Raw genomic sequence first — 220201 nt, 5'->3', positions numbered from 1 at the left:
TGAGGAGCTGGTCGACGAGAGCGATTGTGCCGTCGATCATCGTGAGCTGAGGTATCCTGACGAGCGAGTCGTAGTTGCCCTCTCCATATTCCGGAATATCCTGTATTTCGGGATAGGCCTTTTCTAGCAGCGCTGCTTTGGAGGACTCGAGCTTTCCTAAATAGGTTCCAAGCCACTCGATTTCATTTCCTGAAATCTCCCTTCCTGAGCCAACGGGGCCGGCTGCTGTGAAATGCGTGAAAAGTGCGGCGGGGATGTGCGCTACTGTTTTTGCATCATTGTAGATGCCTTCTGCCATCTTGAACCTTTTGGGTTCCAGGGTGCCGGGTTTGTAAAATTCGATAGTGCCAAAACGGTTGACGAAAACGGGCGCGGTGCTCAGAAGGTCCTGGCGCTTTGCCTCGGCGGCCGCTTTGTACGAAGTTTTGAATATGTCGTTCAGGTCTCCAAGAGCGTCGGCGCGAGCTGGTCCGGGGGTCCAGAGTCCGACCAGGATTGCGATCACGATAGCAGAGCGGGATATGTGGAACATGATGGGCCCTCCGTCTATGGCTTCTCTATGTTGCCGGCAGGTGGCATCTGGCGTGATCCTAGGCTGGTCCTGAAGTGACGCAATCTCGGCGGTCTATGCGGGCCGGACCGATTATGCGGGCTGGCCGTGGCCACCGGCGGACCGGCCACCGAATTGACCTGGCTGGGGGCCGGCCGTCGCTGTGTACAGCCGAAGGCATGACGCAGCAGCGTCCCATCCGGCCGACGGGCGTCGCCGTCGGCGCACCCCATCTGTCCCATCCGAAATACCGCGCCGATCCTGCAGCGGTATGGCGGCCGGGCGCGGACCGGGCCGATATCCCCCCGGGGCAGGCTTGCAAAAACTGCCGGTTTTGGCCAATGAAGGCGGGTGACTGACCGACCGGCCCGGGGCCGGAAGCTGGGGAAGAAGACCATGACCGCCACTGCGAAAATCCTGCTGCTGGGCTCGGGCGAACTCGGCCGCGAATTCGTCATCTCGGCCAAGCGGCTCGGCGCCCATGTGGTGGCCTGCGACGCTTATGCCGGCGCGCCGGCCATGCAGGTGGCGGATGAATGCGAGGTCTTCTCGATGCTGGACGGTGCCGCGCTCGGCGCCGCCATTGAAAAGCACAAGCCGGATTTCATCGTCCCCGAGGTCGAGGCGATCCGCACCGAGGTGCTGAAGGATTACGAGGATCGCGGCTTCAACGTGGTGCCCTCGGCGCGTGCCACGCAGATGACGATGAACCGCGACCGCATTCGCGAGGTCGCCGCCACCGAACTCGGCCTGCCGACCTCGACATATCTCTACGCGGAATCGCTCGACGAGATGCGCGCCGCCGTGGCCTCGGTCGGCATGCCCTGCGTGGTCAAGCCGGTGATGTCGTCATCCGGCAAGGGCCAGAGCACGGTGAAGGCCGCGGCCGATATCGACAAGGCCTGGGATTACGCCGTGGCCGGCATGCGCGGCGACCGCAAGCGGGTGATCGTCGAGGCCTTCATCGCGTTTGACTACGAGATCACCTTGCTGACCATCCGCACGCGGGACGGCGTCGTCTTCTGCCCGCCGATCGGCCACCGGCAGGAACGCGGCGATTATCAGGAAAGCTGGCAGCCGACGCCGATGACGGCGGCGGCCGTCGCCGAGGCACAGCGCCAGGCAACAGCCGTGGTCGACAATCTCGGCGGCTATGGCCTGTTCGGCGTCGAGTTCTTCGTCAGGGGCGACGATGTGATCTTCTCGGAACTGTCGCCGCGGCCGCATGACACCGGCATGGTGACCCTGATCTCGCAGAACCTGACCGAATTCGACCTGCATGCGCGCGCCATCCTCGGCCTGCCGATCCCCGCGATCACCCAGCATGGCGCGAGCGCGTCCGCCGTGATCCTCGCCGACCGCGACGCCACCGATTTCACCGTCGAGGGCCTGGCCGCGGCGCTGCAGTCGCCGGCGCCGGGCACCGACATCGACCTGCGCATCTTCAACAAGCCGACCACGCGGCCGTATCGTCGCATGGGCGTGGCGCTGGCGCTGGTCAGGGACGGCGATGCCGACCAGGCCCGCGCCGCCGCACGCGCCGCCGCGGCGAAGGTGACGATCCGCTACAAGGGCTGAGGCCCGCTCAGTCGCTATCCCCGTCCTGCGACTTTGCCGCCTTCAGCAGGTTGTTGCGTAACGCCGCGACGGCCTTCTGCAGTTTGGCAAACTCCTCCGGCGGCAGGCCGGATTCCTTCACCAGCGTCATGGTCAGGCCCTTCTCGCGCAGCAGGCGGCCGGCTTCGGTCAGGCTGACCACCACCTGCCGCTCGTCCTGCGGATCACGCTGCCGGCGCAGGTAGCCCATTTCCTCCAGCTTCTTGAGGATCGGGGTCAGCGTGTTCGATTCGAGGAACAGTTTCTCGCCCAGGCCGCGCACGGTCTGATGGTCCTCCTCCCACAGCGCCACGATGGCGATGTACTGGGTGTAGGTGAGGCCGAGCTTGGCGAGGATCGGCTTGTAGGCCCGGCCATAGGCCAGGTTGGCCGAATAGACGGTAAAGCAGAGAAAATCGGCAAGCCGGGGGGCAGCGGCGCTGCGGCTGGTCTTTTTGGCGGCGGGCATGGGGGCGTCCTCGTCGGCACACGGGAAGGTGATCGCGAACACCCAATATAGATCGCATCCGATGAAATCGGAAGCTTGACTCGGTGGGCGCGGCCGGATAAATCACTCGTATCCGATCTAATCGGAACCGAATTAAACCAACTGCCCCAGGAGCCCCCCATGACTCAGCTCGAAAAAGTCCTCTATACCGGCAAGACCCGCACCACCGGCGGCCGCGACGGCGCCGCGCGCAGCAGCGACGGCCGCCTCGATGTCCGGCTGTCGCCGCCGGGCAGCAACGGTGCCGGCACCAACCCCGAGCAGCTTCTTGCCGCCGGCTGGTCGGCCTGCTTCATCGGCGCGATCCGCCGCGCCGCCGGCGACCTGAAGGTCGCGGTGCCGGCCGGCGTTGCCGTCGATGCCGAGGTCGATCTCGGCAACACGGCGGCCGGCGATTTCGGCCTGGCGGCCCGGCTGCATGTCGGCCTGCCCGGTCTCGATCCTGCCACGGCGACGCAACTGGTCGCGGCGGCGCACCGGCTCTGCCCGTATTCACGGGCGCTCACCGGCAACATCGCGGTCGAACTGCGGGCCTTCGATCCCGCCGCAGCGGCCTGAGCCGGGAGAGACCGCGATGACCAGCGCAAAGACACTCCAGATCTCCCGCCGCCATCTGCTCGGCGCCGCCGCCGCGACCCTGGCCGCCAGCCAGCTCGGCGGCCTCGGGGCCGGCACGGCGCGGGCGCAGGGCAGGGCCGCCGGCGCCGGCTTCGGCCCGCTCAAGCAGGTCGCGGCCGGCCGGCTCAGTGTCGGCTATGCCGAGGCCGGGCCGGCCGATGGCCCGGTCGTCATCCTGCTGCATGGCTGGCCCTACGACATCCACAGCTTCACCGAGGTAACACCGCTGCTGGCGGCGGCCGGCTACCGGGTGATCGTGCCTTACCTGGCCGGCTACGGCACCACGCGCTTCCGGTCGGATACCACGGTGCGCAACGGCCAGCAGTCGGCCATCGCCGCCGATATCGTCGCCCTGATGGATGCCCTGGGCATCGCGCAGGCCGCCATCGCCGGCTACGACTGGGGCGCGCGCACCGCCGATATCATTGCGGCGCTGTGGCCGGAGCGCTGCCGCTCGCTGGTCTCGGTCAGCGGCTACCTGATCGGCACCCAGCAGGGCAACCGCATGCCGCTGCCACCGAAAGCCGAGCTGCAATGGTGGTACCAGTTCTATTTCGCCACCGAGCGTGGTCGCGACGGCTATGCGAAGAACCGCTACGACTTCAACAGGCTGATCTGGCAGCTCGCCTCGCCGCAGTGGAAGTTCAGCGACGCCGTCTATGACCGCTCGGCGGCCGCCTTCGACAATCCGGACCACGTCGACATCGTCATCCACAATTACCGCTGGCGGCTCGGCCTCGCCGACGGCGAACGGCAGTATGACGCGCTGGAACGGCGGCTGGCGGCCAGTCCGGTCATCACGGTGCCGACCATCACCATGGAAGGCGATGCCAACGGCGCGCCGCATCCCGATCCGGCCGCCTATGCCAAAAAGTTCACCGGCCGCTACCAGCATCGCCTGATTACCGGCGGCATCGGCCACAACATGCCGCAGGAAGCACCGCGGGCCTTTGCCCAGGCCGTGCTCGACGTCGACCGCGGCTGAAGGAGTTCGCCATGACCCTGTTGATCCTGGCCTATGCGGCGGGGCTGCTGACCATCGCCACGCCCTGCATCCTGCCCGTGCTGCCTTTCGTGCTGGCGCGGGTCGGCCTGCCGTTCCGTCGCGGCGGCCTGCCGATGCTGCTGGGTCTCGCCATCGCCTTCGCGGCGGTGGCGAGCCTCGCCTCCGTCGCCGGCCACTGGGCGGTGGCGGCGAACCATTATGGCCGCGGCATCGCGCTGGCGGTGATGGCGCTGTTCGGCCTGACCCTGCTGGTGCCGGCAGTGGCCGACCGGCTGCTGGCGCCGCTGGCAGCGCTCGGCGGCCGGTTGTCGCAGCAGGCGGAGGGCCGCGCCACCGCCGGCGCCTCGCTGCTGCTCGGCCTGGCGACCGGGCTGGTCTGGGCGCCCTGTGCCGGGCCGGTGCTGGGGCTGATCCTCACCGGCGCCGCCCTGCGCGGCCCCAATGCCGATACCGCACTGCTGCTGCTGACCTATGCCGCCGGTGCGGCGACTGCGCTGGCGGCCGGCCTGCTGTTCGGCGGGCGTCTGCTGGCCATGGCCGGCAGGCTGCGCACGGCGCGCTGGAGCGACGGCCTGCGGCGGCTGTCGGGCGCCACCGTCATCGCCGGCGTGGTGGCGATCTGGAGCGGCCTCGATGTCGGCCTGTTCACCCGGCTGTCCTCGGCCGGCACCACGCAGATCGAAAACTGCCTGCTTGCCCTGATCGGCGACGCACGGGCAGCCGAACCGGGCGAGCCGCGGCCACGGCCATTGACCGGGCCGCAGGCGGCGCTGCTCGGCGCGCAGCAGTGGCTCAATACGGCGCCGCTGCGGCCGCAGGACCTGCAGGGCAAGGTCGTGCTGGTGAATTTCTGGACCTATTCCTGCATCAACTGCCTGCGCGTGCTGCCACATGTGCGGGCCTGGGCCGAGAAATACCGCGACAGCGGCCTGGTGGTGATCGGCGTGCATACGCCGGAATTCGCCTTCGAGAAGGATGCCGGCAATGTGCAGAAGGCACTGGGCCACCTCGGTATCCATTACCCGGTGGCGATCGACAACGACTTCGGCATCTGGCGGGCCTTCGGCAATGTTGCCTGGCCGGGATTGTATTTCATCGACGCCCATGGCCAGGTCCGCCATCGCGTGCTGGGCGAGGGGCGCTACGACGATTCCGAGCGGCTGATCCAGACCCTGTTGTCGGAAGCTCGCGCTGCACCCGTCGCGATGCCGCTTGGCGGAGAGCAGGCGAGCGGTGCCCAGGTGGCGCCGGACGAAAGCGATCTGCACTCGGGCGAAACCTATGTCGGCTATGCCCAGACCCGCGGCTTCGCCTCGCCGGGCGGCCAGACGGAAGACACGGAGGCGTTCTACCGGGCGCCTGCCACGCTGCGGCTCAACCACTGGGGTCTGGGTGGCAGCTGGACGGTGGGCGGGGAGTTCGCCACGCTGAACGGTGAGGCCGGCCGGATCGTCTATCGCTTCCATGCCCGCGACTTGCATCTGGTGATGGGGCCGCCGGCACCGGGCCAGGCCATGCGCTTCCGCGTCACTATCGACGGCGCCGCGCCGGGCGCCGACCATGGCGCCGATGTCGATGCCGAAGGCTGGGGCAGCCTGCAGGACACGCGCCTCTACCAGCTGGTGCGACAATCCGGTGACATCGCCGACCGCACTTTCGCGATCGAATTTGAAGGCGCCGGCGTGCGCGCCTATGCCTTCACTTTCGGATAAACGGGTTGCCTGACGCGTAAGAATGTCCTGGTCACCGCGAGGTGGCTTACCGCCGCCCGGGGTGACCAGGACATCGACCCTGTTCCACCGGTCATGCGCGCCCTATTGTCAGGGGCCCTTCCGTATGATCCGTGGAGTCAATCATGCCTTCCCAGCCTTCCATCACCCTCAATGACGGCCATGCCATCCCGCAGCTCGGGCTCGGCGTCTGGCAGGCCTCGAACGACGAGGCGGCGCTGGCGGTGCGCACCGCCCTGCAGGCCGGCTATCGTCATGTCGATACCGCGGCGATCTACAACAACGAAGAGGGCGTCGGCGCGGGCATCCGTGCCGCCGGCGTGAAACGCGAGGAGATTTTCGTCACCACCAAGCTGTGGAACGACGCGCAGGGCACCGACAGCGTGCTGAAGGCCTGCGAGCAGAGCCTGCAGCGGCTGCAGCTCGACTATGTCGACCTGTACCTGATCCACTGGCCGGCGCCGCGCAAGGGACTCTATGTCGATACCTGGCGGAGCCTGATCCGCCTGCAGAAAGAGGGGCGGGTGCGCTCCATCGGCGTGTCGAATTTCACCGCCGAGCATCTCGACCGCATCGTCACGGAGACCGGTGTTGCCCCGGTGCTCAACCAGATCGAGCTGCATCCGCGCTTCCAGCAAAAGGCCCTGCGCGAGGCCGATGCCGCCCGCAAGGTCGCCACCGAATCCTGGAGCCCGCTCGGCCAGGGCAAGCTGTTGCAGGATCCGGTGATCGGCGCCATCGCGACAAAACACAAGCGGACAGCGGCCCAGGTGATCATCCGCTGGCATCTCGACAGCGGCCTGGTGGTGATCCCGAAATCGGTAACACCCAGCCGCATCAAGGAGAATTTCGACGTCTTCGGCTTCACCCTCGATGCCGAAGACATGGCGAAGATCGCCGCGCTGGATGCCAGGGACGGCCGCATCGGCCCGGACCCGATGACGGCGACGTTCTGAGAATGGCGGCACCGCCCGGCTGAGGCGCCGGGCGGCGGCCGCCCACCCAGCCTTACATCGCCTTGATATAGGCGACCATCTGGGTCACCACGGTGCCCCAGCCATGCTCGAAGCCCATCTCCTCATGCTGCTTGCGGCCGGCTTCGTCGCGATGAATGGCCGTGGCGACATAGCGCGTGCCGCTGCCGTGCGGCGACAGCTCGAGGATGGCGGTGAAGAACGGCTTTTCCGAGGGGCGGAAACCGGGCAGCAGCGCATCGGTGAAGACCAGCCGCTGCTGCGGCACGATCTCGAGATAGCAGCCGATATTGGGAAACTCCTGGCCCTCGGGCGACCGCATGACGGAGCGGAAAACGCCGCCCGGCCGCAGGTCGACCTCGCAGTCGGTGATGGTCCAGGGCTTGGGCACGAACCAGTGCTTGAGATGCTCCGGCGTGGTCCAGACCTTCCACACCAGGGCCGGCGGCACGTCGATAAGGCGCTCCAGCACCAAGTCGCGCTTGGGGTCGACAGTCCAGACAGGCGAGGTCGTCATTTTTCAGTCTCCTTCAAGGCCAAGAGATAATCATCGAGCTGGTCCAGGCGGCGCTCCCACAGGGCGCGCTGCCGGCCCAGCCAGTCTTCCGCCAGCTTCAGGCGCCTGGGCACCAGCTGGTAGGTGCGCACCCGGCCGGTCTTTTTCGACCGCACCAGGCCGCTGCCCTCCAGCACCCGCAGATGCGCGACGAACGAGGGCAGCGCCATGTCGAAGGGCGCCGCCAGCTCGCTGACCGAGGCCGGGCTGCGGCTCAGCCGCTCCAGCACATGGCGGCGGGTCGGGTCGGACAGGGCACGGAAAACGCCGTCGACCGTTTCTGCTGCTGCTTGCAAGGGGGCCTCCTCGGTTGCGCCGCCCATCGGGGCGGGGCGGACCATAGGCCGGATAAATACTTAGTTCAATACCTAAGTATTTCGGATGCAGGTCTTTTGACGCCGTCGGGAATTTGCGGCAAGAAAGGGGTCAGCCCTTCGACCGGACGGACCCGCCATGGCCATCACCATCTACGGCATCAAGAACTGCGACACCATGAAGAAGGCCTTCACCTGGCTGCAGGACCATGACGTCGCCTACAGCTTCCACGACTACAAGGCAGCCGGCATCGACCGCGCCCATCTCGAGGCCTGGTGCAAGGCGCTGGGCTGGGAGACGGTGCTGAACCGCGCCGGCACGACGTTTCGCAAGCTGCCGGAAGCCGACCGCGCGGGGCTGACCGAGAAGAAGGCGATCGCGCTGATGCTGGCGCAGCCCGCGATGATCAAGCGGCCCATTCTCGATACCGGCCGCAGGCTGATGGCCGGATTCAAGCCCGATCAGTATGCCGCGGCGCTGAAAGTCACAGGCTAGGCCGCGCTTCCGGCTTTGCCCGCCGGCCTGACCGGGCTAGGCTCAGGTCCAGCCGGCCCAAGACCGGCGGGAGGAGGGCCGCGATGCCCGGACATCAGCCGGTGCAGGTCGACCTGAAGGATCGGCGTGTGCAATACACGCATCTGCCGCTGGAGATGATCGATTCCGGCGACTTCCGCCAGTTGCTCGACCTGTGGAACCGCAAGCGCGGCAGCCAGCGGATTCCGGCCCGCGCCGATTTCGATCCGCTGGAACTCAAGATGATCCTGCCGCGGCTGATGCTGATCGAGGTGGTCGATGATCCGCCCGATTTCCGCTACCGGCTGGCCGGCACGGCATCGCGCGAACTGACCGGCCTCGACTGGACCGGCCATTCGGTGCTCGACCTCGTGCCGCGGCAGCATGGCCTGCTGCTGTGGAACTGCCTCTGCGACATGCAGCAGGACCTGCAGCCGCAATATGTCAGCCTCAGCGTCATCAGCCGCCTGGGCGAGCCGTTGCGCTACCGGGTGCTGCGCCTGCCGTTGGGCTGCGACGGCGAGACCATGGACAGGGTGCTGGTGGTGCAGGATTTCGGCACCGCCCTGCCGCTGCTGCGCCGGTATTTCGACCGCGTGCGCGAGGCCCAGGTGCTGGAGGCCGTGCGGGACACCCTGCAGGGCAGCCCGCGCGGCCCGTAGACGTTTCTGCAATGGACTTCCTGCCCATGGACTTCTGGCTGGCCCGCGATAGATGACGCGGCCTCTATCCCCCGATGCCGGGCCGCAGGGGCGGGCCGGTCCATGCTGCAGGAGCAGAATGTCCATGTCGCTGTCGATGTATGATGCCTCGGTGCCGGTTTTCGCCAAGGCACTCACCGTGCTGTCCACCCTGCTGGACAAGGGCGAAGCCCATGCCGCCGCCCACAGCCTGGCGCCGACGGAGCTGCTGGAGGCACGGCTGGCGCCCGATATGTATGCGCTGACCCGCCAGGTGCAGGCCGCCTGCGATGCCGCCAAGTTCGGTTCGGCGCGGCCGGCCGGCGTGACGCCGCCGAGCAATCCGGATACCGAGGCGACCTTTGCCGAACTGCATGGGCGCATCCAGGCGACGCTCGACTTCATCACCGGCATCGACAAGGCCGCCTTCAACGAGGCCGCCGCACGTCCGGTGACGGTCAAGACCGGCGGTGGCGAGCTGAACTTCACCGGCCAGAATTACCTGCTCGGCTTCGCACTGCCGAACTTCTTTTTCCACATCGTCACGGCCTACGACATCCTGCGCCACAAGGGCGTGGAGATCGGCAAGCGGGATTTCCTCGCGCTGGGCTGATCGGGGGCCGGTTACCTGCCGTCGAGGCGGCGGCTGAACACCAGCCGCTCCTCGATGGCATAGCCCAGCGCGTCGTAGAAGGCGCGCACCTTGTCGTTTTCCGGCCGCACCATCAGCATCACCTTGGGCACGCCGCGCGCGGCAAGCCAGGCCTCGGCCGCCGCCACCATGGCGCGGCCATGGCCGGATTTCTGCAGGGTGGGATCGACGGCGAGGTAATAGAGCCAGCCGCGATGGCCGTCATGGCCGCACATCACGCTGGCAACGATGCGGCCATCGTCCGCCTCGCCGACCAGGATGGTCGATTCCGCCCGGCTGATGCAGAAGCTGATATCGGTATCGGGGTCGTTCCACGACCGCGTCAGGTCACAGGCCTGCCACAGCGCGATGACGGCCGCACGGTCGGCGGCGGCGAAGGGGCGGATCTTCATGGTCGGGACTCTGCCGGTTTAATGTTCGTCCTGGGCGGCGCGGATCGATTCGACGCGGATTTCCTCGGTCAGCCGCGCCTTGAGGTCCGCGAATTCCGGCGTCGTCTTCACGGTGTAATGGCGTGGATGCGGCAGGTCGATGGCGATGTCGCATTTCACCCGGCCGGGCCGCGCGGTCATCACCAGCACGCGGTTGGCCATGAAGATCGCCTCGTCGATGTCGTGGGTGACGAACAGCACGGTCTTGCGCGAGGCCTCCCAGATGCCGAGCAGCAGTTCCTGCATCAGGGCGCGGGTCTGGTTGTCGAGCGCACCGAACGGTTCGTCGAGCAGCAGGATCTTCGGATCGTTGGCGAGTGCGCGGGCGAGTGCCGTGCGCTGCTGCATGCCGCCCGACAGCATCTTGGGGAAATGGTGCTCGAAGCCTTTCAGCCCGACCTGGGCAATGAAATGCGCGGCGATCTCGGCCTGCTGTTTCTCGGGCATGCCCTTTTCGCGCAGGCCGAAGCAGATGTTCTGCTTCACGGTCAGCCAGGGAAACAGCGTGTAGGACTGGAACACCATGCCGCGGTCGGGGCCCGGCCGGCTCACCGGCTGGCCGTCCAGCAGCACCCGGCCGGTGGTAGGTTGGTCGAGGCCGGCGACGATGCGCAGCAGGGTCGACTTGCCGCAGCCCGAGGGCCCGAGGATGGTGATGAAGTCGTTGTCCTCGACCTTGACGCTGGTCGGTTCCAGCGCGCGGGTCGGCGCACCGCCGCGCATGCCGGGAAACACCCGGCTGACAGTCTCGATCTGCAGCTTGCTCACGGGAGGCTCACTTGACGAAATACCACGGGAACAGCGTCTGGTTGGCCTTCTTGAACAGGAAGTCCGAGACCAGGCCGATCATGCCGATCACGAAGATGCCGAAGATCATCTGCCCGGTATCGAGCAGGCGCTGGCTGTCCATGATCATATGGCCGATGCCGCTCTGGGCGCCGATCAGCTCGGCGACGATGACGTAGGTCCAGGCCCAGCCGAGCACCAGCCGCAGCGTCTCGGCGATCTGCGGCGCCGCGCCGGGCAGCAGCACGCGCAGCACGATGCCGTTGTTGCGCGCGCCGAGCGTCTTGGCCGCTTCGACCAGGTCGATGCGGCTGCCGCCGACGATCACCGCGATCATCAGCACGACCTGGAAGAACGAGCCGATCACGATGACGGCCAGCTTCTGTGCCTCGCCGACGCCGGCCCACAGGATCAGCAGCGGGATGAAGGCGGAGGCCGGCAGGTAGCGGGCAAACGAGATGAACGGCTCGAAGAAGGCTTCGACGTTCTTGAAGGCGCCCATCAGGATGCCGAGCGGCACCGCGAAGACGGCGGCGATGATGAAGCCGCCGAGCACGCGCCAGACGGTGACGCCGATATCGCCGAGAAAACCGTATTCGGTGAACAGCGAGACGCCGGCCAGCGCCGCCTTCAGCGGATCGGCCAGGAACAGCGGCGGCACGATGCCGCCGAGCGTCACCCCGGCCCAGGCGGCGATGAACAGTACGAAAAACAGAATCCCCAGGACGGTGCGCCGTCCCGGGGAAACCGGCTTGAGAGGTTCGAACACGAAAAACCCGCGATGCTTACTTGAGGAAGCTGGCGTCAACCATCGGCTTGAGGTCGGGGATCTTCTTGATCACGCCGGACTGCAACTGGATGTCGGCGGCTTCCTTCATGAAGGCCTGCAGGTCGCCCTTGAAATAGGCCTGGTTGGCCGCCTTGTCCTGCCAGGCGATGAACTTGGCCGAGGCCTCGAACTGCTCGCCGGTCTGCTTCACCTTGGCTCCCATGATCTCGTAGGACTTCTTCGGGTCCGACTTGATCATCGCCAGCGCGTCGAAATAGCCGTCGACCACGCCCTGCACGGTCTTGGGGTTCTTCTTGATGTAGTCGGGCTGGAAGGCCAGCATGTCGACCACCACCGGATACTCGATCGTGGTGGCGATGATCTTGCCGGCGCTCGGCGCGTTGCGGATCGAGCTGAGATACGGCTCGTAGGTCGAGGCCGCGTCATACTGGCCGGCGACGAAGGCCTGCGCGGCCGGATTCGGTGCCAGCGTGGCGAACTGCACGTCCTTGGGGCCGAGGCCGTTGCGATGCAGCATCACCATGAGGACGAAATACGGCGTGGTGCCGGCGCCGTCGACGGCGATGGTCTTGCCCTTGAGCTCCTTGATCGAGTTGATGTTGCTGCGCACGGCGACGCCGTCGCCGCCCTTCGACTTGTCGAGCAGCAGCACCTGGGTCAGCGGGATGCCGGCCGAGGTCCAGGCGACATAGGTGTCGACCGTGGTGGCGACCGCCTGGGTGGCGCCGGCGGCAACCGTCAGGTGGCGTTCCTTCTGCGGGATGAACTTGATCTCGACATCGACGCCGTGCTTCTTGAACAGCCCGGCCTCCTCGGCCAGCGACAGCGGCGCGAAGCCGGTCCAGCCGCTCATGCCCAGCACCACCTTCGGCATGTCGGCGGCCCGCGCCGCCGGGCCCGAAGCCAGCAGTGTGGCGGCGCCAGCGATTGCCAATGCACCCATGATTCGACGCGTCGTCATCGTCAGATCCCCCGAAATTGCGTTTGGCCGTCCCGCCACGGGCCGGCCCCTGTGCCCAATTTAGGACCATGGCGCGAAAGCCGGCAAGTCAAATGCTCCTGTATAGACAACCAAAAGCCAAAAAGTTTAGGCTGGCCGGTATCGGCTATCATGGGCTGCCGTCCAATCGCACGGCCGCCGGGAGGCATAAGCATGGTCTACCGCCTGCAGCCGGGCCAGTTGCCGCTGGCCGATCTTCTGGCGCTTTTCCGCGCCGGGCCGATGACGGTCGCCCTGTCCGAGCCGGCGGTGCGTCCGGCCGTCGATGCCGCTGCCGCGCGGGTGGCCGGGGCTGCTGCCGGAGAGGCCGCCGTCTACGGCATCAACACCGGCTTCGGCAAGCTGGCGCGCGAGCGCATTCCGCCCGACCAGGTCACCGAACTGCAGCGCCGCCTGGTGCTGAGCCATGCCGTCGGCACCGGGCCGCTGCTGCCCGATGCCGTGGTGCGGCTGGTGCTGCTGCTCAAGATCAACAGCCTCGCCCAGGGCCTGTCGGGCATCCGCTGGGACACGCTGGCGGCGCTGGTCGCCTTCCTCAATGCCGACCTGCTGCCCTGCGTGCCGGCGCAGGGGTCGGTCGGCGCCTCGGGCGATCTGGCGCCGCTGGCGCATCTGGTGCTGCCGCTGATCGGCGAGGGCCGGGTGCGCTGGCAGGGCCGCGAGATGCCGGCCGCCGAAGGCCTGGCTGCCGCCGGCCTGCAGCCGCTGGTGCTTGGGCCCAAGGAGGGGCTCGCCCTGCTCAACGGCACCCAGGTCTCGACCGCGCTGGCACTGGCCGGCCTGGCCGCCGCCGAAGACTGTTTCGCCGCGGCGCTGGTCACCGGCGCGCTGTCGGTGGATGCGGCGGCCGGCAGCGACACGCCGTTCGATCCGCGCATCCATGCTGCCCGCGGCCAGCCCGGCCAGATCGCGGTGGCCTTCCTGCTGCAGGGCCTGCTCGAAGGCTCAGAGATCCGCGCCTCGCACCGTACCGGCGATCCGCGCGTGCAGGACCCGTATTGCCTGCGCTGCCAGCCGCAGGTGATGGGCGCGGCGCGCGACCTGCTCGACTATGCCGCGCAGACTCTGGGGCGTGAGGCGAATGGCGTCACCGACAATCCGCTGGTCTTCCCCCAGGACAACGGCATGGCGGGGGATATTCTCTCCGGCGGCAACTTCCATGCCGAGCCGGTGGCCTTCGCCGCCGATACCATCGCCATCGCGCTGACCGAGATCGGCAATCTTGCCGAGCGCCGCGTCGCGCTGCTGGTCGATCCGGTGCTGTCGGGCCTGCCGGCTTTCCTGGCGCCCCATCCCGGCATCAATTCCGGCTTCATGATCGCCCAGGTCACGGCGGCGGCGCTGGCGTCCGAGAACAAGCAGCGCGCCCATCCGGCCAGCATCGATACCATCCCGACCTCGGCCAACCAGGAAGACCATGTCTCGATGGCGGCGCATGCCGCATATCGCCTGCTGGCGATGGCGGAGAATCTCGCCGGCATCCTCGGGGTGGAATATCTCTGCGCCGTGCAGGGCATCGACCTGCGTGCGCCGCTGGCGACCAGCGCGCGGCTCGGCGCCGCCTGTGCGCTGCTGCGCGGCGAGGTTGCCATGATGGCCGAAGACCGCTGGCTGGCGCCCGATCTCGCCATTGCCAGGGCGCGGGTGCTCGACGGTGACTTGCGCCGCCTGCTGCCCGAGGCGGCGCTGGCTCGTTAAGGGGGCCCGCTGAGCGAGGCGCCCAGCCGGGCTAGGATGAGGTCAGGCTGCCGTAGAGCAGCGCCCCGGCAAAAGCCACGAAGGCGATGATGCAGCCGGCAAGGTAAAGCTGGTCGACGAGCGGCATGACGGTTTCTCCCCTGCATTTTGTTGTTGCCGTGTTTTTACGGGAAGCAGTTTAGCAGGGACCGCGATGGCCGCATTGACCAAGATCAAACCGATACGGACGATTCGGCGCCGTGTGCGGACGAGTCAGGGCGAGTCGGCCGGGCGGATCGCTTGCACCGGCAAACGATTGTGGTAACTGCAACTACCCGCTGCGGAGCTTCCGATTCCCTGTCGACCGGTTCTGTACCGCGGGTGTACCCCGCAGAACATGAGGAGACTGGAGATGAACAAGGCTGATCTGATCGAAATCGTCCGCGAGAGCGCCGGCTGCTCGAAGGCTGCCGCCGGCGAGTCCGTCGACGCGATTTTCGAGGCCATGGGCAAGGCGATGAAGAAGGAGGGCGGTTTCACCATCGTCGGCTTCGGCACCTTCAAGGTCAGCAAGCGGGCCGCCCGCAAGGGTCGCAACCCGCAGACCGGCGAGGCAATCAAGATCGCCGCCTCCAAGTCGGTCCGCTTCAAGGCCTCGAAGCAGCTCAAGGATCGCCTGTAAGCCGGTCCTCCGCCACTTGCAAAAAGGCCCGCCGGATGGCGGGCCTTTTTTTTACGTCTGCGCCATGGCGGCGGTCAGTCCAGCGTGAAGTCGCAGAACTCGCCGTAGTTGGCGGTGATCTCCTCGCCCTCGGCGATGTCGCGCGCCGCCGTGGTGTCGGCTTGCGTGTTGTCGGTATTCGGCGTTTCGCTGTGGTTGATGAAGCGGGTATTGTCGAGGCTGACCACCCAGCCGCCGGGAATCTGCGGCGTGATATAGCCGTAGCGCTCGATGAAGGCGCGGGCGACCTCGGGCAGGCCGGCGACATCGGCATCCGGGATGATGCGGTCGAACACCGGCTCGAAACGCCAGATCACCGTGCCTCTGGCGATCGGCGCGGCGGCGAACAGGCCGACGCCCTGGATGGCGCTGGCGGCGGCAATGGTGGGAACAAGCAGCATGCAGGCGACTCCGTCAGGGACGGCGCCAGCCTAGCATGCTGCCGGCATCCGTTCAGCCTCAGCCGAGACCATGGCGCTTGAACCAGGCAATGGCCTGCTTCCAGCCGTCCTCGGCCGCCTCCTTGCGATAGCTCGGGCGGTAGTCGGCGAAGAAGGCATGCGGCGCGCCGTCGTAGATCAGGAACTCGGCTTCCTTGCCGGCGTTGCGCAGGGCTGCCTCCATCTGGTGCACGCTGTCTACCGAAATGCCCTGGTCGGCGGCGCCATAGAGGCCGAGCACCGGCGCCTTCACCGCACTCGCCAGGTCGATCGGGTTCTTCGGCGTCAGCTCGCTCTGCTGGCCGAGGATGCGGCCGTACCAGGCGACGGCGGCCTTGAGCGACGGGTTATGTGCGGCGTAGAGCCAGGTGATGCGGCCACCCCAGCAGAAGCCGGTGATGCCGAGCCGCGCCGGATCGCCGCCATTGGTGCGGCACCAGGCGGCGGTGTCGTCGAGGTCGCTCATCACCTGGGCATCGGGTACCTTGCCGGCAATGGCGATGGCGCCCTGAACGTCGGTGATCTTGGTCATGTCGCCCTGGCGCTGGTACAGGTCGGGCGCCACGGCGAGATAGCCGAGCTTGGCGAAGCGGCGGCAGATATCCTGGATGTATTCGTGCACGCCGAAGATTTCCTGCACCACCAGGATGGTCGGGAAGGGGCCGTTGCCCTGCGGCATGGCGCGATAGGCATGCAGGGCGCCGTCGGCTGTCGGAATGCCGACCGGGATGCGCACTGGGCCGGCGGTCAGGCCGGTGCTGTCGGTATGGATGGCGGTCTGCGCCATGACCGGGCCGGCGGCCATGGTGAAGCCGGAGATCAGCGTGGTGGCGACGAAGCCGCGCCGGGTGAAATCCACCTTCGGCAGCAGGCTCAGCAGGTCGTCTGTCATGGAGTCCTCCAGGGGGCGGCCGCAGCGGGCTGCCGGAATGGTTGGAAACGGGGCGCGGAATTGTGGCCCGATCCGTCCGGCTCTGGCGAGGAACATTCCTGTGAACAGGCGCTTACCGGAAGGTGAGCGGGTCCCGGCTAATTTCCGGCCAGCCGCCAGAGCAGGCTGACCACCACGAAGATGGCGAGCCAGGCGGCGACGAACAGCAGGATGCGGCGGTTGCCCCAGGGCAGGCGCAGCGCGGCAGGCAGGATCAGCAGGCCGCACATGGCGAGCGCGGCAAGCTGCAGCCAGTCAATCTGGGTCATGCAATCCGGGTCATGGCGGGAGCCGGCGGCAGACCGGCCGGAGGACGGTGCGGGCCGTCAGTTCTTCTGGGTCAGCCGGGTGCCGCCCGGATGCAGGCACTTGCGATAGAGGTCGTCGGCAGACGGTTCCTTCATCTTCAGGAAGCGCATGTCGAGACCGCTGACCACGCGATAGGACGGGCTGGCGGCGGCATCGGGGCCGCGGAACTTGGCCGGCAGGACGTGCACCACCGACATCATCTTGTTGGCGGCGTTGATCCGCATCTCGATGGTGTTGCCGTCGTAATCGGCCTCGCTGGCGCAGACGCGGCCGAGCTGGCGGTCAAACTCCCGCACGCGGTCGTAGCGCGGATCGAGCATCGATTCAGGCGTGGTCACGCCGCTGGCCACCAGGGCCGGGCGATAGCGGTTGAACTCGGCGGTGGCCACCACCACGGTGCCGAAGGGGAAATAGATCTCGACATCGTCGAGCTTGGCATGCTGGCCCAGGCGGCCATCGACCACCGGCAGCTCAAGGACGCGGAAGCCGGGCAGGCGGGTGATATCCTCGTTCAGGCTGACCAGGGCGCGGTCGCCGCGGTCGGTGGCGCGTTCGTTCTCGAACGGGATCAGCACCATCGTCCGGCGCGGTTCCTTGGCGAGGACGGGTGCAAGCGGGCCGGCGGCAACCAGAGCCACGGTGGCCAAGGCGGCAAGAGACAGGATGCTGCGAACCATGAAGGAAGTTCCCCCCGTTTCGGGTTGCCCGGTAGCGCTCAGGATGGACCCGACGGCTTCAATCTGGCCCGCAGCCTATCGGTTTTTGTCTCATTCGCCAAGACTCTATTAGTTATCAAATGGTTATCGAGAAAACCGGGGTTTTCCGGGGCTTTGCCATCGGATCGTGATCCGGGTAATGTACGCGCCGCTTTCGCGCCGGCCCCACAAGGCCGGCCAGTTTCCGTGTTGCGTATCGCAGGGGCAGGAGTCAGGCGTGGCCGATTTTATCGATGAAGTTGACGAGGAAGTCCGCCGGGAGCGGATGCAGTCCCTGTGGAAGCGCTGGAGCCCCCTGATCATCGCTGCCGTCATCCTGCTGCTCGCCGCGGTCGGCGGCTGGCAGTTCTGGCAGAACTATCGCGCCGACAGGGCGGCGGCTGCCAGCGCGGCTTTCACCGCCGCGCTGAACGAGGCGCAGGCCGGCAAGCCGCTCGATGCGGCGAAGTCCTTCGGCGAACTGGCCGGTACGGCCGGCGGCGGCTATGCCGTGCTGTCGCGTTTCCAGCAGGCCGCCAACCTGATCGAGGGCAAGGACGTTGCCGGCGCCATCAAGGCCTATGACGCGATTGCCGCCGACAGCGCGGTCGATGGCCGGCTGCGCGATCTCGCCCGCTATCTCGCCGTCGCGCATGGCCTCGACACGCTGGCGCCGGCCGATGCGAAGCAGCGGCTGGACGCGGTCTCTGCCGGCAGCCCGTGGGCGGCCAGCGTCACTGAACTGAAGGCGCTGGTGGCACTCAAGGCTGGCGACCGCGATGCTGCGCGCAAGCTGCTGACTGGTCTGGCCGACGATGCCGTGGCGCCGGCCGGCCTGCGCGGTCGTGCGGCCGAAATGCTGGCCGCGCTCGGCGGTCCGGTCCAGCAGTAACGGCGGCGCGCAGGTGAGCAGGAGCGAGGGGCGCATGCGGCGTGTTTTGTTTATGGCGGCCGGGCTGGTGTCGATGCTTGCCCTGTCGGGCTGCGACACGATCCAGGGCTGGTTCTACAGCGACACGAAAGTGAATATCCCCGGCGAGCGGATTTCGGTGCTGGCCTTCGACAGCCAGCTCGATCCCGATCCCCAGCTTGCCGATGTGCCGGTCGAACTGCCCAAGCCCTGGTCCAATGCCGACTGGCCGCAGGGCGGCGGCTATCCCGGCCACGCCATGTATCACCTGGCGCTCGGGCCGACGCTGAAGCGCGTGTGGACTGCCGACCTCGGCAGCTCGGCCGATGACGAACAGCGCATCCTGTCGCAGCCGGTGGTCGCCGAGGGCCGCATCTATGCGATGGATGCCGAGTCCGATGTCAGCGCCTTCGACGCCAAGACCGGCAGGCGGCTGTGGCATGTCGACCTGACCCCGCATGGCGAGGAAGCCGGCGCCATCGGCGGCGGTCTCGCCTATTACGACGGCAAGCTGTTCGTCAGCACCGGTTACGGTGACGTGCTGGCGCTGCAGCCCTCGACCGGCAAGCTGTTCTGGGTCGCGGAACTCAAGCTGCCGATCCGCGGCGCCCCCACCGTCGATGGCGGTCGCGTCTTCGTCATTACGCTGGACAACACGCTGAATGCGCTGAACGCCGATACCGGCGACGTGCAGTGGAGCCATTCTGCCGTCACCGAGCAGGCGGGCTTCCTTGGTGCCGCCAATCCGGCGGTCGACGGCAACACCGTGATCGCGCCGTTCTCGTCCGGCGAGGTGCTGGCCCTGCGCGCCGATACCGGCGTGGTCGCCTGGGGCGAGCAGCTGGTCCGCGCCGCCGCCCGCATCAGCCAGGCCGGCGCGCTCAACGACATCAACGGCCGCCCGGTGATCGACCGCGGCCGCGTCTATGCGGTCAGCCAGTCGGGCCGCTTCGTCTCCATCAACCTGCGCACCGGCGAGCGCGTCTGGGAGCGGGTGATCCCCTCGATCCAGACCCCCTGGGTGGCCGGCGACTATATCTATGCCATCACCATCGACGCCGAGATCCTGTGCCTGACGCGCAAGGACGGCAAGGTGAAGTGGATCCGCCAGCTGCGCCGCTACGAGGACCCGAAGGCCAAGATCGACAAGGGCATCATCACCTGGTACGGCCCGGTGCTGGCCGGCGACCGCCTGCTGGTCGCCTCGACCGACGAGCGCCTGCTGGCGATCTCGCCCTATACCGGCGACCTGCTCGGCGAGGTCAGCCTGCCCGACAAGGCGTCGGTCTCGCCGGTGGTGGCCGGTGATACCGTCTACGTCATCACCGATGACGCGACGCTGAGCGCCTATCGCTGACGAACCGGAAACCATGACCGCCAAGATCGCCATAGTCGGCCGGCCCAACGTCGGCAAGTCGACCCTGTTCAATCGCCTGGTGGGCCGCCGGCTCGCCATCGTCGACGATACGCCGGGCGTGACCCGCGACCGCCGCGAGGGCGCGGCGCGCATCGGCGATCTCGAATTCACCGCGGTGGATACCGCGGGCCTCGAGGATTCCGACGTCGAGAGCATGACCGGCCGCATGCGCCAGCAGACCGAGGCCGCCGTGGCCGAGGCTGCCGCCGTACTGTTCGTTATCGATGCCCGCGCCGGCGTCACGCCGCTGGATGCGCATTTCGCCAACTGGCTGCGCCGGCAGGGCCGGCCGGTGATCCTGCTCGCCAACAAATGCGAGGGCGGTGCCGGTCGCGGCGGCATGGCGGAAGCCTACGGCCTCGGTTTCGGCGATCCGCTGCCGGTCTCGGCCGAACATGGCGAGGGCCTGTACGACCTGGCCGAGGTGCTGGCCGAACATGTCGCCTCCGCCGGCGGACTCGGCGACGAAGGCGACGAACTCGATCCCCGCGAGCTGAGCGACGACGAATTCAACATCGACATCGACCCGGACGCGCCGGCACCGGCCGACGATCCGATGCGCCCGATCCAGCTCGCCGTGGTCGGCCGGCCCAATGCCGGCAAGTCGACCCTGATCAACAAGCTGATCGGCAGCGAGCGCCTGCTGACCGGGCCGGAGCCGGGCCTGACCCGCGACGCCATCAGCATCGAGTGGCAGTACCAGGGCCGCGTGGTCCGCCTGGTCGACACCGCCGGCATGCGCCGCAAGTCGCGTATCGAGCACAAGCTGGAAAAGCTGTCGGTGGCCGACAGCCTGCGCACCATCCGCATGGCGCAGGTCGTCGTGCTGGTGCTCGATGCCGTGCTCGGCATGGACAAGCAGGACCTGACCATCGCCGACCATGTGCTGCAGGAAGGCCGCGCGCTGGTCATCGCGGTCAACAAGTGGGACGCCGTCGAGGATCGTGCGCTGGCCCTGAAGGACATCGAGGAGCGGCTGGAAAAATCGCTGCCGCAGGCGCGCGGCATTCCCGTCGTCACCTTCTCGGCGCTGACCGGCCGCCATCTCGACCGCCTGCTGCCCGCCGTGATGGGCCAGTACGAGCGCTGGAACAAGCGGATTCCGACGGCCCAGGTCAACCGCTGGCTGGAAGAGGCGACCACCCGCAATCCGGCGCCGATGGCCGGCGGCCGCAATGTCCGCATCCGCTATGCCACCCAGATCAAGACCCGGCCGCCGACCATCGCGCTGTTCGCGCCGCGCGCCGAGTTCATTCCCGAAAGCTACCAGCGCTACCTGATCAACAGCCTGCGCGGGGTGTTCGATCTGCAGGGGGTGCCGATCCGCATGTTCCTGCGCAAGGGCAAGAACCCCTACGTCTCCGACGACGAGTAGGGCGCTGCTGACCGATTGACAGCGCGGGCTTTGCTGCCCGATGCTGGTGGTTATGGGCGACCGCTACTTCCATCCCCGCCATCCCAATCTCGAGCTGCTGCTGCGCCGCTCGCCGGATTTCGCCTATGCCGGCATCGGCCATAACGGCGGACCGCCGCTCGACATGTCATTCCGCGGCTGGGCCTGGCGCCGGGCGCTGGGCAAGGTGTGGGAGACGCCGCCGCGCGAGATCGCGCTGCGCCGCCTGGCCCGCGCCGAAAAGCTGGGCTTGGGCTACCGCGACTATACGGCGGCCCTGCTCGATACCGGCTGCCATCTCTCGGCGGCAATCCTGCCGCTGCATTACCTGCTGGCCGGGGCGGGCCTGCAGGCCAACCCGCATGTCGCCGCCCATGTCGCCCGTTTCGGCGGCCGCCTGCTGCTGCTGGTCGACGAGGCCGCCTTCGGTCCGCTCGACCGCGCGGCGCGCAAGGCGCTGGCCAGCCGCATTGCCGCGCTCGGTATCGTGGCCGACCTGCTGGTGCTGCCGTTCCGGCTGGACGAGGGCGACCGTCAGCGTGGCCGGCGCCTGCGCCGCCTGCTTGCCACGAAAGGCGTGCAGCGGCACGAGATCTTCATGCTCGGCAGCACAGCCGCCGATCTCGCGCTCGCCCGTGAAACCAATCTCGGTACCTTCGTGCCGCTGGCCCGCTGGTTCGCCGGCGCCTGAAACAGGCACCCCGGCAGCAGCAGAACAGCGGCAAAGAAAAACGGCGCCCCCCGCGAGAAGGGCGCCGTGATGACGCGGGAAATAATCCGGACGCCGGAGTCAGGCGGCCAGCAGCGGCGTTTCTGCCGCGGCGCCGGCCGTGACCAGCTGGTCGAGGTCGATCAGCGACACCATGCGGGCGTCGCGGGCGACCAGGGCGGCAAGAAAGCGGTCGTCGGACGACACCGCGGTGCTCGGCACCGGCTGCCGCTCGCTGTCGCCCACCGGCAGGATGTCGGAGACGCTGTCGACCAGCAGCCCGAAATCCCCGGCGGCCGCCTGCACCACGATCACCACATTGCTGACCGTGGGGGGCACCGCCGGCGCACCGAGGCGGATGCGCAGGTCGTAGATCGGGATCACCAGGCCCCGCAGGTTGATGACTCCGCGGACATGGGAGGGGCTGTTCGGCAATGGCCGTTCGGCCGTCCAGCCGCGGATTTCGGTCACCGACAGCAGGTCGATGCCGTAATCCTGGCCGTCGACCATGAAGGTCAGGTATTCATGGATCGCGTCGTTGCTGTCGCTGGCCATGGTCGTGCGCTCCTTGCTCATCAGAATTCCGCCCATTCTTCGCCGCCGGCCTTCGGCGCGGCAGCACGGGCCGGACGGACCGGATCGTTGGCCGCCGGCTTTTTCATGACCGGCTTTGCCGCCGGCTTCGTGGCCGGCTGGCGCAGCGGCACGACGGCGGCATTCTGCACCGGACGGGCGGTGCTGCTGATGCGGTAGCGCTGCACGAGGGCCGCCAGTTCGCCGGCCTGGTTGGCCAGCGACTGGGCGGCGGCCGAGGTCTCCTCGACCAGCGCGCCATTGCGCTGGGTCATCTCGTCCATGCTGCCGACCGCGGTGTTGATCTGCTCCAGCCCGGTCGACTGTTCGCGGCTGGCGGCCGCGATCTCGGCGACGATATCGGCCACCTTCTTGACGCCGCTGACGATCTCGGTCAGCGAGCTGCCGGCCTGGTTGACCAGGCCCGCACCGGTCTTCACCTGGGCATTCGAGGCGTTGATCAGCGCCTTGATGTCCTTCGACGCATTGGCCGAGCGCTGCGCCAGCGCACGCACCTCCTGTGCGACGACAGCGAAGCCCTTGCCGGCCTCGCCGGCACGCGCGGCTTCCACGCTGGCATTGAGCGCCAGCAGGTTGGTCTGGAAGGCGATCTCGTCGATCAGCCCGACGATGTCGCTGATCTTGGCGGCGCTTTCCTCGATCTGGGTCACCGCGACGACCGCGTCCTGCACCACCTGGCCGCCTTTCTGGGCGGTATCGCGGGCGGCGACGGCGAGCTGGCTCGCCGCCTGGGCGTTATCGGCATTCTGCTTCACGGTTGTGGTGACCTCGTGCATCGAGGCGGCCGTCTCCTCGATCGAGGCGGCCTGGCTTTCCGTGCGCTGCGCCAGATCCTGGCTGCCGGTGGAGATTTCGCCCGAGGCGGCGGCGATGGTATCTGAAGCCACCTTGATGTCGGCGATGATGCCGCTCATGCCGTCGAGCAGGTCATTGACGCCCGCGCACAGCGTGCGGATATCGCCGGTCTTGCCGTCGAGCGGGATGCGGTGGGTCAGGTCGTCGGCCTTGGCAGCCTCGACCACGCTCTGGGTCTCGGCGACCGCCTGCTGCATCATGTGTGCGGCCTGCACCTGCTTGGTCACGTCGGTGGCGTATTTCACCACCTTGTAGGGCCGGCCGCTGGCATCCATGATCGGGTTGTAGCTGGCCTGGATCCAGACCTCGCGGCCGCCCTTGCCGATGCGCTTGTACTGGGCGGCGTCATACTCGCCGCGGCGCAGCTTGTCCCAGAAGCCCTTGTATTCGGGGCTCTGGACATAGGCCGGCTCGACGAAGATGCTGTGATGCTTGCCCTTCACCTCGGCCAGCGTGTAGCCCAGGGCGTTCAGGAAATTCTCGTTGGCTTCAAGGATGGTGCCGTCGAGATTGAACTGGATCACCGCCTGCGCCTTGTCGATGGCGGCGAGCTGACCCTCGAAATCGGCCATCTGCAGCTTCTGTTCGGTGATGTCGGTGGCGAACTTGACCACCTTCACCGGCTTGCCCTTGCGGTCGAGGATCGGGTTGTAGCTGGCCTGCAGCCAGACTTCCCTGCCGCCCTTGCCGATGCGCTTGTACTGGGCGGCCTCGTATTCGCCGCGGCGCAGCTTGTCCCAGAACGCCTTGTATTCGGCGCTCTGTGCGAAGGCGGGGTCGGCGAAGATGCTGTGATGCTTGCCCTTGATCTCGGCCAGGCTGTAGCCCATGACTTTCAGGAAATTCTCGTTGGCATCGCGGATGGTGCCGTCGAGGGCGAATTCGATGACGGCCTGCGCGCGGTTGATGGCGGTGATCTGGCCCTGCATGTCGCTGCCAGACATCGTGCCGGAAAAGCTGAACATGGCTGAGGTCTCTCATAGGTTCGTGTTTCAAGGCCGGGGCAATCCGCCGGCGCCACGACCCTGCCCGAAGTGGTTTCGGGCCAGTAGTGTTTTTCCGGTAATCCGCCATTACCGTTCGATTACCCCTACCGGGGGAGGGCGGTCGGGAGATTTCTGCCACCATGGCGGATCGGCCGGCATCCGATTGCCTACTTCGGCATCGTGTCGGTCGGCTGGCGGCCCTCGAGAATGTCGTGCATGCGCACCTCGATGGCGCGTTTGATCCGCTCGTGCGGCAGGATGTAGAAGCGGTTGGCGTCGACCGCATCGGCGACCGCCTGGGCGATGTCGGCGGCGCTGAGCCGGCCCGACGTGATCGCCTTCTGCCGTCGTGCGGCGAACACCTCCGCCGTTGGATTGACGCGCGCGAGTTCCGCCGGCCGGTTGCGTGCGGAATCGAGAATGCCGGTCGGCACGAAGGCCGGACACAGCACCGAGACGTTGACTGTCGCAGCCGCGCCGCGCAGCTCATGGTACAGGCATTCCGACAGGGTGACGACGCCATGCTTGCTGACGCAGTAGATGCTGGAGCCGGGCACCGAGACGAGGCCGGCGGCCGAGGCGGTGTTGACCACATGGGCCGGGTCGCCGGCCGCCAGCATGCGCGGCACGAAGGCGCGGATGCCGTGCACCACCCCCATCAGGTTGACGCCGAGCACCCAGCTCCAGTCATCCTCGGTGCTCTGCCACGAGAACCCGCCGGCCGATACGCCGGCGTTGTTGAACAGCAGATGGGCGGCGCCGAAACGCGCGTAGGTCTGCTCCGCCATCGCCATCACCTCGGCCGCCTTCGACACGTCGCAGGGCAGGGCAAGCATCTCGGTGCCCGCCGGCAGCAGGGCGACGGTCGCGTCCAGTGCGGCCGGCTGGATGTCGGCCAGCACCAGCTTCATGCCGCGCGCGGCGCAGAGCAGGGCGAGTTCACGGCCGAAGCCGCTGCCGGCGCCGGTCAGCACGGCAACATTTCCGGCGGCGAGGATGGACGGTGATCCGGTCATGGCGGTTGCGCTCCCGATGGTTTTTTGTCGCGCCAGCTTGGCACGGATCGGCCGCCGCCGCCCAGCCGCCGCAGGCCTTGCATCCGCGCCTGCCGCAGCGTAAGCCACGCTTCGGCCGGAACCGAAGCATCGCGGCGCTCCGCCCTGCCATACCATCCGCTGCGACTGTTTCTTGCCCCGGAGTCTGCCGTGCCCTTCGATGTTCTGACGCTGCTCTGGATCGCCGCCGTCTTCCTGCTCGGCGGCACCGTGAAGGGGGTGATCGGCCTCGGCCTGCCGACCATCGCGCTCGGCCTGTTCGCCGCCACCATGGATATCCGCGCCGCCATGGCGCTGCTGCTGGTGCCGTCGTTCGTCACCAACATCTGGCAGGTGGCGAGCGGCGGGCATTTCCGCGTGCTGCTGCGCCGGCTGTGGCCCTTCCTCGGCTGTGCCGCGGTGGCGATCTGGTTCGGCGGCAGCGCGCTCAAGGGCGCCGATGCCGGCTGGCTGGCGGCTTTGCTCGGTGCGCTGGTCGTCGCCTATGCCGTGCTCGGCCTGACCCGGCCGGCCTTCCGCCTGGCGCCCGGGCGCGAAGCCGTCGCCGGCCCGCTGGTCGGCATCGTCAACGGCGTGCTGACCGGCCTGACCGGCAGCTTCGTGGTGCCCGGCGTGCTCTACCTGCAGGCGCTGGGCCTCAGCCGCGACGCGCTGGTGCAGGCGATGGGCATGCTGTTCATGGCCTCGACCGTCGCGCTGGCGGTGGCGCTCGGCGGTCACGGCCTGCTGCCGACCGCGCTGCTCGGCACATCGACCCTCGCGGTCATCCCGGCGATGCTCGGCATGACCGTCGGCCGCCGCCTGCGCGGCCGGCTGTCGGAGGCCGCTTTCCGCAAGGTCTTCTTCTGGGCCCTGCTGGTGCTCGGCCTCTATATCGTCGGCGAGCATGCGCTGGCCGTGCTGCTGTCAGAGCACTGACTCCAGCAGCCAGCCGGCCCAGGCACCGGCGGCGACCAGCAGCAGGCCCGGCACCACGCGCAGCGCGAAGGCGCGGCCGCCGCCGGCTGCGGCGAAGGCGATCTTGCTGACGGTGTTGCTGCTGAAGGCGGCCAGCACCGGCAGCACCGCGCCCTGCGGCGCCATATGGCCCGAGCCGGCGAGCGCGGCGGCCGAGATCGCCGGGGCATGGGTGTCGGCAAAGCCCGAGAGGAAAGTGGCGAGCAGCAGGCCGGCCTCGCCGAGCCAGGCCTGCAGGGCCGCGGACGCGAACAGGATCGCCGCCAGCATCAGGGCGAAAAGCAGCGCGGTGGCCGGGCGGAACGGCCGGCCCGGCGGTGGCTCGCTCTCGGGCGGGCGGCGCAGGACGGGCAGGGTGAAGGCAGCGCCGTAGCCGATGGCGGCCACCGCCGCGCCGCCGAGCGGCAGCGCCAGCGCCTCGAGCGCGGCCAGGCTGGTGGCGCCGATCAGCAGGGCGAGCTGGATCACGGTTGCCACCGTCGACAGGATCGCCCCGGCGCTGGCCGTCGCCAGCAGCTCCGGTGCCTTCGCCGCCTTGGCGCCCATGGCGCCGATGGTGGCGGTGCTGGAGACGAAGCCGCCGGCGAAACCGGCCAGCGGCAGGCCGAACCGGGCCCCCAGCGCGCGCACCGCGATATGGCCGGTGCCGCCGATCGCCATCACCAGGATCACCACGATCCAGATGCGGCGCGGGTTGAGCACGTCGAACGGCCCGACCGCCTGGTCGGGCAGCAGCGGCAGGATCACCAGCGTGGCGGCGGCAAAGGTCAGGCCGTCGCGCAGCTCGTCCTCGGTCAGCACCTGGCGGACGAAGCGGTGCAGCGGCGTGCGGGCGGCGAGCAGCACGGCGACCGTGACGCCGAGCGCGGCGGCCGGCACCGGGGCCTCGACGGCGAGGCCGCCGAGCAGCGCGGTGAGGATCAGCGTCACCCCGGTGGTCATGCCGGGACGCTCGCGCGGGCCGCGCAGGTAGGCCGCCACCGCCAGCGCGGCGCAGCCACCGGCGACCACCGCCAGCAGCACCATGCCGCCGAGCGCGAAGCCGACCGCGCCGGCCAGGGCCGCGACGCTGAAGCTGCGGATGCCGGCGGTGCCGGGTTCGGTGTTGCGCCGCTCGCGTTCGGCGCCGATCAGCAGGCCGATGCCGAGCGCGACGGCGAAACCGGCCAGCGATGCATAGACCTGGGGGGCATCGAACTGCGGCATGCCGTCAGTCGCGCCGCCCGGGCTTGCGCCGGCCGGGTTTGCGCCGGCCGAGTTTGCACCGAACTGTTGCCATCAGGCCGGCATCGGCAATGGTGCCGCCGGGGCGGCCTGCGGCGGCAGCGGGTGTTCTGGTCATGACGGCAGTATAACGCTGCTTGATCGGCGCCGGTTCCGGAATTTTCGCCGCCGGGGTGCTTTGGCTCAGGCGCCCTCGATGATGATGAAGTCGGCGTCGGCGATGGCGGTGCGGATCGCCTTGGCGGCCTGGTATTCCGGGCTCATGTAGCAGGCCTTCGCCGTGGCGACATCCTTGAACTCGACCACCACGTTGCGCTCGCGGGCGTTGCCTTCCATCGCCTCGTAAGGCCCGCCGCGCACCACGAAATGCGCGCCGTATTTCTCGAAGGCCGGCTTCGCGGCGGCGATGTATTCGGGGTAGCGCGCGGCTTCGCGTGTGCTGACGCGGACGATCCAGTAACCCTTGGGCATGCTTGCTTCCTTCTGTGGTGCGGCGGCACGGCCGGCGGATAGTCATAGCGCCTGCCGGGCCGGCGCGAAACCCCGCCGGCCGCCGGTGACCGGAATCGCTTTTTCGCATCCCGCCGCCGCGTTACGCTGCGCCGCCGCACCGGACGAAATGCCGGAAGGAGATGCCGCCGTGACCGAACCTGTACTGACCGGGCCTGTAGCGACCGGGCCTGCCCTGACCGATGCGCCGCGCGATCTCGCCGGCTCCTGCCTGTGCGGCGCCGTGCGCTATGCCGTGGCCGATGCCTTCGCCTATGCGATGAACTGCCACTGCGCGCAATGCCGGCGCGCCACCGGCGCCGCCTTCAAGCCGTTCGCCGGCATCGCCCGCGACCGGCTGCGCGTCACTGTCGGCGAAGACGACCTGATGTCCTACCGCGCCGGCGCGCCGGCCCACGACGCGGCCCATGACGGCGCCGGTGGCGAGGCCTCCGACGTTGCCCGTGCTGCCCATGATGCCCGCTGCCGCCGCTGCGGCTCGCTGCTGTGGTCGGTGGTGCGCGACGGCGCCTTCGTGCATGTCACCCTGGGCACGCTGACCGACGCGCCATCGATCCGGCCGGGCTGCCACATCTTCACCGGCTCGAAGGCACCGTGGTTCACGATCACCGACGACCTGCCGCAATACGCGGAATTTCCGGAGTAGCAGGGACAGAGAGGCGGGCGGATGGTGGTCGCTGGTGGCCGCCCTGTCGCATCGCGACACGAGGAACGGTGCCGCAGCACAGACCGTCATCCCACCCTCACAGGCCGTTACAGCACAGACCGTCACCCTCGGGCTCGACCCGAGGGTCCACGTTTTCTTTTGGAGAGCCGTTGATGGAGCGTGGATGCCCGGGTCAAGCCCGGGCATGACGATGGGGGAATATGTGGCGCGCTATGGCTCGAACCGCCGCGCCCGTTAATGCCGCCACAGCACTGACCGTCACCCTCACGGACCACCGCACCACAGGCCGTCACCCTCGGGCCTGACCCGAGGGTCCAACGGTCAGCGGGGCGCCTTGCGCATGGCGTCGGTGATGGTGACGGTTTCCACGCTGACTGTCGTCACCCGCTGCAGCAGGTCGATGGTCTTCTCCTTGTGGTCGGCAAAGCGGTAAGTGTTGAATTTCTCCCGGATGGTCGGGTCCTTCGGGGTCTTTTCCTTGTGCTGGTCCAGCACCCAGTCGATGGCGCAGCGGTTGCCGAGCATGTAACGCCAGGCTTCCGCCGGTACGCCGCCCAACTGGGTTTCGGAATCCAGCATGATGACGCCGGTATCATGATCGGATTTCAGGATCGCCTTCGGCGCCTGTCCGGCGGCCCTGGCTTTTTCGTCGGCTGTGTCGGTGCGTTTCAGGCCGAAGGGCGTTGCGGATTCATAGCCGATATGCAGATCGAGCAGTTCCTGCCCCCAGTCGCGCCAGCGCCGGAAATTCTCATAGAAAGGAATGCGGGGGAATTCGCGCTTCAGATTCAGCGCGTATTTTTCACGATAGATCGGGTCGTGCAGGACGGCATAGACATAGGCGAAAATGTCGTCCTTGGTGATCTTCGCCTTGTCGCCGTAATGGGTGGTGAATTGCGTCAGTGCCCAGTCGGTGATGTTGTCGACATGTGCGCCATCGTCAGAAAAATAGACTCTCGGCAAGCACTGGTTTGCATCGAGGGAGAGAACGGTCAGGCTGGGAGTGTGATCTGTGGCAAATGCAGAGAAGTCTAGTCTTCCTCCTACGGTAAAACAGATTGCTTGGGCTTTTTCTTCTGGAGATGGCCATATTAGTGGCGTCTGATATTGAACCTCGTTCCAAGCATAAGAAAAGTACAGATTATGAATTGTGAACGGTCGATACAGCGCAGTTCGATAGTCTGCTCTCATTTTTTCTATTGTCTTTCGGCCTTCCAGTATTTTCTTTAGATGTCGAGTCCACTTAATTGGGGATCCTTCTAACGCCGGAAGAACGTCGGCGCCTTTGGGAAGCGCTTTTACCTTACTCAAGGCGTCGGCATAATGATCAACTTGGAAATCGATTTTGTTCATCAACGCATTTTTATCAATGTCATAGACCCATTCGTCTCTATTGGTCACAACGCCGAGAGAAAATAGTTTGAAGATGGCTCTTTCTTGACTACTTCTTTCGGCGGCCTTTGTCTCCTTATTGGCAATCGGGAGGTATTGGTCGAAGTCGTTGGCTGTGATGTTTAGCCAGTTGTTTTTCGGATCTGGCTGTATCGTTGTATCGACGCCATCTTTAATGGTTGCACCCAGCAAGAATGTTAACTTGTCCTCTGCCGTTTCGAACTCCGGACGCCGTCCATAGAATATTTGGCAGCCATGTGCACCTTTATGCTTGATCAGGAAACTGATCGCCACGCCGGTTTGGATGCCGAAGACATTGTGCTTGGTGCCCGACAATTTTGGGTTGGCGCGCACATCACCACCAAGGTCGAGAACATATATTTCGTTGAACTCTTCTGTGATAACCTTCCGGAACCCATCAAAGGTACGGCTTTCCAAAAAGCTGCGATTGGTTACAAAAGCAACAATGCCGTCGTCTTCGATGCGGTCCGAAGCCCAGCGGAAGAAACGAGAGTACATATCGTAGAGCTTGGTCTTCTGCGCCGTGCTGGCGGCAATATAGGTTGCCTTGATCCGCCGGTCGATTTCCGGATATTCGCGGTTCTTGTTGTTTTCGTTTTCGTTCTGCTGGTTGGCGTTATAGGGCGGGTTGCCAATGATGACGCTGATCTTGCGCTTGTTCTGGCGGCGGATGCGCTCGACATTCTCCTCGCTCATTGCACCGAAAAGATCGCCGGTAACAGCTTTGGAGGCTTTCAGGCCTGCGACATTGTCCAGCGTGTCGACGAAACAGAGATTGGGGAACTCGTTGTAGTCGTTCATGATTGCTGCGTAGGTCGCCTCGATATTCAGGTTGGCGACGTAATAGGGCAGGATCGCCACCTCGTTGGCATGCAGCTCGTTTTCGTATTTGTATTTCAGCTCTTTCGGGCGGCCGCGGAAATGCTCCAGCAGTTCGACAATGAAGGTGCCGGTGCCGACGGCGGGATCGAGGATTTCGACATTCCTGTCGATCAGGGTCTTGCCGAAATGTTTCTCGCAGAGCCAGTCGGCGCCTTCGACCATGAAGCGCACGATCTCATGCGGGGTATAGACCACGCCGAGGCGGTCGGCGGCCTTGGGGTTGTAGACCTTGTAGAAATTCTCGTAGATCGCCTTGAGGAAGCCCTGCTTCTCCGAATGGCTCTGGATCAGCGCGGCGGTGGAGCGGATGGCGGCGTAATAGGGCTCCAGCGCCGCCAGGGTTTTCTGCTTCACGTCGCCGCGGAAGAAATGCTGTTCCAGCTTATATAATGCCTTGGCGACGTTGTTCTCGCGATGGAAGTCGCCGAGGCCGAAGACGCGGGCGAAGATATCCTCGGTCAGGATATGCTGGATCAGCATTTCGCGGATATCGGCGTCGGTGACGGCCGGGTTGATGGTGTCCTGTGCCTGTTTCAGGAAATCCCGCGCCGCGGCAACAAAGGGTTTGTTGCCGGCATAGGCGTCGTCGATGCGGGCACGCAGGGCCTTCAATACCTCCGGCAGGTCCTGTTTGAACTGCTCGATGGCCTTGCGGAAGTCGGCGATCTCCGGCCGCTGGTAGCCGAAGAACAGCTCCAGCAGCTTTTCCAGATTGTCCACATCGGTGACACTGCAGCGCATCACCTCCTGCCGGTTCTGGATCAGCACGGCCTCGGTGGAATCCTCGAAGATGATGTTGGTCTGCGGATAGCCGCGCTTGAACTTCTTGGCGATCTCGTCGTCAAGGTCGTCGTTGCTGTCCTTGGCTTCCCAGTAGCCGAAGGGCACGCGCAGGTCATGCAGCAGGGCGCCATCGATATAGCGCCGCTCTTTCGTGGTGGTAATGTATTCATGCTCGGGAATGAACTGCAGGCCCTGGCTGCGGCCCCAGGCTTTCAGCAGATCCTTGAAGGCCTCGCGGATTACCGACTCCCGCTTGGAGCCAGATGCCTTTTTCAGCCGGTCGAGATCGGCCAGATATGCGTTGATCAGCAGCTGACTCATGAGCCCCCCAGGCCGGCGAATCAGCATACGATTTTTCCGGGGGGCTTGGCGACCCGCTCAGGTTGCTTTTGATGTAAGTGTCCGGCTTTTTCCCGCCCGGGAGTTGTCGTGGATGCCCGGGTCAGGCCCGGGCATGACGATGGGGGGAATGTGCGGTGTGCGCGCTGCGTGCGAACCGCCGCGCCCTCTAATGCCGCTCCAGCGTTGCCTTCAGCCGCTGCAGGTCGGCGGCGACCGCTTCGGCGTCGCGGGCATAGGCGGCATCGTCCATCTCCGGCTGGCGGATCAGGGTCAGCGTCACCAGGGTGGCGTCGTCGCCGGCGGCTGCGGCGCGCAGCGGCACGGTGATGACGGCGCCGCCGTCGGGCGGCGTCACCGTATGGTCGTGGATGCCGGCGGCCGCCTCCGCCGGGGCGAAGTCCACCCGCATGGTGCGGCCGTCCGGGCTCCGGGTGGTCCAGCCCCTGGCCGGGTCGCGGCTGAGCGTGCCGAGCCCTGCCGCCCAGAGCGGCCAGTTGAGCGGATCGGCGAGGAAGCGGTCGACCGCGGCAAAGGGCGCGTCGATGCGGGTGCTGATGTCCTGCGCCGGCTGGCCGGTATTGGATTGGCCGGTGGCAGGCCGGGCCTGCGGCTGGGGGTTCGGCATGGGGCGTCCGGGGTTGAAAGAGCCTCCGTTCGATCTATGTTCACTGGAGCGCAATGTCCAGTGATCATGGCGGGCAAGGGGTTGCGGGAATTCCACATTCATGCCCGTGCAGGATGTATTCCGGGGTCAAAACGGTCTCCAACGGTCCCAAACGGTCACCAGCGGTCCGAAACGGTCCAAAACGGTCACCAGCGGGCCGGAACGGTCACGAATGGGCCGGAACGGGCACCGGCGGGCCGCAGCGGTCACCAGCGGTCCGCACCGGTCGGAAACGGTCACCGCCGGGCCCCGCCGGCTTTTTCTTGTCCCCGCCGGCCTCCGCGTTATAGTCCGCCGCGCCGGGCCGCCCGGCCCTGCAGAGAGCATGATGAGCGATACAGTCAACAGCCTCGGCTTCGCCAAGCCGCCCTCCGAAACCCGCGTGGTGGTCGCCATGTCGGGCGGGGTCGATTCGTCGGTGGTGGCCGGCCTGCTGGCGCGCGAGGGCTACGACGTCATCGGCATCACGCTGCAGCTCTACGACCATGGCGCCGCCATTGCGCGCAAGGGCGCCTGCTGCGCCGGCCAGGATATCCATGATGCGCGCAGCGTGGCGGCGCGGCTCGGCATCCCGCATTACGTGCTCGATTACGAAAGCCGCTTCCGCCAGTCGGTGATCGACGACTTCGCCGAGAGCTATGTGCAGGGCGAGACGCCGATCCCCTGCATCCGCTGCAACCAGCGGGTCAAGTTCCGCGACCTCTTGGAGACCGCGCGCGACCTCGGCGCCGACTGCCTCGCCACCGGCCATTACGTGCAGCGCGCTGTTTCTGCAGATGGCAGCCCCGAATTACACAAGGGCGCCGACCCGCGCCGCGACCAGAGCTATTTCCTCTATACGACCACGCGCGAGCAGCTCGACTACCTGCGCTTTCCGCTGGGCGGTCTGGAAAAGCCCGCCGTGCGCAAGCTGGCGGAAGACTTCGGGCTGGTCGTCGCCGACAAGCCGGACAGCCAGGATATCTGCTTCGTGCCGAACGGCGATTACGCCTCCGTGGTAGCCAAGCTGCGCCCCGAGGCCGCCGAGGCCGGCGAGATCGTCGATGCGCAGGGCAACCTGCTCGGCCGCCATGACGGCGTGATCCATTTCACCGTCGGCCAGCGCAAGGGCATCGGCATCGCCGGGCCTGAGCCGCTCTATGTGCTGCGGCTCGACGCGGCGCGGCGGCGTGTCATTGTCGGCCCCAGGGCGGCGCTGGCCCGCACGGATGTTCTGTTGCGCGAGCTCAACTGGCTCGATGCGCAGCCGATCCCGCCGGAAGGGCGCGCGGTCACCGTCAAGCTGCGCTCGGCGCAGCCGGCGGTCGCCGCGGTGATCCGGCCGGGCCCGGAGACGGATGCGGGGGCCAGCACGGCACGGCTGGACCTGATGACGGCGGAATTCGGCGTGGCGCCGGGCCAGGCCGGCGTGGTCTACGATGGCGACCGCCTGCTCGGCGGCGGCTGGATCGCGCGCGCGTCGCAGGCTGCCGGGACGAGTGCCGCGGCCTGATTTCGCCCAATCGCATCAACATGTTGCCGCAAGCTTGACATTGGCGGCCGGGCTGCGTATTCCATGCGCCGCCCCACGGCACAGTGGCTGGATAGCTCAGTTGGTAGAGCAAGGGACTCATAAGCCCTGGGTCGGCGGTTCAAATCCGCCTCCAGCCACCATTTTTCCCTTCAAAACCAGAGATATATTGGAAGCCTAGAAGCCGGCGATGGCGGCGCGGTCGAGGCGCGGCAGCCGCTCGAAGGCCAGCATGGCATGCACGCCCTTGTTGCCGTCAACGAGCTGGGTGATGCGCATGTCGCAGGCCAGGCTGCACAGCGCGTAGGCATCGTTGGCGGCCAGCCCGGCAATGGCGCCGAGCGCATCGATCATGTCTTCCAGCGCGCGCACCGCCGCATCGTCGAGATCGGGGTCGAAGGCCATGGTGACCAGATGCGTCGCGGTGGTGGCGCGCGGCCGCGGCAGGCGCTTCTTCTTGTGCAGCACCAGGGTGAAGTCGCCCTCCAGCGCGGTTTCCAGTGCGGTCAGGTTGACCTCGCCGTCGCCCTGGCAGGCATGGCCGTCGCCGGTGGAGAACAGCGCGCCCGGCGTGAACACCGGCAGGTACAGCGTGGTGCCGGCGGTCAGTTCGCGATTGTCGATGTTGCCGCCGTATTCACGCGGCTCGATGGTGGAGACGCGGCCGTAATTGGCCGGCGGCGCCACGCCCATGACGCCGAAGAACGGCCGCAGCGGCACCGTCGAACCCCAGGGGCAGGCGGCGGTCATCGCATTGCGGCTGATCGGGATCTGCAGCATGCGGCCTTCCGGGAAGCGATGGGGCAGGGTGCCGCGCAGCGGCCGGTTGACGTTCCAGCCCCAGTCCTGGATCAGGCGGACATCCTCGATGCGCACCTCCAGCACGTCGCCGGGCGCGGCACCGTCGACCGCCACCGGGCCGGTCAGCAGATGGCCCGGCATCACCGGGGTCATGGTGTCGAGGATGGCGCGGTGTTCGGGCAGCACGGCAAGGCCGCTGCCCTCGGCGGGCAGGCATTCCCTGCCGCCGGACACCGTGCGGATGGTGATGCGGTCGCCCGACTGGATGGTGGCGGCGGGCGTGAGCGTGGCGTCGAAAAAGCCCCAGTGAACGGTTTGCGGTGTGGGCTCGAGCCTGTGGTCGGTCATGGCGATATCCGGGGTGGGACAGTGGGAGGTGCCGTCACTCTAGCGACCCGCGCCGGCTATACCAAGATATAGGGCCGCATGCCCTTGGTCTGATTCCAGCCTGCTCGGTCCGGCGGTAGTTTGGCGGTACCGGGCGGATCAGCCGATCCCGACAGAACACGCAGCCAGGAGGGCGGGCATGACCGGACTAGGGTACAATGGCGCAGGGTATCGTGGCGCGGGCCAATCGCGGCGGATGCTGCTGAAGGCCGGTGCCGGTGCGGCGGCGCTCGCGACCCTGCCGGGGCTTGCCCCGGCCCGCACGTCTTCTGCCACGCACAGCCATCCAGCACAGGAGAACCAGACCATGGGCACCATCACCACCACCGACGGCACCACGATCTTCTACAAGGACTGGGGCCTGAAATCCGCGCAGCCGGTCGTCTTCCATCACGGCTGGCCGCTCAGCGCCGACGACTGGGATGCCCAGATGCTGTTCTTCCTCGGCCAGGGCTACCGGGTCATCGCCCATGACCGCCGCGGCCATGGCCGTTCCACCCAGACCGATACCGGCAACGACATGGACACCTACGCCGCCGACATGATCGCGCTGGCGAAGGCGCTGGACCTGAAGCAGGCCATCCATGTCGGCCATTCCACCGGCGGCGGCGAGGTCGCCCGCTATGTCGCGCGCGCCGAGAAAGGCCGTGTCGCCAAGGCCGTGCTGATCGGCGCGGTGCCGCCGGTCATGGTCAGGTCCGAGAAGAATCCGGGCGGCCTGCCGCTCGAGGTCTTCGACGGCTTCCGCGCCGCACTGGCGGCCAACCGGGCGCAGTTCTACCGCGATATCCCGGAAGGGCCGTTCTACGGCTTCAACCGGCCGGGCGCCAAGGTCTATCCCGGCGTGATCGACAACTGGTGGCGCCAGGGCATGATCGGCGGCGCCAAGGCCCATTACGATTGCATCAAGGCCTTCTCGGAGACCGATTTCACCGAGGACCTGAAGGCGATCGACGTGCCGGTGCTGATCCTGCACGGCGAGGACGACCAGATCGTGCCGATCGCCGATTCCGCGCATCTGTCGATCAAGCTGGTCAGACACGGCACGCTGAAGACCTATCCGGGTTTCCCGCATGGCATGGCGACCACCCATGCCGATGTGATCAACGCCGACCTGCTGGCCTTCTTCAAGGCGGCCTGATCCGGGCAACCCGTTCCGCAACACGTTTACCCGGCTGACCTGCCCCCGAGGTCATACCGGTCTGGCCGCCGCCCACAGTCCCCCCGTCTCCCGCGGGCGGCGGCCTTCTTTTTCTCCGGATTCAGGTATCCAGCAGGCGGGCAACGCAGCGAGCGACGCCGGCGTGCCAGTCTGGCAGGCGGATGCCGTAGGCGGCGTCGATGCGGCTGCAATCAAGCACCGAATTGGCCGGGCGCCGTGCCGGGGTCGGGTAATCGGCGGTGGTGATCGGATCGACCGGCCGGTGCGGGCCACCCAACCGGGCCGAGACCGTCATCACCTCGCCGGCCAGGCCGAACCAACTGGTGGCGCCGCTGCCGGCCAGATGGAAAATGCCGCCGAGGGCCGGGTCGTCCGGTGCCGCGACACGGCGCTGCGCCAGCGTCAGGATCGCAGCGGCAAGATCGGGGGCGTAGGTCGGGCAGCCCTGCTGGTCGGCGACGACGCGCAGCCGGTCGCGTTCGCCGGCCAGCCGCAGCATGGTCTTGACGAAGTTGCCGCCGAACGGGCTGTGCACCCAGGCGGTGCGCAGGATCACGGCTGCAGGCAGCGCCGCCTGCACGGCACGTTCGCCTTCAAGTTTGGAGCGGCCGTAGATGCCGGTGGGTGCACAGGCATCGTCTTCGCGCCAGGGCCGGTCGCCACTGCCATCGAACACATAGTCGGTCGAGACATGCACCAGCGGCAGGCCGAGCGCCGCACAGGCCTGCGCCACCGCCGCGGCGCCGTCGCGGTTGATGCGGAAGGCAGCGTCCGGCTCGCTTTCGGCGCGGTCGACGGCGGTATAGGCGGCGGCATTGACGACGATCTGCGGCGCCAGATCGCGCAGCAGGCCGGAAAGCATTTCCGGCAGGCCGGCAGGTTCAGCCAGATCGACCTGCGGCCGGCCGAGCAGGCTGACCATGCAGCCGGCATCTGCGGTCTCGGACAGCGAACGGGCCAGCTGGCCGTTGCTGCCGCCGATCACCGCAACACGCAGCATGGGTTCAGGCCTTGCCGTTCGGCGAGACGATCAGGCCCGGCAGCGGGTAATAGGGCGGCAGCACGTCGGCATCCGCCAGCAGCGGCGCGGCGCGATCCTTGTCCGCGATCACCGGCTCTTTGACCCGCCAGTCGATGCCGATCGCCGGATCGTCCCAGCGGATCGCATGCTCGCATTTCGGATCGTACGGCGCGGTGCACTGGTAGAGGAAGTCGGCGCTGTCGCTGAGCACCGAGAAGCCATGGGCGAAACCCGGTGGAATCCACAGCTGGTGATGGTTGTCGCCGCTGAGCACGGTGCCGGCCCATTGGCCGAAGGTCGGCGAGTTGCGCCGGATGTCGACGGCGACGTCGAACACCTCGCCGGCGGTGACGGTGACCAGCTTGCCCTGGCCGTGCGGCTCCTGGTAATGCAGGCCGCGGACGACGCCGCCGCGCGAGCGCGAGAAATTGGTCTGCACGGAAGGGACGCCGAGGCCGTGGTTGAGATAGCGCGGCGCGTTCCACAGCTCCTTGATGAAGCCGCGGTCGTCGAAAAAGCTCTTCATCTCGATGATGAAGACGTCGGGCAGGTTGGTGGCAATGATGCGCATGGCGATTGTCCCCCGGTCTCCGGCTGTTACAGCCGGTCCTTGCCCTCGCGCAGGATGCGGCTGAGATACTGGCCGTAAGCATTCTTGCCATAGGCGGCGGCGATCTTCGCCACCTGGGCGTCGTCGATATAACCCTGGCGCCAGGCGATCTCTTCCGGCGCGGCGATCTTCAGGCCCTGGCGTTTCTCGACCGTGGCGATGAAGTTGGACGCCTCGAGCAGGCTGTCCGGCGTGCCGGTATCGAGCCAGGCGAAACCGCGACCGAACAGTTCTACTGCCAGCTTGCCGCGCTGCAGGTAGACGTTGTTGAGGTCGGTGATCTCAAGCTCGCCGCGGGCCGACGGCTTCAGGGCGGCGGCGATATCGCAGACCTCGCGATCGTAGAAATACAGTCCGGTGACCGCCCAGTTGCTCGGCGGATTCTGGGGCTTCTCGATGATGGCCACCGGCTTGCGGCCGGGCCCGAGTTCCAGCACGCCGTAGCGTTCCGGATCGGCCACCCAGTAGCCGAACACCACGGCGCCGTCCTGTTTCGCGGCGGCCCGGCGCAGCACCTGTACGAAACCCTCGCCGTAGAAGATGTTGTCGCCCAGCACCAGGGCACAGGGTTCGCCGTTGAGGAAATGCCGGCCGATGATGAAGGCCTCGGCAATACCCTTGGGTTCGAGCTGCACGGCATAGGTGATGCTGAGGCCCCACTGGCTGCCATCGCCGAGCAGGCTGCGGAAAGCGACCTGGTCGCGCGGTGTGGTGATCACCATGATCTCGCGGATGCCGGCCAGCATCAGGGTGGTCAGCGGATAGTAGATCATCGGCTTGTCGTAGACAGTGATCAGCTGCTTGCTGGTCACCGCCGTGGCGGGGTGCAGCCGGGTGCCGGCACCGCCTGCGAGAATGATACCTTTCATGCGGTCTTCACCTTGTTGCTGTCCTGATGTGCGGCCGTGGTCACCGCGGCGATCACCGCGTCAACCTGTTCTGTACTCATGCCGGGCCAGATCGGCAGGCTGAGCGTGGTGCGGGCGATGGCTTCTGCCACCGGGAAGGCGCCGGCGGCGTAGCCCAGCGCGGCATAGGCCGGCTGCAGGTGCGGCGGCGCCGGATAATGGATCAGGGTCTGGATGCCGGCCGCGGCAAGGCTTTGCATCATCGCATCGCGGCGCGGATGGCGGATCGTATAGAGATGCCAGACCGGCGCGTAATCGTCTGGAACGGCCGGCAGCGTGACGTCCGGCAGGCCGGCCAGGCCGGACTGGTAGCGGGTGGCGATCTGGCGGCGCTGGTCGTTGAGACGGTCGAGCTGCCGCAGCTTGATCGACAACAGGGCGGCCTGCAGTTCGTCGAGCCGTGAGTTGTAGCCGGCGACCAGATGCTCGTATTTGCGCTCGGAGCCGTAATTGCGCAGCAGCCGGACCCGGGCGGCCAGTGCGTCGTCACTGGTGACCACAGCGCCGCCGTCGCCCAGCGCGCCGAGGTTTTTGGTCGGATAGAAACTGAAGCCGGCGGCGATGCCGAGGCTGCCGGTCCTGCGGCCCTGGCCGGTGGCGCCATGGGCCTGCGCCGCATCCTCGATCAGATGCAGGCCGTGCGCGGTGCAGAGCTGCTGCAGCGGCGCCATTGCCGCCGGCATGCCATAGAGATGCACGGCGATGACCGCCCGGGTGCGGCCGGTGACGGCGGCGCCGACGGCGGCAGGATCGATGTTGCAGGTGGCGGCCTCGCAGTCGACCGGCACCGGCCGGGCGCCGACCCGCGACACCGCCAGCCAGGTGGCGATGAAGGTATGAGCAGGAACGATCACCTCGTCGCCGGGGCCAATGCCGAGACCATCGAGGATCAGGGTCAGGGCATCAAGGCCATTGGCCACGCCGATGGCATGGGCGGTGTCGCAATAGGCGGCGAACTCGGCCTCGAAAGCGGCCAGCCGCTCGCCCATGATGAAATGGCGGTGATCCAGCACGGCATGCCAGGCGCGATCCATCTCGCCGGCAATCTCGGCATGGGTCGGGCCGATATCGAAAAAGGGGACGGACATCGCCTGGGTCATTCTCGTTCAGGTTATCCGGGGCAGGGTACCGGGTCAGGGTATCCGGAATGCCCCGGCAGCGGGACATGCCGGTCAGATGCTAACCTGCATGGGCACCGGTTATCAAACCGCTAACCGGCCTGTCGCCAGCGCTCGGTCGCCGCCACCCGGAAGGTGTCGTAATCCCGGATATAATCGGCCTCCTCGTAATGGCGGGAGGCCAGCACGAGACAGACGGCGCCGGACGAGAAATTGTTGATCACGCGCCAGACCATGGGGCCCATCAGGACGCCCAGGTGCGAGCGGTTCAGGAAGACGGTTTCCCGGGTCCGGCCGTCATCGAGCAGGACGCTGAAGCTGCCCGAGGCGGCGATCACCAGTTGCTGCAGCTGGCGATGCGCATGGCCGGCGCGTTCGGAGCCCGAGGGCACGTCATACAGATAGTAGACCCGGGCGATATCGAAGGGGACCTGGCGGGTTCCCTCCACGACGGTCAGGTTGCCGCGCAGGTCATGCGCGATCGGCAGGTCGACGACACTCCAGCTTTTCTTTTCCATGACGCAGCCTCTGCTTCCCCGGCGTCGGTCCGAGGCCTGTATACCACGGGCAACTGCTTAATTGCCGGTTAAGAAGGCCGGAAATGGCGGCCGGTCGGATTATGGGGAGGCGCCGGCCCGCCGGAACGCTTCCAGCAACTGCTCGCGCAGCCGCGCTACCGTGTAGTCCCGGCCGACCCGCGCGCGCGCGGTGGCCAGCATCGTCTGTCGCGCCGCGGCATCGTCCAATAGTGCGGGCAGGGCGTCATGCCAGTCGCCATCGCCGACCAGACGGGCGGCGCCGCCGGCGCAGCACTCGCGATAGACCGGATGATCAGAGGCGATCGTCGGGATTCCGGCCGCCGTGTATTCGACCCATTTGGTATAGGTTTTCATCCGCGTGAACGGATTGTTGCACAGCGGACTGAGGCCAAGACTCCAGCCGCGCCGGCGCAGGTCGACGACGTAATCGTCGTAGGGCATGAAGCGCTGCTCGTAGCGGGCGCGGTCGCCGAAGGCGGCGAGCTCCGCCACCGGCGCCACCGAGCCGATCAGTTCGAAACGGGCGGTGGGGAAACGTTCGAGCGCGGCGCGGATGCCGGGCAGGGCGAGTTTCAGATCCTCGCCATGGCCGGCACTGGCGGCATAGCCGAAGACCAGCGGCGCTTGCGCGGCGGCAGGCGCAAGATCAGGCAGCAGATCGACGGCCGCGCAGATCGGTCCGACATAGCTGTTCATGGTGATGCCGAGCTCGACCATGCGGTCGCGCAGGGCCTCCGTGCTGAAGTATGCCAGCGAAGCCTGCTCCATCTGGACCCGCAGGGCACGCAGGCGTGCCGGATGCTGGTAGAAGGCCACCTTGTCTGCGCCCTGGTCAGGCGAGACTTCCATCAGGTTGTCGTCCATGTGGAAGATGAAAGGCAGATTGCGCTGGCGGCAGGCCAGTACCAGCTCTTCGGCGAGGATGTCGTTATAGCGACTGGAGAACACAAGGTCGGGCTTCACCTTGTCGAGCAGGAACGCGGCGACCTGGGAGGCATTGGCGCCAGGCGCGGAGGCTACTAGCTTGGCGATGGCATCCTGGGTCAGCAGCGGCGCTTCGAAGCCGCCAAGGCCCTGCAGCGGACGCAGCAGATGGATCGACAGGGTTGCCGAGAGGTGGCTGGCGATCGCCAGGATCCTCATGGTGCCGGCTCCCGCTTGGCGGTCAGGTCGCGGCAGATTTCCAGCCAGCGGTCGGTGATGGCGGCCGGGGTGTAATGCTGGTCCAGGTAGGCCTGGCCCTGCCGGACACACGCGACCGCCGTGGCCGGGTCGGCGAGTGTCGCGGCAATGGCTGCGGGGATCGATCTGTCGAGGCGGACGAAATCGCCGAGCTTCTGGAAACTGTCGAGCGGGTGCGCCACGACGCAGCGTCCGGCATAGAGCGACTGCAGGACGCGGTTGTTGCTCTTGCCCTTTGCCCCGGCCGCCTCGGTATCGACCGGCAGGACGACCAGGTCGCAGCGGGCGAGGGCTTGGTCCAGTGCCGGAACCGACCATTGCTCGAAATGGATGCCGCGGGCCTCCGGCGACGGGCCGAAATACCTGGCGGCATCCTCGGCGCTCACCGGCTCGCACAGCATGGTCAGCGTCACGGGGCGCGTGCCGGCGATGCGCGGCAGGTCGGTATGGACGAATTTCTGCAGGGCGGCGGCATGAGAAACCAGCTGTCCGAACCACAGCATGTTCAGCGTGTCGCCAGGGGCGAAGCGCGGCTCCCCGCGTGCCACTTCCACCACGTCCTCGATGACATAGACCGGTGCGGGCTGCCGCAGGGCGCCGCGCATCTGGTCTGCGAGATTCTCGGTCGGCGTGGTGATGGCCGTGCAGCGGGCGAACAGCTCGTTCAGGATCATGTGGTACATCGCGGTTCTCGCCTCGCCGATGATCTGGCGAAGCATGGCGCGAAAACTGTCGCCGAACTTGAAATCCGAAACATCGATGACGATGACGCCGCCATTGCGGCGGATCATGTCGAGCCGTTCCAGCAGCACGCCGATCACGTTCTGGGCGGCCACGATATCGTGCTTGGGCTGGTGCAGGACCAGCAGATCGATACCGTCCGTATCGAAGTTCGGCCGCAGCAGATCGAAGACGGTGAACACCTCGGAACGGATCTGCCGGCGGGCCATTTCGCCGGCTGGAATCAGGCCGCGATAGCGCGCACTGGCGAGCGACGCGGCCTGCGTGATCGGCTTACTGGGATCGCCGTTGACGGCAAATACGACACGCATGCGGACTGGCCCGATTCGTTCCTTGCCCGACTATACCGGCATCGCCGCAGGCTGGGTATGCCGCCCCCCGGCGGCGGCATGTCCGAAGATTGCCTGCGGGCCCGTGCAACAAACGTGGCAGCTCCTGCCGGTACGAACTTGCCGGGTGGCAGCCGGGAGAGCGATTTCGAAACATTCCGTAGCAATATTTCATATGTAAATCAATCTGTTGTGATTCAGACCGTCTGGCACGGAGCTTGATGGGATCGATCCGGAGGACGCACGGCATTCGCCGCCGCTGCGCCGCTTCAGCATTGGGCGAGATCCGGATCAGGAGGTCCTATGGTCAGCAGTATCGGCAGCGGTTCCAACCCGCTGCAGCAAACCCTGAGCCAGCTGTTTGCCAAGAAAGACAGCAATGCCGATGGCAAGCTCGACAAGAATGAGATCCAGTCGCTGCTCGACACGTTGCAGAGCAACAGCACGGGCAGCACTTCCAGCAGTCTGACGGCGGACAAGGTTATTTCCGCCTTCGACACCGACGGTGACGGAGAGGTTTCCGGCACCGAGTTCGACGCCAAATTCAAAAAGCTTGCCGAGAATCTGCAAAGCAATCTGATTTCCGCGCAGGAGAATGCCCAGGCCGGGGCGCCGCCGGCCGGCGTGCAGGGGAGCGGCCACCACCATCATCACGGTGGCAAGAAGGTCGACGGCAGCGATGACGACAGCGACAGCGACACATCGCTGCTCGATCTGCTGGACACGACGGATGACGACAGCGACAGCAGCACGTCGACAGCGCAGACCGCCGACAGTTCGGCCGGCGATCTCGTGCAGACCTTTCTCTCGCGGCTGAAGCAGTACAGCCAGACGCAGCAGTATGCCCAGACCCAGGATGCCTTCGGTCTGAACGCGCTGCCCGGGTCTTCGATTTCGGCATCTGCCTGAACGGAGGCGATTGGATGAATGCCCCGCCTGCAGCCGCAGGCGGGGCCTCTTCCGTTGCCAGGAAGATTGGATATGTATTTGATTTATTTCGACAAATAACTTTGTAACCTGAGATTTCGCGCGTGACTTTCTTCTTCTATCCCGCGCCCCGCGTCGTAAACCCTGAGGCAGGCCTGATGAACGAAGGAGGCTTGCCATGGTTTCGGGTGTCTCATCTTCAACGGATGCTTCGGCTTCCAGTTCTGCCGCCAGTTCGGCGGCGACGTCGCTGGCTGGGAATTTCAACACGTTCCTCACGCTGCTGACCACGCAGCTGAAGAATCAGGACCCCACCAGTCCGATGGACAGCAACGAGTTCACGCAGCAGCTGGTGCAGTTCAGCCAGGTTGAACAGCAGATCGACATGAACAAGAACCTGGAGACGATGATCTCCCTGATGCAATCGCAGCAGAACAGTAGCAACCTGAACTATGTCGGCAAGGTGGTCGATGTCGATTCCGCGGATGCCACGCTGACGCAGGGCAATACGACCTACTGGTCATATGAATTGCCGGAGGGAACCACCTCCGTGCAGTACAACATCCTCGACAAGAGCGGCAACGTCGTGCGATCGGTCAGCGCCGCATCCGGCGATCTCAATCTCGACTCTGCCGGCCGGATCGAACTGTCGTGGGACGGCAAGGACAACAACGGCAACCAGCTTGCCGACGGCACCTACACCCTGGAAGTGACCGCCAAGGATTCCAGCGGCAAGTCGCTCGACGGCGTGAATGTGTATACGCGCGGCTATGTCGAAGGCCTCGAGACGGTCGATGGCCAGCAATACCTGATGGTCGCCGGCCAGCGCGTGCTGCCCGAAGACGTGGTCGGCGTCTACAATGCGGGAACCGGCGATTCCTCGGGCTCCAGTGACGGCAGTGATTCATCCGGCGAGGATGACAGCAGTGCGGCGGCCTGAAGCATGAGTCGCCCGCTTGTCGTGGTATCCACCCCCTGCTACGGCGGGCAGGTGCACCAGCTCTATATGCAGTCGGTCATCGCCCTGATGCAGTATGCCAGCGGCAGTTTCTTCGATGTCGGCCTGGCGCTGCTGGGCAATGATTCGCTGATCACGCGCAGCCGCAACACCCTGGTCTCGAATTTTCTCGACATGCCACGGGCAACCCACCTGTTGTTCGTCGATGCCGATATCTCGTTCTCGCCGGACCAGGTGGCGCGCATGCTGCAATTCGGTGAACCGCTGGTCGCCGGCCTGTATCCGCTGAAGGTGCTTGACTGGCAGCAGGCAGCCATGCGCGGCCGTGCGGAACAGGAAGAGGATGCCCTGTACTATTGCGGCCTGCCTTGCTCGGGTGAGGGGCGCGAGGATCGCGATGGCTTTGTCACCGGGCATTATGCGGGGACCGGTTTCATGCTGATTGCCCGTGAAGTGCTGGAAACAATGACTGCGGCCTACGCGGGGCTCGGTTATTCCGGCACGCACGCCTATACGGAGGGACCGCGGTCGAACCGGCAGCATTATGCCCTGTTCGACTGCCTGATCGAACCGGACACGCGGACATATCTCAGCGAGGATTTTGCCTTCTGCTGGCGCTGGCGTCGGCTTGGCGGGAAAGTCTGGCTGGATACGGTCGGACGGCTGACGCACACCGGAAGCCACGATTTCCACGGCAACCCCGAACCGCGATACCGTCAGGCGAGTTAAGCGACGATGACAGCCGAGATTGACAGCGAGATTCGCCAGTTGTTTGCCACGCCGCTGGTGCAGATGCGGCTGGCGGGGTGCGAGGGGCTGCTGCGCGACCTGCGGGAGACCATCGTGCAGCGGTCGCAGGGCGATGCGGGGGTCGGACACAGCAACCGGGGCGGCTGGCAGTCGAAGGACGATCTGCTGAGCTGGGGCGGCGAGGCGGCCACCCAGATCTTCCGGGTGATCCGCGCCGCCATCGACCGGATCACCATGGTCTATACCGCCGACGGGCTGGCGCGGCAGACGCTGCCGTGGAAAGTCAACGCCTGGGCCAACATCAACCGCAGCGGCCACGCCAATGATGTGCATTGCCATCCGGGCAGCTTCTGGTCCGGCTGTTTCTATGTCGACGATGGCGGGATCGGCGGTCGCGAGGGCATGGGCGGCGCCATCGAGTTCTACGATCCGCGCGGGCCTTTGCCGATGGCCTACAATCCGCTGCTCAAGATGGCGATCAAGGGCTGTGTGTCGGCGGGACTCGGCGAACGCGTCCTGCCGGAGACCGGAAAGCTGCTGATCTTCCCCTCATGGTTAACCCATTCTGTACAGAGCTATGACGGAGACGGCATCCGGATCTCCGTCGCATTCAATTTTTCCGTTTGAAAACCGCCGAATAGGTTCCATATCGGATCGCAACACACTGTTACAATCCGGTACTTTTATTGCCGGAAGCGCACTGGCATCATGTTGACAACAAGATTCGATCGGCTTCCCCATGTCACGCTCCCCGCACATTCTGATTGTTGATGACGACCGTGAGATCCGCACCCTGCTGATGCGGTTCCTGGGCGAGCACGGCTGCCGGGTGACGCCGGCCGCCGATGGCAAGGGCATGATGGCGGCCCTGCGGACCGGTCGTTTCGACCTGATCGTCCTCGACCTCATGCTGCCGGGCGAAAGCGGGCTGCAGCTCTGCCGCCGCATCCGCCAGGAAATGACGATTCCGATCCTGATGCTGACGGCATTGTCCAGCGAGGCCGATCGCGTACTCGGGCTTGAGCTTGGTGCCGACGACTACCTGACCAAGCCGTTCAGCCCGCGCGAACTGATGGCGCGCATCAATGCGATCCTGCGCCGCGCGGCTCTGGCCAATGCAGAAGACGCCAACCGGCCGCAGGCCTATGGTTTCGCCGGCTGGGTTCTCGAGATCGGCAAGCGCCAATTGCGCTCGCCGGACGGCACCCTGTTGCCGCTGACCTCGGGCGAATTTGATCTGCTGCTGGCTTTTGTCGAGCATCCGCAGCGCGTGCTCAGCCGTGACCAGTTGCTGGACCTGACCCGCGGGCGGTCCAGCGTGCTGTTCGACCGCAGCATCGACGTCCAGGTCAGCCGGCTGCGCCGCAAGATCGAAGTCGATCCGAACATGCCCGACCTGATCAAGACAGTCCGCAGCGGCGGCTATATATTCACCCCGGACATCCATCAACTGCAGGACGCATGATCCACGGGCTGACCGCGGGGCTGGGGCGCGGGCTGGGCAGGCTGGCCGGTGACCGCCTTGCCTGGCGCATTGCCATTACCATTCTGCTGGGCATTGTCGGCACCCAGATCGGCACGATCCTGCTGATCGACTGGGCGCGGCCGAAAGAACTGCCGCTCTACAGTGCATCTTCCATCGTCCGCGACATTGCCCATTATGCGCAGACCGGCGCGATCGACGCCAAGGCCGAGTTCGAGGAGATTCCCGCGGACGAGGACGAATTGCTGCTGCACCGTGAACCGGCACCCTGGCCGTTCTATCACCTGGAGGCGCGGCTACGGGAGGCCGTGAAGAACAGCCGGATCAGCGAAGTGCGCATCACGCCACGGCGGCTGCATCGGGGCGCCGGGCCGCTGGGACTGCCGCTGCATATCTTTCTTGCGCCCGGCCGGCCGCCGGAGATGAGACCGCCGCCCGGCAACGAAAACGTGGAGAATTTTCTGGTGCCCGGCGTCTTTGCCGTCTGGCTGAAGGATGCTGACGATAACTGGCATGTGCTGGTGCCGAAGGGGCCGGAACCGGGCCTGCCGCACTGGCTGCTGCCGGTGCTGTGGCTGACGCTGATGGCAATCATCATCGGCTGCCTGGCCTTCTGGTCGACCTGGCGGCTGCTGCGGCCGCTCAAGGCGATCGTCAGTTCGGTGCGCAGCTGGCACGCCGAGCAGGATCCGGTCCGCCTCGAAGAGCGCGGGCCCGCGGAATTCCGTGCCATTGCCGCGGCCATCAATGACATGCAGGCCAAGATCAACGAGTTCGTGCAAAGCCGGTCGGAGCTGGTGCTGGCGCTGTCGCATGACCTGCGCACGCCGCTGACCCGCCTGCAGCTGCGCACGGAGTACATGGAGGATGCCGACCAGCGCCAGCGCATGCTGAACGAACTGCATTTCATGGAAATGCTGACCGACCAGCTGCTGGCCTTCGCCTCCTTCGACCCGCGGACCGAAAAGGTCGAACGCGTCGACCTGGCGGTTTTGCTGGGCAGCCTGTGCGACGACCGGAACGATGCCGGCGCCGTGGTGGAATATGCCGGGCCGGCCCATATGATCGTGGCCTGCCGGCCGACGGCGATGCGACGCGCGCTGATGAACGTCATCGATAACGCGGTGAAATACAGCGATTACGCCTATGTCATCCTGGAAGATGATCCGCTCGGCGCGCGGGTGATTATCCGCGACAGCGGGCCGGGCATCCCCGAGGCCGATCTGGAGCAGGTCTTCGAGCCGTTCTATCGCGTCGACGCCTCGCGCAACAGCGAGACCGGCGGCCTTGGCATGGGCCTGAGCGTTGCCCGGACCATCATCATCGAGCATCGCGGCCATATCCGGCTGCGCAACCGCCGGCCGCACGGCCTGGAAGTCGAGATCGCGCTGCCCTGCAGCGCGGCCGCCTGACGCGGCCCCGCCGCGCGGCCGTCAGGTCTTCAGATTGACCGCGGTCTGCAGCATTGCATTCGATATCGTGATGATCTGGCTGTTCATCGAGTAGGCCTGCTGGGTCTGGATCAGCTGGGTCATCTGGTCCGTCGTGTCGGCGGTCGACAGCTCCAGCGCGCTGCCCTTCACCGTACCGACGCCGGCGCTGTTGCCGGCGTCGGCGGCGCTGCCATAGACCACGCCGCCGGATTTGGCGGTCTCGCGGAAGGCGATGCCGTCGACACGGTCGAGCCCATCGGGCTCGGGGAAGTTGGCCAGCAGGATCTGGCCGAGCTTGACGGTACTGTGGTCGGAGAGGTTGGCCACCACCATGCCGCCGTCATTGATGCTGACATCCGACAGGCCGGCGGCGAGGGCGGGGTCGGCGGTATTGATGGTAAAGACCTGCGGTGACCCGCCGCCGCTGACTGTCCCCGTCATCAGGTAATAGCCGGCCGAATTGACCAGGTGGCCGCCGTCATCCAGATGGAAGTCGCCCTGACGGGTGTAATAGGTCGTGGTCTCGAAGCCGGTCGGCTCCCCGGTGACCGGATCGAGCCCGGTGGCCTTGGCAACGGGGAAAAAACCGTTGCCGCTGACCGCGGCCGAACTGCCGCTGTCGTCGGGGACGATCTGTCCCGGGCTGCGGTTGGCGAAAGTGGAGGCGGCGGTAACACCGCCCTGCCGGGTGGCGTTGAGCACCGGGCTGCCCTGAAACCGGGTGGCGACCAGATCGGAGAACTGGGTGTCGACCGTCTTGTAGCCAGTGGTGCTGGCATTGGCGACGTTGTCGGAAATATTGCCGATCTTCACCGAGAAGGCGTTGAGGGCCTCCACTGCCGTATTGATCGATCCGAAGATGGTCATGGGTCTGTCCGTGTGATTGCGTCGTGACAGATAGAGCAAGCCGCGTGCCGGACGGCATGCCGGCGTTTTTGCGATGCCGGCGGCGGCAATCGGCCGCTCCGCGACAGCGGGGCGGGGCGGGGCGGTGGCCATGCGGCCGTCTCTCGTCGCAAGCAGCGATCACGATAAACCCCGGAATTCATTAGAGCATTGATCTATTTTTGTTCTTTTCTCATGTCATTTTACGTATGGAAACAAATCGCAATAATGTTAATAGATGTAACCAGAAATGGACTGGAAAAATTGTGCTTTTTACTGGTAAATAGCTATAAACTAAGCAGAATTTTCCCACCTTGGAAAAAGCTGCCGGGTAGGAATTTTCGCCGATCTGTTAACGGATCAGGGTGTGAAAGTGGAAACCGCCGAAAACGGCGGAAATAGGATGAGAGTCATAAATCGGCACGGTCCTTGCTGATCTCCGGACGAAACAACTTTCACTCGGAGCGAAAGACCATGTCGATCACAGGTGCGATGCAGACGGCGATCTCGGGCCTGAACGGCCAGTCCACCGCCATCGGTTACATCTCGGACAACGTCGCGAATGCCAGCACGACCGGTTACAAGCGCGTGGAATCGCGCTTCCAGACGCTGATCACGCAGTCGAGCGCGCAGTCGAACACCCATTCGCCCGGCGGTGTGCTGAACAACGCCTTCTTCGCCAACAACATCCAGGGCTCGATCACCCAGGTGCCGGGCGCGACCACCTCGGTCGCCATCAGCGGCAACGGCTTCATCCCGGTGTCCAAGGCGAATGGCGTTGATGCGACCACCGGGCTGCCGACCTTCGAGACGACCAGCTATTACACGCGCGTCGGCGACTTCAACCAGAACAACGACGGCTACCTCGTCAACTCGTCGGGCTATTATCTGCAGGCCTGGCCGGTCGATCCGGCGACAGGCGTGATCGATACCTCGCATACCGAGCAGGTGCGGGTGTCGAACCTGCTCGATGCACCGGTCGCCACCAATCTCGTCAACTACTCGGCCAACCTGCCATCCAACGTGCAGGACGCCAGCGGCAACCTGCCGGCCACCCTGCCGGCCAGTTCGATCCAGATTTTCGACTCGCTGGGCAATGCCCAGGATGTCGACCTGATCTGGACCCGCCTCGGCAGCAACCAATGGTCGCTGCAGGTCAATGTGCCGGGCAGCACGCCGTCAAGCTTCGGCCCGGCGGTTGTCGATTTCGGCGGCGCCGTCGGCGGCAGCACCGTCACCCCGGGCACCCTCTCTGGCCTCACCTCGGCGGGCGGCCTGACCGCCTCGGCGGCCGGCGCGGTCGACGACGATGCCTCGTTCAGCTTCAATCTCGATTTCGGTTCGGGTGCGCAGGCGATCACCCTCGACCTCGGGTCATACGGCAATACGTCGGGCACCACGCAATATGCCGGCGATACGCTGACCCTGAACGATTTCAAGCAGGATGGCGTGCCGCAGGGCACCTTCAAGAGCCTGGCGATCGGCTCCGACGGTGCCGTCTCGGTCACCTTCGACAACGGCAATGTGAAAACCTTCTACCAGATTCCCATCGCCAAGTTTAACGATCCCACCGAACTCGACCGCGTCAACGGCAATGCCTTTGTCGCCACGCCGAATTCGGGGGCGGCGGTGCTGGTGCAGTCGGGTGCCAGCGGCGCCGGCGACTTCGTCTCGTCGGCCGTCGAGGAATCGAATGTCGATATCGCCGACGAGTTCTCGAAGCTGATCGTGGCGCAGCGCGCCTATTCGGCGAATGCCAAGATCATGACCACGGCAGACGAGCTGCTGCAGGACACCCTGAACATCATCCGGTGATGTCGCAGCAGCCCGTCATCTAGGCGAGAGGTCGACCGACATGTCGCTTTCATCCGCACTCAATACGGCCGTTACCGGGCTGTCCACCATCAAGTCCCAGATCGGGGTGGTGTCCGGTAACGTGTCGAATGCGCAAACCCCGGGATACAGCCGCAAGGTCGTCAACCTGACCACACCCAGCGCGGGCGGCCAGCCGCAGGCGGCACTGGTCTCCAGCATCACCCGGGCGGTCGCGCCGGAAATCCAGAAGGATTATTACGGCGCCCTAGCCAGTTTCCAGCAGTTGTCGGTGGCGGCCGACAATGCCCAGGGGCTGGCCGACGCGCTCGATGCCAGCAACGGCACCGGCAGCGCGGCGACGCTGTCGACGCTGATGACGAATTACGAGGATGCGGTCAAACAGCTCGAGGCGACGCCGGAAGATACCGCACTCAAGGGCCTGGTGGTGCAGCGCGGCAAGGAACTCTGTTCCGAGATCAACCGGTTGTCCGGCCTGCAATCCAAGCTGCAGACCCAGGCCCAGCAGGACCTGCAGACCAATGTCGGCACGCTCAACGATGCCGCCCAGCAGATCGCCAAACTAAACACGCAGATCGTCAGCCAGAAGGCGGCCGGCAACCCGACTGGCGATCTGGAGGATCTGCGCGACGCCGAGGTTACCAAGATGGCCGGCCTGGTCGGCGTCAACACGATCGTCGACAGCAATGGGTCGATGAGCGTCTATACCCAGACCGGGTCCCAGATCGTCGCCGGTTCGTCGACGCAGACGTTCACCTACAATCCGACCACCAATACCATCACCAACGGGGCCGGCAGCGATGTCACTGACGGGTTTCATACCGGCGCGATTACGGCGGACCTGAATTATCTGGATGGCAGCGCGGCCGCCCTGTCGAGCAACGACCCGAATGTCGGCACGCTGGCCAAGTTCTTCAACCAGCTCGACAGCCTTGCCACCAATGTCGCCACTGTCGTCAACAATGCCTATGACGATCCGGCGACCGCCGGTGTGGAGCAGTTCTTCACCTTCAATGCCGCCGACCCGTCCGGCACGCTTGCGGTCGACCCTGCGCTGGTAACGACACCGGCGAACGTCGATGCGACGCGCATGGGTGCTGTGCAGCAGGCGATGGAGACCACCCAGCTGACCGCGGCGCAGGTCAACCCGGCCGGAGCAGCCAACGGCCTGCAGATTTCCAATGTGACGGTCTTCGGCCTGATGAACGGCGTCCTTGCCTACCACGCGAAGGCGGCCGACGAGAACGAGACCAACCGCGATACGGCGGACAACCTGCAGAACGCCCTGAACCAGAAAATGCTCAATCTCACCGCCGTCGATGTCGATACCGAGATGGCAAATCTGCAAACCCTGCAGAACAATTATGCTGCGCTGGCGCAGATCATGAATGCGGTCAGCCAGATGTTCGACCAGATCATCAGCGTCGGGAGCTAACCATGGTAGCCGTCACCGGAAGCAGCCAGCTCGGCCGCCAGCTCGGCCTGACCCGCAACATCAGCCTGCTGAACGTCATGCTGAATCAACAGACCCAGCAGCTTTCCAGCGGCCTGAAGGCCAATGGCCTGGTCGGCGTTTCGTCGCAGGCACAGCAGCTCGGCGACCTGAAGTCCCAGCTCGGCACCGTGCAGAACTACAGTTCCGGCGTGCAGACGGCGCTCAACCGGGTGAACCTGTATTCCGTGACGATCGAGAATATCATCGACCTGGCCACCAATGCCCAGTCGATGATGATCGAGAATCGCGACCCGTCCTTCGCGGCGACCTCGGCCCCGGCGGTACAGGCAAACAGCCTGCTCGACCAGATCGGCACCCTGCTGCAGGTCAAGGACGGCGATCGTTACCTGTTCTCGGGCACTAATTACTCCAACAATCCGCTTGGCATCGCGCCGCTGTCGTCCATATCGACCACCTATGCCGCCGGCGCGGTGCCCGGCACCAACTACACGACCTTCACGCCGGCGGCCAATGCCGCTGCGGTTCCGCCGGCGCCCTATGCCACCGCTGCGAACTATTACCTGAACACCACCGGCACGGTGCAGGGGTATTTCGACTCCAACCAGGTGCAGCTCTATGTCGACGACGGCGAGCAGGTCTCCTACGGCGTGTCCGGTGCCGCCGACGGTTTCCAGACCCTGATCGACGCCGTCGTCCGTTTCCGCGATGCGTCCGCCGATGTCACCACCGACCCCAATAATTACCAGGCCCGGGTGGACGATGCGCGCAACCAGCTGAACACCGCGATCTCGCAGCTCAAAAGCATCGCCTCGGCAAACGGCTACAATCAGCAGCAGCTCACCGAGATCCAGAGCCAGCAGGCGAATACGGTCGACACGCTGAAGATTCGCATCGGCAAGATCCAGGATGTGGATCCAGCCGTCGTGTCGACCACGATTACCAACCTGCAGACGGCGCTGCAGGCCAGCTACTACGTGACCAACAGCCTGCTCAACCTGTCGCTGATCAATTACCTGAAGTGACGGTTGGCCGGGGCCGGCCGCCTGGGTGCGGCCGGCAGGTCAGGCGAACAGGTCGAGCAGGTAGCTGTTCCCCGAGCTGCCGCTGCTGCCGCTGTCCTTGATGGCGAGATAACGCTCCACCAGTTTCTCGGCGGCGGTCGGGTCCTTTGCCAGATCGGTGACGTTCACCTTCTTCTCGACGGTCGCCACCTGGGCATCGGTGTCCTGGTAGGCCAGTTCCGGCGGAATGTAATTCGCCGTCGTGATGACCTCGCGCAACACGGAATCGCCCAGCACCTGCACGGTCGAAGTGACATCCTTGATGCGTCGCTCGAATTCGATGGCGACGCGCACGCCGGGTGCCTGCTCGTCGAGATTCTGTTCGTAGGACGTCTGCTGGTACTTGTTGACGATGCTGTCGACGGTAGACGAACTGGTCAGTTTGGTGGTGCCGGAATTGAAGAAATCGAAGTCCTTCGCCAGTTGCTGGTAGCGCGGGTCCTGGAAGCGGTTTGCCAAAGAATTCACGTCGGTCAGGTCGCTGTCGAGGATCTGGCGGATCTTGCCCGGATACTGTTCGTCGCTCTCCAGGTCGTAGGCTTTGAGAATGAAGTTCAGCAGCCGGGTATTCTTGAACAGGTCGTCTTCGGTCTTCACCGAGCCGATGTTGTCCTTGAAATACTGCACGTCCGTCTGGACATCGGTGCGCTGGATATAGCGCTGATAATCCTCGCTGTCGTATTCGTAACTCGTATCGGTGCTGTCCGGGGCGGTCTCCTCGGTCAGCAACGTCTTGCTCAGTGCCTTGCTGTAGGCGTTGGCATCGCTGTTTCCGACATTGCCGGCGATCACCAGGTTACCCGAGGGGTCGAGTTGGGCGAAACCGTTTGAATTCACGGTGATGTTGCGCAACTTGGCCAGGCTGGCCGGCAGCGGGGTGACGGCCGTATTATCGTTGACGATATTGCCGCTGGCATCGAGGCCGACGGCATTGCCGTTGGTGTCGGTCAGCGTGCCGGTGGCGCCGAAGTTGTATTTCTTCGCCAATTCGAGATCCTGCACGGACCCCTGACGCGCCACGGAATTGGGGTCGTTGAGATCGCTGGTCAGGATATCGCGCAGGTGCTGCGGGTTGGTGGTATAAGTATCGCCATAGCCGTTGGCATAAGCGATGACTTTGAGAAAGCGGTTGTCGCTGAGCAGCTCGTCGACCGATGTCGCGGTGGCGATGCGGTTCTGAAAATAGGTCTGGTCGCTTTCGACCTGGGCGTTGATCTGCTTGTACTGTGCATTCCGGGTCTGGATGCCGGCATTGTCGATATCGCGCAGCTGCGCGGCGAGCTTCTCGGCGGTCGTGCTGGCGCTGTCGGCGGCCTGGTTCGCCTCGGCCGTGGCCTGCAGCTTCTTGAAGGCGGCCAATGCGGATTGCGTGCCGGTGCTGCTGGTCGTGCTGGCGCTGCCATACAGAACGCTGAGATCGATGGTCATGATGTCACCGCCTTTCTGGCTGCGGTCCGGCAACGCTGGCGGCGGACGAGCCGATCATGCCGGTCACCCCTTCTAATCTAGGGGTTCAATGGCAGGAAAAGGGCGGAAAACGGCCGTTGAAACACAAGTTCACAATATTTCAGACGGAATGCCGCCCGACGGAAACGCGCAATCGAACCTTGCCTGCATGCCGGAAGGCGGGAGGGGTGGCGGCCCCTCCCGGATCCGGACCGCCGGTTAGCGGAACAGGCTGAGCAGCGTGTTGGGCTGCTGGTTGGCGATCGACAGCGCCTGGATGGCAAGCTGCTGGCGCACCTGCAGGGACTGCAACTGGGCGCTTTCGGCCGCGACATCGGCGTCGACCAGGGCGCCGAGGCCCTTGTTGGTCGCGTCGACCAGGTCGTCGACGAAGCCCTTCTGCAGGGTGATCGACTGCGACTGCGCCGCCACCGAAGCGGAAAGCGAGTTCACCAGCGACTCAAGGGTGCCGAGGTCGCTGATCGCCGAACCGTAGTTCGATGCCGCGGTGTAGTTGGTGGTGAACAGGCTCGAGAAGGTCGACACGGCCGAAGCCAGGTCGGAGGTTGTCTGCAGGGTCAGCGTGGTGCCGGTGACGTCGGCCACGAACGACACGGCGGTGCCGGTGGTGCTGGCGCTCAGCAGGTTCTTGCCGTTGTAGGTCGCCTGGCTGACGTAATTCTGGATCTGGCCGATCAGCTGGGTGACATCATTCTGGTACACGGTGCGCTGGTCGGTGGTCAGCGAGCCGTCGGCGAGGTTGGCGAACTTCGCCTTCACGTCGCCGATCAGGTTCGAGACGCCGGTCAGCGCGGCAGCGGTCACCTGGCCGAGGCCTTCACCGGCAGCCAGCGAGGATTGCACCGAGGCATAGGCCTTGATGTTGCCGCGGATGCCCTGGGCAACCGCGAACACCGCGGCGTCGTCGGACGCATCGGCAACCTTGTAACCGGTCTGGACCTGCTTGGAGGTTTTGTCGAGCTCACCATTAACGGAGCGCAGCGACGACAGCGCGACGAGGGCGCCGACGTTGGTATTGACGGAATTCGACATGATCGTCTCCTGTTCTAGGATTGCACCTGGCCGTTCGGGCCGGGGTCAACCTAGGCAGGGGATTGGCGCGGGTACAACGAAAGGCTGACGGCAGACAAGCGCCGTTACAAAGCGACCGGACGCACCGGCGTTGAAACATGTCGTGTCGGTGAGAAGAAATATTCTGAAATCGACGGCGGCCACCGGCGCGGTCGCTAGAGCAGCAGGCCGTCCACCAGGATGCGGGCCTTGCTGTCCTCGATCTCGATCACATAGAGATCCGGGTCGCGTCGGATTGCCTTCTCGATGGCGGCCTCGGCGTCCTGTTCGGAAAGCGGCTGATCGCCGCCGACGCGCAGCCAGCCGGCCCGGCCGTCGGCGTCGCGCGCCTGGCTGAGGATGATGGCACTGTCGCGGCTGATGGCGAGTTTCAGCAGGATGGTGCCTGCATCGGGATCGCCACTGCGCCGGATATAGGCGGGGATCGCCTCCAGATCGTAGCGGCGCAGGATCGCCTGCACGACGATCCGGGCTTTCAGGCGCGGCTCGCTCATGCCGGCCCGTCCATCGCGGCATCGCGTGCCTTCAGCCGTTCGCGGTGCAGGACATAGAGGCCACTGCCCACCACGATGACGATGCCGACGATCGCGAGGCTGTTCGGGATATCGCCCCATACGACGAGGCCGAAGAATAGCGCCCAGACCAGTGCCGTGTAGCGGAACGGACCGACGGTTGCCAGGTCGCCATGACGGAACGCATCGACGATCAGCAGATAGCCGCAGATCAGGAACAGTCCCGAGGCGATCAGCAGGGCGTATTCGCGCGGCCCGATCGTCACCCAGCCCTCCATGGTTGACAGTGCCAGTGCACTGCACAGCACGAAGACCGAATTGGCGAGCGTAACCACCAGCGAGGGGATCGCCGGGTCGAGGCGGCGGGTGGTCAGGTCGCGGGCGACGATGAAGACCACGGCGGCCAGCGCCAGCAGGGAATAGGCGTTGAAGCCGCTGGCGCGCGGCTGGACGATCAGCATCACGCCAACGAAGCCGGCGGCGACGGCGCTCCAGCGGCGCCAGCCGACCGGGGCCCGCAGGAACAGCGCGGCGGCCGCGGTCATCACCAGCGGGGTGGCCATATTGATCGCGGTGATGTTGCCGATCTGCATGTGGAAGAGCGCGATCAGGTAGAGAATGGTGGCGACCACATCGAGGCTGCTGCGCAGCAGGATGACACGATCGGCAACCCGGCGCAGTTCCCGTGCCTGGCCGGTCACGGCAATCAGGCCGAGGATCAGCAGGGTCGCCGTGATGTTGCGGATCGAGACGAGTTGCCCCGTCGGCGTCGACATGCTGGCCAGTTTGGTCAGCATGTCGTTAGTCACGAAGGAGGCCATGCCGAGAATCATCGAGGTCACCCCGCGCCGCGTGCCCTGGCCGAGCAGGCGGGTATAGAAGGCGCCGGACAGGCGGGGGGAGGCAGCAGGATTCATGAGGCGGACTGTTATGTTATCGTTTTATCGTTGTGTCCGGCACCATACCCCGGGCCGGCTGCGGGCGGAATGGCCGCTCACGGAAAGCTGTCTTGACCCGGTCCCCGGGCCACCCAATCTATGTGCACAGCCGCCATCAGGTCCGGCTGCCATCAGATCCTGGAGAGAGCCATGTGGTCCATTGCCCCCCGCCACAAGACCGAACTGCCCGAGCCCAAGCGCGCCCTGCCGGGCCGTGACGCGGTAATGCCGGTGCCGGCGCGCCATTTCGTCAATGGCAATCCGCTGGCGCCGCCGTTTCCGGAGGGGATGGAACTGGCGCTGTTCGGCCTGGGCTGTTTCTGGGGCGCCGAGCGGAAATTCTGGCAGGCCGGCGCCGGGGTATTCAGCACCGCGGTCGGCTATGCCGCCGGCTACACGCCGAATCCGACCTATGAAGAGGTCTGCACCGGCCTGACCGGCCATAACGAGGTGGTCCGGGTGGTGTTCGACCCGAAGGTGATGTCCTACGACGCCCTGCTGCGGGTGTTCTGGGAAAACCATGATCCGACCCAGGGCATGCGCCAGGGTAATGACGTCGGCACCCAGTACCGTTCGGGCATTTACGTCACTTCGCCGGCCCAGCGTCAGGCCGCCGAACGCTCGCGCGACCTGTACCAGACGGCTCTGACGGCGGTCCGGCGGGGCCGGATCACCACGGAAATCCTCGACGCACCGGCCTTTTATTATGCCGAGGAATATCACCAGCAGTATCTGGCCAAGAATCCCGCCGGCTATTGCGGGCTGGGTGGCACCGGCGTCAGTTGCCCGATCGGCCTGGGCGTTCCGGCATGATTTTCCTGTAATTTTCCGATTTACATGTATATTTTGCGGTCATGGATGATTTTGACCGCAAAATCATACAGTTTATCCAGGCAAACGGCCGTGCCGGCTATGCCGAGATCGGCGCCGCCGTCGGCCTGTCGGTCTCCGCCGTCAACGAACGGCTGAAAAAACTCGAACGCCAGGGCGCGATCCGCGGCTGGTCGGCGCTGGTCGACCCGGCCGCGGCCGGCTGTCCGGTGCTGGCGTTTGTCGAGGTGCTGATCGAGCGGCCGGAGCACGAGCCGGCCTTTCTGGCACTGGTGCGGGACGAGCCGGCGATCCTCGAATGCCACCATGTCACCGGCGACTGGTCCTATCTGCTCAAGGTCCGCGCTGCCGACATTGTCGCGCTGGAGGACCTGCTGGCGCGGCGCATCAAGACCCTGCCGGGCGTGCCGCGCAGCCGCAGCGTGGTGGTGCTCTCCTCGGCCAAGGACAGCCCGGTCCTGCCCGTTCCGGTTCCGCCCGGCGCATGATGGCCGCCCCATGATGGACGATGCCGAACTGCTGCTGCGCGGCATCCTGCTCGGGCTGGCGGTGGCGGCGCCGGTCGGGCCGATCGGCGTGCTGTGCATCCAGCGCTGTCTGGCCGGCGGTTTCTGGGCGGGGTTCAGCGGCGGCATCGGCACGGCGGTGGCCGATGCCGTCTACGCGGCGCTGGCGGCAGCGGGGTTTGCCGCCCTGGCCGGGGTGACCGGGCCGGTGCAGGACTGGTTGCGCTGGGGCGGGGCGGCGCTGATCGCCTGGCTCGGCTGGCGGGCGATGACGGCACGGCCTGCCACACAGGGGGCGGCCGCCCAGGCGGCGGTGACGCCGGCGATGGCGCCGCCGTTGCGCCTGCTGGTCGTGACCTTCCTGCTGACCATGAGCAATCCGACGACGATTCTGTCCTTTGCGGCCCTGTTCGCGGCGCTCGGACTGGCCGCCGGTGCGCCGCTGCATGCTTCGGTCGCAGCGGTTGCCGGAGTTTTCGCCGGTTCGCTGCTTTGGTGGGCAATCCTGAGCGGCACCGTCAGCCTCTTGCGGCAGCGCATCAGCGACGAATCACGGCACTGGATCAACCGTATCGCGGGTTTTGCGCTGATCGCCTTCGCGGTTGCACTCATCGTCTAACCAAAACCTTGTCAGCCGCGACGTGAATCGGCAAGCTGCGCCGTCAGATCGGCGTATGCGCCGCAACGGGGAGACTAGTATGACGATGCAATGGAAAACGCTGGCGGCGGCTGCCCTGCTGTCGTGCGGAATGATGTCGCTCGGCGGCGCTTCCGCGCAGGCGGCCGAGCTGAAGATCGGCTTGTCGGCGGAACCCAGTTCGCTGGACCCGCATTACCACAATCTCGGTCCGAACAACCAGATCGCCTACACGATCTTTGACACGCTGGTGCTGCAGGATTCGAGTCAGAAGTTGACGCCGGGCCTGGCGACGAGCTGGAAGCCGACCAGCGACACCACCTGGGAATTCAAACTGCGCCAGGGCGTGAAGTTCCACGACGGCTCGCCGTTCACGGCCAAGGACGTCGTCTTCTCGATCGAGCGGCCGGCCAAGGTGCCGAACAGCCCGTCGCCGATGACGCTGTTCACCCGCTCGATCACCGCGATGAAGGTGGTCGATGATTATACCATCGACTTCACCACCAAGGTACCCTATCCGCTGCTGCCGACCGACCTGAGCCGCGTGGCGATCATGTCGGCGAAGGCGGCGAAGCCTGGCGTGGCCGAGGGCATGACCACCGAGCAGCTGAACAACGGCGAGGGCCTGGTCGGTACCGGGCCGTACAAGTTCGTCGAGTGGATCCGCGGCAACCGGCTGGTGCTGGCTGCCAACCCGGATTACTGGGGCGGCAAGCCGACCTGGGACAAGGTGATCTACCGGCCGATGTCGAATGACGCGGCCCGCGTTGCCGCCCTGCTGGCCGGCGACGTCGACATGATCGAGAATCCCCCGCCGGCCGACCTCAAGAAGCTGCGCGACAACCCGAAGGTCAGCATCAGCCAGGCGGTGTCCAACCGGCTGATCTACATCCATCTCGACAGCCATAGTGACGAGGCGGTCGGCATTACGGATGTGAAGGGCAAGAACCCGCTGAAGGATGTCCGCGTCCGCAAGGCGCTGTCGATGGCGATCAACCGCGAGGCGATCGACACTCGCATCATGGAGGGCCTCGGCCAGCCGACCGGCGATTTCCTGCCGTATCCGATGTTCGGCACCCGCAAGGATGCCAAGCCGGACAAGTATGATCCCGAGCAGGCCAAGAAGCTGCTGGCGGAAGCCGGTTATCCGAAGGGCTTCGAGATCACGCTGGGCACGCCGAACGATCGGTACATCAACGACGCCGAAGTTGCCCAGGCGGTCGCCTCGTTCTGGACTCGCGTCGGCGTGAAGACCAAGGTCGAGGCGGTGACCAAGACCGTGTTCTTCAAGAACCGCGACGAGTACAAGTACTCGGCTTATCTCGCGGGCTGGGGTGCCGGTACCGGCGAAATGTCGGACCCGCTGCGCTCGCTGGTCGCCACGCCGGACAAGAGCAAGGGTTTCGGCGGTACCAACAAGGGCCGCTATTCGAACCCGGCGATGGATGCGGTGCTGGACGAGGCGCTGAAGACCGTCGACGACGCCAAGCGCAGCGAACTGCTGCAGAAGGCCTCGAAGATGGCGATGGACGATCAGGCGCTGATCCCGATCCACATCGAGGTGACGCCGTGGGCGACCCGCAAGGGGCTGGTCTACAAGGCGCGTGCCGACCAGTATACCTATCCGAACGACGTCAAGCCCCAGTAAGGGACTGACCTTCGATCACGGAAAACGCCGCGGCGCGCGCCGCGGCGTTTTTCTTTTCTGCCGGTGGCACCGCGGTCAGGAAATGAACTGTTCCGTGAGGATGCGTTCCTCAAGATCGTGGCCGGCATCGAACAGCAGGCGCAGCCGGATATCCGGCGCTTCGGCGATTTCGACCTCGACGACGTCGCGGACCTCGTTGAAATCGGCGGTGGCCGAAACCGGCCGCTTGAAATTGTCCAGCACGTCCATCTTCACTTTTGCCGCGCGCGGCAGCAGGGCGCCGCGCCAGCGCCGCGGCCGGAAAGCACTGATCGGGGTCAGTGCCAGCACGCCGGCATTGAGCGGCAGCACCGGACCATGCGCCGAGAGGTTATAGGCGGTGCTGCCGGCCGGCGTGGCCAGCAGCACGCCGTCGCAGATCAGTTCCTCGACGCGGACCCGGCCGTCAATCGTGATGCGCAGCTTGGCGGTCTGCCGGGTCTGCCGCAGCAGGGCGACCTCGTTGATGGCAAGCGCCTCGTGCTCGGCGCCGCCCTCGGTGACGGCGCGCATGCGCAGGGGGTGCAACTCGGCGACATTGGCGCCGGCCAGCCGCTCATGCAGGTCGGCCTCGCTGTATTCGTTCATCAGGAAGCCGACCGTGCCCTGATTCATGCCGTAGATCGGCACGTTGCGGGTCATGTATTTGTGCAGGGTCTGCAGCATGAAGCCGTCGCCACCCAGCGCCACGATCAGTTCGGCCTCCGACGGCTTGGCGTCACCATAGCGGGCGGCGAGCCGGTCGCGTGCCGCCCCGGCTGCATCGCCGCGCGCGGCAACAAAGGCGATTTTGCTGAATCCAGTCATGCCGTTCCGGTGGGATGGAGGAGGAGGGGCGACGCGATCAGGCGGCAGTATAGAGGGCGGCATGCCGGCCGGGCCAGTCCCCGCGGCCGCAGCATCAGCCGCCGGTGACACTCATGTGACGCGGCACGGCGGTCGGCGCCTGCCGGCGGTCGATCACGAAGTCATGGCCCTTCGGCTTGCGGGAAATCGCCTCGCGGATGGCAGCTTCCAGATCGGCGTCGCCGTCGGAGGCGCGCAGCGGGCTGCGCAGGTCGGCGGCATCGTTCTGGCCGAGGCACATATACAGCGTGCCGGTGCAGGTCAGCCGCACCCGGTTGCAACTCTCGCAGAAATTATGGGTCAGCGGGGTGATGAAGCCGAGCCGGCCGCCGGTTTCGCGCACGGTATAATAGCGCGCCGGCCCGCCAGTGCGATAATCGCTCTCGTCGAGGGTCCAGCGCCGCTGGATCTGCGCCCGGGCCATCGACAGCGGCAGATACTGGTCGAGCCGGGTGGCATCGCCCATTTCGCCCATCGGCATCACCTCGATCAGCACAAGGTCAAAGCCCTCGCGGCCGCACCAGGCGATCATCTCGTCGAATTCATCGTCATTCACGCCGCGCAGCGCAACGGCATTGATCTTGACCTGCAGCCCGGCCGCCCTGGCGGCCTTGAGCCCGGCCATCACCTTGTCGAGCTTGCCCCAACGGGTGATGGCGGCGAACTTGTCCGCCTGCAGGGTGTCGAGCGACACGTTGATCCGGCGCACGCCGGCAGCGAACAGGTCGACAGCGTATTTCTCAAGCTGGCTGCCGTTGGTGGTCAGGGTCAGTTCGTCCAGCGCCCCGGTCTGCAGGTGCCGGCCGAGGCTGTCGATCAGGGTCATGATGCCGCGGCGCACCAGCGGCTCGCCGCCGGTCAGGCGCAGCTTGCGCACGCCCATGCGGATGAAGGTGCCGCAGAGCCGGTCGAGTTCCTCGAGGCTGAGCACTTCCGTCTTGGGCAGGAACGACATGTCTTCCGACATGCAGTAGACGCAGCGGAAATCGCAGCGGTCGGTGACCGAAACGCGCAAATACGAAATGGAACGGCCAAAAGGGTCCTGCATGATACCGGCTGCCTGTTGATCTGCCCGGAAAACGGACAAAAACGAGCCGTCCTCCCTGTTGCTAACATAGTGAGGGGGATGGGCCGGGGCAATCCCCCGCCCCAAGATCGGTCAGCCGGGGATCGGTCAGCCGGGGATCGGTCAGTCGGCGATCGGTCAGTCGGCGGCCGGCTGCAGGGGCAGGCGCATTTCCACCACATCGGTGCCCAGGTTGGTGGTGGTGGCCCGGAAGCCGAGCTCCGTCGCCAGATTCCGCATCGCCTGGTTTTCGCGCAGGATGTCGCCGATGATCTCGCGGGTGCCGCGCTGGCGGCAATAGTCGATGATCTTGTGCATCAGGATATCGCCGAGGCCGTGGCCCTTGAAGTCGCTGCGCACCAGCACGGCGAATTCGGCGCGGATGTTGTCCGGATCGGTGATCGCGCGCACCACGCCCAGCGTTTCCGATTGCCCGTCCGGTCCCGGCCGGGTGGCGATGAACGCCATCTCGCGTTCATAGTCGATCTGGGTGAAGCGGGCCATTTCCGAATGCGGCAGGTGGCGCATCGGCGAGAAGAAGCGCAGCCGGAAATCCTCGGCCGAGACACGCTGGACGAAATCGCGATGGGTTGGCTCGTCCTCGGGCCGCACCGGGCGCAGCAGCACGGTTTCACCGCCGCGCAGGGTCACGGTCTCTTCCAGCGCCTGCGGATAGGGCCGGATGGCCAGCCGGTCATGGCCGATGACGCTGCTCGCCGCGATCACCATGCGGGCATCGAGCGCGATCAGGCCCTGGTCGTCGGCGTAGAGCGGATTGATGTCGAGTTCGCGGATTTCGGCGTGGTCAGCCACCAGCAGGGCGACGCGGATCAGCACGGTGGCCAGCGCCGTGCGGTCGACCGGCGGGAAATCGCGATAACCCGACAGCAGGCGGCTGACCTTGGTACGGTCGATCAGGTCGTTGGCCAGATGCAGGTTGAGCGGCGGCAGGGCAACCGCGCGGTCGCCGATCACCTCGACGCCGATGCCGCCCTGGCCGAACATGATCGCCGGTCCGAAGATCGGGTCGGTCAGGGCGCCAACGATCAACTCGTGGGCGCGGGCGCGTCGCAGCATCGGCTGGATGGTGAAGCCGTCGATGCGGGCTTCGGGCCGCTGGGCGCGGACGCGGGCTGCCATGGTCTCGACCGCCGACTGCACTTCGGCCGCGTTGCCGAGATTCAGCGCCACGCCGCCGACATCGGATTTATGCGTGATATCCGGCGACAGGATTTTCAGCGCAACGGGAAACCCGGTCCGGTGGGCGGCGGCAACCGCCTCGGCCGCATTGGTCACCGCCTCGGTGGCGACCGCCGGGATGCCATAGGCGGCAAGAATCCGTTTGCCCTCGATCTCGTTCAGCATCCGCCGCTTCTCGCGCAGGGCGGTCTCGATCACGGCGCGAACGGCGGCATAATCGGGGCGGAAATCCTCAGGCAGGGCCGCCGGCGTCTGCATCAGGCTCTGCATGTTGCGGCGGTAGTCGACCATATGGACAAACGCGCGGGCGGCGGCATCCGGCGTGGCAAAGGATGGCAGGCCGGCGGCAGCAAAGGCCTTGCGGGCGTCACGCACGGCATCGCCGCCGGACCAGCAGGCCAGCACGTTCTTCATGCTGCCGTGCGCCGCCTCGATCACCGCCTGTGCCGGTTGCAGCGACGGGACAATCGCGGTCGGTGCATGCATCACCAGCACGGCATCGACGCCGGGGTCTTCCAGCACGGCATGCACGGCATCGGCATAGCGCTCGCTGGGGGCGTCGCCGATGATGTCGACCGGGTTGCCATGCGACCAAGTCGCCGGCAGCGTCGCGTCGAGCCGGGCCAGCGTGGCGGGGGCGAGGTCGGCCAGCTTGCCGCCATATTCGATCAGCTTGTCGACCGCCATCACGCCGGGGCCGCCGCCATTGGTGACGATGGCAAGCCGCTCGCCGGGCAGCCGGCGGGTGCGGGCCAGCGTCTCGACCGCGTCGAACAGTTCCTCGATGCCGTCCACCCGCAGGATGCCAGCGCGCTGCAGGGCGGCCGAATAGACGTCGTCGCCGCCGGCCAGCGCGCCGGTATGCGAGGCGGCGGCCTGGGCGGCGCGGGCGTTGCGGCCGGACTTGACCGCCACGATCGGCTTGTTGCGGGCGGCGCCACGGGCGGCCGAGATGAACTTGCGCGCGTGCTTGACCGACTCGATATACAGCAGGATGGCGCGGGTCTGCGGGTCGCTGGCCAGATAGTCGAGCATGTCGCCGAAATCGACGTCGGCGGAATCGCCCAGCGAGATGAAGTGGCTGAAGCCGATGCCGTGCTGCTTCGCCCAGTCGAGTACGATGGTACACAGCGCGCCGGACTGGCTGACGAAGGCGAGTTGGCCCGGCTGGGCGCTGGTATGGGCAAAGCTGGCGTTCAGCCGCAGCCCGGGGACCAGCAGGCCGACGCAGTTGGGGCCGAGAATGCGCAGCAGATACGGTTTGGCGGCTTCCAGCATCGCCTGCTGCAGGCTGCGGCCGTCGGGCAGCGTGCCCTGCGACAGGCCGGCGGTCAGCACCACGGCGGCGCGGCAGCCGATCTCGCCGAGCGCCGTGATCAGCTCGGGCACGACCGCGGGCGGCGTGCAGATGACGGCAAGGTCGGGCGCCGCCGGCAGGGCGGCGATGGAGGGAAAGCAGCGCCGCTTCTGCAGCATGCGGTACTTCGGATTGACCGGCCACAGCTCACCGTTGAAGCCGCCTTCGATCAGATTGTTCAGTACCACGGTGCCGACGCGCATCGGCCGCTCGGAGGCACCGATCACGGCGACCGAGCGCGGCGAGAACATCTTGTCGAGATTGCGGACGGTCATGCGGCACCACTATACCGGTTCGGTGTCAGCCGGGTGACGCCATGCCATCAGTCCGGCGACCAGTGCTGCACCCAGCAGGGCGGCGAGAATAGCAGGACTGCCGGCAGGCGTCAGGCCGAGAAGGGCGCCGCAGAGGGCGACACCGCCGAGCCACAGGGCCCTGCCGTCGATCTGCGGCCGGCAATGACGCCAGGATTGCGCCACCAGCACCAGCGTTGTCGTGGTATGGGCAATCAGCAGGGCGGCGGCCATGCCCTCGACCTGCCACAGGCGGGCCAGCGGATAGATCAGGACCAGAAACACGACAAGGCCCAGCAGACTGTTGCCGGTGGCCCAGCCGGTGTGTCCGGTCACCAGGATGCCGGCCGTCAGCGGCGAGCGGACCAGCATCACGGCCTTGCCGAGCAGCAGCAGCGTGAACAACCCGGCCGCCTCGGGCATGGGGCTGTGGGCCAGCAGATCGAACAGCCATGGCCGCGCTGCCAGGATGGCCAGGACGAGCAGGCTGCTCAGGGCGATGGCGAGGCCGGCGGCATGGCCGACGATTCTCGCCGCCAGCGGCCGGCGCAGGGCATGGTGCACGAGGCCGCCCCAGGCCGTGAAGAAAGGCAGCGCCAGCAGGCTGTCGAAGATCGTGGCAATGCTGTTGGCGACGAGGAACAGGCCGGCGGCTTCGATCGAGACCAGGGCAGCAAGCAGGAAGCGGCACAGCGTGTCGAGGCTGTAGCGCAGCATCAGGCTGCCCATCATCGGCAGGCCGTAGCGCAGCAGGGCCTGCATCTGTGCCGGCTGCCAGTGAAACCGCAGGCGGTGCCGCATCAGGGACAGGGTCAGGCCGGTCACCAGGCAGCCGGTGATCAGCTGGGCGGACAGCAGGCCGGTGAGGCCAAGGCCATAGACGGCCACCAGAAGCAGGCTGCCGAGCAGGCTGATCGCCAGCTGGCCGACGGCGATGACGCCGGTCAGCCAGGCCTGCCGTGCCGCCCGCAGTTCGGTCATCAGGATGGTCTGCATCGCCCCGAAGGTCAGCAACGGCACAACCAGCCAGGCCTGCGACAGCGGGACGGTATCGAAGCGGGCCATGATCGTGGCGCTGCTGAACAGCCCCCACAGGACCAATCCGCCGAACAGACTGGCGGCTGCCGCCAGCAACAGGGTGGCGCCGAACAGGCTGGACCGCTGCCCGGCCGGTGCATGGGCATAGTAATAGAGATAGGCGAATTTCAGCCCGAGCAGGCTGAAGGTAATGCCCTGGATCATTGTCGTCTCGACCAGGCTGTACAGGCCGAGATCGGCGGGTGGCAGGTATGCCGTGATGATCGGCAGCAGCACGACGTTGCCGAGGCTGATCAGGCCGAGCGACACCAGGTAGCTGCCATAGTCATGGCGCAGGGCGGCGGCAAAGGCCGGCGGGCCGTCGAGCGCTTCCGGCGCCGCGGGCGCGGCGAGGCGCGGCAGACGCATCAGGGCCTCCGGCCGAGTCGCGGCAGCCGGGCCGGAAGGAATATTGCCGGTGCCGGGCGGCAGGGGATTTCGATTCCGTTAACGCTCATGGCATAACAGTGCCAGAGACAGCCATGTTGCCAGAAGCGATATCTCAGAAAATCCAGCACGCGCTGGTTACGGCCAAGAAGTTGCAGATGGGCGGGTATCTCGCCGATGCGCGCCGGGCCTGCAATCTGGTGCTGAAGCTCGATCCGGACAACGGCGATGCACAACTGCGCCTCGGCCTGATCGCCCGCCAGGAAGGATCTGTCGACGAGGCACTGGCGCTGCTGAAAAGCGCGGTCGCGTGCAAGCCCGGCGACCCGTTCGTCCTGCGGCAGCTGGCCGCTGCGCAGCGCGAGACCGGTCGGCTCGACGAGGCCGAGCGCCTGCTGGATGACGCGCTGTCCGCCGGCATGGTCGATGGTGGCCTGCTGGTGGAACGCGGCCGCTGCCTGATGGATCGCGGGCAGGTCGAAGGCGCACTGCCTCTCTTCGAAAAAGCAGTCCAGCTGTGGCCGGATTACGGACCGGCCCACTCGATGCTCGGCATCACCTACCGGCGGCTCGATCGCCGCGCGGAGGCCTTCGACGCCTTCAGCACGGCGCTGAAATTCCAGCCCGGCGATGTGGCGGCGCTGAACGGGATCGGTAACGAGCACCTCGAGGCCGAAGCCTTCGATCAGGCCATCGCGCATTACTGGCAGGCCCTGGCGATCAGGCCCGACTTTGCCTCGGCGCAGAAGAACCTGGCCTATACCCTCGGGCTGGCCAACCGGCCGGACGAGGCGCGGGCCGCTTTCAAACGCCTACGGGAAATCGCCCCCGACAACCAGGAAGGCCACATGGATTACGGCCTGTTCCTGCTGTCGGTGGGAGACTATGCCGCGGGCTGGGATGAATACGAGCATCGCTGGAACGTGGCCAAGTTCGGCGAACGCGACTGGAGCCTCGGACTGCCGCGCTGGAACGGGATGTCCGCGGATGGCCCGGTGCTGCTGTGGGGCGAACAGGGCATCGGCGACCAGATCCTGTATGGCACCCTGCTGCCGGATATACTGGCGCGCGGTGATACGGCTTTCGTGATCGCGGTGGACGACCGGCTGGTGCCGCTGTTCGCGCGCAGCTTTGCCGATCCGCGCATCCGCATTGTGGCGCGCGGGGCCGCGACTGACGCGGTCGCGCAATGCCCGTTCGGCAGCCTTGGTGCGCTGGTTCGCCAGTCAGCGGCGGATTTCGGCACGGGTATCTACCTCAAGGCCGACACCGGGCTGCGTGACCGCCTGTGCGCCCGCTATGCCGCCCTGGGGCGGCCGGGCGACAAACTTGTCGGCCTGTCGTGGCGCAGTGCCAATGGCCATCTGGGCGACTACAAGAGCCTCAGCCTCGAGGCGCTGCTGCCCCTGCTGCTGCAGCCGGGGTATGTCTGGATCAACCTGCAGTATGGCGAGGTTGCCGCCGAGATCGAACAGCTGATGCAGGCGCACGGTATTGTCGTTCACCGCGATCCCGGGATCGACCCGACGCGCAATCTCGACGGCCTGGCCGCGCAGATCGCTGCGCTGGACTGCGTGGTCAGCAGCAGCAATTCGACAGTGCATATCGCCGGCGCGCTCGGGATGCCTTGCTATGTGCTGCTGCCAGCCGGGCGCGGCCGCATGTGGTATTGGCCGCGGGAAGGCGAAACGAGCCCCTGGTATGCCAGCATCCGGCTGTTGCGTCAGCAGCGGGCCGGTGAATGGGGAGCGGTGGTGGCCGAGGCCGGCCGCAGGCTGGGCGACCATGGCTGAGCAGATCGACAGCGTTGCATCCCGGCTGCAATCGGCGCTGGACGCCCATGATCGCGGCGATCTGGATGCTGCCCGCAAGGGCTATGAAGCGGTGCTGCAGCAGGCGGCGGACCATCCCGATGCGCTGCATCTGCTGGGAGTGATTGCCGACCAGCAGGGGCGGCACGAAGAGGCGGTGGGCCTGATTAACCGGGCGATCGCGCGGGCGCCGCGGATGGCAGTCTATCATGGCAACCTTGGCAATGCGCTGCTGTCGCTCGGACGTGAGGACGAGGCGGAGGCGGCATACCGGATGGCCTTGACCATCGATCCGCGCTTTGCCGATGGTCATGTCAATCTCGGCAATCTGCTGGCCAGTCGCGGCGATGACATCGGTGCGACAAGGCACTACACGGCCGCACTGGAGGCGATGCCGCGGAATGCAGCGGCACATCTGGGACTGGGGCGGCTGCAGATGCGGCGCCGGCAGCCGGGCGATGCCTTGCCGCATCTTGTCGCGGCGGTCAAAGGCCTGCCGTCGGATGCCGTTGCCCGCGATCTTCTGGCCATTGCCCTGCGGTTGCTGGCTAGATATCCCGAGGCCTTGCTGCAGCATCGCAAGGCGATTGCCCTGGCACCGGCGGATCTGCGTTACCGGGAGAATCTGGCCAATACGCTGGCGGCCATCGATACGCCCAAATCCTGTGCCGCAGCCATTGCCGAATTCCGTGCGGTCCTGATGCTGAAGCCGGATCGCATCGAGGCGCTGACCGGCCTGGGCGACCTGTATGTGCGCCTGCAGCAGCCGCAGGACGCGCTCGGGGTTCTGGGCCATGCGCTGCAGGTGGCGCCGGACCAGCTTGAAGCCCTGGCCTGTTACGCGGCGGCCCTGTCACTGGCCGGCCGGATAGACGAGGCGGTGTCCTGTTGCGACCGGCTGGTCGCGTTGTATCCCGATAACAGCATCGCCCTCAGTTACCGCGCCACGACGCGCGAACATGCCGGAGACTACGACGGCGCGCTTGAGGACTATGAGGCGGCTCTGCGGGTCACCGGTGGGCGCAAGCCGGAAATCCTGGCTGATACCGATTTCAAGCGGGTCCTGCTGCTGATGTCGCTCGGCCGGCTGACCGAGGCGTGGCCGCTCTACCGGGCGCGAATGACGGCCCGCAACCCTGACCCGCGCGGTGCGGCCTTCGCTGCGCGACTGCCGGGCTGGGACGGCGTGGTGCGGCCGGGGCAGAGACTGCTGGTCTGGGGTGAGCAGGGGATCGGCGATCAGGTGCTGTTCGGCAGCCTGCTGCCGGGCTTGCTGGAATCCGGTGCCGATATCGTGTTCGGCTGTGATCCGCGGCTGGTGCCACTCTTCGCCCGGTCGATCCCCGGGTTGCGCGTCGAACCGGTCGACGTGCCGGTGGATGCCGCGCAGATCGACCGACTGGCAGCCGGCGCCGATGTGCAGGCCGGACTTGGCGATATCGGTGCCTGGTTGCGCGCCGATCTGCAGGCAGCGCCGCCGCCCGTCGCCTATCTCAAACCGGATCCGGCGCGCGTGACGGCATTGCGGGCGCGGTACGAATCCTTTGGCAGGCGGCATATCGTCGGCATCACCTGGCGCAGCATCAATCGCCGCCTCGGTACCCTGAAAAGCGCGCCGCTGGTCGACTGGCTGCCGGTGCTGAACCGGCGCGACATTCTCTTTGTCGATATGCAGTATGGCGATACGGCCGAAGAACGCCTGCAGCTGAAACAGCAGCATGGCATCGACATCCTGCACGACGACACAGTCGATGCCCTGAACGATCTCGATGGCTATGCAGCACAGGCGGCGGCGCTTGACCTGCTGGTCGGCTGCAGCAACAGCGGCATCCATATCGCCGCCGCCGCCGGCACGCCCTGCTGGGTCCTCGTGCCAAGCGGCCTCGGCCGGCTGTGGTACTGGCATCTCGAGCGTGACGACAGCCCATGGTATCCGCAGGTCCGGCTGTTCCGGCAGCCGGCCGGCGTCGCGAATGACTGGCGGGGAACGATTGCGGCAGTTGCCGTCGCAATGCGCGGGCACCTGCAGGGCAGCGTCGCGTGACGGGCAGTATGAAAAGCCTGCTGCAGGACGGCGTGCGGCGGCATCAGGCCGGCGATCTGGCTGCGGCGCAGCGCTGCTATGAAGCCGTGTTGGCGCAGCAGCCGGACCAGCCCGACGCCCTGCATCTGCTGGGCCTGCTGGCTGATCATCATGGTGACCACCTGCGCGCCATAGACCTGATCGGCCGCGCCATTGCCCAGGTTCCCGATCAGGCGGAATGGCACGGCAATCTGGCGACGGCGCTGCTGGCTGCCGGCCGTCCGGCCGACGCCGAAGTCAGTTATAAACGGGCCGTTACGCTCGACCCGCGCTATGTCGAAGGGCATTACAATCTCGCCAATCTGCTGCGCGGCCGTGGCGATGCGGCCGCTGCGGCAGCCGAATTCGAGATCGCGCTGGCGCTGCAGCCTGGCCACGTGCCGGCCCGCAACAACCTTGCCATGCTGCTGTGGGAGGATCTTGGCGATACCGCCGCTGCGGGCCGTCATTTCCGCCTGCTGCTGGCACTGGCCCCGAATGCGGCCAGTGTGCACATGAATTACGGTCTGTTCCGGCTGTCGGCTGGCGCCTATGCCGAAGGCTGGGTGGAATATGAATGGCGTTGGCGCAACGAAGAATACGACGAGCGCGACTGGGGCCTCGGCCTGCCACGCTGGGACGGCGCAGCGCTGAAGGGTGGCGGCCTGCTGCTGTGGGGCGAGCAGGGCGTCGGCGATCAGATTCTGTATGGCACCATGCTGCGTGATGCCGCGGCGCGCAGCGGTGCGCGGGTGGCCGTTGCCGTCGACCCGCGCCTGGTTGACCTGTTCCGCCGCAGCCTGGCGCCGCATGGCATCACGGTGGTCGCCCGCGGCACGCCGATTGATGCGGCGGCGCAATGTCCGTTCGGCAGTCTCGGTCGCTGGCTGCGGCGGGAGGCCGGGGATTTTGCCGCCGGCGGCATCGACCTGGTGGCGGATGAAACGCGGCGGACGGCACTGCGCGCGCGCTATCAGGCGATGGCCGGCGATCGCAGGCTGGTGGGCCTGAGCTGGCGCAGCACCAATCGCCGCATTGGCGTCGATAAAAGCATTCCGGTGCATGATTTGCTGCCGGCCCTGCGGCAGCCCGGCATCCAGTGGATCAGCCTGCAATACGGCGACTGCGCCGAGGATCTCGCCGCATTGCGCGGGGCTGGCATCGCCATCCACGACGACCCGGCCATCGACGGCTTCCGCGATCTCGACGGCTTTGCCGCCCAGGTTGCGGCTCTCGACGACGTGGTGACGGTCAGCAACACCACGGTGCATGTTGCCGGTGGGCTGGGGGTGCCATGCCGGCTGTTGCTGCCGGCCGGGCGGGGCCGATTGTGGTACTGGCCTGTAAGCGGAAACATTTGTCCGTGGTACCGAAGCGTACGGATTACACGCCAGACACAGGCCGGCGACTGGACGGCTGCCCTCGCGGCCGCAATCGGGCCGTAGAGATTGTTATTTTTATTTATAACTTTCAATATCTTATTAAAAATTCCGCAAGGAGCGCACGTGCCTGCCGGCCGTGACTGGGGTTAAAACCCGATAACACCCCGCGAAAGAGTAACCGGGCATTGCAACTTTGATATTGACCTTGTGACGGCGATCTGCTCTAAAGCGGAAGCTCTCAAAAGAGGGCATAACTCTATTGATCCTAGAACAGGAGTCAGACCATGGCTAATTCCGTCAATACCAACGTTGGTGCGCTCGTCGCGCTGTCGTCCCTCCGGACCACCAACTCCGACCTCGACAAAACCTCCAAGCGAGTCCAGACCGGCTTCAAGGTCGCCGATGCGTCCGACGACGCCGCGGTCTTCGCGGTTGCCCAGGGCATCCGCGGCAACATCAAGGCCTATGCCTCGGTGCAGTCCTCGCTGGCTGCCGGTGAAGGCCTCGGCCAGGTGACCGCCGCCGCGCTGACCGGTATCTCGAACCTGATCGGTGACGTGAAGGCGAAGTTCGCCAACCTCGCCGACGGCTCGCTGACCACCGACCAGCGCACCGTGTATCAGAATGATGTCAACCAGCTGATCGGCCAGATCACCAACTACGTCAATCAGGCGACCTACAACGGCAAGAACCTGCTGAGCGCCAGCACCACCGGCACCGCCGTGTCGTTCGTGGCTGACGTCACCGGCACCTCGCTGACCCTGCAGACGAGTTCGGATCTGTCCTCGTCCGTTTCGAGCTTCTCGAGCCTGTTCACCACCAACTACACCGCGGCATCGAACTACGGTTCGGCGATTGCCGACCTCGGCACCCTGGAGTCGCTGGTCAACTCGATCTCTGCGGCGGTCGCGGCCCAGTCGCGCTCGATCACCCTGCAGAAGGGCTTCGTTGATGACCTGGTCGACGCCACCAAGAAGGGCCTCGGCTCCCTGGTCGACGCCGATGTCGCGGCCGAAAGCGCCACCCTGCAGTCCCTGCAGGTGCGCCAGCAGCTGAACATCCAGGCGCTGTCGATCGCCAACCAGCAGCCCAACACGCTGCTCAGCCTGTTCCGCTAATAACCGAAGCCAGCTTCGGGTACGGGAAGGGGGCCTCCGGGCCCCCTTTCTTTTTGTCCGCAGGCGACCGGATCGCGGCTGGCGCCGGGTTTGCTTGACGACGCCCGCGAACCCGGATAGCCCTGTCGGACGAGTTAACTGACGGAGCGGAGGGCCAAACCCCTCCGGATGCGCGTGCCGCTGATCATTACGCTCAAGGCCGGGGAGAAGTTCATTCTGAACCGGGCGGTGCTGAGCCTGTCGAAGTCGGCGAGCATCATCATCGAGAACAAGGCGTCCTTCCTCCGCGAGAAGCACATCATGCGGCCGGAGGATGTTGATAGCCTGGGGAAGAAAATCTACTATCTCTGCCAGTTGGCATATCTGTGGGAAGAAAAATTCGACGAATATTATCCGCAGATAAAAAGCGCCTGTTTGGAATTCGTTAAGGCTGCCCCGAGTACTCATGCCATCGTAGCCAGCATTGGGGCGGCACTGGTCCAGAAGGACTATTTCAAGCTCCTGAAACTGGCTCGACGCCTGATCGAGGTGGAGAGGAGACTGCTTGATGTCGGGAAAAAATCCTTACCTGACAGCCCAGAACACGCTTGAGACGCCACGGCAGATTGAATACCGCCTTTTCTCCTCGGTGACCCGCGCCCTGATGGATGTCCGCCCGCTCATGGGCAGCGCTCATCCCGCCGAGGTCGCGAAGATCGCCTATGCCATTGGCTGGAACCGCGACGTCTGGAACCACCTGATGCCCGAGGTGCTGGACGAGGCAAACCGCATGACCAAGGACCTCAAGGTCGCGTTGATCAATATCTGCATCTTCGTCAACAAGCATACCGACAAGATCACCCAGGGACAGTCGACGGATGTCGAACCGTTGATTGCCATCAATCGTAACATCATGGACGGGCTGAAATAGCCCGGGGCCTGACGCTGCGGCGGTCTCGATGACGGGGGCGGTTCCGGACTGGCGCCGGCGATTGCAGCAGGCGGTTGACCAGCACCAGCACGGCAACCTGGATGCGGCGATTGCCCTGTACCGCGTGGTGCTTGCCGACCGGCCCGACAATACCGACGCCCTGCATCTGGTAGGCATGGCACTGGAGCAGGCCGGACATCCCGAGCAGGGCCTGCCCTTCGTCGAGGCCGCGGTTCGCCACGATCCGAATGTCTCTGCCTACCGCAACACGCTCGGCACCATCTGCAGGGCGCTGGGCGACCGCCCGGCCGCGCAGGTGGCCTATGCTGCGGCCGTGGCCATCGACCCTGCGAATGCCGAAGCCCACAACAATCTCGGCCTGCTGGCGCAGGCGGCGGCTGAATGGGATGCTGCCAGAGAGCATTTCCGGGCTGCATTGCAGGCCGATCAGGGTTATGTCGCCGCCCGTTTCAATCTGGCCTCGACCGAATGGCAGGCCGGCCGCATGGCGGAGGCGCTGCCTGCCTTGCACAGCATTCTGGCGTCAGCCCCCGGCTTTGCGCCACAGGTGCTGAATCTCGCAAAACGCAGCCTCGCGGCAAAAGATAGTGCCGCCGCACGGCAGCTGGCGGACCTGCTGGATGGCTATGATCTTCCGGCGGCCGAACGCCATGTGCTGCGCGGCGGCATCGCCGTGGCCGAAGGCGAAGCCGCCGCCGCCGAGGAAGCCTGTCGCGCCGCTCTTGCCATCGATCCTGGACATGCGGTTTGCCTCGGCTTGCTGAGCAAGCTGCTGCTCGATCGCGAGGCCTATGCCGAGGCGATGCCGCTGCTGGAGCGTCTGCATGGTCTCCAGCCGGACGACCTTGCCGCGGTGTCCGCTCTCGGCTTTGCCCTGACCCGTCTCGGCGCCAATGACAAGGCGCTGCCGTTCCTGCAGACCATGGCGGCACGACGGCCAGACGAGCCTGGCCCCTGGGCCGACCTTGCCCTGGTCTATGCCAGGCAGGACAGGCTCGAGGACGCCTGTGTGTCTTACCGCAAGGCCATCGCCCTGGATCCGGAGCGGACGGAGCTTTATGCCAATCTGTCCGGTCTGGAGGCACGCCGTGGCGACCTCGATGCCGCCGAGGCCATGTGCCATGAGGCGCTGGCGCGCGATCCGGCCTTGCCGGCGGCACGCGGCAACCTCGCCAATATCCACGGGCTGCGCAAGCAGTTCGATGAGGCCGAAGCCCTGTATGCGGCGGTGCTCGCCGACCATCCTGACGATGCGACCAGTCACAACAACCTCGGGATCATGCGCCTGCGGCAGGAACGCTACGCCGAAGCCTGGCCGCATTATGCCTGGCGCTGGAAAAGCGATGGATGGACGACGCCTGATGGCAGCCGTGGCCTGCCGCGCTGGGATGGCCGGCAGCCGCCGCCTGGCCGCCTGCTGCTGTGGCGCGAGCAGGGCGTCGGCGACGAGATTCTCTACAGCAGCCTGCTGCCCGACCTGGCGGCGACGGGGGCGGAGCTGGTGGTTGCGACGGACCGGCGCCTGGTGCCGCTGTTTGCCCGCTCGTTCCCGTTCCTGCAAGTCGTGGCCGACGACGCGAGTCTGGATCCGATGCGATTGAACCTTGCCTGCCAGCGCCCGCTCGGCGATCTCGGCGGCCTGGTGCGGCCCGACAAGGCCAGCTTCGCCAGCCAGCCTGCCGGATATCTGCGTGCCGAACCGCATCTGCGCGACCGGCTGCGGGCGCGCTATCGCGCCAGCCTGGCGCCGCAGGATCTGCTGGTCGGCGTCGCCTGGAGCAGCCGCAACGCTGCCAATGGCCGGGCCAAGTCGCTTGCGCTGGCCGATATGGCGCCGCTGTTCAGCGAGCCCGGCCTGCATGCCGTGTCGCTGCAATATGGTCAGGTGGCGGAGGATATTGCACAGGCGCAGGCGGCGACCGGTCTGTCGGTACGGCATGATCCGGAGATCGATCCGCTGGCGAGCATCGACGACCAGGCCGCCCAGATTGCCGCTCTCGACCTCGTGGTTACGATCAGTACGGCCGCAGCCCATCTGGCCGCCGGGCTCGGCCTGCCGACCCTGATCCTGCTGCCCGATGAACGGGGTGTGCTGTGGTACTGGGGCCACCAGGGGACACGGACCCCCTGGTACGACTCTGTCCGCATCTGTCGCAGCGAGCCGGGTGAGGCGGTCGCCGTGCTGCTCGACCGGGCCCGGCCGATCTGGCAGGAGATGGTCGCCGCCGCCCGGCAGCGGGCTGTCGCGCAGGGGTAACGATCTGCTAGTATAGGCCCAACAGGGTTTCTGCTTTTTTAGACGGTTTAGCTTTCGGTAACCAAATTATGCGAAGAGAAGGTGGCAGAATAACGCGCCACGACTGGCAAAAGAGGGGGCATTCCCAATGTCGATGACGGAAGAAGAGCAGAGCAAGGTCACCCGCGAATCCTTCGTCGCGACCTGGGAAGCTCTGGTGAATGGCGGGATCAACCGCGAAGTGGTGGCAGCCATTGCGATGAGCATGGCGCTGGCCGAGCTGACCTCGATTTTCGGCAAGGCGGTCACCGCCCATGGCCTCGAGAAGCTGCCGGATACCATCCGCTCGGGCGCTTTCGACACCTAGTAACAGGCGGCCGGCTTAACGCCGGCGCCGGTTAGCCAATAAAAAAGCCGGTCCGCATGCGGACCGGCTTTTTGTTCGTGGCGGAAGCGGCGGTCAGGCCTTGATGTCGATCTGGCCGCCGACACCGGCAGCGGTCGGCGCCGATGCCTTGGTGATCTGCTTGATGTTCTCGAGTCCGGCGCTGACCGCGCTGAGCACGGCAAGCTGCGAGTCGCGGGCCACTTTCAGCCCGACGAGATACAGTTGCTGCTTGACGCCCGTTGCTTCCACGGATGGCTCCTTAATTCCGCCTTTACTATAACCGATCTGGCCGCCCGGGCAAAGTCTGCAGATGCGGCTGAGCCGCATATCCTGGCGCGCCGGTGCAATCTGGCAATATAAGAAATATCAATAACTTATGGCGATGCGCTCCGGCGATCTGCCGGCGCGGACGCTTGACAGGACCGGGCCGCCGCTTATGACTGGCGCGACATTTTCGCCGGTCCCCGGCGCTGACAGACAGCAGGAGCGTTCGACTATGAGCCGTGCCTATGTGTTCCCCGGCCAGGGCAGCCAGGCCGTCGGTATGGGGCGCGAGCTGGCCGAGGCCTTCGCCACCGCACGGCAGGTTTTCGAAGAGGTGAATGACGCCCTGTCGCAGAAGCTGTCGGTGCTGATGTTCGAGGGGCCGGAAGCCGACCTGATGCTGACCGAGAATGCCCAGCCGGCCCTGATGGCGGCCAGCCTGGCCGTGGTTCGCGTGGTCGAGAAGGACTTCGGTGTCGATCTCGCCGCCAAGGGCCAGTATGCCGCCGGCCACTCGCTGGGCGAATACTCGGCGCTCTGCGCCATGGGAGCACTGTCGGTGGCCGATACCGCGCGCCTGCTCAAGCTGCGCGGCCAGTCGATGCAGAAGGCCGTGCCGGTGGGCGAAGGCGCGATGGCGGCCCTGCTGGGCGCCGAACTCGACCTCGCGCAGCAGGTGGTGGCCGAGGCAGCCGAAGGCGAGGTGCTGGGCTGTGCCAACGACAATGGCGGCGGCCAGGTGGTGATCTCCGGCCAGAAGACCGCGGTCGAGCGCGCCATCGAGGTGGCGAAGACCAAGGGCGTGAAGCGCGGCATGCTGCTGCCGGTCTCGGCGCCGTTCCATTGCGCACTGATGCAGCCGGCGGCCGATGCCATGAATGAGGCGCTGGCGAAGGTGACGATGACTGTGCCGCGTCTGCCGGTCGTCTCCAACGTGACCGCCAGGGCGGAATCGAATCCGGATGCGATCCGCAAACTGCTGGTGCAGCAGGTCACCGGCCTGGTGCGCTGGCGCGAAAGCATGCTGTGGCTGAAGGCGCAGGGCGTTGCCCGGATCGCCGAGCTCGGCTCGGGCAAGGTGCTGGCCGGACTGATGAAGCGGATCGACAAGGAGGTCGAGCCGGTCAGCGTCGGCACGCCGGCGGAACTGGAAGCCTGGGCGAAAAGCCTGTAAGCAGCAGCCGACCACGTTCAGCGTTCAAGGAGAGACGGGATGTTCGATCTGACCGGCAAATTCGCGCTTGTCACCGGTGCCACGGGCGGGATCGGCAATGCCATTGCCGAAGCGCTGCATGCCCAGGGTGCCACGGTGGCGCTGTCGGGCACCCGTGAAGCCGTCCTGCAGGAACTGGCCGGCAAGCTCGGCAGCCGCGTCCATGTGGTGCCCTGCAATCTCGCCGATGCGGAAGCGGTGAACGGCCTGATCGGCAAGGCCGAGGCCGCGATGGGCCAGGTGGACATCCTGGTCAACAATGCCGGTATCACCCGCGATGGCCTGGCCATGCGCATGAAGGACGAAGACTGGCAGACCGTTCTGGATGTCGATCTCACGGCGGCCTTCCGGCTGGCGCGGGCCTCGCTGAAGGGCATGATGAAGCGCCGCTGGGGCCGGATCATCAGCATCACTTCTGTGGTCGGTACCACCGGCAATCCGGGCCAGCTCAACTATGCCGCCGCCAAGGCCGGTCTGACCGGCATGACCAAGTCGCTGGCCCAGGAAGTGGCCTCGCGGAATATCACCGCCAATTGCGTGGCGCCGGGCTTTATCCAGACCGCCATGACCGATGTGCTGACTGACCAGCAGAAAGAGGCGATTTCCCAGAAAATTCCGGCCGGCCGACTCGGTCAGGGTCCGGAAATCGCTGCCGCCGTGGTTTATCTGGCCTCGGATGAAGCCGCCTACGTGACCGGCCAGACCTTGCATGTGAATGGCGGTATGGCCATGATTTAAGCCGGAAATCCGGCGTAGAATCGGTGCTTCGGCTTCGGCAGAACATCTTGGAAGCGTGGGGTTTCTATGGTAAGGGAGGCCCCCATCTGCCGGCTGCCCCCGTTTCGGTACGGCGCAGGCAGCCACAACCACAAGGACTTTGGAAATGAGCGACATTGCTGAGCGCGTGAAGAAGATCGTCGTCGAGCATCTGGGCGTCGAAGAAGAGAAGGTTACCGAGACGGCCAGCTTCATCGATGACCTGGGCGCGGACAGCCTGGACACGGTCGAGCTGGTGATGGCGTTCGAAGAGGAATTCGGCGTCGAGATCCCCGACGATGCCGCCGAGAAGATCCTGACCGTCAAGGACGCGATCGACTTCATCAAGGAGAAGTCGGCGTCGTAAGCCCGCTGACGCCGCCGCCAGTTATCCGCTCCGTTTCTGTCAGAAAGGTTTCGCCATGCGTCGTGTCGTCGTCACCGGCCTCGGCCTGGTAACGCCGCTTGCCTGTGGCGTTGAAGCGACCTGGACCCGTCTGATCAATGGTGAATCGGGCCTCGGCCCGATCACCCGTTTCGATGCCTCCGAAATGCCGGCGCGGATCGCCGGCCAGGTGCCGCTGAAAGCGGATTTCCCGGATCGCAGCGACGCCTTTGATCCCGAAGAATGGATGGAAGCCAAGGAACGCAAGCGCGTCGACGATTTCATCGTCTACGGCTTGGCGGCGGCAAAGCAGGCCGTGAAGGATTCCGGCTGGGTGCCGGCCGACGAGGAACAGCGCTGCCGCACCGGCGTGCTGATCGGCTCGGGCATCGGCGGCCTGAACGGTATCGAGGAAGCGGCGATCACGCTTAAAGAGAAGGGCCATCGCCGCATCAGCCCGTTCTTCGTGCCGGGCCGCCTGATCAACCTCGTTTCCGGTCATGTTTCCATCGAATACGGCTTCAAGGGTCCGAACCATGCGGTAGTGACGGCCTGCTCGACCGGTGCGCATGCCATCGGCGATGCCGCCCGCATCATCATGTGGGACGATGCCGATGTGATGGTCGCCGGTGGCGCCGAAGCGACCATCGGCCCGCTCGGTGTGGCCGGCTTTGCCGCCGCCCGTGCGTTGTCGACCGGTTTCAACGACAACCCGAAGGCCGGCTCGCGGCCGTGGGACCAGGGCCGTGACGGTTTCGTCATGGGCGAAGGTGCCGGCGTCGTCGTGCTTGAGGAACTCGAGCATGCCAAGCGCCGCGGCGCGACGATCTATGCCGAAATCGTCGGTTATGGCATGTCGGGCGACGCCTATCACATCACCGCGCCGCACGAGAGCGGCGATGGCGCCTTCCGCTGCATGCAGATGGCACTGAAGCGTGCCGGGATGCAGCCCTCCGAGATCGATTACGTGAATGCGCACGGCACTTCGACGCCGCTGGGCGACGAGATCGAGCTGAAGGCAGTAAAGCGGCTGTTCGGCAATGCCGTGGCCAGCCTGTCGATGTCCTCGACCAAATCGGCGATCGGCCATCTGCTGGGGGCTGCTGGTGCCGTCGAGGCGATCTTCTCGACGCTCGCGATCAAGACCGGCATCGTGCCGCCGACCTTGAACCTCGAGAATCCGAGCGAGGCGACCGAGGGCATGGATCTGGTGCCGCTCAAGGCCAAGCAGCGCGAGGTGCGCGCCGCCCTGTCGAATTCCTTCGGCTTCGGTGGCACCAATGCCTCGCTGGTGCTGAAGCGCTACGACGCTTAAATTTCCGCGATGAAAAGCCTCCTGCGCGCGCTGCTGGCGATTGTGCTGGTGGCGGCGCTGGCCTGTGGCGGAGCTTACGCCTGGTTCCTGCACTGGCTGGATGTGCCCGGCCCGTCACAGCAGAATGTCACCCTGATCGTGCCGCGCGGTGCCCATGTCGGGCAGATCGCCAGACTGCTGGCCGATGCCGGCGTTGCCGGCGATGCCCGACTGCTTGAGCTTGCCGCCTGGCAGACCGGGCTCGGGCCGCATCTGAAGGCCGGCGAATATGCCTTTGCCCCAGGCGAGACGCCGCGCGCCGCGCTGGAACGGATCGCCGCCGGTCGTGTGGTGGTGCATCACCTGACTATCCCCGAGGGCCTCAGCACGTTTGAAATCCGCCGGCTGGTTTCCGGCGATGCGGCTTTGTCAGGCGACTGGCCCAAGGAGGCGGTGCCGGAAGGCAGCCTGCTGCCCGAGACCTACAACTTCATCCATGGCGATACCCGGGGCGAGTTGCTCGCCCGCATGCGCAAGGCCCAGCAGGACCTGCTGGCGCGACTGTGGCCGGAGCGGGCGGCCGATCTGCCGCTGGCCAGTCCCGAGCAGGCGGTGATCCTGGCCTCCATCGTCGAGGCGGAAACCCCGCTCGCCGCCGAGCGGCCGCGGGTCGCCGGCGTCTATCTCAACCGCCTGAAGCGCGGCATGAAGCTGCAGGCCGATCCGACGGTGATCTACGGCATCACCCATGGTGACCCGGAACAGCAGCGGCCGCTGACCCGCGCCGATCTCGGGCAGGACACGCCGTGGAACACCTATGCCAATGCCGGCCTGCCGCCGACGCCGATCAACCATCCGGGGCGGGCCAGCCTGGCCGCCGTGCTGCAGCCCGAGCAGAACGACTTCCTGTATTTCGTTGCCAACGGCAGGGGCGGCCATGTCTTTGCCGAGACCTACGACCAGCACCTGCGCAATGTCGCGGCATATCGCGCCAGCCAGAAACGCTAGGCGTCAGTCCTTGCGGGGCGTGCGGCGCAGCAGCCGGTCGAGCAGCGGATAGGGCAGCAGGCCGGCCAGGCGCACCAGCGCCAGCATCTGCCAGGGGAAGGCGATGCGGCCGCGGTTGCGCTGCAGGCCGGTGCGGATGATGCGCGCGGCCTTTTCGGTATCCATCAGGAAGGGCATCGGGAACTTGTTGCGGGCGGTCATGCGGCTGACCACGAAGCCCGGGCAGATCGCCGAGACGCGGATGCCTTCCGGCGCCAGCCGGCCACGCAGTTCCTCGGCATAGGTGCGGGCGAAATGCTTGGTCGAGGAATAGGGCACGGCCCCGGGCATCGCCAGCAGTCCGGCGATCGAGGCGACGATGCCAATCTGGCCGCCGCCCTGTTTTACCATCACGGGGATGGCCGGGTTCACCGTGTTCAGCACGCCGTCGATATTCACGCCGGTGATGCTGCGGACGTAAGCGTCGAAGTCATCCCAGGTCCTGAAGCTGCCCGACACCCCGGCATTGGCAATTACCAGATCGAGCCGGCAGCGTGCCGCGGTTTCCTCAACCAGCGCTTTCATGGCGGTAGCATCGGTGACCGGTACCGTGCGGGCCTCGACCGTGGCGCCGCTGGCCCGGCAGGCGGCAGCCACCGTTTCGAGGCGGGCGGCGTCGCGACCGGTCAGCACCAGCAGGATGCCGGGCGCGGCATAGAGGCGCGCCAGCGCTTCGCCGATGCCACTTGAGGCACCGGTGATCAGGATGCCGGAAAGCGATTGTCCTGCCATGTCTTAGCCTCGACCCCCTGTGGATTTGCCCCTATAGTGCGGGCCAAATTAACACCCTTGGGGGACTCGTGTCGCTTGTCAGCATGACTGGTTTCGCCCGCGTCGACGGACGTGCGGTTGGAAAGTCCTGGATCTGGGAATTGAAATCCGTCAACGGTCGCGGCCTCGAACTGCGGTTCCGTCTGCCGCCGGGGTTTGACGGCATCGAGGCGGAAATGCGGGCGCTGGCGCAGTCCAGGCTGGTGCGCGGCAATGTCACCCTCAACCTGCAAATCGCCGAGACGACCGACGCCGCCCCGGCCTACCGCCTGAATGAGACCTTGCTCGACCAGTTGCTGGCGCTGGGTGCAAGGCTGGAAGACCGCGGCATCGGCGCGCCACGGCTGGACGGCCTGCTGGCAGTGCGCGGTGTGGTCGAACCGATGGCGACGCTGGAGGACGAGGGCGCCCGCAAGACGCTTGAGGCCGCGCTGAAGCAGAATTTCGCGCAGGCGCTCGACCGCCTGGTCGAAAGCCGCGCCGCCGAGGGCACCAAGCTGGCGGCCCTGATGACCACGCAGCTCGACGAGATCGCGACCCTGGCCGGGCGCGCCCGCGAGGTCGAGGCGGTGCGGCCCGAGGCCCTGCGGCGCCGGCTGCGCCAGCAGCTTGATGATCTGCTGGCGCTGAGCCCGCCGGTCAGTGAGGACCGTCTGGCGCAGGAACTGGCGATCCATGTCACCCGCCTTGACGTGCGCGAGGAGCTTGACCGGCTGAATGCCCATATCGAGGCGACCCGGGCCCTGATCGGCGGCGGCGATAGCCGCGGGGTGGGCCGCAAGCTCGATTTCCTCGCCCAGGAATTCAACCGCGAAGCCAACACGCTCTGCTCCAAGGCCTTCGATGCGGGACTCACCGCCATCGGCCTCGACCTCAAGCTGGTGATCGACCGGCTGCGCGAGCAGGCCCAGAATATCGAATAGCGACGGACCTTGATCATGAGCGGCAAAGCCCCGCATACCGATATCGCCCGCCGCGGCCTGATGCTGGTGCTGTCGTCACCTTCGGGCGCCGGCAAGACAACGATCTCGCGCCGCCTGCTGGAGATGGACCGCAACCTGCACCTGTCGGTTTCGGTGACCACGCGGCCGCGCCGGCCCGGCGAAGAGGACGGCACGCATTATCACTTCATCAGCGCCGAGGATTTCGGTCTGATGGTGAACCGGCAGGAGCTGCTCGAGCACGCCAAGGTGTTCGACTATTACTACGGCACGCCGAAGGAACAGGTGGAGCGCCGCCTGCTGGCCGGGCAGGACGTGCTGTTCGACATCGACTGGCAGGGTACCCAGCAGCTGCGCCAGCGCGCCGAGAAGGACCTGGTCAGCGTCTTCATCCTGCCGCCGTCGACCCGCGACTTGGAAAAGCGCCTGCATACCCGGGCGCAGGATTCCGCCGAGGTGGTGGCGCGCCGCATGGCCAAGGCGGCCGACGAGATCAGCCACTGGGCCGAATACGACTACATCGTCATCAACGACAATGTCGATGAGTGCCTCGGTCAGGTCTATGCCATCCTGCAGGCCGAGCGGCTGAAGCGCCATCGCGGGCTCGGGCTGGTCGATTTCGTCAAGCGGTTGCGCGAAGGCGGTTAGCAGACCCTACAGCAGCCGGGCCAGCGCGCAGAACTCCTCGATCGACAGGGTCTCGGCGCGCCGTGTCGGGTCAATTCCGGTGGCAATCAGTTTCGCTTCGGCATCCGGCCAGAGCGGCTTCAGCGCGGCGCGCAGCATCTTGCGGCGCTGACCAAAGGCGGCAGCCGTCATCCGTTCCAGTTTCTTCGGATCGGCCTCGGCCAGTGGCGCCGGGCGCGGCTGCAGTTCCACCACGGTCGACGTTACCTTGGGCGCCGGCACAAAGGCCTTGGGGCCGATGTCGAACAGCATCCGCACCTCGCAGCGCCACTGGGCGGCGACCGACAGCCGGCCGTAATGGTCGCTGCCCGGCGGGGCGGCGAGGCGCTGGGCGACTTCCTTCTGCACCAGCACGGTGATGCGGGCGATCTGGCTGGCGCGCGCGAGCCAGCCGAGGATCAGCGGTGTGGCGATGTTGTAGGGCAGGTTGGCGGCGATTTGCCAGGGCGGCGGCGCCAGATCGGCGATGTCGGTTTCCAGCGCGTCGCCCGGCTGCAGTCGCAGCCGGCCGGCGGCGGCCGTAACCAGCTCGGCGAGCGCGGCAAGGCAGCGCTCGTCGCGCTCCACGGCGACAACGGCGGGCGCACCTTCCAGCAGCAGGGCGCGGGTCAGGCCGCCGGGGCCCGGACCGATCTCGATCACCGTTCCGGCCACCCAGGGCATGGCGGCGCGGGCGATCTTGCGGGTGAGGTTGAGGTCGAGCAAGAAATTCTGGCCGAGCGATTTCCGCGCGGCCAGCTCGTGCTGCGCAATCACCTCGCGCAGCGGCGGCAGGGCCTCAATGGCTGCGGACATACTGGCGATGCCGGGCCATGGCGCCGGCCATTTTCAGGGCGGCAACCAGGCTGTCGGCGCTGGCGATGCCCTGGCCGGCGATATCAAAGGCCGTGCCATGGTCCGGTGACGTGCGGATGATCGGCAGGCCGAGGGTGACGTTGACGCCCTGGTCGAAATCCAGCGTCTTGATCGGGATCAGCGCCTGGTCGTGATACATGCAGATCGCGGCGTCGTAGCCGGCGCGGGCCGCGGCATGGAACATGGTATCCGGCGGCAGCGGGCCGCTCACATCGAGGCCTTCGGCACGCAGCCGCTCGACGGCCGGGGCCACGATGGCCGCATCTTCGTCGCCCATCGCACCGGCCTCGCCGGCGTGGGGGTTGAGCCCGGCAACCGCCAGCCGTGGCCGCGGGATGCCGAATTTGTCGCGCAGGTCGGCCGCCGTGATCCGCGCTGTCTCGACGATCAAGTCGGTGGTCAGCAGGGCAATGGCCTGGCGCAGCGAAACATGGATGGTGACCGGGACGACGCGCAGCCGGTCGGAGGCCAGCATCATCACCGGGGTGACGCCGCCGCACAGGGCGGCGAGATACTCGGTATGGCCGGGATGGCGGAAGCCGGCGGCATAGAGCGCCGCCTTGTGGATCGGATTGGTGACCACGGCGCCGGCCGCGCCATTGCGGGCAAAAGCCACGGCCTGTTCGATGGCCTGCAGCACCATGGGAGCGTTAGCCGTGTCGGGCCGGCCGGGCCGGGCCGGGGCGGCCAGCGGCACCGGCAGTACCGGCAATGCGGTCGCAAAGCAGGAGTTCGTTTCCGCCGGGCTGGCGATCTGCTGCAACGGGACCTGCCAGCCGAAGCGCGTGGCGATCTCCTCCAGCCGCGCCGGGTCGTCCAGCACGAAGAACGGCGGCAATTGTTCGCGGTCGCGCCGCAGCCAGGCCTGCAGGGCGATTTCGCCGCCGATGCCGGCAGGCTCGCCCATGGTCAGGGCGAGCGGCGCCGGCGCGACAGGGTCAGCGGAATTCGATGGTGGCATCGCGGCGCAGGTCCTGCAGATACCGCTGCGACAGCTGCTCGGCCTTGCGGACCATCAGCCGTTGCCTGATCTGGTTGCGATCAAAGGCATTGGGCTCGGTCTTGCCGCACAGGGTGAACAGGTGGACGGCGCGGGCGGCGACCACGGGTTGCGAGGTTTCATTCACCTTCAGCGGACTGATCGCCTGCTGGAAATTCTCCGGCAGATCGCCGAGCCGCAGGGTCCCGAGGCTGCCGGAGCCCGGCGCCTTGAGCTGCGCGGCGAGCGGCTCGACATCGTCGCAGCTGCGGATGCCGGTGCGGACGGTATTGGCAAGTCCCACCGTCGTCTGGATGTCGGACGGACTGGCATTCGCCGCCAGCGGCAGCAGGATCTGCTTCAGTGTGACCTTGGTATCCTCGACACCCGGCAGGGCGATACGCCGACGCTCGCGCAGCAGGATGATCTGGTAGCCGCCGATCGTCCGGATCGGCGGCGAAAGCTCACCCTTCTGCATCTTCGAGACGACGGTTTCGACTTCTTCCGGCAGGATGCCGCGCGTGACCCAGCCCATGTCACCACCGGCGGCGGCCGTCGTGCCGCGGCTGAACTGCCGCGCCAGGGCCGGGAAGCTCGCGCCTTTGTGCAACTGTTCGATGATCTTCAACGCGGTCTGCCGCTGGGGTTCTTCCTGATCGGGCGAATCGACCGGGATGAGGATTTCCGACAGCAGGTCTTCGGTCTGTCCAACCGAGGCCTTGAGCTTGGCAATGGCCTCATCGATCTCTTCGTCGGTCACCACCGTGGTCGCGCTCAGCCGTGACCGGACCATACGAACCCAGGTCAGTTCGGTCCGGATCTGGTCAATAATGGCCGAGGCGTCGATGCCGGCGCGGGCGGTGAAATCCTCGAAACGGCCGGCAGGTATATGGTTTTGCTCCTCCAGGCGGGCAACGGCGGAATCGACGTCGGCCTGAGGCACGCTGATGCCGCGCTTCTTCGCTTCCTGCATCTCCAGGCGTTCATCGATCATGGACCGCATGGCCTGATCGCGAACGGCGCGGCGGACTTCGGGTGTATCGGGCAGATTGCCGGTGACCATAATGACGCGCGTGCGCTCTATCAGGTCACGCACCGATATGACTTCGTCATTGACCAGCGCCACGATGCGCTGCAGGTCCTGCGGTTGCTGCTGCTGCGCAGTCGACACCACTGGCAGTAGGCTGGCGGCCAGGCCGAAAAGAACGAAGAGGATAATGGTCAGGCGCTGCATGGCTGGCTCAGTTGAATGTTGCTATCCGGAATCGAACGCCGATCGTTGTCGATGGCTTTATGTCCTCATTGAGAGTGAAGGTCCGCTGCGCCACCAGCATGATATCAAAGCATTCGTCAGTATATCGCAAGGCGGCGAAATTGAGCAGCGAACCGCCATCGGCACCCAGATCCCGGGTATGGCGGAATTCGGTACTCCAGTATTTTGTCCACTGGGTACGGAGCGTCCCCGCCACGGCCTCGCGGTCGCCGGTATCGTTGACGAAGTCGTTGGCGCCAAGTTCTCCGTAAGTCACCGACAGATAGGTCAGACTCGAGCCGAGCGTCGCCGTCGCTTCATGGCGCTGCACGGTCAGGTCTTCGTTCTGGGATACGCGGACGCGGTCCACAAGGGAGAAATAACGGCCGGGCGAGACGGTCAGCCGGGCAACATAGTCGGACCACTGGTCGCTGAGGCCGCTGCCGGCGGCAAAGGTATCGTCGCTTTTGGCCCGCAGCGACTGGCCGACCAGCAGTTCCGAATAGCCGCCGGTTGGACCATAGATGGCGCTGCGCAGACCATAGTTCAGCTTCGGGCCGCCATCCCAGCGATCGTAACCGGGGAAGCGGTTCAGGCTGAAGAGATTGGTTTCGTCGAATTCGAAGCTGAGCGAATCCTCATTCGGGATGCTCTTGGGGTTGCCGCCATAGGGGGTAACGACGGCCATCACGATCGGTTCGACAAGTTCCCGGTAGTTGCCGTCGTCCCGGACCAGCGGGTAGCGCCAATCCAGTGCCACCAGGGGGATCGCCCTGCCGGTAAAATTTTCCTGCCCGGAGTTCATCGCAGCGCCAAGGGCCTGGTCGGCATCGTTCAGCCAGTAGCCGTCCGTCTTCAGCATGGCCGTGGCGGTATAGACTTCGCCACTGGGGGCGTAATACGGCTGGCTCCACGTCGCCGTCGCGGAGAGGCGGCGGTAGTCTGAACCGGTCGCCCGGTACAGCGAAGCCATGTTGGCATCGAAGGTCCAGCGGCCGCCATGGTCGCCCGGATCGGTCGACAGCGAATAATCGAACAGTGGAGCCACGACCGGTTCGGCGCTGTCGGTCACCGGAGTCAGGCCATTGGTGGTGCTGGTGCGCAGGTTCTGGAAGGCGAACGCATTCGCCCCGAAATAGTTGCGATCGTTGATCGCCTCACCATAGAGGCGGCTGGTCAGCACATTGGCCGACGGGCGGTCGGGAATGCTGTAGCGGCTGAGGTAAGTCTTGTCGCTCGCGCGGAAGATGTTTGCGCCCAGCGTGACGTCGTCATTGGCGCGGAAAGCTGCGTTGGCACGGATGTGGCCGCGGTACCGGTCGCCGGATTCGATGTTTCCGTCACCGTTCACCTTATCGACGGGGCTGGTGAAGCTGCCGTCCACCTGTATTTCGCCAGAACTGGTGCGCTGGCGATACTCACCATAGAGCTGACCGTCCTGCTTGGTGGTATATTGCGGGACGAGGGTGAGGTCGCTTTCATCATCAATGACGTAATAGTAGGGGACCTTGACGACCTGTCCGAAAAAAGTGTCGGACAGATAACTCGGTGCCAGGAAGCCGCTGCGGCGGTTCACGGTCGGATCCGGATGGCTGAAATACGGCGTGTACAGGATCGGCACGCCGAACAGTTCGAAGGTGGCGTCGCGATAGCGGATTTCCTGGGCCGCCTGGTCATGAACGACCTGTTCGCCTTTCAACGCCCAGAGCGGCGGGCGGGACGGATCCGATGCGCAGAGGGAGCAGGTGGTATAGATCGCCTTGCGCAACACCGTGGTGTTGCCGTTGTGGCGTTCCGCATAAGCCGCTGCGCCGCGGGAATTGTCGGAAAGCAGCATCGCGGCGTCGCGGATGAAGCCGTCGCGCATGCCGCCTGTCAGTTCCATGTAGTCGGCGAACAGCACCGACCCGTCGGCCTCCATCAGTGAGACATTTCCACTGGCCGTCACTTTGTCGTCCCGTTCGCTGTATGTGACCATATCGGCAAGCAGCGTGCGGGTATCCTGTGACAGTTCCACCTTGCCCTCGGCGGAGACAAGGCCGAGCGACTGGTCATATTTCAGTGTGTCTGCAGTGACGAGCACCGGGCTTTTGCTGCCCTGCTGGGCCGCAGCCGGCGCCGGCAGGGCTGTCGCCAACCAGACTGCAAGCACAGCAAGAGGCAGGGCAGGGAGGCGGAAGCCGTTCATCCGTCCTCCAGATGGAACAACCGGGAAATACCGAGCATCACGAAAACAGCAGTGGGTGCCCATGCGGCCAGCGGTACCGGCAGGGCACCGTTAAGACCGAAAGGTTGCATCAGCTCGACGCTGAAATAGAAGAGGAACCCGACCGCGACGCCACCCGCCAGCATAAATCCGATGCCGCCGCCGCGGGCCAGACGCAGGCTGAAGCTGGCCGCAACCAGCAACATGGCGCAGAGCAGAACTGGCAGGGCCAGCAAGCTGTAGAAATGCAGCCGGTGGCGCACCGCGGAGAAGCCGGCGGCTTCAAGCGTGTCGATGAAGGACGGAAGCTGCCAGAAGGAAATGGTGTCCGGTGAGGCAAAGCTTTCCTGGATGCGATCGGACGTCAGGGTGGTAGTGACGCGCAGCGTGTCGTGCCATTCGGCCGGTCGGTCGGGATAGCTGACCACGGCTTTCTGCAGCATCCAGTAGCCATGTTCGAGATAGGCGGAAGACGCATCGATACGTTTGATGAACTGGTCGTTGCTGTTGTAGTAAAACAGGATGGCGTCATAGAGCTGCACGCCCTGTTTGGCACTGCGCAGCGCATGCACGACGATCTGGCCGTTGGCATCGGTATCGCGCAGCCAGAGGCCGCCGGACGACACGGCAAGGATGCTGCTGCTGCCCCGCAGGACTCGCGCCTCGATGTTCTCGTAGCGGGCCAGCAGAGCAGCCGAGACCGGATTGTAGACCGTGATGGCAAAGGCCCCCAGCATGAAGGCGATGGCAAGGCCGGGGAACAGGAACTGCCAGACCGACACGCCCGATGCACGCGCGACCGTCAGTTCCTGGGTGCGGGTCAGTCGGCTGAGTGCCAGCATGCTGCCGAACAATGTGGCAAACGGAAACAGCTTGATGGTCAGCGACGGCAGCTTGAGCAGCGACATCTGCATGACCAGATCGAGGGTCGCATCGGGCTTGCCGGTGGCGCGGCGCAGCAGTTCCACGGTGTCGAAGCTGTAGGCCAGGACGGTCAGCACGATGAAAACCGACAGGATGGCCATCAGGTAATGCCGGCCGAGATACAGGGCCAGGGTTGTCGACTGCCGCATCAGGCCCGTCCGATCACCCGTCGCCGGACGGGTTCGCGCAGCAGAAGCAGGGCTCCGGCCATGAAGGTGAGGGGCGTGATATACAGCAGGGGCAGCAAGGTGATCGACTTGGTCGCGAGATGGGCGACGATCAGGCTCAGGATCTGCAGGGTGATGGCGGCAGCGGCGCCGGTGACCAGGCGGCGGCCGTGCCCGCGGCGGTTATATTCACCGCCGATCACGCTGGCGACGGCAATCAGGATCAGCGCCGGCACATACAGGGGCGACACGATGCGGCGGTGTCCCTCGACCACCAGCTTGTTGTAATTGGCGACATCCGACGGGTCGTTCAGGTCCGGATAGAGCAGGTCATTGATGAAGCGCTCCGAAGGCTCCCGCCAGGCCTGGCCTTCCTTTTTCGCGTAGGAAGCAAGATCGAGGCTGTAATTGTCGAAATACAGCAGCGACAGGGTGCGCCGTTGCGGATCGATCTGCTGCCGGTTGCCGTTCACCATGTAGAGGCGGGGGCCATCCGGCGTACGGATCAGCGTTGCCTTCTCCGCCATCATGGTGACCGGATTGGCCGGGTTGCGGTTGTCGTGGACCAGCACGCCCAGCATGTCGCCGTTCGGCTCGCGCTCGCGGATGTAGACCGTGAGGTTGTCGGTCGGCGTATTGAACACGCCTTCCAGCAACGCCATGCCGGCCAGATCGTTGCGGAACTCGTATTGCGTGTTGCGCAACGTGGTGGTGGCGATCGGCAGCAGATACAGCAGGGTAGTATACATCGCCACCATGACGAGGGTGCCGATATAGAGCGCCGGGCGGGCCAGCGCGAAGCGACTGAAGCCCGAAGCCGACAGCACGATCAGCTCGGAATCGGTTGCCAGTCTGTGGAAGGCATAGAGCGTCGCGCAGAAGGTGGCGACCGGCAGGATGATGGCCGTGATGCTGGGCAGGACCAGGATGGTCAGATAGAAAAAACTGCCGAGCGAGAGGTTGTTGTTCACGATGCGGTCGATGAAGCGCAAGGACTGGGTCAGCCAGATCACGCCGGTCAGCGTAAGAGTGGCGAAAGCCAGCGGCCAGGCGATCTGCCGCACGATGTAGCTGGTAACCCCGCGCATGGCCGGCAGTATACCTATTCCGGGCCTTGCCGCCACCGCCATGCTCTGAAAAGAAGGGCTTGGTAAGAAAAGCAGATTCGGCGATTCGCGGCATCCCGGCGGATTGATCGGCGCGCCTGCCGGCCGCTATAGTGCGGGCAGGAACCGGACCGAAAAACAGCGGATCGCCAGCCATGAAAATCGATATTGCCGACAGCAAAATGCCCAAGCGGGGCAGCCTCGTCCTGACGGTCGCCGACGGCCGCCAGCTTGGCAGTTTCGGCCAGGCCGCCGACAAAGCGCTGGCCGGGGCGCTGACCCGGGCGATGGCGGCGGCGCCGCGGTTTACCGGGGCCAAGGGCCAGTGGCTGGAACTGCTGGTCCCGGGTGCCGGGCTGGCGCGGGTGCTGCTGGCCGGCCTCGGCAAGCCGACCGAGCTCAAGCCGGCGGCCTTCGAGGCGCTGGGCGGCGATGCCGTGCGCCGGCTGGCCCTGTCGGGCGAGACCGATCTGGCGATTGCCGCGGAAGTCCCCAAGGGCGGCGTCCTGCCGGCCGCCGAGGCGGCGGCCCGGGCGGCCTTCGGGGCCCGGCTGGGCAGCTATCGCTTCGACAAGTACCGCACCACCCTGAAGGACAAGGACAAGCCGGCGCTCAAGACCGTCACGGTGCTGACCTCGGCCGTTGCCCTGGCGAAAAAGCTGCATCTGCCGCTCGCCAAGCTGGCAGACGGCGTCGAGATCACCCGCAATGTGGTGACCGAGCCGGCCAATGTAATCTATCCGGCGACCCTTGCGGCGGAATGCCGCAAGCTGGCCAAGCTCGGCGTCAAGGTCCAGGTGCTGGGCGAGGCCGAGATGAAGAAGCTCGGCATGGGCGCGCTGCTCGGCGTCGGCCAGGGCTCGTCGCGCGAATCGCAGCTCGTCACCATGCAGTGGACCGGCGGCAAGAAGGGCGGCAAGCCGGTTGCCTTCGTCGGCAAGGGCGTCTGCTTCGACACCGGCGGTATCTCGATCAAGCCGGCCGCCGGCATGGAAGAGATGAAATGGGACATGGGCGGCGCCGGCGCCGTGATCGGCGCCATGGCGGCGCTGGCCGGCCGCAAGGCCAGGGTCAATGCCGTCGGCGTCGTCGCCCTGGTCGAGAACATGCCGGATGGCAATGCCCAGCGGCCGGGCGACGTGGTGAAATCCATGTCCGGCCAGACCATCGAGGTGCTGAACACCGATGCCGAAGGCCGCCTGATCCTCGCCGATGCCATGTGGTACTGCCAGGAGAAGTTCAAGCCGCAGTTCATGGTCGATCTCGCCACCCTGACCGGCGCCATCATCATGGCGCTCGGCCACGAGCATGCCGGCCTGTTCGCCAACAACGACGTGCTGGCCGAACGGCTGGCGGCGGCGGGCAAGGCGGAGGACGAGCAGCTGTGGCGCCTGCCGCTCGGCGATGCCTATGACGAGGGGCTGAAGTCGCCGATCGCCGACATGCAGAATATCGCCGGGCCGGGTTTCGGCGCCGGCTCGATCACGGCCGCCCAGTTCCTGCAGCGCTTCGTCAACAAGACGCCTTGGGCGCATCTCGACATCGCCGGCGTGGCTTGGAGCAAGAAGGACAAGGCCACCGTGCCGAAGGGCGCCACCGGCTTCGGCGTGCGGCTGCTGAACCGCCTGGTTGCCGACCACTACGAGGACCGCTGAGGCAATGCCCTTTTTTGTCATGCCCGGACCCAGGATCTCTTCTTGGCCGGGCATCCCATTGAATGGGACCCTCGGATCAAGCCCGAGGGTGACGAGGAGGGGATGGTTGCGGGTGTCCCGTGGCTGAAATGCTGTTCTACCACCTGACCCTGCGGCGCCTTGAACAGGTGCTGCCGGAACTGCTCGACAAGACCCTGCAACGGGGATGGCGTGCCGTCGTGAAAGGCGGCTCGGAAGAACGCATCGCGGCTCTGAACGGCGAGCTGTGGACCTGGGGGCGGGCGAGCTTCCTGCCGCATGGCCTCAAGGCCGACGGCTTCAGCGACCGCCAGCCGATCTACCTGACCACCGACGACGAGCGGCCGAACAACGCCGAACTGCTGTTCCTGGTCGATGGCGCAGATGCGGCCGATGTCTCGGCCTATACGCGGGTCTGCGACCTGTTCGACGGCAATGACGAAGAGGCGGTCTCGGCCGCCCGCGCGCGCTGGAAGCGGGCAAAAGACGCCGGCCATAGCCTGACCTACTGGCAGCAGTCGGAAGAAACCGGCGGCTGGGTCAAGAAGGCGGAAGGGTAATCCCTCGATACCAATCCCGTCTTGGCCGGGCTTGACCCGGCCATCTCAGGCAGGATGGCGAGAGATCCCCGGGTCGGGGCCGGGGCTGACGCAGTGTAAAATCTACGCCGCTTCGGCCTGCGCCTGTTCCAGTTTCGCCTGGGCATCGAGCCAGGCTTCCTCGGCGGCGGCAACCTGTTTTGCCATCTCGCCATGCTGCTTCTGCAGTTCGGCCTGCGCGGCCGGCGACAGCGTCTCATAGGTCTTCGGATCGGCGAGTTTCGCATCGAGCTTCGCCATCTCGGCATTCACCTTCGCCATCGCCTTTTCGGCGTTCTGCACCGCGATGCGCAGCGGCGCGAGCGCCTGCCGCGCGGCGGCGGCGGCCTTGCGATCCGCCTTGCGGTCGGCAGCGGAGCCGGCATCGCCGCTGCTCTTGCCGCCACCCTTCAGCTTCACGGTGGTGGCGGCGCGGCGGCGGTCGGCCAGCAGCTTCGCGTAATCATCGAGGTCGCCGTCGAAATCCTGCACCGTGCCGTCGCCGACCAGCCAGAAGCGGTCGGCGCAGGCCTCGGCCATGTGGCGGTCATGGCTGACCAGGATGACGGCGCCCTTGAACTCGTTCACCGCCTGCACCAGCGCATCGCGGGTGTCCATATCGAGGTGGTTGGTCGGCTCGTCGAGGATCAGCAGATGCGGCGCATGGTAGGTGACCATGGCAAACAGCAGGCGGGCACGCTCGCCGCCCGACAGCTTGCCGGCGGCGGTCTGCGCCTTCTCGCGGGTCAGGCCGAAACTGCCGAGCCGGGTGCGCAGCTGCTCGATGGTCCATTTCGGCATCAGGTCGGCGAGATGCTCGACCGGCGTGCGGGTCTCGTCCAGCACCTCGTCCTGGTCCTGGGCGAAATAGCCGATGCGCAGCTTGCCGCTGCGCTGGATCTTGCCGGCCTGCGGCTTCAGCGTGCCGGCGAGGATCTTGGCCAGGGTCGACTTGCCGTTGCCGTTGGCACCCAGCATGGCGATGCGGTCTTCCATGTCGATGCGCAGGTCGAGATGGCGCAGGATCGGCTTCTCCGGCACATAGCCGGCGGTGAGATGGTCCAGCACGATCAGCGGCGGCGGCAGTTCCTCCGGATCGGGCAGGCGGAAGATCACGCTGGGGTCTTCGATGGCGGCCGTGATCGGCTGCATCTTGGCCAGCATCTTCAGCCGGCTCTGCGCCTGCCGTGCCTTCGACGCGCTGGCACGGAAGCGCGCGACGAAGTCTTCCATATGCTTGCGCTGTTCGGCCTGACGGGTGGCGAAAGCGGTCTGCTGCTCCATGCGCAGGCGGCGCTCGGTCTCGAAGCTGTCGTAATTGCCGCGATAGAGCACCAGCTTGGCGTTGTCGATATGCAGGATGTGCTCGATGGCGCTGTTGAGGAAATGCCGGTCATGGCTGATCAGCAAAAACGTGCGCGGATAGGTCTTGAGGTAGCCCTCCAGCCACAGCGAGGCCTCGAGGTCGAGATGGTTGGTCGGCTCATCCAACAACAGAAGATCAGGTTCAGCAAAAAGACAGCCGGCCAGCGCCACGCGCATGCGCCAGCCGCCCGAGAAGCTGCCGAGTGGCCGGTTCTGCATCGCCTCGTCGAAGCCTAAGCCCGCGAGGATCACGGCGGCGCGGGCCGGCGCGGTATGGGCGTCGATCTCGGCCAGCCGCATGTGCACGGCAGCGATGCGCTCGGCATCTTCCATGCTGGTCGCGTCTTCCAGTGCCTCGGCCTCGATCAGCAGCGCCTCGCGTTCGCTGTCGGCGGCCAGCACATAGGCGATCGGGCTCTGCTCGCCGTCCGGCGGTTCCTGCGGCAGCTTGGCAATCTTGCAGTCATTGGGCAGTTCGACGCCGCCGGTCTCGGTCTGCAGTTCGCCGCAGATGATCTTGAACAGGGTCGATTTTCCGGTGCCGTTGCGTCCCACCAGGCCGACCTTGTGGCCGGCCGGGATCGTCGCCGAGACATGGTCCAGCAGCACGCGACCGGCAATCCGGTAGGTCAGCTCACGAAAAGACAACATTATTAATAACTTAAGTCCAGGGGCCAGGGGAGGGCGGCCGGTGTTTGCAGGGGCCGGGACGGTTGCGGGTCCTCGGCGGAGCCTCTATATACCCGCCACCGATTTTTATCCAATGCCCAAAGGACTGCCCCCATGGCAATTGAACGCACCTTCTCGATCATCAAGCCGGATGCCACCCGCCGCAACCTGACCGGCGCGATCAATGCCAAGATCGAGGCCGCCGGCCTGCGCATCGTCGCCCAGAAGCGCATGCAGATGAGCCAGGCCCAGGCCGAGAGCTTTTACGGCGTGCACAAGGCGCGGCCCTTCTTCAAGGACCTGGTTGATTTCATGATCTCCGGCCCGGTGGTCGTGCAGGTGCTGGAAGGCGAGAACGCCATCGCCAAGTACCGCGACGTGATGGGCGCCACCAACCCGGCCAATGCGGCTGAGGGCACCATCCGCAAGGACTTCGCCGAGAGCATCGAGGCCAACTCGGTGCACGGCTCGGACGCCCCGGAGACCGCCGCCGTGGAAATCGCCTATTTCTTCGCCGGCACCGAAATCGTCGGCTAAGTCCTTCCGGACTTCGGAATGCAGAAGGCCCGGCAGCAATGCCGGGCTTTTTTCGTCTCTCGCTTGTCATGCCCGGACTTGATCCGGGCATCCCATTTAAATGGGACCCTCGGGTCAAGCCCGAGGGTGACGGTCAGGGAAGTGGTGAGAGTAGTGCGCTCTTCGCCAGTTCCGCATCACGCACCGTCACGGTATTGCCACTGACGGCCAGCCGCTCTTCCGCCAGCCAGCGCAGCGCCTGCGGATAGATCACATGTTCCTGCGCCAGCACGGCCGCCGCCACGTCGTCGGCCGTGGCGCCGTCCGGCACCGGCACGGCGGCCTGGGCGATGACGGGGCCGTCATCCATCTCGGGGACCACGAAATGCACGGTGCAGCCGGTGATCTTCGCGCCGGCCTCGACCACGCGGCGATGCACGTCGAGGCCCTTGAAGGCCGGCAGCAGCGAAGGATGGATGTTGATCATCCGGCCGCTCCAGCCCTGTACGAACTGGGGGGTCAGCAGGCGCATGAAGCCGGCGAGGCAGACGATGTCGATGCCACTGGCGTTCAGCAGGGCATCGAGTTCGGCATCGAAGGCCGCCCGGTCCTTGCCCTTGCTCTCGATCACGGCCGTGGCGATGCCCTTCGCCTGCGCCTCGGCCAGCCCTTCGGCATCGGCGCGATTGGAGAGCACCAGCGCGATGCGGGCGGGGTAATCCGGCGCACAGGCGGCATCGATCAGCGCGGCCATGTTGCTGCCGCGACCCGAGATCAGGATCGCGACCGCCTTGCGGCCGGCCCCGGAGTCCGTCACGGGATCAGGTCCAGGCGGTGTCGGTGTTGCGCATCGACACCATCGGCTCGGCGGCGGTGTCTTCCTGCGCCTCGATCATGCCGATGCGGAAGACCTGCTCGCCGGCAGCCTTCAGCTTGTGCTCGACGATGTCGACCTTGTCGGCCGAGACCACGGCGACCAGGCCGATGCCGCAGTTGAAGGCGCGCGCCATCTCGGCATCGTTGATCCTGCCGGCGGTCTTGAGCCAGCGGAACACCGGCGGCAGCGCCCAGCCGGTGGCGTCGACGATGGCGTCGGTGCCGTCGGGCAGCACGCGCGGGATGTTGTCGACCAGGCCGCCGCCGGTGATATGCGCCATCGCCTTGATCAGGCCGTCGCGCACCAGCGGCATGCAGCTCTTCACATAGATCCGCGTCGGCGCCATCAGCACCTCGGCGAGGCTGCGGCCCGCCACGAAAGGCGCCGGGCTCTCGAAGTCGAGGCCGGCGTCGGCGATCACCTTGCGCACCAGCGAGAAGCCGTTGGAATGCACGCCGGAGGAGGCGAGGCCGAGCAGCAGGTCGCCGCCCTTGACGCCCTGGGGCAGCAGGCGGCCGCGCTCGGCGGCGCCGACGGCGAAACCGGCAAGATCATAATCCTTGGCGGCATACATGCCCGGCATCTCGGCAGTCTCGCCGCCGATCAGGGCGCAGCCGGCCATCTCACAGCCCTTGGCGATGCCGGCGATGACGCTTTTCGCGGTCTCGACCTCCAGCTTGCCGGTGGCGAAATAGTCGAGGAAGAACAGCGGCTCGGCGCCCTGCACCAGGATGTCGTTGACCACCATGGCGACGAGGTCGATGCCGACGCCGTCATGGCGGCCGGTCTCGATGGCGATTTTCAGCTTGGTGCCGACCCCGTCGGTCGACGAGACGAGGATCGGATCGACGAAACCGGCGGCCTTGAGGTCGAACAGGGCACCGAAGCCACCGAGGGATGCATCGGCACCCTTGCGGCGGGTGGCGGCGGCAAGCGGCTTGATGGCATCGACCAGAGCCTCGCCGGCGTCGATGTCGACCCCGGCTGCCTTATAGAGCGGCGACGTGTTGATGATGGCCTCCACGATGGGCTATGGTGGATGCCGGCCAACATACTCATTCCCCTTATCTTTGCAATGCTCCATGGTCGCCCGCTAAGGGCCTGTATTCCCGCCTTTTTCGCCTTGCTCCTGGCGGTCGCGGCCCTGTGCCCGGCGCATGCCCAGACCTTGGCCCAGACCCTGGCCCAGACGCCAGGCCAGACTCCGCCGCCGGCGGACCCGTTTACCGTGGCCAAAGTGCCGGTGGATGCCAGCGCCGACAGCGCCGCCGCCGCCCGGCCGATTGCCATCGCCGAAGGCGAGCGCCGCGCCTTTACCCTGCTGCTGCGCCGCCTGACCCTGCCGGAGGATGCCGACCGGCTGCCGCGGGCCAGCGAGACCCTGCTGAACCAGATCATCTCCGGTTTCGAGATCGGCGACGAACGCACCTCGGCGACCCGCTACATCGCCACCATCACCGTGCAGTTCCGCGCCGATGCCGTGCGCCGCCTGCTGCAGGACAGCCGGCTGGTCTATTCCGAGACGCGCAGCCGGCCGATCCTGCTGGTGCCGGTCTGGCAGTCGCCGGACGGCAACCGGCTGTGGGAAGCCGACAATCCCTGGCGCGATGCCTGGCTGCGCCGGCCCGAGGCCGACGGCCTGGTGCCACTGTCGGTCGCCCCGGCCGACCCGAGCGGCACCGCGCCGCCGCTCGACCGCCTGCTCGGCAGTGCCGACCAGCTGCTCGCCTTTGCCCGCCAGCGCGGCTTCGACGATGTCGTGGTGGTGTCGGCCACCCTGCAGCAGCAGGACCCCGGCAATGTCCGCGTCGAGATCTATCCCTACCACGCCGGCACCGCCGATTTTCTCGACCGGCTCGATACCTACCAGTCGGTCGGCGGCACCCTGGAGGAGGCGCTGACCGGCGGCGCCATCGAGATCGCCCGCCGCATCGAGGCGCGCTGGAAGCGGCTGACCGTGGTCGACCTGCAGAAGCAGGGCCAGCTCAGCGCCGCGGCCAGCTTTGCCAGCCTGGCGGAATGGACCAAATTGCGCGGCACGCTGGGTGCCCTGCCGCTGATCCGCAAGGTCGAGGTGCTGCGGCTGTCGCATCGCGACGCCCAGGTGCTGATCGACTATTACGGCGAGCCCGGCCAGCTCTCGGTGGCACTTGCCCAGCGCGACGTCCAGCTTGACCAGCGCGACGGCTACTGGGTGCTGCAGGGGCGCAAACCGTGAGCCAGCGCCAGCAGTGGCTCGCCTGGGGCCTGATCCTGGCATTGTTCATCGTGCTGCTGGTACTGCTGCGCGGCATCCTGCTGCCCTTCGTGGTGGCGATGGCGGCGGCCTACCTGCTCGATCCGGTGGCCGACCGGCTGGAAGAACGCGGCCTGTCGCGCACCATGGCGACCCTGTGGATCGTCATTGTTTTCTTTGCCGTAATCGCCGCCGTGGTCGTGGTGCTGGTGCCGGTGATCGTGCACCAGCTCGACAGTTTCGTCGGCAACCTGCCGAAGTATCTTGCCACCCTGCGCGACTATGCGCTGCCATACCTGCAGCATATCGCGGGCCGTTTCGGCATCGATCTCGACAGCGGCCTGCAGACGGCGCTGAAGGGCAACTCCGAACAGGCCATGAAGGTGGTGAACGGCGTGCTGGCCGGCCTGTGGGGTGGCGGCGCGGCCCTGTTCAACACCCTGTCGCTGCTGGTGGTGACCCCGGTGGTCAGCTTCTACCTGCTGCGCGACTGGGATCGCATGATCGCCCATATCAACGACTACCTGCCGCTCGACCACGCCGAGACCGTGCGCGAACAGGCCCGCGAGGTCGATCGCGTGCTGGCCGGATTCGTGCGTGGCCAGATGCTGGTCTGCCTGATCCTCGCCACCTTCTACGGCCTCGGCCTGTCGCTGCTCGGCGTGCAGTTCGGCCTGTTCATCGGATTGATGGCCGGCGCCATCTCGTTCATCCCCTATGTCGGCAGTTCGCTCGGCTTCATCGTCTCGATCGGCGTGGCGCTGGCGCAGTTCTGGCCGGACTGGATCTGGGTGGCGGCGGTGGCGGCGCTGTTCGCGGTCGGACAGTTCCTCGAAGGCAATTTCATCGCGCCGAAGCTGGTCGGCGACCGGGTCGGCCTGCATCCGGTCTGGATCATGTTCGGCCTGTTCGCCGGCGGCGCGCTGTTCGGCTTTGTCGGCATCCTGCTGGCGGTGCCGGTCTTCGCGGTGATCGGCGTGCTGACCCGCTTTGCCCTGAACCGCTACCGCGACAGCCTGCTCTACCATGGCGGAAGGCCCCCCGGCGGCCGGCCATGACGAGGGGGCAGTTGAGTCTGGGCCTCGCGCTGCCGGTGTCCTGGTCGCGCGAGGACTTCCTCGTCGCCGCGGGCAACGAAGCCGCGCTCGGCTGGCTCGATCGCTGGCCTGACTGGCCGAACCAGGCGCTGGTACTGCATGGCGCGGCGGGCAGCGGCAAGACCCATCTGGCGCATATCTGGGCGGCGCGGAGCAATGCCCGCCTGATCGTCCCGGCTGACCTGACAAAAGACGCCGTGGACGGTCTGGCGCGGCAGCCGCTCGGTCTCGACGATGCTGACCGCGGCGCAGACCCCGTGGCCCTGTTCCATCTGGTCAACCTGATGCGCGAACGTGGCCACGGCCTGCTGCAGACCGGCAGCCTGCCGCCGGCGCAATGGTCGTATACGCTGCCCGACCTGATGTCGCGGCTGAAGGCGATGCCGGCCGCCGGCATCGCGCCGCCGGACGATGCCCTGCTGGCGGCGGTGCTGGTCAAGCTGTTCAGCGACCGGCAGCTCCATGTCGGCGAGGATGTCGTGCGTTATCTGGTGCCGCGCATCGAGCGCTCGTTCCATGCCGCGCGGCACTGGGTGGCAGCACTGGATGCCGCTGCCCTGTCGGAGGGGCGGGCGGTGACGGTGGCGCTGGCGCGCCGCCTGCTGGACGAAGCCGCCAGCTAATCGATTTTCTTGCCGTCGAGGTCCTGGGCGGTGCGGGCTGCGGCCTTTTCTTCCGCTTCGCGCTCGGCGCGGCTGCGGCCGAAACGGCTGTGGTTTTCCGCCGCCTTGACCTTGGCGCCCTTGCGGTCGCGCGCCTTGCGCTGCTTGCTGAAGCTGATTACCTCGCCCATGGCCGGATGCTAGCGCGCCCGGCGACGGAAGAAAAGCTCAGGCCTCGATCTGGCCCGGCGCGCTGAAGGCGTAACCACGGCCATAGATCATCTTGATCGGCGCCTCGATATGGGTGGTTTCCCGGATCTTGCGGCGCAGGCGGTTCACCACGGCATCGAGGTGGCGGTTGTCCCAGGTGGTCTGCGGCCGCGCCATCAGCCGGGTCAACGCATCGCGCGAGCAGGGCTGGCCGGCGTTTTCCAGCAGGGCGGCGACAAAGGCAAGCTCGGTTGCCGTCAGTTTGACCTCGCGGCGGTTCGGCGCCTGCAATTGCCAGGTGCTGCGGCTGAGCAGCCAGAGGTCGGGCTGCCGGCCGGCGGCAGGCTGCGGGTCCTGCAGGCGGCGCAGCAGGCTGTTCACCGTTGCCTCGATCTCGCGCAGGGTGCTGTGTTTGACGAGATAGATATCGGCGCCGCTGTCAAAGCCGCGCACGCGGTCGTCGGCCTCGCCGAGTGCCGTCAGCATGATGATGCCGCAATCCAGATTGCTGCGGATTTCGCGGGCAAGGTCGAAGCCGTTGCCGTCGGGCAGGCCGATGTCGAGGATGATGATGGCTGGTGGCTCGCTGCCCTTGAGGGCCGTGCGTAGCTCGCGGGCCGAACCGGCCCCCTCGGCGGCGAAGCCGCGCATGGCCAGGTAATCGACCAGGTCGGTGCGCAGCGACGGTTCGTCTTCGACGACAAGGATGCGGCTCATGCGGGGATTGCTTCGCTGATGGCCGGCGCCGGCCCGGGCAGCGGCAGGTATACGGTGGCAATGGTGCCGCCGGCCGGTCCCGGCTGCAGACTGAGCCGGCCGTGGTGATAATCCAGCAGCTGCCGGGCGTTGTGCAGCCCGAGACCGGTGCCGGTGGCTGGCTTGGTGTTCGAGGCGCGGAAGAAGCGCCGGCCGATCAACCCGGCCTCCGCCGGCGGGATGCCGATGCCGCGGTCGGTAACGCTGAGTAGAATGGCGTCCGGCGCGGCCTGCGCAACGATGTCGATTGCACTGTCTTCCGGCGAATACTTCACGGCGTTGTCGATCAGGTTGATCAGCACGGTGGCCAGCATGTCGAGGTCGCCCCAGTAATAGGGCAGGGACGCGTCGGCAGCGAAACGCAGGCGCGGCGCGGCATCCATGCCGTCGAAATGCCGGGCGACGATGTCGAACAGGGCCGGGATATCGATCCGTTCCGGCTGCAGCAGGGCGTCGCTGCGGCGCTCGGTGTTGAGGAAGCGGTCGGTCAGCTGCAGCAGGCGCTGCACGGCCTCCCGGATGCTGGCAAGTCGTCGGGTCACCGTGTCGGTTTTCTCGTCCAGCACCACGTCGATCATTTCGGCGGCGCGGTCGATGATGGCCAGCGGCGTACGGAATTCGTGGGTCACCATGCGCAACAGCTGGTGCTGTTCTTCATGCAGCGCCTTCTCGGCATCGAGGCTGGCGGTCAGCCGGTCCTGCAGGCGGCTGCGTTGGGCCACTTCGTCCGACAGCGCCTCGTTCTTGCGGCGCAGGTCGGCCGACAGCCGCACGCCGACCATCAGCAGCAGCGACAGGAACAGTCCGGTGATGAAAATGTTGAAGTAGAAGAAATACCAGGATTGCACGGCATTGGTCAGCAGCATCGCCTGATTGTCATAATGCAACAGGGCGACCACGGTCCGCGCATTCAGGGCGATCAGATCGGTGGCGAACAGGCCGAAGGTGAACCAGCGCAGCACGCTGGGCTGGCTGCGGTCACGGCCCACGCTGAGCATCATATAGCCGACCAGAACCGTGGCGATCGTGTCGCTGGCGATGATGCGGACGGCGATGTTCTCCGGCGCGATGGCGATGGCCGCCGGCCAGAACAGCACAGTGGTGGCGATGCAGGCGAGCATGAGGGGCGGATTGCCGCGCTGGCCGAGGAAACGGGCCAGGCCATGGGTGATCAGCACGGCGCCGATATGGATGCAGTAGTTGTAGGTGATGAGCAACGCCGGTGGCGAGACATAGCCGTGGAACGACTGCAGCAGCAGACCGCCAGCAAAGATGATGAAGCCGGCGGCGATGAACCTGAGCTCGTACAGATGGCGCTGCGTCGCCCAGACCAGCAGCCAGATCAGGCCCTGGAATGTCACGGTCACGGTCAGCAGCAGCAGCAGCGTCGGCAGGTCGAGCATGGCGGCCGGATTTTACCCGATCTGCCGTCAATGCCCAGCACGCCGGGCCGCGAGAATTGACAAGAATCCGGGCGCCACCGGTATCGGTGACGCCCGGATTCTCACAGCACGGCATCGGCCAGCAGGTAGAGGTCCAGCCCGATGATCAGGGCGGTCACCGCCGCCGCGGCAATGATCGTGGTGCGGCCGAGCGCCAGCCGGCCCATCAGCTCGCGGCGGGCGGCAATCGCCACCAGCGGCGCCAGGGCAAACGGCAGGGCCAGCGAGAGGACTACCTGGCTCAGCACCAGCAGCTGGTCGGGGCTCTGGCCGCCGCCGCGGGTCATCAGCGTGAAGCCGATGGCGACGGCAACCACCCGGGTGACGATGCCGCGCAACCAGGCCCGGCTCTCGCGGCCGCGGAAGCCGCGGGTCAGGATGCGGCCGGCCAGCACGCCGGTGATCGCCGAGGACTGGCCGGCGGCATAGAGCGCGATGGCGAAGACGGTGGCCATCACGCCGCCCAGCACCACCGCCATGGCAGCATGGGCGTCGTCGAGGCTGGCCACCGCGATGGTGCCGCCGGTCAGCGAGGCGGCAGCGACGATCAGGATCGCCGCGTTCACCAGCATGGCCAGACTCAACGACAGCACGGTATCGCCGGTTGCGGTGCGCAGGGCTTGGCGTTCGCGGCCAGCAGGCAGGTCGCGCAGCCGCTCGGCCAGCAGGCCGGAATGCAGATACAGGTTATGCGGCATGATGGTGGCACCCAGGATACCCAGCCCGATCAGCAGGGCGCCGGTATCATGGCCCAGCACATGACCGGCATTGGCGATGTCGCGCGCCATGATGCCGGCATCGGGCTTCGCCGCCACCAGCAGGGCGATGAAGGAGACGGCTACGATGGCGATCAGGCCGTTGACCAGCTTTTCCTGCAGGCCGGCATGACCCTTGGACAGCAGCATCACCGCCAGCGTGCCGGCGGCCGTGACCAGCAGGCCGGTTTCCAGCGACAGGCCGACCAGCAGGCGCAGCGCGATGGCGCCGCCGACCAGCTCGGCCAGGGCGGTGGCGAGGATCGCCGCTTCGCCGGCGGCCCAGGACAGCAGGGCCAGCGGGCGAGGCAGGATGCGGGCGGTCAGGGTGGCGAGATCCTCGCCGGTGGCGATGGTGACCCGCACCACCAGGGTCTGGATCGCCATGGCCAGCAGGCTCGAGACCACCACGACGGTCAGCAGGCTGTAGCCATAGGCGGTGCCGCCGGCAATGTCGGTGGCCCAGTTGCCGGGATCGATATAGCCGACGGCGACCAGCAGGCCGGGACCGACCAGCCGGCGCAGGGCAGCCTGCAGGCCCGGGCTCTGGCCGGGCTCGCCGCGGGACGCGATGGCAGTAATCAGGGCAGACATGGCGGCACCTCTCAGATGCGAATTATTATCAATATGACATCTGAGAGGATTGCGATCAAAACGATTATTTCTCTATGTGTGATCGGAATCACCGATATATCACGAGCAGGCAAATGCTCCTCATGCGCCCCGTCTGTTCCCGTTTTCGATGTTCTGAAGTTACGCATAGGTAACCAGACTCACTCGCCAAGTTGGGCCGGGACCACGAAGCTGGCCAGAAAGCCGCTTTCCGGGGTGATTTCGGCCCAGGTGGTCACCGGGAAGGTCAGCTCGGCCAGACCGGCGGTGGGAAACTTGCCGGTCAGGCGGGGCAGGGCATCGCCGGCGGCGCTGCCGGTCAGGCGCTGGGCGAATTCCTCCAGACCCGGATTATGGCCGATCAGCAGCAGCTCGCGGCAGCGCTTGGGCGCAGCACGGATGATGGCGAACAGCGCCGGCGGCTCGGCCAGATACAGCGAGGGCTCGAAGCGGACCCGCGGCCGGTCGCTGTCGTCCTCGGCCCCGGCAGTTACCGGCTGCAGGCGTTTTTCCAGCCGCTCCCAGGTCTGGCGGGTGCGGGTGGCGGGCGAGCACAGCACGAAGTCGGGATGGATGCCGCGCTCGGCCATATGGCGCGCCATATGGCGGCAGGCTTTCTTGCCGCGCGGGCTGAGCGGACGGGCAAAATCGTCCAGTCCCGGGTCGTCCCAGGCGGACTTGGCGTGTCGCAAAAGCCACAGGCGGAGCATGAGCTTATCCTTCTTTTCCGGACCGTCGGCCAAGTGTCGCCGCTTTGACACAAAGCATCGTTAGACCTATACCCGAAGGCGCCGGCCGGCGGGGAGGGTGGACCATGTTCCCGCGGACGGTTCGCCGGTAACGGCAGAGGCATCGGATATGCAGCAGGTAGCGGAAAATCTCCAGTCGGCCCCCACGGCGAAAACGGTCGCCAAGGCACAGCCGGCGATCACGCTGAGCCCCAAGGAGCGGTTCATCAACCGCGAACTGTCGTGGCTCGCCTTCAATCTGCGCGTCATGGAAGAGGCCAACAACACGCGCTATCCGCTGCTCGAACGCCTGCGCTTCCTGTCGATCTCGGCCAACAACCTCGACGAATTCTTCATGGTCCGCGTCGCCGGCCTCTACGGCCAGGTCAAGGCCGGCATCGAGGAGATCAGCCAGGACGGCCTGACCCCGGCCCAGCAGCTGGTGGTGATCAACGAGGCGGCCAGCGAGCTGATGATCAAGCAGCAGGCCTGCTGGAAGGCGCTCAGCATCGAACTCGGCGTGGCCGGTATCCATGTGCTGGAACCGGACCTGCTGAAGGCCGAAGAGTTGCGCTGGCTCGAGGATTATTTCCTCGAACAGGTCTTTCCGGTTCTGACGCCTCTGGCCATTGATCCCGCACATCCTTTCCCGTTTATCCCCAATCTGGGTTTCGCGATGGTGATGCAAATGCGTCGGATTCGTGACGGCCGCAGCCTGAATGCGCTGCTGCCGCTGCCCAGTCAGGTCGATCGCTTCGTGCGCCTGCCGGGCGACGGCATCCGTTTCCTGTCGCTGGAGAACCTGGTCGGCCTGTTCATCAACAAGCTGTTCCCGGGCTACGAGATTCTCGGCAAGGGCCAGTTCCGCATCACCCGCGACAGTGACATCGAGATCGAGGAAGAGGCCGAAGACCTGGTCCGCCTGTTCGAGACGGCGCTGAAGCGGCGCCGGCGCGGCAGCGTGATCCGTCTCAAGATCAACGCCGAGATGCCCGACGGCCTGCGCAAGTTTGTCTGCGAGGAGCTCGAGGTCATTCCGCAGGCGGTGATCGTGGTCGACGGCATCCTCGGCCTGGCCGATACCAAGCGGCTGATCATCGACGATCTGCCGGAGCTGAAATTCAATCCGTTCAGCCCGCGCTTCCCGGAACGCATCCGCGATTTCGGCGGTGACTGCTTCGCGGCGATCCGCCACAAGGATATCGTCGTCCATCACCCTTACGAAAGCTTCGACGTCGTGGTGCAGTTCCTGCGCCAGGCAGCCGCCGACAGCCAGGTGGTGGCGATCAAGCAGACTTTGTACCGCACATCCGACGACAGCCCGATCGTGCGCGCGCTGATCGAGGCGGCCGAGGCCGGCAAGTCGGTCACCGCGCTGGTCGAACTGAAGGCGCGTTTCGACGAGGCCGCCAATATCAAATGGGCGCGCGACCTGGAACGTGCCGGCGTGCAGGTGGTCTACGGCTTCATCGAGTTGAAAACCCACGCCAAGATTTCGCTGGTGGTGCGTCGCGAGGGCGGCCAGCTCAGCACCTATGTGCATTTCGGCACCGGTAACTATCATCCCTATACGGCGCGGGTTTACACCGATCTCAGTTTTTTCACCGACGATCCGGACCTCTGCCACGACGCCACCTACCTGTTCAACTTCCTGACCGGGTATGCGCCGCCGGAGAACCTGAAGAAGGTGGCGATCTCGCCCTATACCCTGCGACCGCGGCTGCTGGAGCTGATCAAGGAAGAAATCCGCCACGCCGAGGCCGGCCGGCCGGCGGCGATCTGGGCCAAGATGAACAGCGTAGTCGATCCGGTGGTGATCGATGCGCTGTACGAGGCCAGCTGCGCCGGAGTGCAGATCGATCTTGTGGTGCGCGGCATCTGCTGCCTGCGGCCCGGCGTGAAAGGCCTGTCGGAGAATATCCGCGTGCGCAGCCTGATCGGCCGCTTCCTCGAACATTCGCGTATCGTCTGCTTCGGTGCCGGCAAGGGACTGCCCTCGGCCGATGCCAAGCTGTTCATTTCCTCGGCCGACTGGATGCCGCGCAACTTCGACCGCCGCGTCGAGGTGCTGATCCCGATCGAGAACCCGACGGTGCACGAGCAGATTCTCGACCAGATCATGGTTGCCACCCTGAAGGACCAGGCGCAGAGCTGGTATCTCGGCCCCGACGACACCTATACGCGGGCATCGTCCGAAGCGGATGCCTTCAGTGCGCATACCTATTTCATGACCAACCCGAGCCTGTCCGGCCGCGGCAAGGCGCTCAAGAAACCGGAGGCGATTCCGCGCCTCCAGCTAAAACCCGCCAACGGCAAGGCGTGATCACGGATACCGGATGGCAGTAGCGCAATCGGCCCTCAAGAGCGTTGCCGCGCAGGCGTTGCTGCCGCTTGGCGTTATCGATATCGGGTCCAACTCGGTCCGTCTGGTGGTCTTTGACGAGCCGGCACGGCTGCCGACCGCAATGTTCAACGAAAAGGTGCTGTGCGGCATCGGCCGGGGCCTCAGCGAGACCGGCGCGCTGGATGGCGACGGCTCGCGGCAGGCGCTCGTCGCGATCCGCCGCTTCGTCACGCTGGCCCGCCGGATGGATGTGCGCAGCCTGCAGGTGGTCGCCACCGCCGCTGTGCGCGATGCCAGCAACGGTGCCGCCTTCGTGGCGCAGATCGAGCGCGATACCGGCGAGACGGTGCGCATCCTGACCGGCAACGAGGAGGCGACCTATTCGGCCTATGGCGTGCTCAGCGGCATCCCCGAGGCCTGTGGCGTGATGGGCGATCTCGGCGGCGGCAGCCTGGAGCTGGTGGCGGTCGACGGCCACAAGATCGGCGACAGCATCACCCTGCCGCTCGGACCGCTGCGCATTGCCAATCTCGGCTCCTACAGCGTGCTGAAGGCTTTCGTCGACGAGAAATTCGCCGAGGTCGGCTGGCTGAAGCAGTGGAAGGGCAAGGCGCTCTATGCCGTCGGCGGCTCGTGGCGCGCCATCGCCCGCGTCCATATGGCGCAGAAGCACAGCCCGCTGCACATCATCCACCAGTATACGCTGGCGCGCGGCGAGGCGAATGACTTCGCCCGCCTGATCTCCAAGCAGAGCAAGGAGTCGCTGGCCCGCGTCGAGGGCGTGCCGCGGCGCCGCCAGGATTCGCTGCCGCTGGCCGCCCTGGTGCTGCGCCGCCTGCTCAAGGCGCTGGAGCCGAAGGAGGTCATCTTCTCGGCCAACGGTCTGCGCGAAGGCATCGCCTATGCGATGCTGGACGAGCGGCAGCGCAGCGAAGACCCGATGCTGGCCAGTTGCATCCATATGGCGATGCGCGAGAGCCGCTTCGGCGAGCACGGCAAGGAGATCGACAGCTTCATCGCGCCGCTGTTCGAGCGCGACAGCCCGGGGCAGCAGCGCCTGCGACTGGCGGCCAGCATCCTGTTCGACGTCTCCTGGCGCGTGCATCCGGATTATCGCGGCGAGCAGTCGCTCGGCCTGATCCTGCATGCGCCGTTCGGCAATATCACCCAGAGCGAGCGGGCCACACTGGCGCTGGCCATGTTCGCCCGCTACGCCGGTACGGTCAGCGATCCGGCCGCGGCCCCGGCCTGGCAGCTGCTGAATGCCGGCGAGATCGACTATGCCCTGCGGATCGGGCTGGCGATCCGGCTGGCCCATACACTGTCGGGTGGCGTGCCGGGGATTCTCAATGAGTGCCGGCTGAAGCCGAACGGCAATGGCATCCTGCTGGAAATCCCCGCGCAGCATGCAGCCCTCGATGGCGAAGCCGTGCAGCGCCGCATGGAGGCGATGGCCAAGGCGATGAACCGCACCGGCGAGGTGCGGATCGTCAAGGGAAAGTAGGCAGCTTCAGGCCTTCAGTTCGACCAGCTTGATCTTGCTGCCGTTGGCGGCAAGCGCCAGTTCGCCATGCTTCAGGCGCAGGGCGTCGTTGCCGAACAGCTCGCGGCGCCAGCCTTCCATGGCCGGCACCTCGGCCTTGTCGTCGGCAGCGATGCGGTCGAGGTCGGCGGAGCTGGCCACCAGCTTCTGGGCGACGTCATGCTCGTCGCATTTCATCTTGAGCAGCACTTTCAGCAGCTCGACCAGCGGCCCGATGCCGCGCGGCAGTTCCGGCTCGCGTTCAACCACCGGCCAGCCGTCCTTCGGGCCGGCCAGCTTGGCGGCGATCGCGGCCAGCAGGCCGGCGCCCATCTTGCCCTCGGCAAAGCCCTTGGACAGGCCGCGCATGCGTTCGAGGTCCTCGGCCGCCTTCGGCGGATGGGCGGCGATCTCCATCAGGGTCTCGTCGCGGATGATGCGCTGGCGCGGAATGTCGCGGTTGCGCGCCTCGACCTCGCGCCAGGCGGCGGCGGCCTGGAGCACGGCGAGGTATTCCGGCTTGGTGGTGCGCGGCTTCAGCCGTTTCCAGGCATTCTCCGGCGGCAGCTCGTAAGTGGCCGGATCGGCCAGGATTGCCATCTCGGCGTCCAGCCAGTGGGCGCGGCCGGATTTCTCCAGCCGGGCGGCCAGCTTCTCGTAGGCCTTGCGCAGATGCGTCACGTCCGACAGGGCGTAGGTGACCTGCTTTTCGCTCAACGGCCGGCGCGCCCAGTCGGTGAAGCGCGACGATTTGTCGATCTGCGCCCCGGCCAGCTTGGCGGCCAGCTGCTCGTAGGAGACCTGGTCGCCGAAGCCGCAGACCATGGCGGCGACCTGGGTGTCGAACAGCGGGGCGGGCACTTCGCCCATCAGCTTGGTGAAGATTTCGAGGTCCTGGCGGGCGGCGTGGAAGACCTTGAGTACCGACCGGTTGCGCAGCAGGGTGAACAGCGGCTCCATCGACAGGCCGTCGGCCAGCGGGTCGATCACCCGGGCCTCGTCCGGGCCGGCGATCTGGATCAGGCAGACCTTGGGCCAGTAGGTGGTTTCCCGCATGAACTCCGTATCGACGGTGACATAGGGGACCGCGGCGAGGCTCTCGCAGAAACGGCTCAGCGCGTCGGTGGTGGTAATCGGGGTCGGGTCAGCATTCATGTCTGGCCTGATAGCATGCTCCGGGGCGCGGCCCAATGGCCGGACAGGTGCGGCGGCGCCGATTTTGCCCTAGGATCGGCCTTGACTTTCCGGCCCCGACAGGGCCTTTTCCCCCTGTATTTTCACGGTTTTCCTGCGGATTCCCGCGCTCCCGTCTGCTGAAGGTTGCCATGTCCCGTTACCGCACCCATACCTGTGGTCAACTGCGCCCCGAACAGGTCGGCGCCGAGGTCAAGCTGGCCGGCTGGGTCCATCGCAAGCGGGATCACGGCAATCTGCTGTTCATCGACCTGCGCGATCATTACGGCGTCACCCAGTGCGTCACCCAGACCGGGTCGGATGCCTTCGCCGCCATGGAGGCTTTGCGCTCGGAATATGTGGTCAGCGTCACCGGCAAGGTGGTCGCCCGCACCGCCGAGACCCTGAACCCGAACCTGCCGACCGGCGGTGTCGAGGTGGTGGTCTCCTCGATCGAGGTGCTGGGCGAGGCGCAGGACCTGCCGATGCCGGTGTTCGGCGAGCAGGAATACCCGGAAGACATCCGCCTGAAATACCGCTTCCTCGACCTGCGGCGCGAGCGCCTGCACAACAACATCATCCTGCGCAGCAAGGTGATCTCGTCGATCCGCCGCCGCATGACCGACCAGGGCTTCATGGAGTTCCAGACCCCGATCCTGACGGCCTCGTCGCCGGAAGGCGCGCGCGACTTCCTGGTGCCGAGCCGTATCCATCCCGGCAAGTTCTATGCCCTGCCGCAGGCGCCGCAGCAGTTCAAGCAGCTGATCATGGTGTCGGGCTTCGACCGCTATTTCCAGATCGCGCCCTGTTTCCGCGACGAGGATGCCCGCAAGGACCGCAGCCCGGGCGAGTTCTACCAGCTCGATGTCGAGATGAGCTTCGTCGAGCAGGATGACGTGTTCAACGCGGTCGGCCCGGTGATCCACGGCGTGTTCGAGGAATTCGCCAACGGGCGCGACTGCGGCCCGGTCGATTTCCCGCGCATTCCCTATCGCGAGGCGATGCTGAAATACGGCTCCGACAAGCCGGACCTGCGCAACCCGATCATCCTCGCGGACGTGACCGAGGTGTTCCGCGGCTCCGGCTTCGGCGTGTTTGCCCGCAATATCGAGAACGGTGCCGTGGTGCGCGGCATTCCGGCCCCGGGTGCCGCCGGCCGGCCGCGCAGCTTTTTCGACAAGACCAACGATTGGGCGCGCCAGGAAGGCGCTGCCGGGCTTGGCTACATCATCTTCGACAACGGCGAGGCCAAGGGCCCGATCGCCAAGTTCCTCGATGCCGACCGCGTCGCACTGCTGAAGACACTCGCCAACCTGCAGGACGGCGACGCGATCTTCTTTGCCTGCGACAAGGAGCTGCCGGCGGCCAAGCTGGCCGGCCAGGCCCGCATCCGCATCGGCGACGAACTCGACATCTGCGAGAAGAACGTCTTCAAGTTCTGCTGGATCGTCGATTTCCCGATGTTCGAATACAACGAAGACGACAAGAAGGTCGATTTCAGCCACAACCCCTTCTCGATGCCACAGGGCGGGCTCGACGCGCTGAACACCCAGGACCCGCTGACCATCAACGCCTTCCAGTACGACATCGTCTGCAACGGCGTCGAACTGTCGTCGGGCGCGATCCGCAATCACAAGCCGGAGATCATGTACAAGGCCTTCGAGATCGCCGGCTACGGCCCCGATGTGGTCGAGGGCAAGTTCGGCGGCATGCTGAATGCGTTCAAATACGGCGCCCCGCCCCATGGCGGCATCGCGCCGGGCATCGACCGCATCGTCATGCTGCTGGCCGACGAGCCGAACATCCGCGAGATCGTGCTGTTCCCGATGAACCAGCAGGCGCAGGATCTGATGATGCAGGCGCCGAGCGAAGTGACCCTGAAGCAGCTCCGCGAGCTGCATATCCGTGTCGTCGCGCCCGACACTGATAAAAAATCCTGATCATGTGAAGGCGGGGCGGCCATGCTCGAACAGCTCGATTATGTCCGCTTCGCCGTCACGCTGTTCTCGATTCTCGATCCCTTCGCGGCGATCCCCTTATTCCTGCTGCTGACCGACGGCCGCTCGGCGCGCTACCGCTCGGGCACGGCGCGCACGGCGGCCCTGGCCGCTTTCGCCATCCTGGTGATCGCCGGATTTTCCGGCGACCTGATCCTGCGCCTGCTCGGCACCAGCCTGCCGGCCTTCCAGGTCGGCGGCGGCATCGTGCTGTTCATGATGTCGCTCAGCATGATCAACGCCAAACTCAGCCCGCAGCAGCATACGCCGGAAGAGGGCGCCGAGGCCGGCGACCGCGATGCCGTCGGCGTGGTGCCGCTGGCGATGCCCTTGCTGGTCGGCCCCGGTTCGATCTCGGCTACCGTCATCCACATGCAGAAAGGGCATGGCTGGGTCCATGATGCCCTCAGCGTGGGCGTTCTGGCTGTGATCTGCCTGGCGGTATGGATTATCCTGAAAGCGGCGGTGCCGATCGGCCAGCGGCTCGGCCAGACCGGCCTGAACATCCTGAACCGCATTTTCGGCTTGCTGCTGGCCGCCGTAGCGGTTCAAATCTTCGCCAACGGGTTGCGGGGGCTGTTTCCCGGCCTCGGCTGATCTCCTGCCGCCCGCAAATCACAAGAAGAAGATTGCCTCGCCATGCTGGACAAAGACGCGCAAGCCTTCCTCGAAACCGTCCGCCAGGCCGGCCGCCCCGACTTCTCGACCATGTCGCCCGCGGAAGCGCGCAAGCTCTACAAGCAGACCCGCGCCGCGGTGACGCCGGAGGCGCCGGAGATGTCGGAGATCGACAACCTCGCCGCGCCCGGTCCGGCCGGGCCGATCCCGCTGCGCTATTACCGGCCGGCCGGTGCGGCGAAGAAGGATGCGCTGCCGGTGCTGGTGTTTTTCCATGGCGGCGGCTGGGTGATCGGCGACCTCGATACCCATGATGTGGTCTGCCGCCTGCTGGCCAACGAGGGCCGCTGCGCCGTCGTCTCGGTGGATTACCGCATGGGCCCGGAGGCGAAATTCCCCGCCGCGGTCGACGACGCGCTGGCCGCCGTCGAATGGGTGGCGAGCGAGGCCAAGGCCTTGCGCATCGACCCGGCGCGGCTCGCGGTCGGCGGCGACAGCGCCGGTGGCAATCTCGCCGCCGTGGTCAGTCTGCTGGCGCGCGATGCGAAGAACACGCCGAAGATCGCCTATCAGTTGCTGATCTATCCGGCCACCGACATGCATATGGGCACCGCGTCGCATGACAGCTTCGGCGAGGGCCATCTCTTGACCCGCGCGGCGATGGACTGGTTCCAGGCGCAGTATCTGACCGGACCGAAGGACCGCGACGACTGGCGCGCCTCGCCGCTGCTGGCGAAAAACCTGAAAGGCCTGCCGCCGGCCTATGTGCTGGTCGGCGGCCATGACCCTTTGCGTGACGAGGGCGAGGCCTATGCCATGGCGATGAAGAAGGCCGGCGTGCCGGTGGTGTTCCGCGAATTCGCCGGCCAGGTGCACGGCTTCGTGCTGCTCGGCCGCGCCATCCCGCAGGCCGGCCAGGCCATCGCCGAAATGGGCACCGCGCTGAAGCTCGCCTTCGGGCAGGGCTAACCCCCCAAACTCACTCCGATCAGCCTGCCGATGCCGTAGGTGATCGCCGCCGAGCCGAGCCCTATCGCCATCTGGCGCGCGCCCGAGAACAGCAGGCCGCGGCCGGTGAACAGGCTGGTGCCGGCGCCGATGGCAAACAGCGCAAAGGCGCTGGCGACGATGCCGGCCAGCACCGCCTGCTCGCCATCGAGCGCGATGAAGCCGAGCAGCGGGAAGACCGCGCCGATGGCGAACAGGGCAAAGGACGTGCCGGCGGCGGTCCAGGCCGAACCGCCGAGTTCCTCGGGGTCGATGCCGAGTTCCTCGCGCACCAGGGTATCCAGCGCGGTCTGCTTGTTGTCCATCATCTTGGCGGCGAGCGCCTGCGCTTCCGCCTCCGGCAGGCCCTTGGCCTGATAGATCAGGGCGATCTCCTCGACCTCCTCGTCGGGCGCCTGTTCCAGTTCCATCGCCTCGGTCTGGATCTGGCCCTGATAGAGCTCGCGCGCCGAATTGACCGACAGCCATTCGCCCATCGCCATCGAGCAGGCACCGGCGACCAGGCCCGCGATGCCGGTAACCAGCAGGGTGCGGCTGTCGATGGTGGCGCCGGCAACGCCGGCGACCAGCGAGAGATTGGAGACCAGCCCGTCATTGGCGCCGAGCACGGCTGCGCGCAGCGCATTGCCGCCGCTGCGGTGCCGGCCTTCCAGCCGCGCCAGCGCCGCACCGGGCAGGCCGTTCGGCACGCCTTGCGCGATCACCTGCAGGATGCGGGCATGGGAGCGTTCGTCCTGCGGCAGGCCGCCGGCGACAGCTTCGCTCTGGGTGTCGTATTTGCTGCTGTCGGCGCGCTCGAGCCCGCCGATCACCGGCAGCACGAAAGCGGGCCCGAAGCGGCGGGCGAGATAGCTGAGCGCCCGGGTGCGCCAGCCCGGCGGCGGGTTGCGGATGGTCTTGCCGAGCGCCTCGAGCTGCTTGCGCCAGACCTCGGCATGGGCCTCCTCGATGGCGGCGAGCCGGGCATAGACCTTGGCGAGATCGGGATTGGGTTCGGCCTCGGCGAGCGCATGGTAGAGGCGGGCGCCATCGACCTCGTCCCGGAAGTTGGCGCGATAGCGGGCTTCGTTGGCAGGCTCAGTATTGGCGGGCTCTGTCACGCGGTCACTCCATGGCAGGTTTGCCGAGAACGAGGACCCATAGCACACGGCGCGGGTCGCCGGTATCGCGGCGCACGTCGGCGCCGAGCGCCTCGACCGCGGCGCTCAGCAGGTTGCGGCGATGGCCCGCGCTGTCCATCCACAGGCCGACCACCGCGGCGGCGTCGCAGGCGCAGAGCGCCAGATTCTCGGCACCGGCGCGATAGGGATAGTTCGCCAGCCGCAGCCGCCGGGCGAGGTCGCTGCCGTCGCAGCCGGTGTGGCTGAGCTGGCCGCAGGTCTGCAGGTCGGCGGCCTGGCGGGCGGCTGCGGTTGCCAGCCGCATGTCCCAGTAGAGCGCCGGCAGGCCGGCCGCGGCCCGCGCCGTATTCACGGCGGCCAGGATGGCCTGCGGCCCGGCAATGGCCTGCGGTGCAGTGATGTGCTGTGGCCCAGTAACGGCCTGCGGCGGTGTGTCGCGGCCGGCTGCGGCGGCGCCCCCGGGTATTCCGGCAAAAGCCAGCAGGAACAGGCAGATAATCGGCGAGGACCACCGTCGGGAGGCATGTCGGATCAGCATAAGAGGGTTACCGGAATGATACATGTGCGGTCTGTCAGCCGCCTGTAAGGTCCGCGGCATACCGTGACGCCGTGCCAGAAGGCATATCATACAGGAGCAGAAAGATGTCTATCAGCTCGATCACTTCGGGTTCGGCCGCCGCCCTTGCCTCCCTCCAGTCGGCCAAGCCGGCCGGCGGGGACAACGATGGCGACAACGACAACGACGCCACCGAGTCCGCCTCGGTCAAGGCCAGCGAAGCCAAGGGCCCGCTGCCCGTCGGCGGCAGTGTCGGCCATTCGGTCGATATCTCGGCCTGAGCGGCGATCCCCCACGATACGACTGCTGCAGGGATTCCCCCAATCCCGCCCAGCAGCCGGCACATCGAACCCCGACCTCCTTGCGGAGGCCGGGGTTTTTGCTTATCGGCGGCCTGATGTGCGTCAGGACAGGAAGTTCACCAGGCTGAAGCCGCCGCCGGCACTGCCGCCGCCGAGCAGACTGAGGAAATAGCTGGTGTTCTGCGCGCGGATCAGCTGCTGCGTCATGTACTGGCTGTAGGCGCCGCCGGTGTTGTAGGGATTGCTGCTGGTATTGCTGTTGCTGCTGTTTGACGTGCTGTCGGTGCTGCTGCTGCTGTCGGCGGGCACCGAGCCGGCTGGCAGGTATTGCTTCAGTTCGGCATAGGCGGCGCGGCGCTCGTTGGTGGTGTAGCTCTTGGTCTCGTCGTAGACGACGGCATTCAGTTCCTCGCGGGTCAGGCCGGCGAAGGGATTGGTCTTGTCCAGCCCGTTGACGAAGCGGGTGGCGGAGCGTTCGCGGGCGACCTGCTGGTCGGTGGCACCGGCAATGGTCTCGCTGTTGTTCTTCAACTGCTCGTCGAGGTTCGGCGTTTTGGCGAGATCGGTCAGTACCGCCTTTTCCAGCGTGTCGCGCTGACGCAATGCGGCGCGCCGCTCGTTGACGGTATAGTCGCCGGTGTCGTTGTCGATGATGGCGGTCAGCTCGTCGCGGGTCTTGCCGTCGAACGGGTTCTTCGCCTTGGCCACGCCGTTGACGAAGTCGGTCGCCGCCTTGGCCGAGGCCAGCCGGTCCTTGGTGCCGGACTTCGGCACCTCGGCATCGTTCACCTTCTTGTCGAAATCGGTTTTCGGCGTCAGCTCGTCGGTGATCCGCGCATTGTCCTGGCGGGCGAATTCGCTGTAGGCGGCGCGGCGTTCGTTCACCGTGTATTTGCCGTCCTTGTCGACGATCACCGCCGCCAGCTCGGCCGGCGTCTTGCCGGTGAAGGGATTGGCGGCCTTGCCGTGGATGAAATCGGTCGCCTGCTGTGCCGCGGCCTTGCGGCTGGCGTCGGCTGTGGCGTCGCCGGTCAGCGGCGGCAGCGCCGTGTCGGCCTGGCCGGCTTCCTTCGCGCTGTCGAGGAAGATGGCGGAGAGGACCTGCTTCATCTTCTCGGTGATCTGGGCTTCCAGGTCCGGGGTATTGGCCGCTGCGGCCTGCTGGGCCAGAAGCTGCAGCGCGGCAGGGGAGAGGGTCACCTCGACGCCGACATCCTGGCGCAGGTCGGTGGCCGCCATGACGTCTGTCGGCTTATTGGTGCCGCTGCCCGTGTTGCCGGTGTCGGAAGAGGCGGGTTTGACGGTGCCGGGATAGATCGTGCTGCTGTAGGCATAGGCGGTGCTGACGGTCATGGCGGGCCTCTTGCTGATCCGCCTACGGACTTGCAAGCGCGGGGCCACCGCGGCCGGTTTGTAACCGTATGTATTTATTAAAATATTATCGCTGTGTGACGGGCAGTTTCTGCCCGCCGGGCATAATTTGCCGGCCCGGACATAAATCGCCCCGGTCCCCCTTCTGGGTGACCGGGGCTTCTCCTGGAGGAGAGAACTGGTCGGGCGTCAGCTGCAGCCGCCTAGCTGCAGCCGCCTAGCTGCAGCCGCCTAGCTGCAGCCGGTCGTGCTGCCGCAGCTGTCGCATTTCAGGCAGGTGCCGTTGCGCACCAGGGTGAAGTTGCCGCATTCCGGGCAGGCGTCACCCTCGTAGCCCTTCATGCGGGCCTCGGCGATGCGCTCCATGGTGCGGTTGCCGCCCGCGGCACCGAGCGGCGCCGTGATCTCGACGTGGGTGTCGGCCGTGACATGCATGACGGGGCCATCGGTGCCGGTGGCCTGCAGTCCGGCGGTCGCCGCGCGGTCCTGGCCGCCCTTCAGCACATAGAGGTTGGAGCGGATATAGCCGTTCGACGCCACCTTGATGATCTCGTTCTCGACCTGCACTTTCGCTGCCGCCGGGATCTCCTTGGCGCCGAGCGCATCGTGGCGCAGGTCGTCGGGTTGCACATGGGCCAGGTCGGTGCGGCCGAGATAGCTGACGGCGAGTTCGCGGAACACATAGTCGAGGATCGAGGTCGACATCTTGATGACGTCGTTGCCTTCCACGAGCCCTGAGGGCTCGAAGCGGGTGAAGGTGAAGGCATCGACGAATTCTTCCAGCGGCACGCCGTATTGCAGGCCGATGGAGATGGCGATGGCGAAGTTGTTCATCAGGCTGCGGAAGGCGGCGCCTTCCTTGTGCATGTCGATGAAGATCTCGCCGAGCTTGCCTTCGTCGTATTCGCCGGTGCGCAGATACACTTTATGCCCGCCGACGATGGCCTTCTGGGTATAGCCCTTGCGGCGCAGCGGCAGCTTGTGCCGGCCGGCGATATGCTTCTCGACGATGCGCTCGGCGATGATCTGGGCGCGCTGGCCGGCCGGCGCCGCGGCAACCTGCTCGGCGATGGTCTCGGCTACGGCATCCTCGGCGGTATCGTCTTCCAGCATCTGGGCCTGCAGCGGCTGGCTGAGCTTGGAGCCGTCGCGATACAGCGCGATCGCCTTGCAGCCGAGCTTCCAGGACAGCATGTAAGCCTGCTTGCAATCCTCGACCGAGGCGACATTCGGCATGTTGATGGTCTTGGAAATCGCGCCGGTGATGAAAGGCTGGGCCGCCGCCATCATGCGGATATGGCTTTCCGCCGACAGGAAGCGGGTGCCCTCCTTGCCGCAGGGATTGGCGCAGTCGAACACCGGCAGATGCATGTCGCGCAGGCCGGGCGCGCCTTCCAGCGTCATGGCGCCGCAGCAGTAGAGGTTGGCGGCGGCGATCTCGGCCGCCGTGAAGCCGAGCGCGGTCAGCAGGTCAAAGGCCGGATCGCTCGCCTGCGCGTCGGTGAAGCCGAGTGCGCGGCAGGCCTCGATGCCGAGCGTCCAGCGGTTCAGCACGAACTTGATGTCGAAGGCGCCACGCAGGCCCTGCTCGACCTTGGCGAGATCGGCCTCGGTCAGGCCCTTCGCCTTCAGCATGTCGTGGTTGATGCCCGGCGCGCCCTTCAGGGTGCCGTGGCCGACGGCATAGTCGATGATCGCGGTGATCTGCTGTTCATTGTAGCCCAGCGTGCGCAGCGCCAGCGGCACCGTGCGGTTGATGATCTTGAAATAGCCGCCGCCGGCCAGCTTCTTGAACTTCACCAGGGCGAAATCCGGCTCGATGCCGGTGGTGTCGCAGTCCATCACCAGGCCGATGGTGCCGGTCGGCGCGATCACGCTGACCTGGGCATTGCGGAAGCCATGGGCGGTGCCGAGCTCCAGCGCCTGGTCCCAGGCCTGTTCGGCGGCGGCGACCAGGGCGGCGTCGCTGCTGCTGGCATGGTCGAGCGGCACTGGCGGGGTGGTGACGCCCTCATAGCCGAAATGGTCGCCCTGGGCAGCGCGGCGATGGTTGCGGATCACCCGCAGCATGCTGTCGGCATTGCCGGCATAGCCGGGGAAGGGGCCGAGCTCGCCGGCCATCTCGGCCGAGGTGGCATAGGACACGCCGGTCATCAGCGCGGTGATGCCGCCGCACAGCGCACGGCCGGCGTCGCTGTCGTAGGAATAGCCACAGGACATCAGCAGGGCGCCGAGATTGGCATAGCCGAGGCCGAGCGTGCGGAACTTGTAGGACAGTTCGGCGATTTCCCTGCTCGGGAACTGCGCCATCAGCACGCTGATTTCCAGCGTCACCGTCCACAGCCGCACCGCATGGCGGAAGCCCTCGACATCGAACTTTCCGTCAGCTTGACGGAAGCACATCAGGTTCAGCGAGGCGAGGTTGCAGGCCGTGTCGTCGAGGAACATGTATTCCGAGCACGGGTTCGACGCATTGATGCGGCCATCGGCCGGGCAGGTATGCCAGTCGTTGATGCTGGTATCGAACTGGATGCCCGGATCGGCCGAGGCCCAGGCGGCATGGCCGACGCGTTCCCACAGGTCGCGCGCCTTCACCGTCTTGGCGACCTTGCCGTCGACGCGGCGGGTCAGGGTCCAGTCGCCATCAAGCTCGACGGCACGCAGGAAGGTGTCGGAGACGCGCACCGAGTTATTGGAATTCTGGCCCGAGACCGAGAGATAGGCATCCGAATCCCAGTCGGTGTCATAGGTCGGGAAATCGATCTCGGTATAGCCCTGCTTGGCGAACTGGATGACGCGCTGGATATAGTTCTCCGGCAGCATCGCCTTGCGGGCGGCAACGATCTCGCGGCGCAGTTTTACGTTCTGCTTCGGATCGAAGCCGGCCTCGCCGGTGCCGGTCTCGCAGGCCTGCATGATCCGGTTGAGATGCAGGTTGGCGAGCTTGGAGCCGGCGACGAGGGCTGCGACCTTCTGTTCCTCGATCACCTTCCAGTCGATGAACTGTTCGATATCCGGATGATCGATGTCGCAGATCACCATCTTGGCGGCGCGGCGCGTGGTGCCGCCCGACTTGATGGCGCCGGCGGCGCGGTCGCCGATCTTCAGGAAGCTCATCAGGCCCGACGACTTGCCGCCACCCGACAGCCGCTCGTTCTCGCCGCGCAGCTTCGAGAAATTGCTGCCGGTGCCCGAACCGTATTTGAACAGGCGCGCCTCGCGCACCCACAGGTCCATGATGCCGCCCTCGTTGACGAGGTCGTCCTGCACCGACTGGATGAAGCAGGCATGCGGCTGCGGATGCTCGTAGGCCGAGGCCGACTTGGTCAGTTCGCCGGTCTTGAAATCGACGTAGTAATGGCCCTGGGCCGGGCCGTCGATGCCATAGGCCCAGTGCAGGCCGGTGTTGAACCATTGCGGCGAGTTCGGCGCCGCGATCTGCGCCGCCAGCATGAAGCGCATCTCGTCGAAATAGGCGCTGGCATCTGCTTCGCTGTCGAAATAGCCGCCCTTCCAGCCCCAGTAGGCCCAGGTGCCGGCCAGCCGGTCGAACACCTCGCGGCCGCTCATTTCCTGGGTGGTGCGATCCTTCTGGGGCAGAGCAGAGAGAGCGTCCGTGTCGGCCTCGCGGCGCCACAGGAAGTCGGGGACGTCCTCCTCGGGCACCGGGCGCAGCGCGACCGGCACGCCGGCGCGACGGAAATACTTCTGCGCCAGCACGTCGGCGGCCACCTGCGACCACTGGGCCGGCACCTCCAGCTGGTCGAGCCGGAACACCGTGCTGCCATCCGGGTTGCGGATTTCACTGGTCGTGGTCTTCCATTCCAGACCTGCGTAAGCGTCGTCGCCTGCCACCGTGAAGTGCCGCTGGATACGCATGATCTGAATCTCCCGCCCGAACCTAAAGAAATCAATATGTTGTGTTCTGGATGGTACGCCAATCTTCGGGCAAAATCCCCAATATCTGGTTACCAGCAGGCCGCAACGAGGACTAAATCTAGGTGAGGGGGAGAAGTAGGGTCAACCGCACAAACCCTGTATATGGTAGATTTCTGATTTGACAGGGTTTTGCCATATTCAGCCTGTCTGATGACTCGTTGAGTTTGTGAGGATTCGCGGATGCGTCGCGCCTTTGTTCTTTTCTGCCTGTTTTTCCTCGCTCTGGCCGCCCTGCCGGCCGGGGCTCAGACGGGGGCCCGGACCGGGGCGAAATCCGCCGCCGGCGGTGTCGCCACCCGGGCCGCGGCCGAGCGGCTGATGACCACGATCGGCCTCGAAAAACGGGTCGATACCGTGGTGCAGCTCTACCTGAACTTCCTGCCGGCCGACACGCCGGAGCAGAAGGCCCGCGCCGCCACCCTGCGCGAGCGGGCGCCGACCGCAGGCCCGCGCTTCCGGTCTGCCGTGGTGAATGCCGCGTCGACCAGCTACACCAAGCCCGAGCTCGATGCGCTGGACACCTATTTCGCCAGCGGCGAGGGCCAGCGCGTGCTGACCACCGCGATCACCCGGGCGGTGCTGGGACTCGGCAGCCGGGGCCAGGTGAAGGGCAGCGACATCCTGCGGCCCGAGGATCTGCCCCGGGACAACCCGGCCCTGCAGGCGGCGGCGGCGAAATACCCGGCTTTTGAAAGCACGGCAAAACTGGAGCTGGCGCGTGAATTCGCCCAGGAAATCGCCCTGATCACGGCACGCTGAGGCCGGCGATGAACCAGCAGCCTCCGGATCTGCCTGCCATGGAGCGTCTGCACCAGCAGATCGGCTTCATCCTCGAGATCGACAAGCTGAAGCTGATCATCCGACGCACCCTGCTGATCGACCAGTCGCGGCGCGAGAACGACGCCGAGCATTCCTGGCATCTGGCGATGATGGCGCTGGTGCTGGCCGAATATGCCGAACCCGGCGTCGATATCGGCCGGGTGATCCATATGCTGCTGCTGCACGACCTGGTCGAGATCGATGCCGGCGACGCGTTTTTCTATGACGCGGCGGCCGAGGCCGATAAGGCGGCCCGCGAGCAGCAGGCGGCCGAGCGGCTGTTCGGCCTGCTGCCCGACGGGCAGGGCGAGGGGCTCCGCGCCCTGTGGGAGGAATTCGAGGCCCGCGAGACGGCAGATGCGAGATTCGCCCGGGCGCTCGACCGGGTGCAGCCCATGCTGCACAACTTCCACACCGAGGGCGGCACCTGGAAGGAATACGGCGTCACCCTCGACCAGGTGCGCAGTCGCCGGGCGCTGATCGCCGATGCCTCACCGCAGTTGTGGGCTTATGTCGACGGCCTGCTGGTCGAGGCGGTCCGGCGCGGCTTTCTGGCTGAAAAAAGATGAGATTTCCGAATATGATGGCTGCGGCCGCGGGCGCCGGACGGGCGGGGCGGGACTTGCCTGCCGGGGGCCGGAATGCCATAGTCCGCCCGGTTTTCAGCCCGGATTCCCGGTCGAGGTAGGCAACCCATGAGTCTTATCGGCACCAAGCTGTTCACCTGGTGGAAAGGCGAAGCGGTCGGCAAGGACCAGTTCGGCAACCGCTATTTCCGCGAAAAGGGCGGCCGCCGTCGCTGGGTGCTGTTCAACGGCCTGCCGGAAGCCTCCAAGGTGCCGCCGGAATGGCATGCCTGGCTGCATCACACGGTCGATGACGCGCCGGTGCATGGCGTCGAGCACAAGCCGTGGGAAAAAGAGCATCTGCCCAACCTGTCCGGCACGCCGTTCGCCTACAAGCCGCCGGGCAGCGTCGCCCGCGGCGGCCACCGGCCCCATGCCACCGGCGATTATCAGGCCTGGCAGCCTGAATAGGGTGCGCAGCGATCATCGGAACGATATGTCGGGCATCAGCACAGGAGCGGCAGCATGAGCAGCAATCTGGTGGAAACCCTGATTGGTGCGGTGGTGCTTGTCGTCGCCGGCGTCTTTCTGGCGTTTGCCTATTCCACGGCAGGCATCGGCAGCGGCCGGATCGAGGGCTATGAACTGCAGGCGCATTTCAGCCGTGCGGATGGCTTGGTGAATGGCGGTGACGTGCGGCTCAGCGGCATCAAGATCGGCACCATCGTCGGCCAGACGCTGGACCCCAAGACCTATAATGCGGTGATCACCTTCACGGTCGACAGCCGCTACCAGCTGCCCGAGGATTCCGCCGTGAAGATCGCCTCCGAAGGCTTGCTCGGCGGCAACTACCTGTCGGTCGAGCCGGGTGGCAGCGAGACCATGCTGAAGCCGGGTGCTGCGGTGCAGTATACGCAGGGTTCGGTCAACCTGATGGATCTGATCGGCCAGGCGATTTTCAGCGCCACCGGCGGCAAGGCCAAGGAAGACAAGGGCGACGCTACCGACCTGCCGTCACCTGTTGCCGCACCTGCGCCGGCCAAATGATCCCGTGACCCGTTTGCTGCGTTCTGCCCGGTTTCTGCGTTCCGTTGGTTTGGTCCTGCTGGCCGGTGGCATTGCTGCCGGGCCGGCAGCCGGGCAACAGACGGCCGTCCCGCCGCTGCCGACACCGAGCGACAATACGCCGCAATATCCGTCCAACCCGATGCCGATCGCCGTGCTGCAGGGCCTGGACAAGATCACCGCGCGCATCTACACCTTCGAGGCGCCGGTCGGCCAGACGATCGGTTTCGGCACGCTCAAGGTGACGGTGCGGACCTGCCGCAAGCGGCCGCCGGAATATCCGCCGGAGAGCGCGGCCTATCTCGACATCATCGAGCAGCGGCCCGGCGAAGAGCCGGTCGAGCGCTTCCATGGCTGGATGTTCGCGTCGAGCCCGGCGCTCAATCCGCTCGAGCATCCCGTCTATGACGTCTGGGTGATCGACTGCAAGGCCAGTGCCGGCGGCACTTCGGCGCCGAAGCAGTAAAAATCGGCGCTGCGCGGCAGCGCATCATGCAACAGCTCGAGATACTGCGCGCGCGGGATTTCCGTGGCGCCGAACTGTTTCAGATGCGCGGTGACGAACTGGGTGTCGAGCAGGGTAAAGCCGCCGGCGCGCAGCCGGGCTACCAGATGCACCAGCGCCACTTTCGAGGCCTCGGCCTGCCGGCTGAACATGCTTTCGCCGAAAAAGGCGGCGCCGAGCCGCACGCCATACAGCCCGCCGGCCAGATGGCCGTCCTGGTCGTAGCATTCGACGCTGTGCGCGAAGCCGAGCCGGTGCAGGGCGATATAGGCGTCGCGGATGGTGTCGTTGATCCAGGTGTTCTGGCGCAGCGGATGGTCGGTCGGCTCGGCGCAGGCGGCGATCACCGCGGCGAAATCATGATCGGCGACGACGCGGAACCGCCCGCTGCGCACCACCCGGGCCAGCCGGCGGGGCAGGTGAAAGCCGTCGAGCGGCAGGATGCCGCGATAATGGGGATAGACCCAGTAGTAACCTGGATCATCGGCCCGGTCAGCCATCGGGAAATAGCCGCGGGCATAGGCCTGCAGCAGTAGTTCCGGGGTCAGGGGTTCCGGGCGGACACTCATCGCCGGAAAGCTTAGGGCAGGCGACGCGCCGCGTCAGCCTGCCCCGCAAGTCCCGTCGAAAAAAGCTGCTTCAGCCCTGGCGGGCGATGAACTCTTCCAGCCAGTGGATGTCGTAGGCGCCGTTGACGAAATCCGGCTCGTTGATCAGCGCCAGATGCAGCGGGATCGTGGTCTCGAGGCCGCCGATGGCATATTCCTCGAGCGAGCGGCGCAGCCGCATCAGGCATTCGTTGCGGTTGGTGCCATGCACGATCAGCTTGCCGATCAGGCTGTCGTAATGCGGCGGGATCTGGTAGCCGCTGTACAATGCGCTGTCGACGCGCACGCCGAGGCCGCCGGGCACATGGTATTCGGTGACACGGCCGGGCGAGGGCGCGAAGGTGCGTGGGTTCTCGGCATTGATGCGGCACTCGATGGCATGGCCGTTGAACTTGATGTCGTCCTGGGTATAGCCGAGCTGCGCGCCGGCGGCGATGCGCAGCTGCTCGCGCACCAGGTCGAGGCCGGTGATCATCTCGGTCACCGGATGTTCGACCTGCAGACGGGTGTTCATCTCGATGAAGAAGAATTCGCCATTCTCGTAGAGGAACTCGATGGTGCCGGCGCCGCGGTAATTCAGCTTGGCGATGGCCTTGGCGGCGATGTCGCCGATCTTCTTGCGCTGGCTGTCGTTCAGTGCCGGCGAGCGGGCCTCTTCGAGAACCTTCTGGTGGCGGCGCTGCAGCGAGCAGTCGCGCTCGCCCAGATGCACCGCGCTGCCCTGGCCGTCGCCGAAGATCTGGATCTCGATGTGGCGCGGGCGGGCGAGGTACTTCTCGACATAGACCTGGTCGTTGCCGAAGGCGTTGCGCGCCTCCGACCGGGCCTGCGCCAGCGCCGGTCCGAATTCCTCGGGCGAGCGCACCACCTTCATGCCGCGGCCGCCGCCGCCGGCGGTGGCCTTGATCAACACCGGATAGCCCATGTCGGCGGCAAGCTTCAGCCCCTGTGCCTCGTCCTCGACGGCACCCTTCGAGCCGGGCACCACCGGGATGCCGAGAGCGCTCGCCGCTTCCTTGGCAGTGATCTTGTCGCCCATCAGCTTGATATGCTCTGAGGTCGGGCCGATGAAAACGATATCGTGCGCCTCGACGATCTCGGCGAACTTGGCGTTTTCCGACAGGAAACCGTAGCCGGGATGGATCGCGTCGGCGCCGGTGATCTCGGCGGCCGAGATGATCGCCGGGATGTTCAGGTAACTCTGGTTCGAGGGCGGCGGGCCGATGCAGACCGACTCATCGGCGAGGCGCACATGCATGGCATCGGCATCGGCGGTGGAATGCACCGCCACCGTACGGATACCCATCTCCTTGCAGGCGCGATGGATGCGGAGCGCGATCTCGCCGCGGTTGGCGATCAGCACCTTGTCGAACATGGGGCTGACCGCGCTATTCGATGATCAGCAGAACCTGACCGAACTCGATCGGCTGCTGGTTCTCGATCAGGATGCGGCTGACGCGGCCGCCCTTGTGGGCGGTAATGGGATTCATCGTCTTCATCGCCTCGACGATCAGCAGGGTCTGGCCGGCATTGACGGTATCGCCGACCTTGATGAAGGGCGCCGCGCCGGGCTCGGCCGCCACGTAGACGGTACCGACCATCGGCGATTTCACTGCACCGGCATGGTTGTTGAGGTCGGCGTCGCCGCCGGCTGCCGCTGCAGCGGCCGGGGCCGATGCCGCCGGCATCGCCGGGGCCGGGGCATAGACGGGCGCAGCTACCATGCCGCCCTTGGTGACGCGGACCTTGAGCGCGCCTTCGCTCCATTCGATCTCGGTCAGACCGGTCTCGTTCAGCAGGTCGGCGAGATCGCGGATCATCTGCTGGTCGATGCGGCTGCTGGCGGACTTGCCGTCCTTATCCTTCGGCGCCGAGGCCATGGGATACTCCTTGCTGTGTCTAAATCGCTTGGTGGTGTCTGGTTCAGATCATATCGGCCAGCGCTTCGAGCGCCAGCACATAGCCCTTCGGTCCCAGGCCGCAGATCACGCCAGTGGCCGCAGGGGAAATGTAGGAATGATGGCGAAAGCTTTCCCGGCGGTAGATGTTCGACAGATGCACCTCGATCACCGGTTTCTCGGCGGCGTTCAGCGCATCGAGCAGGGCCACCGAGGTATGGGTATAGGCGGCGGCATTGATCACGATGCCGGCGGCCTTGTCGCGGGCTTCCTGGATCCAGTCGACGAGCTGGCCTTCATGGTTGCTCTGGCGGAAGACGAGGCCGAGGGCCAGCCCGTCGCAGGCCTTGCGGCACAGGGCCTCGACGTCGGCGAGGGTGGCGCGGCCATAAATTTCCGGCTGGCGCTTGCCCAGAAGGTTCAGGTTGGGACCGTTCAGAACATAGGCGGTCGGACGGATTTTCCCCGTGCCGCGCGCCGCCTGTTGCCGCTGCTTTGCCATGCGTCGATCTGCTCCATCCGGCCGGAACCGGCCCGAGGGCTTGCCGTACACCATCGGCCGTCAGCGGGCAACCCGTTGATTGCCGGGGCTGATGCGGCAGGGCGCGCGGATCGGGCAGGCAAATGTTCGAGCCCCGTTCTGGTCGTGACAATCGAACGGGTGCGTCAGATTTGATAAAATGCTAAGCCCTGATTTTCCACGATAACTTTCTATTGTGGTGAAATCTGCGGGCGCTGTGCCCGTCAAACGATTGTGGGTAATCTGCCGCCGATGGCCCAGCCTTCCCGTATCATTTTCCTGACCGGCTGGATTTGCGGGCTGGTGCTGTTCGTCGTCGGCCAGGCCCTGTTTACAGGCTATCCGTATATCGAGGCCGCCTGGGCCGATCTGGCCTGGACCCTGGCGGCAGCCGTGACGGCGGCCGGATGCTGGCAGGCCAGCCGCAGCAGCCTGCTGGCCGGGGACAGCCGGGCCTGGGCCGTGGTCGCTTTGGCCTGCCTGGTCTGGCTGGCGGGGCAACTCGTCTGGGACTGGATCGAACTGGTCGACCGGCAACTGGCGCCGTTTCCCTCGGTCGCCGACTATCTCTATCTGCTGTTCGCGCCGATCTTTGCCTTCGGCATTGCGCTGTACCGGCCGCTGCGCGGGCCGGCTGGCGTCACCGTCCTGCAGATATGCAATCTGCTGATCCTGCTCTGCGGCATGCTGGTCGCCGTGCCCCTGGTGCTGCATGACACGCTGAGCGGGATCGAGCGGTTCGATACTGCGACATTCATCAGTATTGCCTATCCCGTTGCCTCCCTCGCGGCCATGCTGTTCGGTTTCTTCTGCTATGGCGTCTTCCGCTGGGGGCTGAAACGCCGGCCGCTGCTGCTGCTGATCCTCGGCCTTGCGTGTCATGCCGTGGTGTCGGTGCTGTACAGCGCCAGCCTGCTTGGCAACGGCTTCAGCAGCGGCGACAGCATTTCGGTGCTGTGGCTGGTGGGATTCGGCTGCATGAGCTGGGGTGCCTATGAATACCGACTGGTGCGCGAGACGATTGCGGTTGCCGGCAACCGCAAGGCAGGCCGGCGGATTTATGTCTTCGACCGGCTGTTGCCCGTGGCCGTCATTGCCGTACTGGTGGCACTGACATTTTTCAGTTACCAGACGCTTGCTCGCGGCGTCGTGCCCTGGCTGTTGCCACCGACCGCAATGCTGGTGGTGGTGCTGGCCTTCCGCGAGTGGTGGAGCTTCCGCGCCGAGCTGGTGCTGCACCGGTCGTCGGAGCAATCGGCAACTGCACTGGCAGCCAGCGAGCAGGAAGCGCAGGAAGCCCGCCGGGCGGCGGAGGAGGCCAGCCGGGCCAAGTCACGGTTCCTTGCCCATATGAGTCATGAGCTGCGCACGCCACTGAACGCGGTGATCGGCTTTTCGGAAATCCTGACCCAGCAGATGTTCGGTCCGCTGGGCGAGCGTTACCAGGAATATTCGGCCAGCATTCTGGAAAGCGGCCGGCATCTGCTGGCGGTCATCAACGACATTCTCGATCTCTCGAAGGTCGAGGCCGGACATTACGAACTCGACGAAGGCCTGGTCGACGTGGGCGACATCGCCGACCAGGTCTGCGGGCTGCTGCGCGAGCAGGGCGCCGCCGCCCGCCTGTCGATGAAGGTCCAGGCCGGCGCCGACCTGCCGCTGCTGTGGGCCGACGAACGCCTGATCCGTCAAATCCTGCTCAATCTGGTGGGCAATGCCATCAAGTTCACACCGGCCGGTGGCCGCATTGTTATCCGGGTGGAGGTTGCCGAGACTGGCGGGATGCTGCTGGCCGTGCAGGACGATGGTATCGGTATGTCGGAAGCGGATCTGGAGCGGGCATTGATTCCCTTCGGACAGGCGGCCAGCGTGCAGGCCCGCCGCGCCCAGGGCACCGGCCTCGGACTGCCGCTGGCCCGCCAGTTCGTGGCGCTGCATGGCGGCGAGCTGACGGTGCAGAGCCAGCCGGACCGCGGCACCGTGGTGACGGTGTTGCTGCCGGCCTTCCGTTTGCGGCAGCCGAATGTGGATATTGCCAGGACATGACGACGATGACGGACCAGACGCCGCGGCTGCATTGCGAAATCAATCCGGTCACGCCGTTCCAGCAGAACTGCTCGCTGATCTGGTGCCCGGAAACCATGAAAGGCGCCCTGGTCGATGCCGGCGGCGAGCCCGACCGGTTGCTGGAGGCGGCGAAGCGCCGCGGCGTGACCCTGGAGAAGCTGCTGGTCACCCATGGCCACCTCGATCATGCCGGTGCTGTCATGGACATCGCCGAGACGCTCGGCCTGCCGATCGAGGGGCCGCACGAGGACGACAAATTCTGGATCGACGGCATGCCGGCTGCCGCCCGGCAATACGGCTTTCCGCCCAGCCGCAGCTTCACGCCGGATCGCTGGCTGCAAGATGGTGACCAGGTAACGGTGGGCAATCTGGTGCTCGATGTGATCCATTGTCCCGGCCATACGCCGGGGCATGTGGTGTTCTACCATGCACCGTCAAAGGCGGCGCTGGTCGGTGACGTGCTTTTCCAGGGTTCGATCGGCCGCACCGATTTTCCGCGCGGCAATCATACCGACCTGATCCGCTCGATCCGGGACAAGCTGTTCCCGCTGGGCGACGACATCACCTTCGTGCCCGGCCACGGCCCGCTGTCGACCTTCGGGCAGGAACGGGTGAACAATCCGTTCGTGTCGGATCGCGCGGTGGGCGCCGGCGGGTAGGCGGCGTCAGTCGAGCAGGGCCGCGCGGGCCTGTTCCCAGCTGACCTGATCGGGAGCGCAAAGCAGGCCGCCGGTCGTGTGCGACGGCAGATAGGCCGAGCCATCGAAATGTGCACTGTAGCCGCCGGCTTCCCGATGCAGCAGCCAGCCCGCGGCGTGGTCCCACGGCATCAGCTTGTTATAGAGCAGCAGGTGGCAATGGCCGGCCGCCGCCATGCGGTATTCATGGGCGGCGCAGCGCAGCCAGGAATGCATCGCCAGCTTGGGCAGGTTGCGGCCGACCGTACCGCGCAACGGCTCGGGCAGGAAATTCGTCCCGGCAATGGCATCCATCTTCGAAACCGGGACCGCCGCCGCCACGCGCAGGTCGGCTTTGGCGGCCGTATCGCCCTGCAGCCAGGCGCCTTCACCACGCAGGGCCAGTGCGGTGTCGCCGCAGACCGGGTCGTGAATGGCACCGAGAACGACCTCGCCCCTGATGGTCGCCGCGGCCATGACGCCGAACAGCGGCAGGCCTGCGGTGAAATTCTTGGTGCCGTCAATCGGATCGATGATGAATGCGAGATCGGCCGTGGCGATGCTGTCCGGCAGTTTCGGATCTTTGGCGGCGGCTTCCTCGCCGATGATCCGGGCCGAAGGAAAGGCCTGCCGCAGGGCCGCGGTGATGGCCTCCTCGGCGGCTTCATCCGCATCGGTCACCACATCGAAGGCGGAGGTCTTTTCCCGAATCTGCAGGCCGGCGACCCGCTGGAAGCGCGGCATGATTTCCGCGGCGGCGGCGCGACTGAGGATTTCGCCGACCAGAAGGGCGTCTTTGCGGGTCAGAGGCATGGCTGGAAAAGGCGTCCGGGTCAGCGCCAGTGCGGCGGCCAGGTTTTCTCGACGATGGGCAGGGCGCGCATGCGGGCCTGCCAGGCGGCCATCTTCGGGCCGGCGAGGTCGGCGGGCATCGTGCCGGGCTTGCGGCTTTCGATGCGGCCGAGCATGGCGGCGCTGGGATAGAGCGTGAGGTCGACCGCCGAAGGCGCCGTGCCGCCGAACCAGTCGCCGGCCAGGGCGGTTTCCCAATGGGCGTATTCCGTGCGCAGTTCGGCGATGCCCTGGGCGCTGCGTTCGGCGGCATCGGGCAGGTCGGGTTTCATCAGCGGCAGCACCAGATGCTCGACCGCCTCGACGAAGTGGTTGTCGATCTCGCGGATCATGCGGCGCTGGATGGCGCGCTCTGCCGTGTTGCCGGGAAACAGCGCCGGGCCTTCCGGCCAGCGTTCGTCGATGTATTCGACGATGGCATTGGATTCGTAGAGGGCAAAGCCGTCATCGACCAGCACCGGCACCTCGCCGCGCGGATTGAGGGTCAGGTAATCGGCGGTCTTGTGCTCCCTGCGGTCGAAGGACAGCACCTTCAGGTCGTAGGAGAGCGCCTTGTATTCCAGCGCCAGCCAGACCCGCCAGGCAAAGGGTGAGCCCGAGCCGTAATAGAGTGTAAGCGCCATCGATATGTCCTCCCGCCAGTTGGGCGGGCAGCATAACCGGCAGTCCCCGTCTTGTCCGCTGTCAGTGGGTGACTGGCATCACAGTACCGTCTGTGCCGGCACACCCTGTGCGCCACGGCGAACCGGTCCATATGGACTCTGTTGTCCCGGCCGGCAAAGCCGGTCAGGCTGACTGAACCATAGGGAGGATGCGTCATGCGGCATATCACACGCGTTCTGTGGGTTTCTGTTGCGCTTCTGTTTGGCTGGGCGTTGCCCGGCACCTCAGCTCCGGCGCAGGCGCAAGGTGGACAGACACTGGGCGGCAAGACCGAACTGCTGTGGCTCGGCCAGTCGGCCTTTCGCATCACCACCCCGGGCGGCAAGGTGATCCTGATCGACCCCTTCATCACCCAGAATCCGAAGACGCCGGCGGCATGGAAGGATCTCGGCCGGCTCGGCAGGATCGATGTGGTCCTGGTCAGCCATGGCCATGGCGACCATTTCGGCGACGCTGCCACCATCGTGAAGGCGCAGAACATCAAGATGTGGGGACCGGCAGGCCTGGCCGACACCTTGGTCGAAGTGGGGCTGCTGACCACCGACCAGGCGCCGCGCATGAACAAGGGTGGCACCATCTTCCCGCTGGGTCCGGGCATCAGCATCACCCAGACCCGAGCCGAGCATTCGTCGGAGTTCATCTACATGAACAACGGCAAGCGCGAGGTGCATGTCGGCGGCGAGCCGGTCGGCTTCATCATCCGGCTGGAGAACGGCTTCACCATCTATCACATGGGTGATACCGGACTGTTCGGCGACATGACGCTGATCGCCGACCGCTACCGGCCCGATCTCGTCCTGATCCCGATCGGCGGGCATTTCGTGATGGACCCGAATGATGCCGCGGCGGCGACCCGCATCCTGCATCCGAAATACGCGATCCCGATGCATTACGGCACCATCCCGCAACTGGCAGGCACGCCGGCGCAGTACAAGGCGGCGCTGCAGGGCGAGACGGTCGAGATCCGAGAGATGCAGCCCGGCGATACGACCAGCTTCTAGGCAGCTTCTAGGCCGCGTATTTCACCACTGTCTGGTCGATGGCGCCGAAGATGCTCTTGCCGGCGCCATCGAACATCTCGATCCGCACGTGATCGCCGAACTTCATGAATGGTGTCGTCGGCTTGCCGTTCTCGATGGTCTCGATCATGCGGATCTCGGCCAGGCAGGAGAAACCCTTCGAGGCATCGCGGTTGGAGACCGTGCCGCTGCCGACGATGCAGCCAGCGCGCAGGTTGCGGGTCTTGGCCGCATGGGCGATCAGGTCGGCCAGGCTGAACTGCATGTCGGTGCCGGCATCGGGGGCGCCGAACTGCTTGCCGTTCAGGTGGGTGACCAGCGGCCGGCAGACTTTCGCGTCCTTCCAGGCGTCGCCCAGTTCGTCGGGGGTGACGGCCACCGGCGAGAAAGCCGTCGACGGCTTGCCGTGGAAAAAGCCGAACCCCTTGGCGAGCTCGCCCGGGATCAGGTTGCGCAAGCTGACGTCGTTGACCAGCATCAGCAGGCGGATATGGCCGGCGGCGCCGGCGGCATCGATGCCCATCGGCACGTCACCGGTGATCGCCGCGACCTCGCCTTCGAAGTCGATGCCGTAGGCCTCGTCGGCCACCGCGATATCGGCGGTCGGCGGCAGGAAGTCGTCCGAACCGCCCTGGTACATCAGCGGGTCGTGCAGGAATTCCGGCGGCATCACCGCATTGCGCGCCTTGCGCACCAGCTCGACGTGATTGAGGTAGGCCGAGCCATCGCACCACTGATAGGCGCGGGGCAGGGGGCTGGCCAGCTTCGCCGCATCGAAGGCAATGGCGCCCGATGCAGTACCCTGGTTCAGGGCATCGGAAACCTCCTGCAGGCGCGGCGCCGTGGTGCTCCAGCTGTCCAGTGCCATCTGCAGGGAGGGGCAGAGCCGGTCGACCGGCAGCATGGTTTTCAGATCGCGGCTGACAACGGCAAGACGGCCATCGCGGCCATGGCGCAGCGAAGCGAGTTTCATCGCGTGTTTACTCCCTGGACCTGGGCTGCAGTTATTCGGCGGCCTGGCGAAAACCCTGCGGGTTCCAGCTCGCCACATAGCCGCCGAATTCGACGCTCTCGGCCGCCGCGCCGACATCCAGCGCATCGCGGGTGTCGAGCATCACCGCGACCTCGTCGGTCTCTTTCCTTGCGGCTTTGGCGCCAGTGGCAAAAGCCTTCGGATGCGGGCCGTGCGGGAAGCCGCAGGGGTGCAGGGTGATCATGCCGGGATGGATGTTGTCACGGCTGAAGAATTCGCCGCGGTGATAGAAGATCACCTCGTCGTAATCGTCGTTGTTGTGGAAGAACGGCACCTTCAGGGCCTGCGGGTCGCTCTCGATCGGGCGCGGCACGAAGGTGCAGACGACGAAACGCGAGGCCAGGAAGGTGGTATGCGCCGACGGCGGCAGGTGATAGCGGTGGCTCATCAGCGGACGGATGTCGCGCCAGTTCAGCTTCACCGCCGTGAGGTCACCCTTCCAGCCGACCACGTCGAGCGGGTTGTAGGGGTAGGTCACAGTCGAGAGCTGGTCGCGCCGCTTGATGACGACGCGCCAGTTGCGGCCGCCCGACGCCGGCCCCTTCTGCTGCTGGGCGCGGAAGGCATCGTCGAGCGCCGGAATCTGCAGCACGCCGGGATCGAAGATCGCATGCGGACCGACCAGGCCCTTCTCGGGCAGGCGATAGCTGTCGTTGGTCGCCTCGATCAGCAGGAACCGGCTCGGCCGCGCCGGCTCCAGGCGCCACATGGTGCCGCGCGGCAGCATGATGTAATCGCCTTCGGCATAGGACAGGTGGCCGAAGTCGCAGAACAGCTCGCCGTCGCCGTCATGCACGAACAGCAGCTCGTCGCCGTCGCCATTGCGCACCAGATGGTCCATCGCCGCGGTCAGCAGCAGATGCCGGTATTTGACATGGGCATTGCCGAGCAGCAGGCGTGCCTGCCACGGGCAGTCGACGGCGTCGGCGAATTTCGTGGTGTCGAAGGCGCGCGGTTTCAGCGGGCCCTCCCAGTCGATCCAGCCGGTCGGCGGGTTCTGGTGGTAGAGATGGGCAGCAGGACCGAAGAAGCCCTCCTTGCCCATCTCGCGCTCAAAGGTGCCCTCCGGCAGGGCGACATGCGCCTGGCGCGATGCCTGCCCCTCGCTATGGATCATCGGTATCCATGTCTTGGCCATGGGGTTCCTCCTGTGGACTCGGGCTTGTTCAGTTGGCCTTCAGCACGCCGCGGCGGATCTGGTCGAGTTCGATCGATTCGAACAACGCCTTGAAATTACCCTCGCCAAAGCCCTCGTTGCCCTTGCGCTGAATGATCTCGAAGAAGATCGGCCCGATCACCGTGTCGGTGAAAATCTGCAACAGCAGGCCCTGGTTCTCGGTCGGGGCGCCGTCGACCAGGATCTGCAGTTCCTTGAGCCGGGCGAGGTCTTCGTTGTGGCCGGGCACGCGGTCCGGCACCTGGTCGTAATAGGTATCCAGCGTCGACTGGAAGGGCACGTCGCGGCCGCGCAGGTTGCCGACCGTGCCATAGATGTCGCTGGTGCCGAGCGCGACATGCTGGATGCCTTCGCCGTGATAGGCGTCGAGGTATTCGGCGATCTGCGACTTGTCGTCCGAGCTTTCGTTGATCGGGATGCGGATCTTGCCGCAGGGGCTGGTCATCGCCTTGGATTTCAGGCCGGTCAGCTTGCCCTCGATGTCGAAATACTTGATCTCGCGGAAATTGAACAGCCGCTCGTAGAAGGCGGACCATTCCGACATGCGGCCGCGATGCACGTTATGGGTCAGGTGATCGACATAGGTCAGGCCGCAGCCGGCCGGATTGCGCTCGGCACCCGGAAGCGGCATGAAATCGACATCATAGATCGTGCCACGCTCGCCGTAGCGGTCGACCAGGTAGATCAGGCTGTCGCCGATGCCCTTGATGGCCGGGATGTTCAGTTCCATCGGGCCGACATGCTGCTCGACGCCCCAGGCGCCCAGCTTGATGGCGCGCTTGTAGGCGGCGGCGGCATCTTTCACGCGGAAGGCCATGGCGCAGATCGACGGGCCGTGGATGCGGGCGAAACTCTGGGCGAAGCTGGCCGGCTCGGCATTGAGGATGAAATTGATGTCGCCCTGGCGGTACAGTGTCACGTTCTTCGAGCGGTGCTTCGCCACGGCCATGAAGCCCATGCGCTCGAACAGCGCGGCCAGCTTCTCGGGCTCCGGCGCGGCATATTCGATGAACTCGAAGCCGTCGGTGTTCATGGGGTTTTCAAAGAGATCGGTCATGAGAGAATGCCTCCCGGGTTGTGTGCGGGGCGGTGCCGTGTTCGGCATTGCGATTGCCTGTCATAATAGTTACACTTGAAACTAATTTCAAGGCAAAAGCCCGTCATCGGGACTGAAACTGGGGGATGCATGGCCAGGGGGCCGCTCACACTGGAACGTTTCCTGCCGTACCGGCTGTCGGTGATCACCAACCGGATCAGCGGTGCGCTGTCGCGGCATTATGCGGTGCGCTTCGGCATCAGCATTCCGGAATGGCGGGTCATCGCCAATCTTGGCCGCTATCCGGGCCTCAGCGCCAACCAGGTGGCCGAGCGCTCGGCCATGGACAAGGTGACGGTCAGCCGGGCGGTGGCCGGGCTGGAGCGCAAGGGCCTGCTGGAGCGCGTGCGCGATGGCGCCGACAAGCGGCGGTCGCGGCTGACGCTGTCGGCCCGCGGCACCGATGTCTATGCCGAGATCGCGCCGCTGGCGCTGGGCTTCGAGCGCGACCTGCTGACCGCGCTGACGCCGGACGAGGCGCAGCAGCTCGACCGCATCATCGACAAGCTGAATGCGAAGATGAACGATCTGGCCTGATCCCGGCCGGCTTTGCTAAGCTTGCGGCGGTACCTGCCGTTTCGCTCAAGCAAAGGATGACCGCTGTGTCCGAAGATAAAGCCCTGTTCGACAAGGGACTGCCGATCCGTCGCGAGGTTCTTGGCGCCGACTACGTCGATGAGTCATTGGCCAAGGCGGATGACTTCATGATGGGCTTCCAGCGCGCGACGACCGCCTGGGCCTGGGGCTGGGCCTGGGGCGACCCGACGCTCGACCGCAAGACCCGCAGCATCATCAACCTGGCCATGCTGACGGCGCTCAGCAAGCCGCATGAGCTGAAGCTGCATGTGACGGGCGCCCTGACCAACGGGGTGTCGGTCGAGGAAATCAAGGCGATCCTGCTGCATGCCACCGCCTATTGCGGCATCCCGGCCGGCCTCGAGGCCTTCAAGGCGGCCCATGAGGTGCTGGTCAAGGAAGGCGCTTTGCCGGGCGGCAAATAGCCGGCTTACGGCTCCGGCGTCGTTTCCGGCGCCGGAGCCGCCGGATGGGCGGCCTGCTTCTGGGCGTCGATGCGCGCCTGGAAGCGCGCCTTGCCGCGGCGGTGCACGAAGAACAGCACGATGCCGACGGTGGCGAATATCCCCAGCATCACCAGGCCGAAGTCCTTGGCGATATCGCCGAGTACCGCCTCGAAGGCGACGCCGAGCATGTAGCCGACCCAGACAAAGCTGTTGGCCCACAGGCCGGCGGCAATGAAATTCAGCAGCGCGAAGCGCGGCCATGAGATCATGCTCATGCCCATGGCCAGCGAGGAGAAATTGCGCACGCCGTAGATGAAGCGGAAGCTGAGAATGAAGCCGATATGGTACTTGTGCAGCATGTCGAGGGCGATGTTGACGCCGCCCTGCAGTTTGGGGAACCGCTTCAGCAAACGATGGCCGAACCGCCGCCCGACCAGGAAATAGAGCTGGTCGCCGGCAAAGCTGCCGAGCCATGCAGCCGCCACCAGCCAGTACAGGCTGAGCGAGCCCTGGCTGGCCGCCGCGCCGGCAAAAATCACAAATGTCTCGCCTTCGAGGAAGGTCCAGAGAAACGTGATGATGTAAAACCAGTCGTGGTAGTCGGCGATCAGGTGATTGATGTCGATCTCCACGGAGCGGCAGCCTTGAACTCGATAAGGGTCAGATCAGGCCGGCAAGCGGCGATGACGGATCGGCATAGCGCTTTTTCGGCATGCGGCCGGACTGGTAGGCAAGGCGGCCGGCTTCGATAGCCAGTTTCATGGCGCGGGCCATGCGGATCGGGTCTTTCGCCTCGGCAATGGCCGTGTTCATCAGCACGCCGTCGCAGCCCAGTTCCATGGCGATGGCGGCATCCGAGGCGGTGCCGACGCCGGCATCGACCAGAACGGGCACCCTGGCATTCTCGATGATGATGCGGATGTTGACCGGGTTCTGGATGCCAAGGCCGGAGCCGATCAGGCCGGCCAGCGGCATGATCGCGCAGGCGCCGAGGTCTTCCAGCTTCTTCGCCGCGATCGGATCATCGGCGCAATAGACCATGACGTCGAAGCCGTCTTTGACCAGCAGCTTTGTCGCCGCCAGGGTCTGTTCCATGTCGGGATACAGCGTCTTTTGGTCGCCGAGCACCTCGAGCTTGACCAGCTTCCAGCCACCGGCCTCGCGGGCCAGCCGCAGGGTGCGCACGGCATCGTCGGCGGTGAAGCAGCCGGCGGTATTGGGCAGGTAGGTATAGATCTTCGGATCGACGTAATCGACCAGCATCGGCTGGTTGCGGTCGGTCACATTGACCCGGCGCACCGCCACGGTGACGATTTCGGCGCCCGAGGCCTCGATGGCCAGCCTGGTCTGCTCAAAATCCTTGTACTTGCCGGTGCCGACCAGCAGGCGCGAGCGAAAGCGCCGGCCGGCGACCTCGAAATAATCGTCCAGACCAGAACCCAGGGGCGCGTTGCCGCCGCCGATGAAATGCACGATCTCGATCCGGTCGCCGCTGTTCAGGCCGGTCTCGCCATAGGCGGAGCGCGGCACGATCTCGCGGTTCAGTTCGATGGCAATTTTGCGGGAATCGAGTTCCAGCGACGCCAGCAGCTGCGCCACCGTTGCCGCGCCCGCAACGTCGCGGGTCTCTCCATTGATCGTCAATTGCATGACCTGATCACCCCGGTGCTTGTTCTGTCCCAAGACTGTCAGATGGGACCGGAAAAGCGCGCCGACAATAGTGCGGCCGGCGGAGAGGGGCAACCCTTTACCGGCCGCCACGGAATCTGACAAGGCTTTGTAATGTCACGCTTCTGCAGTAAAATCCCGCCACTATGAGGAGGAACAGATGCTGCTTTACGGTTATTTCCGGTCTTCGGCTGCATACCGGGTCCGGATCGCCCTCAATCTCAAGGGGCTGACCTACGACTACCGCTTCATCCATCTGCAAAAGAATGACCAGCTTTCCCCCGAATATGCCGGAATCAACCCGCAGAAACTGGTGCCGACGCTGGATGATGGCGGCCATCTGCTGACCCAGTCGCTGGCGATCATCGAATATCTGGAGGAAACCCGCCCGGAACCGGCCCTGCTGCCGCGCGACCCGGTCGAACGGGCGCGGGTCCGGGCACTGGCCCAGGCGATCGCCTGTGATATTCATCCGATCAACAACCTTCGCGTGCTACGCTATCTGATGAAGGACCTTGGCGTCGCCGAGGACAAGAAGGATGCCTGGTATCGCCACTGGGTGGAGGACGGCCTGCAGGCGGTCGAAACCATTCTGGCCAGGGATCCGGCAACCGGCCGCTTCTGTCACGGTGACAGCCCGACCATCGCCGACATCTGCCTGGTGCCGCAGGTGGCCAATGCCCGCCGCTTCAAATGCGACCTGTCGGCCTGTCCGACCGTCGAGCGGATCGCCGCCGAATGCGCCCAGATCGAGGCTTTCGCCCGGGCGGCCCCGGACAAGCAGCCGGATGCGGAATAATCCGGACTCCGGGTCTGTGAGGCGGAGCCGGCTGCCGCTATGGGGGCTGGCTGTCCTGCTGGTTGCCGGCATGGTTGCGGCCGGCCCGGTGGCTGCGCAGGATGCGGCGCGGACCGAGCCGCGGTTCCTGCGGATCGGCACCGGCGGCCAGGGCGGCACGTATTTTCCGATCGGCAGCCTGATCGCGCGGGCGATCAGCGACACGTCGAAAGGCACCGACTGTCCCGATGCGCGCTGTGGCGTGCCCGGTCTGATCGCCGTGGCGCAGACGTCGAACGGTTCGGTATCCAACGTCGATGCGCTGCAGAATGGCGAGATCGAGGCCGCGCTGGTCCAGGCCGACGTGGCCGACTGGGCCTTCCGCAGCACGGCGCTGTTCGCCGGCCGGCCGGCGCATGACCGGCTGCGGTTCCTCGCGCATCTCTATTCCGAGGCGATGCATGTGGTGGTGCGGCGCACGGCCGGCATCCGCCGCTTCGCGGATCTGCGCGGCCGTCCGGTGGCGCTGGACGAGCCGGGATCGGGCACCCTGATCAATGTGCGCAACCTGCTGGCCGCCTACGGCATGCAGGATAACGACCTGCGCGGCGTCTATATCAAGCCGGACCTCGCCATGAGCCGCATGGTTGCCGGCAAGCTCGATGCCTTTTTTATTCTCGCCGGCTGGCCGGCCAAATCCGTCGCCGACGCCGTCGGAGCCGGCTATGCCACGCTGCTGTCGCTTGATGATGGCCAGATCGACGGGTTGATCAAGGCCAACCCGTTCCTCAATCGCGGTCAGATTCCGGCCGATGCCTATGCCGGCACCCCGGCGGTGACGACCTTCATGGTCGGGGCGCAGTTGCTGGTGCGCGCAGATCTGCCGGACGATCTGGTGGCAAATATGCTTGCGGCCATGTGGAGTGAACGCGGCCACCGGATTCTGGTGAAAGGCCATCTGCGCGGCGCGGATATCCGTCTGCCCGATGCGCTGACCGGGCGGACCCTGCCGCTGCATCCCGGTGCGGCGCGTTTCTACCGGGACCATGGTCTGTTGCAATGAAGTTCGGGTTCGGGCGCAGCCAGACCCGCATCGCCGTCGCCCTGATCGTGCTGGGCGCCATCGGCATTGCCGTCTATCTGCAGGATACCCTGACCTCGGTGGCGCGCGACCTGCCGGTGACGTTGCTGGACCAGGAGCGCGATGCGGAAACCCTGACCCGCGAAATCAGCTATCTGGCCTGGGCGATCGAAATCTGGCGTCGCGAGCCGATCGCGGTCAATCGCGAGCGTGTGGCGATCTATCTGGGCGAGGCGCGCCGCCGGGCCGACGTGCTACGGGCCAACTACAATCTCGACAACATGGTGGGTGCGGCCGGCATGTATGCCGTCGCCAACCCGGTGATCCAGGATCTGCAGTCCTGGTTCGACAACGGCGTGCCGGGGCAGGCTCCCGAATCCGTTGCCACCATGGCGCTGATGTACGGCCGGGCCCGCGATGCCGAGAAACAGCTGGTCACGCTGTTGGCGGAATCGCGCGAGATGGCGCGTAACATGCTGCTGCTGCAGGAGAGCCGGCTGGATCGTTTCGCCAATGGCGTGGGCATCCTCACCGCCTTCGCGGCGGCGCTGCTGCTCGGCCTGGTGCTGCTGCTGTTCCGGCAGCGGCATCTGCTCGACCTGAAGGAACAGGCCGAGGCCGGCGCACTGGCGGCCAAGCGCGCCGCCGAGGAGGCGAACCGGGCGAAATCGGAATTCCTCGCCAACATGAGCCACGAGCTGCGCACGCCGCTCAATGCCATCAACGGCTTTTCGACCATCATCCGCGACGAGATGCTGGGTCCGGTCAGCCCGCCGCGCTACCGGGAATATGCCGCCGACATCCTGTCCAGCGGCGAGCATCTGCTGGCGATCATCGGCGACATCCTCGACCTGTCCAAGGTCGAGGCCGGCAAGTTCGAGCTGGCCGATGACGAATTCGATGCCGGCGAGATCATGGATGCGGCGGTGCGCCTGGTGCGCGAGAAGATGGTGCAGGCGCATCTTACCCTGGACATTGTGCCGCCGGCGCGACCGGTGCATCTGCGCGCCGACCGGCGTGCCCTGCTGCAGGTGCTGATCAATCTGCTGACCAATGCCGTGAAGTTCACCGCGGCAGGTCGCGTCACCCTGTCGGCCGGGCCCGATGAAGACGGCGGCTTTGCCTATGTGGTGGCGGATACCGGGATCGGCATGACGCTGGCGCAGATCCGGATCGCGATGCAGCCCTTCGGCCAGATCCAGAATGCCATGACCCGCATGCAGTCCGGCACCGGCCTCGGTCTGCCGCTGAGCGAGCGCCTTGTCACCATGCATGGCGGACGACTGCAGATCGAATCGACGCCGGGCGAGGGAACCCGGGTCACCGCCCACTTGCCGCGGCAGCGGGTGGTGGAATGGGGTCAGCCGCCCAGTGCGGAGAGGGCCCCCGGCAGGTCGTCGTAATGATCGACCAGCCGGTCGGCACCAAGCTCGGCAGCCGGAATGCGGGTATAGCCGAAGCTGACCACCACGCTCGGCAGGCCGGCGGCTTTCGCCGCATTGATGTCGTTCGCTGAATCGCCGACCATCGCGGCCCAGCCGAAGGGGGCGCCTGTCATGCGCTCCAGCGTGCCGTGGATATGGGCAGGATCGGGCTTGCGGACCGGCAGGGTGTCGCCACCCACCACGGCGCTGAAAAAGCCGGACAGGCCGAGCTGGTCGAGCAGGCTGCGGCTGAGGCCTTCGGGCTTGTTGGTGCAGACCGCCATGGCATAGCCCTGCTCGGCCAGTCGGGCCAGGCAGGAGACCGTACCGGGGAAGGGCCGGCTGGTATCGGACAGATGCGCGGAATAGTAGGTCAGGAAGGCCGAAAATGCGGCTTCGAAGATATCCGGCGCCGGCATGCCACCGGTCGCCTTCATGCCTTTCTCGATCATGGCCCGCGCGCCGTCGCCAACCATCTGCCGCACCGCTGCAAGGCCCACGGCCGGCCGGCCGACCTGCTGCAGCGCGTGGTCGGTGGCGGCCGAGAGATCGGGCGCCGTATCGACCAGCGTACCGTCCAGATCGAAGAGAATAGCTTTGCGAATCATGATGTTACATTTTGAAAGAGCCTGAAACAGACGGAAAGAGCATTTGATTTCCATCCGCCCCGGCAGCTATGACACTGTCCCGCCGCGTTGCAGCGGCGAATCGCTTTCCTGACGCAGCTTTTCTACACGGATCGGATCGATGGCGAAACGGACAACAGCAGTGGTTATCCTGGCGGCGGGCCAGGGCACGCGGATGAAGTCGCGGCTGCCCAAGGTGCTGCATCCGGTGGCCGGCCTGCCGATGGTCCGCCATGTACTGGATGCGGCCGCCACACTGAAGCCGGAGCGTGTCGTGGTCGTGGTCGGCAAGGGCCAGGAGAACCTGGCGCAGGCAGTGGCGCCGGCCGCGGTCGTCGTGCAGGACCCGCCACGCGGCACGGGACATGCGGTGATGGCGGCACTGCCGGCGCTGAAGGGCTTCACCGGCGATGTGCTGGTGCTCTATGGCGACACGCCGCTGCTGACCCCGGACCTGCTGAAGCGCCTGCTGGCGGCGCGCCGGGCCAAGGCCGATCCGGCCGCCGTGATCACCGGCTTCACGCCGGCCGATCCTGCCGCCTATGGCCGGCTGATCGTCGGCCGCAACGGCGCGCTGGAGAAGATCGTCGAATACAGGAATGCCGATGCGACCGAACGCGCCGTCCGCCTGTGCAACGCCGGGCTGATGGCCATCGATGGCGCGCGGCTGCCGGCCCTGCTGAAGAAACTGACCGACCGCAATCCCCAGGGCGAATACCTGCTGACCGATATCGTCGAGCATGCCCGCGCGCAGGGCTGGACCTGCCGTGTGACCGAAGCCGATCCGGTCGAAGTGATGGGAATCAACAACCGCGCCGAGCTGGCGGTCGCCGAGGCGGCGCTGCAACAGCGCCTGCGCCGGCAGGCCATGGCCGCCGGCGTCACCATGACGGCGCCGGAGACCGTATACCTGCGCACCGATACCCGTTTTGGCCGCGATGTCACCATCGAACCCTTCGTGGTGTTCGGCCCCGGCGTTACGGTCGGCGACGATGTGCTGATCCGCAGCCACAGCCATGTCGAGGGCGCCAGCATCGCCGCCGGCGCCACCATCGGGCCCTTCGCCCGCCTGCGGCCCGGTGCTGCGATTGCCGAAGGTGCGCATATCGGCAACTTCGTCGAGATCAAGAATGCCCGCATCGAGAAGGGCGCCAAGGTCAATCACCTGACCTATATCGGCGACGCCCGGGTGGGCGCGGCAGCCAACATCGGCGCCGGCACCATCACCTGCAATTACGACGGCTACTTCAAGTCGCATACCGATATCGGCGCCGGGGCTTTCATCGGCTCGAATTCGGCGCTGGTCGCACCGGTGAAGATCGGCGCCGGCGCCATCGTCGCCGCCGGCAGCGTGATCACCCGTGACGTGCCGGCCGATGCGCTCAGCGTCGGCCGCGGCAGGCAGGAAGACAAACCGGGCTTCGCCGCGAAGTTCCGCGCCATCAAATCGGCCCAGAAGGCCAAGAAGAAGTAGCAGGAGTTTTTCCATGTGCGGAATCGTCGGTGTCATCGGCTCGCGTGACGTTGTTCCCCTGCTGGTCGATGGCCTGAAGCGGCTGGAATACCGCGGCTATGATTCGGCGGGCATCGCCACCCTGTCGGCCACCGGCGCCATCGAGCGCCGCCGCGCCGAGGGCAAGATCGTCCGGCTGGAAGACAAGCTGCGGAACGAGCCGATGCAAAGCCTGATCGGCATCGCCCATACCCGCTGGGCCACCCATGGCGCGCCGAACGAAGCCAATGCTCATCCGCATGCCACCGAACGGGTCGCCATGGTGCATAACGGCATCATCGAGAATTACCGCGAGATCGGCGAGGAGCTGATCGCGCGCGGCCACAAGTTCCAGAGCCAGACCGATACCGAGGTGGCGCTGCGGCTGATCGACCAGTATCTGGCCGACGGCAAGTCGCCGGAACAGGCGGTGCTGGCGGCACTCGGCCGGCTGCGCGGCGCCTTTGCGCTCGGCATCCTGTTTCATGGCGAGGAAGACCTGCTGATCGGCGCCCGTCGCGGCGCGCCGCTGGCGGTCGGCTTCGGCAATGGCGAGATGTATCTCGGCTCGGACGCGCTGGCGCTGGCGCCGCTGACCGACCGCATCGCCTATATGGAAGAAGGCGACTGCGTCATCCTCAGCCGCACCGGCGCGCGGTTCCTCGATGCCGACGGCAAGCCGGCCGAGCGTGTGGTGCGCGCGACCGCGATCAGCGGCGCCATGATCGGCAAGGGCAACTATCGCCACTATATGCTGAAGGAGATCTACGAGCAGCCGGCGGTGATGGGCGATACCATCAATACCGTGATCGGCCCGAAAGACCGTCTGGCCCATCTGCCCGATCTCGGTATCGATCTCGGCAGCATCACGCGGATCACCATCGTCGCCTGCGGTACCTCGTATTATTCCGGCATGGTCGCGAAATACTGGCTTGAGCGTTATGCCCGCATCGGCGTCGAGGTCGATGTCGCTTCCGAGTTCCGCTATCGCGAGGCGCCGGTCGACACCCAGGGGCTGGCGATCTTCATCTCGCAGTCGGGCGAGACCGCGGACACGCTTGCCGCCATGCGCTACGTCAAGGCCCAGGGCGGCCGAACGCTGGCCATCGTCAACGTGCCGGAAAGCAGTATGGCGCGCGAGGCGGACGGTATCCTGCTGACCAAGGCGGGCCCGGAAATCGGCGTCGCCTCGACCAAGGCGTTTACCTGCCAGCTGGTGACGCTCGCAGCCTTCAGCCTGGCAATGACGCAGGCACGCAACGCCCTGCCGGCCGAGGAGGTGCGCCGGCTGATGGCCGCGCTGGTCGAAGTGCCGGCGCGGGCAGCAGAAGTGCTGAACCATGACGACGACCTGCATGCCCTGGCCGAGAAGATCATGGATGCCCGCGACGTGCTGTATATCGGCCGCGGCCCGTGTTTCCCGCTGGCGCTGGAAGGCGCGCTGAAGCTGAAGGAAATCTCCTATATCCATGCCGAGGGCTATGCCGCCGGCGAACTGAAGCACGGCCCGATCGCCCTGATCGACGAGGTGGTCCCGGTGATCGTGATCGCGCCGAGCGACAGCCTGTTCGAGAAGACCATCTCGAACATGCAGGAGGTGATGGCACGCGGCGGCAAGGTCATCTTCATGTCCGACAGGAAGGGCCTGGCCCATGTCGACGACCGCACCTTCGCCACCGTTGTGCTGCCCGAGGTCGAGCCTTTCGTGGCGCCGATCCTCTATGCCATTCCGGTGCAGTTGCTGGCCTATCATGTCGCCGTGCTCAAGGGCACCGATGTCGACCAGCCGCGCAACCTCGCCAAGTCGGTGACGGTAGAATGAGGGCGGGCGAATGAGTGTCGTCGAACGCGGACTGCTGCCGTTCCGGCTCAGCATCTGCGGCGTTGCCGAACTCGGCCAGCAGGGCGAGGTTAGCCATATCCTCGGCATCCTCGATCCCGGGACGCCGGAACCGGAGGGCTATGTCCACCATCCGGCCGCCCGGCGCGATGACTTCCGGTTCTATGACATCGTGACGGCCGAGCCGGCCCGGGCCCTGCCCAGCGAGGCCGACATGGCGGCAATCCTGGCGGTCGGCGAAAAACTGGCCGGATCACAAGTCCGTCACCTGCTGGTGCATTGCTACGCCGGGGTGTCCCGCTCGACGGCGGCTGCCATCGCCCTGATGAGTCAGCGCAACCCCGGGCGGGAAGCGGATATTTTTGCTGCGCTCGCCGATATCCGGCCCCGGGCCTGGCCTAATACGGTGCTGGTCGGCCATGCCGACCGCCTGCTGGGGCGCGGCGGCGCGCTTGTCGAAGCGCTCCGTCTGCACCACATTGCGACAGCCCATCGCTATCCCGAGGTTCGGACCTTGATCTCCAGCGTCGGTCGTGGGCATGAATTGCCTGCGGAGTATGCGGAAGGACCGGACCCCTATGAGCCAGTATGACTTCGACCTCTTCGTGATCGGTGGCGGATCGGGCGGCGTGCGCGCCGGCCGGATCGCCGCGGGCCATGGCGCGCGCGTCGCGGTGGCCGAGGAATACCGTTACGGCGGCACCTGCGTGATCCGCGGCTGCGTGCCGAAGAAGCTGCTGGTCTACGGTTCGGCCTTTGGCCATTATTTCGAGGATGCCGCCGCCTTTGGCTGGACGGCGCCGCCGGCCAGCTTCGACTGGCCGACCATGATCGCCGCCAAGGACAGGGAAATCGGTCGCCTCGAGACGATCTATCGCGGCCTGTTCGAGAATGCCGGCGCGAAGACCTTCGACGGTCGCGCCACGCTGAAGGACGCCCATACCGTCGTCATCAATGACCGGGCGGTGACGGCCGACAAGATCCTGATCGCCACCGGCGGCCACCCGGTCAAGCCGGCGGTGCCCGGCGCCGAGCTGATGATCACCTCGAACGAGGCCTTTCACCTGAAGGCGATGCCGAAGCGCATCATCATCATCGGCGGCGGCTATATCGCCTGTGAATTCGCCGGCATCTTCAATGGTTTTGGCGCCGGGGTGACGCAGCTGTACCGCGGCGAGCAGATCCTGCGCGGCTTCGATCACGATATTCGCGGCCACCTGGCCGGCGAGCTGGTCAAGAGCGGCATCGACCTGCGGCTGAAGACCGATGTGGCCAGGCTGGAAAAGCAGGGCAATGCCCTGCTGGTGCATCTCACCGACGGCAACACCATGGAAGCCGACGCGGTCATGGCCGCCACCGGCCGGCAGCCGAACACCAACGGTCTCGGTCTCGAAGCGGTTGGCGTGAAGACCGACGCCGAGGGTGCCGTTGTCGTGAACGAATATTCGCGCAGCAGCGTCGAGAACATCTACGCCGTTGGCGACGTCACCAACCGCATGAACCTGACCCCGGTGGCGATCCGCGAGGGCCATGCCTTTGCCGACACGGTGTTCGGCAAGAAGCCGCGCTCCATGGATCATGCCAATGTCCCGGCCGCCGTGTTCAGCCAGCCGCCGGTCGGCACCATCGGGCTGAGCGAAGACGATGCCCGCAAGCAGTATGGCGAGATCGACGTCTACCGCACGACCTTCCGGCCACTGAAGGCGACCGTATCGGGCGGCGAGGGCCGCGTGATGATGAAGCTGGTGGTCGATGCGCGCAGCGACCGGGTGGTCGGCGCCCATATGGTCGGCGACGATGCCGGCGAGATCATCCAGGGCCTCGCCATCGCCATCAAGGCGGGCGCCACCAAGGCCGATTTCGACGCCACGGTTGGCGTGCACCCGACGGCGGCCGAGGAATTCGTCACCTTGCGCGAAAAGGTGCGCGAACCGGTGAAGGCCTGATCGCATGGCGGTGGCCGCTGGCCTGCGTCATGATGCCGGGATCACCCTGATCCTCGGCGGCGCCCGCTCCGGCAAGTCGCGCCTGGCCGAGCAACTGGCCGAGCGGCGCGATGGCACGGCGGTCTATATCGCCACCGCCGAGGCGCGCGATGACGAGATGCGGGCACGGATCGCCGAACACAAGGCCCGCCGCGGCGGGCGCTGGCGCAGCATCGAGGCACCGGTCGCGGTGGCCGAAGTGCTGCGTGCCCTGCCGCCGGAAAGCGGCGTGGTGCTGATCGACTGCCTGACGCTCTGGCTGTCCAACCTGATGCATGCCGGGCGTGATATCGGCGCCGAGACCGCCGAGCTGCTGGCGGCCCTGCAGGCCGTGGTGTTTCCCGTGCTGCTGGTTTCCAACGAGGTCGGCCTCGGCATCGTGCCCGACAACAAGCTCGCCCGCAATTTTCGCGACCATCAGGGCCGGCTCAACCAGGCGGTGGCACAGGTGGCCGACCATGTGGTTTTCACGGCGGCCGGTCTGCCGCTGGTGCTGAAGTGACGGCTGGGCCGGCGCAGGCCCGCGCCCTGATGTTCCAGGGCACCGGGTCCGATGTTGGCAAGTCGGTGCTGTGTGCCGGCGTGATCCGGGCGCTGGTGCGGCGCGGCCATCGCGTGCTGCCGTTCAAGCCGCAGAACATGTCGAACAACGCCGCCGTCACCGCGGAGGGCGGCGAGATCGGCCGGGCCCAGGCCCTGCAGGCCCGCGCCGCCGGGGTTGCATCCAGCGTGCACATGAATCCGGTGCTGCTGAAGCCGCAGGGTGACCGCACCTCGCAGATCATCGTGCAGGGCCGCATGCACGGCACGACCGACGCGCGCGGTTATCTCGGCCGCAAGGCCGAGCTGTGGCCTTTCGTCGCCGACAGCTTCGCACGGCTTCAGGCCGATGCCGATTTCGTCATCGTCGAGGGAGCCGGGTCGCCGGCCGAGGTCAACCTGCGCGCCAACGACATCGCCAATATGGGCTTTGCCCGGCGTGCCGGCGTGCCGGTGGTGCTGGTGGGCGATATCGACCGCGGCGGCGTGATCGCCAGCCTGGTCGGCACCGATGTCCTGCTGGAGCCCGATGAACGTGCGCTGGTCGCCGGTTATGTGATCAACAAGTTCCGCGGCGACCCCAGCCTGTTCGACGACGGGCTCGGGATCATCACTGATCGCACCGGCTGGCGCAGTTTCGGCGTGCTGCCGCATCTGCCGGAGGTCGGCCGCCTGCCGGCCGAGGATGCCGTCGCACTGGACCGTCCGGGCGATGGCGCCGGCGATGTCGTGATCGCGGTGCCGCGCCTGAAACACATCGCCAATTTCGACGATTTCGATCCGCTGCGGCAGGAAGCCGGCGTACGGCTGGTCTTCGTGCAGCCCGGCCAGCCGCTGCCGGGCGATGCCGCGCTGGTCATCCTGCCTGGCTCCAAGGCCACCATTGCCGACCTGAAGTTCTTTCGCGAACAGGGCTGGGACCTCGATCTCGCCGGACACCTGCGGCGCGGCGGCCGCGTGCTCGGGATTTGTGGCGGCTTCCAGATGCTTGGGCGCAGTATCGCCGATCCGCATGGCATCGAGGGGGTGCCGGAAGCCGTCGAGGGCCTCGGCCTGCTGCAGGTCGAAACCGTGCTGGAAGGCAGCAAGACGCTGGTCGAAACCCATGGCTACGAGCGTTTCACCGGCGAGGCGATCCGCGGCTACGAGATGCATGTCGGCGCGACCATGGGGCCGGATGCCACGCGGCCGCTGCTGCGACTGGCCGGCCACCATGACGGCGCGGTGTCGGATGACGGCCGGGTGGCGGGCTGTTACCTGCATGGCCTGTTCGCTGGCGATGGTTTCCGCCGCGCCTTCCTGTCGGCGCTGGCCGGCCGGGATTTCGGCCTCGGGGATTACGAGGGCGGCGTCGAGGCAGCGCTCGATGCCCTGGCCGAAGCCATCGAGCGCCATCTCGACGTCGACGCGCTCATCGCTGCAGCGCGATAGCCGACAGCACCACCACAGCCGCCAGCAGGCTGCAGGCGACGACATAGAGGCGGAGCGCGCGGCGGATATCGCCGGCGTCCGCCGCCGCCCGCCCGTCCGGCCCACCCATCCAGTGATCTTCGACCCAGGCATCGCCGTAACGGCGCGGCCCGGCGAGTTTCAGGCCCAATGCCCCGGCCATGGCGGCTTCGGGCCAGCCGGCATTGGGCGAACGGTGCCGGCCGGCATCGCGCTCGACGGCGCCGAAGGCCGCGGCCGGCCGGGCACCGGGCAGCAGAGCGGCGGCGAGGACGAGCAGCAGGGCGGACAGGCGCGAAGCCGGCAGGTTGACCAGATCGTCGAGCCGCGCCGCCGCCCAGCCGAAGGCACGGTATCTGTCGCTGCGATGACCGATCATGCTGTCGGCGGTGTTGATCGCCTTGTAGATCACGATGCCGGGCAGGCCGGCGACGGCAAGCCAGAAAGCCGGTGCCACCACGCCGTCGGAAAAGTTTTCGGCCAGACTCTCGATGGCGGCGCGACTGACGGCGGCGGCATCGAGGCTGTCGGGGTCGCGACCGACGATCATCGCCACGGCGGCGCGGCCGCCGGCCAGTCCGTCCTGTTGCATCCCGCGGGCCACGGCCGCCACATGGCTGTAGAGGCTGCGCTGGGCGATCAGGCTGGCGGCCAGAACGGCTTCGGCCAGCCAGCCCCACGGCAGGCTGTGCAGAACGATACTGATGCTGGTCGCGACGCCGCCGCAGATCGCCACAACGACCAACACCGCGAGTGCGCCAGCGGCACGGCGCCGGCTGTTGCGCCAGTCCGGCCGGTTGAGGGCCATGTCCAGCTTGCGAATCAGGCTGCCGATCCACACCACCGGATGCCGGATGGCGCGATACAGCGCATCCGGATATCCGATGATGGCATCGAAGCCGAGCGCGGCGGCCAGGATCCAGAGGTTGATCGCCGCCGCCGTCACCGTAAGATCATCAACCATGACCGACATGAAGGCCACCATGGGCGAGACGGCCGGCCCCAGTCAATCGGCGGTGCCTAAACATGGCGGCGACCTGACCGCGCTGAAGGCGATGCCGGATGCTTTCGCCGGCGACTGGCTCGACCTGTCGACCGGCATCAACCCGCTGCCCTGGCCGGTGCCGGCGGTTGCACCGGATGCCTGGCAGCGTCTGCCCGAAGCCGCTGCCGAACAGGCGCTGCTGGCGGCGGCTCGGCAGTGTTACGGCTGTCCGGCGGAAGCGGGCCTCGTGGCGCTGCCGGGCACCCAGGCGGCGATCCAGTTGCTGCCCCGGCTGTTCGCGCCGGCACGGGTGACCGTGCTGGGACCGACCTATGCCGAACATGCCCATTGCTGGCGGCCGGCGCGCCATGCCGTGACCGAGACCGACAGCCTGCCGGCCAATCTCGGCGGCACCGACATCCTGATCGCGGTCAACCCGAATAACCCCGATGGGCGTATGCTCGGTCGCGACCTGCTGCTGCGCTGGCAGGCGGAACTCGCCGCCCGCGGCGGCTGGCTGATCCTCGACGAGGCCTTTGCCGATGTGGTGCCGGAGGCCTCGCTGGCATCGGAAGCCGACCGGCCGGGGCTGGTGATCCTGCGCTCGTTCGGCAAGTTCTTCGGGCTGGCCGGCCTGCGGCTCGGCTTCGTGCTGGGCGATCCGGTGGTGACCAACGCCTTGCGGCAGGCGGCCGGCCCCTGGGCGGTCAGCGGTCCGGCGCTGGCCATCGGCACCGCGGCGCTGGCCGATACCGGCTGGCAGCAGGCGATGCGCGACGAGCTGCGCGCCCGGGCGCGTCGCTTCGACCAGATGATGCGCGATCGCGACATCCATGTGCTGGGCGGCACCAGCCTGTTCCGGCTGGCGAAGGTTGCCGATGCGGCCGGCTTTGCCGCGCGGCTGCAGCAGCAGGGCATCCACGTCCGCATCTTCGAGCAGCGGCCGCAGTGGATGCGTTTTGGCCTGCCGGCCGATGAGGCCGAATTCTGGCGGCGCTTCGACCGGGTGCTGGTCTAGCGGCTGCCGCGCAGCAGGCTGCGCTTGTGCAGCAGGCTGGCGATGATGACGAACAGGCTGACCACGCCGATCAGGATGGTGGAGATGGCGTTGATCTCGGGCGAGACACCGAGCCGCACGGCGCTGTAGATGCGCACCGGCAGGGTGGTGGCGCCGGGACCGTTGACGAAGGAGGCCACCACCACGTCATCGAGCGACAGCGTGAATGCCAGCAGCCAGGCAGCGACCAGCGCCGGCAGCAGGCTCGGCACCGTCACCAGCAGGAAGGCCTTCACCGGCCCGGCGCCAAGGTCGCGGGCTGCGGCCTCCAGATTGGGATCGAGGCTGACCAGCCGCGACTGCACGACCACCAGCGCATAGGCGGCGCCGATGGTGGCATGGGCCATGGCCACGGTGGCGATGCCGCGCTCGACGCCGAGCGAGATGAACAGCAGTAGGGTGCTGACACCGAGGATCACGTCGGGCAGCACCATCGGCGCCAGCATCAGGCCACCGAAGGCGCCGCGACCGGGAAACCGGCGCAGCCGGGTCAGCACCAGGGCGCCCAGCGTACCGAGCAGGGTGCCGAGCGTGGCCGCGATGATGCCGATGCGCAGCGACATCCAGGCCGCTTCCAGATAGGCGGGCGTGGAAAACAGCACGCTGTACCAGTGCAGCGAAAAGCCGCCCCAGACCGTCACCAGCCGCGAGGCGTTGAACGAGAAGACGATGACCAGCAGGATCGGCAGGTAGAGGAAAGCCAGCCCGAAGACCAGGGTGGTGACATGGATGGCGGCAAGGCCGCCGGGGTCCCTGCGCCTCATGACTGCACGCCCGGCTTGCCGCCGAGTTCCAGCCGCTGCAGCCACAGGGCAGGTGCCAGCAGCAGGGCGGTCAGCAGCACCGCCAGCGCGCTCGCCATGGTCCAGTCGCGGTTGGAGAAGAATTCCGTCCACAAAGCCTGGCCCAGCATGATGGTGGCCGAGCCGCCGAGCAGGTCGGGGATGACGAATTCGCCCACCGTCGGGATGAACACCATCAGGGCGGCGGCCAGAATCCCCGGCCGGGCCAGCGGCACGGTGACCAGCCAGAAGGCCCGCAGCGGAGAGGCGCCGAGATCGATGGCAGCCTCGGCCAGCCGCGGCGACTGGCCGACCAGGCTGGCATAGATCGGCAGGATGGCGAACGGCAGGTAGGTATAGGTCATGCCGACGACGATGCCGAAACCGGTGTTGATCATGATCAGCGGCGTGTCGATCAGGCCGAGCGCCATCAGCGCCTCGTTGATCAGGCCTTCGGGCTTCAGCAACGCAATCCAGGCATAGACGCGGATCAGGAACGAGGTCCAGAACGGCAGGATGATCAGGGTCAGCATCAGCGGCTGCCAGTTCGCGCTGACCCGGCTGACCGCGCGGGCGATGGCCAGCCCGAGGGCCAGGCAGCACAGAGTTGCAATGCTCGCATAGAGCAGGCTGTTGCCCAGTGCGCGCAAATACAGCGGATCGCTGACGATCAGTGCGTAATTGTCGAGATGCGCCTTCAGCACCGGGCCGTATTCGCCGGGCTGGAACAGCGCGGAATAGGGCGGTTGTGCCAGCAGCGGCTCGGCGAAGCTGATCTTGAAGATCAGGCCGAGCGGCACGGCAACGAACAGCAGCGTCCAGACCGCCGGCAGGGCAAGCAGGGCGAGGCCGCGGCGGGTCATGGGCGGCTGTCAGGCATCGGACAGCGGCACCAGGGCTTCGGCATCCCAGCTCAGCCAGACGGTCTGGTCGATGTCCATCAGCGGCTCGTGCAGGGCATTGAGCTGCGAGGCGCGGACCAGGCGGCCGTCGCCGAGGCGCACTTCGATGGTGGTCATGTCGCCGATATAGTCGATGTCGGTGACCGTGCCGGATGCCGTATTGGCCGCGTCGGTGACCGGGTCGCGGCCGATCTCGATCTGCTCCAGTCGCAGGCCGAGCAGTTGGTAGCCGCCGCCGGCCCGCGGGGCGCCGTCGCCGGGAAACCGCAGGTCGAGGCCGCCGCAGCGGGCCTGCACGATGCCATCGCTTTCGGCGACGATCTCGGCCTCGAACAGGTTGATGTCGCACATCAGCTGGGCGACGAAGCGGTCGACCGGGCGGTCGTAGATGCGGCGCGGATGATCGACCTGGCGCAGGCGGCCGGCCTGCATCACGGCGATGCGGTCGGCCAGCGCCATCGCCTCGTCGTTGTCGTGGGTGACGAAGACGAAGGCGATGCCGGTCTGGCGGTTCAGCCGGCGCAGCTCGGCCTGGGTCTGCTGGCGCAGGCGCTTGTCGAGTGCACCGAGCGGCTCATCGAGCAGCAGCAGGCGGGGCCGCTTCACCAGCGCGCGGGCCAGCGCCACGCGCTGCTGCTGGCCGCCGGACAGCTGGTGCGGTTTGCGTGCAGCAAAGGCGGCGATCTCCAGCATCGCCATCGCTTCGTCGACCCGTTTCGCGACGTCCGTTTTTGCCATGCCTTCACGGCGCAGGCCGAAGGCGATGTTGTCGCGCACGTTCAGATGCGGGAACAGGGCGTAGGACTGGAACATCATGTTGACCGGCCGCCGGTGCGGCGGCAGATGGGTGATGTCCTGTCCGTCGAGCAGGATGCGGCCGGCATCGGGCATCTCGAGGCCGGCGATCATGCGCAGCAGGGTCGACTTGCCACAGCCTGACGGGCCGAGCAGCACGAGGGATTCGCCGTCCTCGACCTCGAGATCGAGGGCGTCGACGGCGGTCTCGTCGCTGTAATGCTTGCTGACGCCCTCGATGCTCAGCAGCGGCATCGGGTCAGCCGCCGCCCTTCACGCGGGTCCAGGCGCGGGTCAGCACGCGCTGCTCGGCCTGCTTGAACGGTTCGACCGTATAAAGGCGGTTCAGCGCCGAGGCCGGCGGGAAGACGTCCTTGTCCGACATGGCTTCCTTGTCGACGAACTGCAGCGAGGCCGGCACCGCATTGGGATACTGCACGGCGTTGGTGATCTTGGCGATCACCTTGGGCTGCAGGATGAAGTTGATGAAGGCATGGGCGTTGTCGACATGGGGCGCATCGGCGGGGATCGCCATCACGTCGAACCACTGCTGGGCGCCTTCCTTGGGCAGCAGGTACTGTACCCGCACGCCCTTCTTGGCCTCTTCGGCGCGGCTGCGCGCCTGCAGGATGTCGCCGGAGAAGCCGTAAGCCAGGCAGATGTCGCCATTGGCGAGGTCGTTGATGTACTGCGAGGAATGGAACTTGCGGATATAGGGCCGCACCTTCAGCAGTACCTCTTCGGCCTTGGCGATGCTGGCGGCATCCTTCGAGTTTGGATCGAGGCCGAGATACTTCATTGCCGCGACCAGCAGCTCGTCGGGGGCATCCAGCACCTCGACGCCGCAGTCGGCGAATTTCGACACCACGGCCGGGTCAAACAGCATGTGCAGGCTGTTGGCCGGCGGGTTCGGCATGCGCGCCTTGATCAGGTCGGGATTGAGGCCGATGCCGCTGGTGCCCCACATGTAGATGACGGCATGGTCGTTGCCGGGATCGAAGCGGGCGAGCCGCTGCATCAGCACCGGGTCGAGGGTCTTCAGGTTGGGCAGCTTGCTCTTGTCGAGCGGCTGCAACAGTTTGGCCTGCACCTGGCGCGCCATGTAGTACTGGGTCGGCACCACGACGTCGTAGCCGGTCTTGCCGGCCAGCAGCTTGGATTCCAGTGTGTCGTTGGAATCATAGACGTCGTAGCGGACCTTGATGCCGGTCTCCGCCTCGAAATCCTTCAGCACCTGCGGGTCGATATAGTCCGACCAGTTGTAGACGTTGACGACTTTCTCCTGGGCGGCGGCCGGCAGGCCGGACAGGCAGGCAAGCGCCACCAGGGCGGTGGCGGCAAAGACGGCATGGCGCATGGAAACTCCCCCGAATCCCGTTGAGTGCCTGGATTATGACAACGGCGCGGCAGCCCAGCAATCGGCACGTATTGCAGCGCAGCGACATTGGCCCAGGGGCGGCCCGGGCCCGGTTCCGGGCAGATTGCCTCCACCTTTGCCGGAAAGGGCTGTGGATTATCATCGAACGGTCACGTCTGTCGTCAACTTATCCCCAGCCTTTCACGGCCTTGTCATCGAATCGCTATCTAATGGGCGAATCAGGTGAGTTGCTCCCGGGTGTTGGCCGGAACCTTGGCAAGGCGAGACCAGACAATGCGCATTCTGATTGTTTCTGATGCATGGCACCCGCAGGTCAACGGCGTGGTGCGGACCCTGACCAAGACCCGCGAGGTGCTGGAAAAGCGCAATCACGTGGTTGAGGTGATCGGCCCGGACCGGTTCCGCCGCATCCCGTGCCCGACCTATGCGGAAATCGAGCTGGCGATCCTGCCCTACCGCAGCCTGGTGAAGCAGATCGAGGCCTTTGCGCCCGATGCCATCCATATCGCCACCGAGGGCCCGCTCGGCATGGCGGCACGCAAATACTGCACCCGCAACGGCCTGACCTTCACCACCGCCTATCACACCAAATTCCCCGAATACATCGCCGAGCGGACCAGGCTGCCGCTGAGCTGGAGCTATGCCTTCATGCGCTGGTTCCATGGCGGTTCGGCCGGCGTGATGGTGGCCACCGACAGCCTGGCGCAGAGCCTGCGCGACTGGGGTTTCAGGAATCTCAAGACCTGGTCGCGCGGCGTCGACGTCGGGCGCTTCAAGCCGCGGCCGAAGGATGTCCTCGACCTGCCGCGGCCGATTTATCTCTATGCCGGCCGCGTCGTGGTCGACAAGAACATCGAGGCCTTCCTCAAGCTGAAACTCGATGGCACCAAGCTGGTCGTCGGCACCGGGCCGGATCTCGAGAGTTACCGCGCCCGCTATCCGGAGACCGTATTCGCCGGCTATCTGGAGAATGGCCATCTGGCCAGCTATTTCTCCGCCGCCGATGTCTTCGTCTTCCCCAGCCTGACCGATACCTTCGGCCTCGTGCTGCTGGAAGCCATGGCGTCGGGCGTGCCGGTTGCCGCCTATCCGGTGACCGGGCCGATCGACATTGTCGGTCCGCATCCGGAAGTCGGCTGCCTTGACGAGGATCTGGGCAAGGCCGTGCAGGGCGCGCTCGGCAAGTCGCCGGAAGCCTGCCGGGCTCTGGCCCTGCAGTATTCCTGGGACGCCTGCACCGACCAGTTCCTGCAGAACCTGGCGCCGCTCCGCAAACCGCAGCCGCAGGCCAGCAGTGCCACGCAGGCCTACGACCCGGCATCCTGAGCTGCCGGCCCTTGCCGGCAACGTATACGTCCCGCTAGGGTTCTTCCCTCATATATCAGTCGAGAGAGGGAGGGCCCGCATGGGCATCGAGATCCTGCAGACCACGGCGCTGCCGATCAACGCGGCGCTGCAGCGCGATTATACCGTGCATGCCCTGTGGCAGACCGCGGATAAGGCGGCGCTGCTGAAAGACATCGCCCCGCGCATTCGCGGGATGGTGACCTCGGGCGGTGTCGGTGCCGACCGTGCGCTGATCGAGGCGCTGCCGAAACTCGAGATCATTTCCAGCTTCGGGGTCGGTTACGACCCCATCGACATCGACTGCGCGAAAGAGCGCAAGGTCATCGTCACCAACACACCGGATGTGCTGACCGACGACGTGGCGGACGTCGCCATGGCCCTGATGCTGGCGATGATGCGGCGGATTCCCCAGGGCGACGCCTTCGTGCGCCAGGGCCGCTGGCTCAAGGACAAGCTGCCGCTGACCGACAAGCTGGGCGGCAAGGTCATGGGCGTGGTGGGGCTCGGCCGCATCGGCCAGGCCATCGCCCGCCGCGCCGAACCGTTCGGCGTCGAAATCCGCTATTTCGGTCCCCGCAAGAAAGCCGATATCGCCTGGCAGTATTACGGCGATCTGGTCGCCATGGCGCGGGACGTGGACATCCTGATGATCGCCTGTCCGGGCGGCAAGGAGACCGAACAGCTGGTCAATGCCGCCGTCATCGATGCACTCGGCAGCAAGGGCTACATCGTCAACATCGCGCGTGGCAGCGTGGTCGAGGAACCGGCGATGGTCGATGCGCTGGTGAACGGCCGGCTGGCCGGTGCCGGACTCGATGTCTTCGCCAACGAGCCGCAGGTGCCCGAGGCCCTGTTGAAGCTCGACAACGTCGCGCTGGCGCCGCATGTGGGGTCGGCGACCCATGCCACGCGGGCCGCCATGGGCCAGCTGGTGCTGGATAACCTGGCGGCCCATTTCGCCGGCAAGCCGGTGCTGACCCGGGTCGTATAGGGCAGGGAGAGAAAGGGCCGGGGGGCGTCAGCCCCAGGTCTTGTCGCCGTCGCGCTCGTTGTCGTCGCGCATCAGGCGGGATGTGCGCATCATGCCGTCGCGCAGCGCCTCGTAGGCCATCATCTTGACGGCATGGTCGATCATCCGGCGCTGCTCGTCGAGGTGGCTGGCAACCGTCGAGTTGCGCACCGGCGTCGTGCCGGCCACCACGGTCTGCAGGTTGTCGAGGCCGGCCATGTTGTTCTGCAGCTTGCGCTGGAACGCGGCATAGATCTCGCCGACGCTGCGGGCGCGGCCATCGGCATCGTAGAAGACGCCGCGGTTGGCGGCGGCGGCTTCCGGCAGCAGGGCGGCGGCGTTCTGTGCCGGATTGTCCTGCAGGGCGCCGAGGAACTTGCTGGCACCGCTGGTGCCGAGGAAATGCCCGAGATAGAGGTCGGTCTGGCCCGGCTGGATGCCGAGATCGCGCGACAGGGCCTGCTGGTTGGTGCGGGCATATTCGGCGGCCATCGCCGAAGCGATGCGCGGATTGTCACGCAGGCTGAGGATGGCGCGCCGCATCGCTGGGTCGGCCACGCTGGGCTTGCCGTCCGGGCTGGTGCCGATCTGCTGCGCCTCGGTGGTCAGGCCGTATTTGGCGCCATGGTCGCGCACCATCTGCAGCCAGGTGCTGTCGATGAACTGGAACAGGCCGCGGGCCGAACTGCCGCTGGCCTGGGCATCGGGGCGGAAACCGCTTTCCTGTCCGGCCTGCGCCACCAGATAGGCGAAGTCGACGCCGGTGCTGCTGCTCGCCTGCTTCAGCGTGCTCAGCAGTTCGTAGCTCACCTGATGGCCGCCGACGCGGTAGACGTCATCGCGGTTCATTGAAGCGGAAAACGGAGGGAGCGGGGCCATGAATCCTTTGCCTGTATCTCAGAGTTGGATAGCCCGGCGGCGGCAAAGAAATCGTTAAGGCTTCGGTAATTCGTCTATCCTCTTGTTTTGCCTTCTGTTTGCGGGCAAACAGGATGCTGCGGGCAGAGATGGAGGGGAACCCCGGGTGGAGCAGCTTGCCGCACTGGCGTCCGGTTGGGCCGGATTTGATCTGCAGGCACAGGCGCTGCTGGCACAGGCACCGTGGCTGGCGCTGCTGATGCTGCTGGTCGGCGGTGTGGCGCTGCCGGCCGGGCTTTACGGGCTGTTCGACCGCTGGGCGGCCCACCGTCTGCGGGTCGATACGGTGGCGCTGGCCACCCGCTACGGCGGCTTCATGAATTCCTGGGCGGTCTTCGGGCGCCATGCCGCCGAATACCGCGACCTGCGGCCGATCTTTCCGACCGCCCAGGCCGCGGAGTTTGCCCGCTTCGATGACGGCACGGCGACAATCGCCGCCCGCTTTACCGATGGCACCGTGGCGGCCGGGACGGCGGCGGCCACCTTCGGCAGTTTCGCGACATCGGGCATCGAGCATGCCGATGCCGGCCTGTCCTTCCGCACCGGACAGACGGCGCGCGGCTATGCCTGCGGCCAGTGGCTGCTGATCGGCGATACCCTCTTCGTGTTCTATGCCGCCGACGATGCGGCGCTGGCCCGCCGGCGGCAGGCGACGCCGGCCTTGCGGGCGCGGCGGTTCCCCGGCCCGTTGCGGCTGCTGCATGGCCGTCGCGGCCATAGCCTGGTCGTCGTGCTGTGGGTGCTGTGTGCGCTGGCAGCCACGACCTGGCTGATCGAGGCCGGAGGCCGGCAGGTGCCGGACCGGGACATTCCCGCCGATATCTCCACCCTGCGCCTGCGGCTGCCCGGCCTGCTGGTCGGCGGCCAGAAGCTGCGGGTGCTGCCGCTGCTCGATGGCGGCGGCGTGCTTGCCGTCCTGCCGCCCGACAACCTGCACAACCCGGATCTCGACCGTCTGGCCGGCCGCGCCTGGATGGCCGGCATCGAGCTGCAGTTCGATGCCCGCAACAGCACCGTCAACGTGCTGTCGCTGGTCGGGCAGGTGGTGGAGAACGGCGACGGCGACGTCCGGTTGCCCGAAGACTGGCGCAGCAACCTGCTGCTCGGCGATCCCGATGATGCGGTTGCGGCGGCCTTGCGCACTGCAGTGCTGGCCGCCGGCTGGACCTGGCAGCCGCGGCTGTGGCCATGGCCGGCGCTGTGGCGCGACCCATGGCATCCATGGCAGGGCTGACCTATAATTTTCCGGACCCGGACAAAGAAAAACGGAGGAAACATGCCCAGAGGCTATAAAGCCATGCTCGACGAGGCATTGGCCCGCATCGAGACCCTGACCCCGCAGCAGGCCGCCGAACAGCTCGGCCGCGATGACGTGGTGTTCGTCGACCTGCGCGATCCGCGCGAGCTGGAGCGCGAAGGCATGGTGCCCGGCGCCTTTCATGCCACGCGCGGCATGCTGGAATTCTGGATCGATCCGGAAAGCCCCTATCACAAGCCGGTCTTCGCCGAGAAGAAGCAGTTCATCTTCTACTGCGCCGGCGGCTGGCGTTCGGCGCTGGCGGCCAGCACGGCGAAGGAGATGGGGCTCGAGAAGGTCGCCCATATCCATGGCGGCATGGGCGACTGGAAAAAGGCCGGCCTGCCGGTGGCCGAGTGGACGCCGAAAGCCAAGGCATGAGTGCAGGGGGGATGAGTGGCCCGCTCACTGGCCTGCGCGTCATCGAGATGCCGGCGATCGGCCCGGTGCCGTTCTGCGGCATGCTGCTGGCCGATCTCGGGGCCGACGTGCTGCGCATCGACCGCACCGGCGATGTCGATCTCGGCCTGCCGGTGGAACCGAAATACGAGCTGCTCGGCCGCGGCAAGCGCTCGCTCGCCCTCGACCTGAAGGATGCGAAGGCTGTCGCGCTGCTGCTCGATCTGGCCGCGAAAGCCGATGTGATCATCGAGGGCTTCCGCCCCGGCGTGATGGAACGCCTCGGGCTCGGCCCCGACGTCCTGCAGCAGCGCAACCCCGGACTTGTCTATGGCCGCATGACCGGCTGGGGCCAGGGCGGCCCGCTCGCCGCCGCGGCCGGGCATGACATCAACTACATCGCGCTCACCGGCGCCCTGCATGCCATCGGCCCGGCCGGCGGCAAGCCGGTGCCGCCGCTCAACCTGGTCGGCGATTTCGGCGGCGGCTCGCTCTATCTCGCCATGGGCGTGCTGGCGGCCCTGTTCGAGCGCCAGGGCTCTGGCCGGGGCCAGGTGGTCGATGCCGCCATGGTCGATGGCGCCGCCTCGCTGATGACGCTGTTCTACGGGCTGAAGGGTGCCGGCATGTGGAGCGACGAGCGCGGTGCCAACATGCTGGACAGCGGTGCCCCATGGTACGACACCTACGAATGCCGCGATGGCGGCCATGTCGCCATCGGCGCCATCGAGGGCAGGTTCTATGCCGAGCTTGTCCGCGTGCTGCAACTCGACCCGAAGACCCTGCCGAAACAGCACGACCGGCGCAACTGGCCGTCGCTGCGCGCGGTCTTCGCGGCGTGCTTCCGCACGAAGACGCGAGACGAATGGTGCGCGCTGATGCAAGGCACGGACATCTGCTTCGCGCCGGTGCTGGCGCTTGACGAGGCACCGCTACATCCGCATATGGCGGCGCGCGGCAGTTTCGTGGCACCCGACGGCGTCACCCAGCCGGCACCGGCACCGCGGTTCTCGCGCACGCCGGGCGGCATCGCCCGCCGTCCGCCGCAGCGCGGCGAGGGCGGCGAGGACGCTCTGACCGACTGGGGCGTCGGGCCGGCATGAGCAGGCAATTTTCGTTTTTCTCCCCAACGGACTGACAAAAGGACACGGTCATGGATTTCGGTATCAAGGGACGCAACGCGCTGGTCTGCGCGGCCAGCAAGGGCCTCGGTTTCGGCAGCGCACTGGCGCTGGCCAAGGAAGGCGTCAACGTCACCATCACCGCGCGCGGCGCGGAGACCCTGGAAGCGGCGGCGAAGCAGATCCGTGCTGCCGCGCCCGGCGTGACGGTGAAGACGGTGGCGGGCGACATCACCACCGAGGCCGGCCGTGCCGAGGCGCTGGCGGCCGCCGGCACCATCGACATCCTGGTCAACAATGCCGGTGGCCCGCCGCCGGGCGATTTCCACGACTGGGGTCGCGAGGAATGGGTCAAGGCGGTGGATGCCAACATGATCACGCCGATCCTGCTGATCAAGGCGGTGGTCGACGGCATGGGCGAGCGCAAGTTCGGCCGCATCGTCAACATCACGTCCAGCGCAGTGAAGGCGCCGATCCCGGTGCTGGGCCTGTCCAACGGCGCGCGCTCGGGCCTGCATGGCTTCGTCGCCGGCGTGTCGCGTCAGGTGGCGAAGACCGGCGTGACCATCAACAACCTGCTGCCCGGCCGCTTCCTGACCGATCGCCTCAAGGGCACCATCGGCGCCCAGAGCAAGAAGCAGGGCGCCGAACTGGAGGCCGAATTCGGGAAGATCGCCGCCACCATTCCGGCCGGCCGCTTCGGCACGGCGGAAGAATTCGGCCAGGTCTGCGCCTTCATGTGCTCGGTGCAGGCGGCCTACATGACCGGCCAGAACGTCCTGCTGGATGGCGGCAACTATCCCGGCAGTTTCTGAGTGATGGTGCCGCCGGGCGGCTGCGGCGGGATGCGGATGGCATCCGGCGGCAGGCCCGCCCGGTGGCGTTGCCACATCGCCTGATACGCGGCTTCGATGCCGCGGCAGAAGCGGGCGGTGTCGAACAGCGCGCAGGTCATGCGAGTCTGTTCGAGGTGTGCCCGCAGTTCCGCCAGCCGCCCGCGGTCGTGATACAGCGCCGCGGCCAGGGCGGCATATTCATCCGTCGACTGCATCACCAGCTCCGGCAGGCCGGCGGCCCGCAGCAGGCTGGCGGCGACGCGGCCGGGAAACGCCTCGCCGAGCCGGGTCAGTACCGGCAGGCCGGCCCAGAGGGCGTCGCTCGCCGTGGTATGCGCATTGTAGTGGAAGGTATCGAGGAACAGGTCGGCATGGCGCTGCCGGTTCAGATGCGCCGATGCTTCCGCATAGCGGGCGAAGATCAGGCGGGCACCGTCGATGCCATGGCGGGCGGCTTCGCGGCGCAGGTTGGCGCCGGTCTCCGGTGCGGATTCCAGCAGCCACAGCACGCTGCCCGGGCAGTCGCGCAGCAGCCGCATCCATACGGCAAAGACATCCGGCGTGATCTTGTAGGGATTGTTGAAGCAGCAGAAGACGAAGGCAGCGCCGGGCAGGCCGTGATCGGCCCGCGTGCCGGTGGTCTGCGCCGGCGCCCGGCGGCTGTCGGTCACCTGATAGGTGTCGGGCAGCCAGACCGCCTTCTCGCTGTAGTGCGGCTGGTGCTCCGGCGGCAGCACCGTGTCATCGGCGAGGATATAGTCGAAATACGGCGCCCCCATGGTGCCGGGAAAGCCGAGGTAGCAGACCTGCAGCGGTGCCGCCCGGCCGGCGAAGATGCCGGTGCGCTGGTCGAGCGTGTGGCCTTTGAGGTCGACGGCGATCTGGATGCCGCTGTCGCGCGCCAGCCGGCGGATGTCGCGGTCGGACAGGCCGCGCACGTCATGGAAATGGTCGAAGCCCTGCACGAGCCGCTGCCGCATGGCATCCTGGCGCTCCGGCCCGAAGGAAAAGGCGACGATCTCGAACCGTTCCCGGTCATGCTGCTCGAACAGGCCGGCGGCCAGATAGGCGGTGGCATGATTGTGAAAGTCGGCCGAGAAATAGCCGATGCGCAGGCGGCCTGAATCCGGTGTCGCCGATGCCGGCTCCGGCGGTTGCGGTGGATACATCTGGGCGCTGTAGAGTTCCGCGCATTGCCGCTGCAGGGCCGGCGTGGCGGGCAGGGAGGCCAGCGGAAACGGCGGGCTCGCCGGCCGGCCGTCGGCAAGCTGTGCGGTGATCTGCCGGCAATCCTCGTCGAAGGACGACCAGTCGCACAGCACCTGTTTCTCGTGGCAGCGCAGGCCACGCAGCCACGGCAGGCCGGGCTTGATCGCCATGGCGTCGTCGAAGCGGCGGACGGCTTCGGCAAAGCGCTTCAGGCGCGCCAGCAGGGTGGCCTCGTTGCTGATCGCCTCGGCGAAATCCGGACGGATTGCCGTCGCCCGGCGATAGCAGGCCAGCGCCTCCTCGAGCTGATGGCGGCCGGCATGGATATTGCCGAGATTCGACCAGGCATCGGCATAATCCGGATCGTATCCGAGGGCGCGCTTGTAGTCGGCCTCGGCGGCATCCGCCTCGCCATCCTGTTCGCGGCAGCGTCCGAGATTGAGCCAGGCTTGCGGCGATTGCGGGTCCAGCTTGACCGCCCGTTCGGCGATGTCGCGTGCCTGGGCGAACTTGCTCTGGCGGAACAGCACGGCCGCGAGATTGCACAGCAGCGACGGCCGCTCGGGCGCCAGCCGCAGGGCCCGCCACAGCAGGTCTTCGGCGGCGGGGAAATCCTCCGCCTCGATCCGCTTCACGCTGTCGAGGAACAGCGCGCGCGCAGCTTCGAAGTCTATGGTCACGATGGTCGGGCTCCGGCGGGCGGCGAATCTGGCCCGGCGATTTAACCAGAAGTGCCGGTTCCCCTTCCACTGCCGGGCCGGGCGGGTATTTTCGGTCTTTTCATTCACTAGACCAGTCTATATAATACCGGCATGGCCAAGACAGCGACCCGGACAACCAGCCTGGCGGTGAAGCGCGCCACCACCAGCCGCGAGCGCTTCGTCGCCATGACCGCAAAGCTGATGTCGCGGCGCGGCTATGCCGGCGTCGGGCTGAACGAGATCGTCGAGAAAAGCGGCGCCCCCAAGGGCTCGCTGTATCACCACTTCCCGGAAGGCAAGGAGCAGCTCGCCGTGGCCGCCCTTGACTGGGCCGCCGCATGCTTCAGCGCCACGCTGACCGAGGCGATCGCGCGCACCGGCTCGGCGGCGGATGCCATCGGTGCGCTGGCGGCGCAGGTGGCGGAATGGATGGAGGCTTCCGGCTGCAAGGACGGCTCGCCGCTCACCATCGTCGCGGTCGAGACCGGCGCTTTCGTCGAGCCTTTGCGGCTGGCCTGCCTGCGCGGTTACCAGGCCTGGGCCGACCAGCTGGCGGATCAGCTTTGCCGCGACGGCAAGCCGGCCAGGGAGGCCGGCGATCTGGCGCTCTGGGCGCTGGCCTCGCTGGAGGGTGCCATCGTGCTGGCCCGCACCCAGCATTCCGCCGAGCCGCTGCGCCGCATCGGCCGGCTGCTGCAGAAAACCCTGCGCTAGGAGGACATCATGGCGGTGCCGCAAGACCGGATCAGTCGCGAGGCCATGGAACAGGCGATGGCGCTGAGCCCCTTCACCCTCTGGGTGGGGACCGAACTGCTCGAGTTCGATGCCGGCCATGTGCGCATCGCCGCCGCCATCCGCCGCGACATGACGCAGCATCATGGCTTCGCCCATGGCGCCATTGTCGGCTACATGGCCGACACGGTCTGCGCCTGGGCGGCCGCCTCGGTGGTGGGCGACGTGGTGACGTCGGAATACAAGCTGAACCTGCTGTCGCCGGCGGTCGGCGAGCGGCTGACCGCGGTCGGCAGCGTGGTCAAGGCCGGCAGCCGACAGGTGGTCACCCGGGCGGATGTCTTCGCGGAGAAGGATGGCAGCGAAAAGATCGTCGCCACCGCGCTCGCCACCATCGCCCGGGTGTGATGCGGCTCAGGCCGCGGCCTTCTTGTCCACCGGATGGGCGGCGCGGAAGCCGACCTGCAGGCGGTTCCACACATTGATGGCGCCGATCAGCATGGTCAGCTGGACCTGTTCGGCCTCGCTGAACTGGTTTTTCACCAGATCGTAATCGGCATCCGGCGCCCCGGTCTGCGGCAGCAGCGTCAGCGCCTCGGTCCAGGTCAGCGCCGCGCGCTCGCGGTCGCTGTACAGGCTGGATTCGCGCCAGGCGTTCAGCATGTAGAGCCGCATCTCGCTTTCGCCGGTCTTGCGGGCGTCGGTGGTGTGCATGTGGATGCAGAAGGCGCAGCCGTTGATCTGCGACGCGCGTAGTTTCACCAGTTCCATCAGGGCCGGTTCCAGTCCGCTGGATGCGAAGCTGGCCTCCAGTGCCATCATCGCCTTGATCGCTTCGGGGGCCAGCTTGTGGGGATTTGTTAAACGGGGGGTCATGGTCGGTCTCCTGCCGCGCACCATGCGCGGTCTGGAACATAGACGGGGCAGGGGCGGGGTCTGTGACATGGCTGGCCGGATATCCCGGTTTTGCCATAAACTGACCGATCGGACAGGTTTTTTCGAAGCCGGCACAAGGAGATGCCCCAAGGCCGTTGCCGGCCGCCGTGCCCGGCATTACAATCCATCGCTTTCCAGTGCCACGGGCCTGTTCGACAGGCCGGAGGGAAGGGCATGAGTTGGGAAGCCGAAGTCGCCGAACTCAGGCGGCGGGAAGAGATGGCCCGCCGCATGGGCGGGCCCGACAAGATCAAGCGCCAGCATGACGGCGGCAAGCTGACGGTGCGCGAACGCATCGACCAGTTGCTTGACCCCGGCACTTTCCATGAAGTCGGCGCCATTGCCGGCCGCGCCGTTTACGACGACGCCGGCGACCTCAGCGATTTCAGCCCGACCAATTTCGTCTTCGGCCGCGGCCGCGTCGACGGCCGCCCCGTCGTGGTCGGCGGCGACGATTTCACCGTGCGCGGCGGTGCCGCCGATGCCGCCATCTGGCAGAAGCAGGTGATGGCCGAGCAGATGGCGCTGGAACTGCGCATCCCGATGATCCGCCTGGTCGATGGCACCGGCGGCGGCGGCTCGGTGAAGTCGCTGGAGATGGACGGTCGCACCTACGTGCCGCTGCTGCCCGGCTGGGAACATGCGGTGGCCAATCTCTCGATGGTGCCGGTGGTGGCGCTGGCGCTCGGCTCGGTCGCCGGCCTCGGCGCGGCGCGTGCCGTCAGCAGCCATTTCTCGGTGATGGTCGAGGGCATCTCGCAGATGTTCATCGCCGGTCCGCCGGTGGTGGCGCGCACCGGCGTCGATATGACCAAGGAGGAACTGGGCGGCAGCGACATCCATATCCGGGCTGGCGCCGTCGACCTCGCGGTGGCAACGGAGGCCGAGGCTTTCGCCGCGGCGCGCCGGTTCCTGTCCTACCTGCCGCAGTCGGTTTACGAGCTGCCGGCGCGGGTGGCACCGCAGGATGACGTCAACCGCCGCGACGAGACGCTGCTGTCGGTCATCCCGCGCGACCGCCGCCGGGTCTACAAGACCCGCGAGATCCTCGATGCCGTGCTCGACGACGGCAGCTTCTTCGAGATGGGCCGCATGTATGGTCGTTCGGTGATCACCGGCCTGGCGCGGCTGGACGGTTGGCCGGTGGCGATCCTCGCCAGCGATCCCTATCACTATGGTGGCGGCTGGACGGCCGATGCCGCGCACAAGATCGCCCGCTTTGTCGATCTGGCCGAAACCTTCCACCTGCCGGTGGTGCATTTCGTCGACATTCCCGGCTTCCTGATCGGCCCCGAGGCCGAGCAGGCCGGCACCATCCGTCATGGTGCCCGCGCGCTGGCGGCGGTCTACCAGGCCAGCGTGCCATGGTGCTCGGTGATCCTGCGCAAGGCTTTCGGTGTCGCCGGCGCCGGCCATTCCAATCATACGCGGCTGCGCTACCGCTATGCCTGGCCGTCGGGTGACTGGGGCAGCCTGCCGCTCGAGGGCGGCATCGAGGCCGCCTATCGCGCCGATCTCGAGAAGGCCGAGGATCCGGCTGCCCTGCTGCAGCAGATCGAGGGCCGGCTCAACAAGGTGCGCTCGCCGTTCCGCACGGCGGAAGCCTTCCTGGTCGAGGAGATCATCGATCCCCGCGACACCCGGCCGCTGCTCTGTGAATTCGCCAGTCTCGCTGCCCCGCTGCGCAAGGCGGGTCCCTCAACCTTCGGGTACAGACCATGACAACCACCACCGACATCCCGAACATCCCCAACGAGAAGAAGCCGGCGCCGAAGTCGATCGTGCTGACCTCGCATCCCAGCAAGACCGACAGCAGAAAGCCGCTGCCGATCGACTGGGGCGCTGCCGATCCGGGCTTGCGCGGTCCGATCGTCGCCACGCTGCAGAATCCCGGCGGCAAGAATGCGGTGGGCACCCATTCCGGCGCCTATTCGCTGTATCGCGCGCTCGCCATCGCCTCCGGCCAGCTCAAGGCCGAGCACAAGCCCGACCTGACCAACACCGCGCCGGCCGAGCGGATCGGGCCGTTTCCGCAATGGGCGGACCCGGAGAAGATCGTCTCGATGGATCCCTGGGGCCATATGACCAGCGAGGTCTTCGCCCGGCAGATCGCCGCCGGCTGGGATATCCGGCCGACGGTTGCCGTCACCAAGGCGCATATCAACATGCCGGAGCTGCATCAGGCCGTGCAGGCCGGCCGGCTGGTGCCCGATGGCGACATCCTTGCCGCCAATGGCGACGTCAAGGTGACCAAGGTGGCGGTCGAACCGGTCTGGTGGCTGCCCGGCGTGGCCCGGCGGTTCAAGATCAGCGAGACCGAACTGCGTCGCGGCCTGTTCGAGCAGACCGGCGGCATGTTCCCCGAACTGGTGACGCGGCCCGACCTCAAGGTGTTCCTGCCGCCGATCGGCGGCATGACCGTCTATCTGTTCGGCGATGTCTCCAGGCTGGGCAAGAAGGAGACCCGGATCGCCTGTCGCGTGCATGACGAATGCAACGGCTCGGACGTGTTCGGCTCGGACATCTGCACCTGCCGGCCCTATCTGGCGCACGGCATCGAGGTCTGCATCGAGGAGGCGCAGAAGGGCGGCGTCGGCGTCATCGTCTATAACCGCAAGGAAGGCCGGGCGCTCGGCGAAGTAACCAAGTTCCTCGTCTACAACGCGCGCAAGCGGCAGGAGGCCGGCGACCGCGCCGAAACCTACTTCCAGCGCACCGAATGCGTCGCCGGCGTGCAGGACATGCGGTTCCAGGAACTGATGCCGGACATCCTGCACTGGCTCGGCATTGCCCGCATCGACCGGCTCGTCTCGATGAGCAACATGAAATACGAGCCGATCGTCAGCAGCGGCATCGCGGTGGTCGAGCGCGTGCCGATCCCCGACGCGCTGATCCCGGCCGATGCCAGGGTCGAGATGGATGCCAAGAAGGCGGCCGGCTATTTCACCGAGAAGGTGCCGGATGCCGAGGAACTGAAACAGGCCAAGGGCCGCGGCCTGACGGAGTAAGCAGCGTGACCAATCTGAATGACCCGGCGCAGGCCGTGGCCTGGCTGCGCACACCGGAAGCGATCCGGTCGCGCTGCCACGAACTTCTGTCCCTTGGCGAGCGTGAGGCGCTGCCGAATTTCCAGGTGCATTTCGACCGCCTGCCGGCCACGGCTGACTATGTGGCGCAGGTGATCCGCGAGAACTATCCGACCCTGCAGATCCCCTATCACGCGCGCTGGCGGCATTTCGCGGCCCAGGGCGTGGATCGCTGGGGCCAGCTTGCGGCCGGCCTGAAGGGCGTCGATGCCGACGAGATCGCCCGCATCCGCTTCGATCTCTGCGTCACCAGCGTGCTGCTCGATGCCGGTGCCGGCCCCGACTGGAGTTTCAGCGAGGCGGGCAAGTCCATCGGCCGCTCCGAAGGACTGGCGGTGGCCAGCCTGCACGCCTTCCGTGCCGGGCTATTTTCTGGCGACAAGACCCAGCCGCTGCGTGCCGATGCGACGGGCCTCAGCCCGCTGGCGCCGAACGCCATCGCCCATGCCTTCCAGGTGTCGGACAGCAATCCGCTGGTCGGCGTCGATGGCCGCGCGGCCCTGATGCGCAATCTCGGTGCGGCACTGGCCGCCCGGCCCGACCTGTTCGGTGCCGGCCACCGCATCGGCGGACTCTATGACTGGCTGAAGCACAGGGCGGTGGACGGCAAACTGCCGGCGCGGGCGATCCTGGCCGCGGTGCTGGACGGTTTCGGCCCGATCTGGCCGTCGCGCATGAGCCTCGACGGCGCCAACCTTGGCGACGTCTGGCGTCATCGCGGCATCGTCAGCGGCGATCTCACCTCGGGTCTGGTGCCGTTCCACAAGCTGTCGCAGTGGCTGACCTATTCGCTGGTCGAGATTTTCGAGGATGCCGGCATCACGGTGACCGGCCTCGACGACCTGACCGGCCTGCCGGAATACCGCAACGGCGGCCTGTTCATCGACATGGGCGTGCTCAGCGTGCGCCACGACGCGCTGAAGACGTTTCCGATCCCGGTCGAGGACGAGGCGGTCGTGGAATGGCGGGCGCTGACCCTGGCCCTGCTTGATCGCATTGCCGATCCGGTGCGCGAGCGGCTCGGCAAGAGCCGCGCCGAGATGCCGCTGGCGCGCATCCTCGAAGGCGGCACCTGGGCCGCCGGCCGCAAGATCGCCCGCGAGAAGCGGGAAGGCGGCGGGCCGCCGCTCAACGTGGTCAGCGACGGCACCGTATTCTGAACATCGACCTATCGCATCGGGGGATTGAAGCGATGAACGCGTTTCCGAATGTCACCGTGGTCAGCCATCCGCTGGTCCAGCACAAGCTGACCCTGCTGCGCCGCAAGGAGGTCTCGACGGCGGAGTTCCGCCGGCTGGTCCGCGAGCTCAGCCTGCTGCTGGCCTATGAGGTGACCCGCGACCTGCCGCTGGAAAAGACCGCCATCGAGACGCCGCTGGAGCCGATGCAGGCGCCGATCCTGGCCGGCAAGAAGCTGTGCTTCGTGTCGATCCTGCGCGCCGGCAACGGCATCCTCGACGGCATGCTCGACCTGGTGCCTTCGGCGCGCGTCGGCCATGTCGGCCTTTACCGCGATCCGGAGACCCTGGTGCCGGTGGAGTATTACCTCAAGCTGCCCGAGGATGTGGGGGAACGTCAGGTGATCGTGGTCGATCCGATGCTGGCCACCGGGCATTCCGCCGCCGCCGCCGTGACACGGCTGAAGGAGGCCGGCGCCCAGCAGATCAAGTTCGTCTGCCTGCTGACGGTTCCCGAGGGCCTGCGGGTGATGCAGGACAACCACCCCGACGTCAGCATCTTCACCTGCGCCATCGACCGCCAGCTCGACGAGCATGGCTATATCCGGCCGGGCCTCGGCGACGCCGGCGACCGCATCTACGGCACCAAGTAACGCGACTGAAACACGACAGCCTGTAGCAGCGGTCACAACCCCCGGGCTGCAAGCCGGCTGCGGATTCGCGGGATTGTCGGCAGAATGCCTGCAATCCCGTTTCCCTCGAATCCGGAGCCGTGCCATGGCCGCCCTGCGTCGCCGCGCCCTGCGCGCAACCCTCACTCTCGCCGTCGCGCTTGCGGCCGGCCTTGCTGCCAACTGCTGGGCGGCCTCTGACACGCCCGGTGCCGCAGAGGGCGCCGCGGTGCAGCCGGTCGCGGCGCCCGCGGCGGCTCCCAGGGTGGTGGGCCATGAAACCCGTCAGGGCCGGCCGGTCATGCTCGGCGGCCGCATCGCCAGCGGTCCCGGTTCGGGGGTGAAGTTCATCCTGCAGGACCATTCCGTGGTGATCATCGGGCCGAACAGCACGCTCAGCGTCGACGAGTTCGCCGCTGACCGGATTGTGCTGCGGCTCGAGCGCGGCAGCTTCTATGTCGATTCCGCCAATCCGGGCGTCGTCCACATCGTCCTGCCGACCGGCACCGTGGCGGTGCGCACGGCGACGGTGGCCGGCCGGATCGGGCCGGATGCCACCGAGGTCGCCCTGCTCAGCGTCGGCCGCGCCGAGGTTGCCGGCTTCGGCGGCCGCAGCGTGCAGCTCGACACCATCGGCCAGGCCACCCGCATCGTCGGACTCGGCAGCCCGAGCATGCCGGTGGTGCTGAGCCCGCAGCGGCTGCAGGACTTCTCCGGCCTCACCGGGCAGGTCGCCACGCTCGACTGAAGCGCGCGCCCGACGACAGGCCGCGGCATTCCGTCGCTGCCGCCGCGCCGCCGGGATTTCAGGAAAGCCGCATGTCATGCGGCTTTTTTGTTGTCCGCGGGCGGGCGCGACGGCACGGTGTCCCCGCCGCTGTCGCCAGCTTCCGGCACGGCCGGCAGTTTTTTTGGGGCGAGGGCCTAATTCCTATTGCAATGGGGGCCGTTTGTTGTAAATACGGCCTCATTGACGCACCCGCACGTGCCGATGGCCCCTGGCAGGTTATGCAACGACGAACGCGTCTCTTTTGGTGGCACAGCGCAAGCTGTGTCGGGTTCAGAGCCGGTCCGAGAGGGAGGTTTCGATGCTTGCAGCCAATGGTGGCCGCACGGTCACCCGTCTGCGACGTTCCACGTCCAGGTCGCGTGTCGAGTTGGGGCAGATCACCCCGAAACAGCACAAGTTTCTGGCCGAGACGGCCGAGACCGATCCGTTCGTCGTGGTCGATCTCGACATCGTCGAGCATAACTATCGCGAGCTGAAGCGGCTGCTGCCGCTGGCGCGCGTGTTTTACGCCATCAAGGCCAATCCGGAGCCGGCCATCGTCGGCCGCCTGCAGAAGCTGGGGTCGAACTTCGACACCGCCTCGATCGGCGAGATCAATCTCTGCCTGGCCCAGGGCGCCAGCCCGGACCGCATTTCCTTCGGCAACACGATCAAGAAGAAGACCGATATCGCCAGCGCCTATGCCAAGGGCGTGCGGCTGTTCGCCTTCGACTCCGAGATCGAGCTGGAGAAGCTGGCGGCTGCCGCGCCCGGCGCGCAGGTCTTCTGCCGCGTGCTGATGGAATGCGATGGCGCCGAATGGCCGCTGTCGAAGAAGTTCGGCTGTTCGCCGCGCATGGCCAGCGACCTGCTGGTCAAGGCGCGCCGCATGGGGCTCGACCCCTACGGCATTTCTTTCCATGTCGGCTCACAGCAGACTGACCTCGGCCAGTGGGACAAGGCGGTCGCCCAGGTGGCGCAGATGTTCAGCGTGCTGCAGGAAGCCGATGTCGACCTGCGCATGGTCAACCTCGGCGGCGGCTTCCCGGCGCGCTACCGGTCCGACGTGCCGATGCTCGAGGCCTATGCCCAGGCGATCACCCAGGCGATGACCAGCCATTTCGGCAACAACCTGCCGGAAATCATCATCGAGCCGGGCCGCGGCTTGGTCGGCGATGCCGGCGTGATCCAGGCCGAAGTGGTGCTGATCTCGAAGAAGGACTACGAGGACGACCGTCGCTGGGTCTATCTCGATATCGGCAAGTTCTCGGGTCTGGCCGAGACCATGGACGAGGCAATCAAGTACCGCTTCGTCACGCCGCGCGACGGCGGCCCGACCGGCCCGGTTTCGCTGGCCGGCCCGAGCTGCGACAGCGCGGACATCCTGTACGAGAAGGCGGACTACCAGCTGCCGCTCGGCCTCGAAGTGGGCGACAAGATCCTGATCCTGTCCGCCGGTGCCTACACGACGACCTATTCCTCGGTGGGCTTCAACGGCTTTCCGCCGCTGAAGAGCTACTGCATCTGATCGGTCGTCAGGGTATCGAGCGGGTTGCAAAGGCCGGCGGCGAAAGCTGCCGGCCTTTTTGCTACCAATGGGTGGCAAGGGGTACAACCCGGCCCAACTTGGGTTTGCCAAATCCCTAACCGGACTGCCGTTTCCGCCGAATCCGGTTGCAGCAGGGGTTGGCTTGTGTGACAAATATCGCGGCCTCGGGATACTCGCATAAAGCGCGGTCCCGGGTGGGGGAGGTAGCCGATGCAGCCCGCTTGCCGGTGGCGTTTGCGTGCATCCATTCCCCTGCCGTCGCTGCGACGGCGGGGCGGCTGCCCTGTTACATCCCCCGTTACACCCATGCCCATAACATTCGGCCCCGTCCGGAGGGCCCCGTGACCGATCGGCCGGAGACGGACGATGACGCGTTCTTTGCCGCCCTCGGGCGGCACGACGATGGCTATGCCGCAGCAGGCGCCGGTGTCCCCGACGAAGAGGCGCTGCTGCTGACCGCGCTGGACTCGATCGGCGAAGGCTTTGCCGTCTGGGATGCCGGTCCCAGCCTGGTGCGCTTCAATCGCCAGATGCCGCAGCTGTTCGGGCTGTCGGCGGTCGACCTGCGGCCCGGCCTGCCGGCCCGCGATTTCCTCGCCATGCTGATCGAGCGCGGCATCCTGACCCTGCGCGCCGAAGAGGCCGAGGCCTGGATCAATGCCTATATCGATGCCTCGACCAAGGCGGATCGCAAGCAGGAAGTGCGGCTGGCCGATGGCACCTGGCTGAATTTCGACTGGCGCCGGCTGCAGCCCGGCGGCTATGTCGCGATCTTCACCGACATCACGCTGCGCAAGCGCGCCCAGATCCGGCTGCGCCAGGCCGAGGCGAAATACCGCCAGATCTTCGACAATGTCCATGAGGGCATCATCCAGGTCACGCCCGAAGGCCGTGTGCTGGCGGTCAACCAGGCCGGCGCCACCATCTTCGGCTTCCACTCGCCGGAGGAGATGCTGGCGACGGTCAACCGCGCCGGCGAGCAGCTCTATGTCAATCCGGACCGGCGCAGCGAGCTGCTGCTGCAGCTCGACCGCCATGGCCATGCCCGTGACTTCCGTTCCGAAATGCGCCGTCGCGACGGTTCGGTGATCTGGGTGTCGAAGACGCTGCGCCGGGTCAGCGATGACCGCGGCAACATGGTGATGATCGAAGGCATGTTCCGCGACATCAGCGCCCAGCGCCGCGCCGAGCAGCAGCTGATGCAGGCCAAGGAACAGGCGGAAGCCGCCAGCCGGGCCAAGTCGGATTTTCTCGCCAACATGAGCCACGAGCTGCGCACGCCGCTGAACGCCATCCTCGGCTTTTCCCAGGTGCTGCAGGAAGAGATGATGGGTCCGCTCGGCAACGCGAAGTATCGCGAATACTGCCGCGACATCGTCGCCAGCGGCGAGCATCTGCTGGCGCTGATCGGCGACATCCTCGACATGGCCAAGGTCGAATCCGGCAAGATGAGCATGGACGAGGACTGGAACGATCTCGACGAAAGCCTGGAGGCCGGCCTGCTGCTGGTGCGCGAACGCGCCATGGCCAGCCGCATCACCCTGCGCAAGAGCATGCCGGTACCGGCGGCTTCGGTCTGGGCCGATTCCCGGCGCCTGCGCCAGGTCTGGATCAACCTGCTGAGCAACGCCGTGAAATTCACCCCGGAAGGCGGCTGGGTCGAGGTGGCGGTCGAATGGCAGCCCGGCGGCGGCGTCACCGTGCGGGTGGCCGATTGCGGCATCGGCATCGCCGAAGAGGATATCGAACGCGTGCAGCAGCCGTTCAGCCAGGTGGCCAGTGCGCTGTCGCGCGGCCATGAAGGCACCGGACTCGGCCTGTCGCTGTCGCGCAGCCTGATCGAGCTGCATGGCGGCAGCCTCGACCTCGACAGCCGGCTCGGCGAGGGCACCACGGTCACCGTGTCGCTGCCGGCCGAACGCTGCCGGCGCAACCCGCTACCGGCGCCGCAGCACCAGCTTGCCGACGGCGCGGCGCCCGGCGAGGGCCTGCAGGGCGGCGGCGGCCTGCGCGAGCCGGTACGTCTCGCCGAGCTGCGGCCGCATCTCGCCGCCGACTAATATCTCCGTCAAGGCCGCCTGCAGGCGCTGACCGGCGGCCGGATCGCGGCGGCCCTGTTCACCCGCCCGCACGCCGATCAGTTCGGCTTGCTTCAGCAGCAGCCGGTTGGCCGGCGGCCGTGGCGGCGTGCCGCCGGCAAAGCCGACCACCAGCCAGCGACCGCCGGGCGCCAGCGCCTTCCATGCGGTGGCGAACAGCGCGCCACCCACCGGATCGAACACTGCGTCAGCCTGCAGCGTGTTTTCCCAGCCGGCCTCGGCCGGGTCGATGCAGCGCACCGCGCCGGCCGCCTGCGCTGCCGCGCGTTTTTCAGGCGAAGAGGCGACGGCAACAACCTGCGCGCCAAGCCTGTGTCCGAGTGCCACGGCGGCCAGTCCGGTGCCGCCGCCGGCGCCGAGCACCAGCAAGGTCTCGCCGGCGGTCAGCCGTCCGCGCGGCACCAGCGCCACCCAGGCGGTGGCGGCGGCAACCGGAAAGGCGGCGGCTTCCGCCCACGACCAGGCAGCAGGCTTGGGCAGCAGCATGTCGGCGGTGGCGACGATCTCATCCGCATAGCCGCCGCCGCGCGTCCGCACGATCACCGCCTGGCCGGGCTGCCAGTCGCTGACCGCAGCACCGGTCTCGATGATCTCGCCGGCGGCCTCGAAGCCCGGCACGAAAGGCAGGGGCGGCTTGTGCTGGTAGTCGCCTGCCACCTGCAGCAGGTCGGGGAAATTCACCCCGGCGGCCTGCACGGCGATGCGCAACTCGCCGGGCCGCAGGGCCGGGCGCGGCAGGTCCGCCGGCTCCAGCACATCTGGCGGGCCGAGCCGCCGGCAGAGCATGGCGCGGTAGGTCGCCGTCATGGCGCGGCGCCGGCCGGCTGCGGCAGGCGGATATGGCGCCAGCCGGCGATCAGGGTCAGCAGCAGGATGGCGCCGCCGACCAGATAGGGGCTGGTGATGCCGGCCTGTTCGAACAGCAGGCCGCCCCAGACCGGGCCGACCACGCGGCCCAGCGCCGACATCGACTGCGATACGCCCATGGTCAGGCCGACATGGCCTTCACCGGCGCTGCGCGAGATCAGGCTGGCGATGGACGGATTGATCATGCCGAAGCCGCCGGCGGTCAGCAGGATCGACAGGCCCATCACCGGCTCGGCAAAAACCCATTCGGTCATCACGGTGCCGAGCGCCAGCGCCAGGATGCCGGCGGCGAGCAGCCGGCTTTCGCCGAAGCGTCGGGTCAGCGGCCCGATCAGCACACCCTGCATGGTCAGCACGACGACGCCGATGAAGGTGAAGGCGATCCCCACCTCATAGGCATGCCAGCCGAGCCGCGCCGCGGTGAACAGCGGGAACAGCGTCTCGACCTGGGCAAAGACGAAATTGATCACCCCGTTGATCAGGATGAAGGCGAGCGCCGCGCGGCTGACCTGCGGCAGGGCGGCCAGCGGATGACGGATGCGCAGGCCTGCCCGCGCCGCCAGCGGCACCGTCAGCGTCTCGCGGATGGTCAGCACGGCGAGCAGCAGCGCGGTCAGCGAGGCGCCGGCCGCCGCGAAGGCCGGCAGGTGATAGTTCGGGTGCAGCGGATCGGGTCCGACCAGCAGGCCGCCGAGCACCGGGCCGAGGATCATGCCGATGCCGAAGGCGGCCCCGACCAGCCCCATGCCGCGGGCGCGCTTTTCCGGCGGCGTGGCGTCGGCGATGATCGCCTGGGCGATGCCGATCTTGCCCGCCCCGATCCCGGCAATCGTCCGGGCAATGAAAATCACCGTCAGCGTCTGGGCGAAGGCGAGTGTCAGGTAGCCGCCGGCGGTCAGCGCCGTGCACAGCAGGAAGACCGGTTTGCGGCCGAAGCGGTCGGACAGGGCGCCGAGCAGGGGCGCCGCGAGGAACTGGGCGATGGAAAACACCGCCGCCAGCAGGGCAATGACAAAAGGCGAGGCCCCGAAACTGCCGGCATAAAAGGGCAGCAGCGGCAGGATCAGCCCGAAACCGATCAGGTCGACGACGACAGTCAGGAAGATCGCGGGCAGCATGGGGCGAAACCTGTGTGACAAGGGGCCAAAATGGCCCCCGCAGCATTGCCCCCGGCAGGCCGGTCCGCTACTTTCCGCGCGACTTTTGCTGTGGTTTTTCCGGTTTCCGGGGCGAAGGACGGAACATGAAGATCAAGGGCGTAGCGTACCGCACGATCTGGGTCAACGACGATGGCTGGTCGGTCGGCATCATCGACCAGACCCGGCTGCCACACGACTTCGTCACCACCAGCCTGGAAAGCTGGGAAGCGGCGGCCCATGCCATCAAGGCGATGATCGTCCGCGGCGCGCCGCTGATCGGTGCCACCGGCGCCTACGGCCTGGCGCTGGCGATGCGCGAGAATGCTTCCGACACCATGCTGGACAAGGTACATGCCGCGTTGCTTGAGACCCGGCCGACCGCGATCAACCTGAAATGGGCGCTCGACCGCGTGCGCAATGCACTGCACAACCAGCCGGCCGTGGACCGCGCCGCGCTCGCCTACAAGGTAGCAGCCGAGATCTGCGACGAGGATGTCGCCACCTGTTCGGCAATCGGCAACCACGGCCTGAACATCATTGAGGGGCTGTATGCGCAGGCCGGCGGCAAGCGCACCATCAACATCCTGACCCACTGCAATGCCGGCTGGCTCGCCTGTGTCGACTGGGGCACCGCGCTGGCGCCGATCTACAAGGCGCATGACAAGGGCATTCCGGTGCATGTCTGGGTCGACGAGACAAGGCCGCGCAACCAGGGCGCCTCGCTGACCGCCTGGGAACTGAATAGTCACGGCGTGCCGCATACGGTGATCGTCGACAATGCCGGCGGCCATCTGATGCAGCACGGCCGGGTCGACATGTGCATCGTCGGCACCGACCGCACCACCCGCCAGGGCGATGTCTGCAACAAGATCGGCACGTACCTGAAGGCGCTGGCCGCCCGCGACAACGACGTGCCGTTCTACGTCGCCCTGCCGCATTCCACCATCGACTGGACGATCCGCGACGGCCTGCGCGAGATTCCCATCGAGGAACGCGGCGAGGACGAAGTGACGATCATGCGCGGCCGCACGACGACCGGCGAGATCGTGCCGGTGCTGATCACGCCCGAAGGCAGCAAGGCCGCCAATTACGGTTTTGACGTCACGCCGGCGCGGCTGGTCAGCGGCCTCGTCACCGAACGCGGCACCTGCGAGGCGACCGAAGCCGGCCTCGTCGCCCTCTATCCCGAATTCGCCTGAAGCAACCACCTGAAGCAACCGCCCGTAGCAACTGCCCGAAGCAATTGGAAGTGCCCCGATGAAGAATCTCTGGTCCGACCGCGACGCCAAGGCCGCCATCGCCCATTACGCGAAGCAGGGCGTCAATGCCGACCTCGCCATCCGCACCTATACGACCCGACTGCTCGGCGGCGTGCCTGCCCTGGTGCAGCATGGCGGCGGCAACACCTCGGTCAAGACCAGCATGCCGGACCCGCTCGGCAAGCCGGTCGCGGTGCTTTGTGTGAAGGGCTCGGGCTGGGACATGGCGGTGATCGAGCCGCCGGGCCTGCCGGCCGTGAAGCTCGGGCCGCTGCAGGAGCTGATCGCGCTGAACAGCCTGACCGACGAGGACATGGTCAACATCCAGCGCTGCAACCTGCTGGATGCATCGTCGCCCAATCCGTCGGTCGAGACGCTGTTCCATGCCTTCCTGCCGCACAAGTTCATCGACCATACCCATGCCTCGGCCGTGCTGGCGATCACCGACCAGCCGGACGGCGCCGCGATCTGCCGCAAGCTTTACGGCAGGCGCGTCGCGCTGGTCGATTACGAGATGCCGGGCTTCGGTCTGGCCAGGAAGGCGGCTGCCGCTTGGAAGGCGGCACCGGACTGCGAAGGCCTGATCCTGCTCAAGCATGGCATCTTCACCTTCGGCGATACCGCCAGGCAGGCCTATGACCGGATGATCGAGTTCGTCTCGCTGGCCGAGAAGCATCTGGCCAAGGGCCGCAAGGCTGTCTTCACGCCGGGCAAGGCGCTGCCGAAAAAGCTTGCGGCCGCCGAAGACGTGCTGCCGATCCTGCGTGGCCTGCTCAGCATCCCGGTGGGCGCCGACGGCGAGGTCCTGCGCTGGGTGTTCGACCTGCGTGACACGGCCGAGATCCAGGCCTTTGCCCGCGGCAAGGAGGTCGCGCGCTACAGCCAGGCCGGCACGGTGACGCCGGACCATGTGATCCGCACCAAGCCGTGGCCGCTGGTGCTGCCGGCGCCGGAAGCCGGCAAGCTCGATGCCTTCGCCGCCGCCGCACAGAAGGCGGTCGATGGCTACATCAGGAAGTACAAGGCGTATTTCGAGCGCCACAATGCCAGGGTGCAGCCGAAGAAGATCATGCTCGACCCGATGCCGCGCGCGCTGCTGATCCCGGGCCTTGGGCTCGTCGGCGTCGGCAAGACCCGCAAGGATGCGGTGATCGCCGGCGATGTCGCCGAGATGGCGGTCAGCATCATCACCCGGGCCGAGGCCATCGGCAGATTCACCAGCATCGCCGAACGCGACATCTTCGATGTCGAATACTGGTCGCTGGAACAGGCCAAGCTCGGCAAGGGCGCCGAGAAGCCGCTGGCCCGCCAGGTCGTGGTGATCACCGGCGGCGCCGGTGCCATCGGTGCTGCGACGGCCAGGGCCTTCGCCGCCGAGGGCGCGGAAGTGGCAGTGTTCGATCTCGACGGCGCGAAAGCAGCCGAAGTGGCGAAGAAGTTCGGCGGCCTCGGCGTCGCCTGCGACGTCACCAAACCGGCGGCCGTACAGGCGGCCTTCGCCAGGGTCGTCGCACATTTCGGCGGCGTCGACATCGTCGTCTCCAATGCCGGCAATGCCTGGGGCGGCAGGATCGGCGAGGTGTCCGACGCGCTGCTGCGCCAGAGCTTCGAGCTCAATTTCTTCAGCCACCAGTCGGTGGCGCAGGCCGCCGTGAAAGTCATGCTGCAGCAGAAGACCGGCGGCTGTCTCCTGTTCAATGCCTCCAAGCAGGCGGTCAATCCGGGTCCCGATTTCGGCCCCTATGGTCTGCCCAAGGCGGCGACGCTGTTCCTGTCGCGGCAATATGCGCTCGATTATGGCGACCAGGGCATCCGCTCGTCTGCCGTGAATGCCGACCGCATCCGCTCCGGCCTTTTGACCGACGATATGGTCGCCAAGCGCTCGAAGGCGCGGGGCCTGAGCGAGAAGGACTATATGTCGGGCAACCTGCTGAAGCGCGAGGTGAAGGCGGCCGACGTGGCGCAGGCCTTCGTGCAGCTTGCCGTTGCCGCCAAGACCACGGCCGCCGTCGCCACCGTCGACGGCGGCAATATCGCTGCCGCGCTGCGCTGACTGCCGCATGACCCGCGCCGCGCCGCGCTGGCTGAAACCCGCCACCGAATACGGGCCGCTGGCGGTCTTCCTCGCCGTCTATGCCTGGGCCGGACTGATGCCGGCGACGGCGGCCCTGCTGGCGGCGACCGGCGTCGGTCTCGTGCTGTCGCTGCTGCTGCTGCGCCGGCTGCCGCTGATGCCGCTGGTCACTGCCGCGGTGGTCGGCGTGTTCGGCGGCCTGACCCTGTGGCTGCACGACGACACCTTCATCAAGATGAAGCCCACCGTGATCAACGCGCTGTTCGCCGCCGTGCTGCTGGGCGGGCTGGCGCTCGGGCGGATGCCGCTGCGGCTGCTGCTCGGCAGTGCATTGCAGATCACCGAAGCGGGCTGGCGGCAGCTCAGCCTGCGCTGCGGCCTGCTGTTCGCCGGGCTGGCGGTGCTCAACGAGATCGTCTGGCGCACCCAGAGCACCGATGTCTGGGTCGCCTTCAAGGTGTTCGGCCTGATGGGCCTGACCGTTGCCTTCATGCTGGCGCAGGCGCCGCTGATCGCGCGGCACCGGAGCGACACCCGGACCGACCCGGAGGGCGACGACACCTGAACCGCCGGCCGTTTACACTTCGAGTTTCGCCAGCACCTGGCCTTCCTTGACGCTGTCGCCCTCGGCCACGGCGACGGAGGCTAGCCGGCCGGCCTTCGGTGCCTCGACCGGGATTTCCATCTTCATCGATTCCAGGATCATCACCACGTCGCCGGCCCCGAGCTGCGCGCCGACTGCTGCTTCCAGCTTCCAGACCTTGCCGGTGACGTCGGCCCTGATGTCGAGAACAGGCATGATTTTTGACTCCCTTGAGAACAAAGCATTTTCGGATAATTTTTCAGGAAATGAAGGGTTTGTCGTTAGCTCGCATTAACCTGCGTTAGCCCGGATTAGCGCCGCTCTGGTTACATGGTGCGTACATGACCAGTAACCCAATCTTGTTCCTCAAGAAGTCTGTGCCTACATGCGGGTGGATACCCACCGCCCACGTCTCAGATGATTATCGATTGCTACGAGCGTCGTCAGCCCCTGTCCTGAGAGTTGGTCAGATCGCGGAGGATGGCGCTTTCCACGGGAGTTATGTCGCGCTCTTCTGGGTAGACCCCGCTACTATAGAGCAGTTGCACGTACCATGTCGCTCCGACCGGCCACACCAGCCAGACTTCATCCGGCATGTTTGTGTATGTGGCCGTCTGCTTCTCAAGCTGTTCCGATAGAATGGCGTCATTCGACAACGAGATGTCATTGTCTTCGAGGACAAGGATGGTGCGAGCCCCAGCGGCTTTGCACCGGACCAGCTTAGGGTTTTTCTTCTCCATCGTCATGGCCATCCGAACCGGGCGTTGATTGTCGAGATCGGATTGGGCGATCCGCGTGATCATAACCGAACCATTCAAGTGAGCATTAGCCGGATGGTCGTAGACAGTGCGGCTAATCCAAAGCGGGTAAGGCACATCGGGTGGAGTCTCCGTTATCCAGTCGTCACGGCGCGAACGCGGCCGCACTGGTCCACGCGCATGTAACTCGATGGCCTTCTTCTTCACCCAAGCGATAATCGCCGTCTGTACGAGTTTGACCTGAACCGCAGGCACCTTCACGAACATCGGCAACAACAGCGTGTACGTCCCCGGCTTGGGCAGAGTCCCAGTCAACTCAGGTTCGAGGCCCGCAATGAACGAGATGAAGTCGAGATTGGCCTGTATCTGGCCCGGGAAGGATTCGATCTGGGTGTGCTCAAGCGCGTATGCTTGATCCCCCAAGCGGAACTCGACCTCCACGGGAGGATCGCGTCGCTCCAATTCAGGGAAGCGCTGATCGGTCCGGGTTAGGCCCAGTCGTGTCTCAAGCGTGCGAATTACCGCGTCGCAGCACTTGCCCTCATTTGGTGATCCCATGTGCGTGCCCCCTCGGCCGAGTCTACCAGTCGGACAGCGTCGCCGTGATCGACTGAAATACCGACACAATCAAGATGTGAGTGGTAACACGGCCGGTAACACGGATTTTCGGGGTTACCTAAAGGCTGATAGGGGAAGGGAGAACCGTATCCTTGTCGAGAACAGGCATGCTTCCTCCGTGTGTTAACCGTCTTTCTGCCTTGGATGTGGCTGTCGCGCCAGCCTAAAATGCCGGCGGAAGGGGCGAGTCGATGACCTGCCGTAACGTCAGTATTGCTCTGGTGCTGTGCGGCCTGCTGGCGGGCTGCAGCACCTATTATGCCGCGCGCCGCGATCTCGGCATCGATACGGTCGATCCGCCGCGTCCGCCCGCCGCCACCACCGTGGTGATGCCGGCCCAGTCGACGCCCGTGCAGCCGATGCAGCCGGCGACCATGCCCAATGGCGAAGCGCCCCCACCGCCAGGCACCGTGCTGCAGACCCGCGAGGGTGTCGCGCAGGCCAACTGGGCGGCGCAGCGCACCGCCACCCTGACCGCGCAGGACAACACGCCGCCGGTTGGCTACAAGCCGGAAGAACAGGCGAGCGCCCAGCCGCTGCCGGTGGCGCCCGCCATGGCGAAGGCCGCACCGCCGGCCGCGCCGAAGGCCGCACCGCCGGCGACTGCCATGGCGAAGCCGCCAGTTGCAGCGCCGCCGGCCGCCATGGCGAAGCCGCCTGTCACCGCACCGCCGCCGACCATGCCGCCGCCGCCCGCCGGGCTGCCGGCCGGCTATCGCCCGTCACCCTCGGCCGTCGATCATCCACCGGCCGGCGCGCCGCCAGCAGCGATGGCCGCGGCGCAGGCCATACCGCCCGCGACCATGAAAGACGAGGGGGCTGCCATGCATCACGACGCCTGGCGCGCCCATCTCGCGTCATACCGCAGCGAGGAAGAGGCGATTGCCGGCTGGGAAATCCTGCTGAAGGCGGACCCGAAGCTGTATGGCCGTTTCGATCCGCGCATCGAGTGGGCCGAGATCCCGAACCGCGGGTCCTATGCCCGGCTGACCATGGGCGAGTTTGCCGACCGCAAGGCCGCCGAGGCCGCCTGCGAGACGGTACGCAACCCGCGCCGCTACTGCGCGCCGCTCAGGGACTGAGCCGGAGCAGCGGTTGCGCCACCGGCCGGCTGCGGCCGCGGATACTTGTCGACGATGCGGCGCAGGCCGGCCAGCAGTTCCTCGCCCGCGGCATCGGAGGGCTGTGCCGCCGTGCAGACCAGCCGCAGGGCGGCTTCATGCATGGCGATGGCGGCGCGGTTATACAGCCCGGCTTCGCGCAGCCGGTACAGCAATTCGCACAGGCTGTCGGCAATGTCGGTGATCCGGCGATAGCCGAAGGTGCCGCCGAGGTCGCGGATCTCCGAAGCCTTGCGATAGGCCGCTTCGGCGGTGGCGGCGTCTTCGCCTGTGCCGTCATGCAGCCGCCCGAGCAGGGCCTCGAGCGCCGCGAGGTCGTTGACCACCCATGCGAGGAAACGGCTCTGCTCGGCCTGGATGAAGCGGTCGGCCGCCGCGATCATCGCCGCCGCCGACTTGCCGCCGCCGTTGCCGGCCAGCAGGGCCATGCGCGACTTCACGGCGATGATCTTGACGGTGTCCTGCTGTCCGGGGGTGTCAGTCATGGCGGTCTCCGGCACTCACTGCAGGGCCATCTGCAGGGGCGGCGCGGCGGCCGGCGCCGGCGCCGGCGGCTTCGCGCCGCGTCGGTCGCCGCCCGCCGGCAGGTCGTCCGCCTTGAAGCGGCGGTCCGGCCCGATATAGCCGGGTGCGATCACGAAGCGGCGCGGGTCCTCGGTGATCCAGACCAGCCGCTGGTACAGCGCATTGGGCGAGAGCGGCTTGGCCAGCACGATATTGGCGCCGCAGTCGCGGGCGCGGGTCACGTTGCCGGCCTGGGCATGGCTGGTCAGCACGATGATCGGCGTGTAGCGGTTGGGATTGCCGTGTTCCGAACGGATGCTGTGGACGAGGTCGAACCCGTCCACCGCGGGCAGGGCGGCATCGCAGATCACCAGGTCGGTGACGGTCTGGCGGCTGCATTCCAGCGCCGAGGCGCCGCAAGCGACCGCAGTGACGTTGCGCGCGCCGAAGGCGTGCAGGATGCCGAGCATGATGGATTGGAAGTAGGTGTTGCCGTCCGCAACCAGAACGCGGATGTGCTGCAGGTCGAGTGCCATGGTGGCCATCGTCGTCTCCCAGGCTTTTCTAGCGTGGATCCGGGTATGTCTTGCCGACAGCCAAATTCTTTCGGCTATCTGTCGGCGAATTAACTATAGATACTGGGCAATTGGCAATAGCAAAACGCATCAGGGTTGCATTATTTACATCTTAATTAAATGTTAAGGTGCGACGTAGCCGGAGTTTTCCGTCGTGAATCAAGGCGTTGTAGACGCCCGGGGAAGTTGCGGACATGAAAAAAGGCCGGGGTATTGCCCCGGCCTTTGGTCGTCGCGACGGTTAACTGCCGCGCTCAGGCCGCGTCGGCAGAGCGCGAGGCGCGCTTGCGGTCGTTCGGGTCGAGCAGCTTCTTGCGGATGCGGATCGACTTGGGCGTCACCTCGACCAGCTCGTCGTCGCCGATGTAGCTGATCGCCTGCTCCAGGCTCATCTTGCGCGGCGGGGTCAGGCGGACGGCTTCGTCTTTGCCCGAGGCGCGCATGTTGGTGAGCTGCTTGGCCTTCATCGGATTGACTTCGAGGTCGTTGTCGCGGCTGTTCTCGCCGATGATCATGCCCTCGTAGACCGGCGTGCCCGGATCGACGAACAGGGTGCCGCGCTCCTCGATGTACCACAGCGCATAGGCGACGGTCTCGCCGGTGCCGTTGGCGATCAGAACGCCGTTGCGGCGGCCCGGAATCGGGCCGCGATGCGGACCGTAGCTGTGGAACATCTTGTTCATGATGCCGGTGCCGCGGGTGTCGGTGAGGAACTCGCCGTGATAGCCGATCAGGCCGCGCGACGGGGCGAGGAAGGTGATGCGGGTCTTGCCGCCGCCGGACGGACGCATGTCGCGCAGCTCGGCCTTGCGCAGGCTCATCTTCTCGACCACCACGCCGGTATAGGCGTCGTCGACGTCGACATGCACTTCCTCGATCGGCTCCAGCAGGTTGCCCTGCTCGTCCTTCTGGAACAGCACGCGCGGCCGGCTGATCGACAGCTCGAAGCCCTCGCGGCGCATCACTTCGACCAGCACGCCGAGCTGCAGTTCGCCGCGGCCGGCGACCTGGAAGGCGTCCTTCTCCTCGGTCTCGCGGATATGGATGGCGACGTTGCCCTCGGATTCGCGCAGCAGGCGGTCGCGGATCACGCGGCTCTGCACCTTGCTGCCTTCCTTGCCGGCGAACGGCGAGTTGTTGACCGAGAAGGTCATGGCCAGGGTCGGCGGATCGATCGGGTTGGCCGGCACCGGCTCGGTGACGGCGGGCTCGCAGATGGTATCGGCCACCGTGGTGGTGGTCAGGCCGGCGATGGCGACGATGTCGCCGGCATCGGCTTCCTCCACCGGCACGCGCTCGATGCCGCGGAAGGCCAGCAGCTTGGTGACGCGGCCGGTCTCGATCTCGCTGCCGTCGGCATGCAGCGAATGGATCGGGCTGTTGACCTTCAGCTTGCCGGAATAGATGCGGCCGGTGAGGATGCGGCCGAGGAAGTTGTCGGCCTCCAGCGTGGTGACCAGCATCTTGAACGGCGCGTCGAGCTCCACGGTCGGCGCCGGGACGTGGCGAACGATCAGGTCGAACAGCGGGGCGAGGTCCTTGCGCGGGCCTTCCAGGCTGTCGTCGGCCCAGCCGCTGCGGCCCGAGGCGAACATGCAGGGGAAGTCGAGCTGGTCTTCGCTGGCGTCCAGCGCGGCGAACAGGTCGAAGACCTCGGAATGGACTTCGACCGGGCGGGCGTCCTGGCGGTCGACCTTGTTGATGACGACGATCGGCCGCATGCCGAGGCCGAGCGCCTTGCCCAGCACGAACTTGGTCTGCGGCAGCGGGCCTTCGGCGGCGTCCACCAGAAGAACCACACCATCCACCATCGACAGGATGCGCTCGACCTCGCCGCCGAAGTCGGCGTGGCCGGGGGTGTCGACGATGTTCACCCGGGTGCCGTGCCACTCGACCGAGGTGCACTTGGCCAGGATGGTGATGCCGCGTTCGCGCTCCAGGTCGTTGCTGTCCATGACGCGCTCGGCGACCTGCTGGTTCTCGCGGAACGAGCCGGACTGGCGCAACAGGGCGTCGACGAGGGTGGTCTTGCCGTGGTCGACGTGGGCGATGATGGCAATATTGCGGAGCTGCATGGCTTGCACGAAAGGCCCGGTCGACCAACTGGCTGGCGGCCGGGCGCGATTCCTCTAGGGTTCAATGAAGTTGATGAAGTTGCCGGGTTTATACGGGGCCGGACGGTTTGTGACAAGGACAGATTTGTTGCGCCGCAATGACGGCCGGGCAGGACAGCCATGCGGCCCGGGCAGCCGTCTAAATCCCTATATTTATTGAAGATATTTTTGCACCGGCTGGAACCCGGCTGGAACCATCGGGCGCCTCCGGCGTTTTGTTGTCATCGGCCATCCTCAGGAGGCAGCCATGACCCAGTCCCAGCACCAGAATCAATCCGGACAGCAATCCGCAAACGGCGAAGGCCGGCGGGCCGGCGCCGCCCGGCAGGAAGAGGGCGACCGGCGCAGCCGCAACCGCCCCGGCGACCTCGATGCCGGGCTGGAGGGCACCTTCCCGGCCAGCGATCCGGTGGCGATCAGCCAGCCCAGCACGGCGGGCGCGACCCAGAGCGACCGGCCGACCGCCAATGCCGGCACGGCGGCCCGCGCGCGGCTGGCCACGCCGGCCGAACAGCCGCACAGCCGGGTCAATGTCAGCACCGCCGAAGACCTGCGCTACTGGACCCGGCGCTTCGACGTCAGCGCCGACCGCCTGCGCGAGGCCGTTCGCGAGGCCGGCTTCTTCCCGGCCGATGTCGCGCATTATCTGGGGCGGAGTCCCTAGGAGCCGGCTGGCGGCCGGCGCTAGACTTGCCACCGGACCAACGGAGCCTCTCGTGACCGTCACCGACAATCCCGACCGCCACCGTTTCGAACTCGATGTCGACGGCCAGACCGTCTTTGCCGATTACCGCCGCCGCGACGGCGTGCTGGCGATCACCCATGTCGAGGCGCCGCCGGCGCTGCGCGGCACGGGCGCTGCCGGCCGGCTGATGGAAGGGGTGATGCAGATCGCCCGGGCGGAAAACGTCAAGGTGGCGCCGCTGTGCAGCTACGCCGCCGCCTGGCTCAGGCGGCATCGCGACTACGCCGACCGCGTGGTCTGAGGCGTTCAGCCGCCGAGGCCGGCGATCACCGTGATTTCCGGTTTCACGCTGTGCCAGTCGCCGCGCCAGGGGCCGGTTTCGGCGCGGCGCTGCCAGAACTGGCAGACCATGATCTGTTCGGGTTCGTCGCCTTTGATGCGCAGCGGCATGACCAGCCGGTAGGTCAGCGCATTCACGAAATTGCCCTTGTCGTGGTACAGGCTGGAGGCATAGACCGGCCGCTGCCGCTGGATCGCCAGATGATGGGTCAGCGCGACGAACTCGAAATAGGTCGGCGGCAGCACTTCATCGAGATAGCGCCCGGTCAGTTCCTGCCCGGCGAAATCGACCACCGCGGTGCCGGCGAGGCGGAAGCGGAAACGGTCGCCCTGCGGCGTGGCGATGCGGTCGAGCAGGATGATGTTGGGCAGCAGCGGCGGAAATTCCAGCGGATCGATATCGGTGCGCCGCGGCACCAGGCCGTCACGGCAGCGCGCGAACCAGTAGCGGGCGAGGTCGCGCAGCCGGGGATCGGGAATGGCGCCGCTGTCGCCGTCCGCAACGTCGAAGCTGAACTTGGGCAGGGAGGTGAAAACCGACATGGCCGACCTCGTGCTGTGGCCGCCGTGCCGTCGGCCAGCCACGGGTATTCAGGCCATATTGTTCCCGTGGCGGCAATCCCCGGTCAGGGCGTGGCCCGCCTCAGGCCGTGATATTGACGATACCGCCGGCCTTCTTCTCCGTGGATCGTTTCAGTGCTTCTTTGATCTGCTCACGGATTTCATCCTCGATCTTCTGGCGCTCTTTCGGGTCCATGTTTTTCAGATCCTCCTCGGTCAGGCCCTTGCCGCCGAGGTACTGCGCGCGGATGCGGTCCGCGACTGACATCTTGGCAAAGTCGAGGAACTGGTCCTCGACGCTGTCGGTCTTCTTGTCGGTGGCCGCGACGTCGGCGCTGTCGGCAACGGGAGAGGGTTTCTTGCCGGTCCCGGCAACCGGCGGGTAATAGCCGCCGGTCTGGCCGACGGAGGGAATGGTGGACATGGTTTTCCTCCGGATTGCTCCGTGTCCGGCGAAGCAAGCGGCATGCCATCGAAATGATGTTAATAGGTAAAATTAAATCAATATATTTCAATATATTGAATGGTTAATCTGAACTAACCATTCACATCGGAATAGGCAGAAATTTCCGCCCCGGAAGCTTCTGCCCGGCACGGCCTTCAGCGATCCACATGCCCGAGGTCGCGCTGCGGGTCGATACGGTCGCGGACCAGCTGCTTGAGCGTCTTCACGTCGGGAAAGCCGCCGTCGCGCTTGCGGTCCCAGATTGTCTCGCCGTCGCAGGTGATGAAGAAGGTGCCGCCGGTGGCCGGCACCAGCGCCACCTCGGCGAGGTCTTCGGTGAAGGTGGACAGCAGTTCCTGGGCCATCCAGGCGGCGCGCAGCAGCCACTGGCACTGGGTGCAGTAGGTGATGGCGATGCGCGGGCGGGGACGGTCGGCGGCGGGCATGGCCGCAGCCTAGCATCGCCGGGCCGCGGGCCGGTAGCCGCCTGTCAGTATACGACCAAAATCAACAATGTTCACTTTTTGTTTTTGAACTGCGGATGATCCCATGGCATCATGGTTCCGGATAGCGACCTGAGTGCGGGGAGCCCTGCGATGACCCATGACGAGCCCGGGGCGCGGCCGGTCCGCCGGCGCCGGCCGCGGCTGATCGACTGGCGCCGCGGCGCCCGGCTGCTGGCCGAGGGCCTGCCGGTCGCGGCGGTGGCGGCGGCGCTGCATATCGATCCGGAGCATGTCTGGCGCCATCTCGAAACCAGTCACCGGTTTCGCCGCTATGTCCGGCAGGCCCTCGGCCAGCAGCCGGACAGCGAGACGCCGGACAGCGAGTCGGTTGTGCAGGCGAAGCGGCCATGAAACCGCATGGCGAAACGAAGCGCAGCGGTCCGTGGCGGTCCGCAGTGGTCCCAAACGGTGCGGAACGGTCACCGGCGGTCACGACCGGTCGGCAACGGTCAGTGCCGGTCCGAACTGGTCAGCAGCGGTCCGCAATGGTCACCACCGGTCCGCAAACGGTCCGGGCCGGTCGGCCATGGTCAGCCGTCGCGGGCGATGGCCTCGGACTGGTAGACGGTCAGGATATGGTCGACCTGCACGCCATCGCCGGCCAGCGGGCAATGTGCGTATTCGATGTTGGCGAAATCGAGGCTGAAGCGGGTCGGCGTGCGGCCGTAGAGATAGGAGACCAGCCCGCTGTCGAGTACGGCCTGCCGTGCGGCAATCATATGTGCGGTGTCGAGGCCTTCCTCGGGGCGGATCTCGTCGAGCCAGCGGCCATGCAGGGGCACCGGCAGGGCCATCGCCACGGCATTGCCGACCACCTTGACCCGGAAGCGCCGGCTGGCGCGGTCGATCCTGACCAGCATCAGATGCGGCAGCAGGCGGGGGATGGCGAGCGGATCGAAATCGGCGCGCGCCGGCAGCCGGTCGGCCGGGTGGATGGACGCATAGTATTCCAGCAGGGCCTTTACTCGTGACAGGCGTGCGCTCGCCTGCACAGGTCCCAGGGCACCCAGATTGGGGTGCAGGCTGAGCTGCGGCAGGCGCGTGGCAGAGGCTTGCGGCACGAGGGGCAACCTTTCACTGGCGGCGGATGGCTACCAGCTAATGCTGCGCCGCACCATTGCAAAAGCTGCAACCATGCCCTGTCGTGTCGGCCATCACACTGCCTGCAATGGTCGTCACCCTGCGGCGATCACGCGCCTTCGTAATGGAAGAAGGAGATGATGTGATCAATCGTTGCGCCGTCAGTCGCCAGCGGGCAATGAACATATTCCAGATTGGCGAAATCGAGACGGAAACGCATCCGCGGCGGCCCGTACCAGTAATAGCAGGTGCCGCTATCGAGGGTTTTCTGGCGGACGTCGACAATCACCCGGCCATCCGTGATCTCGGCGGCGATCTCGTCGATGAAGCGTCCCATCATCGGCACCGGCGACGCATTGCGGACCGTCTCGCCCGCCACGGTGACGCGAAGGCGGGGCGCGGCGTCCGCCAGCCGCACCACCTCGGCCAGGACTACGCCGGGCAGCAGGGCGGGGATCGCCCGCGGGTCGAAATCCGCCCGCGCCGGCAGCCGGCCGGCGGGATGGATGCGGATCATGTACTGGAGGAAGGCCGCCACATCCGGATGACGGGCCTCGGCGAGATGACGGTCCAGTGCCGCGAGATTTGGATGCTGGGACATGCAACGGCAATTCTGTCACGGATAACGAGGGGCTCCGTAACAGATAATGCTGCGCTGCACTACAACCGGACCGGCCATTCAAGGTGGCCGGTCCGGAATGTTACCGGATATTTATCCCGGCAGGCCTGTCCGGTCAGATCGGCAGGGCGCGGGCGTCGCCGCGGACGCGCTCCACCAGGCGGTCCATGAAGGCTTCGCAGAGCGCGATCTGCTCGAGTGCGATGAACTCGTTCGGCTTGTGGGCCTGCTCGATCGAGCCGGGGCCGCAGACGATGGTGGGGATGCCGGTCTCCGAGAACAGCCCGGCCTCGGTGCCGAAGGACACCTTGGAGATGCGGTTGGCGCCGGTCAGCACCTTGCCGAGGCTGATCACCCCGGCGCTGTCCGGCGTGGCGAGGCCGGGGAAGCCGGAAATCTGCGTGAAGCTGAAGCCGCAGGCCGGATCGATGGCCTTCAGTTCCGGCTCCAGTTTTTCCTTCGCGTAGGCGACCACCTCGTCATACAGCGCGTCGACATCGTCCTGCGGCAGATAGCGGATCTCCCACAGGAAGCTGCAGTCCTTCGGCACGATGTTCAGTGCGGTGCCGCCCTGCACGGTGCCGGTATGCAGCGAGGTATAGGGCGGCGCGAATTCGCGGTCGAAGGGACCGCCGTCGCGCTTCCGGCGTGCCATCGACTTGATGAAGGCGATCAGTTCGGCGGCGGCTTCCACCGCATTGGCACCCATATGGATCAGCGAGGAGTGGCATTCGAAGCCGCGCACGTCGACGCGCCAGCTTTTCTTGCCCTTGTGCTGGGCGATCACCTGCATCTCGGTCGGCTCGCCGACGATGCAGGCGCGCGGCTTGACCGGCATGTCCTTCAGCACCTCGATCAGCCGCTTGGCGCCGAGGCAGCCGACTTCCTCGTCGTAGGTGAAGGCATAATGGATCGGCGTCTGCAGCGGCTGGGCCAGGAACTGCGGCGCATAGGCCAGCGCGATGGCGACGAAACTTTTCATGTCGCTGGTGCCGCGGCCATAGAGCAGGCCGTCCTTCTCGACGATGCGGAAGGGATCGGTCTGCCAGTCCTGGCCGTCGACCGGCACCACGTCGGTATGGCCCGACAGCATGATGCCCGGCTGGTCCTGGGGCCCGAGCGTGGCGTAGAGGTTGGCCTTCTTGCCGGTCACGTCATGCACCAGTGTGGCCGCCACGCCCATGCCGTTCAGATGGTCGCGGATCCAGTAGATCAGGTCGAGGTTGGAATCGCGGCTGACCGTCGGCATCTCGACGAGCTGCCGGATCATGTCGAGGGACGTCTTGCTCGGTTTGGCCATGGGGAACCTGTATATTGGGTGTCATGCCCGGTCTTGTGCCGGGCATCCACGTGTCTGGGTTCTGTAAAGTGCAAGACGTGGATGGCCGGAACAAGTCCGGCCATGACAAAAATAAAAATCAGGCCCGGTCAGCCGGCCTGCAGGCTGCGGATCTGGCTGTCGAGGTCGTCGGCGATGAAGGACTGGACGATCTCGTCGATCGAGGTATCGGTGGTGAAACCGAGCGCCTTCGCCCGGTCCGACTGGGTGGCGCCGGGCCAGCCGTCGACGATCTTCTGGATCGCGGCATCCGGCGTCCAGTGGATGGTGCCGGTCTTGCGGTTGCCCTTGTTGCGCTCGACGGCGGCCGCCATCTCGCCGGCGGTGACGCGGATGCCGCTCAGCAGCAGGGCGCGGTCGACGCCGAGTTCGGCGGCCGGCAGGTCGTGCATGCGGATGAAGGCATCGATGGTGCGGCGCGGCGACAGGCAGGCCATCGGGCTGTCCGGCCGCACCGGACAGGTGGCATCGACGCCCGACAGCGGCTCGCGGATGATCGAACTGGCCCAGGTCGAGGCCGCCTTGTTGGGGCGGCCGGGCCGCACCATGATGGTCGGCAGCCGGATGGCGCGGCCGTCGACGAAGCCCTTGCGGCTGTAGTCGTTGATCATCAGCTCGCCGGTCAGTTTCTGGTTGCCGTACGAGGTGGTCGGGCGCTGCGGCGTGTCGTCGGTGACGGTCTGCGGCAACTTGCCGCCGTAGACGGCGACCGACGAGGCGAAGACCAGCCGCGGCACGTGACTGCCGTTGATGCTGGTGATGGCGCGGCAGGCTTCCAGCACATTCTTGGTGCCTTCGAGGTTGACGCGGTAGCCGCCGTCGAAATCGGCTTCGGCGCCCGACGAGACGATGGCGGCGAGATGGAACACCGAATGGGTGTCGCTGCCGATCAGGCGCTGCACGGTATCGGCATCGCCGATATCGCCGGTGACGACAGTGACCCGCGGCGTGTCGGGGCCGGGCGCCGCCACGGTGTCGAACAGGGTCAGGCGGCCGATCGGCTGCGGCTTGCCGTCCGGGCCGATCAGCGTGCCGCGCTGCAGCAGCTCATGGGCAAGTTTCTGGCCGAGAAAACCGGCGCCGCCGGTGATGACGATGTTTAGCATGTGCGTCTCCCTAGGAGACTCACGCTAGCCATCCGGCGGCGGCCAGACAAGGCCGCTCGCCGCAACCAGACTGTGAAGCGGTTACTCCGGCGGTGGAGGCGGCGGCGGGCCGCCGGCGCCGGGCGGGCCCGGTGGTCCATCCGGTCGCGGCGGTGCGCCCGGTGGCGGTGCACCCGGCGGGCCGTGCCGCAGCATGCGCCGGGCATACTGCTCGCGCTGCTCCGGCGTCATCGCCTCGACCGCCGCCAGCAGGCCGGACTGGATGCCTTCCTGGAAGGTATCGAGGCGGCGCCGGTGTTCGTCGAGCAGGGCCGACAGCTTGGCCCGGTCATAGGGATCGGCGGCAATGGCGGCGGCGATGTCATGGCGGAAGCGCAGGAAGGCGCCGCGCGGCACGCGGCTGTTCTTTTCGATGGCGGCGCGGAAAGCGGCGGCGGCCTGTTCGGGCATGCGACGGGTGATCTGTTCCTCGATCTGCCCGCTCGGCGGCCGGTCGGCCATGCGGCTGTGATGGATATAGCGGGCGGCGCCCCAGCCGATGAAGGCGAGGTTCACGGCGGCCGAGACGATCAGGCCGGCGGCCAGCCATCGGTTGAACCGCGGCTTGCGCGGCGGCGCGGCGACAGCGTCGGGGGCGCTCATGATGCTTACTCCTCCAGATAGACGGGCACGGCAGAACTGAGCTGCAGCGTGACGAGATCGTTGTCCTGGGTATCGACCGGCAGGATGTTGGTGAAACCGGCGCCGATGCCGATGGCGAGCGCCAGCGTCAGGGCGGCGAGCTGCGGCATCATGCGGCCGCCGGGGAACAGCAGGCCGATGGCTTCGGCAATCTGGCTGCGCCAACCCGCCACGGAGCGCGGAGCCGGGCCGATCTGCGCCATGATGCGGCTGCGCAGGGCGGCACTCGGTTCGATGGCGGGCAGGGGTGATATTGAGAGCAGGGCATCGAAGGCCTGCGCCTCCTGTACCAGCCGCTGCGCCTCGGCCGAGGCGGCCAGCAGGCTCTGTGCGGCCTGGCGTTCCGCTGCCGGCCAGCGCTGCGGGTTGGTCCCGTAGGCGGCGATCAGATCGGCAAAGCGTTCGAGGTTCATGGCCTACTCCTTGTCCGGGCCGCCGGCCGCGTCCGGGCCGAGTGTGTCGTCGAGGGCGTCGCGCAGCGCGCGCTTGGCCCGCACCAGCAGGGATTCCAGCGCACCGACCGTGATGCCGAGCGTTTCGGCTGCCACGATATTGCTTTCGCCTTCCCAGAAGCACAGCACGATGGCGGCGCGCTGGCGCTCGGGCAGGGTTCCCAGCGCCGCCGCGACCCGCGCCGACGTTTCGCCGCCGAGCACCGTGTCGTAGGGGCTGCTGGCCGGATCGACGGGATCGGGCTGGTCGTCCAGTGCCGCCATCGACGGCTTGCGCTTGCGGTCGATGCACAGGTTGACGATGACGCGGTTCAGCCAGGTGCGGAAGGTGGCGCCGCCATCGCTGCGCCAGCGACCGGCATGCTGCCAGACCCGCAGGAAGGCTTCCTGGGCAATCTCCTCGGCATCGGCGCGGTTGAACAGCACCCGGTAGGCGAGGTTGACGGCATGGCGCAGATGACGCTCGACGAGCTGGCCGTAGGCGCGGCGGTCGCCGGTGGCGACCTGCAGCATCAGGGCCGTGTCGTCGGCTTCCGTCATGTCACGGCGCAGTACCGCCGCCCCGGCCGACGGCCAGGACAGGGAAAACGCGGGCAGCGCGAGAGTGGCTTGCATCCGGGAGAACTCCGCCTCGGCCATTGCTTACTGTGGGTCTACACGGGACCATGGCGGCATTCCTGCGCAAAAAGCGAAAAACCAGCGAATTCAGGCTTTTCCGGCGGATTCGAGAGCCTTCAGCTCTTCCGTCAGTCGGGCGATCTCCTCGCCGACGGCGCGGGCCATTTCGGGGGCGTCCCAGTCGCGGTACTGCTGTTGCCGGTAGGCCAGCGCGTTGCGATAATAGAGCCAGGCATTCAGGCGGCAGCGGACATAGTTGTTCTGCGTCTTGATCACCTTGCCGGGGCTGCCGACCACCACCGAGTTATCCGGGATCACCGTGCCTTCCTTGAGGAAGGTGTGGCCGCCGATGATGCAGTTGCTGCCGATCACGCAGCCATCCATGATGGTCGAGCCGATGCCGATCAGGCAGTTGTCGCCGATGGTGCAGCCGTGAATCGTGCAGTGGTGGGTGACCGAGCAATGGGCGCCGACATAGGTGCCGGTCTGGCCGCCCACATGCAGCATCGCGAAATCCTGGATGTTGGTGTAGGCCCCGACGACGATCTCGTAATTCTCGGCGCGCATGGCAACATTGATCCACACCGAGGCGCCTTCCTCGATCCGCACCTTGCCGTAGATCTGCGCAGTCTCGTGCAGATAGGCGGGATTGTTCAGCACCACGTCAGGGCCGTGCACGGGCATTGTGTCCTCCGGTTCTTATGACCGGACGACCTTAGCGAAGGCAGGCAGGCAGAGGGAAGGGCGACGGCTGCCCCGGATCAGGCGCCCGGATCAGGCGGCGGCGGCCTCGTCATCGGTCTCGATGGTTTCGCCGCCGGCGATCTTCCATGCCAGCAGGCCACCTTCGAGATGCAGCAGGTCGGTGAGGCCGCGCCGGGCCAGACGCTCCAGCGCGGTCGCGGAGCGCTTGCCGCTCAGGCAGCTCAGCACGCGACGCTTGCCGTTGGCGTCCGGCAGGACGGCGGTATCGAGGGTCGACAGCGGCACCAGCACGGCGCCGGGGATGTATTCGTCGGCGAACTCTTCGGGCTCGCGCACGTCGATCAGGACCGCCTCGCCGGCAGCCAGCCAGCCACGCAGCGTTTCGGCCGAAATGCTGGCGGGGGAAATCCGGGGGCTGCTCGTGCGGTTGTCCATGGGAAAGAGATATGATCTTGGAGTGTGGAATACAATGAATTTATGTGTGACGACTGTTATATTCTTATTTCACACTATTAAACGTGAAATGCCCCTTCCGCCGGACGGAAGGGGCATTCGCACGGAATTACGGTCAGGTACTTACTTGGTCGCGTCCTTGAGGTAGGCGATCAGGTTTTCCAGCTCGCTCTCCTTCTTGATGCCAGGGAAGGCCATCTTGTTGCCCGGCACGAAGCCCTTAGGGTCGGTCAGATACTGCCTGAGGGTGGCTTCGTCCCAGGTCACGCCCTTGCTCTGCATGGCGGACGAATACTTGTAGCCCGGCGCCGTGCCCGCCTTGCGGCCGAACAGGCCATGCAGGCTGGGGCCGACGCCGTTCTTGCCTTCCACGAGCTGGTGGCAGGCATGGCATTTGGCGAACGACTTCTTGCCCTCGGCGGCATCGCCGGCGGCATGGGCATTGGCAATGCCGAGGCCGAAGGCAAGGGCGGCAACGGCGGAGAAAAGCGTGCGAGACATCGGATGGGGCTCCTCAGCGGGTCTGGCCGGTTATGGGTCCGGCCGGTTGTTCTGCTCTGCCGGGGCCCGAATCGCCCCCGAGACCAGAATTTCCATAAAGCGGCAAAAAACTAGCACAGCGACTCGGGCGGGGAACAGTGGCGCGTTGCCGCATTTACCAGCGCTTAAGAACGGCCTGCCTAGTCTGCCCCGCCGAGTGCCGGAGGTGTGGCGTCCAATGAACATGATGGCGAATCTGGGTCGCGTAAGATTGCAGGGCATGCTGACGGCCGGCCTCGAGGTGCTGCGTATCCAGCAGTCACTGGCGGCACGCCGCAGCAATCTGGTGGCCGAACTGCTGCACGGCGAGGACGAGTTCTTCGAGCGCCGGCATTATCCGGCCGGCGATGTCTACGACCCGGAAACCGGGGCGCAGTATTATTACCACGCCCATCGCAGCGATCCGCGCGAGCATGGTCATTTCCATATCTTCCAGCGCCCGCATGTGCTGTCCGAGCGCTTCGAGCCGATGCGCCATGCCAAACCCGGCATCGGCCGCTGTGCCGGTGAACCGCAGGTCGGCGCGCACTGGCCGCGTGGCGAGGCCGCGCTGGCGCACATCGTCGGTGTCGCCATGGACAATTACGGCCTGCCGATCCGGCTGTTCACGGTGAACCGCTGGGTCACCGACGAGACCTGGTATGCCGCCCGCGATGTCATCACCATGCTGGACCATTTCGAGATCCGCAGTCGCCGGACGGTGCCGGAGGTCAACGGCTGGATCGCCGGGCTGCTGCGGCTGTTCCAGCCGGAGATCGTCGAACTGGTGCGCCGCCGCGATGCCGCCGTCGAGGCGCGCGCGCGCGCCAACCCGCATGGCGATGCCCTGGAAGACCGCAGCCTCGAAGTGACGGCGGCACTGGATATCTCGGTCGAACGCCGGGTGCGGCAGTTGCGCCGTTCGCTGGCGGCCTGAACGGTTCAGCAGATCAGGGCAGGTAGCCGAGGTCTTTCCAGGCCGCGTAGGATTCGCGGAAGCTGGAATACGACTCCCAGGCCTTCCTGAATTCCGGATTGGCGGCGCTTTCCTCGCGCACCACATTCTCCCAGGCATCCTTCAGCGCGCTGAGCACCGCGGGCGGGAAGGTGCTGATGGCGATGCCCTTGGCGCGGATTTCCTGCAGTGCCTTGACCTGCTGGACCTCGCCGTCGGCCATGCTCTCGCGGATGTTGTCGCCGCAGACGGCCTCCATCTGGCCGCGCTGGGCATCGCTGAGGCTTTCCCAGACCTTGGCGTTGACCAGCAGGGTGATCAGCGAGGCCTGCTGGTGCCAGCCGGGGAAGTAGTAATGGCCGGCCGCCTTGTCGAAGCCGAATTTCAGGTCGATCGCCGGCAGCGAGAATTCGGCCGCCTCGATGGCGCCGCTCTGCAAGGCATAGAAGGTGTCGCCGCCCGACAGTGCCACGGTATCGACGCCAAGCTGCGCGATGACCCGGGCGCCGATGCCCATGAAGCGCATCTTCAGGCCCTTGAGGTCGTCGACGCCGGTGATCTCGCGGCGGAACCAGCCGCCGGATTCCGGCGGCAGCACGGTGCAGACCACCGGTTTGATGTTGAAGCGGGCGAAACTCGCGTCCATCAGCTCCTGGCCGCCGCCATAGGCGAGCCAGGCGAGGTATTCGCCGGCCGGCGGACCGAACGGCACGGTGGAGAACAGCCAGAAGACCGAGTCGCGCTGGGCAAAGAAGTTGGTCGAGGCCCAGACCGCATCGACGTCGCCGTTCGACAGCTTGTCGAACAATTCGCTGGTCGGGAACAGCGTGCCCGGCTCGTTGAGCTTCAGTTCCAGTCGGCCATCGGAAACGCGGGCCAGCTTTTCGGCGGTGGTGACCGCCATGGTGCCGATCTCGATGGCGGTGGTGGGGATCGAACTGGCGACGGTCAGCACGCGGTGGTCGGAGGGGGCTTCGGTGACGGTCGGCGCGGTGTCCAGCACCGGCTGCTGCTGCTCATGCACGGCGCGCGCCACCGGCGACAGTGCGGAACGCTGCAGTGACGTCCACCCGATCCCAAGCAACAGGCCGACAACCAGGGCCAGACCGGCAACCGTTACCAGGCGCGCCATCTTTCGTCCTCGCACGCGAACATTCGTCGGCAGACAAATCCGACGCGCGGCACCTTATGCGCGGGCCGGGGCGGCGTCTATGCCGCCGTTGCCTTGACCTTAGTTACATATGTAACTATTCTGCGACCGGCCATAAAAAACTTTGCGGGAGGGAAAATCGTGGCATCCATTCGGACGGGAGTCTTCGCATGTGCGGTATGGGCACGTGCGGTATTGGCGCGTGCAGCAATGGCCGCGGCGGTCGTCGCCGGCTTTGCACTGACCGGCACCGCCGGTCCGGCGCGCGCCCAGGAGATCGAACTCAAGCTCAGCCATTTCCTGCCGCCGGGGCACGGCATCCAGCGCGACTGGCTGCAGCCCTGGGCCGAGGATCTCGCCAAGCGCACCAACGGCAAGGTGAAGGTGACGATCTATCCGGGCGGCAGCCCGTTCGGCAATCCGGCGCGCCAGCTCGAACAGGTGTCCAGCGGCGTGGTCGATATCGCCCATGGCCTGCGCGGCCTGCCGGCCGGCCGCTTCCCGCGCATGGGCATCATCGAGTTTCCCTTCCTGGTGCAGACCGCCAACGCAGCCAGTCGCACCCTGTGGGACATGTACCCGAAGTATTTCGCCCAGGAATTCCCCGACAGCGTGAAGGTGCTGGCGCTGCACGCCCATAATGCCGGCCTGATCCATACCCGCGAGAAGCAGGTCAAGACCATGGACGACCTGAAGGGGCTGCGCATCCGGTCGCCCAGCCCGCAGATCAACGCCATGCTGCAGCAGCTTGGCGCGATCCCGGTCGGCCTGCCGCCGGGCGATGTCTACGAGAACCTGCAGCGCGGCGTGATCGACGGCGCCGTCTTCCCGTGGGACCCGATCAATTCCTTCCGCCTGTTCGAGGTGACCAAGTATCACCTCGATGCGCGGTCCTATACCGCCAGCTTCTACTTCGTCATGAACAAGAAGAAGTACGACAGCCTGCCCGCCGATGTGCGTAAGGCGATCGACGACACCACCGGCGATGCGCTGGCGGTGAAGTTCGGCGACTGGTGGAATGCCTGGGATGCGCCGGGCCTCGAGGCCGCACGCAAGAAGGGCAACGTCATCACCTCGCTGACCGATGCCGAACGGGCCCGCTGGCGCGCGGCGCTGAAGCCGACCATCGACAAGCTGCTCGGCGATCTCGAGAAGCAGGGCGTCACCAATGCCCGGGCGATCTATACCGAGATGCAGCAGCGCGTCGCCAAATACGAAGGCAAGCACTGAGCCTGTCCCGTCCCCCGGCCCGCCGCCGCCATGTCCTGGCTGCGGCGGGCCGTTCTTTCATCCCCGGTTGCCCATGATCCAGCTCTACCGTCTGTCCGAAACCGCCGCCGCCTGGGCCGCCAGGGCCGGGGCCGTCTGTGCCCTGCTGGCCGGCATCATCACCTGCGCGGACATCGTCATCCGCAACGCCGGTGGCGAGGGGATCATCGGCACAGTCGACATCACCCAGATGATGATCGTCGCCACCGCCTTCCTGACCATTCCCTACGGTTTCATCGCCGACAGCCATGTCTCGGTCGATATCGGCGTCGAGCAGTTGCCGTTTCGCCTGCAGGCCTTTTGCAAGGCGCTGGCGGCCCTGTTCGGTGCGGTGCTGATGGCGGCGATCGGCTGGTACGGCATCGGCCAGTTCGAGACTGTGGCGACGCTGGGCGACAAGTCCCAGACCATCGGCTGGCCGATGACCTGGTTCTGGTACCCGCTGCTGGCCGGCGCCTTCTTTGCCGCCGCCGTGGCGCTGGTGGTGATGCTGCGGCATCTGGCGGCCCTGGTCGCCGGTCGCGATCTGGTGCCGGCCTCAACGCCGCCAGCGTTGGATGAGGAGATCGTCTGATGGATCCCGCATTCGTCGGCCTGATCGGTTTCGCCGCCGTGCTGCTGCTGATGGTGCTCCGCGTGCCGGTGGCGGTGTCCATGGGCATCGTCGGCGCTGCCGGCTTTCTCTACCTGCAGGGCTGGGCCGGGCTCGCCTATGTGATGGGCACCTCGCCGTTCGAAAGCGTGTTCCCCTACAGCCTGTCAGTAGTGCCGCTGTTCGTCATGATGGGCGTCTTCGCCTCCTATGCCGGCCTGTCGCGCCAGCTCTACGACGTGGCCTATGCCTTCCTCGGCCATTACCGCGGCGGCCTGGCACTGGCCACCGTCGGCGCCTGCGCCGGCTTCGGCGCCATCTGCGGCTCGGCGCTGGCCACGGCGGCCACCATGTGCCGGGTGGCGCTGCCGGAAATGCGCCGGCACGGCTATGCCGACAGCCTCGCCACCGCGTCCATCGCCGCCGGCGGCACGCTCGGGATTCTCATTCCTCCGTCGATCATCCTGCTGATCTATGCCCTGCTGACCGAACAGTCGCTCGGCAAGCTGTTCATTGCCGCCCTGGTGCCGGGCCTGCTGGGGACCGTGCTCTACATGCTGGCGATCACGGTGACCACGCGGCTCAACCCGGCACTCGGGCCTGCCGGCGAACGCATGGCCTGGCCGCAGCGGATGCGGACGCTGCGTACGGTCTGGCCGGTCGGCCTGCTGTTCGCCCTGGTGATCGGCGGCATGTATAGCGGCATCTTCTCGCCCAACGAGGCTGCCTCGGTCGGCGCGGTGGGCGCGCTGGTGTTCGCCATTGCCGGCCGCACCATGGGCCGCGACCGCTTCAAGGCCTCGCTGGTCGAAACCGCCAGCACCAGCGGCATGATCTTCCTGATCATCATCGGCGCCGGCCTGTTCAATTTCTTTCTCGAAGGCACCAATGTGCCGCAGTTCCTGATCCAGCAGGTCCAGCGCCTCGACCTCGGCCCGACCATGTTCCTGGTGATCCTGACGGTCTTCTACCTGATCCTCGGCTGCCTGATGGACGACCTGGCGATGATCCTGCTGACCCTGCCGGTGGTCTTTCCGATCACCCAGGCGCTCGGCATCGATGCGATCTGGTTCGGCATCTATATCGTCACCATTGTCGAGATCGGCCTGATCACGCCGCCGGTCGGCATGAACCTGTTCGTCATCCAGGGGGTGGGGCAGGTCAAGCTGCAGACGGTGATCCGCGGTATCGTGCCCTTCGTGGTCGCCGATGCCGTGCGGATCATCCTGCTGATCGCGGTGCCGCAGATCGTGCTGTTTCTGCCCGCCCTGATGAAGTGAGGACTCAGCGCGGGCCAGACTCAGCGGGGCCGGACGCCGTAGTCGCGGATCCAGTCGAGGCTGGCGACGGTGCCCTCGTCGCCGGGACGATATTCGCAGGACACCCAGCCGTCATAGCCGAGCGCGTCGATCTGCCCGAAGATGAAGCGGTAGTCGAGTTCGCCCCGGCCGGGGCCGCGGCGGTCCGGCGGATTGGCGATCTGGATGTGGGCCGAGCAGGACAGCTGGCGCTCGAAGCGCTTGATGACGTCGCCGTGGGTGATCTGCGCGTGGTAGAAGTCGAACTGCAGGCGCAGGTTCGGTGCACTGATCTCGTCGATGATGCGCTCGGCCTCGTCATAGTCGTACAGGTAGAAGCCGGGGATGTCGCGCCGGTTGATCGGCTCGAGCATCAGTGTCAGCCCGAGGCCGGAAGCCTGTTCGGCCGCCCAGGCGAGATTGTCGAGAAAGCAGGCACGCAACGCCTTGCGGTCGGCGCCGGGCGGCTCCACCCCGGCAATCACGTGGATGCGCGGGCAGGCCAGCGCCTCGGCATATTCGAAGGCGCGCATCATGGAGGCGCGGAAATCCTGCCGTCGCGCCGGCAGGGCGGCGAGGCCGCGTTCGCCGGCCGCGTAATCCCCCGGCGGCGTGTTGAACAGCACCACCTGCAGCCCGGCATCGCGGACGGCAGCCGCCACCGCGGCCGGCGCGAAATCATAGGGAAAGGTGAACTCGACCGCCTCGAAGCCCTGTCCGGCCGCTGCGGCAAAGCGGTCGAGGAAGGGGTCTTCCTGGAACATGAAGCTGACATTGGCGGCAAAACGGGGCATGACGGGCTCCGGGGGACTGCGGCATCTGTTTGCCGAGACTGTCATTTCTGGTAACTCTAGAGCAAGCCTTCTCGTTTTCTGGCCCGGGGATCATGTCCAAACCGCAGCCGTCAGGCGGCCTGACGATCGAGCGTTCCGGCACGGCGCTGCAATTGCGCCTGACCGGGGCCTGGACCCTGCCGAGCGCGGCGGCGCTGGCCGGACTGATCGCCGGCGCGGGGGCGGCCGGCCAGCGCCGCGCGGTGGTCGATGCATCGCGGCTCGACAAGCTCGATACCGCCGGCGCCGTTCTGCTGCACCGGCTGTATGATCGCATGGCCGAGCAGGGCGCCACGGTCGAATGGCCCGACCCGCGCCCCGAATACAAGACGTTGCTGGACTATGTCGGCGAGATCGAACGCAAGCCGCCGCGGCCGGCCTGGCGCGGCACCGGGGCGGTCAACCTGCTGGTCTATTTCGGCTGGCTGACCCTGTTCTTCCTGCGCGAGGCCCGGCGCTTTGTCGCTTTCATCGGCCAGGTGGTCGAGACCATGGTGATCGAGGCCCGGCATCCCGGCCGGCTGCGCTATACCTCCATGGTCTACCACATGGAGGAGACCGGCCTGCGGGCGATCCCCATTGTCGGGCTGCTGTCTTTCCTGATCGGCATGGTGATGGCCTACCAGGGCGCCAGCCAGTTGCAGAAATTCGGCGCCGAGATTTTCGTCGTCGACCTGATCGGCATTTCCGTGCTGCGCGAACTCGGCGTGCTGCTGACCGCCATCCTGATCGCCGGTCGCTCGGGCAGTGCCTTTACCGCGCAGATCGGCGCCATGAAGGTGAACGAGGAAATCGCTGCCATGCGCACGCTGGGGCTCAACCCGGTCGAGGTGCTGGTGCTGCCGCGGGTCTTCGCGCTGATGCTGACCCTGCCGGTGCTGACCTTCTTCGCCGACCTGATGGGCCTGGCCGGCGGCGCGCTGATGGCCTGGAGCAACCTCGGCATCGATCCTTTCCTGTTTTTCCGCCGGCTGCATGACACGGTGTCGCTGACCACCTTCCTGCTCGGCATCATCAAGGCGCCGGTCTTCGCCTCGCTGATCGCCCTGGTCGGCTGCTACGAGGGCCTGCGGGTCAAGCTGGATGCCAGCAGTGTCGGTCGGCTGACCACGCGCTCGGTGGTGCAGTCGATCTTTCTGGTCATCCTGTTCGATGCGATGTTCTCGATCCTGTTCAGCGTGATGGGGCTGTGACGATGGCCACACCCTCAGCCAGCAATGGCCGCGAAGCAGTGATCCGGGTGCGCGGCCTGGTCAACCGCTATGACGAGAACATCGTGCACGAGAACCTCGATCTCGACGTCTGGCGCGGCGAGGTGTTGGGCGTGGTCGGCGGCTCGGGCACCGGCAAGTCGGTGCTGCTGCGCAGCATCATCGGGCTCAACCGCATCGCCGCCGGCAGCATCGACCTGCTGGGCACGGATATGATCCATGGCAATGCCGAGGCGATGCGCGCGGTGCGCCAGCGGTTTGGCGTGCTGTTCCAGGACGGCGCGCTGTTCTCGTCGCTGACCGTGGCGCAGAACATCCAGGTACCGCTGAAGGAATTCTACGACCTGCCGCAGGACCTGCTCGACGAGATCGCCGCCGCCAAGATCCGCATGGTCGGCCTGCCGGCCGATGCCGGTCGCAAGCTGCCGGCCGAACTGTCCGGCGGCATGCGCAAGCGGGCGGGCCTGGCCCGGGCACTGGCGCTCGATCCCGAAGTGGTCTTTTTCGACGAACCCACCGCCGGCCTCGATCCCATCGGTGCCGCCGCCTTCGACCAGCTGGTGCGCGACCTGCAGCAGGCGCTGGGGCTGACTGTCTTCATGGTGACCCATGATCTCGACTCGCTCTATGCGATCTGCGACCGCATTGCCGTGCTGGCCGAGAAAAAGGTGCTGATCAGCGGGCCGATGTCGGCCATGCTGGAGGACCGGCATCCCTGGGTGAGGGAATATTTCCACGGGCCGCGCGCACGGGCCGCAGCCGTCACTGCACAACTTGACGCCGAACACTTGGACAGGGGATCGCCGCCGCGCTGAGCGGTGGCGGGAGAAGAGGGCAGGCTATGGAAACCCGGGCACACCATCTGCTGATCGGCAGCTTCATGCTGGCCTTCCTGGTCGCCATCGTGCTGTTCGTGCTGTGGCTGGCCAAATCCCAGGTCGACCGCGATGTCGCCCATTACAATATCTATTTCCACGGTTCGGTGGCCGGGCTTGGCGTCGGCGGCGATGTCCGCTTCAACGGCATCAAGGTCGGCACCGTGTCGCAGATCAGTATCGACCGGCAGAACACCAGCCGGGTGCGGGTCACCGCCGAAATGGCTGCCGACACGCCGATCCGTGCCGATTCGGAGGCGACGCTGCAACTGCAGGGCATCACCGGCGTGTCCTACGTGCAGATCACGCCGGGTTCGCCGGAAGCCGAGCTGATCAAGCCGGTGCGTGGCGATGATTCCGCGAAATACCCCACCATCAAGTCGAAGCCCTCGGCCATCGATACCCTGGTCGAGGCGGCACCGGAACTGCTGACTCGTGCTGCGAAAGTGCTGAGCGACGAGAACCTGAACAACCTGACCGGTTTCATTGCCGACCTGCATCAGATTTCGCAGACCCTGGCGACGCGGCAGGACTCGATCGCCACGGCGCTCGACAATTTCGGCAAGACCAGCGCCGATATCGCCAAGGCTGCGGATGCCGCGCGGCAGGTTGCCGAAAAGCTCGACCGGGTGCTGAGCGAGGCCGAGACGACTCTGCAAAGCACGAACAGGCTGGTCAATGGCGATGCTGCCGACGCCGTGCATGATGCCAAGGTCTCGATGAAGCAGCTCAACACCACGCTGGCCAGCATTCAGGCCATGGTCGACGAAAACCGGGCGCCGATCCAGGCGATCACCACCGACGGCTTCGGCGAATTCCGCCGCTTCATCACCGAGGCGCGCATCCTGGTGTCCAGCCTGTCGCGGGTAGCGCAGCGGCTGGAAGACGATCCGAGCGCGGTGCTGTTCGGCAATCGCGACGCCGAATACAAGGGGCAGGGAGACAAACGATGACGATCCGCATTTCGCGCCGCCGCCTGCTGACCGGTGCCGCCGCGCTTGGCGCCACGAGCAGCCTGTCCGCCTGTGGTGGCATCCTGCCGCAGGCGCCGCCGTCGAACCTGTATGCGCTGTCGCCGAAGACCACCTTCATCGAGGACCTGCCGCGCGCCGACTGGCAGCTGGTGGTGGAAGAGCCCTATGCGGCCGGCGGGCTCGACACCCACCGCATCGCCATCATGACCAATCCCTACGAGGTAAAATACTATCCCGAGGCGCGCTGGGCCGAACGCGTGCCGCGCATGGTGCAGACCCTGCTGATCGAAAGCTTCGAGAGCACCGGCAAGATCGTTTCGGTCGGTCGCCAGTCGGTCGGCCTGCGCTCGGATTTCAATCTGCAGAGCGAGCTGCGCGAATTCCAGGCCGAACTGATGCCGGGCTCGGCAATTCCGCAGATCCGGATCAAGCTCAATTCCAAGCTGATTGCCCAGCCGCGCCAGCAGATTGTCGCCTCGGCCAGTTTCGAGCGCGTGACGCCGGCGAAAAGCGGCGACATCCTTGCGGTGGTCGAGGCCTTCGACATTGCCCTCGGCGGCGTGCTCAAGGAAACCGTGCAGTGGACCCTGATGACGGGGCGCAAGCGCGCCGAGTGAACGGCGGGCGGCTCAGCGGCCGCCGCCGCGCAGTTCCACGATCGGTTTCGACATCACCGCCTCCTGGTCCCACGGGAACAGGATCCAGGTGTCCTGGCTGACCTCGGTGATGAAGGTATCGACCAGCGGCCGGCCATTCGGCTTGGCATAGATGGTGGCGAAATGCGCCTTGGGCAGCAGGGCGCGCACGGCTTTCGCGGTCACGCCGGTATCGACCAGATCGTCGACGATCAGCCAGCCTTCGCCCTGGTCGGCCATGGCCGCAGTGGCGGGTTTCAGGATGTCGACCCTGTCGGTGCGGTTCAGGCCGTCATAGGTCGAGCAGGAGATCGTCTCGATGACGCGGACTTCCAGTTCGCGCGCCACGATGGCGGCCGGCACCAGGCCGCCGCGGGTGATGGCGACGACGCCCTTGTAGTGGCCCCCGTTGCTTTCCGCGGCGTCGAGCAGGCGCCAGGCCAGGGCTTTGCAGTGGCGGTGCAGTTCTTCCCACGACACCGGGAAAAACTTGGTGTAGCCGTGGCCTTCGGTCATGGACGGGTCTCTCCCTCGAGCAGGGCCGCGGTAGCGGCCTGGTAAGCAATGATCTTGGCGCGCATCGGGTCGGGGATGCTGACCGACTTCATGCGGGCATTGTCGATGATGCAGGATACCAGCTCGGCGCTGAAGCACAGCTCGCCGGCGCCGTTGCGGCCACGCATCGCGTAGGTGATGGTCGAACGGCTGAGTTTGCGCACCAGCACCTCGATGGCGAACGGCTCGCCATGCTTGATCGGCTTGTGGAAATCGATGCGGGTGCTGACGCTGGGCGAGCCGAGTCCGTCGCGCTGGTTCAGGTGGAACCAGTCGACGCCGATGACGTCGGCGAAGAAGCCTTCGGCGGCTTCGATTATCCAGTCGAGGAAGCGCGGCGTGTAGACGATGCCCGCCGGATCGCATTCGCCCCATTTGACGGTGCGGCGGACGGTATAGGGAATCGGCAGCGCGGACATGCCGGATTTTATAGGGGGCGCTCCGGGAAAAAAGAAGGGGCGCATGAAAACGGGGCCCCTTGCGGGGCCCCGGGAGGTGGTCAGGGGAGGAAAATCAGATGCTTAGGCGCGGACGTATTCGAAATCGACCGGCTGGTTGTTGATGCCGCGGGCCGGCGGGGCGATCCAGCCGGCGTATTTGCCGATCTCGGTGACCGGCTTCATCAGGCTGATCACATAGAGCCGGTCTTCGTCGGTCGGCAGCCAGTCATGATGTTTCGCGTCCCATTCGGCCTGGCCGATGATGCGGCCCTGCGGGTCGACCCGCATCTCGGCGAACTGGCCGATCTGGCGGTGGAAGGCGCGGTGTGGCAGCTTGAGCTCGAAATCGATGCCATGGCGCTTGATGATCTGGTTCCAGCGCATCACGCCGCGGGCGCAGTCGGCCACATAGTCGTCGCGCAGGCGTTCGTTCAGCGCGATGAGGGCGGCTTCCTCCTTTTCGCGGAAGCTGTCGCCGTCGGCTTCCAGCACCTTGTAGCTGGCATCGGTCAGCTTGTGGTCGTCGCCGATGCGGGTCTCGTCGAAACGGCCCTTGATGCCCATGGTGTAGTAGTTGGCGGCATTGGTGGAGATTTCCGAGCCGAACAGGTCGACCGACACCGAGAAATGGAAGTTGAGGTATTTCTGCAGGGTCGGCAGGTCGATAGCACCATGCTTGCGCACGTCGTCGGTCTTGAAGTCGCGCATGATCTCGCAGGTGCGCTGGATCACCCGGCTGACGCCGGTCTCGCCGACGAACATGTGATGCGCTTCCTCGGTCAGCATGAAGCGGCAGGTGCGCGACAGCGGATCGAAACCGCTTTCGGCGAGCGAGGCGAGCTGGAACTTGCCGTCGCGGTCGGTGAAGAAGGTGAACATGAAGAAGCTGAGCCAGTCCGGCGTCGCCTCGTTGAAGGCGCCGAGGATGCGCGGCTTGTCGTCGTCGCCCGAGCGGCGCTGCAACAGGGCCTCGGCCTCCTCGCGGCCGTCGCGGCCGAAATAGGCGTCGAGCAGGTAGACCATGGCCCAGAGGTGGCGACCTTCCTCGACATTGACCTGGAACAGGTTGCGCATGTCATAGAGCGACGGGCAGGTCTGGCCGAGCAGGCGCTGCTGCTCCACCGAGGCCGGCTCGGTATCGCCCTGGGTGACGATCAGGCGGCGCAGCACGCCGCGGTATTCGCCGGGCACTTCCTGCCAGGCATCCTCGCCCTTGTGATCGCCGAAATTGACCTTGCGGTCCTTTTCCGGCTCGGCGAGGAAAATGCCCCAGCGGTAATCGGGCATCTTCACATAGCCGAACTGCGCCCAGCCTTGCGCATCGACGCTGGTGGCGGTGCGCAAGTAAGCCTCGCGGGCCTGGAAGCCGGCCGGGCCCATGTCCTGCCACCAGTCGAGGAATTTCGGCTGCCAGTCTTCCAGCGCGCGCTGCAGGCGGCGGTTATCCGACAGGTCGACGTTGTTGGGGATGCGGGACGTATAGTCGATAGCCATGATCGTTCTCCCTAGACGCGCTTGCGGTCATAGGCCGCGCGCTGGCCGGTGCCGTAGAGTTTGAGGGCGCCCTGGTCGCCGACGGCGTTCGGGCGCTGGAAGATCCAGTTCTGCCAGGCGGTCAGACGCCCGAAGATCTTGGTCTCCATGGTCTCGGGGCCGCCGAAGCGCAGGCTGGCTTCCATGCCGGTCAGCGCATCGGGCGAATAGGCGGCACGTTCCTCGATGGCGATGCGCACCTCGTCTTCCCAGTCGATGTCGTCCGGGGTGAAGGTGACCAGGCCGGCTTCATCGGCGGCCTGGGCATCGAGATCGTTGCCGACCAGGTTCTTCAGCTCGTCAACATGGGCCGGATTGTCGAGGTTGCGGCTGGCGATGCGGCTCAGCCCGTTCGACATCGGATAGGGGCCGAAATTCATCGGCGTCATCCGCAGGGTGGCCGGCGGGCGGTTGTCGCCCTCCATCCGGCCGTCCAGCATGTAGCTGCGGTCGGCGGCGAGCGCGAGTTCGAGCAGGGTGCCGGTGAAGCAGGAGCCGGGCTCGATCAGGGCGAAGATGGAGCGCGACGAGACGTCGATGCGCTTCAGGGTCCGCTTGAGGAACAGGCGGATCTCGCGCACCAGCCAGTGTGCCTTGTGCTGTTCCAGCGCGGCGTCATAGGCGGTGACCAGTTCGGCAGCGCCATGGGTGCGGAACACCCACATGCCGACGGTCTCCTCGTTGGTGCGCAGATGCAGGATCAGGTCGTCGAGTTCGCGGGCCAGCGCCAGCGACCAGAACTGGTCGCCCTGCGCCTGGATCGCCTCGGCGGACGCCGGCGGAGCATCCTTCGGGCCGGCGATGGTGATTTCGGCGATACCCTTGTCGCGGTCGATCCTGGCCTCGACATGGGCATAGCTGACGCGGTCGCCCTCGATCTTGCGGGCGAGCGGGGTCAGCGCGATGCCTTTGGCGCCGGCCGGACGGTCGGATTTGGCCGCGAAGCTTTCGGCGCGGGCGCGGACTTCATCGGCCAGCCTGGTGCGCGGCACGATCTCGTCGACCAGACGCCAGTCGACGGCGCGCTTGCCCTTGATGCCTTCCTCGATGGTGCAGAAGAAATCGGCGCGGTCGCGGCGCACCATGCGCTTGTCGACCAGGCGGGTCAGGCCGCCGGTGCCCGGCAGCACGGCGAGCAGGGGCACTTCCGGCAGCGACACCGAGGTATTGCCGTCATCGGCCATCAGGATGTAGTCGGCGGCCAGCGCCAATTCATAGCCGCCACCGGCGCAGGGACCGTTCACCGCGGCGATATAGGTCTGCTTCGATTCGGCGGTGGCCTCCTCGATGCCGTTGCGCGTCTCGTTGGTGAACTTGCAGAAATTCACCTTCCAGCCATGGGCCGACTGGTTGAGCATGCGGATGTTGGCGCCGGCACAGAAGATGCGCTCCTTGGCCGAGGTGATGACCACCGAGCGGACTTCCGGATGCTCGAAGCGCAGGCGCTGCACGGCATCATGCAGCTCGATATCGACGCCGAGATCGTAGGAATTCAGTTTCAGCTCGTAGCCCGGCCGCAGGCCGCCGTCCTCGCGGACGTCCATCGCGAGCGTGGCGACGGCGCCGTCGATGCTGAGTTTCCAATGCTTGTACTGGCTGGGCTCGGTGCGGAAATCCACCGGAGCGGCACCGTTTGCCTGGCTTGCGGCCATGAGGCGATCCTCCCTTGAAACAATATGCATTATAATACATCGTTTCGGGCCGACAAGAATTATTTTGCAGGATTTCGCATATCCTGCACGGGCCGGTTATTCCGCTGCCTCCCGGGCCAGCCAGGCAGGATGGGCGCGCAGAGCGATCACCAGATCGGCGCCGGCCTGTTCGGCCGTGCGGCCGGCGGTATCGAAGGCCATGTCGGCGCGGGCATAGAGCGCCTCGCGCTGGGCGAGGATGCGCTTGAGGTCGGCCATCGCTTCCGACTGGCCTGCCATCGGCCGCATGTCGCCCTGGGCGACGACGCGGCCCATGTGTTCTTCCGGCCGTGCCTTCAGCCAGATGGTGAAGCAGTGCGTCAGCAGATGGGCATAGGTGGCGGGTTCCGACGGCAGGCTGCCGCCGGTGGCGATCACCTTCGGTGCCGGATCGGCGGTGATGCGCTCCAGCGCCCGGCGCTCGAAGCGGCGATAGGCGCCCTGGCCGTAAAGATCGAAGATCTCGTTCAGGCTGAGGCCGGCTTCGACCTCGATCTCCTTGGCGATCTCGACGAACTGCAGGCCGAAGGTGGTGGCGAGGATCTGGCCGAGCGTGGTCTTGCCGGCGCCGCGCAGGCCGATCAGGGCGATATGGCGCTTGACGCTGGAGGCGACGCCGAAGCGGTCGCGGATGAAGGCCTGCAGTTCCTGCAGCTGTTCCGACGACAGGTCCTCGACCTGGCGCAACAGCAGGGCCTGGTCGACGGTCAGCGGCGCGCGGTCGCCGAGAAACTCCGTGATCGGCAGGTCCATGGCGCGGGCGACCTGGCGCAGCAGCAGGATCGAGATATTGCCGGCGCCGCTTTCCAGCTGTGCCAGGTAGCGTTCGGAAACGCCTGAATCCTTTGCCAGAATTTTGCGGCTCATGCCGCGGCGGGCGCGGGCATTGCGGACCCGCTCGCCCACCACCAGCAGGAAAGCGGAATCGTCGGGACCGGCCTTGTCGCGGTTCTCGCTCATATGATGCATTATAGTGCAATTTCCTGTGGAGCGCCAGCGCCTCATGCGTTATAGTTCGGGCTCGCTATTCCAAGCCGCGTGCGTCACGTGCGTAAGAGGAGAGGGTACTCATGCAGATTTCCATTCTGGTCGGCACCATGACGGGAACCGCCGAACTGGTTGCCGGCGATGTCCAGAAGGCCCTGGAGGACAAGGGGCATTCGGTCGAGGTGCTGCTGATGGACACTCTGAAGGCCGATGTCTTCGAGCGGCCGGGCACCTTCCTGATCTGCACCTCGACCTATGGCCAGGGTGACGTGCCCGACAATGCCCGCGACTTTATCGCCGACCTGCAGGCGGTGAAGCCTGACCTGACCGGCAAGCTGGTCGGCATCATCGGGCTCGGCGACACCACCTACCAGGACACTTTCAACCAGGGCGGCGCCCAGTTCGAGAAGGGCCTGCGGGCTCTGAATGCCACCATCGTCGGCGAGCGCATGCAGCACAATGCATCCAGCGGCACGCTGCCCGAAGAGGATGGCGTGGCCTGGGCGCTGGCATGGGCCGAACAGGTGGAGCCGCTCGCCAAGGCGGCCTGACTGCCGCCGGCCGGCGGCCGGGACCTAATAATATAAAATCCTCGGGAGGGATTCATGCCGCGCTTTCTGGAGCTGCCACGGCGGTATAACGCCGCCAGCCATTTCGTCGACCGCCATATCGCCGAGGGACGTGGCGACAAGATCGCGGTGATCGACGACCGGGGCCGCTACAGCTACGCCGCGCTCGCTGCCCGGGTGAACCAGGCCGGCAACCTGCTGAAGGGGATGGGCGTGCAGCCCGAACAGCGCGTCCTGCTGGCGCTGCTCGACGGCATCGACTTCCCCGCGATGTTTTTCGGCGCCATGAAGATCGGCGCCGTGCCGGTGCCGGTGAACACCCTGCTGACCACGAAAGACTACGACTTCCTGCTGCGCGACAGCCGGGCGGCCGTGCTCGCCGTCTCCGGCGCGCTGATGGAAAAATTCCGTCCGATCATTTCCGAACAGCCCTTCCTGAAACAGGTGCTGATCTCCGGCCAGGTACCCGCCACCGTGACGCCGCTGGCCGACCTGCTGGCGCAGCAGTCCGACCAGCTCGAGACGGCGCCGACCACGCCGGACGATATCGGCTTCTGGCTGTATTCCTCGGGCTCGACCGGCTCGCCCAAGGGCGCCATGCACCTGCAGGGCGACATGATCCATACCGCCGTGCTGTATGGCGAGGAGGTACTCGGCATTCGCGAGGACGACGTGGTCTTCTCGGCCGCCAAGCTGTTCTTCGCCTATGGCATGGGCAATGCCATGACCTTTCCGCTGCATGTCGGCGCCACCGCGGTGCTGATGGCCGAACGGCCGACGCCGGCGGCCGTGATGAAGCGGCTGAAGGATCACCAGTGCTCGATTTTCTATGGCGTGCCGACGCTCTATGCCGGCATCCTCGCCGACAAGGGCATCACGAAGGACAGTGGCTCGGGCCGCCTGCGGCGCTGCGTTTCGGCGGGCGAGGCGCTGCCCGAGGAGATCGGCAAGCGCTGGCAGCAGCTGTTCGGCGTCGACATCCTCGACGGCATCGGCTCGACCGAGATGTTGCATATCTTCCTGTCGAACCGCCCGGGCAACGTGCGCTACGGGACCACTGGCGAGGCCGTGCCGGGCTATGACCTGCGCATCGTCGACGAGCACGGCAATCCAGTCGAGCAGGGCGGCATCGGCGAGCTGCTGGTCAGCGGGCCTTCCTCTGCGATCGCTTACTGGAACAACCGGGCGAAAAGCCTCGCCGCCTTCCACGGCCCGTGGACGCGCACCGGCGACAAGTATCTGCAGACCAGGGACGGCTACTACATCTATGCCGGCCGCTCCGACGACATGCTGAAGGTCAGTGGCATCTGGGTCTCACCCTTCGAGGTCGAATCCGCCCTGTCGGCGCATCCCAAGGTGCTGGAGGCCGCTGTGGTCGCCCACACCGATACCGACGATCTGATCAAGCCGAAGGCCTATATCGTCCTGAAGGACGGCATCGGCGCCGACGAGGCGCTCAGCGAGGAGCTGAAGACCTTCGTCAAGGAACGGCTGGCGCCTTACAAATACCCGCGCTGGATCGAGTTCGTCGACGAATTGCCGAAGACGGCGACCGGCAAGATCCAGCGCTTCAAACTGCGAGACCTTGCCTGATGAGAGGGGCCTGATGAACGAAGCGGCGGCCGGTTCCGGCCTGCATCACGCCGACCTGCCCGGCGGCCGCGTCGAATACCGCTGGGCGGGGCCGCGGCTGCGCGATGCCGCGCTGCCGGTCATCGTCATGCTGCATGAAGGGCTCGGCTGCATTGCGCTGTGGAAGGATTTTCCCGACCGCATGGCCGCCGTCACCGGCCTGCCGGTGCTGGTCTACAGCCGGGTCGGCTATGGCGGCTCGGCGCCCTGCGCATTACCGCGCCCGCTCACCTACATGCATGAAGAGGGCGAGCGCGAGCTGCCGGCCCTGCTCAAGGCGCTTGGCATCGGCAAGCATATCCTGCTCGGTCATTCCGACGGCGCCTCGATTTCCCTGGTCTATGCCGGTGCGGCGGTCCGCGACGGATTGCTGGGCCTGGCCGTGCTGGCGCCGCACAGTTTCTGCGAAGAGGTCTCGGTCACCTCGATTGCCGCCGCCGATCGCGCCTATGCCACCGGCGACCTGCACGGCCGGCTGGAGAAATATCACGGTGCCAATACCGACTGCGCCTTCCGCGGCTGGTGCGATGCCTGGCTCGATCCCGCTTTCATGCAGTGGAGCATCGAGGGTTATGTCGATCGCATCACGGCACCGGTGCTGGTGATCCAGGGCGAGGGCGACGAATACGGCACCGCGGCCCAGGTCGACAGCATTGCCCGGCGCGTGAAGGGCCCGGTCGAGACCTTGCTGCTGCCCGGGTGCGGTCACAGCCCGCAGCGCGACCAGCCCGAGGCAACCCTGAAAGCGCTGGCCGGATTCGCGGCAAAAGTGCAGGCCTGAAAGGCTGCCCGCTTTGCGTGCCGCTTGGCCGGCCATCTGCCAGGCTTGTGACAAACCGCAATGCGCGCTGCGATATTTTTGACTCGCTGCTATTTCAGTCCTGCGGGTAAGTGTACATTACTGCCATGGAGCAAGCCTCTTCCAGCCCCGCCCCTGATTCTGAACGGCCCCGCATCCTGGTGATCGACGACCATCAGGATTCCGGTGAACTGGTTCGCCGGGTGGCGGAAAAGGCGGGGTTTGCCGTGGCGGTGACCGATCGCGCCGACCGGTTCCGCGCGCTCTGCATTGATTTCGCGCCGCATCTGATCTGCCTCGATATCGTCATGCCGCAGGAAGACGGGATCGAACTGATCCGCTGGCTGGCCAGTATCGGCAGCGACGCCGCGATCTATATCATCTCCGGCCACAGCCCGGCCTATGCCAGGGCGGCGATTGAAGTGGGACGCAGCCAGGGCCTGAACATGGCGGGCGCGCTGCAGAAGCCGGTATCCCTTGCGACCTTGCGGGAGACCTTCGCCGCGGCCCGGCCCGGGCGCCTATCGGCCGCCGCCGATTAGGCGGGGTGACCGGTCGTGGCGCTGCCGAGCTGCGCCTCGATCTTGGCCAGCAGGCGCGGCAGATCCACCGGCTTGGTATCGTAATCGGCGCAGCCGGCCGCCAGGCTGAGTTCCCGGTCGGCCGCCAGCGCATGCGCCGTCAAGGCGATCACGGGCGTCTGCGCCGTGACCGGCATGGCCTTCAGGCGGCGGGTCGTCTCCAGGCCGTCGAGGCCGGCGCCAAGCCCGATATCCATCAGGATCAGGTCGGGCTTCTCGCGCGGTGCGGCTTCCAGGGCTTCCTCGCCGGTGACGGCCGAGCAGATGGCGAAGCCGCGCTTCAGCAGGCGCCGGCTCAGCATGTCGAGATTTTCGGGGTTGTCTTCGACGATCATCAGCTTGGTCATGACGTCAGTCCGCCGCCTGGGCCATCCGGCCACGGGCCGGGATGGAAATGGTGAAGGTGGAGCCATGGCCGGCTTGCGACACCAGGCCGATATCGCCGCCCATCAGGCGGACCAGCCGGCGGCTGAGCGCCAGGCCGAGTCCGGTGCCGCCGTGGTGGCGGGCGACGTTGCTGTCGCCGCGCTGGAATTCGTCGAAGATGCTCTGCTGGTGTTCGGGCGCGATGCCGATGCCGGTATCATGCACGGCAATGTCGATCCAGCTGTCGCCGTCCTGTGTGCGGGCCGTGGTTGTCACCGTCACGGTGCCATTGCGGGTAAACTTGGCGGCATTGCTCAGCAGGTTGATGACGGCCTGGCGCAGCTTGGTCACATCGGTATCGACCTGGATGTCGCCGGCCATGTCCTCGATGACGCACCGGTTGCCGTGTTCATCGAGCTGGCGACGGCAGACGGTCAGCGCATCGTCTATGATATCCGGCAGGCTGACCCGTTCGAGGAAGATGTCCATCTTGCCGGCCTCGATCTTGCTGAGATCGAGGATGTCGTTGACCAGGGCGAGAATATGCCGGCCGGCGGTGCGGATTTTCTGGATGTCGGCGGCACTGCCGCTGAGGCCGTTTTCCTCGGCCTCCTCCAGCAGGATCTCGCTGTAGCCGATCACCGCGTTGAGTGGCGTGCGCAGCTCGTGGCTGATACTGGCGAGAAAATCTGTCTTGGCCCGGCTGGCCTGCTCGGCGCGTTGCTTGGCGCGGAGGAATTCCAGCGTCCGTGTGCCGACCATGCTTTCCAGCTGTTCGTTGGCGATCCGCAACCGCAGGGCTTCCGCCTGGGCGCGGTTGGCGAGGGTCTGGTCGAACACGGCGGCGATCAGGGCCAGCAGCAGGATGATGAACGTGGCGGTGGCGACGGCGACGGCGAGGATATTGACCTGAAGCCCGCTATCCGGCCCCAGCGCGCCATGGACGGGGATGTAGCTGGCGGCCGCCATGCCGGTGTAATGCATGCCGGCCACGGCAACGGTCATCGCTGCCGCGGCCACCAGCTTGAACCACAGGGTCTTGTATTGCAGTGACAGCCAGAGCGCGGCCGTGGCGGCGACAATGCCGATCAGTATCGAAACGATCACCAGCGTCTGGTCCCAGACGATCATGGCACCCATGCGCATCGCGGCCATGCCGGTGTAATGCATGGCGCTGACGCCAAGGCCGGTGATCACGCCGGCGAGGGCAAGGCTGGGACGGCTGCCGGGACGCAGGCTGACGATCAGCAGGCCGACGATGACGAACACCACCGCCACCAGCATCGACAGCAGGGTCAGGCTGGGGTCATAGCTGATCGGCATCGGCAGATGAAAGGCCAGCATGGCGACGAAATGCATGCTCCAGATGCCGCCGCCGAGTGCCATCGCGGCCGCCAGCAGCCAGGCGAGGCGGGTGCGGCCGCTGCTGGCCAGCAGCCGGTCGGCGAGGCTGAGCGAGGTGAAGCTGGCAAACAGGATGACCGCCAGGCTCAGCACGACCAGGCCCGGCTGATAGCCCTCGATCAGCGGATCGGCAAGCAGCGGCGGTTGGGACTGGAACATCAGGGCTCTTCTTCTGGTGACAGCCGGCTCTGCAGTGCAGCGGCGCGTCGTGGCGACAAATTCTATAGGAGGGCAATGCCTTGGCGTCATCCTGGAATGTCCCGGCGCGGCCTTGTTTTCGGGGGCCGCGCTGCTAAATTATGCAATTGCAAGTCACTTGCATAAAAACCACAGTGCGGAGACCCGACCCATGCATCACCACCGACCCGTCATGAAGACCCGCCGGCTGCTGCTGGCGCTGCTGGCCGGCAGCGCCGCTTTCATCCTGCCCGCCGTGGCCCGCGCGGAGGCGGTGGTCAATCTCTATTCTTCGCGCCATTACGATACCGACGAGGCGCTGTACGACACCTTCACCAAGCAGACCGGTATCCGCATCAACCGGCTGGAGGCGACCGAGGACCAGCTGATCCAGCGCATGAAGGCCGAGGGCAGCCGCAGCCCGGCCGATGTGCTGATCACCGTCGATGCCGGCCGGCTGTGGCGGGCGCAGTCGATGGACCTGTTGCAGCCGGTCCGCTCGGCCCTGCTCGAGCAGGTGATCCCGGCGCATCTGCGCGAAGCGGACGGCCACTGGTTCGGCTTCTCCAAGCGGGCGCGCATCTTCGTCGTCAGCCGGGAGCGCGTGAAGCCCGGCGAACTGAAGCGCTACGAAGATCTGGCCGATGCGAAATGGAAGGGCCGGGTGCTGATCCGCTCGTCGACCAATGTCTACAACCAGTCGCTGGTCGGCGCGCTGATCGCCGCGGATGGCGAGGCGAAGACCGAGGACTGGGCGCGCAAGGTGGCGGCCAATTTCGCCCGTCCGCCCAAGGGCGGCGATACCGACCAGATCCGCGCGGTGGCGGCCGGCGAAGGCGATGTGGCGGTCAGCAACAGCTATTACTTCGCCCGCCTGATGGCCTCCGAAAAGCCGGAGGACCAGGCGACGGTCGCCAAGCTGCAGGTGATCTTCCCCAATCAGGATGACCGCGGCACCCATGTCAATGTCAGCGGCGCCGGCGTGGCCCGCCATGCGCCGAATAAGGCCAATGCGATCCGCTTTCTTGAATATCTCGCCTCGCCGGAAGCGCAGCGGTTCTTCACCGATGGCAATTACG

219 protein-coding genes, 1 tRNA gene and 1 pseudogene (2 of these 221 running past the window's edge) are annotated in these 220201 nt (G+C 66.2%); 114 read left to right on the top strand and 107 right to left on the bottom strand.

Features of this window, described 5'->3' with window-relative positions; all coding sequences use genetic code 11:
• Positions 1-532: the 5' portion of a hypothetical protein gene (locus tag ACFOOQ_RS15875; protein WP_379728436.1), read on the bottom strand. It extends 479 nt beyond the left edge of the window; the window shows 532 of its 1011 coding nt (coding positions 1-532); it begins with the start codon at positions 530-532; its stop codon lies beyond the left edge, outside the window.
• Between the two features lie 399 nt (positions 533-931).
• On the opposite strand from ACFOOQ_RS15875, the gene purT reads away from it, so the two are divergent.
• Positions 932-2128 (top strand): formate-dependent phosphoribosylglycinamide formyltransferase, encoded by a 1197-nt coding sequence (purT, locus tag ACFOOQ_RS15870; protein WP_379728671.1) that lies wholly within the window; start codon positions 932-934, stop codon positions 2126-2128.
• A 7-nt stretch (positions 2129-2135) separates the two neighbouring features.
• On the opposite strand, the gene ACFOOQ_RS15865 is transcribed toward purT, so the two are convergent.
• Complete coding sequence (locus tag ACFOOQ_RS15865; RefSeq protein WP_379728434.1) at positions 2136-2615, bottom strand: MarR family winged helix-turn-helix transcriptional regulator; 480 nt, start codon at positions 2613-2615, stop codon at positions 2136-2138.
• A gap of 159 nt (positions 2616-2774) precedes the next feature.
• Here ACFOOQ_RS15865 and ACFOOQ_RS15860 point away from each other — a divergent pair, with 159 nt between their 5' ends.
• The 4 genes from ACFOOQ_RS15860 to ACFOOQ_RS15845 all read left to right on the top strand — a co-directional run bounded on the left by ACFOOQ_RS15860 (position 2775) and on the right by ACFOOQ_RS15845 (position 6964).
• Positions 2775-3212: an organic hydroperoxide resistance protein gene (locus ACFOOQ_RS15860; RefSeq protein WP_379728432.1), complete on the top strand. Its 438-nt coding sequence runs from the start codon at positions 2775-2777 to the stop codon at positions 3210-3212.
• Positions 3213-3228: 16 nt separating this feature from the next.
• Positions 3229-4257, top strand: coding sequence for an alpha/beta fold hydrolase (locus ACFOOQ_RS15855; protein ID WP_379728430.1), 1029 nt, complete (start codon positions 3229-3231; stop codon positions 4255-4257).
• A gap of 11 nt (positions 4258-4268) precedes the next feature.
• Entirely contained in the window at positions 4269-5990 is a 1722-nt protein-coding gene (locus tag ACFOOQ_RS15850) for a cytochrome c biogenesis protein DipZ (RefSeq protein ID WP_379728428.1), read from the top strand.
• Positions 5991-6133: 143 nt separating this feature from the next.
• Positions 6134-6964 carry an aldo/keto reductase gene (locus ACFOOQ_RS15845; protein ID WP_379728426.1) on the top strand — a complete coding sequence of 277 codons (831 nt, stop codon included), beginning with the start codon at positions 6134-6136 and terminating at the stop codon, positions 6962-6964.
• 52 nt (positions 6965-7016) lie between these two features.
• On the opposite strand, the gene ACFOOQ_RS15840 is transcribed toward ACFOOQ_RS15845, so the two are convergent.
• Both ACFOOQ_RS15840 and ACFOOQ_RS15835 read right to left on the bottom strand, forming a co-directional pair.
• Positions 7017-7499 (bottom strand): SRPBCC family protein, encoded by a 483-nt coding sequence (locus ACFOOQ_RS15840; protein WP_379728424.1) that lies wholly within the window; start codon positions 7497-7499, stop codon positions 7017-7019.
• Positions 7496-7834: an ArsR/SmtB family transcription factor gene (locus ACFOOQ_RS15835; protein WP_379728422.1), complete on the bottom strand. Its 339-nt coding sequence runs from the start codon at positions 7832-7834 to the stop codon at positions 7496-7498. The genes ACFOOQ_RS15840 and ACFOOQ_RS15835 overlap by 4 nt, the downstream gene beginning before the upstream one ends.
• Before the next feature lie 157 nt (positions 7835-7991).
• Here ACFOOQ_RS15835 and ACFOOQ_RS15830 point away from each other — a divergent pair, with 157 nt between their 5' ends.
• The 3 genes from ACFOOQ_RS15830 to ACFOOQ_RS15820 all read left to right on the top strand — a co-directional run bounded on the left by ACFOOQ_RS15830 (position 7992) and on the right by ACFOOQ_RS15820 (position 9659).
• Entirely contained in the window at positions 7992-8348 is a 357-nt protein-coding gene (locus ACFOOQ_RS15830) for an ArsC family reductase (RefSeq protein WP_379728420.1), read from the top strand.
• An 83-nt stretch (positions 8349-8431) separates the two neighbouring features.
• Entirely contained in the window at positions 8432-9028 is a 597-nt protein-coding gene (locus ACFOOQ_RS15825) for a PAS domain-containing protein (protein ID WP_379728418.1), read from the top strand.
• 124 nt (positions 9029-9152) lie between these two features.
• Positions 9153-9659 (top strand): DUF1993 domain-containing protein, encoded by a 507-nt coding sequence (locus ACFOOQ_RS15820; RefSeq protein WP_379728416.1) that lies wholly within the window; start codon positions 9153-9155, stop codon positions 9657-9659.
• An 11-nt stretch (positions 9660-9670) separates the two neighbouring features.
• Here the strand turns inward: ACFOOQ_RS15820 and ACFOOQ_RS15815 are convergent, their stop codons facing one another.
• The 4 genes from ACFOOQ_RS15815 to ACFOOQ_RS15800 are packed head-to-tail and all read right to left on the bottom strand — an operon-like array spanning position 9671 to position 12666.
• Entirely contained in the window at positions 9671-10090 is a 420-nt protein-coding gene (locus ACFOOQ_RS15815; protein ID WP_379728414.1) for a GNAT family acetyltransferase, read from the bottom strand.
• Positions 10091-10108: 18 nt separating this feature from the next.
• The gene (locus ACFOOQ_RS15810; protein ID WP_379728412.1) at positions 10109-10897 is read right to left on the bottom strand and encodes an ABC transporter ATP-binding protein; all 789 of its coding nucleotides are present in this window, start codon (positions 10895-10897) and stop codon (positions 10109-10111) included.
• Positions 10898-10904: 7 nt separating this feature from the next.
• Positions 10905-11684 (bottom strand): ABC transporter permease, encoded by a 780-nt coding sequence (locus ACFOOQ_RS15805; protein WP_379728410.1) that lies wholly within the window; start codon positions 11682-11684, stop codon positions 10905-10907.
• A 16-nt stretch (positions 11685-11700) separates the two neighbouring features.
• Entirely contained in the window at positions 11701-12666 is a 966-nt protein-coding gene (locus tag ACFOOQ_RS15800) for an ABC transporter substrate-binding protein (protein ID WP_379728408.1), read from the bottom strand.
• 192 nt (positions 12667-12858) lie between these two features.
• Between ACFOOQ_RS15800 and hutH the strand changes: the two genes are divergently transcribed.
• Both hutH and ACFOOQ_RS15790 read left to right on the top strand, forming a co-directional pair.
• The gene (gene hutH / locus ACFOOQ_RS15795) at positions 12859-14403 is read left to right on the top strand and encodes a histidine ammonia-lyase (RefSeq protein WP_379728406.1); all 1545 of its coding nucleotides are present in this window, start codon (positions 12859-12861) and stop codon (positions 14401-14403) included.
• A 391-nt stretch (positions 14404-14794) separates the two neighbouring features.
• The gene (locus ACFOOQ_RS15790) at positions 14795-15064 is read left to right on the top strand and encodes an HU family DNA-binding protein (protein WP_379728404.1); all 270 of its coding nucleotides are present in this window, start codon (positions 14795-14797) and stop codon (positions 15062-15064) included.
• A gap of 74 nt (positions 15065-15138) precedes the next feature.
• On the opposite strand, the gene ACFOOQ_RS15785 is transcribed toward ACFOOQ_RS15790, so the two are convergent.
• From ACFOOQ_RS15785 to ACFOOQ_RS15770, 4 genes are all read right to left on the bottom strand, one after another.
• On the bottom strand, positions 15139-15504 hold the full coding sequence (locus ACFOOQ_RS15785; RefSeq protein ID WP_379728402.1) for an SET domain-containing protein: 366 nt from the start codon (positions 15502-15504) through the stop codon (positions 15139-15141).
• A gap of 58 nt (positions 15505-15562) precedes the next feature.
• The gene (locus tag ACFOOQ_RS15780) at positions 15563-16435 is read right to left on the bottom strand and encodes a dienelactone hydrolase family protein (RefSeq protein WP_379728400.1); all 873 of its coding nucleotides are present in this window, start codon (positions 16433-16435) and stop codon (positions 15563-15565) included.
• A gap of 137 nt (positions 16436-16572) precedes the next feature.
• Entirely contained in the window at positions 16573-16743 is a 171-nt protein-coding gene (locus ACFOOQ_RS15775; RefSeq protein ID WP_379728398.1) for a hypothetical protein, read from the bottom strand.
• Between the two features lie 57 nt (positions 16744-16800).
• On the bottom strand, positions 16801-17460 hold the full coding sequence (locus ACFOOQ_RS15770; RefSeq protein ID WP_379728396.1) for a hypothetical protein: 660 nt from the start codon (positions 17458-17460) through the stop codon (positions 16801-16803).
• Between the two features lie 256 nt (positions 17461-17716).
• On the opposite strand from ACFOOQ_RS15770, the gene ACFOOQ_RS15765 reads away from it, so the two are divergent.
• From ACFOOQ_RS15765 to ACFOOQ_RS15750, 4 genes are read left to right on the top strand one after another with little or no spacing between them, the layout of a single operon-like run.
• Complete coding sequence (locus tag ACFOOQ_RS15765) at positions 17717-18370, top strand: tetratricopeptide repeat protein (RefSeq protein ID WP_379728394.1); 654 nt, start codon at positions 17717-17719, stop codon at positions 18368-18370.
• A 34-nt stretch (positions 18371-18404) separates the two neighbouring features.
• Positions 18405-19745, top strand: coding sequence for a PQQ-like beta-propeller repeat protein (locus tag ACFOOQ_RS15760; protein ID WP_379728392.1), 1341 nt, complete (start codon positions 18405-18407; stop codon positions 19743-19745).
• 13 nt (positions 19746-19758) lie between these two features.
• Positions 19759-21180 (top strand): ribosome biogenesis GTPase Der, encoded by a 1422-nt coding sequence (gene der, locus ACFOOQ_RS15755; protein ID WP_379728390.1) that lies wholly within the window; start codon positions 19759-19761, stop codon positions 21178-21180.
• Between the two features lie 40 nt (positions 21181-21220).
• Positions 21221-21889 carry a hypothetical protein gene (locus ACFOOQ_RS15750; protein ID WP_379728388.1) on the top strand — a complete coding sequence of 223 codons (669 nt, stop codon included), beginning with the start codon at positions 21221-21223 and terminating at the stop codon, positions 21887-21889.
• Positions 21890-21988: 99 nt separating this feature from the next.
• Here the strand turns inward: ACFOOQ_RS15750 and ACFOOQ_RS15745 are convergent, their stop codons facing one another.
• The 3 genes from ACFOOQ_RS15745 to ACFOOQ_RS15735 all read right to left on the bottom strand — a co-directional run bounded on the left by ACFOOQ_RS15745 (position 21989) and on the right by ACFOOQ_RS15735 (position 25358).
• On the bottom strand, positions 21989-22483 hold the full coding sequence (locus ACFOOQ_RS15745) for a chemotaxis protein CheW (protein WP_379728386.1): 495 nt from the start codon (positions 22481-22483) through the stop codon (positions 21989-21991).
• Positions 22483-24321, bottom strand: a complete 1839-nt coding sequence (locus tag ACFOOQ_RS15740; protein ID WP_379728384.1) for a methyl-accepting chemotaxis protein — start codon at positions 24319-24321, stop codon at positions 22483-22485. Before ACFOOQ_RS15740 ends, ACFOOQ_RS15745 begins: the two co-directional genes overlap by 1 nt.
• A gap of 188 nt (positions 24322-24509) precedes the next feature.
• A complete protein-coding gene (locus ACFOOQ_RS15735; RefSeq protein ID WP_379728382.1) occupies positions 24510-25358 on the bottom strand; it encodes an SDR family NAD(P)-dependent oxidoreductase in 849 nt (282 codons plus the stop codon).
• 189 nt (positions 25359-25547) lie between these two features.
• Between ACFOOQ_RS15735 and ACFOOQ_RS15730 the strand changes: the two genes are divergently transcribed.
• The gene (locus ACFOOQ_RS15730) at positions 25548-26315 is read left to right on the top strand and encodes a sulfite exporter TauE/SafE family protein (protein ID WP_379728380.1); all 768 of its coding nucleotides are present in this window, start codon (positions 25548-25550) and stop codon (positions 26313-26315) included.
• Here the strand turns inward: ACFOOQ_RS15730 and ACFOOQ_RS15725 are convergent.
• From ACFOOQ_RS15725 to ACFOOQ_RS15715, 3 genes are all read right to left on the bottom strand, one after another.
• Positions 26304-27560 (bottom strand): MgtC/SapB family protein, encoded by a 1257-nt coding sequence (locus ACFOOQ_RS15725; protein WP_379728378.1) that lies wholly within the window; start codon positions 27558-27560, stop codon positions 26304-26306. The genes ACFOOQ_RS15730 and ACFOOQ_RS15725 overlap by 12 nt on opposite strands.
• A gap of 4 nt (positions 27561-27564) precedes the next feature.
• Positions 27565-27696 (bottom strand): hypothetical protein, encoded by a 132-nt coding sequence (locus tag ACFOOQ_RS15720; protein WP_379728376.1) that lies wholly within the window; start codon positions 27694-27696, stop codon positions 27565-27567.
• A 65-nt stretch (positions 27697-27761) separates the two neighbouring features.
• Positions 27762-28049, bottom strand: coding sequence for a DUF1330 domain-containing protein (locus ACFOOQ_RS15715; RefSeq protein WP_379728374.1), 288 nt, complete (start codon positions 28047-28049; stop codon positions 27762-27764).
• A 169-nt stretch (positions 28050-28218) separates the two neighbouring features.
• Between ACFOOQ_RS15715 and ACFOOQ_RS15710 the strand changes: the two genes are divergently transcribed.
• A complete protein-coding gene (locus ACFOOQ_RS15710; protein WP_379728372.1) occupies positions 28219-28734 on the top strand; it encodes a GFA family protein in 516 nt (171 codons plus the stop codon).
• A 342-nt stretch (positions 28735-29076) separates the two neighbouring features.
• On the opposite strand, the gene ACFOOQ_RS15705 is transcribed toward ACFOOQ_RS15710, so the two are convergent.
• On the bottom strand, positions 29077-32154 hold the full coding sequence (locus ACFOOQ_RS15705) for a type ISP restriction/modification enzyme (protein WP_379728370.1): 3078 nt from the start codon (positions 32152-32154) through the stop codon (positions 29077-29079).
• Positions 32155-32341: 187 nt separating this feature from the next.
• A complete protein-coding gene (locus ACFOOQ_RS15700; RefSeq protein ID WP_379728368.1) occupies positions 32342-32800 on the bottom strand; it encodes a hypothetical protein in 459 nt (152 codons plus the stop codon).
• A gap of 364 nt (positions 32801-33164) precedes the next feature.
• Here ACFOOQ_RS15700 and mnmA point away from each other — a divergent pair, with 364 nt between their 5' ends.
• Together mnmA and ACFOOQ_RS15690 are read left to right on the top strand one after the other, a co-directional pair.
• A complete protein-coding gene (mnmA, locus tag ACFOOQ_RS15695; protein ID WP_379728366.1) occupies positions 33165-34331 on the top strand; it encodes a tRNA 2-thiouridine(34) synthase MnmA in 1167 nt (388 codons plus the stop codon).
• Positions 34332-34416: 85 nt separating this feature from the next.
• Positions 34417-34492 (top strand) — tRNA-Met (locus ACFOOQ_RS15690).
• A gap of 34 nt (positions 34493-34526) precedes the next feature.
• Here the strand turns inward: ACFOOQ_RS15690 and ACFOOQ_RS15685 are convergent.
• A complete protein-coding gene (locus tag ACFOOQ_RS15685) occupies positions 34527-35498 on the bottom strand; it encodes an acetamidase/formamidase family protein (RefSeq protein WP_379728364.1) in 972 nt (323 codons plus the stop codon).
• A gap of 178 nt (positions 35499-35676) precedes the next feature.
• On the opposite strand from ACFOOQ_RS15685, the gene ACFOOQ_RS15680 reads away from it, so the two are divergent.
• A complete protein-coding gene (locus ACFOOQ_RS15680; protein WP_449265811.1) occupies positions 35677-36678 on the top strand; it encodes an alpha/beta fold hydrolase in 1002 nt (333 codons plus the stop codon).
• Positions 36679-36799: 121 nt separating this feature from the next.
• Here ACFOOQ_RS15680 and rfbD read toward each other — a convergent pair whose 3' ends face one another.
• From rfbD to ACFOOQ_RS15645, 7 genes are all read right to left on the bottom strand, one after another.
• Positions 36800-37699 carry a dTDP-4-dehydrorhamnose reductase gene (gene rfbD, locus ACFOOQ_RS15675; protein WP_379728362.1) on the bottom strand — a complete coding sequence of 300 codons (900 nt, stop codon included), beginning with the start codon at positions 37697-37699 and terminating at the stop codon, positions 36800-36802.
• 4 nt (positions 37700-37703) lie between these two features.
• Complete coding sequence (rfbC, locus tag ACFOOQ_RS15670; protein ID WP_379728360.1) at positions 37704-38291, bottom strand: dTDP-4-dehydrorhamnose 3,5-epimerase; 588 nt, start codon at positions 38289-38291, stop codon at positions 37704-37706.
• 26 nt (positions 38292-38317) lie between these two features.
• Positions 38318-39199 (bottom strand): glucose-1-phosphate thymidylyltransferase RfbA, encoded by an 882-nt coding sequence (rfbA, locus tag ACFOOQ_RS15665; protein ID WP_379728358.1) that lies wholly within the window; start codon positions 39197-39199, stop codon positions 38318-38320.
• Entirely contained in the window at positions 39196-40326 is a 1131-nt protein-coding gene (locus ACFOOQ_RS15660; RefSeq protein ID WP_379728356.1) for a DegT/DnrJ/EryC1/StrS family aminotransferase, read from the bottom strand. The genes rfbA and ACFOOQ_RS15660 overlap by 4 nt, the downstream gene beginning before the upstream one ends.
• A gap of 122 nt (positions 40327-40448) precedes the next feature.
• Entirely contained in the window at positions 40449-40874 is a 426-nt protein-coding gene (locus tag ACFOOQ_RS15655) for a sugar 3,4-ketoisomerase (protein WP_379728354.1), read from the bottom strand.
• 99 nt (positions 40875-40973) lie between these two features.
• Positions 40974-42038, bottom strand: coding sequence for a glycosyltransferase family protein (locus ACFOOQ_RS15650; RefSeq protein ID WP_379728352.1), 1065 nt, complete (start codon positions 42036-42038; stop codon positions 40974-40976).
• The gene (locus ACFOOQ_RS15645; protein WP_379728350.1) at positions 42035-43129 is read right to left on the bottom strand and encodes a hypothetical protein; all 1095 of its coding nucleotides are present in this window, start codon (positions 43127-43129) and stop codon (positions 42035-42037) included. The genes ACFOOQ_RS15650 and ACFOOQ_RS15645 overlap by 4 nt, the downstream gene beginning before the upstream one ends.
• A 321-nt stretch (positions 43130-43450) precedes the next feature.
• Here ACFOOQ_RS15645 and ACFOOQ_RS15640 point away from each other — a divergent pair, with 321 nt between their 5' ends.
• The 6 genes from ACFOOQ_RS15640 to ACFOOQ_RS15615 all read left to right on the top strand — a co-directional run bounded on the left by ACFOOQ_RS15640 (position 43451) and on the right by ACFOOQ_RS15615 (position 48677).
• Positions 43451-44056 (top strand): EF-hand domain-containing protein, encoded by a 606-nt coding sequence (locus tag ACFOOQ_RS15640; RefSeq protein ID WP_379728348.1) that lies wholly within the window; start codon positions 43451-43453, stop codon positions 44054-44056.
• Between the two features lie 196 nt (positions 44057-44252).
• Positions 44253-45014 (top strand): flagellar hook assembly protein FlgD, encoded by a 762-nt coding sequence (locus tag ACFOOQ_RS15635; RefSeq protein ID WP_379728346.1) that lies wholly within the window; start codon positions 44253-44255, stop codon positions 45012-45014.
• A gap of 3 nt (positions 45015-45017) precedes the next feature.
• On the top strand, positions 45018-45761 hold the full coding sequence (locus ACFOOQ_RS15630) for a hypothetical protein (protein WP_379728344.1): 744 nt from the start codon (positions 45018-45020) through the stop codon (positions 45759-45761).
• A gap of 6 nt (positions 45762-45767) precedes the next feature.
• Positions 45768-46409 (top strand): TIGR02466 family protein, encoded by a 642-nt coding sequence (locus tag ACFOOQ_RS15625; protein WP_379728342.1) that lies wholly within the window; start codon positions 45768-45770, stop codon positions 46407-46409.
• A gap of 112 nt (positions 46410-46521) precedes the next feature.
• Positions 46522-47247, top strand: a complete 726-nt coding sequence (locus ACFOOQ_RS15620) for a response regulator (protein WP_379728340.1) — start codon at positions 46522-46524, stop codon at positions 47245-47247.
• The gene (locus ACFOOQ_RS15615) at positions 47244-48677 is read left to right on the top strand and encodes a sensor histidine kinase (RefSeq protein ID WP_379728338.1); all 1434 of its coding nucleotides are present in this window, start codon (positions 47244-47246) and stop codon (positions 48675-48677) included. The genes ACFOOQ_RS15620 and ACFOOQ_RS15615 overlap by 4 nt, the downstream gene beginning before the upstream one ends.
• Positions 48678-48698: 21 nt before the next feature.
• Here the strand turns inward: ACFOOQ_RS15615 and ACFOOQ_RS15610 are convergent, their stop codons facing one another.
• Positions 48699-49565, bottom strand: coding sequence for a flagellar hook basal-body protein (locus ACFOOQ_RS15610; RefSeq protein ID WP_379728336.1), 867 nt, complete (start codon positions 49563-49565; stop codon positions 48699-48701).
• Between the two features lie 492 nt (positions 49566-50057).
• Here ACFOOQ_RS15610 and ACFOOQ_RS15605 point away from each other — a divergent pair, with 492 nt between their 5' ends.
• Genes ACFOOQ_RS15605 through ACFOOQ_RS15595 form a run of 3 tightly spaced genes read left to right on the top strand, consistent with a single transcriptional unit; the run spans position 50058 to position 53894 of the window.
• A complete protein-coding gene (locus ACFOOQ_RS15605; RefSeq protein ID WP_379728334.1) occupies positions 50058-51398 on the top strand; it encodes a flagellar hook protein FlgE in 1341 nt (446 codons plus the stop codon).
• Positions 51399-51438: 40 nt separating this feature from the next.
• The gene (gene flgK, locus ACFOOQ_RS15600; RefSeq protein WP_379728332.1) at positions 51439-52851 is read left to right on the top strand and encodes a flagellar hook-associated protein FlgK; all 1413 of its coding nucleotides are present in this window, start codon (positions 51439-51441) and stop codon (positions 52849-52851) included.
• 2 nt (positions 52852-52853) lie between these two features.
• Complete coding sequence (locus ACFOOQ_RS15595) at positions 52854-53894, top strand: flagellin (protein ID WP_379728330.1); 1041 nt, start codon at positions 52854-52856, stop codon at positions 53892-53894.
• 39 nt (positions 53895-53933) lie between these two features.
• Here the strand turns inward: ACFOOQ_RS15595 and ACFOOQ_RS15590 are convergent, their stop codons facing one another.
• From ACFOOQ_RS15590 to ACFOOQ_RS15575, 4 genes are all read right to left on the bottom strand, one after another.
• On the bottom strand, positions 53934-55361 hold the full coding sequence (locus ACFOOQ_RS15590; protein WP_379728328.1) for a DUF1217 domain-containing protein: 1428 nt from the start codon (positions 55359-55361) through the stop codon (positions 53934-53936).
• Positions 55362-55598: 237 nt separating this feature from the next.
• The gene (locus ACFOOQ_RS15585; protein ID WP_379728326.1) at positions 55599-56432 is read right to left on the bottom strand and encodes a flagellin; all 834 of its coding nucleotides are present in this window, start codon (positions 56430-56432) and stop codon (positions 55599-55601) included.
• 194 nt (positions 56433-56626) lie between these two features.
• Positions 56627-56965 (bottom strand): DUF1491 family protein, encoded by a 339-nt coding sequence (locus tag ACFOOQ_RS15580; RefSeq protein ID WP_379728324.1) that lies wholly within the window; start codon positions 56963-56965, stop codon positions 56627-56629.
• The gene (locus ACFOOQ_RS15575) at positions 56962-57900 is read right to left on the bottom strand and encodes a DMT family transporter (RefSeq protein ID WP_379728322.1); all 939 of its coding nucleotides are present in this window, start codon (positions 57898-57900) and stop codon (positions 56962-56964) included. Before ACFOOQ_RS15575 ends, ACFOOQ_RS15580 begins: the two co-directional genes overlap by 4 nt.
• 171 nt (positions 57901-58071) lie before the next feature.
• Here ACFOOQ_RS15575 and msrA point away from each other — a divergent pair, with 171 nt between their 5' ends.
• The 4 genes from msrA (at position 58072) to ACFOOQ_RS15555 (ending at position 61543) form a co-directional block, all read left to right on the top strand.
• Complete coding sequence (msrA, locus tag ACFOOQ_RS15570; RefSeq protein WP_379728320.1) at positions 58072-58734, top strand: peptide-methionine (S)-S-oxide reductase MsrA; 663 nt, start codon at positions 58072-58074, stop codon at positions 58732-58734.
• A 41-nt stretch (positions 58735-58775) separates the two neighbouring features.
• Entirely contained in the window at positions 58776-59240 is a 465-nt protein-coding gene (locus tag ACFOOQ_RS15565; RefSeq protein ID WP_379728318.1) for an Lrp/AsnC family transcriptional regulator, read from the top strand.
• Positions 59241-59250: 10 nt separating this feature from the next.
• On the top strand, positions 59251-59877 hold the full coding sequence (locus tag ACFOOQ_RS15560) for a LysE family translocator (protein ID WP_379728316.1): 627 nt from the start codon (positions 59251-59253) through the stop codon (positions 59875-59877).
• Positions 59878-59956: 79 nt separating this feature from the next.
• Positions 59957-61543 (top strand): ABC transporter substrate-binding protein, encoded by a 1587-nt coding sequence (locus tag ACFOOQ_RS15555; protein WP_379728314.1) that lies wholly within the window; start codon positions 59957-59959, stop codon positions 61541-61543.
• 75 nt (positions 61544-61618) lie between these two features.
• Here the strand turns inward: ACFOOQ_RS15555 and ACFOOQ_RS15550 are convergent, their stop codons facing one another.
• The 4 genes from ACFOOQ_RS15550 to ACFOOQ_RS15535 form a co-directional block, all read right to left on the bottom strand.
• Entirely contained in the window at positions 61619-62389 is a 771-nt protein-coding gene (locus tag ACFOOQ_RS15550; protein WP_379728312.1) for an NAD kinase, read from the bottom strand.
• 94 nt (positions 62390-62483) lie between these two features.
• Positions 62484-63476 (bottom strand): GTP 3',8-cyclase MoaA, encoded by a 993-nt coding sequence (gene moaA, locus ACFOOQ_RS15545; protein WP_379728310.1) that lies wholly within the window; start codon positions 63474-63476, stop codon positions 62484-62486.
• Between the two features lie 156 nt (positions 63477-63632).
• The gene (locus tag ACFOOQ_RS15540) at positions 63633-66326 is read right to left on the bottom strand and encodes a bifunctional acetate--CoA ligase family protein/GNAT family N-acetyltransferase (RefSeq protein WP_379728308.1); all 2694 of its coding nucleotides are present in this window, start codon (positions 66324-66326) and stop codon (positions 63633-63635) included.
• Between the two features lie 9 nt (positions 66327-66335).
• The gene (locus ACFOOQ_RS15535; RefSeq protein WP_379728306.1) at positions 66336-67790 is read right to left on the bottom strand and encodes a lipopolysaccharide biosynthesis protein; all 1455 of its coding nucleotides are present in this window, start codon (positions 67788-67790) and stop codon (positions 66336-66338) included.
• A gap of 176 nt (positions 67791-67966) precedes the next feature.
• On the opposite strand from ACFOOQ_RS15535, the gene ACFOOQ_RS15530 reads away from it, so the two are divergent.
• The 8 genes from ACFOOQ_RS15530 (at position 67967) to ACFOOQ_RS15495 (ending at position 77715) form a co-directional block, all read left to right on the top strand.
• Positions 67967-69601: a tetratricopeptide repeat protein gene (locus ACFOOQ_RS15530; protein WP_379728304.1), complete on the top strand. Its 1635-nt coding sequence runs from the start codon at positions 67967-67969 to the stop codon at positions 69599-69601.
• On the top strand, positions 69594-71663 hold the full coding sequence (locus tag ACFOOQ_RS15525; protein WP_379728302.1) for a tetratricopeptide repeat protein: 2070 nt from the start codon (positions 69594-69596) through the stop codon (positions 71661-71663). The genes ACFOOQ_RS15530 and ACFOOQ_RS15525 overlap by 8 nt, the downstream gene beginning before the upstream one ends.
• A complete protein-coding gene (locus tag ACFOOQ_RS15520; protein WP_379728300.1) occupies positions 71660-73126 on the top strand; it encodes a tetratricopeptide repeat protein in 1467 nt (488 codons plus the stop codon). Before ACFOOQ_RS15525 ends, ACFOOQ_RS15520 begins: the two co-directional genes overlap by 4 nt.
• A gap of 221 nt (positions 73127-73347) precedes the next feature.
• Positions 73348-74181 (top strand): flagellin, encoded by an 834-nt coding sequence (locus ACFOOQ_RS15515; protein ID WP_379728298.1) that lies wholly within the window; start codon positions 73348-73350, stop codon positions 74179-74181.
• Between the two features lie 174 nt (positions 74182-74355).
• A complete protein-coding gene (locus ACFOOQ_RS15510) occupies positions 74356-74772 on the top strand; it encodes a flagellar biosynthesis repressor FlbT (protein WP_379728296.1) in 417 nt (138 codons plus the stop codon).
• On the top strand, positions 74729-75091 hold the full coding sequence (gene flaF / locus ACFOOQ_RS15505; protein ID WP_379728294.1) for a flagellar biosynthesis regulator FlaF: 363 nt from the start codon (positions 74729-74731) through the stop codon (positions 75089-75091). The genes ACFOOQ_RS15510 and flaF overlap by 44 nt, the downstream gene beginning before the upstream one ends.
• Positions 75092-75119: 28 nt before the next feature.
• Positions 75120-77369, top strand: coding sequence for a tetratricopeptide repeat protein (locus ACFOOQ_RS15500; RefSeq protein ID WP_379728292.1), 2250 nt, complete (start codon positions 75120-75122; stop codon positions 77367-77369).
• Positions 77370-77496: 127 nt separating this feature from the next.
• A complete protein-coding gene (locus tag ACFOOQ_RS15495; protein ID WP_379728290.1) occupies positions 77497-77715 on the top strand; it encodes a hypothetical protein in 219 nt (72 codons plus the stop codon).
• Positions 77716-77808: 93 nt separating this feature from the next.
• On the opposite strand, the gene ACFOOQ_RS15490 is transcribed toward ACFOOQ_RS15495, so the two are convergent.
• The gene (locus ACFOOQ_RS15490; protein WP_379728288.1) at positions 77809-77985 is read right to left on the bottom strand and encodes a hypothetical protein; all 177 of its coding nucleotides are present in this window, start codon (positions 77983-77985) and stop codon (positions 77809-77811) included.
• Between the two features lie 247 nt (positions 77986-78232).
• Between ACFOOQ_RS15490 and fabD the strand changes: the two genes are divergently transcribed.
• From fabD to mltG, 5 genes are all read left to right on the top strand, one after another.
• Positions 78233-79174 (top strand): ACP S-malonyltransferase, encoded by a 942-nt coding sequence (gene fabD / locus ACFOOQ_RS15485; RefSeq protein ID WP_379728286.1) that lies wholly within the window; start codon positions 78233-78235, stop codon positions 79172-79174.
• A gap of 39 nt (positions 79175-79213) precedes the next feature.
• Positions 79214-79951 carry a 3-oxoacyl-[acyl-carrier-protein] reductase gene (fabG, locus tag ACFOOQ_RS15480; protein ID WP_379728284.1) on the top strand — a complete coding sequence of 246 codons (738 nt, stop codon included), beginning with the start codon at positions 79214-79216 and terminating at the stop codon, positions 79949-79951.
• A gap of 145 nt (positions 79952-80096) precedes the next feature.
• Positions 80097-80336, top strand: coding sequence for an acyl carrier protein (locus ACFOOQ_RS15475; protein WP_379728282.1), 240 nt, complete (start codon positions 80097-80099; stop codon positions 80334-80336).
• A gap of 55 nt (positions 80337-80391) precedes the next feature.
• Entirely contained in the window at positions 80392-81669 is a 1278-nt protein-coding gene (gene fabF, locus ACFOOQ_RS15470) for a beta-ketoacyl-ACP synthase II (RefSeq protein ID WP_379728280.1), read from the top strand.
• A 9-nt stretch (positions 81670-81678) separates the two neighbouring features.
• Positions 81679-82656, top strand: coding sequence for an endolytic transglycosylase MltG (gene mltG, locus ACFOOQ_RS15465; protein ID WP_379728278.1), 978 nt, complete (start codon positions 81679-81681; stop codon positions 82654-82656).
• A 3-nt stretch (positions 82657-82659) separates the two neighbouring features.
• On the opposite strand, the gene ACFOOQ_RS15460 is transcribed toward mltG, so the two are convergent.
• On the bottom strand, positions 82660-83427 hold the full coding sequence (locus ACFOOQ_RS15460; protein ID WP_379728276.1) for an SDR family NAD(P)-dependent oxidoreductase: 768 nt from the start codon (positions 83425-83427) through the stop codon (positions 82660-82662).
• Between the two features lie 83 nt (positions 83428-83510).
• Here ACFOOQ_RS15460 and ACFOOQ_RS15455 point away from each other — a divergent pair, with 83 nt between their 5' ends.
• Positions 83511-84389: a YicC/YloC family endoribonuclease gene (locus ACFOOQ_RS15455; RefSeq protein ID WP_379728274.1), complete on the top strand. Its 879-nt coding sequence runs from the start codon at positions 83511-83513 to the stop codon at positions 84387-84389.
• A gap of 15 nt (positions 84390-84404) precedes the next feature.
• Complete coding sequence (gene gmk / locus ACFOOQ_RS15450) at positions 84405-85055, top strand: guanylate kinase (RefSeq protein WP_379728272.1); 651 nt, start codon at positions 84405-84407, stop codon at positions 85053-85055.
• A gap of 6 nt (positions 85056-85061) precedes the next feature.
• On the opposite strand, the gene rsmA is transcribed toward gmk, so the two are convergent.
• Genes rsmA through lptF form a run of 6 tightly spaced genes read right to left on the bottom strand, consistent with a single transcriptional unit; the run spans position 85062 to position 92565 of the window.
• Positions 85062-85889, bottom strand: coding sequence for a 16S rRNA (adenine(1518)-N(6)/adenine(1519)-N(6))-dimethyltransferase RsmA (rsmA, locus tag ACFOOQ_RS15445; protein WP_379728270.1), 828 nt, complete (start codon positions 85887-85889; stop codon positions 85062-85064).
• A complete protein-coding gene (gene pdxA, locus ACFOOQ_RS15440; protein ID WP_379728268.1) occupies positions 85873-86910 on the bottom strand; it encodes a 4-hydroxythreonine-4-phosphate dehydrogenase PdxA in 1038 nt (345 codons plus the stop codon). Before pdxA ends, rsmA begins: the two co-directional genes overlap by 17 nt.
• A complete protein-coding gene (locus ACFOOQ_RS15435) occupies positions 86888-88162 on the bottom strand; it encodes a peptidylprolyl isomerase (RefSeq protein ID WP_379728266.1) in 1275 nt (424 codons plus the stop codon). Before ACFOOQ_RS15435 ends, pdxA begins: the two co-directional genes overlap by 23 nt.
• A 7-nt stretch (positions 88163-88169) precedes the next feature.
• Positions 88170-90368: an LPS-assembly protein LptD gene (locus tag ACFOOQ_RS15430; RefSeq protein ID WP_379728264.1), complete on the bottom strand. Its 2199-nt coding sequence runs from the start codon at positions 90366-90368 to the stop codon at positions 88170-88172.
• Positions 90365-91459, bottom strand: a complete 1095-nt coding sequence (gene lptG / locus ACFOOQ_RS15425) for an LPS export ABC transporter permease LptG (RefSeq protein WP_379728262.1) — start codon at positions 91457-91459, stop codon at positions 90365-90367. The genes ACFOOQ_RS15430 and lptG overlap by 4 nt, the downstream gene beginning before the upstream one ends.
• A complete protein-coding gene (lptF, locus tag ACFOOQ_RS15420) occupies positions 91459-92565 on the bottom strand; it encodes an LPS export ABC transporter permease LptF (protein ID WP_379728260.1) in 1107 nt (368 codons plus the stop codon). The genes lptG and lptF overlap by 1 nt, the downstream gene beginning before the upstream one ends.
• Positions 92566-92738: 173 nt before the next feature.
• On the opposite strand from lptF, the gene ACFOOQ_RS15415 reads away from it, so the two are divergent.
• Both ACFOOQ_RS15415 and ACFOOQ_RS15410 read left to right on the top strand, forming a co-directional pair.
• Positions 92739-94238: a leucyl aminopeptidase gene (locus tag ACFOOQ_RS15415; RefSeq protein WP_379728258.1), complete on the top strand. Its 1500-nt coding sequence runs from the start codon at positions 92739-92741 to the stop codon at positions 94236-94238.
• A 128-nt stretch (positions 94239-94366) separates the two neighbouring features.
• A complete protein-coding gene (locus ACFOOQ_RS15410; protein WP_379728667.1) occupies positions 94367-94816 on the top strand; it encodes a DNA polymerase III subunit chi in 450 nt (149 codons plus the stop codon).
• A 102-nt stretch (positions 94817-94918) separates the two neighbouring features.
• On the opposite strand, the gene ACFOOQ_RS15405 is transcribed toward ACFOOQ_RS15410, so the two are convergent.
• Entirely contained in the window at positions 94919-96850 is a 1932-nt protein-coding gene (locus tag ACFOOQ_RS15405; RefSeq protein WP_379728256.1) for an ATP-binding cassette domain-containing protein, read from the bottom strand.
• A 132-nt stretch (positions 96851-96982) separates the two neighbouring features.
• Between ACFOOQ_RS15405 and ndk the strand changes: the two genes are divergently transcribed.
• Positions 96983-97405, top strand: a complete 423-nt coding sequence (ndk, locus tag ACFOOQ_RS15400; RefSeq protein ID WP_379728254.1) for a nucleoside-diphosphate kinase — start codon at positions 96983-96985, stop codon at positions 97403-97405.
• A gap of 133 nt (positions 97406-97538) precedes the next feature.
• Here the strand turns inward: ndk and purN are convergent, their stop codons facing one another.
• Complete coding sequence (gene purN / locus ACFOOQ_RS15395; protein WP_379728252.1) at positions 97539-98201, bottom strand: phosphoribosylglycinamide formyltransferase; 663 nt, start codon at positions 98199-98201, stop codon at positions 97539-97541.
• Between the two features lie 4 nt (positions 98202-98205).
• A complete protein-coding gene (gene purM / locus ACFOOQ_RS15390) occupies positions 98206-99285 on the bottom strand; it encodes a phosphoribosylformylglycinamidine cyclo-ligase (RefSeq protein ID WP_379728250.1) in 1080 nt (359 codons plus the stop codon).
• A gap of 144 nt (positions 99286-99429) precedes the next feature.
• On the opposite strand from purM, the gene ACFOOQ_RS15385 reads away from it, so the two are divergent.
• Genes ACFOOQ_RS15385 through ACFOOQ_RS15375 form a run of 3 tightly spaced genes read left to right on the top strand, consistent with a single transcriptional unit; the run spans position 99430 to position 102217 of the window.
• Positions 99430-100479, top strand: a complete 1050-nt coding sequence (locus ACFOOQ_RS15385; protein ID WP_379728248.1) for a DUF2066 domain-containing protein — start codon at positions 99430-99432, stop codon at positions 100477-100479.
• Positions 100476-101555 carry an AI-2E family transporter gene (locus ACFOOQ_RS15380; protein ID WP_379728246.1) on the top strand — a complete coding sequence of 360 codons (1080 nt, stop codon included), beginning with the start codon at positions 100476-100478 and terminating at the stop codon, positions 101553-101555. Before ACFOOQ_RS15385 ends, ACFOOQ_RS15380 begins: the two co-directional genes overlap by 4 nt.
• Positions 101556-101566: 11 nt before the next feature.
• Positions 101567-102217, top strand: a complete 651-nt coding sequence (locus tag ACFOOQ_RS15375) for an HdaA/DnaA family protein (protein ID WP_379728244.1) — start codon at positions 101567-101569, stop codon at positions 102215-102217.
• Here the strand turns inward: ACFOOQ_RS15375 and ACFOOQ_RS15370 are convergent.
• The 5 genes from ACFOOQ_RS15370 to ACFOOQ_RS15350 all read right to left on the bottom strand — a co-directional run bounded on the left by ACFOOQ_RS15370 (position 102214) and on the right by ACFOOQ_RS15350 (position 106681).
• Positions 102214-102387 carry a DUF4169 family protein gene (locus ACFOOQ_RS15370; protein ID WP_379728242.1) on the bottom strand — a complete coding sequence of 58 codons (174 nt, stop codon included), beginning with the start codon at positions 102385-102387 and terminating at the stop codon, positions 102214-102216. The two genes, ACFOOQ_RS15375 and ACFOOQ_RS15370, sit on opposite strands and share 4 nt — an antisense overlap.
• A 37-nt stretch (positions 102388-102424) precedes the next feature.
• Positions 102425-103123, bottom strand: coding sequence for a response regulator transcription factor (locus tag ACFOOQ_RS15365; protein ID WP_379728240.1), 699 nt, complete (start codon positions 103121-103123; stop codon positions 102425-102427).
• Positions 103120-104565, bottom strand: a complete 1446-nt coding sequence (locus tag ACFOOQ_RS15360) for a sensor histidine kinase (protein WP_379728238.1) — start codon at positions 104563-104565, stop codon at positions 103120-103122. The genes ACFOOQ_RS15365 and ACFOOQ_RS15360 overlap by 4 nt, the downstream gene beginning before the upstream one ends.
• Positions 104566-104666: 101 nt before the next feature.
• Complete coding sequence (locus tag ACFOOQ_RS15355) at positions 104667-105953, bottom strand: Nramp family divalent metal transporter (RefSeq protein WP_379728236.1); 1287 nt, start codon at positions 105951-105953, stop codon at positions 104667-104669.
• A gap of 179 nt (positions 105954-106132) precedes the next feature.
• The gene (locus ACFOOQ_RS15350; RefSeq protein WP_379728234.1) at positions 106133-106681 is read right to left on the bottom strand and encodes a SixA phosphatase family protein; all 549 of its coding nucleotides are present in this window, start codon (positions 106679-106681) and stop codon (positions 106133-106135) included.
• Positions 106682-106829: 148 nt separating this feature from the next.
• Between ACFOOQ_RS15350 and ACFOOQ_RS15345 the strand changes: the two genes are divergently transcribed.
• Positions 106830-109022, top strand: coding sequence for an RNA degradosome polyphosphate kinase (locus tag ACFOOQ_RS15345; RefSeq protein WP_379728232.1), 2193 nt, complete (start codon positions 106830-106832; stop codon positions 109020-109022).
• A gap of 13 nt (positions 109023-109035) precedes the next feature.
• Positions 109036-110547, top strand: a complete 1512-nt coding sequence (locus ACFOOQ_RS15340; protein ID WP_379728230.1) for a Ppx/GppA phosphatase family protein — start codon at positions 109036-109038, stop codon at positions 110545-110547.
• Positions 110548-110553: 6 nt separating this feature from the next.
• Here the strand turns inward: ACFOOQ_RS15340 and rnd are convergent, their stop codons facing one another.
• Positions 110554-111720, bottom strand: a complete 1167-nt coding sequence (rnd, locus tag ACFOOQ_RS15335) for a ribonuclease D (protein ID WP_379728228.1) — start codon at positions 111718-111720, stop codon at positions 110554-110556.
• Between the two features lie 170 nt (positions 111721-111890).
• On the opposite strand from rnd, the gene aspS reads away from it, so the two are divergent.
• Genes aspS through ACFOOQ_RS15320 form a run of 3 tightly spaced genes read left to right on the top strand, consistent with a single transcriptional unit; the run spans position 111891 to position 115322 of the window.
• The gene (gene aspS, locus ACFOOQ_RS15330; RefSeq protein ID WP_379728226.1) at positions 111891-113678 is read left to right on the top strand and encodes an aspartate--tRNA ligase; all 1788 of its coding nucleotides are present in this window, start codon (positions 111891-111893) and stop codon (positions 113676-113678) included.
• Between the two features lie 21 nt (positions 113679-113699).
• The gene (locus ACFOOQ_RS15325; RefSeq protein ID WP_379728224.1) at positions 113700-114332 is read left to right on the top strand and encodes a MarC family protein; all 633 of its coding nucleotides are present in this window, start codon (positions 113700-113702) and stop codon (positions 114330-114332) included.
• A gap of 42 nt (positions 114333-114374) precedes the next feature.
• On the top strand, positions 114375-115322 hold the full coding sequence (locus tag ACFOOQ_RS15320) for an alpha/beta hydrolase (RefSeq protein WP_379728222.1): 948 nt from the start codon (positions 114375-114377) through the stop codon (positions 115320-115322).
• Here the strand turns inward: ACFOOQ_RS15320 and ACFOOQ_RS15315 are convergent.
• The gene (locus ACFOOQ_RS15315; protein WP_379728220.1) at positions 115319-116461 is read right to left on the bottom strand and encodes a VIT1/CCC1 transporter family protein; all 1143 of its coding nucleotides are present in this window, start codon (positions 116459-116461) and stop codon (positions 115319-115321) included. The two genes, ACFOOQ_RS15320 and ACFOOQ_RS15315, sit on opposite strands and share 4 nt — an antisense overlap.
• A gap of 4 nt (positions 116462-116465) precedes the next feature.
• Positions 116466-117020: a CAP domain-containing protein gene (locus tag ACFOOQ_RS15310; protein WP_379728218.1), complete on the bottom strand. Its 555-nt coding sequence runs from the start codon at positions 117018-117020 to the stop codon at positions 116466-116468.
• Positions 117021-117124: 104 nt separating this feature from the next.
• Here ACFOOQ_RS15310 and ACFOOQ_RS15305 point away from each other — a divergent pair, with 104 nt between their 5' ends.
• Positions 117125-117319: a hypothetical protein gene (locus ACFOOQ_RS15305; protein ID WP_379728216.1), complete on the top strand. Its 195-nt coding sequence runs from the start codon at positions 117125-117127 to the stop codon at positions 117317-117319.
• Between the two features lie 123 nt (positions 117320-117442).
• Here ACFOOQ_RS15305 and ACFOOQ_RS15300 read toward each other — a convergent pair whose 3' ends face one another.
• Positions 117443-118693: a hypothetical protein gene (locus ACFOOQ_RS15300; protein WP_379728214.1), complete on the bottom strand. Its 1251-nt coding sequence runs from the start codon at positions 118691-118693 to the stop codon at positions 117443-117445.
• Positions 118694-118942: 249 nt separating this feature from the next.
• Entirely contained in the window at positions 118943-122590 is a 3648-nt protein-coding gene (locus tag ACFOOQ_RS15295) for a vitamin B12-dependent ribonucleotide reductase (RefSeq protein WP_379728212.1), read from the bottom strand.
• Positions 122591-122830: 240 nt separating this feature from the next.
• Between ACFOOQ_RS15295 and ACFOOQ_RS15290 the strand changes: the two genes are divergently transcribed.
• The 5 genes from ACFOOQ_RS15290 (at position 122831) to ACFOOQ_RS15270 (ending at position 125566) form a co-directional block, all read left to right on the top strand.
• Entirely contained in the window at positions 122831-123409 is a 579-nt protein-coding gene (locus ACFOOQ_RS15290; RefSeq protein WP_379728210.1) for a hypothetical protein, read from the top strand.
• Positions 123410-123417: 8 nt separating this feature from the next.
• Positions 123418-124038 (top strand): HD domain-containing protein, encoded by a 621-nt coding sequence (locus ACFOOQ_RS15285; RefSeq protein ID WP_379728208.1) that lies wholly within the window; start codon positions 123418-123420, stop codon positions 124036-124038.
• Between the two features lie 126 nt (positions 124039-124164).
• Positions 124165-124506, top strand: a complete 342-nt coding sequence (locus ACFOOQ_RS15280) for an NADH:ubiquinone oxidoreductase subunit NDUFA12 (RefSeq protein ID WP_379728206.1) — start codon at positions 124165-124167, stop codon at positions 124504-124506.
• Between the two features lie 54 nt (positions 124507-124560).
• Positions 124561-125082, top strand: coding sequence for an outer membrane lipid asymmetry maintenance protein MlaD (gene mlaD / locus ACFOOQ_RS15275; RefSeq protein WP_379728204.1), 522 nt, complete (start codon positions 124561-124563; stop codon positions 125080-125082).
• A gap of 4 nt (positions 125083-125086) precedes the next feature.
• Positions 125087-125566: a DUF2155 domain-containing protein gene (locus tag ACFOOQ_RS15270; protein ID WP_379728202.1), complete on the top strand. Its 480-nt coding sequence runs from the start codon at positions 125087-125089 to the stop codon at positions 125564-125566.
• Here ACFOOQ_RS15270 and aat read toward each other — a convergent pair.
• The 4 genes from aat to aroQ form a co-directional block, all read right to left on the bottom strand.
• Positions 125503-126174, bottom strand: a complete 672-nt coding sequence (aat, locus tag ACFOOQ_RS15265; protein ID WP_379728200.1) for a leucyl/phenylalanyl-tRNA--protein transferase — start codon at positions 126172-126174, stop codon at positions 125503-125505. The two genes, ACFOOQ_RS15270 and aat, sit on opposite strands and share 64 nt — an antisense overlap.
• Before the next feature lie 70 nt (positions 126175-126244).
• Positions 126245-127588, bottom strand: coding sequence for an acetyl-CoA carboxylase biotin carboxylase subunit (gene accC / locus ACFOOQ_RS15260; protein ID WP_379728198.1), 1344 nt, complete (start codon positions 127586-127588; stop codon positions 126245-126247).
• A 13-nt stretch (positions 127589-127601) separates the two neighbouring features.
• Entirely contained in the window at positions 127602-128093 is a 492-nt protein-coding gene (accB, locus tag ACFOOQ_RS15255; protein ID WP_379728196.1) for an acetyl-CoA carboxylase biotin carboxyl carrier protein, read from the bottom strand.
• 43 nt (positions 128094-128136) lie between these two features.
• Positions 128137-128613, bottom strand: coding sequence for a type II 3-dehydroquinate dehydratase (aroQ, locus tag ACFOOQ_RS15250; RefSeq protein WP_379728194.1), 477 nt, complete (start codon positions 128611-128613; stop codon positions 128137-128139).
• Between the two features lie 270 nt (positions 128614-128883).
• Here aroQ and ACFOOQ_RS15245 point away from each other — a divergent pair, with 270 nt between their 5' ends.
• Together ACFOOQ_RS15245 and ACFOOQ_RS15240 are read left to right on the top strand one after the other, a co-directional pair.
• Positions 128884-130677: a sensor histidine kinase gene (locus ACFOOQ_RS15245; RefSeq protein WP_379728192.1), complete on the top strand. Its 1794-nt coding sequence runs from the start codon at positions 128884-128886 to the stop codon at positions 130675-130677.
• Positions 130674-131357: an MBL fold metallo-hydrolase gene (locus tag ACFOOQ_RS15240; RefSeq protein ID WP_379728190.1), complete on the top strand. Its 684-nt coding sequence runs from the start codon at positions 130674-130676 to the stop codon at positions 131355-131357. Before ACFOOQ_RS15245 ends, ACFOOQ_RS15240 begins: the two co-directional genes overlap by 4 nt.
• Positions 131358-131363: 6 nt before the next feature.
• Here ACFOOQ_RS15240 and ACFOOQ_RS15235 read toward each other — a convergent pair whose 3' ends face one another.
• Complete coding sequence (locus tag ACFOOQ_RS15235) at positions 131364-132188, bottom strand: inositol monophosphatase family protein (protein ID WP_379728188.1); 825 nt, start codon at positions 132186-132188, stop codon at positions 131364-131366.
• 20 nt (positions 132189-132208) lie between these two features.
• Positions 132209-132850, bottom strand: coding sequence for a glutathione S-transferase family protein (locus ACFOOQ_RS15230; RefSeq protein WP_379728186.1), 642 nt, complete (start codon positions 132848-132850; stop codon positions 132209-132211).
• Between the two features lie 195 nt (positions 132851-133045).
• Here ACFOOQ_RS15230 and ACFOOQ_RS15225 point away from each other — a divergent pair, with 195 nt between their 5' ends.
• Positions 133046-133891, top strand: coding sequence for a metal-dependent hydrolase (locus ACFOOQ_RS15225; protein WP_379728184.1), 846 nt, complete (start codon positions 133046-133048; stop codon positions 133889-133891).
• Positions 133892-133898: 7 nt separating this feature from the next.
• On the opposite strand, the gene ACFOOQ_RS15220 is transcribed toward ACFOOQ_RS15225, so the two are convergent.
• Genes ACFOOQ_RS15220 through hppD form a run of 3 tightly spaced genes read right to left on the bottom strand, consistent with a single transcriptional unit; the run spans position 133899 to position 137176 of the window.
• The gene (locus tag ACFOOQ_RS15220; protein ID WP_379728182.1) at positions 133899-134882 is read right to left on the bottom strand and encodes a fumarylacetoacetate hydrolase family protein; all 984 of its coding nucleotides are present in this window, start codon (positions 134880-134882) and stop codon (positions 133899-133901) included.
• Between the two features lie 31 nt (positions 134883-134913).
• Positions 134914-136080 carry a homogentisate 1,2-dioxygenase gene (locus tag ACFOOQ_RS15215; RefSeq protein WP_379728180.1) on the bottom strand — a complete coding sequence of 389 codons (1167 nt, stop codon included), beginning with the start codon at positions 136078-136080 and terminating at the stop codon, positions 134914-134916.
• A 28-nt stretch (positions 136081-136108) separates the two neighbouring features.
• Positions 136109-137176, bottom strand: a complete 1068-nt coding sequence (hppD, locus tag ACFOOQ_RS15210; protein WP_379728178.1) for a 4-hydroxyphenylpyruvate dioxygenase — start codon at positions 137174-137176, stop codon at positions 136109-136111.
• Positions 137177-137305: 129 nt separating this feature from the next.
• Here hppD and ACFOOQ_RS15205 point away from each other — a divergent pair, with 129 nt between their 5' ends.
• The gene (locus ACFOOQ_RS15205) at positions 137306-137752 is read left to right on the top strand and encodes a MarR family winged helix-turn-helix transcriptional regulator (protein WP_379728176.1); all 447 of its coding nucleotides are present in this window, start codon (positions 137306-137308) and stop codon (positions 137750-137752) included.
• Between the two features lie 65 nt (positions 137753-137817).
• Positions 137818-138216, top strand: coding sequence for a carboxymuconolactone decarboxylase family protein (locus ACFOOQ_RS15200; protein ID WP_449265810.1), 399 nt, complete (start codon positions 137818-137820; stop codon positions 138214-138216).
• A gap of 5 nt (positions 138217-138221) precedes the next feature.
• Here ACFOOQ_RS15200 and ACFOOQ_RS15195 read toward each other — a convergent pair whose 3' ends face one another.
• Together ACFOOQ_RS15195 and thiS are read right to left on the bottom strand one after the other, a co-directional pair.
• Positions 138222-138869, bottom strand: a complete 648-nt coding sequence (locus tag ACFOOQ_RS15195; RefSeq protein WP_379728172.1) for a DedA family protein — start codon at positions 138867-138869, stop codon at positions 138222-138224.
• A 28-nt stretch (positions 138870-138897) separates the two neighbouring features.
• The gene (gene thiS, locus ACFOOQ_RS15190) at positions 138898-139887 is read right to left on the bottom strand and encodes a sulfur carrier protein ThiS (protein ID WP_379728170.1); all 990 of its coding nucleotides are present in this window, start codon (positions 139885-139887) and stop codon (positions 138898-138900) included.
• 178 nt (positions 139888-140065) lie between these two features.
• Here thiS and maiA point away from each other — a divergent pair, with 178 nt between their 5' ends.
• Genes maiA through ACFOOQ_RS15175 form a run of 3 tightly spaced genes read left to right on the top strand, consistent with a single transcriptional unit; the run spans position 140066 to position 143167 of the window.
• A complete protein-coding gene (gene maiA / locus ACFOOQ_RS15185; RefSeq protein WP_379728168.1) occupies positions 140066-140704 on the top strand; it encodes a maleylacetoacetate isomerase in 639 nt (212 codons plus the stop codon).
• A gap of 16 nt (positions 140705-140720) precedes the next feature.
• Positions 140721-141746, top strand: coding sequence for a TAXI family TRAP transporter solute-binding subunit (locus ACFOOQ_RS15180; RefSeq protein WP_379728166.1), 1026 nt, complete (start codon positions 140721-140723; stop codon positions 141744-141746).
• Positions 141743-143167, top strand: coding sequence for a sensor histidine kinase (locus ACFOOQ_RS15175; protein ID WP_379728164.1), 1425 nt, complete (start codon positions 141743-141745; stop codon positions 143165-143167). The genes ACFOOQ_RS15180 and ACFOOQ_RS15175 overlap by 4 nt, the downstream gene beginning before the upstream one ends.
• On the opposite strand, the gene gph is transcribed toward ACFOOQ_RS15175, so the two are convergent.
• Positions 143125-143796: a phosphoglycolate phosphatase gene (gene gph, locus ACFOOQ_RS15170; protein WP_379728162.1), complete on the bottom strand. Its 672-nt coding sequence runs from the start codon at positions 143794-143796 to the stop codon at positions 143125-143127. The two genes, ACFOOQ_RS15175 and gph, sit on opposite strands and share 43 nt — an antisense overlap.
• 139 nt (positions 143797-143935) lie before the next feature.
• Here gph and glmU point away from each other — a divergent pair, with 139 nt between their 5' ends.
• The 6 genes from glmU to ACFOOQ_RS15140 are packed head-to-tail and all read left to right on the top strand — an operon-like array spanning position 143936 to position 151102.
• Positions 143936-145288 carry a bifunctional UDP-N-acetylglucosamine diphosphorylase/glucosamine-1-phosphate N-acetyltransferase GlmU gene (glmU, locus tag ACFOOQ_RS15165; protein WP_379728160.1) on the top strand — a complete coding sequence of 451 codons (1353 nt, stop codon included), beginning with the start codon at positions 143936-143938 and terminating at the stop codon, positions 145286-145288.
• Between the two features lie 13 nt (positions 145289-145301).
• The gene (gene glmS / locus ACFOOQ_RS15160; protein ID WP_379728158.1) at positions 145302-147128 is read left to right on the top strand and encodes a glutamine--fructose-6-phosphate transaminase (isomerizing); all 1827 of its coding nucleotides are present in this window, start codon (positions 145302-145304) and stop codon (positions 147126-147128) included.
• A 10-nt stretch (positions 147129-147138) separates the two neighbouring features.
• Complete coding sequence (locus tag ACFOOQ_RS15155; protein WP_379728156.1) at positions 147139-147738, top strand: tyrosine phosphatase family protein; 600 nt, start codon at positions 147139-147141, stop codon at positions 147736-147738.
• On the top strand, positions 147725-149092 hold the full coding sequence (gene gor, locus ACFOOQ_RS15150) for a glutathione-disulfide reductase (RefSeq protein ID WP_379728154.1): 1368 nt from the start codon (positions 147725-147727) through the stop codon (positions 149090-149092). The genes ACFOOQ_RS15155 and gor overlap by 14 nt, the downstream gene beginning before the upstream one ends.
• A gap of 4 nt (positions 149093-149096) precedes the next feature.
• The gene (gene cobU / locus ACFOOQ_RS15145; RefSeq protein WP_379728152.1) at positions 149097-149633 is read left to right on the top strand and encodes a bifunctional adenosylcobinamide kinase/adenosylcobinamide-phosphate guanylyltransferase; all 537 of its coding nucleotides are present in this window, start codon (positions 149097-149099) and stop codon (positions 149631-149633) included.
• 29 nt (positions 149634-149662) lie between these two features.
• Entirely contained in the window at positions 149663-151102 is a 1440-nt protein-coding gene (locus ACFOOQ_RS15140) for a cobyric acid synthase (protein WP_379728665.1), read from the top strand.
• Here ACFOOQ_RS15140 and cbiB read toward each other — a convergent pair.
• Positions 151083-152084 (bottom strand): adenosylcobinamide-phosphate synthase CbiB, encoded by a 1002-nt coding sequence (cbiB, locus tag ACFOOQ_RS15135; RefSeq protein WP_379728150.1) that lies wholly within the window; start codon positions 152082-152084, stop codon positions 151083-151085. The two genes, ACFOOQ_RS15140 and cbiB, sit on opposite strands and share 20 nt — an antisense overlap.
• Between cbiB and cobD the strand changes: the two genes are divergently transcribed.
• Positions 152083-153123 carry a threonine-phosphate decarboxylase CobD gene (gene cobD, locus ACFOOQ_RS15130; RefSeq protein WP_379728148.1) on the top strand — a complete coding sequence of 347 codons (1041 nt, stop codon included), beginning with the start codon at positions 152083-152085 and terminating at the stop codon, positions 153121-153123. The two genes, cbiB and cobD, sit on opposite strands and share 2 nt — an antisense overlap.
• Here cobD and ACFOOQ_RS15125 read toward each other — a convergent pair.
• Genes ACFOOQ_RS15125 through ACFOOQ_RS15110 form a run of 4 tightly spaced genes read right to left on the bottom strand, consistent with a single transcriptional unit; the run spans position 153120 to position 156998 of the window.
• Positions 153120-153926 (bottom strand): ABC transporter permease, encoded by an 807-nt coding sequence (locus tag ACFOOQ_RS15125; protein ID WP_379728146.1) that lies wholly within the window; start codon positions 153924-153926, stop codon positions 153120-153122. The two genes, cobD and ACFOOQ_RS15125, sit on opposite strands and share 4 nt — an antisense overlap.
• A complete protein-coding gene (locus tag ACFOOQ_RS15120) occupies positions 153923-154807 on the bottom strand; it encodes an ABC transporter permease (protein WP_379728144.1) in 885 nt (294 codons plus the stop codon). The genes ACFOOQ_RS15125 and ACFOOQ_RS15120 overlap by 4 nt, the downstream gene beginning before the upstream one ends.
• A 9-nt stretch (positions 154808-154816) precedes the next feature.
• The gene (locus ACFOOQ_RS15115; protein WP_379728142.1) at positions 154817-155896 is read right to left on the bottom strand and encodes an ABC transporter ATP-binding protein; all 1080 of its coding nucleotides are present in this window, start codon (positions 155894-155896) and stop codon (positions 154817-154819) included.
• Between the two features lie 4 nt (positions 155897-155900).
• A complete protein-coding gene (locus tag ACFOOQ_RS15110; protein ID WP_379728140.1) occupies positions 155901-156998 on the bottom strand; it encodes a polyamine ABC transporter substrate-binding protein in 1098 nt (365 codons plus the stop codon).
• A gap of 294 nt (positions 156999-157292) precedes the next feature.
• Between ACFOOQ_RS15110 and ACFOOQ_RS15105 the strand changes: the two genes are divergently transcribed.
• Both ACFOOQ_RS15105 and ACFOOQ_RS15100 read left to right on the top strand, forming a co-directional pair.
• The gene (locus ACFOOQ_RS15105; protein WP_379728138.1) at positions 157293-158345 is read left to right on the top strand and encodes a glycosyltransferase family 4 protein; all 1053 of its coding nucleotides are present in this window, start codon (positions 157293-157295) and stop codon (positions 158343-158345) included.
• A 79-nt stretch (positions 158346-158424) separates the two neighbouring features.
• A complete protein-coding gene (locus ACFOOQ_RS15100; protein WP_379728136.1) occupies positions 158425-159357 on the top strand; it encodes a 2-hydroxyacid dehydrogenase in 933 nt (310 codons plus the stop codon).
• A 27-nt stretch (positions 159358-159384) separates the two neighbouring features.
• On the opposite strand, the gene ACFOOQ_RS15095 is transcribed toward ACFOOQ_RS15100, so the two are convergent.
• Positions 159385-160254 (bottom strand): transglycosylase SLT domain-containing protein, encoded by an 870-nt coding sequence (locus ACFOOQ_RS15095; RefSeq protein ID WP_379728134.1) that lies wholly within the window; start codon positions 160252-160254, stop codon positions 159385-159387.
• Between the two features lie 145 nt (positions 160255-160399).
• Between ACFOOQ_RS15095 and ACFOOQ_RS15090 the strand changes: the two genes are divergently transcribed.
• The 4 genes from ACFOOQ_RS15090 to ACFOOQ_RS15075 are packed head-to-tail and all read left to right on the top strand — an operon-like array spanning position 160400 to position 163925.
• Complete coding sequence (locus ACFOOQ_RS15090) at positions 160400-161527, top strand: hypothetical protein (RefSeq protein WP_379728132.1); 1128 nt, start codon at positions 160400-160402, stop codon at positions 161525-161527.
• 42 nt (positions 161528-161569) lie between these two features.
• A complete protein-coding gene (locus ACFOOQ_RS15085) occupies positions 161570-161971 on the top strand; it encodes a rhodanese-like domain-containing protein (protein WP_379728130.1) in 402 nt (133 codons plus the stop codon).
• A gap of 11 nt (positions 161972-161982) precedes the next feature.
• Positions 161983-163092: a CaiB/BaiF CoA transferase family protein gene (locus tag ACFOOQ_RS15080; RefSeq protein WP_379728128.1), complete on the top strand. Its 1110-nt coding sequence runs from the start codon at positions 161983-161985 to the stop codon at positions 163090-163092.
• Between the two features lie 50 nt (positions 163093-163142).
• A complete protein-coding gene (locus ACFOOQ_RS15075) occupies positions 163143-163925 on the top strand; it encodes an SDR family oxidoreductase (protein ID WP_379728126.1) in 783 nt (260 codons plus the stop codon).
• On the opposite strand, the gene ACFOOQ_RS15070 is transcribed toward ACFOOQ_RS15075, so the two are convergent.
• Positions 163907-165835 carry an O-linked N-acetylglucosamine transferase, SPINDLY family protein gene (locus tag ACFOOQ_RS15070; protein WP_379728124.1) on the bottom strand — a complete coding sequence of 643 codons (1929 nt, stop codon included), beginning with the start codon at positions 165833-165835 and terminating at the stop codon, positions 163907-163909. The two genes, ACFOOQ_RS15075 and ACFOOQ_RS15070, sit on opposite strands and share 19 nt — an antisense overlap.
• Before the next feature lie 132 nt (positions 165836-165967).
• Between ACFOOQ_RS15070 and ACFOOQ_RS15065 the strand changes: the two genes are divergently transcribed.
• Both ACFOOQ_RS15065 and ACFOOQ_RS15060 read left to right on the top strand, forming a co-directional pair.
• Complete coding sequence (locus ACFOOQ_RS15065) at positions 165968-166570, top strand: TetR/AcrR family transcriptional regulator (RefSeq protein ID WP_379728122.1); 603 nt, start codon at positions 165968-165970, stop codon at positions 166568-166570.
• A 9-nt stretch (positions 166571-166579) separates the two neighbouring features.
• Entirely contained in the window at positions 166580-166996 is a 417-nt protein-coding gene (locus ACFOOQ_RS15060) for a PaaI family thioesterase (protein ID WP_379728120.1), read from the top strand.
• Positions 166997-167002: 6 nt separating this feature from the next.
• Here the strand turns inward: ACFOOQ_RS15060 and ACFOOQ_RS15055 are convergent, their stop codons facing one another.
• A complete protein-coding gene (locus tag ACFOOQ_RS15055; protein WP_379728118.1) occupies positions 167003-167464 on the bottom strand; it encodes a carboxymuconolactone decarboxylase family protein in 462 nt (153 codons plus the stop codon).
• Positions 167465-167698: 234 nt separating this feature from the next.
• Between ACFOOQ_RS15055 and ACFOOQ_RS15050 the strand changes: the two genes are divergently transcribed.
• The 7 genes and pseudogenes from ACFOOQ_RS15050 to ACFOOQ_RS15020 all read left to right on the top strand — a co-directional run.
• The gene (locus tag ACFOOQ_RS15050) at positions 167699-169246 is read left to right on the top strand and encodes an acyl-CoA carboxylase subunit beta (protein WP_379728116.1); all 1548 of its coding nucleotides are present in this window, start codon (positions 167699-167701) and stop codon (positions 169244-169246) included.
• Positions 169243-170532, top strand: coding sequence for a GTP cyclohydrolase II (locus ACFOOQ_RS15045; RefSeq protein WP_379728114.1), 1290 nt, complete (start codon positions 169243-169245; stop codon positions 170530-170532). The genes ACFOOQ_RS15050 and ACFOOQ_RS15045 overlap by 4 nt, the downstream gene beginning before the upstream one ends.
• 5 nt (positions 170533-170537) lie before the next feature.
• The gene (locus tag ACFOOQ_RS15040) at positions 170538-171770 is read left to right on the top strand and encodes a URC4/urg3 family protein (RefSeq protein WP_379728112.1); all 1233 of its coding nucleotides are present in this window, start codon (positions 170538-170540) and stop codon (positions 171768-171770) included.
• A gap of 32 nt (positions 171771-171802) precedes the next feature.
• Positions 171803-172441, top strand: coding sequence for a uracil phosphoribosyltransferase (gene upp / locus ACFOOQ_RS15035; RefSeq protein WP_379728110.1), 639 nt, complete (start codon positions 171803-171805; stop codon positions 172439-172441).
• A 124-nt stretch (positions 172442-172565) separates the two neighbouring features.
• Positions 172566-173207, top strand: coding sequence for a FecR domain-containing protein (locus tag ACFOOQ_RS15030; RefSeq protein ID WP_379728108.1), 642 nt, complete (start codon positions 172566-172568; stop codon positions 173205-173207).
• Between the two features lie 418 nt (positions 173208-173625).
• The gene (locus ACFOOQ_RS15025; RefSeq protein ID WP_379728663.1) at positions 173626-174756 is read left to right on the top strand and encodes a type III PLP-dependent enzyme; all 1131 of its coding nucleotides are present in this window, start codon (positions 173626-173628) and stop codon (positions 174754-174756) included.
• A gap of 167 nt (positions 174757-174923) precedes the next feature.
• Positions 174924-176684, top strand: a pseudogene (locus tag ACFOOQ_RS15020) (PAS domain-containing sensor histidine kinase); the annotation flags it as partial.
• Between the two features lie 30 nt (positions 176685-176714).
• Here the strand turns inward: ACFOOQ_RS15020 and ACFOOQ_RS15015 are convergent.
• Together ACFOOQ_RS15015 and ACFOOQ_RS15010 are read right to left on the bottom strand one after the other, a co-directional pair.
• Positions 176715-177683, bottom strand: a complete 969-nt coding sequence (locus tag ACFOOQ_RS15015) for a zinc-binding dehydrogenase (protein WP_379728106.1) — start codon at positions 177681-177683, stop codon at positions 176715-176717.
• On the bottom strand, positions 177680-178861 hold the full coding sequence (locus ACFOOQ_RS15010) for an MFS transporter (protein WP_379728104.1): 1182 nt from the start codon (positions 178859-178861) through the stop codon (positions 177680-177682). Before ACFOOQ_RS15010 ends, ACFOOQ_RS15015 begins: the two co-directional genes overlap by 4 nt.
• 125 nt (positions 178862-178986) lie before the next feature.
• Between ACFOOQ_RS15010 and mtnA the strand changes: the two genes are divergently transcribed.
• From mtnA to ACFOOQ_RS14995, 3 genes are read left to right on the top strand one after another with little or no spacing between them, the layout of a single operon-like run.
• The gene (gene mtnA / locus ACFOOQ_RS15005) at positions 178987-180081 is read left to right on the top strand and encodes an S-methyl-5-thioribose-1-phosphate isomerase (protein ID WP_379728102.1); all 1095 of its coding nucleotides are present in this window, start codon (positions 178987-178989) and stop codon (positions 180079-180081) included.
• 58 nt (positions 180082-180139) lie between these two features.
• Complete coding sequence (locus ACFOOQ_RS15000; RefSeq protein WP_379728100.1) at positions 180140-182194, top strand: bifunctional aldolase/short-chain dehydrogenase; 2055 nt, start codon at positions 180140-180142, stop codon at positions 182192-182194.
• Between the two features lie 7 nt (positions 182195-182201).
• Positions 182202-182780 carry a septation protein A gene (locus tag ACFOOQ_RS14995; protein ID WP_379728098.1) on the top strand — a complete coding sequence of 193 codons (579 nt, stop codon included), beginning with the start codon at positions 182202-182204 and terminating at the stop codon, positions 182778-182780.
• 12 nt (positions 182781-182792) lie between these two features.
• On the opposite strand, the gene ACFOOQ_RS14990 is transcribed toward ACFOOQ_RS14995, so the two are convergent.
• Positions 182793-183014, bottom strand: coding sequence for a biotin/lipoyl-binding carrier protein (locus ACFOOQ_RS14990; RefSeq protein ID WP_379728096.1), 222 nt, complete (start codon positions 183012-183014; stop codon positions 182793-182795).
• Between the two features lie 227 nt (positions 183015-183241).
• The gene (locus ACFOOQ_RS14985) at positions 183242-183997 is read right to left on the bottom strand and encodes a hypothetical protein (protein ID WP_379728094.1); all 756 of its coding nucleotides are present in this window, start codon (positions 183995-183997) and stop codon (positions 183242-183244) included.
• 368 nt (positions 183998-184365) lie between these two features.
• Here ACFOOQ_RS14985 and ACFOOQ_RS14980 point away from each other — a divergent pair, with 368 nt between their 5' ends.
• Positions 184366-185256 carry an SPOR domain-containing protein gene (locus ACFOOQ_RS14980; protein ID WP_379728092.1) on the top strand — a complete coding sequence of 297 codons (891 nt, stop codon included), beginning with the start codon at positions 184366-184368 and terminating at the stop codon, positions 185254-185256.
• Here the strand turns inward: ACFOOQ_RS14980 and ACFOOQ_RS14975 are convergent.
• The 3 genes from ACFOOQ_RS14975 to typA all read right to left on the bottom strand — a co-directional run bounded on the left by ACFOOQ_RS14975 (position 185232) and on the right by typA (position 188449).
• Positions 185232-185780: a hypothetical protein gene (locus ACFOOQ_RS14975; RefSeq protein WP_379728090.1), complete on the bottom strand. Its 549-nt coding sequence runs from the start codon at positions 185778-185780 to the stop codon at positions 185232-185234. The two genes, ACFOOQ_RS14980 and ACFOOQ_RS14975, sit on opposite strands and share 25 nt — an antisense overlap.
• A 15-nt stretch (positions 185781-185795) precedes the next feature.
• Positions 185796-186344, bottom strand: coding sequence for a response regulator (locus ACFOOQ_RS14970; protein WP_379728088.1), 549 nt, complete (start codon positions 186342-186344; stop codon positions 185796-185798).
• A gap of 284 nt (positions 186345-186628) precedes the next feature.
• On the bottom strand, positions 186629-188449 hold the full coding sequence (gene typA / locus ACFOOQ_RS14965) for a translational GTPase TypA (RefSeq protein WP_379728086.1): 1821 nt from the start codon (positions 188447-188449) through the stop codon (positions 186629-186631).
• Between the two features lie 286 nt (positions 188450-188735).
• Here typA and ACFOOQ_RS14960 point away from each other — a divergent pair, with 286 nt between their 5' ends.
• Positions 188736-189152 carry a DUF3606 domain-containing protein gene (locus ACFOOQ_RS14960; protein ID WP_379728084.1) on the top strand — a complete coding sequence of 139 codons (417 nt, stop codon included), beginning with the start codon at positions 188736-188738 and terminating at the stop codon, positions 189150-189152.
• Positions 189153-189204: 52 nt separating this feature from the next.
• A complete protein-coding gene (locus ACFOOQ_RS14955; RefSeq protein ID WP_379728082.1) occupies positions 189205-189474 on the top strand; it encodes a GNAT family N-acetyltransferase in 270 nt (89 codons plus the stop codon).
• 5 nt (positions 189475-189479) lie between these two features.
• On the opposite strand, the gene ACFOOQ_RS14950 is transcribed toward ACFOOQ_RS14955, so the two are convergent.
• The 3 genes from ACFOOQ_RS14950 to ACFOOQ_RS14940 all read right to left on the bottom strand — a co-directional run bounded on the left by ACFOOQ_RS14950 (position 189480) and on the right by ACFOOQ_RS14940 (position 190964).
• Positions 189480-190055, bottom strand: a complete 576-nt coding sequence (locus tag ACFOOQ_RS14950) for a PAS domain-containing protein (RefSeq protein WP_379728080.1) — start codon at positions 190053-190055, stop codon at positions 189480-189482.
• A 100-nt stretch (positions 190056-190155) separates the two neighbouring features.
• A complete protein-coding gene (locus ACFOOQ_RS14945; protein ID WP_379728078.1) occupies positions 190156-190497 on the bottom strand; it encodes a hypothetical protein in 342 nt (113 codons plus the stop codon).
• A gap of 176 nt (positions 190498-190673) precedes the next feature.
• The gene (locus ACFOOQ_RS14940) at positions 190674-190964 is read right to left on the bottom strand and encodes a SelT/SelW/SelH family protein (RefSeq protein ID WP_379728076.1); all 291 of its coding nucleotides are present in this window, start codon (positions 190962-190964) and stop codon (positions 190674-190676) included.
• 150 nt (positions 190965-191114) lie between these two features.
• Between ACFOOQ_RS14940 and ACFOOQ_RS14935 the strand changes: the two genes are divergently transcribed.
• A complete protein-coding gene (locus ACFOOQ_RS14935) occupies positions 191115-191375 on the top strand; it encodes a hypothetical protein (protein WP_379728074.1) in 261 nt (86 codons plus the stop codon).
• A 179-nt stretch (positions 191376-191554) separates the two neighbouring features.
• Here the strand turns inward: ACFOOQ_RS14935 and ACFOOQ_RS14930 are convergent, their stop codons facing one another.
• From ACFOOQ_RS14930 to ACFOOQ_RS14885, 10 genes are all read right to left on the bottom strand, one after another.
• On the bottom strand, positions 191555-192085 hold the full coding sequence (locus ACFOOQ_RS14930) for a hypothetical protein (protein ID WP_379728072.1): 531 nt from the start codon (positions 192083-192085) through the stop codon (positions 191555-191557).
• 128 nt (positions 192086-192213) lie between these two features.
• Complete coding sequence (locus ACFOOQ_RS14925; RefSeq protein WP_379728071.1) at positions 192214-192705, bottom strand: hypothetical protein; 492 nt, start codon at positions 192703-192705, stop codon at positions 192214-192216.
• Between the two features lie 133 nt (positions 192706-192838).
• Positions 192839-194023, bottom strand: coding sequence for an acetylornithine deacetylase (gene argE, locus ACFOOQ_RS14920; protein ID WP_379728070.1), 1185 nt, complete (start codon positions 194021-194023; stop codon positions 192839-192841).
• A 128-nt stretch (positions 194024-194151) separates the two neighbouring features.
• Complete coding sequence (denD, locus tag ACFOOQ_RS14915) at positions 194152-195168, bottom strand: D-erythronate dehydrogenase (protein WP_379728069.1); 1017 nt, start codon at positions 195166-195168, stop codon at positions 194152-194154.
• Between the two features lie 81 nt (positions 195169-195249).
• Positions 195250-195810 (bottom strand): periplasmic heavy metal sensor, encoded by a 561-nt coding sequence (locus ACFOOQ_RS14910; protein ID WP_379728068.1) that lies wholly within the window; start codon positions 195808-195810, stop codon positions 195250-195252.
• A gap of 5 nt (positions 195811-195815) precedes the next feature.
• Entirely contained in the window at positions 195816-196262 is a 447-nt protein-coding gene (locus tag ACFOOQ_RS14905; RefSeq protein ID WP_379728067.1) for a hypothetical protein, read from the bottom strand.
• A gap of 3 nt (positions 196263-196265) precedes the next feature.
• The gene (locus ACFOOQ_RS14900) at positions 196266-196916 is read right to left on the bottom strand and encodes an RNA polymerase sigma factor (RefSeq protein WP_379728066.1); all 651 of its coding nucleotides are present in this window, start codon (positions 196914-196916) and stop codon (positions 196266-196268) included.
• Positions 196917-197006: 90 nt separating this feature from the next.
• Positions 197007-197603, bottom strand: a complete 597-nt coding sequence (locus ACFOOQ_RS14895; RefSeq protein WP_379728065.1) for a gamma carbonic anhydrase family protein — start codon at positions 197601-197603, stop codon at positions 197007-197009.
• 90 nt (positions 197604-197693) lie between these two features.
• Complete coding sequence (locus tag ACFOOQ_RS14890; RefSeq protein WP_379728064.1) at positions 197694-198059, bottom strand: rhodanese-like domain-containing protein; 366 nt, start codon at positions 198057-198059, stop codon at positions 197694-197696.
• Positions 198060-198200: 141 nt separating this feature from the next.
• Complete coding sequence (locus ACFOOQ_RS14885) at positions 198201-198578, bottom strand: c-type cytochrome (RefSeq protein WP_379728063.1); 378 nt, start codon at positions 198576-198578, stop codon at positions 198201-198203.
• 259 nt (positions 198579-198837) lie between these two features.
• Between ACFOOQ_RS14885 and ACFOOQ_RS14880 the strand changes: the two genes are divergently transcribed.
• Positions 198838-199533, top strand: coding sequence for a DUF6969 family protein (locus ACFOOQ_RS14880; RefSeq protein ID WP_379728062.1), 696 nt, complete (start codon positions 198838-198840; stop codon positions 199531-199533).
• 13 nt (positions 199534-199546) lie between these two features.
• Here ACFOOQ_RS14880 and ACFOOQ_RS14875 read toward each other — a convergent pair whose 3' ends face one another.
• Positions 199547-200683 carry a TRAP transporter substrate-binding protein gene (locus ACFOOQ_RS14875; RefSeq protein ID WP_379728060.1) on the bottom strand — a complete coding sequence of 379 codons (1137 nt, stop codon included), beginning with the start codon at positions 200681-200683 and terminating at the stop codon, positions 199547-199549.
• Between the two features lie 228 nt (positions 200684-200911).
• On the opposite strand from ACFOOQ_RS14875, the gene ACFOOQ_RS14870 reads away from it, so the two are divergent.
• From ACFOOQ_RS14870 to ACFOOQ_RS14860, 3 genes are all read left to right on the top strand, one after another.
• Positions 200912-201931 (top strand): TRAP transporter substrate-binding protein, encoded by a 1020-nt coding sequence (locus ACFOOQ_RS14870; protein ID WP_379728058.1) that lies wholly within the window; start codon positions 200912-200914, stop codon positions 201929-201931.
• A 73-nt stretch (positions 201932-202004) separates the two neighbouring features.
• Positions 202005-202544, top strand: coding sequence for a TRAP transporter small permease (locus tag ACFOOQ_RS14865; protein WP_379728056.1), 540 nt, complete (start codon positions 202005-202007; stop codon positions 202542-202544).
• Positions 202544-203842, top strand: coding sequence for a TRAP transporter large permease (locus ACFOOQ_RS14860; RefSeq protein WP_379728054.1), 1299 nt, complete (start codon positions 202544-202546; stop codon positions 203840-203842). Before ACFOOQ_RS14865 ends, ACFOOQ_RS14860 begins: the two co-directional genes overlap by 1 nt.
• A gap of 20 nt (positions 203843-203862) precedes the next feature.
• On the opposite strand, the gene otnI is transcribed toward ACFOOQ_RS14860, so the two are convergent.
• The gene (otnI, locus tag ACFOOQ_RS14855) at positions 203863-204654 is read right to left on the bottom strand and encodes a 2-oxo-tetronate isomerase (RefSeq protein WP_379728052.1); all 792 of its coding nucleotides are present in this window, start codon (positions 204652-204654) and stop codon (positions 203863-203865) included.
• Between the two features lie 92 nt (positions 204655-204746).
• Between otnI and ACFOOQ_RS14850 the strand changes: the two genes are divergently transcribed.
• The 4 genes from ACFOOQ_RS14850 to ACFOOQ_RS14835 are packed head-to-tail and all read left to right on the top strand — an operon-like array spanning position 204747 to position 208370.
• Positions 204747-205886: an ABC transporter permease gene (locus ACFOOQ_RS14850; RefSeq protein ID WP_379728050.1), complete on the top strand. Its 1140-nt coding sequence runs from the start codon at positions 204747-204749 to the stop codon at positions 205884-205886.
• 2 nt (positions 205887-205888) lie between these two features.
• A complete protein-coding gene (locus ACFOOQ_RS14845; RefSeq protein WP_379728048.1) occupies positions 205889-206719 on the top strand; it encodes an ABC transporter ATP-binding protein in 831 nt (276 codons plus the stop codon).
• A gap of 26 nt (positions 206720-206745) precedes the next feature.
• Positions 206746-207732 carry an MlaD family protein gene (locus ACFOOQ_RS14840; protein ID WP_379728046.1) on the top strand — a complete coding sequence of 329 codons (987 nt, stop codon included), beginning with the start codon at positions 206746-206748 and terminating at the stop codon, positions 207730-207732.
• Positions 207729-208370 (top strand): ABC-type transport auxiliary lipoprotein family protein, encoded by a 642-nt coding sequence (locus tag ACFOOQ_RS14835; protein ID WP_379728044.1) that lies wholly within the window; start codon positions 207729-207731, stop codon positions 208368-208370. Before ACFOOQ_RS14840 ends, ACFOOQ_RS14835 begins: the two co-directional genes overlap by 4 nt.
• Before the next feature lie 12 nt (positions 208371-208382).
• Here the strand turns inward: ACFOOQ_RS14835 and gpt are convergent, their stop codons facing one another.
• The 5 genes from gpt to ACFOOQ_RS14810 all read right to left on the bottom strand — a co-directional run bounded on the left by gpt (position 208383) and on the right by ACFOOQ_RS14810 (position 213567).
• Positions 208383-208904: a xanthine phosphoribosyltransferase gene (gene gpt, locus ACFOOQ_RS14830; RefSeq protein WP_379728043.1), complete on the bottom strand. Its 522-nt coding sequence runs from the start codon at positions 208902-208904 to the stop codon at positions 208383-208385.
• A complete protein-coding gene (locus ACFOOQ_RS14825; RefSeq protein WP_379728041.1) occupies positions 208901-209362 on the bottom strand; it encodes an acyl-CoA thioesterase in 462 nt (153 codons plus the stop codon). The genes gpt and ACFOOQ_RS14825 overlap by 4 nt, the downstream gene beginning before the upstream one ends.
• A gap of 102 nt (positions 209363-209464) precedes the next feature.
• Positions 209465-210877 (bottom strand): benzoyl-CoA 2,3-epoxidase subunit BoxB, encoded by a 1413-nt coding sequence (gene boxB, locus ACFOOQ_RS14820; protein WP_379728039.1) that lies wholly within the window; start codon positions 210875-210877, stop codon positions 209465-209467.
• 11 nt (positions 210878-210888) lie between these two features.
• Positions 210889-212568 (bottom strand): 2,3-epoxybenzoyl-CoA dihydrolase, encoded by a 1680-nt coding sequence (gene boxC, locus ACFOOQ_RS14815; protein WP_379728037.1) that lies wholly within the window; start codon positions 212566-212568, stop codon positions 210889-210891.
• A 96-nt stretch (positions 212569-212664) separates the two neighbouring features.
• Complete coding sequence (locus ACFOOQ_RS14810) at positions 212665-213567, bottom strand: helix-turn-helix transcriptional regulator (protein ID WP_379728035.1); 903 nt, start codon at positions 213565-213567, stop codon at positions 212665-212667.
• 110 nt (positions 213568-213677) lie between these two features.
• On the opposite strand from ACFOOQ_RS14810, the gene ACFOOQ_RS14805 reads away from it, so the two are divergent.
• The 4 genes from ACFOOQ_RS14805 to ACFOOQ_RS14790 all read left to right on the top strand — a co-directional run bounded on the left by ACFOOQ_RS14805 (position 213678) and on the right by ACFOOQ_RS14790 (position 217136).
• On the top strand, positions 213678-214145 hold the full coding sequence (locus ACFOOQ_RS14805) for a flavodoxin domain-containing protein (protein WP_379728033.1): 468 nt from the start codon (positions 213678-213680) through the stop codon (positions 214143-214145).
• 54 nt (positions 214146-214199) lie between these two features.
• On the top strand, positions 214200-215756 hold the full coding sequence (locus ACFOOQ_RS14800; protein WP_379728031.1) for a benzoate-CoA ligase family protein: 1557 nt from the start codon (positions 214200-214202) through the stop codon (positions 215754-215756).
• A 13-nt stretch (positions 215757-215769) separates the two neighbouring features.
• Positions 215770-216576: an alpha/beta fold hydrolase gene (locus ACFOOQ_RS14795; protein WP_379728029.1), complete on the top strand. Its 807-nt coding sequence runs from the start codon at positions 215770-215772 to the stop codon at positions 216574-216576.
• Between the two features lie 179 nt (positions 216577-216755).
• Complete coding sequence (locus ACFOOQ_RS14790) at positions 216756-217136, top strand: response regulator (protein WP_379728027.1); 381 nt, start codon at positions 216756-216758, stop codon at positions 217134-217136.
• Here ACFOOQ_RS14790 and ACFOOQ_RS14785 read toward each other — a convergent pair.
• Positions 217133-217522 (bottom strand): response regulator, encoded by a 390-nt coding sequence (locus ACFOOQ_RS14785; RefSeq protein WP_379728025.1) that lies wholly within the window; start codon positions 217520-217522, stop codon positions 217133-217135. The two genes, ACFOOQ_RS14790 and ACFOOQ_RS14785, sit on opposite strands and share 4 nt — an antisense overlap.
• A gap of 4 nt (positions 217523-217526) precedes the next feature.
• The gene (locus tag ACFOOQ_RS14780; RefSeq protein WP_379728023.1) at positions 217527-219104 is read right to left on the bottom strand and encodes an MHYT domain-containing protein; all 1578 of its coding nucleotides are present in this window, start codon (positions 219102-219104) and stop codon (positions 217527-217529) included.
• Positions 219105-219294: 190 nt separating this feature from the next.
• Here ACFOOQ_RS14780 and ACFOOQ_RS14775 point away from each other — a divergent pair, with 190 nt between their 5' ends.
• A protein-coding gene (locus ACFOOQ_RS14775; protein ID WP_379728021.1) for a Fe(3+) ABC transporter substrate-binding protein crosses the window boundary here: on the top strand, positions 219295-220201 show its 5' portion. It continues 143 nt past the right edge of the window; 907 of the gene's 1050 nt are visible here — the first part of the coding sequence; the start codon lies at positions 219295-219297; its stop codon lies off the right edge, out of view.

Source organism: Ferrovibrio xuzhouensis, from assembly GCF_042648965.1.
GTDB lineage: Bacteria > Pseudomonadota > Alphaproteobacteria > Ferrovibrionales > Ferrovibrionaceae > Ferrovibrio > Ferrovibrio xuzhouensis.
Note: the sequence above shows the minus strand (reverse complement) of the source record. Positions and strands in the feature narration are given on the sequence as shown.

What these genes read in the sequence shown, in the direction of transcription:
- ACFOOQ_RS15715 (WP_379728374.1), bottom strand. Translation starts at nt 28,049, where the DNA reads ATGCCCAAGGGTTACTGGATCGTCCGCGTCAGCACACGCGAAGCCGCG.
- ACFOOQ_RS14910 (WP_379728068.1), bottom strand. Translation starts at nt 195,810, where the DNA reads ATGAGCGCCCCCGACGCTGTCGCCGCGCCGCCGCGCAAGCCGCGGTTC.
- ACFOOQ_RS14975 (WP_379728090.1), bottom strand. Translation starts at nt 185,780, where the DNA reads ATGACTGACACCCCCGGACAGCAGGACACCGTCAAGATCATCGCCGTG.
- ACFOOQ_RS15745 (WP_379728386.1), bottom strand. Translation starts at nt 22,483, where the DNA reads ATGAGCAAGGAGCGCACGACCATGGCCAGCGACAGCAACGACGCGATC.
- ACFOOQ_RS15110 (WP_379728140.1), bottom strand. Translation starts at nt 156,998, where the DNA reads ATGCGCCATGCCGTCTTTGCCGCCACCGCCCTGGTGGCGCTTGCCTGC.
- accB (WP_379728196.1), bottom strand. Translation starts at nt 128,093, where the DNA reads ATGGCCTCGGCGCCGAAGGATAAGGACGGCAAGTCCGCCAGCAGCCGC.
- ACFOOQ_RS14990 (WP_379728096.1), bottom strand. Translation starts at nt 183,014, where the DNA reads ATGCCTGTTCTCGACATCAGGGCCGACGTCACCGGCAAGGTCTGGAAG.
- ACFOOQ_RS15355 (WP_379728236.1), bottom strand. Translation starts at nt 105,953, where the DNA reads ATGTCTGCCCTGATTACTGCCATCGCGTCCCGCGGCGAGCCCGGCCAG.
- ACFOOQ_RS14970 (WP_379728088.1), bottom strand. Translation starts at nt 186,344, where the DNA reads ATGGCCACCATGGCACTCGACCTGCAGCACATCCGCGTTCTGGTTGCG.
- ACFOOQ_RS14780 (WP_379728023.1), bottom strand. Translation starts at nt 219,104, where the DNA reads ATGTTCCAGTCCCAACCGCCGCTGCTTGCCGATCCGCTGATCGAGGGC.
- ACFOOQ_RS15740 (WP_379728384.1), bottom strand. Translation starts at nt 24,321, where the DNA reads ATGTTCAGCTTTTCCGGCACGATGTCTGGCAGCGACATGCAGGGCCAG.
- pdxA (WP_379728268.1), bottom strand. Translation starts at nt 86,910, where the DNA reads ATGCCACCATCGAATTCCGCTGACCCTGTCGCGCCGGCGCCGCTCGCC.
- ACFOOQ_RS15825 (WP_379728418.1), top strand. Translation starts at nt 8,432, where the DNA reads ATGCCCGGACATCAGCCGGTGCAGGTCGACCTGAAGGATCGGCGTGTG.
- ACFOOQ_RS15530 (WP_379728304.1), top strand. Translation starts at nt 67,967, where the DNA reads ATGGGCGGGTATCTCGCCGATGCGCGCCGGGCCTGCAATCTGGTGCTG.
- ACFOOQ_RS15540 (WP_379728308.1), bottom strand. Translation starts at nt 66,326, where the DNA reads ATGACCGTCCGCAATCTCGACAAGATGTTCTCGCCGCGCTCGGTCGCC.
- ACFOOQ_RS14905 (WP_379728067.1), bottom strand. Translation starts at nt 196,262, where the DNA reads ATGAACCTCGAACGCTTTGCCGATCTGATCGCCGCCTACGGGACCAAC.
- rfbC (WP_379728360.1), bottom strand. Translation starts at nt 38,291, where the DNA reads ATGCGCATCATTGCCACCAACCTGCCCGACGTCTTCATCATCGAGATG.
- ACFOOQ_RS15305 (WP_379728216.1), top strand. Translation starts at nt 117,125, where the DNA reads ATGTCTATCAGCTCGATCACTTCGGGTTCGGCCGCCGCCCTTGCCTCC.
- ACFOOQ_RS15095 (WP_379728134.1), bottom strand. Translation starts at nt 160,254, where the DNA reads ATGGCCCCGCTCCCTCCGTTTTCCGCTTCAATGAACCGCGATGACGTC.
- der (WP_379728390.1), top strand. Translation starts at nt 19,759, where the DNA reads ATGACCGCCAAGATCGCCATAGTCGGCCGGCCCAACGTCGGCAAGTCG.
- ACFOOQ_RS15240 (WP_379728190.1), top strand. Translation starts at nt 130,674, where the DNA reads ATGACGACGATGACGGACCAGACGCCGCGGCTGCATTGCGAAATCAAT.
- ACFOOQ_RS14860 (WP_379728054.1), top strand. Translation starts at nt 202,544, where the DNA reads ATGGATCCCGCATTCGTCGGCCTGATCGGTTTCGCCGCCGTGCTGCTG.
- ACFOOQ_RS15760 (WP_379728392.1), top strand. Translation starts at nt 18,405, where the DNA reads ATGCGGCGTGTTTTGTTTATGGCGGCCGGGCTGGTGTCGATGCTTGCC.
- glmS (WP_379728158.1), top strand. Translation starts at nt 145,302, where the DNA reads ATGTGCGGAATCGTCGGTGTCATCGGCTCGCGTGACGTTGTTCCCCTG.
- ACFOOQ_RS15735 (WP_379728382.1), bottom strand. Translation starts at nt 25,358, where the DNA reads ATGACCGGATCACCGTCCATCCTCGCCGCCGGAAATGTTGCCGTGCTG.
- ACFOOQ_RS15100 (WP_379728136.1), top strand. Translation starts at nt 158,425, where the DNA reads ATGGGCATCGAGATCCTGCAGACCACGGCGCTGCCGATCAACGCGGCG.
- glmU (WP_379728160.1), top strand. Translation starts at nt 143,936, where the DNA reads ATGGCGAAACGGACAACAGCAGTGGTTATCCTGGCGGCGGGCCAGGGC.
- ACFOOQ_RS15410 (WP_379728667.1), top strand. Translation starts at nt 94,367, where the DNA reads ATGCTGTTCTACCACCTGACCCTGCGGCGCCTTGAACAGGTGCTGCCG.
- ACFOOQ_RS15285 (WP_379728208.1), top strand. Translation starts at nt 123,418, where the DNA reads ATGAACCAGCAGCCTCCGGATCTGCCTGCCATGGAGCGTCTGCACCAG.
- ACFOOQ_RS15615 (WP_379728338.1), top strand. Translation starts at nt 47,244, where the DNA reads ATGATCCACGGGCTGACCGCGGGGCTGGGGCGCGGGCTGGGCAGGCTG.
- maiA (WP_379728168.1), top strand. Translation starts at nt 140,066, where the DNA reads ATGCTGCTTTACGGTTATTTCCGGTCTTCGGCTGCATACCGGGTCCGG.
- ACFOOQ_RS14835 (WP_379728044.1), top strand. Translation starts at nt 207,729, where the DNA reads ATGACGATCCGCATTTCGCGCCGCCGCCTGCTGACCGGTGCCGCCGCG.
- otnI (WP_379728052.1), bottom strand. Translation starts at nt 204,654, where the DNA reads ATGCCCCGTTTTGCCGCCAATGTCAGCTTCATGTTCCAGGAAGACCCC.
- ACFOOQ_RS14895 (WP_379728065.1), bottom strand. Translation starts at nt 197,603, where the DNA reads ATGCCCGTGCACGGCCCTGACGTGGTGCTGAACAATCCCGCCTATCTG.
- ACFOOQ_RS15550 (WP_379728312.1), bottom strand. Translation starts at nt 62,389, where the DNA reads ATGACTGGATTCAGCAAAATCGCCTTTGTTGCCGCGCGCGGCGATGCA.
- ACFOOQ_RS14900 (WP_379728066.1), bottom strand. Translation starts at nt 196,916, where the DNA reads ATGCAAGCCACTCTCGCGCTGCCCGCGTTTTCCCTGTCCTGGCCGTCG.
- ACFOOQ_RS15515 (WP_379728298.1), top strand. Translation starts at nt 73,348, where the DNA reads ATGGCTAATTCCGTCAATACCAACGTTGGTGCGCTCGTCGCGCTGTCG.
- ACFOOQ_RS15320 (WP_379728222.1), top strand. Translation starts at nt 114,375, where the DNA reads ATGCTGGACAAAGACGCGCAAGCCTTCCTCGAAACCGTCCGCCAGGCC.
- ACFOOQ_RS15220 (WP_379728182.1), bottom strand. Translation starts at nt 134,882, where the DNA reads ATGAAACTCGCTTCGCTGCGCCATGGCCGCGATGGCCGTCTTGCCGTT.
- ACFOOQ_RS15010 (WP_379728104.1), bottom strand. Translation starts at nt 178,861, where the DNA reads ATGCTGCCCGCGATCTTCCTGACTGTCGTCGTCGACCTGATCGGTTTC.
- ACFOOQ_RS14795 (WP_379728029.1), top strand. Translation starts at nt 215,770, where the DNA reads ATGAACGAAGCGGCGGCCGGTTCCGGCCTGCATCACGCCGACCTGCCC.
- ACFOOQ_RS15350 (WP_379728234.1), bottom strand. Translation starts at nt 106,681, where the DNA reads ATGCTCCGCCTGTGGCTTTTGCGACACGCCAAGTCCGCCTGGGACGAC.
- mtnA (WP_379728102.1), top strand. Translation starts at nt 178,987, where the DNA reads ATGAAGATCAAGGGCGTAGCGTACCGCACGATCTGGGTCAACGACGAT.
- ACFOOQ_RS15815 (WP_379728414.1), bottom strand. Translation starts at nt 10,090, where the DNA reads ATGAAGATCCGCCCCTTCGCCGCCGCCGACCGTGCGGCCGTCATCGCG.
- ACFOOQ_RS15535 (WP_379728306.1), bottom strand. Translation starts at nt 67,790, where the DNA reads ATGCGTCTGCCGCGCCTCGCCGCGCCCGCGGCGCCGGAAGCGCTCGAC.
- ACFOOQ_RS15855 (WP_379728430.1), top strand. Translation starts at nt 3,229, where the DNA reads ATGACCAGCGCAAAGACACTCCAGATCTCCCGCCGCCATCTGCTCGGC.
- ACFOOQ_RS15045 (WP_379728114.1), top strand. Translation starts at nt 169,243, where the DNA reads ATGACAACCACCACCGACATCCCGAACATCCCCAACGAGAAGAAGCCG.
- ACFOOQ_RS15590 (WP_379728328.1), bottom strand. Translation starts at nt 55,361, where the DNA reads ATGACCATCGATCTCAGCGTTCTGTATGGCAGCGCCAGCACGACCAGC.
- ACFOOQ_RS15015 (WP_379728106.1), bottom strand. Translation starts at nt 177,683, where the DNA reads ATGACGGCGACCTACCGCGCCATGCTCTGCCGGCGGCTCGGCCCGCCA.
- flaF (WP_379728294.1), top strand. Translation starts at nt 74,729, where the DNA reads ATGTCGGGAAAAAATCCTTACCTGACAGCCCAGAACACGCTTGAGACG.
- ACFOOQ_RS15125 (WP_379728146.1), bottom strand. Translation starts at nt 153,926, where the DNA reads ATGAGGCGCAGGGACCCCGGCGGCCTTGCCGCCATCCATGTCACCACC.
- ACFOOQ_RS15770 (WP_379728396.1), bottom strand. Translation starts at nt 17,460, where the DNA reads ATGGTTCGCAGCATCCTGTCTCTTGCCGCCTTGGCCACCGTGGCTCTG.
- ACFOOQ_RS14950 (WP_379728080.1), bottom strand. Translation starts at nt 190,055, where the DNA reads ATGTCGGTTTTCACCTCCCTGCCCAAGTTCAGCTTCGACGTTGCGGAC.
- ACFOOQ_RS15800 (WP_379728408.1), bottom strand. Translation starts at nt 12,666, where the DNA reads ATGACGACGCGTCGAATCATGGGTGCATTGGCAATCGCTGGCGCCGCC.
- rnd (WP_379728228.1), bottom strand. Translation starts at nt 111,720, where the DNA reads ATGAATGCTGACCCGACCCCGATTACCACCACCGACGCGCTGAGCCGT.
- ACFOOQ_RS15120 (WP_379728144.1), bottom strand. Translation starts at nt 154,807, where the DNA reads ATGACCCGCCGCGGCCTCGCCCTGCTTGCCCTGCCGGCGGTCTGGACG.
- fabD (WP_379728286.1), top strand. Translation starts at nt 78,233, where the DNA reads ATGAGCCGTGCCTATGTGTTCCCCGGCCAGGGCAGCCAGGCCGTCGGT.
- ACFOOQ_RS15660 (WP_379728356.1), bottom strand. Translation starts at nt 40,326, where the DNA reads ATGTCCGTCCCCTTTTTCGATATCGGCCCGACCCATGCCGAGATTGCC.
- fabG (WP_379728284.1), top strand. Translation starts at nt 79,214, where the DNA reads ATGTTCGATCTGACCGGCAAATTCGCGCTTGTCACCGGTGCCACGGGC.
- gpt (WP_379728043.1), bottom strand. Translation starts at nt 208,904, where the DNA reads ATGACCGAAGGCCACGGCTACACCAAGTTTTTCCCGGTGTCGTGGGAA.
- ACFOOQ_RS14850 (WP_379728050.1), top strand. Translation starts at nt 204,747, where the DNA reads ATGTCCAAACCGCAGCCGTCAGGCGGCCTGACGATCGAGCGTTCCGGC.
- hutH (WP_379728406.1), top strand. Translation starts at nt 12,859, where the DNA reads ATGGTCTACCGCCTGCAGCCGGGCCAGTTGCCGCTGGCCGATCTTCTG.
- fabF (WP_379728280.1), top strand. Translation starts at nt 80,392, where the DNA reads ATGCGTCGTGTCGTCGTCACCGGCCTCGGCCTGGTAACGCCGCTTGCC.
- ACFOOQ_RS15230 (WP_379728186.1), bottom strand. Translation starts at nt 132,850, where the DNA reads ATGGCGCTTACACTCTATTACGGCTCGGGCTCACCCTTTGCCTGGCGG.
- ACFOOQ_RS15225 (WP_379728184.1), top strand. Translation starts at nt 133,046, where the DNA reads ATGCGGCATATCACACGCGTTCTGTGGGTTTCTGTTGCGCTTCTGTTT.
- ACFOOQ_RS15635 (WP_379728346.1), top strand. Translation starts at nt 44,253, where the DNA reads ATGGTTTCGGGTGTCTCATCTTCAACGGATGCTTCGGCTTCCAGTTCT.
- upp (WP_379728110.1), top strand. Translation starts at nt 171,803, where the DNA reads ATGAACGCGTTTCCGAATGTCACCGTGGTCAGCCATCCGCTGGTCCAG.
- ACFOOQ_RS15415 (WP_379728258.1), top strand. Translation starts at nt 92,739, where the DNA reads ATGAAAATCGATATTGCCGACAGCAAAATGCCCAAGCGGGGCAGCCTC.
- ACFOOQ_RS15205 (WP_379728176.1), top strand. Translation starts at nt 137,306, where the DNA reads ATGGCCAGGGGGCCGCTCACACTGGAACGTTTCCTGCCGTACCGGCTG.
- ACFOOQ_RS15140 (WP_379728665.1), top strand. Translation starts at nt 149,663, where the DNA reads ATGTTCCAGGGCACCGGGTCCGATGTTGGCAAGTCGGTGCTGTGTGCC.
- accC (WP_379728198.1), bottom strand. Translation starts at nt 127,588, where the DNA reads ATGTTCGACAAGGTGCTGATCGCCAACCGCGGCGAGATCGCGCTCCGC.
- ACFOOQ_RS15605 (WP_379728334.1), top strand. Translation starts at nt 50,058, where the DNA reads ATGTCGATCACAGGTGCGATGCAGACGGCGATCTCGGGCCTGAACGGC.
- ACFOOQ_RS15475 (WP_379728282.1), top strand. Translation starts at nt 80,097, where the DNA reads ATGAGCGACATTGCTGAGCGCGTGAAGAAGATCGTCGTCGAGCATCTG.
- ACFOOQ_RS15595 (WP_379728330.1), top strand. Translation starts at nt 52,854, where the DNA reads ATGGTAGCCGTCACCGGAAGCAGCCAGCTCGGCCGCCAGCTCGGCCTG.
- ACFOOQ_RS15560 (WP_379728316.1), top strand. Translation starts at nt 59,251, where the DNA reads ATGATGGACGATGCCGAACTGCTGCTGCGCGGCATCCTGCTCGGGCTG.
- thiS (WP_379728170.1), bottom strand. Translation starts at nt 139,887, where the DNA reads ATGCAATTGACGATCAATGGAGAGACCCGCGACGTTGCGGGCGCGGCA.
- ACFOOQ_RS14805 (WP_379728033.1), top strand. Translation starts at nt 213,678, where the DNA reads ATGCAGATTTCCATTCTGGTCGGCACCATGACGGGAACCGCCGAACTG.
- rsmA (WP_379728270.1), bottom strand. Translation starts at nt 85,889, where the DNA reads ATGTCCGCAGCCATTGAGGCCCTGCCGCCGCTGCGCGAGGTGATTGCG.
- cobU (WP_379728152.1), top strand. Translation starts at nt 149,097, where the DNA reads ATGGCGGTGGCCGCTGGCCTGCGTCATGATGCCGGGATCACCCTGATC.
- ACFOOQ_RS14995 (WP_379728098.1), top strand. Translation starts at nt 182,202, where the DNA reads ATGACCCGCGCCGCGCCGCGCTGGCTGAAACCCGCCACCGAATACGGG.
- ACFOOQ_RS15785 (WP_379728402.1), bottom strand. Translation starts at nt 15,504, where the DNA reads ATGCTGCTTGTTCCCACCATTGCCGCCGCCAGCGCCATCCAGGGCGTC.
- gor (WP_379728154.1), top strand. Translation starts at nt 147,725, where the DNA reads ATGAGCCAGTATGACTTCGACCTCTTCGTGATCGGTGGCGGATCGGGC.
- ACFOOQ_RS14925 (WP_379728071.1), bottom strand. Translation starts at nt 192,705, where the DNA reads ATGTCCCAGCATCCAAATCTCGCGGCACTGGACCGTCATCTCGCCGAG.
- ACFOOQ_RS15175 (WP_379728164.1), top strand. Translation starts at nt 141,743, where the DNA reads ATGAAGTTCGGGTTCGGGCGCAGCCAGACCCGCATCGCCGTCGCCCTG.
- ACFOOQ_RS15565 (WP_379728318.1), top strand. Translation starts at nt 58,776, where the DNA reads ATGGATGATTTTGACCGCAAAATCATACAGTTTATCCAGGCAAACGGC.
- ACFOOQ_RS14825 (WP_379728041.1), bottom strand. Translation starts at nt 209,362, where the DNA reads ATGTCCGCGCTGCCGATTCCCTATACCGTCCGCCGCACCGTCAAATGG.
- ACFOOQ_RS15645 (WP_379728350.1), bottom strand. Translation starts at nt 43,129, where the DNA reads ATGCGTGTCGTATTTGCCGTCAACGGCGATCCCAGTAAGCCGATCACG.
- ACFOOQ_RS15405 (WP_379728256.1), bottom strand. Translation starts at nt 96,850, where the DNA reads ATGTTGTCTTTTCGTGAGCTGACCTACCGGATTGCCGGTCGCGTGCTG.
- lptG (WP_379728262.1), bottom strand. Translation starts at nt 91,459, where the DNA reads ATGCGGCAGTCGACAACCCTGGCCCTGTATCTCGGCCGGCATTACCTG.
- ACFOOQ_RS15850 (WP_379728428.1), top strand. Translation starts at nt 4,269, where the DNA reads ATGACCCTGTTGATCCTGGCCTATGCGGCGGGGCTGCTGACCATCGCC.
- ACFOOQ_RS15495 (WP_379728290.1), top strand. Translation starts at nt 77,497, where the DNA reads ATGTCGATGACGGAAGAAGAGCAGAGCAAGGTCACCCGCGAATCCTTC.
- ACFOOQ_RS15865 (WP_379728434.1), bottom strand. Translation starts at nt 2,615, where the DNA reads ATGCCCGCCGCCAAAAAGACCAGCCGCAGCGCCGCTGCCCCCCGGCTT.
- ACFOOQ_RS15105 (WP_379728138.1), top strand. Translation starts at nt 157,293, where the DNA reads ATGCGCATTCTGATTGTTTCTGATGCATGGCACCCGCAGGTCAACGGC.
- ACFOOQ_RS15640 (WP_379728348.1), top strand. Translation starts at nt 43,451, where the DNA reads ATGGTCAGCAGTATCGGCAGCGGTTCCAACCCGCTGCAGCAAACCCTG.
- ACFOOQ_RS14785 (WP_379728025.1), bottom strand. Translation starts at nt 217,522, where the DNA reads ATGACCAAGCTGATGATCGTCGAAGACAACCCCGAAAATCTCGACATG.
- mltG (WP_379728278.1), top strand. Translation starts at nt 81,679, where the DNA reads ATGAAAAGCCTCCTGCGCGCGCTGCTGGCGATTGTGCTGGTGGCGGCG.
- ACFOOQ_RS14935 (WP_379728074.1), top strand. Translation starts at nt 191,115, where the DNA reads ATGACCCATGACGAGCCCGGGGCGCGGCCGGTCCGCCGGCGCCGGCCG.
- ACFOOQ_RS15860 (WP_379728432.1), top strand. Translation starts at nt 2,775, where the DNA reads ATGACTCAGCTCGAAAAAGTCCTCTATACCGGCAAGACCCGCACCACC.
- boxB (WP_379728039.1), bottom strand. Translation starts at nt 210,877, where the DNA reads ATGGCTATCGACTATACGTCCCGCATCCCCAACAACGTCGACCTGTCG.
- ACFOOQ_RS15705 (WP_379728370.1), bottom strand. Translation starts at nt 32,154, where the DNA reads ATGAGTCAGCTGCTGATCAACGCATATCTGGCCGATCTCGACCGGCTG.
- cbiB (WP_379728150.1), bottom strand. Translation starts at nt 152,084, where the DNA reads ATGGTTGATGATCTTACGGTGACGGCGGCGGCGATCAACCTCTGGATC.
- aat (WP_379728200.1), bottom strand. Translation starts at nt 126,174, where the DNA reads ATGAGTGTCCGCCCGGAACCCCTGACCCCGGAACTACTGCTGCAGGCC.
- ACFOOQ_RS15245 (WP_379728192.1), top strand. Translation starts at nt 128,884, where the DNA reads ATGGCCCAGCCTTCCCGTATCATTTTCCTGACCGGCTGGATTTGCGGG.
- ACFOOQ_RS14865 (WP_379728056.1), top strand. Translation starts at nt 202,005, where the DNA reads ATGATCCAGCTCTACCGTCTGTCCGAAACCGCCGCCGCCTGGGCCGCC.
- ACFOOQ_RS15685 (WP_379728364.1), bottom strand. Translation starts at nt 35,498, where the DNA reads ATGACCGACCACAGGCTCGAGCCCACACCGCAAACCGTTCACTGGGGC.
- ACFOOQ_RS15680 (WP_449265811.1), top strand. Translation starts at nt 35,677, where the DNA reads ATGACCGGACTAGGGTACAATGGCGCAGGGTATCGTGGCGCGGGCCAA.
- ACFOOQ_RS14890 (WP_379728064.1), bottom strand. Translation starts at nt 198,059, where the DNA reads ATGGACAACCGCACGAGCAGCCCCCGGATTTCCCCCGCCAGCATTTCG.
- ACFOOQ_RS15055 (WP_379728118.1), bottom strand. Translation starts at nt 167,464, where the DNA reads ATGACCCCCCGTTTAACAAATCCCCACAAGCTGGCCCCCGAAGCGATC.
- ACFOOQ_RS15455 (WP_379728274.1), top strand. Translation starts at nt 83,511, where the DNA reads ATGACTGGTTTCGCCCGCGTCGACGGACGTGCGGTTGGAAAGTCCTGG.
- ACFOOQ_RS15325 (WP_379728224.1), top strand. Translation starts at nt 113,700, where the DNA reads ATGCTCGAACAGCTCGATTATGTCCGCTTCGCCGTCACGCTGTTCTCG.
- ACFOOQ_RS15750 (WP_379728388.1), top strand. Translation starts at nt 21,221, where the DNA reads ATGCTGGTGGTTATGGGCGACCGCTACTTCCATCCCCGCCATCCCAAT.
- ACFOOQ_RS15630 (WP_379728344.1), top strand. Translation starts at nt 45,018, where the DNA reads ATGAGTCGCCCGCTTGTCGTGGTATCCACCCCCTGCTACGGCGGGCAG.
- ACFOOQ_RS15115 (WP_379728142.1), bottom strand. Translation starts at nt 155,896, where the DNA reads ATGCCGCTGCTGAGCATCGAGGGCGTCAGCAAGCATTACAGCGACGAG.
- msrA (WP_379728320.1), top strand. Translation starts at nt 58,072, where the DNA reads ATGTGGTCCATTGCCCCCCGCCACAAGACCGAACTGCCCGAGCCCAAG.
- ACFOOQ_RS14940 (WP_379728076.1), bottom strand. Translation starts at nt 190,964, where the DNA reads ATGCCCGCCGCCGACCGTCCCCGCCCGCGCATCGCCATCACCTACTGC.
- flgK (WP_379728332.1), top strand. Translation starts at nt 51,439, where the DNA reads ATGTCGCTTTCATCCGCACTCAATACGGCCGTTACCGGGCTGTCCACC.
- ACFOOQ_RS15050 (WP_379728116.1), top strand. Translation starts at nt 167,699, where the DNA reads ATGAGTTGGGAAGCCGAAGTCGCCGAACTCAGGCGGCGGGAAGAGATG.
- ACFOOQ_RS15650 (WP_379728352.1), bottom strand. Translation starts at nt 42,038, where the DNA reads ATGAGGATCCTGGCGATCGCCAGCCACCTCTCGGCAACCCTGTCGATC.
- hppD (WP_379728178.1), bottom strand. Translation starts at nt 137,176, where the DNA reads ATGACCGATCTCTTTGAAAACCCCATGAACACCGACGGCTTCGAGTTC.
- ndk (WP_379728254.1), top strand. Translation starts at nt 96,983, where the DNA reads ATGGCAATTGAACGCACCTTCTCGATCATCAAGCCGGATGCCACCCGC.
- rfbA (WP_379728358.1), bottom strand. Translation starts at nt 39,199, where the DNA reads ATGAAAGGTATCATTCTCGCAGGCGGTGCCGGCACCCGGCTGCACCCC.
- ACFOOQ_RS15430 (WP_379728264.1), bottom strand. Translation starts at nt 90,368, where the DNA reads ATGAACGGCTTCCGCCTCCCTGCCCTGCCTCTTGCTGTGCTTGCAGTC.
- ACFOOQ_RS15555 (WP_379728314.1), top strand. Translation starts at nt 59,957, where the DNA reads ATGACGATGCAATGGAAAACGCTGGCGGCGGCTGCCCTGCTGTCGTGC.
- lptF (WP_379728260.1), bottom strand. Translation starts at nt 92,565, where the DNA reads ATGCGCGGGGTTACCAGCTACATCGTGCGGCAGATCGCCTGGCCGCTG.
- ACFOOQ_RS15340 (WP_379728230.1), top strand. Translation starts at nt 109,036, where the DNA reads ATGGCAGTAGCGCAATCGGCCCTCAAGAGCGTTGCCGCGCAGGCGTTG.
- rfbD (WP_379728362.1), bottom strand. Translation starts at nt 37,699, where the DNA reads ATGCTGCGTGTTGCGGTGATCGGCGGCAGCAACGGCCAGCTGGCCCGT.
- ACFOOQ_RS15360 (WP_379728238.1), bottom strand. Translation starts at nt 104,565, where the DNA reads ATGCTCGACCTGCCGACGCTGCTGCTGCTGCTGACCGTGACCGTGACA.
- ACFOOQ_RS15280 (WP_379728206.1), top strand. Translation starts at nt 124,165, where the DNA reads ATGAGTCTTATCGGCACCAAGCTGTTCACCTGGTGGAAAGGCGAAGCG.
- boxC (WP_379728037.1), bottom strand. Translation starts at nt 212,568, where the DNA reads ATGGCCGCAAGCCAGGCAAACGGTGCCGCTCCGGTGGATTTCCGCACC.
- ACFOOQ_RS15790 (WP_379728404.1), top strand. Translation starts at nt 14,795, where the DNA reads ATGAACAAGGCTGATCTGATCGAAATCGTCCGCGAGAGCGCCGGCTGC.
- ACFOOQ_RS15625 (WP_379728342.1), top strand. Translation starts at nt 45,768, where the DNA reads ATGACAGCCGAGATTGACAGCGAGATTCGCCAGTTGTTTGCCACGCCG.
- ACFOOQ_RS15500 (WP_379728292.1), top strand. Translation starts at nt 75,120, where the DNA reads ATGACGGGGGCGGTTCCGGACTGGCGCCGGCGATTGCAGCAGGCGGTT.
- ACFOOQ_RS15575 (WP_379728322.1), bottom strand. Translation starts at nt 57,900, where the DNA reads ATGAATCCTGCTGCCTCCCCCCGCCTGTCCGGCGCCTTCTATACCCGC.
- ACFOOQ_RS15065 (WP_379728122.1), top strand. Translation starts at nt 165,968, where the DNA reads ATGGCCAAGACAGCGACCCGGACAACCAGCCTGGCGGTGAAGCGCGCC.
- ACFOOQ_RS15235 (WP_379728188.1), bottom strand. Translation starts at nt 132,188, where the DNA reads ATGCCTCTGACCCGCAAAGACGCCCTTCTGGTCGGCGAAATCCTCAGT.
- ACFOOQ_RS14885 (WP_379728063.1), bottom strand. Translation starts at nt 198,578, where the DNA reads ATGTCTCGCACGCTTTTCTCCGCCGTTGCCGCCCTTGCCTTCGGCCTC.
- ACFOOQ_RS14810 (WP_379728035.1), bottom strand. Translation starts at nt 213,567, where the DNA reads ATGAGCGAGAACCGCGACAAGGCCGGTCCCGACGATTCCGCTTTCCTG.
- ACFOOQ_RS15830 (WP_379728420.1), top strand. Translation starts at nt 7,992, where the DNA reads ATGGCCATCACCATCTACGGCATCAAGAACTGCGACACCATGAAGAAG.
- mlaD (WP_379728204.1), top strand. Translation starts at nt 124,561, where the DNA reads ATGAGCAGCAATCTGGTGGAAACCCTGATTGGTGCGGTGGTGCTTGTC.
- argE (WP_379728070.1), bottom strand. Translation starts at nt 194,023, where the DNA reads ATGGCCAAACCGAGCAAGACGTCCCTCGACATGATCCGGCAGCTCGTC.
- typA (WP_379728086.1), bottom strand. Translation starts at nt 188,449, where the DNA reads ATGCAGCTCCGCAATATTGCCATCATCGCCCACGTCGACCACGGCAAG.
- ACFOOQ_RS14870 (WP_379728058.1), top strand. Translation starts at nt 200,912, where the DNA reads ATGGCCGCGGCGGTCGTCGCCGGCTTTGCACTGACCGGCACCGCCGGT.
- ACFOOQ_RS15720 (WP_379728376.1), bottom strand. Translation starts at nt 27,696, where the DNA reads ATGACCAGAACACCCGCTGCCGCCGCAGGCCGCCCCGGCGGCACCATT.
- ACFOOQ_RS15610 (WP_379728336.1), bottom strand. Translation starts at nt 49,565, where the DNA reads ATGACCATCTTCGGATCGATCAATACGGCAGTGGAGGCCCTCAACGCC.
- ACFOOQ_RS15435 (WP_379728266.1), bottom strand. Translation starts at nt 88,162, where the DNA reads ATGCAGCGCCTGACCATTATCCTCTTCGTTCTTTTCGGCCTGGCCGCC.
- ACFOOQ_RS15155 (WP_379728156.1), top strand. Translation starts at nt 147,139, where the DNA reads ATGAGTGTCGTCGAACGCGGACTGCTGCCGTTCCGGCTCAGCATCTGC.
- ACFOOQ_RS15620 (WP_379728340.1), top strand. Translation starts at nt 46,522, where the DNA reads ATGTCACGCTCCCCGCACATTCTGATTGTTGATGACGACCGTGAGATC.
- ACFOOQ_RS14880 (WP_379728062.1), top strand. Translation starts at nt 198,838, where the DNA reads ATGCTGACGGCCGGCCTCGAGGTGCTGCGTATCCAGCAGTCACTGGCG.
- ACFOOQ_RS15080 (WP_379728128.1), top strand. Translation starts at nt 161,983, where the DNA reads ATGAGTGGCCCGCTCACTGGCCTGCGCGTCATCGAGATGCCGGCGATC.
- ACFOOQ_RS15030 (WP_379728108.1), top strand. Translation starts at nt 172,566, where the DNA reads ATGGCCGCCCTGCGTCGCCGCGCCCTGCGCGCAACCCTCACTCTCGCC.
- ACFOOQ_RS15840 (WP_379728424.1), bottom strand. Translation starts at nt 7,499, where the DNA reads ATGACGACCTCGCCTGTCTGGACTGTCGACCCCAAGCGCGACTTGGTG.
- ACFOOQ_RS14945 (WP_379728078.1), bottom strand. Translation starts at nt 190,497, where the DNA reads ATGTCCACCATTCCCTCCGTCGGCCAGACCGGCGGCTATTACCCGCCG.
- ACFOOQ_RS15365 (WP_379728240.1), bottom strand. Translation starts at nt 103,123, where the DNA reads ATGAGCCGCATCCTTGTCGTCGAAGACGAACCGTCGCTGCGCACCGAC.
- cobD (WP_379728148.1), top strand. Translation starts at nt 152,083, where the DNA reads ATGACCGACATGAAGGCCACCATGGGCGAGACGGCCGGCCCCAGTCAA.
- moaA (WP_379728310.1), bottom strand. Translation starts at nt 63,476, where the DNA reads ATGCAGGACCCTTTTGGCCGTTCCATTTCGTATTTGCGCGTTTCGGTC.
- gph (WP_379728162.1), bottom strand. Translation starts at nt 143,796, where the DNA reads ATGATTCGCAAAGCTATTCTCTTCGATCTGGACGGTACGCTGGTCGAT.
- ACFOOQ_RS15345 (WP_379728232.1), top strand. Translation starts at nt 106,830, where the DNA reads ATGCAGCAGGTAGCGGAAAATCTCCAGTCGGCCCCCACGGCGAAAACG.
- denD (WP_379728069.1), bottom strand. Translation starts at nt 195,168, where the DNA reads ATGCTAAACATCGTCATCACCGGCGGCGCCGGTTTTCTCGGCCAGAAA.
- ACFOOQ_RS15085 (WP_379728130.1), top strand. Translation starts at nt 161,570, where the DNA reads ATGCCCAGAGGCTATAAAGCCATGCTCGACGAGGCATTGGCCCGCATC.
- aroQ (WP_379728194.1), bottom strand. Translation starts at nt 128,613, where the DNA reads ATGGCAAAGCAGCGGCAACAGGCGGCGCGCGGCACGGGGAAAATCCGT.
- ACFOOQ_RS15845 (WP_379728426.1), top strand. Translation starts at nt 6,134, where the DNA reads ATGCCTTCCCAGCCTTCCATCACCCTCAATGACGGCCATGCCATCCCG.
- ACFOOQ_RS15000 (WP_379728100.1), top strand. Translation starts at nt 180,140, where the DNA reads ATGAAGAATCTCTGGTCCGACCGCGACGCCAAGGCCGCCATCGCCCAT.
- ACFOOQ_RS15060 (WP_379728120.1), top strand. Translation starts at nt 166,580, where the DNA reads ATGGCGGTGCCGCAAGACCGGATCAGTCGCGAGGCCATGGAACAGGCG.
- ACFOOQ_RS15525 (WP_379728302.1), top strand. Translation starts at nt 69,594, where the DNA reads ATGGCTGAGCAGATCGACAGCGTTGCATCCCGGCTGCAATCGGCGCTG.
- ACFOOQ_RS15290 (WP_379728210.1), top strand. Translation starts at nt 122,831, where the DNA reads ATGCGTCGCGCCTTTGTTCTTTTCTGCCTGTTTTTCCTCGCTCTGGCC.
- ACFOOQ_RS15580 (WP_379728324.1), bottom strand. Translation starts at nt 56,965, where the DNA reads ATGAGCGAGCCGCGCCTGAAAGCCCGGATCGTCGTGCAGGCGATCCTG.
- ACFOOQ_RS15215 (WP_379728180.1), bottom strand. Translation starts at nt 136,080, where the DNA reads ATGGCCAAGACATGGATACCGATGATCCATAGCGAGGGGCAGGCATCG.
- ACFOOQ_RS15780 (WP_379728400.1), bottom strand. Translation starts at nt 16,435, where the DNA reads ATGACAGACGACCTGCTGAGCCTGCTGCCGAAGGTGGATTTCACCCGG.
- ACFOOQ_RS14960 (WP_379728084.1), top strand. Translation starts at nt 188,736, where the DNA reads ATGACCCAGTCCCAGCACCAGAATCAATCCGGACAGCAATCCGCAAAC.
- gmk (WP_379728272.1), top strand. Translation starts at nt 84,405, where the DNA reads ATGAGCGGCAAAGCCCCGCATACCGATATCGCCCGCCGCGGCCTGATG.
- ACFOOQ_RS15700 (WP_379728368.1), bottom strand. Translation starts at nt 32,800, where the DNA reads ATGCCGAACCCCCAGCCGCAGGCCCGGCCTGCCACCGGCCAATCCAAT.
- ACFOOQ_RS15370 (WP_379728242.1), bottom strand. Translation starts at nt 102,387, where the DNA reads ATGGGCGAGGTAATCAGCTTCAGCAAGCAGCGCAAGGCGCGCGACCGC.
- ACFOOQ_RS15585 (WP_379728326.1), bottom strand. Translation starts at nt 56,432, where the DNA reads ATGTCGAATTCCGTCAATACCAACGTCGGCGCCCTCGTCGCGCTGTCG.
- ACFOOQ_RS15310 (WP_379728218.1), bottom strand. Translation starts at nt 117,020, where the DNA reads ATGCTGATCCGACATGCCTCCCGACGGTGGTCCTCGCCGATTATCTGC.
- ACFOOQ_RS14845 (WP_379728048.1), top strand. Translation starts at nt 205,889, where the DNA reads ATGGCCACACCCTCAGCCAGCAATGGCCGCGAAGCAGTGATCCGGGTG.
- ACFOOQ_RS15295 (WP_379728212.1), bottom strand. Translation starts at nt 122,590, where the DNA reads ATGCGTATCCAGCGGCACTTCACGGTGGCAGGCGACGACGCTTACGCA.
- ACFOOQ_RS15300 (WP_379728214.1), bottom strand. Translation starts at nt 118,693, where the DNA reads ATGACCGTCAGCACCGCCTATGCCTACAGCAGCACGATCTATCCCGGC.
- ACFOOQ_RS14800 (WP_379728031.1), top strand. Translation starts at nt 214,200, where the DNA reads ATGCCGCGCTTTCTGGAGCTGCCACGGCGGTATAACGCCGCCAGCCAT.
- ACFOOQ_RS15775 (WP_379728398.1), bottom strand. Translation starts at nt 16,743, where the DNA reads ATGACCCAGATTGACTGGCTGCAGCTTGCCGCGCTCGCCATGTGCGGC.
- ACFOOQ_RS15725 (WP_379728378.1), bottom strand. Translation starts at nt 27,560, where the DNA reads ATGCCGCAGTTCGATGCCCCCCAGGTCTATGCATCGCTGGCCGGTTTC.
- ACFOOQ_RS15820 (WP_379728416.1), top strand. Translation starts at nt 9,153, where the DNA reads ATGTCGCTGTCGATGTATGATGCCTCGGTGCCGGTTTTCGCCAAGGCA.
- ACFOOQ_RS14980 (WP_379728092.1), top strand. Translation starts at nt 184,366, where the DNA reads ATGACCTGCCGTAACGTCAGTATTGCTCTGGTGCTGTGCGGCCTGCTG.
- ACFOOQ_RS14875 (WP_379728060.1), bottom strand. Translation starts at nt 200,683, where the DNA reads ATGGCGCGCCTGGTAACGGTTGCCGGTCTGGCCCTGGTTGTCGGCCTG.
- mnmA (WP_379728366.1), top strand. Translation starts at nt 33,165, where the DNA reads ATGATGAGCGATACAGTCAACAGCCTCGGCTTCGCCAAGCCGCCCTCC.
- ACFOOQ_RS15655 (WP_379728354.1), bottom strand. Translation starts at nt 40,874, where the DNA reads ATGGAAAAGAAAAGCTGGAGTGTCGTCGACCTGCCGATCGCGCATGAC.
- ACFOOQ_RS15460 (WP_379728276.1), bottom strand. Translation starts at nt 83,427, where the DNA reads ATGGCAGGACAATCGCTTTCCGGCATCCTGATCACCGGTGCCTCAAGT.
- ACFOOQ_RS14840 (WP_379728046.1), top strand. Translation starts at nt 206,746, where the DNA reads ATGGAAACCCGGGCACACCATCTGCTGATCGGCAGCTTCATGCTGGCC.
- aspS (WP_379728226.1), top strand. Translation starts at nt 111,891, where the DNA reads ATGTCCCGTTACCGCACCCATACCTGTGGTCAACTGCGCCCCGAACAG.
- ACFOOQ_RS15075 (WP_379728126.1), top strand. Translation starts at nt 163,143, where the DNA reads ATGGATTTCGGTATCAAGGGACGCAACGCGCTGGTCTGCGCGGCCAGC.